General features: G+C 47.0%; 208 protein-coding genes, 7 tRNA genes, 8 pseudogenes and 1 riboswitch (1 of these 224 only partly in view). Of the genes and pseudogenes, 64 read left to right on the top strand and 159 right to left on the bottom strand.

Translation table 11 applies throughout. The features are described 5' to 3' along the window. Positions 1-287: 287 nt before the first annotated feature. Positions 288-749, top strand: a complete 462-nt coding sequence (locus ACKTRM_RS02710; protein ID WP_012116891.1) for a CarD family transcriptional regulator — start codon at positions 288-290, stop codon at positions 747-749. A 663-nt stretch (positions 750-1412) separates the two neighbouring features. On the opposite strand, the gene cspC is transcribed toward ACKTRM_RS02710, so the two are convergent. Continuing rightward, positions 1413-1616, bottom strand: a complete 204-nt coding sequence (cspC, locus tag ACKTRM_RS02705) for a cold shock protein CspC (protein ID WP_003156143.1) — start codon at positions 1614-1616, stop codon at positions 1413-1415. Positions 1617-2062: 446 nt separating this feature from the next. After that, entirely contained in the window at positions 2063-2191 is a 129-nt protein-coding gene (locus tag ACKTRM_RS02700) for a molecular chaperone TorD family protein (protein WP_223252796.1), read from the bottom strand. Between the two features lie 146 nt (positions 2192-2337). Between ACKTRM_RS02700 and ACKTRM_RS02695 the strand changes: the two genes are divergently transcribed. After that, on the top strand, positions 2338-3366 hold the full coding sequence (locus tag ACKTRM_RS02695) for a fatty acid desaturase (RefSeq protein ID WP_012116889.1): 1029 nt from the start codon (positions 2338-2340) through the stop codon (positions 3364-3366). 541 nt (positions 3367-3907) lie between these two features. Here ACKTRM_RS02695 and ACKTRM_RS02690 read toward each other — a convergent pair. Then, positions 3908-4243 (bottom strand): winged helix-turn-helix transcriptional regulator, encoded by a 336-nt coding sequence (locus ACKTRM_RS02690; protein ID WP_012116888.1) that lies wholly within the window; start codon positions 4241-4243, stop codon positions 3908-3910. Positions 4244-4420: 177 nt separating this feature from the next. Between ACKTRM_RS02690 and ACKTRM_RS02685 the strand changes: the two genes are divergently transcribed. Then, a complete protein-coding gene (locus tag ACKTRM_RS02685; RefSeq protein WP_012116887.1) occupies positions 4421-5395 on the top strand; it encodes an NAD(P)-dependent alcohol dehydrogenase in 975 nt (324 codons plus the stop codon). 867 nt (positions 5396-6262) lie between these two features. Here ACKTRM_RS02685 and ACKTRM_RS02680 read toward each other — a convergent pair. The 4 genes from ACKTRM_RS02680 to ACKTRM_RS02665 form a co-directional block, all read right to left on the bottom strand. Next, complete coding sequence (locus ACKTRM_RS02680) at positions 6263-7276, bottom strand: NADP-dependent oxidoreductase (protein WP_012116886.1); 1014 nt, start codon at positions 7274-7276, stop codon at positions 6263-6265. A gap of 324 nt (positions 7277-7600) precedes the next feature. Beyond that, positions 7601-8350: an SDR family NAD(P)-dependent oxidoreductase gene (locus ACKTRM_RS02675; RefSeq protein ID WP_012116885.1), complete on the bottom strand. Its 750-nt coding sequence runs from the start codon at positions 8348-8350 to the stop codon at positions 7601-7603. Positions 8351-8407: 57 nt separating this feature from the next. Beyond that, complete coding sequence (locus ACKTRM_RS02670) at positions 8408-8983, bottom strand: TetR/AcrR family transcriptional regulator (protein WP_012116884.1); 576 nt, start codon at positions 8981-8983, stop codon at positions 8408-8410. Positions 8984-9707: 724 nt separating this feature from the next. Next, entirely contained in the window at positions 9708-10346 is a 639-nt protein-coding gene (locus tag ACKTRM_RS02665; protein ID WP_007409573.1) for an NAD(P)-dependent oxidoreductase, read from the bottom strand. A gap of 197 nt (positions 10347-10543) precedes the next feature. Between ACKTRM_RS02665 and ACKTRM_RS02660 the strand changes: the two genes are divergently transcribed. Both ACKTRM_RS02660 and ACKTRM_RS02655 read left to right on the top strand, forming a co-directional pair. Then, on the top strand, positions 10544-10987 hold the full coding sequence (locus tag ACKTRM_RS02660; RefSeq protein WP_012116883.1) for an Rrf2 family transcriptional regulator: 444 nt from the start codon (positions 10544-10546) through the stop codon (positions 10985-10987). 342 nt (positions 10988-11329) lie between these two features. Then, positions 11330-11671, top strand: coding sequence for an MmcQ/YjbR family DNA-binding protein (locus tag ACKTRM_RS02655; protein WP_012116882.1), 342 nt, complete (start codon positions 11330-11332; stop codon positions 11669-11671). 263 nt (positions 11672-11934) lie between these two features. On the opposite strand, the gene ACKTRM_RS02650 is transcribed toward ACKTRM_RS02655, so the two are convergent. The 8 genes and pseudogenes from ACKTRM_RS02650 to ACKTRM_RS02615 all read right to left on the bottom strand — a co-directional run bounded on the left by ACKTRM_RS02650 (position 11935) and on the right by ACKTRM_RS02615 (position 18107). Next, positions 11935-12360 carry a MaoC family dehydratase gene (locus tag ACKTRM_RS02650; protein ID WP_007609622.1) on the bottom strand — a complete coding sequence of 142 codons (426 nt, stop codon included), beginning with the start codon at positions 12358-12360 and terminating at the stop codon, positions 11935-11937. A 125-nt stretch (positions 12361-12485) separates the two neighbouring features. Further along, a pseudogene (locus ACKTRM_RS02645) lies at positions 12486-12839 on the bottom strand (cystatin-like fold lipoprotein); the annotation flags it as partial. A 160-nt stretch (positions 12840-12999) separates the two neighbouring features. Beyond that, positions 13000-13314 (bottom strand): MarR family winged helix-turn-helix transcriptional regulator, encoded by a 315-nt coding sequence (locus ACKTRM_RS02640; protein ID WP_007609620.1) that lies wholly within the window; start codon positions 13312-13314, stop codon positions 13000-13002. A gap of 339 nt (positions 13315-13653) precedes the next feature. Continuing rightward, positions 13654-15057: an MFS transporter gene (locus tag ACKTRM_RS02635; RefSeq protein WP_012116881.1), complete on the bottom strand. Its 1404-nt coding sequence runs from the start codon at positions 15055-15057 to the stop codon at positions 13654-13656. Positions 15058-15095: 38 nt separating this feature from the next. After that, a pseudogene (locus ACKTRM_RS02630) lies at positions 15096-15462 on the bottom strand (BCCT family transporter); the annotation flags it as partial. An 805-nt stretch (positions 15463-16267) separates the two neighbouring features. Next, the gene (locus tag ACKTRM_RS02625; RefSeq protein WP_012116878.1) at positions 16268-17080 is read right to left on the bottom strand and encodes an alpha/beta fold hydrolase; all 813 of its coding nucleotides are present in this window, start codon (positions 17078-17080) and stop codon (positions 16268-16270) included. A 115-nt stretch (positions 17081-17195) separates the two neighbouring features. After that, positions 17196-17333, bottom strand: a pseudogene (locus ACKTRM_RS02620) (IS1595 family transposase); the annotation flags it as partial. 363 nt (positions 17334-17696) lie between these two features. Beyond that, positions 17697-18107, bottom strand: coding sequence for an Lrp/AsnC family transcriptional regulator (locus ACKTRM_RS02615; protein WP_012116877.1), 411 nt, complete (start codon positions 18105-18107; stop codon positions 17697-17699). A 182-nt stretch (positions 18108-18289) separates the two neighbouring features. On the opposite strand from ACKTRM_RS02615, the gene ACKTRM_RS02610 reads away from it, so the two are divergent. Together ACKTRM_RS02610 and ACKTRM_RS02605 are read left to right on the top strand one after the other, a co-directional pair. Then, positions 18290-19051 carry an MBL fold metallo-hydrolase gene (locus ACKTRM_RS02610; RefSeq protein WP_041482176.1) on the top strand — a complete coding sequence of 254 codons (762 nt, stop codon included), beginning with the start codon at positions 18290-18292 and terminating at the stop codon, positions 19049-19051. Positions 19052-19094: 43 nt separating this feature from the next. Further along, a complete protein-coding gene (locus tag ACKTRM_RS02605) occupies positions 19095-19508 on the top strand; it encodes an ester cyclase (RefSeq protein ID WP_012116875.1) in 414 nt (137 codons plus the stop codon). Between the two features lie 187 nt (positions 19509-19695). Here ACKTRM_RS02605 and ACKTRM_RS02600 read toward each other — a convergent pair whose 3' ends face one another. From ACKTRM_RS02600 to ACKTRM_RS02560, 9 genes are all read right to left on the bottom strand, one after another. Further along, entirely contained in the window at positions 19696-20220 is a 525-nt protein-coding gene (locus ACKTRM_RS02600; protein ID WP_012116874.1) for an NAD(P)H-dependent oxidoreductase, read from the bottom strand. A 470-nt stretch (positions 20221-20690) separates the two neighbouring features. Continuing rightward, a tRNA-Leu gene (locus ACKTRM_RS02595) sits at positions 20691-20774 on the bottom strand. A gap of 68 nt (positions 20775-20842) precedes the next feature. Continuing rightward, a tRNA-Leu gene (locus tag ACKTRM_RS02590) sits at positions 20843-20924 on the bottom strand. Positions 20925-20932: 8 nt separating this feature from the next. Then, a tRNA-Lys gene (locus ACKTRM_RS02585) sits at positions 20933-21008 on the bottom strand. Positions 21009-21041: 33 nt separating this feature from the next. Further along, a tRNA-Gln gene (locus tag ACKTRM_RS02580) sits at positions 21042-21116 on the bottom strand. A gap of 11 nt (positions 21117-21127) precedes the next feature. Then, positions 21128-21202 (bottom strand) — tRNA-Glu (locus ACKTRM_RS02575). 19 nt (positions 21203-21221) lie between these two features. Beyond that, positions 21222-21312, bottom strand: a tRNA-Ser gene (locus tag ACKTRM_RS02570). 3 nt (positions 21313-21315) lie between these two features. After that, a tRNA-Asn gene (locus tag ACKTRM_RS02565) sits at positions 21316-21390 on the bottom strand. 135 nt (positions 21391-21525) lie between these two features. Then, the gene (locus ACKTRM_RS02560) at positions 21526-21975 is read right to left on the bottom strand and encodes a SprT family protein (protein WP_012116873.1); all 450 of its coding nucleotides are present in this window, start codon (positions 21973-21975) and stop codon (positions 21526-21528) included. Positions 21976-22074: 99 nt separating this feature from the next. Here ACKTRM_RS02560 and cmpA point away from each other — a divergent pair, with 99 nt between their 5' ends. Continuing rightward, entirely contained in the window at positions 22075-22188 is a 114-nt protein-coding gene (gene cmpA, locus ACKTRM_RS02555; RefSeq protein WP_003156164.1) for a cortex morphogenetic protein CmpA, read from the top strand. 9 nt (positions 22189-22197) lie between these two features. Here cmpA and ACKTRM_RS02550 read toward each other — a convergent pair whose 3' ends face one another. From ACKTRM_RS02550 to acpS, 14 genes are all read right to left on the bottom strand, one after another. Next, positions 22198-24357, bottom strand: a complete 2160-nt coding sequence (locus ACKTRM_RS02550; protein ID WP_012116872.1) for a Tex family protein — start codon at positions 24355-24357, stop codon at positions 22198-22200. 72 nt (positions 24358-24429) lie between these two features. Further along, positions 24430-25032, bottom strand: a complete 603-nt coding sequence (locus ACKTRM_RS02545) for a PP2C family serine/threonine-protein phosphatase (RefSeq protein ID WP_012116871.1) — start codon at positions 25030-25032, stop codon at positions 24430-24432. Beyond that, a complete protein-coding gene (sigB, locus tag ACKTRM_RS02540) occupies positions 25032-25820 on the bottom strand; it encodes an RNA polymerase sigma factor SigB (RefSeq protein WP_003156171.1) in 789 nt (262 codons plus the stop codon). The genes ACKTRM_RS02545 and sigB overlap by 1 nt, the downstream gene beginning before the upstream one ends. Beyond that, the gene (rsbW, locus tag ACKTRM_RS02535) at positions 25786-26268 is read right to left on the bottom strand and encodes an anti-sigma B factor RsbW (RefSeq protein WP_007609591.1); all 483 of its coding nucleotides are present in this window, start codon (positions 26266-26268) and stop codon (positions 25786-25788) included. Before rsbW ends, sigB begins: the two co-directional genes overlap by 35 nt. Continuing rightward, positions 26265-26594, bottom strand: a complete 330-nt coding sequence (gene rsbV / locus ACKTRM_RS02530) for an anti-sigma factor antagonist RsbV (RefSeq protein WP_003156176.1) — start codon at positions 26592-26594, stop codon at positions 26265-26267. Before rsbV ends, rsbW begins: the two co-directional genes overlap by 4 nt. 63 nt (positions 26595-26657) lie before the next feature. Next, positions 26658-27665, bottom strand: a complete 1008-nt coding sequence (locus ACKTRM_RS02525) for a PP2C family protein-serine/threonine phosphatase (RefSeq protein ID WP_007410233.1) — start codon at positions 27663-27665, stop codon at positions 26658-26660. 11 nt (positions 27666-27676) lie between these two features. Further along, positions 27677-28078, bottom strand: a complete 402-nt coding sequence (locus ACKTRM_RS02520; protein WP_003156178.1) for an anti-sigma regulatory factor — start codon at positions 28076-28078, stop codon at positions 27677-27679. A 2-nt stretch (positions 28079-28080) separates the two neighbouring features. Next, positions 28081-28446, bottom strand: coding sequence for an RsbT antagonist protein RsbS (gene rsbS / locus ACKTRM_RS02515; RefSeq protein ID WP_003156180.1), 366 nt, complete (start codon positions 28444-28446; stop codon positions 28081-28083). 4 nt (positions 28447-28450) lie between these two features. Next, positions 28451-29272, bottom strand: coding sequence for an STAS domain-containing protein (locus tag ACKTRM_RS02510; protein ID WP_003156182.1), 822 nt, complete (start codon positions 29270-29272; stop codon positions 28451-28453). A gap of 117 nt (positions 29273-29389) precedes the next feature. Then, positions 29390-29740: a type II toxin-antitoxin system endoribonuclease NdoA gene (ndoA, locus tag ACKTRM_RS02505; protein WP_003156187.1), complete on the bottom strand. Its 351-nt coding sequence runs from the start codon at positions 29738-29740 to the stop codon at positions 29390-29392. 5 nt (positions 29741-29745) lie between these two features. Continuing rightward, positions 29746-30027, bottom strand: coding sequence for a type II toxin-antitoxin system antitoxin EndoAI (gene endB, locus ACKTRM_RS02500; RefSeq protein WP_003156188.1), 282 nt, complete (start codon positions 30025-30027; stop codon positions 29746-29748). 119 nt (positions 30028-30146) lie between these two features. Beyond that, positions 30147-31316 (bottom strand): alanine racemase, encoded by a 1170-nt coding sequence (alr, locus tag ACKTRM_RS02495; protein ID WP_012116870.1) that lies wholly within the window; start codon positions 31314-31316, stop codon positions 30147-30149. A 116-nt stretch (positions 31317-31432) separates the two neighbouring features. Beyond that, positions 31433-32440 (bottom strand): LolA family protein, encoded by a 1008-nt coding sequence (locus ACKTRM_RS02490; protein WP_007410230.1) that lies wholly within the window; start codon positions 32438-32440, stop codon positions 31433-31435. 164 nt (positions 32441-32604) lie between these two features. After that, positions 32605-32970, bottom strand: coding sequence for a holo-ACP synthase (gene acpS, locus ACKTRM_RS02485; RefSeq protein WP_012116869.1), 366 nt, complete (start codon positions 32968-32970; stop codon positions 32605-32607). A gap of 92 nt (positions 32971-33062) precedes the next feature. Here acpS and ACKTRM_RS02480 point away from each other — a divergent pair, with 92 nt between their 5' ends. Continuing rightward, positions 33063-33662: a rhomboid family intramembrane serine protease gene (locus ACKTRM_RS02480; RefSeq protein WP_003156193.1), complete on the top strand. Its 600-nt coding sequence runs from the start codon at positions 33063-33065 to the stop codon at positions 33660-33662. Here ACKTRM_RS02480 and ACKTRM_RS02475 read toward each other — a convergent pair. From ACKTRM_RS02475 to ACKTRM_RS02455, 5 genes are all read right to left on the bottom strand, one after another. Further along, entirely contained in the window at positions 33659-35125 is a 1467-nt protein-coding gene (locus tag ACKTRM_RS02475) for a PH domain-containing protein (RefSeq protein WP_012116868.1), read from the bottom strand. The two genes, ACKTRM_RS02480 and ACKTRM_RS02475, sit on opposite strands and share 4 nt — an antisense overlap. Next, the gene (locus ACKTRM_RS02470) at positions 35115-35594 is read right to left on the bottom strand and encodes a PH domain-containing protein (protein ID WP_007410226.1); all 480 of its coding nucleotides are present in this window, start codon (positions 35592-35594) and stop codon (positions 35115-35117) included. Before ACKTRM_RS02470 ends, ACKTRM_RS02475 begins: the two co-directional genes overlap by 11 nt. A 116-nt stretch (positions 35595-35710) precedes the next feature. After that, positions 35711-37195: a degradosome RNA helicase CshA gene (gene cshA, locus ACKTRM_RS02465; protein ID WP_015239193.1), complete on the bottom strand. Its 1485-nt coding sequence runs from the start codon at positions 37193-37195 to the stop codon at positions 35711-35713. A 330-nt stretch (positions 37196-37525) separates the two neighbouring features. After that, on the bottom strand, positions 37526-38896 hold the full coding sequence (locus ACKTRM_RS02460; protein WP_012116865.1) for a UDP-N-acetylmuramoyl-tripeptide--D-alanyl-D-alanine ligase: 1371 nt from the start codon (positions 38894-38896) through the stop codon (positions 37526-37528). Between the two features lie 76 nt (positions 38897-38972). Beyond that, positions 38973-40058 (bottom strand): D-alanine--D-alanine ligase, encoded by a 1086-nt coding sequence (locus tag ACKTRM_RS02455; RefSeq protein ID WP_023356724.1) that lies wholly within the window; start codon positions 40056-40058, stop codon positions 38973-38975. A 153-nt stretch (positions 40059-40211) separates the two neighbouring features. Between ACKTRM_RS02455 and ACKTRM_RS02450 the strand changes: the two genes are divergently transcribed. Further along, positions 40212-40529 carry a thioredoxin family protein gene (locus ACKTRM_RS02450; protein WP_003156200.1) on the top strand — a complete coding sequence of 106 codons (318 nt, stop codon included), beginning with the start codon at positions 40212-40214 and terminating at the stop codon, positions 40527-40529. Here the strand turns inward: ACKTRM_RS02450 and ACKTRM_RS02445 are convergent. Next, positions 40526-41418 (bottom strand): annotated as a pseudogene (locus ACKTRM_RS02445) (cation diffusion facilitator family transporter). The gene ACKTRM_RS02450 and the pseudogene ACKTRM_RS02445 sit on opposite strands and share 4 nt — an antisense overlap. A 213-nt stretch (positions 41419-41631) precedes the next feature. Here ACKTRM_RS02445 and ACKTRM_RS02440 point away from each other — a divergent pair. After that, complete coding sequence (locus ACKTRM_RS02440; protein WP_003156203.1) at positions 41632-41811, top strand: Fur-regulated basic protein FbpA; 180 nt, start codon at positions 41632-41634, stop codon at positions 41809-41811. Beyond that, positions 41798-41944: a Fur-regulated basic protein FbpB gene (gene fbpB / locus ACKTRM_RS02435; protein WP_003156206.1), complete on the top strand. Its 147-nt coding sequence runs from the start codon at positions 41798-41800 to the stop codon at positions 41942-41944. The genes ACKTRM_RS02440 and fbpB overlap by 14 nt, the downstream gene beginning before the upstream one ends. Before the next feature lie 26 nt (positions 41945-41970). Here fbpB and ACKTRM_RS02430 read toward each other — a convergent pair whose 3' ends face one another. From ACKTRM_RS02430 to ACKTRM_RS02395, 8 genes are all read right to left on the bottom strand, one after another. Further along, positions 41971-43116 carry an acyl-CoA dehydrogenase family protein gene (locus tag ACKTRM_RS02430; RefSeq protein ID WP_023356723.1) on the bottom strand — a complete coding sequence of 382 codons (1146 nt, stop codon included), beginning with the start codon at positions 43114-43116 and terminating at the stop codon, positions 41971-41973. 115 nt (positions 43117-43231) lie between these two features. Further along, positions 43232-43567 (bottom strand): hypothetical protein, encoded by a 336-nt coding sequence (locus tag ACKTRM_RS02425; protein ID WP_007410218.1) that lies wholly within the window; start codon positions 43565-43567, stop codon positions 43232-43234. 94 nt (positions 43568-43661) lie between these two features. Beyond that, positions 43662-44429 carry an ABC transporter permease gene (locus ACKTRM_RS02420; protein ID WP_007410217.1) on the bottom strand — a complete coding sequence of 256 codons (768 nt, stop codon included), beginning with the start codon at positions 44427-44429 and terminating at the stop codon, positions 43662-43664. Continuing rightward, on the bottom strand, positions 44422-45348 hold the full coding sequence (locus tag ACKTRM_RS02415) for an ABC transporter ATP-binding protein (protein WP_012116860.1): 927 nt from the start codon (positions 45346-45348) through the stop codon (positions 44422-44424). Before ACKTRM_RS02415 ends, ACKTRM_RS02420 begins: the two co-directional genes overlap by 8 nt. Before the next feature lie 101 nt (positions 45349-45449). After that, positions 45450-46499: an AI-2E family transporter gene (locus ACKTRM_RS02410; protein WP_007410215.1), complete on the bottom strand. Its 1050-nt coding sequence runs from the start codon at positions 46497-46499 to the stop codon at positions 45450-45452. Between the two features lie 185 nt (positions 46500-46684). Beyond that, positions 46685-47941 carry a C4-dicarboxylate transporter DctP gene (gene dctP / locus ACKTRM_RS02405; RefSeq protein WP_012116859.1) on the bottom strand — a complete coding sequence of 419 codons (1257 nt, stop codon included), beginning with the start codon at positions 47939-47941 and terminating at the stop codon, positions 46685-46687. A 108-nt stretch (positions 47942-48049) separates the two neighbouring features. Next, positions 48050-48721: a response regulator gene (locus ACKTRM_RS02400; RefSeq protein ID WP_003156219.1), complete on the bottom strand. Its 672-nt coding sequence runs from the start codon at positions 48719-48721 to the stop codon at positions 48050-48052. Continuing rightward, on the bottom strand, positions 48696-50318 hold the full coding sequence (locus ACKTRM_RS02395; RefSeq protein WP_012116858.1) for an ATP-binding protein: 1623 nt from the start codon (positions 50316-50318) through the stop codon (positions 48696-48698). The genes ACKTRM_RS02400 and ACKTRM_RS02395 overlap by 26 nt, the downstream gene beginning before the upstream one ends. An 80-nt stretch (positions 50319-50398) precedes the next feature. On the opposite strand from ACKTRM_RS02395, the gene ACKTRM_RS02390 reads away from it, so the two are divergent. Both ACKTRM_RS02390 and ACKTRM_RS02385 read left to right on the top strand, forming a co-directional pair. After that, the gene (locus ACKTRM_RS02390; RefSeq protein WP_012116857.1) at positions 50399-51451 is read left to right on the top strand and encodes a TRAP transporter substrate-binding protein; all 1053 of its coding nucleotides are present in this window, start codon (positions 50399-50401) and stop codon (positions 51449-51451) included. 85 nt (positions 51452-51536) lie between these two features. Beyond that, positions 51537-52358, top strand: coding sequence for a manganese catalase family protein (locus tag ACKTRM_RS02385; RefSeq protein ID WP_012116856.1), 822 nt, complete (start codon positions 51537-51539; stop codon positions 52356-52358). Positions 52359-52394: 36 nt separating this feature from the next. Here the strand turns inward: ACKTRM_RS02385 and ACKTRM_RS02380 are convergent, their stop codons facing one another. From ACKTRM_RS02380 to ACKTRM_RS02365, 4 genes are all read right to left on the bottom strand, one after another. Beyond that, complete coding sequence (locus tag ACKTRM_RS02380; RefSeq protein WP_012116855.1) at positions 52395-52754, bottom strand: DUF4937 domain-containing protein; 360 nt, start codon at positions 52752-52754, stop codon at positions 52395-52397. Then, positions 52729-53088, bottom strand: coding sequence for a cupin domain-containing protein (locus tag ACKTRM_RS02375; RefSeq protein WP_012116854.1), 360 nt, complete (start codon positions 53086-53088; stop codon positions 52729-52731). Before ACKTRM_RS02375 ends, ACKTRM_RS02380 begins: the two co-directional genes overlap by 26 nt. A gap of 134 nt (positions 53089-53222) precedes the next feature. Next, the gene (gsiB, locus tag ACKTRM_RS02370; RefSeq protein WP_012116853.1) at positions 53223-53594 is read right to left on the bottom strand and encodes a glucose starvation-inducible protein GsiB; all 372 of its coding nucleotides are present in this window, start codon (positions 53592-53594) and stop codon (positions 53223-53225) included. 100 nt (positions 53595-53694) lie between these two features. After that, positions 53695-54501, bottom strand: a complete 807-nt coding sequence (locus ACKTRM_RS02365) for an EcsC family protein (RefSeq protein WP_012116852.1) — start codon at positions 54499-54501, stop codon at positions 53695-53697. Positions 54502-54667: 166 nt separating this feature from the next. Between ACKTRM_RS02365 and ACKTRM_RS02360 the strand changes: the two genes are divergently transcribed. The 3 genes and pseudogenes from ACKTRM_RS02360 to ACKTRM_RS02350 form a co-directional block, all read left to right on the top strand. Then, positions 54668-55033 carry a DMT family transporter gene (locus ACKTRM_RS02360; protein WP_007410206.1) on the top strand — a complete coding sequence of 122 codons (366 nt, stop codon included), beginning with the start codon at positions 54668-54670 and terminating at the stop codon, positions 55031-55033. Next, positions 55030-55437 (top strand): DUF5360 family protein, encoded by a 408-nt coding sequence (locus ACKTRM_RS02355; RefSeq protein ID WP_012116851.1) that lies wholly within the window; start codon positions 55030-55032, stop codon positions 55435-55437. Before ACKTRM_RS02360 ends, ACKTRM_RS02355 begins: the two co-directional genes overlap by 4 nt. Before the next feature lie 57 nt (positions 55438-55494). After that, positions 55495-55710: pseudogene (locus ACKTRM_RS02350) on the top strand (DUF2188 domain-containing protein); the annotation flags it as partial. A 58-nt stretch (positions 55711-55768) separates the two neighbouring features. Here ACKTRM_RS02350 and ACKTRM_RS02345 read toward each other — a convergent pair. Continuing rightward, entirely contained in the window at positions 55769-56122 is a 354-nt protein-coding gene (locus ACKTRM_RS02345) for a hypothetical protein (protein WP_007410203.1), read from the bottom strand. Positions 56123-56777: 655 nt separating this feature from the next. Here ACKTRM_RS02345 and ACKTRM_RS02340 point away from each other — a divergent pair. The 5 genes from ACKTRM_RS02340 (at position 56778) to ACKTRM_RS02320 (ending at position 60495) form a co-directional block, all read left to right on the top strand. Then, positions 56778-58055 carry an Nramp family divalent metal transporter gene (locus tag ACKTRM_RS02340; RefSeq protein ID WP_123912783.1) on the top strand — a complete coding sequence of 426 codons (1278 nt, stop codon included), beginning with the start codon at positions 56778-56780 and terminating at the stop codon, positions 58053-58055. Positions 58056-58159: 104 nt separating this feature from the next. Then, on the top strand, positions 58160-58426 hold the full coding sequence (locus ACKTRM_RS02335) for a hypothetical protein (RefSeq protein WP_012116848.1): 267 nt from the start codon (positions 58160-58162) through the stop codon (positions 58424-58426). 225 nt (positions 58427-58651) lie between these two features. Next, positions 58652-59230, top strand: a complete 579-nt coding sequence (locus tag ACKTRM_RS02330) for a hypothetical protein (protein ID WP_012116847.1) — start codon at positions 58652-58654, stop codon at positions 59228-59230. 96 nt (positions 59231-59326) lie between these two features. Next, positions 59327-59884, top strand: coding sequence for a hypothetical protein (locus ACKTRM_RS02325; RefSeq protein ID WP_012116846.1), 558 nt, complete (start codon positions 59327-59329; stop codon positions 59882-59884). Between the two features lie 380 nt (positions 59885-60264). Next, positions 60265-60495, top strand: a complete 231-nt coding sequence (locus ACKTRM_RS02320) for a hypothetical protein (RefSeq protein WP_012116845.1) — start codon at positions 60265-60267, stop codon at positions 60493-60495. Positions 60496-60845: 350 nt separating this feature from the next. Here the strand turns inward: ACKTRM_RS02320 and ACKTRM_RS02315 are convergent, their stop codons facing one another. The 4 genes from ACKTRM_RS02315 to ACKTRM_RS02300 form a co-directional block, all read right to left on the bottom strand. Beyond that, positions 60846-60980 (bottom strand): hypothetical protein, encoded by a 135-nt coding sequence (locus ACKTRM_RS02315; protein ID WP_007609509.1) that lies wholly within the window; start codon positions 60978-60980, stop codon positions 60846-60848. After that, the gene (locus ACKTRM_RS02310; RefSeq protein WP_012116843.1) at positions 60977-62110 is read right to left on the bottom strand and encodes a Rap family tetratricopeptide repeat protein; all 1134 of its coding nucleotides are present in this window, start codon (positions 62108-62110) and stop codon (positions 60977-60979) included. The genes ACKTRM_RS02315 and ACKTRM_RS02310 overlap by 4 nt, the downstream gene beginning before the upstream one ends. Before the next feature lie 136 nt (positions 62111-62246). After that, positions 62247-62450: a DUF2651 family protein gene (locus ACKTRM_RS02305; RefSeq protein WP_077411029.1), complete on the bottom strand. Its 204-nt coding sequence runs from the start codon at positions 62448-62450 to the stop codon at positions 62247-62249. After that, a complete protein-coding gene (locus tag ACKTRM_RS02300) occupies positions 62419-62712 on the bottom strand; it encodes a hypothetical protein (RefSeq protein WP_023356715.1) in 294 nt (97 codons plus the stop codon). The genes ACKTRM_RS02305 and ACKTRM_RS02300 overlap by 32 nt, the downstream gene beginning before the upstream one ends. A 381-nt stretch (positions 62713-63093) precedes the next feature. Between ACKTRM_RS02300 and ACKTRM_RS02295 the strand changes: the two genes are divergently transcribed. Further along, positions 63094-63306, top strand: coding sequence for a spore germination protein (locus ACKTRM_RS02295; RefSeq protein WP_012116841.1), 213 nt, complete (start codon positions 63094-63096; stop codon positions 63304-63306). Positions 63307-63512: 206 nt separating this feature from the next. On the opposite strand, the pseudogene ACKTRM_RS02290 reads toward ACKTRM_RS02295, so the two are convergent. Then, positions 63513-63634: pseudogene (locus ACKTRM_RS02290) on the bottom strand (peptidoglycan-binding domain-containing protein); the annotation flags it as partial. 108 nt (positions 63635-63742) lie between these two features. Here ACKTRM_RS02290 and ACKTRM_RS02285 point away from each other — a divergent pair. After that, positions 63743-64179: pseudogene (locus ACKTRM_RS02285) on the top strand (N-acetyltransferase family protein). 115 nt (positions 64180-64294) lie between these two features. On the opposite strand, the gene ACKTRM_RS02280 reads toward ACKTRM_RS02285, so the two are convergent. The 10 genes from ACKTRM_RS02280 to ACKTRM_RS02235 form a co-directional block, all read right to left on the bottom strand. Continuing rightward, the gene (locus ACKTRM_RS02280) at positions 64295-66016 is read right to left on the bottom strand and encodes a pyruvate oxidase (protein WP_012116839.1); all 1722 of its coding nucleotides are present in this window, start codon (positions 66014-66016) and stop codon (positions 64295-64297) included. Between the two features lie 57 nt (positions 66017-66073). Continuing rightward, the gene (locus ACKTRM_RS02275; protein WP_012116838.1) at positions 66074-66520 is read right to left on the bottom strand and encodes an NUDIX hydrolase; all 447 of its coding nucleotides are present in this window, start codon (positions 66518-66520) and stop codon (positions 66074-66076) included. Positions 66521-66573: 53 nt separating this feature from the next. Next, positions 66574-68394, bottom strand: coding sequence for an APC family permease (locus ACKTRM_RS02270; RefSeq protein ID WP_012116837.1), 1821 nt, complete (start codon positions 68392-68394; stop codon positions 66574-66576). A gap of 156 nt (positions 68395-68550) precedes the next feature. Further along, a riboswitch (cyclic di-AMP (ydaO/yuaA leader) is annotated at positions 68551-68694 on the bottom strand. A gap of 134 nt (positions 68695-68828) precedes the next feature. Continuing rightward, a complete protein-coding gene (locus tag ACKTRM_RS02265; RefSeq protein ID WP_012116836.1) occupies positions 68829-70934 on the bottom strand; it encodes a cellulose biosynthesis cyclic di-GMP-binding regulatory protein BcsB in 2106 nt (701 codons plus the stop codon). 5 nt (positions 70935-70939) lie between these two features. Beyond that, positions 70940-72202 carry a glycosyltransferase family 2 protein gene (locus ACKTRM_RS02260; protein ID WP_007410185.1) on the bottom strand — a complete coding sequence of 421 codons (1263 nt, stop codon included), beginning with the start codon at positions 72200-72202 and terminating at the stop codon, positions 70940-70942. After that, positions 72195-73922 carry a DUF2334 domain-containing protein gene (locus ACKTRM_RS02255; RefSeq protein WP_012116835.1) on the bottom strand — a complete coding sequence of 576 codons (1728 nt, stop codon included), beginning with the start codon at positions 73920-73922 and terminating at the stop codon, positions 72195-72197. The genes ACKTRM_RS02260 and ACKTRM_RS02255 overlap by 8 nt, the downstream gene beginning before the upstream one ends. After that, complete coding sequence (locus ACKTRM_RS02250; RefSeq protein ID WP_012116834.1) at positions 73912-74760, bottom strand: diguanylate cyclase domain-containing protein; 849 nt, start codon at positions 74758-74760, stop codon at positions 73912-73914. Before ACKTRM_RS02250 ends, ACKTRM_RS02255 begins: the two co-directional genes overlap by 11 nt. Continuing rightward, complete coding sequence (locus ACKTRM_RS02245; RefSeq protein ID WP_012116833.1) at positions 74741-75826, bottom strand: hypothetical protein; 1086 nt, start codon at positions 75824-75826, stop codon at positions 74741-74743. The genes ACKTRM_RS02250 and ACKTRM_RS02245 overlap by 20 nt, the downstream gene beginning before the upstream one ends. Positions 75827-76059: 233 nt before the next feature. Continuing rightward, complete coding sequence (locus tag ACKTRM_RS02240; RefSeq protein WP_012116832.1) at positions 76060-78246, bottom strand: DNA topoisomerase III; 2187 nt, start codon at positions 78244-78246, stop codon at positions 76060-76062. Positions 78247-78309: 63 nt separating this feature from the next. Then, complete coding sequence (locus ACKTRM_RS02235; protein ID WP_007410180.1) at positions 78310-78744, bottom strand: Lrp/AsnC family transcriptional regulator; 435 nt, start codon at positions 78742-78744, stop codon at positions 78310-78312. A gap of 176 nt (positions 78745-78920) precedes the next feature. Here ACKTRM_RS02235 and ACKTRM_RS02230 point away from each other — a divergent pair, with 176 nt between their 5' ends. Next, positions 78921-79211, top strand: a complete 291-nt coding sequence (locus ACKTRM_RS02230) for a DUF3817 domain-containing protein (protein ID WP_007410179.1) — start codon at positions 78921-78923, stop codon at positions 79209-79211. A 37-nt stretch (positions 79212-79248) separates the two neighbouring features. On the opposite strand, the gene ACKTRM_RS02225 is transcribed toward ACKTRM_RS02230, so the two are convergent. The 9 genes from ACKTRM_RS02225 to ACKTRM_RS02185 all read right to left on the bottom strand — a co-directional run bounded on the left by ACKTRM_RS02225 (position 79249) and on the right by ACKTRM_RS02185 (position 90370). Beyond that, positions 79249-80058 carry a lipid II flippase Amj family protein gene (locus ACKTRM_RS02225; protein WP_012116831.1) on the bottom strand — a complete coding sequence of 270 codons (810 nt, stop codon included), beginning with the start codon at positions 80056-80058 and terminating at the stop codon, positions 79249-79251. 497 nt (positions 80059-80555) lie between these two features. Beyond that, complete coding sequence (locus ACKTRM_RS02220; RefSeq protein ID WP_003156270.1) at positions 80556-80978, bottom strand: pyridoxamine 5'-phosphate oxidase family protein; 423 nt, start codon at positions 80976-80978, stop codon at positions 80556-80558. 6 nt (positions 80979-80984) lie between these two features. Further along, positions 80985-81608, bottom strand: coding sequence for a GNAT family N-acetyltransferase (locus ACKTRM_RS02215; RefSeq protein ID WP_012116830.1), 624 nt, complete (start codon positions 81606-81608; stop codon positions 80985-80987). Between the two features lie 87 nt (positions 81609-81695). After that, positions 81696-82199: a D-lyxose/D-mannose family sugar isomerase gene (locus ACKTRM_RS02210; RefSeq protein WP_012116829.1), complete on the bottom strand. Its 504-nt coding sequence runs from the start codon at positions 82197-82199 to the stop codon at positions 81696-81698. Between the two features lie 12 nt (positions 82200-82211). After that, positions 82212-83072, bottom strand: coding sequence for an SDR family oxidoreductase (locus ACKTRM_RS02205; protein WP_023356711.1), 861 nt, complete (start codon positions 83070-83072; stop codon positions 82212-82214). Positions 83073-83230: 158 nt separating this feature from the next. Then, positions 83231-84745, bottom strand: a complete 1515-nt coding sequence (locus tag ACKTRM_RS02200; RefSeq protein WP_012116828.1) for a class I adenylate-forming enzyme family protein — start codon at positions 84743-84745, stop codon at positions 83231-83233. Between the two features lie 221 nt (positions 84746-84966). Further along, positions 84967-87051 carry a BglG family transcription antiterminator gene (locus ACKTRM_RS02195; RefSeq protein WP_012116827.1) on the bottom strand — a complete coding sequence of 695 codons (2085 nt, stop codon included), beginning with the start codon at positions 87049-87051 and terminating at the stop codon, positions 84967-84969. 299 nt (positions 87052-87350) lie between these two features. Continuing rightward, positions 87351-88253, bottom strand: coding sequence for an aldo/keto reductase (locus tag ACKTRM_RS02190; protein WP_012116826.1), 903 nt, complete (start codon positions 88251-88253; stop codon positions 87351-87353). Between the two features lie 113 nt (positions 88254-88366). Further along, positions 88367-90370: a penicillin-binding transpeptidase domain-containing protein gene (locus ACKTRM_RS02185; RefSeq protein WP_012116825.1), complete on the bottom strand. Its 2004-nt coding sequence runs from the start codon at positions 90368-90370 to the stop codon at positions 88367-88369. Positions 90371-90526: 156 nt separating this feature from the next. Between ACKTRM_RS02185 and ACKTRM_RS02180 the strand changes: the two genes are divergently transcribed. Continuing rightward, positions 90527-90847 carry an antibiotic biosynthesis monooxygenase family protein gene (locus tag ACKTRM_RS02180; RefSeq protein ID WP_003156282.1) on the top strand — a complete coding sequence of 107 codons (321 nt, stop codon included), beginning with the start codon at positions 90527-90529 and terminating at the stop codon, positions 90845-90847. On the opposite strand, the gene ACKTRM_RS02175 is transcribed toward ACKTRM_RS02180, so the two are convergent. From ACKTRM_RS02175 to ACKTRM_RS02135, 9 genes are all read right to left on the bottom strand, one after another. Then, positions 90818-91033 carry a YczI family protein gene (locus ACKTRM_RS02175; RefSeq protein WP_369719110.1) on the bottom strand — a complete coding sequence of 72 codons (216 nt, stop codon included), beginning with the start codon at positions 91031-91033 and terminating at the stop codon, positions 90818-90820. The genes ACKTRM_RS02180 and ACKTRM_RS02175 overlap by 30 nt on opposite strands. 195 nt (positions 91034-91228) lie before the next feature. Next, a complete protein-coding gene (locus ACKTRM_RS02170) occupies positions 91229-91870 on the bottom strand; it encodes a GDSL-type esterase/lipase family protein (RefSeq protein ID WP_012116824.1) in 642 nt (213 codons plus the stop codon). A 64-nt stretch (positions 91871-91934) separates the two neighbouring features. Then, a complete protein-coding gene (locus tag ACKTRM_RS02165; RefSeq protein ID WP_012116823.1) occupies positions 91935-92684 on the bottom strand; it encodes an IclR family transcriptional regulator in 750 nt (249 codons plus the stop codon). Positions 92685-92701: 17 nt separating this feature from the next. Continuing rightward, positions 92702-93709: a biotin-dependent carboxyltransferase family protein gene (locus tag ACKTRM_RS02160; protein ID WP_123912785.1), complete on the bottom strand. Its 1008-nt coding sequence runs from the start codon at positions 93707-93709 to the stop codon at positions 92702-92704. A gap of 2 nt (positions 93710-93711) precedes the next feature. Next, the gene (pxpB, locus tag ACKTRM_RS02155; RefSeq protein ID WP_012116821.1) at positions 93712-94443 is read right to left on the bottom strand and encodes a 5-oxoprolinase subunit PxpB; all 732 of its coding nucleotides are present in this window, start codon (positions 94441-94443) and stop codon (positions 93712-93714) included. 29 nt (positions 94444-94472) lie between these two features. Then, a complete protein-coding gene (locus ACKTRM_RS02150; protein ID WP_012116820.1) occupies positions 94473-95267 on the bottom strand; it encodes a putative hydro-lyase in 795 nt (264 codons plus the stop codon). A 4-nt stretch (positions 95268-95271) separates the two neighbouring features. Then, positions 95272-96486, bottom strand: a complete 1215-nt coding sequence (locus ACKTRM_RS02145; protein ID WP_007410295.1) for an NRAMP family divalent metal transporter — start codon at positions 96484-96486, stop codon at positions 95272-95274. A gap of 22 nt (positions 96487-96508) precedes the next feature. After that, a complete protein-coding gene (locus ACKTRM_RS02140; RefSeq protein WP_007410294.1) occupies positions 96509-97273 on the bottom strand; it encodes a 5-oxoprolinase subunit PxpA in 765 nt (254 codons plus the stop codon). A 205-nt stretch (positions 97274-97478) separates the two neighbouring features. Continuing rightward, positions 97479-98228 (bottom strand): Cof-type HAD-IIB family hydrolase, encoded by a 750-nt coding sequence (locus ACKTRM_RS02135; RefSeq protein ID WP_007410293.1) that lies wholly within the window; start codon positions 98226-98228, stop codon positions 97479-97481. Positions 98229-98355: 127 nt separating this feature from the next. Here ACKTRM_RS02135 and ACKTRM_RS02130 point away from each other — a divergent pair, with 127 nt between their 5' ends. Then, entirely contained in the window at positions 98356-98520 is a 165-nt protein-coding gene (locus ACKTRM_RS02130) for a hypothetical protein (RefSeq protein WP_003156294.1), read from the top strand. 38 nt (positions 98521-98558) lie between these two features. Here ACKTRM_RS02130 and ACKTRM_RS02125 read toward each other — a convergent pair whose 3' ends face one another. The 5 genes from ACKTRM_RS02125 to ACKTRM_RS02105 form a co-directional block, all read right to left on the bottom strand. Then, a complete protein-coding gene (locus ACKTRM_RS02125) occupies positions 98559-98954 on the bottom strand; it encodes a 3-hydroxyacyl-ACP dehydratase FabZ family protein (protein ID WP_012116819.1) in 396 nt (131 codons plus the stop codon). Positions 98955-99022: 68 nt separating this feature from the next. After that, a complete protein-coding gene (locus ACKTRM_RS02120) occupies positions 99023-100144 on the bottom strand; it encodes a mannitol-1-phosphate 5-dehydrogenase (protein ID WP_012116818.1) in 1122 nt (373 codons plus the stop codon). A 1-nt stretch (position 100145) separates the two neighbouring features. Further along, a complete protein-coding gene (locus tag ACKTRM_RS02115; RefSeq protein WP_012116817.1) occupies positions 100146-100577 on the bottom strand; it encodes a PTS sugar transporter subunit IIA in 432 nt (143 codons plus the stop codon). 25 nt (positions 100578-100602) lie between these two features. Beyond that, positions 100603-102042 carry a PTS mannitol transporter subunit IICB gene (locus ACKTRM_RS02110; protein ID WP_014720723.1) on the bottom strand — a complete coding sequence of 480 codons (1440 nt, stop codon included), beginning with the start codon at positions 102040-102042 and terminating at the stop codon, positions 100603-100605. 176 nt (positions 102043-102218) lie between these two features. Continuing rightward, the gene (locus ACKTRM_RS02105) at positions 102219-102560 is read right to left on the bottom strand and encodes a hypothetical protein (protein WP_003156306.1); all 342 of its coding nucleotides are present in this window, start codon (positions 102558-102560) and stop codon (positions 102219-102221) included. Positions 102561-102739: 179 nt separating this feature from the next. Here ACKTRM_RS02105 and ACKTRM_RS02100 point away from each other — a divergent pair, with 179 nt between their 5' ends. Genes ACKTRM_RS02100 through ACKTRM_RS02090 form a run of 3 tightly spaced genes read left to right on the top strand, consistent with a single transcriptional unit; the run spans position 102740 to position 105597 of the window. Further along, complete coding sequence (locus tag ACKTRM_RS02100) at positions 102740-103312, top strand: DeoR family transcriptional regulator (RefSeq protein ID WP_012116815.1); 573 nt, start codon at positions 102740-102742, stop codon at positions 103310-103312. 32 nt (positions 103313-103344) lie between these two features. Then, positions 103345-104973: a copper resistance CopC/CopD family protein gene (locus ACKTRM_RS02095; RefSeq protein WP_012116814.1), complete on the top strand. Its 1629-nt coding sequence runs from the start codon at positions 103345-103347 to the stop codon at positions 104971-104973. A gap of 12 nt (positions 104974-104985) precedes the next feature. Beyond that, complete coding sequence (locus ACKTRM_RS02090) at positions 104986-105597, top strand: YcnI family copper-binding membrane protein (RefSeq protein WP_012116813.1); 612 nt, start codon at positions 104986-104988, stop codon at positions 105595-105597. 45 nt (positions 105598-105642) lie between these two features. Here the strand turns inward: ACKTRM_RS02090 and gdh are convergent, their stop codons facing one another. The 4 genes from gdh to gabT all read right to left on the bottom strand — a co-directional run bounded on the left by gdh (position 105643) and on the right by gabT (position 110268). Beyond that, positions 105643-106428 (bottom strand): glucose 1-dehydrogenase, encoded by a 786-nt coding sequence (gdh, locus tag ACKTRM_RS02085; RefSeq protein WP_003156315.1) that lies wholly within the window; start codon positions 106426-106428, stop codon positions 105643-105645. A gap of 20 nt (positions 106429-106448) precedes the next feature. Further along, a complete protein-coding gene (locus ACKTRM_RS02080) occupies positions 106449-107312 on the bottom strand; it encodes a RhaT/GlcU family sugar-proton symporter (RefSeq protein ID WP_003156317.1) in 864 nt (287 codons plus the stop codon). A 154-nt stretch (positions 107313-107466) separates the two neighbouring features. After that, the gene (gabD, locus tag ACKTRM_RS02075) at positions 107467-108855 is read right to left on the bottom strand and encodes a succinate-semialdehyde dehydrogenase (protein ID WP_007410282.1); all 1389 of its coding nucleotides are present in this window, start codon (positions 108853-108855) and stop codon (positions 107467-107469) included. Positions 108856-108960: 105 nt separating this feature from the next. Beyond that, positions 108961-110268 carry a 4-aminobutyrate--2-oxoglutarate transaminase gene (gene gabT / locus ACKTRM_RS02070; protein WP_023356706.1) on the bottom strand — a complete coding sequence of 436 codons (1308 nt, stop codon included), beginning with the start codon at positions 110266-110268 and terminating at the stop codon, positions 108961-108963. A 107-nt stretch (positions 110269-110375) separates the two neighbouring features. On the opposite strand from gabT, the gene gabR reads away from it, so the two are divergent. Beyond that, the gene (gene gabR / locus ACKTRM_RS02065; protein ID WP_012116811.1) at positions 110376-111785 is read left to right on the top strand and encodes a MocR-like transcriptional regulator GabR; all 1410 of its coding nucleotides are present in this window, start codon (positions 110376-110378) and stop codon (positions 111783-111785) included. 27 nt (positions 111786-111812) lie between these two features. On the opposite strand, the gene ACKTRM_RS02060 is transcribed toward gabR, so the two are convergent. Next, positions 111813-112127, bottom strand: a complete 315-nt coding sequence (locus ACKTRM_RS02060; RefSeq protein ID WP_012116810.1) for an ArsR/SmtB family transcription factor — start codon at positions 112125-112127, stop codon at positions 111813-111815. Between the two features lie 141 nt (positions 112128-112268). On the opposite strand from ACKTRM_RS02060, the gene ACKTRM_RS02055 reads away from it, so the two are divergent. From ACKTRM_RS02055 to ACKTRM_RS02040, 4 genes are all read left to right on the top strand, one after another. Then, positions 112269-112556, top strand: coding sequence for a putative quinol monooxygenase (locus ACKTRM_RS02055; protein ID WP_012116809.1), 288 nt, complete (start codon positions 112269-112271; stop codon positions 112554-112556). A 16-nt stretch (positions 112557-112572) separates the two neighbouring features. After that, complete coding sequence (nfsA, locus tag ACKTRM_RS02050) at positions 112573-113319, top strand: oxygen-insensitive NADPH nitroreductase (RefSeq protein ID WP_012116808.1); 747 nt, start codon at positions 112573-112575, stop codon at positions 113317-113319. A gap of 160 nt (positions 113320-113479) precedes the next feature. Next, positions 113480-114355: a TetR/AcrR family transcriptional regulator gene (locus tag ACKTRM_RS02045; RefSeq protein WP_012116807.1), complete on the top strand. Its 876-nt coding sequence runs from the start codon at positions 113480-113482 to the stop codon at positions 114353-114355. Positions 114356-114372: 17 nt separating this feature from the next. Then, entirely contained in the window at positions 114373-115797 is a 1425-nt protein-coding gene (locus ACKTRM_RS02040; RefSeq protein WP_012116806.1) for an MDR family MFS transporter, read from the top strand. 41 nt (positions 115798-115838) lie between these two features. On the opposite strand, the gene ACKTRM_RS02035 is transcribed toward ACKTRM_RS02040, so the two are convergent. Genes ACKTRM_RS02035 through ACKTRM_RS02020 form a run of 4 tightly spaced genes read right to left on the bottom strand, consistent with a single transcriptional unit; the run spans position 115839 to position 119447 of the window. Further along, on the bottom strand, positions 115839-116783 hold the full coding sequence (locus ACKTRM_RS02035) for a siderophore ABC transporter substrate-binding protein (RefSeq protein WP_012116805.1): 945 nt from the start codon (positions 116781-116783) through the stop codon (positions 115839-115841). 21 nt (positions 116784-116804) lie between these two features. Next, complete coding sequence (locus ACKTRM_RS02030; RefSeq protein ID WP_012116804.1) at positions 116805-117563, bottom strand: iron ABC transporter ATP-binding protein; 759 nt, start codon at positions 117561-117563, stop codon at positions 116805-116807. Beyond that, on the bottom strand, positions 117557-118504 hold the full coding sequence (locus tag ACKTRM_RS02025) for an iron chelate uptake ABC transporter family permease subunit (RefSeq protein ID WP_012116803.1): 948 nt from the start codon (positions 118502-118504) through the stop codon (positions 117557-117559). The genes ACKTRM_RS02030 and ACKTRM_RS02025 overlap by 7 nt, the downstream gene beginning before the upstream one ends. Further along, a complete protein-coding gene (locus ACKTRM_RS02020; protein ID WP_012116802.1) occupies positions 118494-119447 on the bottom strand; it encodes an ABC transporter permease in 954 nt (317 codons plus the stop codon). Before ACKTRM_RS02020 ends, ACKTRM_RS02025 begins: the two co-directional genes overlap by 11 nt. 413 nt (positions 119448-119860) lie before the next feature. Here ACKTRM_RS02020 and ACKTRM_RS02015 point away from each other — a divergent pair, with 413 nt between their 5' ends. Together ACKTRM_RS02015 and ACKTRM_RS02010 are read left to right on the top strand one after the other, a co-directional pair. Continuing rightward, positions 119861-121225, top strand: a complete 1365-nt coding sequence (locus ACKTRM_RS02015) for an aspartate kinase (RefSeq protein ID WP_012116801.1) — start codon at positions 119861-119863, stop codon at positions 121223-121225. 79 nt (positions 121226-121304) lie between these two features. Then, on the top strand, positions 121305-121415 hold the full coding sequence (locus tag ACKTRM_RS02010) for a YjcZ family sporulation protein (protein WP_369719092.1): 111 nt from the start codon (positions 121305-121307) through the stop codon (positions 121413-121415). Positions 121416-121563: 148 nt separating this feature from the next. On the opposite strand, the gene ACKTRM_RS02005 is transcribed toward ACKTRM_RS02010, so the two are convergent. The 4 genes from ACKTRM_RS02005 to ACKTRM_RS01990 all read right to left on the bottom strand — a co-directional run bounded on the left by ACKTRM_RS02005 (position 121564) and on the right by ACKTRM_RS01990 (position 125071). Then, a complete protein-coding gene (locus ACKTRM_RS02005) occupies positions 121564-121683 on the bottom strand; it encodes a PhrC/PhrF family phosphatase-inhibitory pheromone (RefSeq protein ID WP_003156334.1) in 120 nt (39 codons plus the stop codon). After that, the gene (locus ACKTRM_RS02000; RefSeq protein ID WP_012116798.1) at positions 121667-122815 is read right to left on the bottom strand and encodes a Rap family tetratricopeptide repeat protein; all 1149 of its coding nucleotides are present in this window, start codon (positions 122813-122815) and stop codon (positions 121667-121669) included. Before ACKTRM_RS02000 ends, ACKTRM_RS02005 begins: the two co-directional genes overlap by 17 nt. A gap of 152 nt (positions 122816-122967) precedes the next feature. Further along, complete coding sequence (locus ACKTRM_RS01995; protein ID WP_162303988.1) at positions 122968-124401, bottom strand: sensor histidine kinase; 1434 nt, start codon at positions 124399-124401, stop codon at positions 122968-122970. Then, on the bottom strand, positions 124388-125071 hold the full coding sequence (locus ACKTRM_RS01990; RefSeq protein WP_007410267.1) for a response regulator transcription factor: 684 nt from the start codon (positions 125069-125071) through the stop codon (positions 124388-124390). Before ACKTRM_RS01990 ends, ACKTRM_RS01995 begins: the two co-directional genes overlap by 14 nt. Positions 125072-125283: 212 nt before the next feature. On the opposite strand from ACKTRM_RS01990, the gene ACKTRM_RS01985 reads away from it, so the two are divergent. Together ACKTRM_RS01985 and ACKTRM_RS01980 are read left to right on the top strand one after the other, a co-directional pair. Further along, entirely contained in the window at positions 125284-126720 is a 1437-nt protein-coding gene (locus ACKTRM_RS01985; RefSeq protein WP_012116796.1) for an ABC transporter permease, read from the top strand. A gap of 14 nt (positions 126721-126734) precedes the next feature. Continuing rightward, positions 126735-127418 carry an ABC transporter ATP-binding protein gene (locus tag ACKTRM_RS01980; RefSeq protein ID WP_012116795.1) on the top strand — a complete coding sequence of 228 codons (684 nt, stop codon included), beginning with the start codon at positions 126735-126737 and terminating at the stop codon, positions 127416-127418. Positions 127419-127521: 103 nt separating this feature from the next. On the opposite strand, the gene ACKTRM_RS01975 is transcribed toward ACKTRM_RS01980, so the two are convergent. The 10 genes from ACKTRM_RS01975 to gerKA all read right to left on the bottom strand — a co-directional run bounded on the left by ACKTRM_RS01975 (position 127522) and on the right by gerKA (position 138309). Further along, positions 127522-128868: an MmgE/PrpD family protein gene (locus tag ACKTRM_RS01975; protein WP_012116794.1), complete on the bottom strand. Its 1347-nt coding sequence runs from the start codon at positions 128866-128868 to the stop codon at positions 127522-127524. Continuing rightward, positions 128865-130016 carry a M20 peptidase aminoacylase family protein gene (locus ACKTRM_RS01970; RefSeq protein WP_012116793.1) on the bottom strand — a complete coding sequence of 384 codons (1152 nt, stop codon included), beginning with the start codon at positions 130014-130016 and terminating at the stop codon, positions 128865-128867. The genes ACKTRM_RS01975 and ACKTRM_RS01970 overlap by 4 nt, the downstream gene beginning before the upstream one ends. Before the next feature lie 17 nt (positions 130017-130033). Beyond that, positions 130034-130783 carry an amino acid ABC transporter ATP-binding protein gene (locus ACKTRM_RS01965; protein ID WP_012116792.1) on the bottom strand — a complete coding sequence of 250 codons (750 nt, stop codon included), beginning with the start codon at positions 130781-130783 and terminating at the stop codon, positions 130034-130036. A 13-nt stretch (positions 130784-130796) separates the two neighbouring features. Then, positions 130797-131471, bottom strand: coding sequence for an amino acid ABC transporter permease (locus ACKTRM_RS01960; protein ID WP_007410261.1), 675 nt, complete (start codon positions 131469-131471; stop codon positions 130797-130799). Positions 131472-131493: 22 nt separating this feature from the next. Continuing rightward, positions 131494-132285 carry an amino acid ABC transporter substrate-binding protein gene (locus ACKTRM_RS01955; RefSeq protein WP_012116791.1) on the bottom strand — a complete coding sequence of 264 codons (792 nt, stop codon included), beginning with the start codon at positions 132283-132285 and terminating at the stop codon, positions 131494-131496. Between the two features lie 28 nt (positions 132286-132313). Beyond that, complete coding sequence (locus ACKTRM_RS01950; protein WP_003156352.1) at positions 132314-132805, bottom strand: GNAT family N-acetyltransferase; 492 nt, start codon at positions 132803-132805, stop codon at positions 132314-132316. A gap of 13 nt (positions 132806-132818) precedes the next feature. Beyond that, complete coding sequence (locus ACKTRM_RS01945; RefSeq protein WP_029326230.1) at positions 132819-134144, bottom strand: LLM class flavin-dependent oxidoreductase; 1326 nt, start codon at positions 134142-134144, stop codon at positions 132819-132821. 168 nt (positions 134145-134312) lie between these two features. Continuing rightward, positions 134313-135431: a GerAB/ArcD/ProY family transporter gene (locus ACKTRM_RS01940; protein ID WP_012116790.1), complete on the bottom strand. Its 1119-nt coding sequence runs from the start codon at positions 135429-135431 to the stop codon at positions 134313-134315. Positions 135432-135455: 24 nt separating this feature from the next. Beyond that, complete coding sequence (locus tag ACKTRM_RS01935; protein ID WP_012116789.1) at positions 135456-136682, bottom strand: Ger(x)C family spore germination protein; 1227 nt, start codon at positions 136680-136682, stop codon at positions 135456-135458. Further along, entirely contained in the window at positions 136669-138309 is a 1641-nt protein-coding gene (gene gerKA, locus ACKTRM_RS01930) for a spore germination protein GerKA (protein WP_012116788.1), read from the bottom strand. Before gerKA ends, ACKTRM_RS01935 begins: the two co-directional genes overlap by 14 nt. 122 nt (positions 138310-138431) lie before the next feature. Between gerKA and ACKTRM_RS01925 the strand changes: the two genes are divergently transcribed. After that, entirely contained in the window at positions 138432-138653 is a 222-nt protein-coding gene (locus ACKTRM_RS01925) for a hypothetical protein (protein ID WP_007410254.1), read from the top strand. Positions 138654-138744: 91 nt separating this feature from the next. Here the strand turns inward: ACKTRM_RS01925 and ACKTRM_RS01920 are convergent, their stop codons facing one another. Further along, positions 138745-140490 (bottom strand): right-handed parallel beta-helix repeat-containing protein, encoded by a 1746-nt coding sequence (locus ACKTRM_RS01920; RefSeq protein WP_012116787.1) that lies wholly within the window; start codon positions 140488-140490, stop codon positions 138745-138747. A gap of 278 nt (positions 140491-140768) precedes the next feature. Here ACKTRM_RS01920 and ACKTRM_RS01915 point away from each other — a divergent pair, with 278 nt between their 5' ends. Then, positions 140769-142247 (top strand): peptide MFS transporter, encoded by a 1479-nt coding sequence (locus ACKTRM_RS01915; protein WP_012116786.1) that lies wholly within the window; start codon positions 140769-140771, stop codon positions 142245-142247. Between the two features lie 42 nt (positions 142248-142289). On the opposite strand, the gene ACKTRM_RS01910 is transcribed toward ACKTRM_RS01915, so the two are convergent. Genes ACKTRM_RS01910 through ACKTRM_RS01895 form a run of 4 tightly spaced genes read right to left on the bottom strand, consistent with a single transcriptional unit; the run spans position 142290 to position 145034 of the window. Further along, complete coding sequence (locus tag ACKTRM_RS01910; protein ID WP_023356701.1) at positions 142290-142751, bottom strand: hypothetical protein; 462 nt, start codon at positions 142749-142751, stop codon at positions 142290-142292. Next, positions 142751-142978 carry a non-oxidative hydroxyarylic acid decarboxylases subunit D gene (locus ACKTRM_RS01905; protein WP_007410250.1) on the bottom strand — a complete coding sequence of 76 codons (228 nt, stop codon included), beginning with the start codon at positions 142976-142978 and terminating at the stop codon, positions 142751-142753. The genes ACKTRM_RS01910 and ACKTRM_RS01905 overlap by 1 nt, the downstream gene beginning before the upstream one ends. A 17-nt stretch (positions 142979-142995) precedes the next feature. Further along, positions 142996-144417, bottom strand: coding sequence for a phenolic acid decarboxylase BsdC (gene bsdC, locus ACKTRM_RS01900; RefSeq protein ID WP_012116784.1), 1422 nt, complete (start codon positions 144415-144417; stop codon positions 142996-142998). Positions 144418-144419: 2 nt separating this feature from the next. Next, complete coding sequence (locus ACKTRM_RS01895) at positions 144420-145034, bottom strand: non-oxidative hydroxyarylic acid decarboxylases subunit B (protein ID WP_123912781.1); 615 nt, start codon at positions 145032-145034, stop codon at positions 144420-144422. Between the two features lie 91 nt (positions 145035-145125). Between ACKTRM_RS01895 and ACKTRM_RS01890 the strand changes: the two genes are divergently transcribed. The 6 genes from ACKTRM_RS01890 (at position 145126) to ACKTRM_RS01865 (ending at position 149873) form a co-directional block, all read left to right on the top strand. Further along, positions 145126-145998 (top strand): LysR family transcriptional regulator, encoded by an 873-nt coding sequence (locus tag ACKTRM_RS01890; protein ID WP_003156371.1) that lies wholly within the window; start codon positions 145126-145128, stop codon positions 145996-145998. A gap of 128 nt (positions 145999-146126) precedes the next feature. Further along, the gene (gene tcyA / locus ACKTRM_RS01885) at positions 146127-146924 is read left to right on the top strand and encodes a cystine ABC transporter substrate-binding lipoprotein TcyA (protein WP_003156373.1); all 798 of its coding nucleotides are present in this window, start codon (positions 146127-146129) and stop codon (positions 146922-146924) included. Beyond that, the gene (locus ACKTRM_RS01880; protein ID WP_003156375.1) at positions 146911-147615 is read left to right on the top strand and encodes an amino acid ABC transporter permease; all 705 of its coding nucleotides are present in this window, start codon (positions 146911-146913) and stop codon (positions 147613-147615) included. The genes tcyA and ACKTRM_RS01880 overlap by 14 nt, the downstream gene beginning before the upstream one ends. A 12-nt stretch (positions 147616-147627) precedes the next feature. Then, the gene (gene tcyC, locus ACKTRM_RS01875; protein ID WP_440898459.1) at positions 147628-148371 is read left to right on the top strand and encodes a cystine ABC transporter ATP-binding protein TcyC; all 744 of its coding nucleotides are present in this window, start codon (positions 147628-147630) and stop codon (positions 148369-148371) included. Between the two features lie 117 nt (positions 148372-148488). Continuing rightward, positions 148489-149100 carry a YczE/YyaS/YitT family protein gene (locus ACKTRM_RS01870; RefSeq protein ID WP_023356699.1) on the top strand — a complete coding sequence of 204 codons (612 nt, stop codon included), beginning with the start codon at positions 148489-148491 and terminating at the stop codon, positions 149098-149100. A gap of 98 nt (positions 149101-149198) precedes the next feature. Next, on the top strand, positions 149199-149873 hold the full coding sequence (locus ACKTRM_RS01865; protein ID WP_012116780.1) for a 4'-phosphopantetheinyl transferase family protein: 675 nt from the start codon (positions 149199-149201) through the stop codon (positions 149871-149873). Here the strand turns inward: ACKTRM_RS01865 and ACKTRM_RS01860 are convergent. Further along, positions 149868-151178 carry an aminotransferase-like domain-containing protein gene (locus tag ACKTRM_RS01860; protein ID WP_012116779.1) on the bottom strand — a complete coding sequence of 437 codons (1311 nt, stop codon included), beginning with the start codon at positions 151176-151178 and terminating at the stop codon, positions 149868-149870. The genes ACKTRM_RS01865 and ACKTRM_RS01860 overlap by 6 nt on opposite strands. A gap of 118 nt (positions 151179-151296) precedes the next feature. Here ACKTRM_RS01860 and ACKTRM_RS01855 point away from each other — a divergent pair, with 118 nt between their 5' ends. Both ACKTRM_RS01855 and ACKTRM_RS01850 read left to right on the top strand, forming a co-directional pair. After that, positions 151297-152259, top strand: coding sequence for a DMT family transporter (locus tag ACKTRM_RS01855; protein ID WP_012116778.1), 963 nt, complete (start codon positions 151297-151299; stop codon positions 152257-152259). A gap of 139 nt (positions 152260-152398) precedes the next feature. Then, entirely contained in the window at positions 152399-152794 is a 396-nt protein-coding gene (locus tag ACKTRM_RS01850) for a YcxB family protein (protein ID WP_012116777.1), read from the top strand. Positions 152795-152828: 34 nt separating this feature from the next. On the opposite strand, the gene ACKTRM_RS01845 is transcribed toward ACKTRM_RS01850, so the two are convergent. The 6 genes from ACKTRM_RS01845 to ACKTRM_RS01820 all read right to left on the bottom strand — a co-directional run bounded on the left by ACKTRM_RS01845 (position 152829) and on the right by ACKTRM_RS01820 (position 181373). Beyond that, positions 152829-154139, bottom strand: a complete 1311-nt coding sequence (locus ACKTRM_RS01845; protein WP_012116776.1) for an aminotransferase class I/II-fold pyridoxal phosphate-dependent enzyme — start codon at positions 154137-154139, stop codon at positions 152829-152831. A 121-nt stretch (positions 154140-154260) separates the two neighbouring features. Further along, a complete protein-coding gene (gene srfAD, locus ACKTRM_RS01840) occupies positions 154261-154992 on the bottom strand; it encodes a surfactin biosynthesis thioesterase SrfAD (RefSeq protein WP_012116775.1) in 732 nt (243 codons plus the stop codon). Between the two features lie 19 nt (positions 154993-155011). Next, entirely contained in the window at positions 155012-158848 is a 3837-nt protein-coding gene (gene srfAC, locus ACKTRM_RS01835) for a surfactin non-ribosomal peptide synthetase SrfAC (RefSeq protein WP_012116774.1), read from the bottom strand. A gap of 34 nt (positions 158849-158882) precedes the next feature. Continuing rightward, a complete protein-coding gene (srfAB, locus tag ACKTRM_RS01830) occupies positions 158883-169643 on the bottom strand; it encodes a surfactin non-ribosomal peptide synthetase SrfAB (RefSeq protein WP_012116772.1) in 10761 nt (3586 codons plus the stop codon). A gap of 21 nt (positions 169644-169664) precedes the next feature. Beyond that, positions 169665-180419 carry a surfactin non-ribosomal peptide synthetase SrfAA gene (srfAA, locus tag ACKTRM_RS01825; RefSeq protein WP_012116771.1) on the bottom strand — a complete coding sequence of 3585 codons (10755 nt, stop codon included), beginning with the start codon at positions 180417-180419 and terminating at the stop codon, positions 169665-169667. 591 nt (positions 180420-181010) lie between these two features. Beyond that, positions 181011-181373: a winged helix-turn-helix transcriptional regulator gene (locus ACKTRM_RS01820; RefSeq protein ID WP_012116770.1), complete on the bottom strand. Its 363-nt coding sequence runs from the start codon at positions 181371-181373 to the stop codon at positions 181011-181013. A gap of 231 nt (positions 181374-181604) precedes the next feature. Here ACKTRM_RS01820 and hxlA point away from each other — a divergent pair, with 231 nt between their 5' ends. From hxlA to comJ, 4 genes are all read left to right on the top strand, one after another. Next, complete coding sequence (gene hxlA, locus ACKTRM_RS01815; RefSeq protein WP_012116769.1) at positions 181605-182240, top strand: 3-hexulose-6-phosphate synthase; 636 nt, start codon at positions 181605-181607, stop codon at positions 182238-182240. Continuing rightward, the gene (hxlB, locus tag ACKTRM_RS01810; protein ID WP_007409354.1) at positions 182237-182794 is read left to right on the top strand and encodes a 6-phospho-3-hexuloisomerase; all 558 of its coding nucleotides are present in this window, start codon (positions 182237-182239) and stop codon (positions 182792-182794) included. The genes hxlA and hxlB overlap by 4 nt, the downstream gene beginning before the upstream one ends. Positions 182795-183152: 358 nt before the next feature. Next, entirely contained in the window at positions 183153-183590 is a 438-nt protein-coding gene (locus tag ACKTRM_RS01805) for a NucA/NucB deoxyribonuclease domain-containing protein (protein WP_003156588.1), read from the top strand. A 20-nt stretch (positions 183591-183610) separates the two neighbouring features. Beyond that, entirely contained in the window at positions 183611-184009 is a 399-nt protein-coding gene (gene comJ / locus ACKTRM_RS01800) for a competence protein ComJ (RefSeq protein WP_007609299.1), read from the top strand. A 40-nt stretch (positions 184010-184049) separates the two neighbouring features. Here comJ and ACKTRM_RS01795 read toward each other — a convergent pair whose 3' ends face one another. From ACKTRM_RS01795 to ACKTRM_RS01770, 6 genes are all read right to left on the bottom strand, one after another. Then, entirely contained in the window at positions 184050-185486 is a 1437-nt protein-coding gene (locus ACKTRM_RS01795) for a glycoside hydrolase family 1 protein (RefSeq protein WP_012116768.1), read from the bottom strand. A 103-nt stretch (positions 185487-185589) separates the two neighbouring features. Then, entirely contained in the window at positions 185590-185868 is a 279-nt protein-coding gene (locus tag ACKTRM_RS01790) for a YckD family protein (RefSeq protein WP_263612330.1), read from the bottom strand. A gap of 117 nt (positions 185869-185985) precedes the next feature. Further along, entirely contained in the window at positions 185986-186420 is a 435-nt protein-coding gene (locus ACKTRM_RS01785; protein ID WP_012116767.1) for an RDD family protein, read from the bottom strand. 14 nt (positions 186421-186434) lie between these two features. Continuing rightward, on the bottom strand, positions 186435-187571 hold the full coding sequence (locus ACKTRM_RS01780; protein ID WP_012116766.1) for a zinc-dependent alcohol dehydrogenase: 1137 nt from the start codon (positions 187569-187571) through the stop codon (positions 186435-186437). A 64-nt stretch (positions 187572-187635) separates the two neighbouring features. Beyond that, positions 187636-188838 carry a GTP-binding protein gene (locus ACKTRM_RS01775; protein WP_012116765.1) on the bottom strand — a complete coding sequence of 401 codons (1203 nt, stop codon included), beginning with the start codon at positions 188836-188838 and terminating at the stop codon, positions 187636-187638. A 188-nt stretch (positions 188839-189026) separates the two neighbouring features. Next, positions 189027-190232 (bottom strand): MFS transporter, encoded by a 1206-nt coding sequence (locus tag ACKTRM_RS01770; RefSeq protein WP_012116763.1) that lies wholly within the window; start codon positions 190230-190232, stop codon positions 189027-189029. Between the two features lie 180 nt (positions 190233-190412). Between ACKTRM_RS01770 and nirB the strand changes: the two genes are divergently transcribed. The 5 genes from nirB (at position 190413) to cobA (ending at position 199249) form a co-directional block, all read left to right on the top strand. Next, positions 190413-192740 carry a nitrite reductase large subunit NirB gene (nirB, locus tag ACKTRM_RS01765; protein WP_012116762.1) on the top strand — a complete coding sequence of 776 codons (2328 nt, stop codon included), beginning with the start codon at positions 190413-190415 and terminating at the stop codon, positions 192738-192740. Next, positions 192733-194865, top strand: coding sequence for an assimilatory nitrate reductase catalytic subunit NasC (nasC, locus tag ACKTRM_RS01760; RefSeq protein ID WP_011996307.1), 2133 nt, complete (start codon positions 192733-192735; stop codon positions 194863-194865). The genes nirB and nasC overlap by 8 nt, the downstream gene beginning before the upstream one ends. Positions 194866-194984: 119 nt before the next feature. Continuing rightward, positions 194985-197402: an NADPH-nitrite reductase gene (nasD, locus tag ACKTRM_RS01755; protein WP_011996306.1), complete on the top strand. Its 2418-nt coding sequence runs from the start codon at positions 194985-194987 to the stop codon at positions 197400-197402. A gap of 20 nt (positions 197403-197422) precedes the next feature. After that, a complete protein-coding gene (gene nirD, locus ACKTRM_RS01750; protein WP_007409365.1) occupies positions 197423-197743 on the top strand; it encodes a nitrite reductase small subunit NirD in 321 nt (106 codons plus the stop codon). A 66-nt stretch (positions 197744-197809) separates the two neighbouring features. Then, positions 197810-199249, top strand: a complete 1440-nt coding sequence (gene cobA / locus ACKTRM_RS01745) for a uroporphyrinogen-III C-methyltransferase (RefSeq protein WP_011996305.1) — start codon at positions 197810-197812, stop codon at positions 199247-199249. A 55-nt stretch (positions 199250-199304) separates the two neighbouring features. Here the strand turns inward: cobA and ACKTRM_RS01740 are convergent, their stop codons facing one another. The 9 genes and pseudogenes from ACKTRM_RS01740 to ACKTRM_RS01700 form a co-directional block, all read right to left on the bottom strand. Further along, the gene (locus tag ACKTRM_RS01740; RefSeq protein ID WP_011996304.1) at positions 199305-200315 is read right to left on the bottom strand and encodes an NAD(P)/FAD-dependent oxidoreductase; all 1011 of its coding nucleotides are present in this window, start codon (positions 200313-200315) and stop codon (positions 199305-199307) included. 197 nt (positions 200316-200512) lie between these two features. Continuing rightward, the gene (locus tag ACKTRM_RS01735) at positions 200513-201748 is read right to left on the bottom strand and encodes a PucR family transcriptional regulator (RefSeq protein WP_003156600.1); all 1236 of its coding nucleotides are present in this window, start codon (positions 201746-201748) and stop codon (positions 200513-200515) included. Between the two features lie 157 nt (positions 201749-201905). Next, positions 201906-203327: pseudogene (putP, locus tag ACKTRM_RS01730) on the bottom strand (sodium/proline symporter PutP). A gap of 124 nt (positions 203328-203451) precedes the next feature. After that, on the bottom strand, positions 203452-204999 hold the full coding sequence (pruA, locus tag ACKTRM_RS01725; RefSeq protein ID WP_011996302.1) for an L-glutamate gamma-semialdehyde dehydrogenase: 1548 nt from the start codon (positions 204997-204999) through the stop codon (positions 203452-203454). A 17-nt stretch (positions 205000-205016) separates the two neighbouring features. Next, on the bottom strand, positions 205017-205928 hold the full coding sequence (locus ACKTRM_RS01720) for a proline dehydrogenase family protein (protein WP_087920787.1): 912 nt from the start codon (positions 205926-205928) through the stop codon (positions 205017-205019). 187 nt (positions 205929-206115) lie between these two features. Next, a complete protein-coding gene (locus ACKTRM_RS01715; protein ID WP_011996301.1) occupies positions 206116-206901 on the bottom strand; it encodes a nucleotidyltransferase domain-containing protein in 786 nt (261 codons plus the stop codon). 65 nt (positions 206902-206966) lie between these two features. Further along, positions 206967-207923, bottom strand: coding sequence for a cephalosporin C deacetylase (cah, locus tag ACKTRM_RS01710; RefSeq protein WP_007409374.1), 957 nt, complete (start codon positions 207921-207923; stop codon positions 206967-206969). 140 nt (positions 207924-208063) lie between these two features. Then, the gene (locus ACKTRM_RS01705; protein ID WP_003156609.1) at positions 208064-208624 is read right to left on the bottom strand and encodes a shikimate kinase; all 561 of its coding nucleotides are present in this window, start codon (positions 208622-208624) and stop codon (positions 208064-208066) included. 125 nt (positions 208625-208749) lie between these two features. Beyond that, on the bottom strand, positions 208750-210060 hold the full coding sequence (locus tag ACKTRM_RS01700; RefSeq protein WP_011996300.1) for an MFS transporter: 1311 nt from the start codon (positions 210058-210060) through the stop codon (positions 208750-208752). A 218-nt stretch (positions 210061-210278) separates the two neighbouring features. On the opposite strand from ACKTRM_RS01700, the gene ACKTRM_RS01695 reads away from it, so the two are divergent. The 3 genes from ACKTRM_RS01695 to ACKTRM_RS01685 all read left to right on the top strand — a co-directional run bounded on the left by ACKTRM_RS01695 (position 210279) and on the right by ACKTRM_RS01685 (position 212179). Then, positions 210279-211067 (top strand): sugar phosphate isomerase/epimerase family protein, encoded by a 789-nt coding sequence (locus ACKTRM_RS01695; protein ID WP_011996299.1) that lies wholly within the window; start codon positions 210279-210281, stop codon positions 211065-211067. Between the two features lie 54 nt (positions 211068-211121). Beyond that, positions 211122-211715, top strand: coding sequence for a tunicamycin resistance ATP-binding TmrB (gene tmrB, locus ACKTRM_RS01690; protein ID WP_041482175.1), 594 nt, complete (start codon positions 211122-211124; stop codon positions 211713-211715). Positions 211716-211894: 179 nt separating this feature from the next. Next, positions 211895-212179, top strand: coding sequence for an antimicrobial peptide LCI (locus tag ACKTRM_RS01685; RefSeq protein ID WP_011996297.1), 285 nt, complete (start codon positions 211895-211897; stop codon positions 212177-212179). Positions 212180-212229: 50 nt separating this feature from the next. Here ACKTRM_RS01685 and nadE read toward each other — a convergent pair whose 3' ends face one another. Together nadE and ACKTRM_RS01675 are read right to left on the bottom strand one after the other, a co-directional pair. After that, a complete protein-coding gene (gene nadE, locus ACKTRM_RS01680; protein ID WP_011996296.1) occupies positions 212230-213048 on the bottom strand; it encodes an ammonia-dependent NAD(+) synthetase in 819 nt (272 codons plus the stop codon). Positions 213049-213182: 134 nt separating this feature from the next. Beyond that, positions 213183-213779 carry a DUF1989 domain-containing protein gene (locus tag ACKTRM_RS01675; protein WP_011996295.1) on the bottom strand — a complete coding sequence of 199 codons (597 nt, stop codon included), beginning with the start codon at positions 213777-213779 and terminating at the stop codon, positions 213183-213185. A 124-nt stretch (positions 213780-213903) separates the two neighbouring features. On the opposite strand from ACKTRM_RS01675, the gene ACKTRM_RS01670 reads away from it, so the two are divergent. Further along, the gene (locus tag ACKTRM_RS01670; protein ID WP_007409059.1) at positions 213904-215232 is read left to right on the top strand and encodes an amino acid permease; all 1329 of its coding nucleotides are present in this window, start codon (positions 213904-213906) and stop codon (positions 215230-215232) included. 1 nt (position 215233) lies between these two features. On the opposite strand, the gene ACKTRM_RS01665 is transcribed toward ACKTRM_RS01670, so the two are convergent. From ACKTRM_RS01665 to ACKTRM_RS01655, 3 genes are all read right to left on the bottom strand, one after another. Next, positions 215234-215995, bottom strand: a complete 762-nt coding sequence (locus ACKTRM_RS01665) for a YqcI/YcgG family protein (RefSeq protein ID WP_011996294.1) — start codon at positions 215993-215995, stop codon at positions 215234-215236. 64 nt (positions 215996-216059) lie between these two features. Next, on the bottom strand, positions 216060-216689 hold the full coding sequence (locus ACKTRM_RS01660) for a LysE family translocator (RefSeq protein ID WP_007409057.1): 630 nt from the start codon (positions 216687-216689) through the stop codon (positions 216060-216062). A 63-nt stretch (positions 216690-216752) separates the two neighbouring features. Beyond that, positions 216753-217214: a MarR family transcriptional regulator gene (locus ACKTRM_RS01655; RefSeq protein ID WP_003156626.1), complete on the bottom strand. Its 462-nt coding sequence runs from the start codon at positions 217212-217214 to the stop codon at positions 216753-216755. A gap of 113 nt (positions 217215-217327) precedes the next feature. Here ACKTRM_RS01655 and ACKTRM_RS01650 point away from each other — a divergent pair, with 113 nt between their 5' ends. Continuing rightward, entirely contained in the window at positions 217328-218860 is a 1533-nt protein-coding gene (locus tag ACKTRM_RS01650) for an MDR family MFS transporter (RefSeq protein ID WP_011996293.1), read from the top strand. A gap of 41 nt (positions 218861-218901) precedes the next feature. Here ACKTRM_RS01650 and ACKTRM_RS01645 read toward each other — a convergent pair whose 3' ends face one another. From ACKTRM_RS01645 to ACKTRM_RS01630, 4 genes are all read right to left on the bottom strand, one after another. Beyond that, entirely contained in the window at positions 218902-219855 is a 954-nt protein-coding gene (locus ACKTRM_RS01645; RefSeq protein ID WP_011996292.1) for an L-lactate dehydrogenase, read from the bottom strand. A gap of 269 nt (positions 219856-220124) precedes the next feature. After that, positions 220125-222104, bottom strand: a complete 1980-nt coding sequence (amyE, locus tag ACKTRM_RS01640; RefSeq protein ID WP_011996291.1) for an alpha-amylase — start codon at positions 222102-222104, stop codon at positions 220125-220127. Between the two features lie 229 nt (positions 222105-222333). After that, complete coding sequence (locus ACKTRM_RS01635) at positions 222334-222822, bottom strand: DUF6773 family protein (RefSeq protein WP_007409054.1); 489 nt, start codon at positions 222820-222822, stop codon at positions 222334-222336. Between the two features lie 91 nt (positions 222823-222913). After that, on the bottom strand, positions 222914-224347 hold the full coding sequence (locus tag ACKTRM_RS01630; RefSeq protein ID WP_007609251.1) for a YfcC family protein: 1434 nt from the start codon (positions 224345-224347) through the stop codon (positions 222914-222916). A gap of 133 nt (positions 224348-224480) precedes the next feature. Between ACKTRM_RS01630 and ACKTRM_RS01625 the strand changes: the two genes are divergently transcribed. After that, positions 224481-225602, top strand: coding sequence for a M20 peptidase aminoacylase family protein (locus ACKTRM_RS01625; RefSeq protein ID WP_011996289.1), 1122 nt, complete (start codon positions 224481-224483; stop codon positions 225600-225602). Between the two features lie 34 nt (positions 225603-225636). On the opposite strand, the gene ACKTRM_RS01620 is transcribed toward ACKTRM_RS01625, so the two are convergent. The 5 genes from ACKTRM_RS01620 to ACKTRM_RS01600 form a co-directional block, all read right to left on the bottom strand. Next, positions 225637-226518 (bottom strand): glycine betaine ABC transporter substrate-binding protein, encoded by an 882-nt coding sequence (locus ACKTRM_RS01620; RefSeq protein ID WP_007409051.1) that lies wholly within the window; start codon positions 226516-226518, stop codon positions 225637-225639. Beyond that, entirely contained in the window at positions 226518-227366 is an 849-nt protein-coding gene (gene opuAB, locus ACKTRM_RS01615; protein WP_003156639.1) for a glycine/proline betaine ABC transporter permease subunit OpuAB, read from the bottom strand. Before opuAB ends, ACKTRM_RS01620 begins: the two co-directional genes overlap by 1 nt. Then, positions 227367-228623 (bottom strand): glycine/proline betaine ABC transporter ATP-binding protein OpuAA, encoded by a 1257-nt coding sequence (gene opuAA / locus ACKTRM_RS01610; RefSeq protein ID WP_003156640.1) that lies wholly within the window; start codon positions 228621-228623, stop codon positions 227367-227369. It lies immediately after the preceding gene. Between the two features lie 382 nt (positions 228624-229005). Then, entirely contained in the window at positions 229006-230208 is a 1203-nt protein-coding gene (locus ACKTRM_RS01605; protein ID WP_011996288.1) for an MFS transporter, read from the bottom strand. Between the two features lie 115 nt (positions 230209-230323). Next, positions 230324-230686 carry the 3' end of a toxic anion resistance protein gene (locus ACKTRM_RS01600; protein ID WP_007609246.1) on the bottom strand. The gene runs 726 nt beyond the window's last position, so only the last 363 of its 1089 coding nucleotides appear in the window; the start codon falls outside the window, past its right edge — the gene reads right to left on this strand; the stop codon is at positions 230324-230326.

The raw sequence follows: 230686 nt of genomic DNA, 5'->3' as shown, positions 1-230686 counted from the left end.
AGGATTCAATTGCTGTCATTGATGTCAAGTCATGAACTCCTAAAGGAAATTTAATAACTCATTTTCAACGAAAAACTGATCTCTGTTAATTAGTCGAGATTCCAAGATATACACGGACCAATTGACCTTTCCTTTTTTAGGAATCGCACAGGTTCCCTCTTGTTTTGATGTTGTTTTTTAAAAAAGTTATTGACACCAATAAATGACCATGTTATCATTAAAAATTTGATATCTCACTCCATATATGGTAACCTTAAGTTAAGTTCCCATATATGGAGGTGGATTATATGTTTCAAATTGGCGATAACATTGTTTATCCAATGCACGGAGCAGGTACAATTGAAGCCATAGAAGAAAAACAATTCTTAGAGGAAAAACAACAGTATTATGTCATAAGAATGTCAATCAGTAATATGACAGTTATGATTCCAACGCGTAAAATATTGAGTTCAAATATACGGCCAGTTACTGATATACGTGCATTAAAACACATTATACACATTTTTCAGCATGGAGAATCAGATAAGTTACTGCCGTGGAAGCAAAGGTATATAGTAAACACGAACAAAATAAAAACGGGTGAAATACAAGAAGGCGCTGAAGTTGTACGTGATTTAATGCGAATGAAGAAAGAAAAAGCACTTAATTCAAGCGAAAAAAAAATGTTGGATAATGCATATGAATTTTTGATTAGTGAACTGGAAGTCATTAAAGGAATCACTGAAAAACAAATAAAAAGTTTCTGCTAAGGTTAATTTTAAATAATGTTTTGCATTCCAAAAAGCACCCGCAAGTTTTCGGAATATTACGATTAAAATATTTCAAAGACGCTTAACTTCATCAACTTACTTTTAGAACATTAACCTCTTTTATTATTCCTACAATCTAATCTGTTTTTATTATTAAAAATTTCTTCAACGAACATTTGATGTTTTATCAAAAAACTCGATGAAATAGTCACTTGATTTTTGTAATCCTGATTCACACTGGCACGGACAAGGAGCCGTAAGGATGGAAGAGAGGCAGGGCTTTCATTGTTTTAGGTCTAAGTGATTATTTTCAGAAGAAAAAACAACCACTCCCCTCTTTATCTTTAAGAATTTCTTACATCTGCTTCCACAGTGAATAGCAGTTGGTTATCTTCTTTTCGTAAAAGAGATATGCGAATTGTAACAAAGAATAACATACAGTGATATTGAGAACATAAAAACAAATCATTTATATATATTCCACATATCGTCAATCCAGTATGTTATACTGTAAACAATCCTTTGAGGTTTTAAACCTTTTTCTTACCTTGTAGCAACTGTCCCTACTCGAACGTTGAGTAGGGTTTTTTTATTCAGTATGATACAGAGAACATAAAAAAACAGGCCCTATATAAAGAGCCTGTTTGTATAAACGATTGAAGATTAAGCAGTTTTTTGAACGTTAGCAGCTTGAGCTCCACGAGCACCTTGCTCAACGTCAAACGTTACTTTTTGACCTTCGTCTAAAGATTTGAATCCGTCACTTTGGATTGCAGAAAAGTGTACGAATACATCGTCTCCATTTTCACGTTCGATAAATCCAAAACCTTTTTCTGCATTAAACCATTTAACTGTACCTTGTTCCATTTTTGTTGCCTCCTAGTGTGTTACACATTGTATTACTATCCTTGCCCAAAGTATCATCAAGACGAAAAGTCGATATTCATACTATCCTTTACACGAACAAAAATAATTCTCCTTTATCATATCACGAAACGGAAATAACTGCAAATTAATAATGTGTTCATTCATGTTTTATTTGTTAAACCTGTCGATACCAGTGCAAAATAAGATGCCTATTAATAGCTATGGTTTGAAAACACCGTGAAAATGAATCACGAGTGCCTTCAAACCCAGTACTTCATATTGATTGTTAAAGGTTTCTTTAAAAAGCTCAGCTGTTTCTTGTTCAAGCACAAAATATTCTTGGCTGTTCACTGGTATAGCTTTGTTTCTGCACATGTTTCCAAACGATCACTCAGGTATACCCCTATTTTAACGGTATTAACTTGTCATGTTTGTTCCTCAAACAATCAAAGTTTACGGTCTAAATAAACCGATTCACATTGGGGAGCATGGAGAGAGTTTGGCCCGATAAAGAGCTGGGTATAATCTTCATACACCTTTTGTATTCCGGCTGGTTCTGCTAATAAAGATTTAATCGGCCTGGAAAAAAGTATCTCATTTCCAATAATTTCATAAACAAATGGGGAAGATACTTATCATCTATGGTGTATGACGCTGTGACTTCAAAGACAAACGTTTTCGATACATAGAAGAACATCAGGGAAGGGGAAATTTTTATAAAATGAATGAACAAAACCTAAGGACTTTGAGAAAACTGGTTACACCCTATGAAAAGTCCGATTTACAAAAAAGTATATGTCAAATCATTAACACATTGGTGCCATTTTTCCTGCTATGGTATTTGGCATATAAGAGCTTGTCCATTTCTTATTTCCTTACATTAGCCATTTCTGTCGTTGCAGCAGGTTTTTTAGTAAGAACCTTCATCATCTTTCATGATTGCTGCCACTATTCCTTTTTTAAGAACCGAAAGGCGAATCGAATCCTTGGAACAATTACAGGAATTCTGACTCTGCATCCGTTTGATCATTGGGCACACGATCATTCTGTCCATCATGCGACAAGCAGCAACCTGGACAAACGCGGTACGGGCGATATTTGGGTACTGACTGTTGAGGAATATAAAGAAGCCTCAACTAAGACAAAAATAATGTACCGTTTGTACAGAAATCCGTTTGTTATGTTTATTATCGGACCGATTTACGTCTTCGGGATTACCAATCGTTTTAATCGTAAAGGGGCAAAACGCAAAGAACGGATGAATACATATGTAACGAACCTGGGGATCGTCGCTTTGGCAGCACTTTTATGTTGGGCTATCGGCTGGCAAACCTTTCTGCTGGTCCAGACGCCAATTTTTATGATATCGGGATCCCTTGGAATTTGGATGTTTTATATTCAGCATACGTTTGAGGATTCATATTTCGAAGAAGATGAGCATTGGGAATATGTAAAAGCAGCCGTTGAAGGAAGCTCTTTTTATAAGCTTCCAAAAGTCATGCAATGGTTAACAGGCAATATCGGTTTCCATCATGTTCATCATTTAAGCCCAAGAGTCCCAAACTATAAGCTTGAAATCGTGCATAACAACACTGAACCATTGCAAAACGTTCCGACCATCACACTGGCAACAAGTATTAAGTCGTTAAAGTTCCGCCTATGGGATGAAGAAGGCAAAAAATTTGTTGGTTTTACCCACTTAAAAAAAACTTCTAAAAGCCAGGTATCAGCTCGGGTAAGAACGGATTAAATAAACGCCCATAATCGATGATAATGGGCAGTGTATCTTGCAGAATAAAAGTGCAGACTCGCGCAAAGATTTTGTGCAGAGGTCAGCACTTTTTTAATGCCACATGCACTTACAACAAAAAATACCAAAGGTGTCAAAACCCTTGGTATCATTAGGATGCGGCCGAGAGGACTTGAACCCACGGGTTATTCACCCGCTGGGCTCTCAATTGGGTGCATCCATGTTATATCCTTCATTTACTTATATCCATTGCACACATTTACTCGTTTTTATTACTTTATCAGCCATCTTGAAGACTTAAAATTCCCTAATACTTCACCACTCGGAAACCCTCCAAAGAATAATCATTATTATAATATCGAACAATCATATTAATATTGTCAAAACGTTCGTTTTTGAATCACCTTGTTCATACTTCTATCAGTTTATAATTGAAATGAATTCGCCAATCTCTTCTACAAATAAAAAAACATTTATTTACAATTAATTTTTATTTTGTTATTCTACTCGTGATCATCGTTTTCTTTGTATATTCATTTTATTATGACTTTGATTTTTCTAATTGGTTTTCGCCCCATAAAAGAAGTTGTTCAAATATAGGGTTCAGCTCTAGTCCTGCCCTAGTCAATGAATATTCTACTCTTGATGGAACTTCATTATACTGAACTCGTTGAACAATTCCGTATTCAATCAGATCCTTTAATGATTGATTGAGCATTGTTCCTGTAATTCCATACACTTTACGCTTTAACTCATTATATCGAATATCATTGTAACTACATAGTACAGCTAAGATTTTTAAATTCCATTTTCCCGCTAATATATTTAATGCATAACTTGCTGGAGCTATCGCTTTATTTAGCTCACTTTCAGTCATATTTTATCCACTCCTTAGTCAGTTTTTCCTTACTTAGTCAGTTTATATTGAGTACTTGTTAAATCTTTTCCATTTATTATAATCAAATATGTAAACCCTGTCACCCATGTATTAGAGAGCTAAATTGATCATAAAACCCTTCAAGTTTATACTTTTTCAAGGAGATGGAGTGAGTAAATGAAAAGTGAAAAGATGCGTGCTGCACAATATACTAAATATGGATCACCGAATGTTCTTTTTGAAGATTCTATATCAAAACCTGTTATAGAAACTGGAGAAGTACTCATTCGTGTACATGGGTCGAGTGTAAACTCTATGGATACGCTATTTCGATCAGGCAAGCTGAAACTATTAACGGGTAATCAATTCCCAAAAGGAACAGGGGCAGACTTTTCTGGTGAGGTTGTTGAGGTAGGATCGAACGTAAAAAATTATCAATTAGGTGATAGAGTGTGGGGAGTTCTTCCTATGAATTTAAGGAGCCAAATTGGTAGTGCCGCTGAATATGTAGCTATATCACCTGAGAAAATATCTAAAATTCCTACAAAGGTTGATCTCTTACAAGCCGCGGCATTGCCTGGTGTAGGTGTTACTGCAATTATTGCCTTAAAATATAAAACGAAACTTAGAAAAGGCGAAAAGTTACTTGTACGTGGTGCAAGTGGAGGAGTCGGAAGCATTGCGATTCAAATTGGCAAAATGTTGGGTGCTCATGTAACTGCTCTTGCAAACGAAAAACATCTTACTTTTCTTCAAGAGCTAGGTGCAGACGAAGTATTTGATTATAAAAAAACATCTCCTACTGATCTTAAAAAGTTTGATGTAGTCATGGACACAGTGGGAACTGACCTCAAACATTATAGGCGCTTGCTTGCAAAGAACGGTAGAATGGTTACTATTGGATTTCCTAGTTTTTCGTCCTTCATATATATATTAGCTTCAACTACTTTCGGTTCTCGTAGAGTTCGCACATTCAGCGCAAATCCCAAAAATGAACTTCTAAAAGAATTAGCATCTTATGTAGATTCCAACAAGGTCAGACCAGTTATTGATAGCATTTATTTTTTATCTGATGTTGCCAAAGCTCATCATTCCTTAGAAGCTGGAGGTGGACGAGGAAAACGTATCATAAATTTACTTGATAAAAAATAAACCATCATTTCAGGATAAAATGGACGCTCATTTCTTGTAAAAGGCGTTGCTCCATTTGCGGCGTTATTAGGCGGGGCTTTAGATGGATTGAGATCAACTCAATTTGCTGATGCATTCAGTACTTTAGCCACTATAATATAGATCGTCTTTTCACCAGTACCAAGAATAGTATGAATAACCGAAAAAGGTATAGTGGAAAATCTGTAATTTCAATTAACAAAAAAGACCAATACTCTTGTGAGTTTGGTCTTTTGGATTACTTCATATATGCGGTTGAGAGGAGTCGAACCTCCACGGGTTTAACCTCACTAAGCCCTCAACCTAGAAAGTTTTGGTAAGCAAGTCTTCTCCCATAGCTGTATTTTCCGCACAAAAAAATAATACCAAAGGTGGTCAAACCCTTGGTATTATTGGTATGCGGCCGAGAGGACTTGAACCCACGGGTTATTCACCCGCTGGGCCCACAATAAAGTGATTCTTTATTATGAATTACAAAAGCCTATAATATCAGCATTTGTTTATTTTGATTATGAGTGTTTACTTCGATTTATTTTTATTTGGGAGTAAAAATGGAGTAGGTTTTCATTTCAAGACAGTTAATGTCTTGTTACTGGTGACATGTCTATTAGAGTAACCGCCTAACTTAATTACATTTCAACATTTTTTATAAGAACAATTGAAATAGCTAGTTCTCCATGTTTTATAATGAACTCCGGCTTGATGAAGTTTTTCTATGATTTGATCTAGGTTTTTATCTTTCCATTTCTTAATCAGCAGAACTCGCGGTTTGTAACACCTTATTATTGCCTTTCAAAATCCTTTGCATAAACGATCTCAACTTTAATGACTGCTTTCTTCGTATTCCCCTTAAAATTGAATAATCACTTTCCCTTTTGGCCGTCCATTTGCGACTAGTTCTAGCGCTTCATTTACATTGTCTATGGTGAATTGTGTTGGATGAATTGCTGGAACAATGTTGTTTTCTTCAATGATTTTGGTAATCTCTTTAAGTTGTGCGCCGTCAGAACGAACGAAGATAAAATGGTATTCCACGTTTTGTTTCTTGGCTTTGCGATCATACTTTGCGCCAGCAAGGGAAAATAGCATTTGTTTCCACGATGGGAAATTTCGGTCTTTTCCGAAACGTTTATTTGGTCCTGTACGGAGAGAGAGCAATCTTCCGCCCGGTTTGATGATACTCAATTCACTGTCAAATTCTTTAGGTCCCAATGTATCAATTACGTAATTCACATTCGACAACAAGTCAACATAGTTTTCTATTGTATAATCCAAATATTGGACTGCACCCATTTCCAAAGTGCGTTCGCGCGCTTCTGAGCTGCCACTAACAATGACATTTAGGCCCATTGCCTTTGCGATTGGTACCGCCATTTGACCAAAGCTGCCTGATCCACCTGGAATGAAAACAGCTTTACCTGACTCTGCCTCCAGTTCTTCATGTAGACCTTGATACGCTGTGAGTCCAGCCAGTGGTGCAGCAGCGGCTTCCACGTAAGACAAATTTTTGGGCATTGGTGCAATTGCGGCAGCGTCAATTGCAGCATATTCCGCAAAAGCACCAATTTTTTCGAGAGGGAGACGTGTATAGATGGCATCTCCTACGTGAAATTCTGTCACTTTTTTTCCGACTTTTTCGATAACACCTGTCAATTCATTACCAAGCGTTAATGGGAATTCATAATCTTGAATCAGTTTCACGCTACCTGTAATAATTAACATTTCGAGTGGATTGACCGCCGCAGCTTTGACCTTTACCAAGACTTCATTGTCAGCGATCTCTGGAATTGGAATTTCATTAATTTGGACATGGGGATTTTTTGAATATTTGGTGATCTGAGCAGCTCTCATGAGTGTTTCCATTTTTATTAGCACCCTTCCGTTGAGTTGCTTTTATTAAGTTTCTTTACCTTATTTTTATTATTTTCACTGTCTACTTCATTTTTCTACCCTCAATATAATTCTTTTTATAAAGATCTTATATTATTCCAATCGTTTAGGTGGAGGGAACCTTATTTTAAGATCAACCCACCACCTAAACCTTAAATACTCACAAAATTATCTTTTTATTCAATTGGGACTGTTGTCTTTTAGAACGTTCATTCTCAAATAATTAAACTTTTTGAATCGCTACTGCAAAGAACCTATGTTTATCAGCCACCCCAACACGTTATTTTTGTTAATACATTAAACGCCTAGTATTGGATAGATTTGATCTCTTAAATTGAAATTGTAGCTTTCATCTACAATACCTACGACTTTATCGTTGTCATAAAGTTCCATCATAAAACCAGCCATTTGCTTAGCTGTGTGATACATTGGCATAAAGTTTTTGTAATCAAATTCTTCTACATCCTGTGCAGTTTTCTCAAATTCTGTTTCAGTCACTGCTGGTGCTAAAACTTTTGCCTTCATTTTTGCACTTTTAAGCTCCAGTTCTTTTGCAAGCCCTTCTGTAAATGCACTAACAAAATATTTAGATGCAGAATAGGTAATACCACCAATATAAGTCGCATATCCAAGTGCGGAGGATACATTAATTAATTGTGTTCCCTCTACATGAGAATAATCTCGCACAAATAGTGTGGAAAGAATCGCCAACGTCTCTATATTAAGACGTAACATGGATTCTACTTTCTCTAAATTCTGGTCCGTCACAGAAGAAGATTCACCAAGACCAGCATTATTAATCCACGTCTCAATTTGATACTCCTTTAAACTGTTATACAGTGTGTATGCCTGATCTGTTATCGATAGGTCACTTGTATGAATAATAACATCTAAATCAGGATTTATATTATGAATTACTGATTTAAGCCCTTCTAATTTCTCTAATCTTCTAGCTACAATAATTAAGTTTTTGCCGCGAGCAGCAAATTCCAATGCAGTTTCATATCCTATACCTGAACTTGCTCCTGTAATAACTGTGTATTTCATATCATTCTCTCCTCGAAACCATATTTTTAATTAACTAATCGATATCACAAAATAGATTTAGTCTAGTGTCGACAAAGTGAAATTAATAATACTTTCTAATTTCTCTTTATCATTTGTCGTTTTTGTTAATACTCGTATTCCTACGAGTGAATTATGAATAAATTGAGAAAGCCCTTTGATGTCATTGTGTTTAGGAATTTCACCTTGATCTTGACCATGTTTTAGCAGATCAAATAATAAGGCTTCTGTATTTATAAAAATCTCTGTCGTTTTTTTCGCTACTTCTTCATCAATTAGGGATAACTCAACAGCTGCATTAACAGCTAAACACCCTTTTGGCTGCTGTTGTGTCGAATCAATCACCATTTCAAATAATTTTCGTATCGACTGCTTCACTGTTAATTCTGTTTTCACTTCATTCTTCATTCGGCCTTCCATTATTTCTACATAATGATTTAAGACTCGCATAAATAAAGTATGTTTGTCGCCAAATGTATCATAAATACTTCTGCGGTGAACGCCCATATGATCCACCAAGTCTTGCATGGATGTTTTTTCATAGCCCTGTTCCCAAAAAAGAATCATTGCTTTTCTTAATGCCTTCTTTTCATCAAATTCTTTATTTCTAGCCATGTAATCCCACCTTCGAACATATTCAGGGAAAGGACTGAGAATCATTGATGTACTAGAAGCACAATCTTATACATTCATTCATCCCTCCCTCATTCTGAAATAATTAAAGAATGATCATTCTCTTTTGAGTAGCAAAACAGTTAGATCTAACGTATTTCAAGTATATCAAATTTAAGAACGATCAGTAAAGAATTTAGAATTAATTATGTGTTTTATATGGCTATGTATGGCTACTACCTGAATTTTAACGAATATCGCTCCTTTTTATTTTTCATCAAATCATTTCTTTAATGTCATTGACGGCAGGTCATAGAGCATACTGGTGTGTTTTCGAAAATACCCCTCATTTCAGTAAAGTTCCCCGCTGGAATATTCACACTTTAGACACGAACTAGGAACTGTAGAAGAGTTTCCCGGATTTTCAAACTAAAGTGTATTAAACAATACGGAGGATTACACTGGGTAACACAGTCAAATAAAAAAGCTCTAACTAATCCAAAAGGTTGCTAGTCAGAGCTTTTTATACATATTTTTTTGGTCCAACTCACAAAGCACCTACTCTGTCATCAGCTCGATAATACTCATTGGAACGTGATAAATCCCCTTTTTCATAAAAATAATCCGCTGCTCTGATTGCAAAGTTTTCAATGTCTCCGTACATTCTTAGAAGGAAAATACCATTAGCGATGACACTAATGGTACCCCTTTGTTTCTACTTAATCACTTATTCAGCTTCTCCAACAACTGTAAAGCGTTCATTTATATGTTTTGGATTTTCGATTTCATCCAATACTGCAATTGCATAGTCTGCATAGCTGATATAACTTTCGCCTTTCGAATTCACAAGAAGATGATCTTTTCCTGACTGATAAAATCCAGTTCTTTTCCCGTCTGGGTCAAATACCGCTGAAGGACTGATAAATGTCCAGTTAATATCAGAAGTTTCCTTTAGTTCTTGCAAGTTACGACCTTGCCCTTTGGCTGTCGGAATAAAAATCTCCGGGAAATCAGGTGTATCCATTACACTGACAGTTTTATTTTCGTCTACATAAAGACTCCCTGCTCCACCTACAATTACGGCTCTTGTATCCGTTCCTTTTAATGCCCTAATTAATGCCCGGCCAGCATCTACATGTGCCTGTTCTTCTCCTAATGGAGCACCGAAGGCATTAACTGCTACATCTAACTTTTTTAGATCATCCGATGTAAGATCAATTATATTTTTTTCAATGACTGCAATCTTTTCCTCTTTAAGTTTTGCAGCATCTCTTACAATTGCAGTTACTTCATGTCCCCTGCTTACCGCTTCTTTCAAGATAAGACTTCCAGCTTTTCCGGTTGCACCAATGATTCCAATTTTCAATTTAAAGTCCTCCTAATCATTCAATATTTTAAATGTAACCATATTGATTACATGTAATAATTTTAGTTACACCTTTTCTGTTTGTCAATACTTTTATCATCTTGTTAATTGAGCATATTAGAGTAAAAGAACTTGTAATACATTCAGTTACAAGTGTACTATAAAGAGTGTAAAGTAATGAGGATGGTGAAGAAATCATGTCTATTAGCAGCCGTTTTGCTGTAGGAATTCATATATTGGCTCTTATTGAAATAAATGAAGACGGAATTAGCACTTCTGAATTTTTAGCTGGAAGTGTAAATACAAATCCCGCCTTCATAAGAAAAATTGTGGGGATGCTGAAAAAAGCAGGTTTAGTAAAAGTTCGGCCAGGTATTGCAGGAGCTGAATTAGCGAAGGATCTAACTGAAATCACCTTACTTGATGTTTATAGAGCAGTTAATGTTGTTCAAGATAAAGAATTGTTTAGTATACATGAAAATCCCAATCCTCAATGTCCTGTAGGCCGGAACATTCAAAGTACAATTGGTCCAATATTTGAAATCGCCCAATCTGCCTTGGAAAAAGCTCTTGGGCATATCACAATTGAGGATGTGGTAAAGGATATTATTGAAAAAGAAAAATTGACCAATAATTGTTAAATGATTTCACAGAAAATCTTTTATCAGACTGGGGATAAAAAAATGGCTTTTCATGAACAAAAAAAGAGCAGACATAAAGTCTGCTCCTTTTGATGAAAGATTTAGATTACAGTAAGGGATATAAATATGCTCATGATACAGAGGAAAAATTAACGACAATGCAGACGATGCCAGATTCTTTAATAGGGCGTTGAGTATTACTATCCAACAACTCAAGGTTCAGAAGCTAAGTTCAAACAAAGACTTGAGGAAATCTCGGATTGGTATAAAAGAAACCGCAAATCTTAGTTTGAACGAATATGTTCTGTATATAAAAATAATGAGGTATGGGGTGAATTGATAATGAATTATGATGGAATAAAAGATTACTGCCTAACCTTTCCAAACTCTTATGAAGACCATCCTTTTGGAGATGGTTGGACTGCAATTCGTCACAAAGGGAATAAGAAAATATTTGCACTTATCTTCACTCGCGACGAACACTTATGTGTCAACCTTAAATGCGAACCTGAAAGGGCTGATTTTCTACGTGGTCTTTTTGAAGAAATCAAGCCCGGATACCATATGAACAAGGAGCATTGGAATACTCTTACCTTAGATGAGGGACTCCCAGAGCACCAAATCCATGACATGGTAAAGTACAGCTTTGAACTGACAAAACCAAAAAGTAAAAAGGAAACATAACATCGAAGGATAGAACGCTCATTATAGATATTCACCCGGTGCAATGATACAGAGGAATATGCAAAAACCTCAAGGCAGCTATTTTTAAATTCGTATTTACGAGATGATTTTTTCGTTATTGTTAGTCCTTTGTTTCTTGACATAGGTTGACCAAATAAAAAAAGAGCAAACACAAAGTCCACTCAATTAATTAAGATGATTGCTCATTTCATCCAGACATCTATAAAAAATGAAAGGTGACGATGATATGCCACAAAGGTCATTTAGCGTTTAATTAAAACTGATAACTCACCTTCAAACACTTTTTCCTCTTTCTGATTATAGGTAGATAACAATACAGTAAGTATCCCCGTCTGGCTTTTATTTGGTTTTTTATCAATAACCTTAACAATAGTGTGCAGTTTATCATTAGGGTAAACGGGTGCTAGGAATTTTATATTATTCATTCCTGTCCCAGCAATAATATCGTCTTCATGACGCCCTTCTTCAATCCAAAGCTTAAAAGTAATAGATAACGTTTGTATTCCAGAAGCAATAATTCCATTAAATCTGCCCATTTTTGCTTTTTCTTCATTTAAATGCATGTATTGTGGGTCATACACTTCTGCAAAATTCATTATATTCTCTTTTGTTAATTCAAAAGATTTAGTTTGAAAAACCTGCCCGATGGTGAATTCATCCAATTTCATAAATAAATCTCCTTGAATCTAAACTTTATTATTAAATCTACGTAGCATTTTAACATACTGGCTCTCACACAACAACTTAACGGTAAAACAATTGTTCCCCTATCAGGAATGAACAAGCACATTGTTTTTGTTTCCTTGCCTTTAACCTCTTTATAATCAGGTGTTTTCTTATACAGACCAAGGCGGTCGCCATCACCATCACCCGGCATATGTGCCATTTCCTCATAAGAATCTCCAAGCTTCTCATAATAAGAATAAGCAGTCAGCCTACGAGAACTTTCTTCTGGCTGATAAAACGCAAGTTGAATATATTTCCCGTCATCATATACACGAATTATGGCGTTATCTCTTTTGTGCTCATCTGAATCTGCTCGCATTTCTTTTCTGACTTTCTTCTCCTGCTTCATCACTTCATTAATTGCATTATCATATTTACTGCCGCCGCACGCAGTCAGCAGAAGGATGAAGGTGACTGACAAATCATACGACCTACTATAAGTAAGTGGACAGTAACAGATGAATTTTTATAAACAAAAAATACCAATGGTGTCAAAACCCTTGGTATCATTGATGCGGCCGAGAGGACTTGAACCTCCACGGGTTATTCACCCGCTGGGCCCGCCATCTATATTCATAAAACTATTGCTCAGTTGTCAGCATGTTAAGTAAATTACGAATTTCCTTGTTATAACTTTTAATTTCTTCTTCATTACAACCGGTTTTATCAAATACTGCATTAGGAATCAATGTGACTTTTTCTTTAAACTCATTCCCTTCAGTTGTTAACGTAATAATTACACTTCGTTCATCCTCTTTTGAACGCTCTCTTATAATAAGACCTCGCTCCTCAAGTCGTTTTAAAACTGGAGTTAATGTTCCGGAGTCTAGATATAATTCTTCGCCTAAACCTTTAACAGATATTTTTTCCTTCTCCCATAAAACAAGAAGAACCAAGTACTGTGATTAGCGTACAAGTTCTCGTTTTCTGCTTTGGACCCCATATAGAAAATAAAAAGCCAGCTCTCCTTCGGGAGAAGAACTGGCATAACAAAGCTTCTTGCTTCTTATTTTGCTGTATTGCTCGGACCTTTTAATTTCTCTTCGTTCTTGCGTCAATGTTTTATTATTAGGACACAACCAATAAAATAATGACGATCGAGAATAGCAACGCTGCTTTTGCAAAGCAGTAAGCCCTCCAGAATATAAAAGAGCTGCAGTCATTGCTGCTCGGATAATCCCAGCTTATTCTGAGTCTGTATGTCGAGTAGCCGGTCAATTAAATGGATGTTTTTTTCATTCCTTTTCTGTTTGTTCCATTTTCCACCACAGTGAATCTTTTGGATTTTCAACAGCTTCTTGAAACTCAGCTTTAGAAGCAACTGTTGGGTAAGAACCTTTTAAAGATTTACCTGAAGTATCTTTAAATAAGGTTAACACAACTATTAAGCCAATTAAACTAACTGCTAATAAATAGAAACCCGGCGCCAAATTGTTTCTTGTCACATGGGTTAACCAAGAAGCAACTAAAGGTGTTGTTCCACCAAAAATAGAAACTGATAAGTTGAATGTCCAGGATAATGTACGATATCTAATGTCAGTATGGAACAACGTAGGTAAAGATCCTGGCATAGTGCCTTCGTATACAGATAATACAATACCTAACATTAAAAGTCCTATAAATAAGAATGTTATATTCCCCATATTAAGAAATTGAAAAGAGATAATCGAAAATACAATTCCTAATACTAATCCAATTGTTATAACTTTTTTATTTCCTAATTTATCTCCCCATTTACCAAAAGTTAAAGCGAACGGTACCATAATAATCAATACAATTGCTGTAACCGGTGTACTTATATTATCACTTATACCAAGGTTCTCATCTAAATAAGAAGGCATATAACCTAACAATAGGTAATTGGTTATATTGAAAAATGCCACAAATACGATACATAAAAAGATATCTTTTTTATATGTTTTAATGACTTCTAATAAACCTGGTTGTTGTTCTTGGCTTTCAGAGATGTCATTTTCAAAAATTGGTGATTCATCTAAATGACTTCTCAAATATAAACCAAATAATCCTATTGGAATACTTAAGAAGAAAGGAATTCTCCATCCCCAACTATTCATTTGAACATCAGATAAAGTCCAGAAAAGTACTGTAACTAAAACAGAAGCTACTATATAACCAGATAATGTGCCGATTTCTAAACCGCTGCCTAACCTTATACGCTTATTATCTGGAGAAGATTCTGCGATATATACCATTGCACCAGCGTACTCTCCACCCACAGAAAAACCTTGCAGAATACGAGCTAAGAGTAATAATATAGGGGCCCATACACCAATCTGATCATAGGTAGGAAGCACACCAATTATTAAAGTAGATAAAGCCATCATTAAAATAGTAATTGTTAATACTATTTTCCGACCAAATTTATCACCCATTTTACCAAAAATAATTCCGCCTACCGGTCTAAGTAAGAAGGCAATTGCAAATGTAGCAAAAGTAAATATTAACTTTAATTCATCGTTTTGAACTGGACTGAAAAAGTTTTTACTAATAATAACTGCCAAATAAGAATATAAAGCAAAGTCAAACCATTCCATCGCGTTTCCTATCCCTGTAGCAAACACGCTTTTCTTCGCTTTTTGAATGTCTACAACGTTAATTTTTTTCTTGTTAAACTTCATTTAATAATATCGACTCCTTAATTATCAAATCCACATTATACAAGCATATAAACGGTCCAAGCATGCAGTCCCAGAATGTATAGCGTAATGCTTCTCTAAAAGTCTGGGGGTTTCTGTTTCACCTGATGGAGAGCTAACGGCATAGTGGATGATTGGTTCAACTGTACCTTAAAAGACTAGACTAATATCCATATCAGCGCCAAATAACATTGTAAACCAGGAAAGAAGGATGAAATTCAGTTTTTTCGCTGGTTTCCTTAACTTATTTTTGCCGATTGGACTAAAAATAATACAAAAAGCAACAAAAAGAGAAACATCCAACAGATAATACCAGCCAAAGCGGTTAATGATATATCCTTGGGCTGTGGTTGGTATTTTCTGCAGACTATTTGGAGAAATGATTCCCCTTCATACAGCTCTATTGTGAATATTATCACATTCGAAAACAAACTTTTATTTCTCCAAAGTATCCTAAACGTTTATTTTAGTTCTTCCATTACGGCTTCCAATATGTTTATTATAAGATTGAGGTCGTTCCTAAGAATTATTTACTGATTCTATCTTTATTACCCCACAATCAGGTGAAACAAAACACTATAAACGTAGCATACCTTTTTAAAATCTGACAAGCCCAACAGGGTGATAGAAACCCGGCTAAAGCCCAGCTAGTCAATGGATAGAAGAAATTTTTTTGTTTTTCCCAAGGAATAACCGTCTGTGTTTAATCTAGCCCAATTAGAAAGAAAAAGAGCAGGAGTAATCCTGCTCTTTCATTCAAAACTTTAATTTGTATGAAGAATTTCGTATACCTTTTCGACTTTCTTTACCTATTAATCAGTATGCAGACTACAACAGAAATAAGTAGCACCGGGTATGAAATAATGGATGCATTTAAACAGGCCAATCACCGACAATTGAATTTATTGCATGACACCTAACAAAATTATTTTTTAAATCCAGCTGGAAATAAAGAAACATTTCTTAGGTAATGGATTTATTTTTGATCGGCTATTTCTTACAGCTAAATCCAGATATCATTTTCAGCTGTTTGATCAGTTATTTCTTGCCCGGTATTCACAACACCTTTAGGTTCTGCAAGCAAAATTTCACAATGACAATAAAGACTAATAATAACTAAAATTTTAGCAAATCCCAATATTCATTATCTCAATTTTGTTTAACTAACTGGTAATTGACAGTAAACTCATATTTATGAAAAGTTATACCTTCTGAAAATTTCCGACTCAAGTCTGTTTAACCAGTTATGAACCAATGAATTAAATACATCGGTTTGTTCGATTTGCAGGTTGTGACCAGCCATATCAAGTACTGCAAAAGTTGCCCTTGGGTAATCTTCGAGTAGTCGCCACGCATCGTGGTATCCGACTACATTGTCCTGACGTCCTGTGATAATTAGCGTGGGATACTCAAGTTTAGATGAAATATCGAAGGTAAACCCATATCCATTTTGACGAATGTTGTTTATGAATTCATAATTTGTTTGTTTAGAAGGAAGTAAAATTTCATCTCGAAACCTCTCCCATTCAGTTTTACCTTGCACAATCCCCATAGAGCAAAATTCATCCGCCTCCTCTGAAGACAATTGTGATATCAAGTCGCTGTCTCTTTTTAGAACAGTCTTCTGCGGTACTACCCTTTCATCGAATTCAGGTATAGTTAATGGTGCCATCAGCAGTAATCCACGAACTGTTTCCTGACGTGAACGAACGATACCTCTGGCAATGTACCCTCCATATGAATTACCACACACAATAAACTGTTGACCAGGAATAATCTCGTCCAAAAGACGCAATATCGCTTCTAAAATATCATCAGAGTTCTGAATAGACGGTTGCGGCTTAGAATGTCCCATACCCGGTAAGTCTATGTATATTCTCTTCCAACCGCTTCGTTTCTCGAATAACGGTTCCATTGCATGTAACATCACCTGATGGTCAAGTGTCCAACCATGCAACATAACGATCGGGTATCCCTCTCCAATTACTTTATGGTAAATCGACATGTATTTGTTTCCCCTTCCCTGTAATCCAAATGTTTCGATATGAACATTTAATCCTTTCATACATTTATCACAATTTTAACAAAATTTTAACTGACCTTGGTAAGTTGAACAAAGATTAAAAATTGAATTTTGACAATCGCAAACTGTCATATGTGTCCGTCATATCAAAAGAATCTGTAATGTGTTGTTTAGCGCTTTCGTTACGGCGACTATCGACAAATAAGAACCAAGCAAAGTATTGGCCAGATACTTTGAGTATTTTGATCACTTTGAACTTTAATTAAGTGGGCAGTTTGTGAGCAGTAGATCATTTAAAAATAAGCACAAAAAAATACCAAGGATCTCTCTATTACCCTAGGTATCATTGATGCGGCCGAGAGGACTTGAACCTTCACGGGTTATTCACCCGCTGGGCCCTCAATAAAGTGAAGTTGTATTTTCTGTTACAAAAACCTTTATATATCAGTGTTTATTTATTTTGATTATGATGTATCACAATGATTTATTCATATTGTGGAGTAAAAATGGAGTAGTTTTTTTCGTCACCAGAAAAATACATGACATGTCTCGGGTTCCATGTTCATTAGAATAACCAACGATTTTTAAATGAGTCTTTCTATTTGCTAATAACAATTGATAATTTATAATTTACATGCTTGTTTAATTCCACTAGAAATTGATCTAGCAACTCGTTAGATGGAAATCGGCATTCAAGAAGGTAACAACCATCCCCACTAATTTTATAATTATTGATTACGTATCTCTCTTGGGTTTTTATAAATGAAAGATATGGCTTATGATGGGTGCTTTTTGTATAGATATTAAGCAAAGCATGTATATAACATCCTAGTTTTACTTGATTCACTTTAATTGTATACCCCTCAATTACACCATTATCCTCCAATTTGACAACTCTCGCAGCAGCTGCCTGCCCTGTTAAGTGAACTTTTTCACCTAATTCTTTCATTGTAATACGGCTATTTTTAGACAGCTCTTCTAATATCTGCATATCCGTATGATCTAACATGAGCTCAGATCCTTTCATAGTAAATTGACACATTATGTACAGCGATAATAATCAGTTCATACAAAACAAAATATACACTTTCAAAAATCAAGTCAAGCGACAGAACGACTTGATTTGTTCTATGTATTTATTCAGCAGCTGTATGTAAACTATACTCATATCAAAGAAAAGGAGTGTTACACATGAATATTCAACAAATTCGTAATGCCACACTTGTTGTCGAATACGCAGGCAAAAAGTTTTTAATAGATCCTATGTTAGCTGAGAAAGGTGCATACCCTCCATTCCCAAATGCGCCACGACAAGATCAAAATAACCCCTTGGTTGAATTGCCAACATCTGTTGACAATATTATTAAAGATGTTGATGCTGTTATTGTTACTCATCTTCATTATGACCATTGGGATGAGGCTGCAAAAGAGGTATTGCCAAAAGATATCAAGCTGTTCTCCCAGAATGAAGAAGATGCAACAGAAATACGAAATGCCGGATTCAAAAATGTAGAGGTTTTAACAAAAGATACACTCTTTGAAGGTATTCAATTGATTAAAACAAAAGGCGAACACGGAAGAGGAGAAATTTTAAAACTTGCAGGTCTTGTTTGCGGTGTTGTCTTCAAACACCAAAGCGAGAAAACGTTATATATAGCCGGAGATACAGTATGGTATGATGCCGTTCAGGAAGAAATTGATACACATCAACCAGAAATCATTGTCGTAAATGGCGGAGATAATCAATTCTACGAAGGCGGTTCTCTCATCATGGGTAAAGAAGATATCTATGAAACGTATAAGGCTGCTCCAAAAGCAAAAATTATTGTAAGCCACATGGAAGCTGTAAATCATTGGGGATTATCAAAAGAAGAACTAAAATCCTTTATTAATGAAAAAGAAATCACTTCTGATGTTTTAGTGCCTGAAGATGGCGAATCATATTCATTTTAGATCTAACAGATAAAATGAAGTTTTAACTAGGGAGGGAGCTTTCATGATGTCTGTTGAAAACAATAAAGAATTAGTGCGTCGTTACTTTGAAACGATTGACCAAGAAAAATACGATGCCTTAAAAGACTTTTGCCATAAAGATTTCGTATTCTATCCACAAGTAGATACACCGTATCCAGGTGTAGAGGGTTTAATTGAATCAGAAAAGAAAAACTTCGATGCTTTCCCAGATTTCAAAATGCCAATTAAAGCAATGGTAGCTGAAGGCGACCTTGTTGCAGCATATTTTATTTTTGAAGGCAGGCATACAGGTATTCCATTTGCTGGAGTCCCTGCAACAGGAAAAAGCGTTAAATTCTCTCTTATGATGTTGTTACGTATTGTTGACGGTAAAATTATTGAACATAGATCTCATGTGGATGTGCATGATATTCTCCGTCAGCTTGGCGTTAATTAACAGTAAAAAGTTGAAATAGTGAGAGACCAGGTGAATAGCTTGGTCTCTTTTTTTATAATTAAGTCCTCGCTCTATGCCCTCCTGCATTCAGTCGATGTAACTTTGAAATAAAGTTTAATTAACATCTATCACAAATCCTTATTTTCACAACACATCGTTTATTTCAGCTTCCCTCGCGAATACCGGATCAATGCTCAGCTTTAAGATAGTTAACCAATTTCTCCGCACTGTTCTTAACATCTTCTTTTGAAAGGTGAAGTGTCCCATATTGTGTGAAGGCAGGAAGAAAACGCATTCCTATATAGTTAGCAGTGACTTGAAACGGTCTGATAAGCTCGCTGATCGTGATATTATATTCTCCGCCTGCTTGATAATCAGATTCCTGTGCGCCTAAGGAGATCGCTAAGAGCAGTTCTTTTCCATGCAATTTAGTACCTCCAGTTCCATAAGCCCAGCCATGTGTTAACACATCATCTTCCCATTGTTTGAGTAACGCGGGACTGCTGTACCAATACATTGGGAACTGAAAAACGATACGCCCATGATCTAACAGGAGCTGCTGCTCTTTTTCTACATCAATGATAAAATTAGGGTATTCACCGTACAGGTCATGAACTGTAATGTCATTCTCTTGCTTTAAACGATTCATCCAGGTTCTGTTGACAACAGACGTTTCCAAATTAGGGTGTATAACGATAACTAATGTTTTCATTTGACCGTTATCCTTTCTTCGCAGATTAGTTATTATTGCTTTTGTGATAAAGAATTGATTCTAATTTTAAAATAACAACTTATTTACACCTATTTTATCCTTTTTCATGAATTCAGGGCAACTAATTGGACACCGATTACATTTATAGCCAAAAAAAGGCTTAGCCTTTTAAAAAAGATTAAGCCTTTTCAGTACCCTTATGCCCCTACCCTATTATCTCGTGTCTAATTTCTAATAGCTGATCATATAACAAGGCATCTTTGTTTTCCTCCATGCTTAGCAATACTTTCTCTACTTTTGCAAATTGGAGTTTGAGGCATTAGTAACTACCTATAATGATGAAAATATTTGTGCGATGTCGACTGCAGATGACTTACTTTAGGTAAGTGGGCAGTTTGTGGGCAGTAGATCATTTAAAAATAAGCACAAAAAAATACCAAGGATCTCTATTATCCTTGGTATCATTGAGATGCGGCCGAGAGGACTTGAACCTCCACGGGTTATTCACCCACTAGGCCCTCAACCTAGCGCGTCTGCCATTCCGCCACGACCGCGTGCTATGAAGCTGTCTTTCCACTAAGCATATAAGCTAGTGATGATGATCAGCACTTTGAAAAGAAAGTGCGGGTGAAGGGACTCGAACCCCCACGTCGTAAGACACTAGATCCTAAGTCTAGCGCGTCTGCCAATTCCGCCACACCCGCGTGACAAGTGGTGAGCCATGAAGGACTCGAACCTTCGACCCTCTGATTAAAAGTCAGATGCTCTACCAACTGAGCTAATGGCTCGCTCTAAAAGTGATTCAAAATTTTTAAATAAAATGGCTGGGCTAGCTGGATTCGAACCAACGCATGACGGAGTCAAAGTCCGTTGCCTTACCGCTTGGCTATAGCCCAACGAAGGTAAATGGTGACCCGTACGGGATTCGAACCCGTGTTACCGCCGTGAAAGGGCGGTGTCTTAACCGCTTGACCAACGGGCCGTCTGGTTGAGAACTTATCTGGCGGAGAAGGAGGGATTTGAACCCTCGCGCCGCTTACGCGACCTACACCCTTAGCAGGGGCGCCTCTTCAGCCACTTGAGTACTTCTCCATATGGCTCCACAGGCAGGATTCGAACCTGCGACCGATCGGTTAACAGCCGATAGCTCTACCACTGAGCTACTGTGGAATAATCAGACTTTCTTCATTATAAATGATGCGACATATTGTGTCAAGAAGCAACATTTATTTTTTTGAGAAAGTGTCGTTGTCTCTCAACGACTTTTATAATTTAACATAGAACATTAAAATGAGTCAAGCCTTTTTAAAAAATTCTTTTGATTTTTCCTCTGCACTTTCCGCAGGCATATCTTTCCGGATTCATTGCCCGCTTCTTTATATACTGTTGGCCGCAGGCCGCGCATCTATACATATATGTTTTCTTTTGTGTCTTTTTGGTTTGCAGCGGCGTGCAGAATCTCGGCGCTCCGACTTTCTGAAGCAGGTCTCTGAAATCTTTGTCTCTGTGCTTGTACCCTTTTCCCTCAAGATGAAGATGATAATGGCACAGCTCGTGTTTGATGATTCCTACCAGCTCGCTCCGTCCGTGTTCGATCAGATATTTTCGGTTTAATTCGATGTTATGGGAAGACAGCATGTAGCGGCCGCCTGTCGTTTTCAGCCGGTCATTGAAAAAGGCCCGGTGACGGAACGGCTTTCCGAAATCCTGTAAAGAGATGTCTTCCGTCAGCTTTTGAAGTTGTTCGTTATCCATAAGTGCACCCCGCTTTAAAAACATTGAACGGGACAATTCACCGTTCGCATACAATGAGTTAAAACCGACCTCTAACTAAAAGCTGAGGAGGAATGAGCCATGCCGAATTGGCTGATGAAACAAATGCAAAAAGCGTTTTTAGAAAAGGACAATTACCAAATCAAACTGCTGAACCAGTGCTGGTATTTCTACAGAAAAAAACACTGCTCGTAAGCAGTGCTTTTATTTTACCATAGACAGCGACACTCTGCCCTTTTGCACGTCCACCCCTTCAACCCATACGGTGACGATGTCCCCGACCGATACGACGTCGAGAGGATGTTTGACGAATTGATTGCTCAGTTTTGAAATGTGCACAAGCCCGTCCTGCTTGACGCCGATATCGACGAAAGCGCCGAAGTCTACAACGTTGCGGACGGTGCCCTGCAATTCCATTCCTTCCTTTAAATCCTCAAGCTGCAGAACGTCTTTTTTCAGCAAAGGCTTCGGCACTTCGTCACGAGGATCTCGCTCCGGCCTTGTCAGCTGCCCGCAAATATCCGCAAGCGTAATTTCCCCTATACCAAGCTCTTCAGCCGTTTCAGACAGCGGCAGTGCGCTTATTTTCTCTTTTGCGTCCGCGCTTCCGATCTGATCCGCAGTGAGCTGCAGTTTTTTGAGCAGCGCCTTTGTCTCTTTATAGCTTTCCGGGTGTATCCCGGTGCGGTCGAGCGGTTCCTGTCCTCCGGGCACTCTCAAAAAGCCGATGCACTGTTCATATGTTTTTGCGCCGAGACGCGGGATTTCTTTCAGCTCTTTGCGATTTGTAAATTTTCCGAGCTCTTCCCTTTTTTTGACGATATTACCGGCAACGGTTTTGGATAACCCGGCTACATATTGAAGCAGCGCGGCTGATGCTGTATTGACATTCACCCCGACTTGGTTGACGACGGTCTCTACGACAAAACGGAGAGATTCGTTTAATTGCTTTTGGCTGACATCGTGCTGGTATTGCCCGACGCCGACGGATTTAGGATCAATTTTTACAAGCTCGGCCAGCGGGTCCTGCAACCTCCGCGCGATGGAGACGGCGCTGCGCTCTTCGACCTGAAAATCCGGAAATTCTTCACGGGCGATTTCTGACGCGGAATACACGCTTGCTCCGGCCTCGTTGACGATGACATAATAAATGTCCCGCTCTGTTTCTTTCAGCACATCAACGACGAATTGCTCTGTCTCTCTTGATGCCGTTCCGTTTCCGATCGCCACAACCTCGACTTCGTACCGGTCCAGCAATTGTTTGATTTTTTTCTGTGCTTCCGCTGTCTTTTTTACGGGAGCGTGCGGGTAAATGACGTCGATTTTCAGCACTTTTCCCGTCTCATCAACGACTGCCAGTTTGCACCCCGTACGGAAGGCCGGATCGACGCCGAGCACGACTTTTCCCTTCATCGGCGGCTGCAGCAGGAGCTTACGCAGATTTTCAGCGAAAATATGGATCGCCTGCGCGTCTGCTTTTTCTGACAGCTCTTTGCGGATATCGCGCTCAATAGCCGGCTGGATCAGACGTTTGTAACTGTCCTCAATGGCTTCTTTCAGCGTTTCTTTCACAGGCGTTTCACGGTGTTTGATAATTTGCTTTTCTAAATAAGCTTTTATCTGATCGGCGGGCGGTTCGATCGCAATCTTTAAAATGCCTTCTTTTTCACCGCGGTTCATCGCAAGCACTCTGTGAGGAACGACCTTTTGGATCGGCTCTTCGTACTCGTAGTACATTTCATAGACGTTTTTCTCGTCATCTGCGGCTGACTTGCCTGCCGCGGAAGTGAGAATTCCTTTTTTATACGTTTCCTGGCGAATCCACTTTCTGAAATGAGGGTCATCCGAGATTTGTTCGGCTATGATGTGCTTCGCGCCTTCAATGGCTTCCTCTCTTGAAGCGACTTCTTTTTCTGCACTGATATATTGATCAGCGATGTCGTGAAGGCGGTTTTCTTTCGGGAGAGAAAGAATATAGTCCGCAAGCGGTTCAAGACCTTTGCTTTTGGCGACGGTGGCTTTTGTTTTCCGTTTTTGTTTGAAGGGACGGTATAAATCCTCGACTTCCTGAAGCTTAACCGCTTGTTCGATTTTTTGCTTCAGCCCTTCCGTCAGCTTGTCCTGCTCAGAGATCAATCTGATGACTTCTTCTTTCCGCTGCGTCAGGTTTTGTATGTATTGCCACCGCTCGGAGATTGCCTGAATCTGCACCTCGTCCATTGAGCCGGTCTGCTCTTTTCGGTACCGCGCAATAAACGGGACGGTATTGCCGTCTTCCAGCAGGCGGATGACACTTTCGACATGTTTTTGGGATAACGCTGTTTCTTCAGCAATTTGTTTTTTCAAAAGGGCTAACGTTTCCATATCACAAAAGCCTCCATCTCTTCATTCTTTCTCTAGTGTATCAAAAAACGGCGGAACATAAAAAAAGCAGCCTTACGATAAAAGCTGCCCTAGAATATAGGTCAAATCATCACGTCTGGATGTTGTGTACGGATGAAGTGATTTTGATATATCTTCTATTGAGTGTCCCTGCTTTAAGCAGGTGCGGATATGCGGAACCTCAAGCCCATCCGTGTAGATGATGAATCTCGCCCCTTTTTCGTATGATGACGTATACGTTTTGTATCTTTGCGGTTTGCCTGAGAGGTAACCCGAAATCGGCAGCGGATGAAAGACTTCGCCTGATGGGGAGTGCAGGAAGAAACGGACGTTGCCGATCGAGCAGTATGTCAATTCCCTTTTGATGAAATTGATTTTTAAGATGGAGGCAGTCGCCCCTCTTTTGTTTTTCATCGCTTGATTGCAGCGCTCAATGATGCTTTCCACATCCTCACCCGCATACGTTTCCACGATGTCTTTAATGGCTGACGAGGATTCGTTGGCAAGAGATCCGCTGCCGAGACCGTCCGCTACCGCGCAAACGAATTCTTCTTCATTCGCCTTCATAAAAAAGCTGTCGCCGCATATGGACTTGCCTTCTTTATTTAATTGGTATACAAGAGTTTGAACATGTTCATTTTCTTCAACCTGAATCATTACATTAGCTCCATGGAGGGATCTCCAATCAAGGCCTCTCTCAGTTTTTTCACCGCTTTCCGCTGCAGGCGCGAGACGTGCATTTGAGATATTCCGAGAATGTCCCCTGTTTCTTTTTGGCTTTTATTTTGCACAAATGTTAGATCGATAATTTGTTTTTCGCGGTCGGACAGCACATGAAGCACGCTTTTGATCATCATCTGCTGGTTGACGCGTTCGTATCCTTCCTCCTGCGACCCGACGATATCTAAAATCGTGACGGTGCTTCCGTCCGCATCCGCTTCGATGCTGTGATCGACAGACAGCGCCTGATAGCTTTTTCCCATCTCCATCGTTTCAAGCACTTCCTCTTCTGACACATCGAGAAAGGCTGCGATTTCTTCGACTTTCGGCGACCGCTGCGTCTCTGTCGTCAGCTGATCCACCGCCATTTTAATGCGCGGCCCGAGTTCTTTAATCCGTCTCGGGACGTGTACGCTCCATGTTTTATCTCTGAGGAAGCGTTTGATCTCGCCGATGATGGTCGGAATCGCAAATGCTTCAAAGGATTTGCCGACCTCGGGATCATACCGTTTAATGGCTCCGAGAAGTCCGATCATCCCGACCTGGCGGAGGTCTTCATGAAAGCTTTTTCCTTTTGAATATTTCTTTGCCAGCATTTCGACGAGATTGGTATACACCTCGACGAGTGTTTCCTGGGCTTCTTTATTATCATGTGTTTGAAAGTCGCGTATGAGCCGATCAACTTCATCTTTAGTTAGTTTCGTAGTTTTTGATGGTTGTGCCATGATCAACTCGCTCCCCATTTAAATACTTTGTCATCGCCACGGTTACGCCAGAGTTGCTTTGAACTTTGACTTCATCCATGAGCGTTTCCATTAAATACAGACCGAGCCCTCCTTCTGACAATTGATCGACTGTGTGCGAAGGTGTGTACGGCCCGAGATCCTGCTGCTTCTGATCAAAATCAAAGCTGTCTCCCTGATCGGCGACAATAACCTCCAGCCGATCCTCAAACACACCGAACCGCACGGATACTTCTCCCTTATTTTCATCGTTGTATGCATGCTGGACAGCGTTTGTACAAGCTTCGCTGACAGCGATTTTTAAATCTTCAATGTCATCATAAGTATAGCCCATTCTGCTTGCGACCCCTGATAACGTAAGCCTGACGATTCCTACATATTCCGGTTCGGCCGGAATTTTCATCTCTATATAATCAACTGATGTACTCATTGCACGCCACCTTCTGACTTTGCCGAAATGTCGATGATGTCCTTAAGCCCCGTAATTTCAAACAGACGGACGAGCCGGTCGGAAAGATTCTCAAGCTTGAGAGAGCCGCCTTCCTTGCTCACCGTTTTAAACACGCCTACAAAAACGCCTAAACCCGTACTGTCCATATAATTTACATCTTTTAAGCAGATTCTCATGTCCTTCCCCTCGTTTGCCAGGGGCATCAGCTTTTCACGAACCACCGGAGCTGAGTATACATCGATTTCTCCAGCGATATTGATTTGTATATCTGAAAGATTCTCCTTCATATCTACCGTTAAATTCATCGTATCACCTCTGAAAGTTATCCTTACTCGTGCTAATGGCTTTTTACCCGTGCTGCTGTTTTTTTAAACCTTTCTTTTCAAAACAATTAACGTAAAATCGTCATGAAGCTGAAAGTCCTGGAGTCTCAGCAGGCTGTCGTAAATGTTTTTGACCATATCCTGCGCGGAGCAGTCCATATGTTCTTCCAGCATGCGCTGAATGTCGCTGCGTTCTAAGAAACCGTTTTCGGTACGGCATTCGGTGACGCCGTCAGAAAAAAGAACGATCATGTCTCCTTCGTCCATGTGCTGTTCATATTGGCTGTAATCAAAATCCTGAGAAATTCCCAGCACCAATCCTTTTGCCTCCAGATCATAAAACTTTTTTTCTTTTTCAGAGTAGTAGAAGCCCGGCTCATGCCCCGCAGAGGCATATGTAAATTGGTGATTTTTCGTATTGTAGTTTGCGTAAAACATGGTGATAAACATGCTTGAGTCCACGTTCTGTTCTACAACGCGGTTAAGATTTTTCAGCACTTGGGAGGGGTGAATGCCGATCTCCGGAAGAGAGTCCATGGCATACTTGATCATCGACATGCACAATGCGGCGGGTATTCCTTTTCCGATGACATCGGCTATCGCGATGTTAATCGATTCCTTGTCTTTGACAAAGTGATAATAATCCCCGCTCATCTGTTTGGCGGGGACGCTGATCGCCCCGATATCCAGATCTTCTTCTTCAGGAATTTTTGTGCCAAGCAGCGTCTGCTGAACATTTGCGGCAATTTCAATTTCTGAACGAAGCTCCTGCTGGATATCTCTCAGACTTTGATGTTCCTGATAAGCCATCCCGTAGCCAATCATGACTTCTATTAAAAAATCCAGCGAATGAAAAACATCTTCCGGCAGATCCGGATACAGTTCCTTTACTACTTTTCGGTGGATACTGATAATCTCCTCCGGAGGAACCTGATGTTCAATCGTTTTTCGGCTGAATTTTTGGGCTTGATATAAAGATGTTTCTGTTAATTCGGCTATATATCGGCTAAGCAGCTGATGATACCGCTGCTCTATAACCTCCCTGAAATCCACGTTCTAACCTCCTACCGAAGCCATTTCACGGCTTGAATCTCTGTTCCTTCCTCTGCAACAGATTGCAGGCTGAATTCGTCCATCAGCCTTTTGACGCCCGGAAGTCCCGCTCCCAGTCCGCCTGACGTTGAAAAGCCGTCTTCCATCACTTTACGGATGTCGGGGATTCCGGGTCCTTTGTCTTCTGCTATAATTTTAAGGCCTTTTTTCCCTCTGTCGTTTACTTGTTCTATGCTGACCTGGCCTTTGCCTGCATATAAGTAAATGTTTCTGGCCAATTCTGAGATAGCCGTCGTGATTCTGGCCTGGTCCACCGTACCGAAGCCTAATTCCTTCGCAACGTTGCGGCCAAGCTGTCTGGCGGCTACGATATCCCATTCTGTCATGATTTTCACACAGGATTGGTCGTTCATCGCTATTCCCCCAATTCCCGCTTCAATGTCTCAAGCCCTTGCTCTAAATCGAGCGCCGTTTCAATTTCCTCAAGTGAGATTCCGAGTTCAATCAATGTGACCGCCACAGCCGGCTGAATTCCCGTCAATACGACCTTTGCGCCCATCAATTTAGACATGGTGATGACATCGCCGAGCACTTTCGCGATAAATGAATCGATCATGTCAACGGATGTCAGGTCAATGACGACCCCGTTTGCGCCGGTTTCATAGATTTTGTTCAGCAGATCTTCTTGAAAATGCAAAGCTGTCTGATCGTCAAGTTCCCATTGGATGGATACCAATAAGCAGTTATACAGTTTCAGGATCGGGATTTTTGGATGTCTCACAATGTTATTCCCCCAATGAAACGATTTTTCGATTTGTCATTTCAAGCGCTGTTTGAATTCCTTTTTGAAGGGTATTCTTCGTAATAACCTGCGACAAATCAATTCCCAGATTAACGATCGTCTGCGCGATTTCCGGACGGATTCCGACGAGCAGGCATTTCGCGCCGACAAGCCGCACCGCTTCTGATGCCTGAATAATATGGTGCGCCACCATCGTATCAACGACCGGCACGCCCGTGATATCAATTAATACAACCTGTGAACGGTGCTTTACGACGCCGTTTAACAGATTTTCCATAATGTGCTTTGCACGCTCCGTATCAATCGTCCCGACAAGCGGCATGACCGTTACATGCTCAAATACCGGGATCAGCGGAGCCGACAATTCCTGAAGCGCGATTTTTTGCAAAGTAACCGTTTTTTCCCAGGAGATAGAATACTGATTTAAGATTTCCGTGTTGATCGGATTGAAAAAGCTGTCTATTTCCAAAATCAAATCTGCTCTGTCCTGATCGGCCATATTAAGGTCGACCATCGTTTCGTAAAGCAGTTTCCAAAACTCTGACAGGGTGGCTGAAAGAAGTTTCAGTGACAGGCCGAGCTGAACGGCGCGCAGTGCGAGTTCACTGATCTGCTCTTCCGTGGCCTCGTCATTTTTAGTCGATAATAAAAGAATGTCTATATAGTCTTTACAAATATTTTCACATATGTGATTCGTAAGCTGATAGTCTTCCTGATTGCCTACTTCTTTTAGTTTGGCTGTCCAAGTATCAAGCAGTTCATCATGCTGATCAATGATGAACTGATACACTTTCTGATTCGACATGGGTTTCACTGACCTCCCGACACAAAACAACAAATTTTGTTTGATTATCTCTTTATTATAGCGCTTATGTTTTTCGAAAACAAAAAAAGTTGCTCTATATGAGCAACCAAAATATGACTAAAAATCAATGAGTGCCAAACTGATTTGCAGGGCTTCATCAACCTTATCCATCATTTCATCATCCAGATGAGTTATTTTATCCGTTAATCTTTGCTTGTCAATCGTCCGAATTTGCTCCAGCAAAATAACGGAATCTCTTTCAAAACCGTAGCGTTTTGCATCAATTTCGACGTGGGTTGGTAATTTCGCTTTCTGTATTTGGGCTGTTATGGCTGCAACAATAGCAGTCGGGCTAAAGCGATTTCCGATATCATTTTGGATCACTAAAACCGGGCGTACGCCGCCTTGCTCTGAGCCAACAACAGGAGATAAATCAGCAAAATAAACATCGCCGCGCTTTACAATCAAAATGATTATCCTCCGCTGACTAAGCGCTCAACGGTCGTTTCTGCTTCGCACTCAGCATAGTGAGCCTCAGAAGAGATATTCAAGTTGATTTTCGCCATTTCCATATACCCGCGTCTCATCAAATCACGGTTATGGCGAGTTGTCCGTTCGCTGACATACGCTCTCACTGCTTGTGATATCAGTTCGTTTCTGCTTCGTTTCTCCCGCATCGCTACACCATCCAATTCAGCTACTAAGTTTTCAGGCAAGCTGATTTTCATTTCGGTTCTTGCGCTGGATTCAGACAAAAAACATACACCTCCACCAAACTTACGGATACGACCAATACATCCATCCAGACATAATGATACCATTATTCAAACGTCAAGCAAAGCTGTTTTATAAATTCTCTTTTTCCGGATGACGGCTACTTGCTTGTATTATCTTGCAGTAAAGGATTTCTTACTTCCATTATACTCTCATTTTCCAAAAACATACGGGGAACGCGGGAACTAATGGTACAAGGGACCTCGTAATTAATCGTCCCAAGCCGCCCCGCGATTTCATCCATCGTGATCGTTTCTTCCTTCTGGCTGCCGATCAAAGTGACTTTGGTGCCCGGCGGATAAGATTGATCTAATTCGACCATCAATTGATCCATGCAGATTCTTCCCGCGATGTTCATCCGTTTGCCGCCGATCAGCACAGACGTGCCGCTCAGCTTGCGGAGCCACCCGTCCGCATAGCCGATGGGAACCGTTCCGATCCATTGATCCTTCTCTGCCGTATATGTTGCGCCGTAGCTGACGCTTTCCCCTTTGCGGATCTTTTTCACATGGGATAAAACAGAGTGCAGCGCAAAAGCCGGCTTTAATTGAAACGGAATTTCGCTTTGGATGTCAGCAGAAGGACGAAGCCCGTACATACTGATGCCGAAACGAACCGCGTTAAAGAAGCCTTTTTTAAGGCGAAGTCCGGCAGCGCTGTTCGCGCAGTGCACCATCAATTCTTTTAAAGGAAGCGGAGCGATCAATGTTTTAAAGCGGTCAAACTGGAAGAGGAAATAATCTCTGTTTTTCTCATCCGCGGTAGCAAAATGGGTGAATACGCCTTTACAGACTAAACCGGGATTTTGGCTGAGGATTTTTAACACGCTTTGGATTTCTTCCTCCGTTTTGACTCCGAGTCTGTTCATACCGGTGTCGACTTTCAGATGAAACGGCACTGTCGCACTTCCGAGGTGGCGCGCAGCTTCCTGAAGCCATTCAACAGAATACCCCGTGAGTGTTACGTCATACTCGGCAGCTGCTTGTACATATTCGGGCGGCACGGCGCCAAGCACGAGAATCGGCGCTGTAATGCCCCGTTTTCTCAATGAAATCGCTTCATCCAGTATGGCTACGGCAAGACAAGAGGCACCCGCTTCAAGCGCGGCTTTCCCAACTTCCAAATCTCCGTGGCCGTAAGCGTTCGCCTTTACAACCGCCATGAGATGGACGTTTTGCCCGATGTGTTTTTTCATATGCGTGACATTTTCTTTAATCGCGGACAGGTTGATTTCCGCCCACGTTTCTCTGTAAAAGGATGCTGTGTTCATTCGATACACTTCCTAGCATTATTTTCGATTCATATTGTTATTATCATACTAAAATTATTCTGCAAAGTGAAATGGAATCAAAAAAGAGACCGACAGCGGCGGCCTCTTTTTTGACGTTATTTTGACGACTGTCCCTGCATGCTTTTGGCGGCGGCCACCATTTCATCTTTTGTCAGATCCTGTGATGACAGAAGATAATCCACTCCGTCATATGTCCACGTTAAAGACGTATCAGATAATGCCGCAACCGTGAAGCCGAGATTAACCGGTTCGCCTTTCAGCGTGACGGCAGAGGCGGCTTTTGCGATATGGGCTTTTTCTTGAATAAGGGTGAATGATTTTTCTCCGCCGTAAGTCATGACGATCCGTTTGCCGTCCGCCGTTGAAATATCTTTCTCTTCAAGCTTTTTGACGCCGGCCGGCACTTGAAGCGGGGTTTTGACCGCAAATGAATCAGACGGCTTGGCGCTTGTGGCGACGTCCATCTGGGAAAGCGTCATATTTTTCTTCTCGTCAAAAGAGTCTTTATCAAACGGCTTGTTGAATTCAAAGCTTTTGAATTCGACTTTTACCATCACTTTCCGGTCTGTATCCATGACTTTGACGAGCGACGGGCTCATGTCCTTTTTGTTGAAAGTGATTTCCTGAGTCGGCAGCATTTTGTTGTGCTGATAGTTTGTTTTTGTTTCAAACGTGTACTTTTTATCTTTGGCGGAATAGACGGCGTCTTTGTCATGCTGCACGTCCTTTACAAGTGACTCAAACAAATATACTTGGCTGCTGTTATTCGGCCAGTCGCTTTGAAATCTGAAGCTCTTATTTAGAGACGGCGTGAGGACAAAGACCCCGTTGGCGTTCCGTAAAATGACTTGGTTTTGGTCTTTTTTCGGATTTTCCAGATAGACCCGGTACAGGGAAGGCTTTTTATGCCAGATTTCCACATTGTATACTTGCGGATCACTCCCCGTTTCAATGGTCATTTTGGCTTTCGCTTTGTACGAGGTGTATTCTTTCGCCTTCTTGTCTAAACCGTTCACGATATCTTCCTGTGATTTTTGGCCGCAGGCCGAAAGAATAAGGACGGCAAGCAGTCCCGTTAAAAGCAAAACAAAGCTTTTTCTCACCTTTTTTCAACCCCTTCTTCTCAATTGATGTAAAGGGAAGAAATCGCTTGTTTGACTTTAACGGTACGCCCTGAACGGACGGACGCGTACCATAAAAGCCTCAAACAACTTGTCTCCCTTAATGCACTATCAAATATATGAAGGGGTTCCGGCTAATATGCAGACTAGCGTGACAACCTTTCAATCACGACCTGTGCCGCGGCGTATTCTTTTGTGTGGGTAATGGAGACGTGAACCGTCGCGCAGTCAAGCTTGGCGCAGGCCAGCACAGGCTTTCCCGCTTTGTCGTTTCCGGTTTCAATATCCTGAAAGCTGAGCTCTTTGCCGATACCTGTGCCGTATGCTTTCGAAAAGGCTTCTTTTGCCGCAAATCTTCCCGCGAGAAATTCAATTTTCCTTTTGTCCGACAGCAATGTAAAACGGGCGTATTCAGCTTCCGTCAATATTCTTTGCGGAAACCTCGCCTGCCGGCTGAGCATGTTTTCAATTCTGTGCAGTTCAACGATGTCGATTCCGATTCCGAAAATCATGTGAATTCCTCCTAAAAGTCCGTACTAAAAAACGGTTTATGTCATAAACGTGTTACTATATATGTAACAAATCAGATGCAAAGGGGCTTGCGATGTTTATACGAACGGAAAATTTCCAGACTTTTATCAGACGTTATCCGGCCGTCAGCTGTATCTTGGCGCTGCAGGCGTTCTTGTGGCTGTTTTTCAGTATGCCGCTTCATTCCGTCATGATGTGGTCAGATGCTGTGACCGGCTATAATTACGGCGTTTCCTCGGGAGAATGGTGGCGGCTGGTGACACCGATGTTTTTACACGCGAATTTCACTCACCTTTTGTTTAACTCCATGTCTCTCTTTTTATTCGCGCCCCCGCTTGAGCAGATGCTCGGAAAAGTCCGTTTTCTGATTGTGTACATCGCATCGGGCATCATCGGCAATATCGGCACGTATCTTGCCGAACCGCTTGATTATGTGCATGTCGGCGCATCCGGCGCGATCTTCGGACTTTTCGGCGTGTATGTGTTTTTGACTGTTTTCCGCAAGGAGCTGATCGGCCGGGATCAGTCGAAAATGATTATGACCCTGCTTATCATCGCGGTGCTGTCGACGTTTATCAACTCTAATATTAACATTATGGCGCATTTGTTCGGACTGGCAGGCGGATTTTTGCTTTCCTTTTTATGCGTGCAGCAAAAAAAGCGGCGGTATTAACCGTCCGCTTTTTCATATGAATACCAGCGCCCGATGCGTTCGGCATCTTCCTCGCTGACATCCTTCAGCATGACATGCTCCATGTGGTGAGCTGATTTCACTGCGGTAGCCACAGATGCGAGCCGCCTTCTTTTTTGCAGAAAGGAGCGGCTGACTTCAAACATCTGCATTCTTCTTCTCAGCATAATCGTGGTCGTCTTTCCGACCAGCCTCGTGGTGATCTGAAGCCTGCCGCCGTTTATGCACCATGACGCTGTCCTAAACGAGGCATATCCAAGCACCAGTTCGACGGGAAGCACAAGGAGCGATGCATATCCCCACGGTTTAAACAGAATACAAAGCGGGATGATCACGAAAACCGAGAAGATTATGGATCGGAATAAATACCGGCGCAGCGCCCTTTTCGGCAAATGATTCCGGTTTTCTTCCAGCACGTAATCCGGTGTGAAACCGTTCAGCATCACTCCGAGCTTTGATTTGCGGATGATCGGAAACAGAATCGTCTGTGCTCCTTCTTTCTCATTCCCCGCACTGCCGGCGCTGACAATCGCAACCGTCGCGTATCCGAATAATTGCCTGATCACATTTTCTTTCATTTTAATGGCTTGGATTTTACGGAGCGGGATTGTCACTTGATGTTTTTCAATAATTCCTCTGGTAATGACCAATTCGTGTTCCTTTTTTTCTATCTTAAAGTTGGCATGCTTGATCATCATACCGGCGATACTTAACAGCCAGGCGATGAACAATCCTATGAAAATGATCACGGCGTATATGCCGATGCTCGCATGCTTGAGAAAAGAAAACCTGTCATAGAGCCAGTCCATCGGAAGTACTTCATCAATCTGAGAAAAGAGGGCGAATACCGCTGAGATGATGACACCGATTCCCCCGGATGTTGAGGCGGCCATAAGCAGCTCACCTACAGACAGTCGGTAAACGGATTGCACATCTTCCCCGCACATCGGCTCCTGCTCCGCTGCGGTCTCCCCTCGTTCTTCTTGCTCCGCTTTTTGCTGAAAAACAGTCGCTCTGATCCGTTCCGCCTCTTCCAAAGTAATGGCGGATAAGACGGCCTCGGCATTTTTCCCGTCGCCGGCCGTTTCGATTTGAAGCTTAACAAGCTTAAAAAGCTGCTGAATGATGCCGGCACTCGTATTCATTGATTGAATCCGGTCAATGGAGATGTATCTCTTTTTCGTAAAAAACAAGCCTTCTTCAATTCTGAATTCTCCGTCCTCAATCCGGTATGTAAATTTTCTCCACTCGATCACACTAGCCGTAATCAGCCAGATAAGCAGGACGGCGAGCGCAATGCCTCCGTAAAAGCGGATAAAGTGGTTGGAATTAACAATATAGACGAGAAAAAATGGCAGAATAATGTTTTTAATGGTTTCGATAATAATATGGAATAAGTTCAAAATCACGGCCGCCGGGTGCAGACGTTTCGGCTCAGACATCATCTTCCGTCACCCTTGCCAGACGGGAAATGGAATCCCTCAGCCGGTCAGCTTCCTCCATATCAAGCGCCGGAATGGAATGAACGGTTGCCGCCGTGGAGATTTTGACTGAGGCCAGACGGTACCTTCTGAGGAGCGGGCCTTGTGAAGTATCTACGTGCTGCACCCTCACCATCGGCACAATGACCCGTTTGACAATAAAAATGCCGGATTGAATATCAATTTCATTTTCATGGACTTCATAGCGCCAGATCCTGTGCCTGATTTTCGGTATGGCATAGACGGATATCACTGAACCGAATATCCAAATGATGCCGAGGACTCCGGTGATCCAATACGGCCAATGGAAGAAATGGCTTAAAACAGCTGCTGCTATAACGGCCAGAAGACAGAAGGCGGACAGGATGATTTCCTGAAGACGCCAGACTTTTAAGCCGCTTGGACTGATTCGATTTTTTGGCTGTGCTCTCAACATACCTACCTCCCATTTTTTATCATACATACAAATACGGCTGATTTGCAAAAAAGATTCACTTTCCGGCATATCAAAAAAAAGCGGACCCCGTAAAAGGGTCCGCTTCCTGTGTTTTAGTATGATTTTTTCTGGCGTCTGTCACCTGAAGAACGGCGGTCGCTTGAGCGTTTTTTATCGTAGGAAGAACGGTTGTTGGTTTTCCCTTTGCCGCCGCGGTAGCCGCCGCCTTGGCCGTCTCTGCGCTTAGAAGTACGCTGGTTTTTATAGCGTTTGCTGACCATCGGCGCTTCATCAGTGAGGCGTACAGGCGTGCTGTCCGGCTCTTTTGTCGCCATTTTAATGGCTGCAGCCACAACTGTCACTGCATCATGATCTTCTAACAATTCCGCAGCTGCCGTCATGTAGAAGTTCAGGTTGTTTTCGCTGATCGCCGTGCGCAGACGGTCAACCGTCACCTGCTGCTGTCCTTCTAATGCTTCGTCAAGCGTCGGCTCTTTCATACGGTCCATTTTGCGTTTTGTCGTTTGTTCAATCGCGCGAAGCATGCTTTTCTCACGCGGTGTGATAAACGTCATCGCCATACCCGTTTTTCCTGCACGGCCCGTTCTTCCGATACGGTGAACGTAGCTTTCAGGATCTTGAGGCACGTCAAAGTTGTAAACGTGGGTAACGCCTGAGATATCAAGTCCGCGGGCGGCAACGTCAGTCGCTACAAGCACTTCGATCGCACCTTCTTTAAATTTACGAAGCGCAACCATACGTTTCGCCTGCGTTAAGTCGCCGTGAATTCCTTCAGCCGCATATCCGCGAAGGTTCAGGGCTTCAGCAAGCTCATCGACACGGCGTTTCGTACGTCCGAATACGATCGCAAGTTCCGGAGACTGAATGTCAAGAAGACGAGTCAGCGTATCGAATTTTTTGCGCTCCTGCACTTCCAAGTAGAACTGCTGAATGTTGGACACAGTCATTTCTTTCGCTTTTACTTTTACGTGTTCCGGCTCAGTCATGAAACGCTCTGCGATCCGTTTGATCGGCGCAGGCATTGTTGCTGAGAATAAGAGCGTTTGGTGGTCGCTCGGCACGTTTGAGAGAATGGATTCAATGTCATCAATGAATCCCATATTCAGCATTTCATCAGCCTCATCCATGACAACCGTATTCACGTTGTTTAAACGGATCGTGCGGCGGTTGATATGGTCAAGAAGACGCCCCGGCGTACCTACGATGATATGCGGGTTTTTCTTCAATGCGCGGATCTGACGTCCGATATCCTGGCCGCCGTAAATAGGCAGTACTTTCGCACGCTTATCTTGTCCGATTTTATATAACTCTTCAGATACTTGAATGGCTAATTCACGGGTTGGCGCGATTACGATTGCTTGAATATTAGGAGACTCGGGGTTCATTTTTTCAACAAGGGGTATACCGAACGCAGCTGTTTTACCTGTACCTGTTTGCGCTTGTCCGATGACATCTTTATTTAAAAGTCCGAGCGGAATCGTTTGTGCCTGGATCGGTGTTGCTTCTTCAAATCCCATACGATTGATTGATTTCATGAGATCAGAACTTAATTGGAAATCTTGAAACGTTATAGTCAAATTATTCAAACTCCTTCTGATTGCTGTTTCAGTAATGTCGTGATTTACCACTAAAAACCGCCCTTTCATCCAAAGGACAGGATCATACGTATACAAAGCCCGAATTACTTTACGTTTAATCTTACCATTACACTATGTGTTTTTCAATAAGGCGAGATGGTCAGGCGGCCGGAAGCGGCCTGACCGGATTCTTCCCGCGAACGAGGCCGGACCCCGCGCCGGACGGGATTTCCCAGCCGGCGGTCTTTCTTTTTCATACGGACAGAATTATTTCACCCTGAATTAGTTTCTTCATTTTTGTATATTTTTATGATGCTGATCAGTATTTTTTCAGTTCTTCTCTAATAAATCTTTAACGATTTCTTCGAGCTTCATACCTCTCGATGCTTTAAACAGAAGGAGATCGCCGGAAGCGGCCATTTCCTGTATGGCGTGAAGCAGTTCTTTTTTGTCAAGATAATGGCTGACGCGCCCTTCTTCAAAATGCCGGCGCGCTCCGTCAGCGATGAATGCGCCGAGTGTGCCGTAAGTAAACACATGGTCGATTTCCGCCGGATTGACCGCAGCTCCGCATTCTTCGTGGAATGCTTTTTCTTCATCACCAAGTTCAAGCATATCACCGAGCACGAGCATTTTCTTCCGATAGCCTTTCATCGTTTCGATTAATTCGACCGCCGCTTTCATTGACGTCGGGCTCGCATTATACGCGTCGTTTACGATCGAGATGCCGTTTTCCGTTTTGACCAGTTCCAATCTCATCCCCGTCACCTTCAGGCGGCTCAGTCCCAGAGCGGCATTTTCCGGCGTAATGCCGAAATAGATGCCGGCGGCGTATGCAGCCATGGCATTCATCACATTATGTCTGCCGAGAACCGGAATAAAGAAAGAACGGTCGATCCCGTCGATATTGAAGTACGTGCCTTCTTCCGCTTGTTTTATTTCTTTCAGGCGGAGATCATTGTCCGCGCCTGCGCCGTATGTCGTTGTCCGGCAAGTGTACGTCTTTTGGCGGAGCAGCGGCTCATCCCCGAAATAAAACAGAACGCCGTCTTCCCGAAGTCCGTTTATAATTTCAAGTTTCGCCTCCGCAATTCCTTCTCTTGAGCCTAAATCCTGCATGTGGGATTCACCGATATTGGTAATGACGGCCGCTTCCGGTTCAGCAAGACGGCTCAGAAAATCAATTTCGCCTCTCGCACTCATTCCCATTTCTAAAACGGCGATTTCTGTATCTTCAGGCATGGCAAGCACAGTCAGCGGCAGGCCGATATGATTGTTGAAATTGCCGGCGGTTTTGTGAACGCGGTACTGCGTGCCGAGAACGGCGTGAAGCATGTCTTTCGTTGTCGTTTTTCCGTTGCTCCCGGTCACCCCGATAACCCTTGTGCCGAGCTCTTTCAAATAAGCTTTTGCCAATGTTTGCAGCGCCTCCAGCGTGTCATCGACCAGGATGACAGCACGCCCTTCCGGCGGATTCGGTTCAGAGCGGTCCCACAACACCGCGGAAACGCCTTTTTCGAATGCTTGCGGCACAAAGGTGTGGCCGTTAAAATGCTCGCCTTTTAAAGGAATGAACAGCTGATTTTTTTCCAAAGTCCGCGTATCGGTTGCGGCGCCCTCAATCATTGTTTGTTCAAATTCGGGATTTGTCAGTGTGCCTTTGACCATGTCTGCGATTCGTTTTACAGTTCGCTTTATCAAAGGTGGCACCTCGCTTTCTGAAAATGTTGTCTGTTACGGGAAAAGACACTGCCCCTTCAGGCAGTGTCCGTCTTCATTAAAATGTATGTTTAATCAGCTGTTTTTCGGCATGGCGTTCTTTTGCCAGCTCAACCAGCTGTTCGATCAGATCACTGTAATCTACGCCTGCTTCTTTCCAAAGCAGCGGGAACATGCTGAATGGCGTAAAGCCCGGCATTGTGTTCACTTCGTTAATGAGCACTTGACCGTCATTGGTCAGGAAGAAATCGGCGCGGACAAGGCCTGAGCCGTCAATCGCTTTGAAGGCTTTAATCGCCATCTCGCTGATTTCCGCATATTGTTCATCCGTCACTTGCGCGGGAATCATTAAATCCGTGTCGCCGTCTTCATATTTCGCTTTGTAATCGTAAAAGTCGGTTTTCGGCGCGATTTCACCGACGGCGGAGCATTTCGGTTCGTCATTTCCGAGTACGCCGATTTCGATTTCTCTGCCGGCGATTCCTTCTTCCACCACAATTTTCCGGTCATACTCAAAAGCCAGTTCGAAGGCTTTTTCAAGCTCTTCACGGTTTCGGCATTTGCTGATTCCGACGCTTGATCCGAGGTTCGCCGGTTTGACGAAGCACGGATATCCCAGCTCCTTTTCAACCTGCTGTAAGCAGCTGTCCGGCGTCTGTTTCCAGTCCTTTTTTAAGAAAGCGGCGTACTTCGCCTGCGGAAGCCCCGCTTGAGCGAACAAATGCTTCATGATGACTTTATCCATGCCGGCTGATGATGCAAGCACCCCGTTGCCGACATAAGGAACGTTCAGCAATTCCAGCAGACCCTGAATGGTGCCGTCTTCACCGTTCGGTCCGTGGAGAAGCGGAAATACGACATCGATCGGCGCCTTTTCGTCAGGCGACGCTTCAGGAAACATTTCCCGGTTCAATGCTGATAGAGCGAAACTTTCACCGTTTTGTTCCAGCTGAAGCATTTTCACGTTGGAAACCGGCTCAGTCAGCAGCGGGCCTCTTTGCCATTCTCCTTTTTCAGTGATGTAAATCGGATGTATATCAAACTTCTCAGTATTAAGCGCTTTTGTTACAGCTAATGCTGTCTGCAGCGATACATTGTGTTCGGCTGACTTTCCGCCGTACACCAATCCTAGACTTGTTTTCAATGGATATTCCCCCCACAACAATTCATCTTTACTATCTTATCACTTTCCTCAGAAAATGATCTAATTATTTTTGGGCATTCTGAATATGAAAGCATTTGTATGTAATTCCTTTTTATTTTATATTAAAATGGCATGGAAAAGGAGATGTGTCATATGAAAAAAATCAGTACAACAGAACAATTTAATGAACTTATTCAATCCGACAAGGAAATCATCGTGAAATTTTTCGCTGACTGGTGCCCTGACTGCACGCGCATGAATATGTTCATCGGCGATATTTTGGAAGAATATAATCAAAATGATTGGTATGAACTGAACAGAGACGAGCTCCCTGAGCTTGCCGACAAATATCAGGTAATGGGCATACCGAGCCTTCTGATCTTTAAAAACGGCGAAAAGAAAGCGCATCTTCACAGCGCAAACGCGAAAACGCCCGAAGAAGTCACAGAGTTTTTATCACAGCATATTTAATTCGTTTCACGATCTTTGTTTATGACTTCAGGCTCTACATGAACATGGACATGAGTCACATCATGTTCATGTTTTATTGCATATTCGACCTCATCGGCTACTTCATGGCCTTCTTTCACAGACAGTCCCGGATCTACCGTAATGACCATTTCCACATGAACCGTGCTCCCTAAATACCTTGCTTTCACATCCTTCAGCCTGCTGACCTCTTTTATTTCTTTCACCGTGTGTTTATACGGCTCCAAATCTTTCAGATCAAACCCGTCCGTCAATGAGTGGGAAGCATCTTTGAAGATGTCCCATGCCGTCTTACAGATGATGATTCCGATCAGAAAAGCAATGACCGGATCAATCCACGGCAGATGAAGCCGGGCGGTTAAGACGCCTATAAACGCCCCAATACTGACATAGGCGTCAGAACGGCTGTCTTTCGCCGCCGCATGAAGCGCAGCACTTTTAACCCGATCTGCAAGACGGCTGTTATATACATACATGCCGTACATTACAATCGCGCTTCCGAGCGCCGTCCATGCCGCAATGAAGCTCGGCTCGGCCTCCGTTCCGCTGACAATCGCCTTTGCCCCCCGATCAGCACTTCAATACCGACCGCCATCATAATAAAAGACGCAATTAAAGAAGAAATTGTTTCAGCCCGATAATGTCCGTAAGCATGATCACTGTCCGCGGGGCGCTGGGAAATCCGGAGCCCGATCAGCACAGCCAGTGATGCGACAATATCCGTGGCATTATTTAACCCGTCCGCTCTGAGCGCTTCGGAATGATAAATAAGACCGATCACCAGTTTGACGGCGGCAAGGATGAGGTACGCGGCGATATTAAGAATCGCGCCTTTCTCGCCCCGTTTTAAGTTTGCCGTTTGATCATTCATGTAAGGACTCCTCCATTCTCATTCATAGTATGGATGGAAAAGCGGAAAAATAGCAGCTTTGAACTGAGCAAATGCAATATTCGACAGCATTATTCCCCGGGAAACTTTTTGTCGAAAAATTGGCGGTATTTTCCCTTTACATATGAATATGCCCATTGTATACTTTCATTAACTGATAATGATTCTCAATATCATTTGATTAGGAGGGTAATCATGAGGTCTTCTCCTCAGCTCAGATCATCAGTTGAAGGACGAAAAAAACATCTGATCCATTTGCTGATCAATAACGGAATATACAAAAAGTCGGAACGGCATTTATATGAATTATCGCTCGGAGAATTAGAAAGCGAATACAAATATGTAAGGAAGGTGCGGGCTCATGGCGAAACGTAAAATAAAAACATACGAACAGCTGATAAAAGAAAACAAGGCGGCCATTATGAATAATCAAAAGCTGATGAATGTGATCTATGACAGAATTGACCGTAAGCATCAAAAACTGCTCCGGCACAACAGCCATACATAAAAAGAGCCTTTTTCAGGCTCTTTTTTTTATTGCTCAAAGGCTTCCGCCGCTAATTTGCCGATGACCGCATCGTCCATCGGCGGATTGTGAAGGCCGGCCCGGGCATCCCGATAATACCGCTGAAGCGGATTATTTCGCTCCAGGCTTTTTGCGCCGGTGATTCTCATTGCTTTATCAACAACAGAAAGGCCGGCATTTGTCACAATATGTTTTGCGATGCCGAGCTCGCTTTTGATGAAAGGGCGGCGTTTCGGGTCATCATACATTTGCGCCGCCGTGAAGAGAAACTGTCTCGCTTTTAACAATTCAAGCTCCATTTCCCCGATACGCTGCTGAACGGCCGGCACGTCTTTAATCGGTCCGTTCAGGCTGTTCGGCGAATATTCGGATGCAAACCGGACGGCATAGTCCCTTGCCGCTTGAGCGATGCCCAGATAAGCAGCGGGAATGTGAAGCAGCCAGCCATTCACTTTCGCCGCTCTCGGCCCGCTGATAAGCTCCACAAGCCGCTCGTCACTGACCGTGACATGATCTAAAAGGAGATCATGGCTTCCGGTCGCCTTCATGGCAATCATATCCCATGTTTCTTCGACTGAAACGCCTGACTGATCTTTATGAATGAGAAAAACACCGGTCGTTTGTTTTTCTTCAATCCATGCCGTCACAAGCATATAATCCAAAGTCAGTGAAAGGGTTGTAAAGGTTTTTCGGCCGTTCAGCACCCATTTTCCGTCTTTTTTGACAGCGGAGGTGCCGGGTCTTCCTCCCCTCGTCGGACTGCCGGTCTGCCGTTCCGTCGCTGCCCTGTTCAGGACAGCTCCCTTTTTCACCTCTTCTGTGATAAATGAAAAGACATCTTCATCCCAGCTGTTTCCTTCTCCGAGCTCACCCATGACGGATAAATGCCAGCCGATTCCGAGAGCAACGGCCGCGTCTCCCCGCGCCAGCCGTTCCTGAAACAGCACCATATCATAAACGGAAATGCCTGCACCGCCGAATACCTCAGGTACCGTTAACGCCGTATATCCCGCGTCGCGCAGTCTTTGAATTTTCTCCGCAGGAAAACGGCCCGCCTCATCATCAAGCGCGGCTGTTTTTTGAAATTCGTCTGCAAGCAGGCCGATTTTTTCCATCCATTCCCTCTGCCGTTCATTCTGTATCCATAAAGACACTGGAATCCCCCCATTATAATTCCGATAAAGTTAATAAGTATTATAGAGATTCAAGTCTCGTTTCGCAACTGTGAGGCTGTACAAAAAAAACACGCTATTCCATGGAATAGCGCGTTCAGACTGCTTCCGGGCCGCGGTCCTGCTTAAGCCCGAGATAAATCAGCATATATGTGAGATAACCCATCGTCATCACAAGCCCGCCAAAGAAAAAGCTAGAAAAAATCGGCTCTTCAAACGCGGTAACTGCCGCAAGCACGATCCAGCTTGCATACAGGTAGATGATGAAATAACGGAATCCCGACTTCATTTTATATAAGAGAAACAGCCCCACTGTAGAAAACAAACCCAGCGCAAGCCTGAAATAAACAAGATGTTCGAATTGGAACATGAATGACACAAAGGAAAAACCAAGCAATAACACAATCGGTAATGCGGTAATAAAATTTCTCAAGTGAGCACCTCCGTCATTACCTTTATTATAAATCAAAATAGCATAAATTATTGATTTATCGTGATCTTTTTCACAAAAATGTCATTCCTTTACTTTATACCCGAACATCGCGTTTGCAAAAGCTCCACCAAGCGACGGCTAAGAAGAATACGATATGGATAATGATAATGCCTGCGGAAAATAACGGCGTCATTCCCGCAAACAGCGGTTTCGCCCCGCTCATATATTGCGTCAGGTCAGTATTTGCGAACAGCAGAAAACTTCCCCATTTGTTTTGGAAGAGCGACATAATCGTCACAAGTGATTTTGCGCCATACAGCACGATAAATGACAAAATGACGGCCGTTGCGCTGTTTCGGAATACAGAAGAACACAACAAGCCAAAGCATGCCATCGCAAACGCCTCGACCCAGTTCGTGCCGATTACTTTCAGGGTGTTCATAAGAAGCGTCCCTGATTCAGATGTCACCGACACGCCGAAGAAAGCCATGCCGAACAGCAGAGACAGAATATAGTACGCCGCATACAGGTACAAGCTGACCAAAAATACGGTAATGAGTTTAGATACAAAAATCCGCTCCCGCTTTACCGGGCGGATTAACAAAAATTTGATCGTTTTCTTATCAAATTCAGCGGAAATGATCGTTGCCGCGATCACGATCGTTAATGCCTCAAGCAGAATATTCAGCCCGGGCGCGTACGCCATATAGCCGATGAAATTCTCATCCGTTCCGGAACTGATGACAAGCCGTTTAATGACAAGCGCCATAATAAATTGGAGAACGGCCATCAGAATCAGCGCCACTAATGAGACTTTTCGGTTAAAGAGTTTCATATGCTCATTCGCTGTCAATTTAAACATTCGTCTCCCCCTCCTCTTGAAGCGCCGTCGTCACTTTCATGAATTCATCCTCCAGCGATTCCGCATACGGCATGATGGAATACACAAGAAAGTCTTGTCCGACGAGCGCACGGTTTAATGCCGGGATGTCCTTCTTCGCTACGGTGACGGTAATGCCCCCGCCGTTTTTCTCCGGAGCAAATTGCTGTTGGGACAGCCATTCGAAGGCTTCGTCAGCCGGCTGAATGTCGAGGACGGCTTTTTCTTCTTTTTCCTCAGCGCCGCGCAGAACAACCTCTGTTTTGATCTCACCTTTTTGAATGATGATGACACGGTCGCAAAGGTCCTCCACTTCACGCAATAAATGCGTCGCAAAAAGGATGCTCGTCCCTTCAAGCTCCGCGAGTTCCTTTAAGTGATCGCGGAAATCCTTCATTCCCCCGGGATCAAGCCCGTTTGTCGGTTCATCTAAAATGAGCAGATTCGGACGGTGAAGAATGGCCTGAGCAATCCCGAGACGCTGACGCATACCAAGGGAATACGTTTTAACTTTGTCATGAACGGCATTGGTGAGCCCGACCCGTTCGATGACTTCCTGAAGCCTGTCCTCTTTGATGTTTTTGTGCATGTTGGCAAAGTGCTTCAGATTCTCCCACCCCGTCAGGTACGGGTAGAATTCAGGATTTTCCACGATCGCTCCGACGGATTCAAGCGCTTTTTCGAAATCAGCATCGTGCTGAAAGCCGTTAATTGTAATCGTGCCGCTGTTTTTCTTTAAAAGACCGACGATGATTCGGATAAGTGTGGTTTTTCCCGACCCGTTCGGACCGAGCAAACCGATGATCTCGCCCTGCCTGACATCCATGCTGATGTTTTTTAAAATGTGCTTTTTGCCTATTGTTTTGTCAAGGCCTTCAATATGTAAAATCGGCTCAGTCATACAGCCTTCCTCCTTTTTCACAAAAAATAAACAGTGCCCGTACATAGGCACTGTCTGCATTATAACATTAGTCATATATTCGTGAAGAGCCGGAGCCGACGTTATGTCTTATCCGGGACCGGTCCGTTTTTTTCCTTCTCTTCATTATTGACGACATCCAGAATATCGAGCAGGAACACAAAAATCGGAATTCCGATAATCAAGCCCCAAATGCCGAAGAAATGTTCCGAGAAAATCAGAACTGTAAAGGTAAAAAAGATCGGCAGTTCCGTTTTCGCTGACATCAGTTTCGGATTAAGGAAGTACGTCTCAATCGCATGGATGACGAAAATGACCAGCACGATGTAGATGACATACGCAGCGCCGCCCGTCGTATACGCGATGATGCTGAGCGGAATGAGCGAAATCACCACACCCGCAACGGGAATGAGCCCGAGGAAAAAGACCATGATTGACAGGCCGAACAGCTGCGGAAAATGCAGAATCGCCAATGCGATCAAGGTGAGGATACAGTTCACCAGCGCGATAATAAATTGGGCTTCAAGCACTTTGCCGAATGTTCTCGCAAACTTGCTGCCGAAATAAGCAAGTTCGTAGTAAAAAACAGACAGCTTGCTGTGCTGAAATTTTTTCATAAACTCCGTGAGCCGCTTTTTCTCGAACAGGAAAAACATGCTGAGAATCAGTGACATCACGACCTGCAAACCGAAAGTGCTGATATCGGCCAAGTATGTATACAGTACATTAAAACCTTCTTTTACATAGGAACCGATATTGATATCGCCGAACACGCTCGATATCTCATCATAAAACGGAATGACATCGGGATGATACGCGATGTGCTTGATCTGCTTAATCAGCTGTTCAATCTGCTTGGCAACAATCGGGTAAAAGACAAAGCCTCCGACAGTCGCCCCGACAGCCAGCGCAATATATAAAACGGTGATGACCACCCTCTGGCTGATCCGGAAAAAATGGTTCAACACGTGCCGGATGACAGTCTCCAGCCGATCCATCAGAAAAGTAAAAATAAACGTAAGCAAAATCAAATTAATCATACTTCGGAATACAACTAACACCCCAGTCAAAACAAGAAAAACGGAAAAACGTCTGACACCCGGATGCTGAAAAAATTTAAAAATAGCCGCCATTTATACACTCCTGCTAGGACAAAAAGCCCTTAGATTTCATCTTTCACTCTCTAATTGTAAATTATATAACAAAATGACGCTAAGGTCTTTGTCCACCTCCTAATAAATTTAAACAAATTTATCTTTTTTACTCATGGCGGCCGAAAAAAAGAACGGCATGCCCGATGCATGCCGTTCCTTTCCTTTTATACCGCCGTTTTCATTTCTTTAACGGCCTGTGTGCTTTTCGCTTCGTCAAACTCATTTTCGCTCTTGGCTACGATGATGGTGGCGATTCCGTTTCCGATCAGGTTGACGATCGCCCTTCCTTCACTCATAAAGCGGTCGACGCCGAGGAGCAGCGCCAGCCCCTCCAGCGGAATAACCTGGAGCGCCGATAAAGTGGAGGCGAGCACGATAAACCCGCTTCCGGTTACGCCCGCCGCGCCTTTTGATGTCAGCATCAGCACGAGAATGATCGTAACCTGCTGGCCGATGGTAAGGTCAACGCCGAACACCTGCGCCAGAAAAACTGTCGCCATGGACAGATAAATTGAGGTGCCGTCCAGGTTAAAAGAATATCCCGTCGGAATGACAAGGCCGACAACCGATTTGGAACAGCCGTAGCGCTCCATTTTATCCATCATCCGCGGAAGGACGGACTCAGAAGAGCTTGTGCCGAGAACGATGAGCAGTTCATCTTTAATAAAACGGAGATAGTTCCACAAGCTGAAACCGAATAGTTTGCAAATGATATTCAAAGCGACAAATACAAACAGGAACATCGTAACGTATACAGACAGCATCAGACTCGCCAGCGGCTTGATGGAATCAAGGCCGAAGTGCCCGATCGTATAGGCCATGGCTCCGAATGCGCCGATCGGCGCCGCGCGCATGATGTAGCCGATGATTTTGAAAAAAACGTGCGACAGTTTATCAAAGAAATCAATAATGCTTTTGCCTCGTTCACCGAGCGCAGCCAGGCCGACACCGAATAAAACAGAAAAGAATAAGACCTGAAGAATGTCGCCTTTTGCGAAAGCGTCAACCATATTTGACGGAACGATGTGAGTGATAAATTCAATCCAGTCAATCCCCTGTCCCCCGTTTTGCGTGTACTGAGAGACATCCCCTTTTTCAAGCTTGCTGTAATCAAGCCCCTCACCGGGTTTCATGATATTGACGACCAGAAGTCCGATAATAAGGGCGATGGTGGTCACGACTTCAAAATAAATAAATGCTTTTCCCCCGACTTTGCCGACTTTTTTCATGTCTCCCATCTTGGCGATGCCAAGCACGATCGTCAGGAATATGATCGGTGCGATAATCATTTTTACCGCATTGATAAATGTATCGCCGAGCGGCTTCATCTGCTTCCCGGCCTCAGGCCATACGAGTCCGACAATGACGCCGATGATCACCGCCGTGATGACCTGCACCGTAAGATTTTTGAAAATTTTCATCCCTACTCCCCCTTGCCTCTCGCTGCGTCTATACAAAAATGATAGCGTTTTCAAACAAAGAGGGGAAGCTTATGATCATAACGGACATTTTGGTCTTTTTGGTCTCGGCTAGCGGACGAATTTGTAGCGGTTAACCGGCCGGCCCACTCCCCCGTATTGAATGTCGAGCTTAATCTGGCCGTCTTTCTCAAGAAAATCAAGATAACGCCGCGCCGTCACCCTTGCGATCCCGAGCGCTTTGGCGGCTTCTTCAGCTGAAAGCGGCTCCGTCTGCTGTTTCATATAGGTCAAAATTTCATTCATCGTAAAATGATTTAACCCCTTCGGCAGATCCCGGGACGGATTTTGCGGAATTTTAAGCAGCATGTCAAGCTGCTCTTGCGACATGGTGTCATGCTCTTCAATTTTCCGTTTATATTGTTTATAGTTTTCGAGCGCCTGTCTCATCCGCTCCAGCTTAAACGGCTTCAAAATATAGTCGGCCGCACCGTTTTGCAGCATAAGCTGGATTGTTTCTTTGTCTTTTGCGGCCGAGACGATGATGACGTCCACTTCGAGCTTTTGTTTTCTGATTTCCTGGAGCGTTTTAATTCCGTCTTTTTTCGGCATGTATACGTCTAATACCACGAGCCCGGGCCGCAGATCTTTAATAAGCCTGATTCCCTCGTCTCCGTCAGCGGCTGTGGCGATGACGCTGAACCCCGAAACACCGGTGATAAATTCTTTATTCACCTCCTGCACCATCGGATCATCTTCAATAAGCAGCACCTTGATGTCCATCGAATGATTCCTCCCCCTTCATCGGAAATAAAATAGAAAATGCCGTTCCCTGTCCCTGCCGTGTGTCGACCTGAATAAAGCCCATCCCTTTGTCGACGATTTGTTTGACGAGGTACAAGCCGTATCCCGTTCCTCCCGTTTTATTGACGGTAAACCCTTTGTCATAAAGGCGCGGGATGTGCTGATCGGAAATCCCGCTTCCGTTGTCTTCTATTAATATAGCAAGCACTTCATCATTTTGCTCGATACTGATGTCAATATGTTTGTCCTCCGTGTCCGCTGTTTCGAATGCGCCGAACGCATTTTCAATTAAATTGCCGAGCAGGACGACAATATCATGCTGGTCGACATGCTCCGGAAATGCCGAGAAACTGCTGTTTTCATCAATTTTCACAGAAATGCCAAGCTCTTTTCCTCTTTTGATTTTGCTTAACAGCAGTCCCGCCGCAGCGTCATTCTGAATGGCCTGATGAAGAAAATCGGTGACGCTTTCTAGTTCTGATGATTCCTTAAAAGCAAGCTGGAGCGCTTTTTCTGATTTTCCGAGCTGAATCAGTCCCGCGATGGTGTGAAGCTTGTTCATATGTTCATGATTTTGGACTCTGAGCGCATCGACAAAATTTTTCACACCTGTCAGTTCTTCCGCCATTTTCGCAGCTTCCGTCCTGTCCTGAAAAATGGCGACGGCTCCGATGACCTTCTTTTTCATGACGATCGGAATTCTGCTGCTCATGATCACCTTTCCGCTGACTTGGATTTCTTCATTATATACGGCTCGGTTCCGCTCGACGATCTCAGGGAGGCGCGAATCTTTTAACACGTCCCAGATCAGCCTGCCATCGGTCTCTTGTCTGACATTGAATATCTGCTTCGCTTTTTCATTAAAAATGGTGATGTGATGCTGATTATCGATCGCGATGACGCCCTCATTCATCGAATGAAACGTAGCGGTCCGTTCCTCATACATTCTCACGATCTCATGGGGCTCCAGCCAAAACATTTGTTTTTTGATGTGGCGGGCCAGCAAAAAGGAGCCGGCCAGTCCGAACCCGAGCGCCAGCAGAACGATAAACAGTATTTCATGTTTCAGCTGAAGAAGAATTTCACCGAATCCGGGCAGCGTTTTACCGGCCAGAACGACCCCGATCTGATTCAAATCCCGATCTTTAATGGGATAAAAAGCGCGGACGGCGGTGCCGATTTCTCCCTTTGCTTCGGAAAAATAAATGTGCTCGGCGAACGCCGCGGCTTCGTCCTCACCCCTTGAACGCTTTCCGATCATTGTGCTGACGGGATGTGAATAGCGGATATGATCCATATCCATGACGACGATGTAGTCCGCTTCATTGATGATCCTTATTTCTTCGACCGCATGGCGCACGTCTTCCCTTTGTTTTTTCTGCTCGAGGGCGCGTTTGACATCGGTCATCTCAGATACCGTCCGCGCGGTATTCATCAGCCGTTTTTTCAGCTCGCGCTCCTCTGTATGCTGAATATTGCCGATCAGCACGATGCCGACGATCAAAAAAGTAAAAAGCACGACGATATACGAAAGTATGGTGATTTTCCAGCGGATGGTGAGCTTTTTTTTCGTCATTGGCCTCTTCCTTTCCGTCTCTTTACGAAAACGGCCCGCCCGATTATGCTTGTTATAGAAAATGGCGGAGGGGGTTTTCGATGAAAAGCTTGCTGACTTGTCTCAGCCTGATGGTACTCGGTATCGGAACCGCTTTATTCATCGGCTTTCATGATCGTTTCTCAACGGAAGAACCGTATTATGATGACGAACAGGAAGGCCTGAAAGATCAAATCGTTTTCAAATTCAGCCATGTCGTTGCTGAGAACACGCCAAAAGGGCGGGCGGCGAATAAGTTTGCCGACCTTGTCTATCAAAAGTCCGGCGGCACCATTAAAGTAGAGGTGTTTCCAAACGGGAGCCTCTATTCAGATAATGAAGAAATAAACGCCCTCCAAAACGGGGACGTGCAATTCATCGCTCCCTCCACCTCAAAGCTCGGATCACTGTCTCCCGAATGGGGTGTTTTGGATCTGCCGTACGCGTTTACAAACTATAAAGCCGTGCAAGAAGGCCTCAACGGCAAAATCGGCACACGCCTGTTCGCTTCTTTAGAAAAGCATCATTTGAAAGGTCTGGCGTACTGGACGAACGGGTTTAAGCAGCTTACGTCAAATAAAGGACCGATCTTCACTCCGGACGATTTGAAAGGACAGGCGCTCAGGATCATGCCGAGCAGCGTGATCGAAGACCAATACCGCCTGCTCGGCGCGCACCCGCGGCAGGATTCCTTTAATTCCACGTTTCAGCTCTTGGAAAGCAATCTTGTAGACGGAGAAGAAAATACGATTTCAAATATCTATTCTAAAAAATTTTATAATGTTCAAGATTATTTGACAATCAGCAATCACGGGTACCTCGGTTATGCCGTGATGACCGACGAGCATTTCTGGAATTCGCAGACAGAAAAAACGAGAACCATCTTAACGGAGGCGATGAGAGAAACGACGGAGTGGAACGAAGCCTCCGCTGAGAAAATGAATAAAGACCAGCTTGAAGAGATAAAGAAGAATTCATCCATTCATATTCATGTGCTGAGCAAAGCGGAAAAGAACACATGGATGAAACGCCTCGACCCGATTTACGGACAATATGAACAGGTGATCGGCCGCGGGCTTGTGCAGGATTTGTTATCCTTGCGCCGCGAGCCTTAGCAGGACCAATACGCCCATCTCCGTTTCATCCCTTTTCCCGCCGGGGAAGTAAATAGGGACAGAGCAAAGAAAAGGAGATGGAGACATGTTTACACATACGAAAAAACTGCAGCATCCGGCTAAACCGGATCGTCCTGACCCGCTGTTCGCCAAAAAGATGCAGGAAATTTTAGGGGGACAATACGGGGAAATATCCGTCGCCATGCAATATTTGTTCCAAGGATGGAATACACGGGGCAATGAAAAATATAAGGATCTTCTGATGGATACCGCGACGGAAGAAATCGGCCATGTCGAAATGATCGCGACGATGATTGCGAGACTGTTAGAAGACGCCCCGCTGGCAGAGCAGGAAAAAGCGGCTGATGATCCGGTCATCGGGTCCATTTTAGGCGGCATGAATCCGCATCATGCGATTGTCTCAGGACTCGGCGCAATGCCGGAGAGCAGCACGGGCGTTCCGTGGAGCGCAGGCTATATCGTCGCAAGCGGAAACCTTCTGGCAGACTTCCGCGCCAATCTGAACGCCGAATCACAAGGAAGGCTTCAAGTCGCACGCCTGTATGAAATGACCGATGATAAAGGCGTGAAAGATATGCTCAGCTTTTTATTGGCCCGCGATACCATGCATCAAAACCAATGGCTTGCGGCCATTAAAGAATTAGAAGAACAGGAAGGTCCGATCGTTCCTTCCACATTCCCGAAGGCACTGGAAAAACAGTCATTCTCCCATAAGCTTATTCATTTCTCAGATGGCGGAGAAAGCGCTGAACAAAATTGGCTGAAGGAAACAGCGCCGGACGGAGAACCATTTGAATACGAAAAGGAACCGAAAGCGCACGGCGAAATAGCTAAGCTGGATCCTGTCCCGCCGTATGTCCATAACACGCTTCCCGGACGCGAGTAAAGACACAAGCCCAAAACAAACTGTTTTGGGCTTTCATTATGCCTTCTGAACCGTCCAGTCCGGTTCGTATCGGATGTCCGGGTGATGTAACAGCTCGTGAATGACAGGTTCATCCTCTTCATACAGCATCACTTCTATTGAAAGAATCGCAGCCTTCTGCTCGTTTTCTTCGTATATGCGGTCATGTTCGTTCTCCATAAAATCATCATAGGCCTGTCTGTTCTCCCAAACGCTGATGATCTCTGCGATGAACAGGCCGTCTGCGTTTTTCCGCCACCCGCCGGCCTGTTTGACGAAGCCATTTACACATGATAATGCTCCCCACCTTGACTGTGCTTGCGCAAATGCTTCAGCGTTTGCAGCGTCTGTTTCACATACAATCTTTTTGATCAGCATGACGTTCCTCTGTGATGACTGTTTTCGCATGCGTATGCTCAACACAGAGATTCACGGTTCTGACGTAAGAGCGGGTGCGGTGAATCGTGCCTTTCGGGATGAGCAGGCTGTCATTTGCTTTGAGCACTGCGGTTTCTTTGTCCTTAAAATCGATCAGCAGCTCACCTTCCAGAACGATGAACCATTCATCTGAGTCAGGGTGATGGTGCCAGTCATATTCTCCCGTAAACACTGCAAGGCGCACACAGTGGTCATTGATCTCCGCGATTGAAAAATTGTCGTGTTTTTCTTTGACTTTATTGGCGATAGCGAGCAAATTAAGCATATCAGACACGAGTGAAAAACCCCTTTTTCATTTTATTGTATCGCAACGGCGGCTCAGATCAAGATTTTCCCAAAATAAAAAGCGATCCAGCTGATGCGCCGGATCGCTTTTGATCTGCAGGTTGTCTGCCTTTTATGCTTTTATTAGCTGCTTCGTCTGTTTCCGCCTTTTTGGCCGATTTCCTTATAAAAATCTTTGTCATGATTTTTACTTGTGGCTTCTCCGCCTTTTTGGCCGATTTCTTGATAGAATTCCTTGTCATGGTTATTGCTTGTTGCTTCTCCGCCTTTTTCACCGATTTCCTGATAGAATTCTTTGTCGTGATTTTTGCTTGTTGCTTCTCCGCCTTTTTCACCGATTTCCTGATAGAATTCTTTGTCGTGATTTTTGCTTGTTGCTTCTCCGCCTTTTTGACCAATTTCCTGATAGAATTCTTTGTCATGGTTATTGCTTGTTGCTTCTCCGCCTTTTTTACCTGCTTCTTCTCTGCTCATTTTGTTATTATCTTGTGCCATTTTTGAATTCCTCCTTTAATTGGTGTTGGTTGTTGGTTTCCCGATTTCAGAACTGCTAAACAAAGAAAACACATTGAATGTGTTTTCGGGTGGTTTTTTATCATTCTGTATCCTTCATGCGTTTTAGAATCCGGCGTTTTTTATAGAGCATGATGCCTGTTTCCGCGATGCTTTCTAAAGCTGAACGGTTGGCGGACGCGCCGAAGATGATGCCTGCGGCCGGAACCATTTGCAGCAGTTTTTTCGCGGCGAACGTATCGCGGTAGCTGTAAACGACTTCCCGCCAGCCTTGGATTTGCGAGGCGACGCGCTGATAGGCGCGGTCGTTTTGATCATATTGCCGTAAATCTTGCAGGATCGCTTTTTTTCCGATGACGTCACTGGATGCAAGCTGGAGCAATTTGACGATAAACACGCGTTCTTTTTTGTCTTTCGGATCAAAGCCGTAAGCAACCGCGATATCCTGCAGCGTCTTTAAGGACAGGCCGAGCATCGCCGGAATGTCTGCCGCCAGCGTGAATACGCCGCCGACTCCCGTTGCGGCTCCCTGCACCGTCGCGGCCTTTACGCTTGTACGCGCTATGGCTTCTGCGATTTCGTCCATGACGGCAAGCGGCGCATTGCGGATGTCGTGAAGCGTTTGACATGTACCGTGCGGCAGCCGTTTTTGAAACTTTTTCATGATGCGCTTTTCTGATGTAAGGTACTGTCCGCCTGACTGAATAAACGTTCCCGTTTCATCGAGAATGAGTCCGATTTTCCTCTGAATAAATTGCGGTGTCAGCTTGTCCAAAAGCTGAAACGGCAAGCGGGTGAATGTTTGCCAGAACATCACCCTCTGCTGCGCCTTTTCCCATTTTTGAATGTCTCTCAGTTGTCTTTCCAGGTCTGTCCGCTCTTCTGTCACCCGTCCTGCACGTCCTTTCTGATTTCTTTGTTCATAGTATACCTTTATGGCGTTTTCTTTTTACACCCGGACGGATTTTTTATCCGGAAAACATCCCATTGTTTAATTTTCTTCAAATTCTGTATATTGTATAATTTTGAGTAATACGATTGAAGGAGAATGTTGAATGCAATGGATTTATTTAAGTTTAGCGATCATTTTTGAAGTATTGGGTACGGTCAGCATGAAATTATCAAATGGATTTACAAAACTTGTCCCAAGTATTTTATTATTATTGTTTTATATCGGCAGCCTTTGTTTTCTTACTTTGACTTTGAAATATATAAGTGTCTCCATCGCGTATGCGGTCTGGTCTGGAATGGGGATCGTGCTGATTTCGGTGATCGGAATTTTTTTCTTTCATGAACAGTTCTCTGTCATAAAAGCTGTCTCTGTTCTTCTGATCATCATCGGTGTCGTTTCCTTAAACTTTATTTCTGAAAGTGAAACGTCATCAAACGGCATCAGCGTTCATACGGACAGAAACAGATGATGAAAGGGTTAAAGGTTCTCTTCCTCATTACAGATATTGGATTTATCGTTTATTGGATTGTTACTTTTTTTGAGTGGATTCCAAAAAATATGGTGTTTAAAGATTATGATAACGCCATGATCATGGCCTGGAACTGGTCATTCTTTCCCTTAGATATTTTCATTTCGATAACCGGGCTGTACAGCTTGTTTCTTTATAAACGGAAACATGCGTTATGGCGCCCTTTCGCATTAATATCACTTGTACTGACCTTTTGTTCAGGCCTGCAAGCGATTGCCTTTTGGGTATTTATCGGTGATTTTGATCTTATGTGGTGGGCATTCAATCTGTACTTGCTTCTTTATCCTTTATATTTTATTCGGAAATTGCTGGTCTCTCGTAAAAATAGCTGTCATTCTTTTTGATGAGGCGGTTTTCTTTTTCTTCAGGCGGGAAACACTTTTCATAAAGGAGTGATAGACATGCCTTGGTCTATGAAGGATTATCCGCAATCATTGAAGAATCTCGAGGAACCTGTGAAGAAAAAAGCGATCGAAATCGCGAATGCGATGGTAGATGAGGGTTATGAAGAAGGACGGGCCATTCCCATTGCGACAAGTCAGGCGAAAGAGTGGAAAAAAAACGCTTCTAAGGAAGAAATCGATCAGCTGATGAAACACGATGATGAAACGAAACGCGGAAATTGAATCGGAATAAAGGAAAAACCCCGCTCTCAAGAGAACGAGGTTTTTCTGATTATAAACCGTAATAATAAGATAGCGTGGTGACTGAAACGTAGCCTGTCGCTCCTGCATACGTGACTTTCAGCCATTTATTAGAATTGGTGTAGTGGCCTTGAACATATTCTCCGGTTACCCAAGAACCTGTAATTTTTTTACCGCTTGAGAATGTTGTGATCGTTGAACAGCTGACCTTAGAGCATGAGCGCATATTAGCACCGTAAATACCGACTGTGCCCCCGCTGGCTAAAATGGAAACGTCCGGTTCAGCTTTAGGTTTGAAAGCTGCTGCTGATGCAGAGCCGCCAAAAGCGAATAAAGAAACAGCAAAAATCATGGCTAAAGAAATGATCGACAAACGACGTACCAAGAAAATTCCCCCTCTTTTATCATATGGCCGGAAAGCTTTCCTGACGTTATTATACTTTTTCGCCCGGGAGACTGAAATAAGTCTAATGCTCCAACTTCTTTTCTTCGCAAGTGACCATGCCGATTCTTTTTTTGATAGATAACAGCGGTTTATTGGACTGGAATCACTGATATATCGTTGATTCAAACGTTTATTCAGAGCGGCCGGAGTTTTTCCGGAGGTCATTTGAATGGTACAGAGAGGTTTTATCTTCCAATGGAAAGAAACATTATTATTCTATTTACCCGGGAAAACGGAGGAAATACAGCGTCTTTTTCTCAAATCAGTTGGGCGGACAGAACGTTGTGAAGTGATATGGGCAAGTGTCCTCTTTTCACCTTTTTAAAAGAACGCTCAACGCATCCGCGCATGATCGGACGCGGAAACACGCTTTGCGAACGGCATCGCTTCTTTCCCGGAACGATGTCGTTTTCATTTTCGGACCTTTCTTCGGCGGGATACATATCATAGATAAAACAGGGCATCAATGTGTCGGTTTATTGAACATAAAGAACTTGACATCTCATAATAGCGGATTTATGATGTAGATAAAATAATTTGCATCTAGGAAACTTTTTGTTATTTAGCTAAAAATCTATCGGAATTTAGGTGAGACATAATGAGCAAAGACATCTCAGCACAATCACTGCAAGCAAAAGCCGTGCAGGATGCACTTGACGGCAAAAGCAAGGGATTCAAGCGGCTTCTGCCTTTTTTAGGCCCCGCCTTTATCGCGGCGATTGCCTACATTGATCCGGGAAACTTCGCTACGAATATCTCAGCTGGTTCGAAGTATGGGTATATGCTGCTGTGGGTCATCCTCTTTTCAAACTTGATGGCTTTTTTAATTCAAGTTCTTTCCGCGAAGCTCGGCATTGCCACGGGTAAAAACCTTCCGGAAATCGCCAGAGACCGGTATCCGAAATGGGTATCAGCCGGGCTGTGGATACAGGGTGAACTGGTGATTATGGCAACTGATCTGGCAGAATTTATCGGGGCGGCGCTCGGACTCAACCTGCTGTTCGGCATACCGATGGTTGAAGCGGCCATTATCGCGGCGATCGGATCATTCGCGATTTTAGAGCTGCAGCGCCGGGGTTACCGGGCGCTGGAAGCGGGCATTGCCGGACTTCTGTTCGTCGTGGTGATCGCCTTCGCTCTGCAAACCTTCTTTGCCAAACCTGACGCCGCCTCCGTTCTCGAGGGGCTGTTTATCCCGAAAATTGACGGAATGGACAGTGTGCTCTTGGCAACCGGGATACTCGGCGCAACCGTGATGCCGCATGCCATTTACTTACATTCCGCACTGACACAGCGCCGTGTCGTCGGAAAAACGGATAGTGAGCGGAAAAAGATTTTTAGATTCGAGACGATTGACATTCTCATCGCGATGGTGATCGCCGGGGCGATTAACGCAAGCATGCTCATCGTCGCTGCCGCGCTTTTCTTCAAGAACGGGCTGTATGTAGAAGATTTAGACGTGGCTTATCAGCAATTCGGCCACTATATCGGACCGGCTTCAGCCGTTCTCTTCGGGATCGGGCTGCTGGCCGCAGGGCTTTCAAGCTCTTCTGTCGGCACATTGTCAGGCGATATTATCATGCAGGGCTTCATCCGTTACCGTATCCCGCTTTATTTGCGGCGTTTCATTACCATCATTCCGCCGATGATCATCATTATCTCGGGGGTCAACGCCACAGAAGCGCTCGTATGGAGCCAGGTCGTTCTTTCATTCGGCATCTCCTTTGCGCTCGTGCCGCTGATTATGTTTACAAGCAACAAACGCCTGATGGGCGCCCTGACGAACCGAAAATGGGTGACGGCTCTCGCCTGGCTGATTGCGGTTTTGGTGATCGCGCTTAATCTGTTTGTGATCTACGATTCATTCCGTTAGAAAAAACCGACCATAGCGGCCGGTTTTTCTTTTGACGCCGGGTGCCGTTCGTATCTTTTTCCGGGCGTTTTTGGTATGATAGAAGAAAAATCGGAGTTTTGCTTATGTCAGTATTTATCCTTTTTTATCTGTGGATTGTGCCGATTGTCATCGGCATCTTCTGTTCTCTTATTGCTTATCGGACAACGGGTAAGAAACGTCTGATTCCCGGCTTTTTGATGATCGCATTAAGCATCGTTTCCTTAATCACGGGGCTTTGGATCGGCGGGGTGAACTATCATGTGTTCATCGGGGGCATGTTTTTATTCGGTACGTTATTGGCCGGCTCCGCCTTCCCGTTTTTCTTCGCTCTTTCACGCAAACGAAAATAAACAGGCATGCCGCCTGTTTATTTTTATTCATTAACCCTAAATTATAAAACCGCTCCGATAATGTGATTCCGCCTCAATCAGCCTGTACATGTGTTATATAGGCTCCAGCCCATGTCCCATCTCATCGAAACTGCAGCCAAAATGAATCCTGCTAAAGAAGATTTTGAATTATAAGAAAAATACTGTATAAAAATCCTATTTACCCCAAAAATACCTATTGATAGAATGGTATCTGAGAGGGGAAAATGTTCAAAGCGGATCATATCGGTCCCGCCTAAATACATAGTCTTTCATTTCTCTCTACACTACATTTCTAAAGGAGGATTTCCCATTAGACACGCAGCTAAAGGCATTCTGTTTGCCGCATCTTTAGCCCTTGTAACTACTACTTTTGTCCCCGCATCCTTAGCTAAAGAAAATCATAATAATACTGCCAATGCCACTGGAACGACCAAATCATTTTTTTATCAGACTGATACGCAATTTTCCTACGGACTTAAAGCACAAAGCGATGCGTCTGTGTCAAAACCAGTCAAAGATGTAATCAGAGAAGTGCTGAAAAATAAAACAAAATTATTCAATCTTGTTGAAAAATTAGCAGGAAAGAAAATAAGAAATGAACTCGAGTCCGTTTTCAATGAACACATCGAACCGGTTTTAAAGAAAATGCTGAACGAGTATGTCGCCTTAAGCTGGACTGACGTGGAAAAGAATCTTTATCTTTCACTTAAAAAGTCCGGACTTTCTGACAGCCAGGCTAAAAACCTCGCTCATTTGACAACTTTAGCAATGAAAGCATTTTAAAATCATTCATAAATGATCATCAGGAAAATACGTATGAAGTAATGCAAAGTGCTGTTAGATTCACTCTAATAGCACTTTTTCATTGGAGATGTCAAAATGACTGTCTTTTTTACTGTTTTGCTCACTTTCTTATGCTGCCTTGTGATTTCATCTCTTATTTTTATGATTCTATTAAAAAAAGAGATCGTGGATACACCGCCAAACCGCTTAGCTCATGCAGCATTCATCGTACTTATTGGATTCTCCCTGTTCTTCGCTATAACTGTACCTAGCCTAGTTATGTATTTTGCAGCTATAACTGTAAATCATTTTTTCGGAGAATATATCATCTATGGTTCACTTTCAGACTTATACATATTTTCTGTCGTCGTAAGTATTTTAGCTTTAGTTTATATGCTAATCCTTACGGCAATTGTAAAAGGAATGACTCATGTTTTGACATTGCCTGCTTGGTCAGCCTATATCCTTGAATTCATTTTTGCATGGGCTGCTGTTTACTTCTCAATCCAATACGTTTCCAATCATATCATTGAGAACATATCTATATTTCAAGGTGGAGAAATTCTTCTTTCATTGTTCATCACTTTCTTATTTTCGGGATTGGATATCCTTTTCACTAATTTGGATAAGATCACAAAAGAGAAATTAGGCTAAGGGGGTAACAAATATGAGAATCATGACATATATATCCTATTTTTCTATTTCTTTAGTTTTGCAGGTGGTATGGCTGCTATTAATAAAAAGAACCTCTAATATATTTCTGATAGACATGATTACGGTGTCCTTCTTATTCACCCTCTTTATGTTCATCTTAGATCAAATGTTCAAAAAAAAGCGGACAAATTAGCGACTGTTTTTTAATAATCCTCGGGCTTCTCTTTCGTTTTGAAATGATTCCGGATCTGGGGATGTTGCGGCGAACCGTTCATTAATCTTTAACACCAGCCTCTGTAAAATACTTCTCCTTTTATATAACATCCTGACTTTTCCGTCATATATTCAAACGAAAAAACTGCAAAAGGGAGTAATGAAACATGATATTGTTTATTGGCAAGTTCATGTTGCTCTTTTTACTCTGTTCGCTGGCATATTATTTGTTTAAAATTGTTTATTACAATATAGGGAAGAACATTGCGCTTAAAACCCCGAAAGGGACAAAGACAAACCGGACGGCACGTGTGTTTGTCAAAAATGGAACTACACTGAATGAGGGAGATTACTTTATGATCGCTGTTGTGACCGCTCTCTGGCTGTTCTTGAGATGAATTGCACTGGTCCTTCATAAGTTTTTTGATCAGCCATCGCTCGCCAGCCGTGGCTTTTCACAATCTCCGTTTCCGTTTAGGACGGCTATATGCAAGCCAAGTCGCTCAACAAACAAAAAAATAAACAGGCATGCTGCCTGTTTATCAAGCTGTCGAGATCTTCTCGATAGCTCCTTTGTTTTTCCTTGAATGATTGAAGAAAGGCTTAAAAATGGACGGCGTCTTTCTCATGCATGCATCGTTCAAGAAAACACTTCACAGCAAAACGGAAAGGTGAACGCAGTTGATTACTGGATAAGAAAAAGAAATCCCCCAGTCTTAAAAGATGGAGGTCAAAAATTGGAGAACACTTAAATATTTATAGCTTTTTCAGCGATGTGGAAAGTTCCAGAATCACTCATTTCAGCAGTATAAACATTTGTTACACTTAATAATCCAGTAAAAAGAATACCAATTAAAGCGGAGCTGATTATAAGTTTCTTCATGATATAGCCTCCGTAACCTTAAGTATTTGTGTTTGGGCATGTATGGTTTTCTTTAAAAAGTTTCTTCCCTCTGCATAGTTTCTCTTTTCAAAATGAAAGTCACCTAATTTTTCGGTTAGCTCTGCGAAATCAGACCAAAGGCGTTTCTCTTCCAAGTAACCTAAGCTTTGTTTCACTTCTGTTTCATTATATTCTTCGTACAATGAATTAATGATTTTTAATTTAGCCAAATATTCCTCTTCATTAGAAGTCCGAGCACGATTTAAAGCCGTTTCATAAAAGAAACGCGCTTCCTTTGCTTTATCACATTGGTACAGGACATTTGCCATCATATATAATGATCTCACACCATACACTGTATCAATATGTTCTTTCACGTCTATTGCCTTTTTGAAATTCTCTTCAGCAGCAATTAAATTTTTCCCTCTTAAATAAACTAAACCTAAGTTATGAAAAATCACTCCGATAATTCTTTTCACTTTTTCCTCTTCCAACCCACGGGCGATACTTAATGCTTCCCGATAATATGATTCTGCCTCCGTCAGCCTGTACATATCGTACATGTTAGCACCGACCATCATATTACAGCCAATCACTTTCACTTTGTATAATTGACTTTTTTCAAACAATTGCTTGGCTTTTTTTAAATGATTGAGGGAAACAAAGTGCTGATCAATTTGATAATAGGCATCAGCTATTTTGTAATGAAATTCAGCTTGCTCCATTTCATCTGATACAGCACTCAACTCTCTCTCTGCTTTGCGATAATAGCCTATCGCTTCAACATACTCTTTATGATCAAATTCATACATTCCACGAAAAAATAATGAGTAATACTTCAAGAGGCCTGTAAGTCTTTTTTGCGGCTTTTCTATTTTTTCAAGTAGTTCGTCGACTGTGGGGCGATCTCGATATCTGTCTTCCGGCTCCAAGGAATCTAACATCAATTGGTGACGAAAGCACATCAATGAATAAAAAACAAGCAAATCCTGATCCTCTTCCATCTCCTCTATTTCCTGTTCTACTTCAGCCTTTAAAATCTCAGCATCAGGCACACTGAACTGGCGAATCATTTTGTACCATTCATTGATCTTGACACCAACTTGGGACGACGGTAAAACTTGGTCCACACTTACCCCTCCCTCTAATCACTATTTTTGTAATATTATAACTTTTCCTACAATAAACAGAAACGAAAAAATCCCGCAATTTTCGTCGCGGGATTTTTGGGATTATGGTTTTGGTGTACACTCTTGATTATTCCATTTAATATTTTCGCTTTGTAAAATTCATTATAGTCTTAGTGATTGAACCGGAGATAAGGCAGGCTCCCGTCATGATAAACACCCAAATTAAAAATGTTGGCTCTGCCCCTATTACAACAAACATAAATATCAATGACAGGATCAATACGACGACAACCATAGTCCATACTTTTTTAAAGATGAAATACCCTATCATCCCCAGCATAAAAATCAAAAGATTTTTTCTTAACCATTTTTTTATCAAACACCTGCAGCTTCCCCTCAAAAGAAACAGCTAAGATGCTATCTTTTAATATTTTCAATTTTGCAGGATGAAACCCTTTCTCCATCTCGACTTCTTTTTTTACCTTAAGAGTCTCTCTGTCTATTAATATGAGCTTAGAATTCTCTTTCTCATTCACGTTATCATTAACTGCCAGTACAAATGTATTTTCATCTAGAGCTTGGAATGCATCCTTTTCATCCATGAAGTATATCCCTTTATTCGGTATGGATGCCTTGTTCTCTTGCTTATTTGTCTCTGGGTTAATTGAAAGGATGGACATACTTTCTTCATCACTTGAAATGACATAAATTTTATTTTTAGCGACGATTGCTGATCCAAGTTCTCCGTCAAGCTTTATTTGTTTCTTGTTTTTTCGGCTGTTTCCCTTCCAATATACCAGTTCACTTTCCAGCCCTTTGTCTGTATATCCAACGTTAATGTCATGGATGATATAACCACCAGAGCTTCTTATAAAGAAAGCACATTACTTTTACAGCATGAAACTTTACCGCGTTGTTTAATCCTATTAAAAATAACAGCATACATATAGTTAGTAGTTTAAAGTGAAAGGAGACAGCAGAATATGATGGATTCCCCTATTAAAATTAATAACTTAACAGGAAATGGAGTTATCAATGTCGGCGGCGCGTTAACCATCACCCCTATAACCGCTTCAAAAACAGTGTTTGGATCCGGAGGTTTAAATACTGGAATTGTCATCCAAAACAACTCTGTAAGCCAGTCGAAAATGATTGGCCATCAATTTTCAGATCAGAAGGTTATAAAAACGTTTTAGTGACGGCTATAAAAGATATTACGAAAAAACGCCTTATCTGGCGTCTTCAATTTAAGAGGAAGGGTTGGATTTCACTAGTTCCGCGATACAATATATATAGGATGCTTCCCTTTGGATTCGTTCATATATCGTGTTGTTAAAATTCAAAAAAGCTGTCGAGATTTTCTCGACAGCCTGACAGCCCTACTAAAAGGCCGTTTCATGTATTTCAGAAGAGACAACATTTTCCCTTTAGTTTTCGGCCCGTACACACCATCAACAGACAGGCCATACATAAACCGGAACCGTTTTATCGCATTTGCTGTCTTCGGCCGTAATACCCATCAATTCAAACTTACAGCCCCATTCATAAACCATTTAAAAAAATAGAATAATTTCAAATATTTGTGTAAGTTTTAAATAATAAAAATCAGAAAAAAAGTGAGGAGGGAAACATATGATAATCAGAAGCGCAGAACACTATGATGTAAAACAATTGACCGATTTAATGTATTTATATATCGTGGATTTTTATAAAAGACCTAAGCCACCGATTGAAAAGATACATCATTTGATTGAAATGTTATTTGAGAAGAACAGGGGTATTCAATTCGTTGCTGAACAAGATGGGAAACTTATTGGCTTTGCAACATTATATTTTAGTTTTAGTACGACGAAAGCAGATAAAATAACAGTAATGAATGATTTATTCGTGATAGAAAAAGCAAGAGGTACAGGAGCAGCCAAAGAACTGTTTAAAAGATGCGAAACATTTACAAAAGAAAACGGGTATGCGCATATGTCGTGGATAACTGCATCTGATAATTACCGTGCACAAAATTCTATGAAAAGATGGGTGGCTCCGTTGGAAATTGGCTGACCTATTCCATATAACCCGGGATGACCTTATTGAAGTAAAAACTAAAATAAAAAGCCGGGCTTTTACTATGGCTTATCTGGGTAAATAACTAAAAAATAAACAGGCATACTGCCTGTTTATTTTTATTTTTTAAAACAGCCGTTTTAAGCTTTTCTTGAGTGACGGCATTTCGATTTTTTGGTTTTCAAAGAAGTTTTTCAGCATGTATTTGCTGAAGCCCTTCGCTTGGCCGTAAGTGATTTTTCCCGGAAGCGGCGGCTCGTCGCCGATGACGGCGTCGATGACGACCGGCTCATTTGAGTTGAGCGCTTCATGAAAAGCAGGAGCCAATTCCTCGTGTTTCGTCACTTTGATGCCTTTTGCTCCGCAGCTTTCTGCAAAGGCGGCGTAATCCATATTTTGCAGCTGGGTGACGTAGTCAATGTTGCCTTTGACCCGCTGTTCATATTCAATCATGCCTAAATTTTCGTTGTTTAATATGACAACCGTAATCGGTAGTTTATATTTAACAGCTGTCGGCAGATCCTGCATCACCATTGAAAATCCGCCGTCTCCGCAAATGGCGATGGACTGCCGCTCAGGTTCGGCAAGGCTTGCGGCAATCGCTCCCGGAAGCCCGCATCCCATCGTGGCGAGCCAGCTTGAGACGATAAAGTCCTGCTTCTTCATTTTAAAATGGCGGGCCATCCACACCGTAACCGTTCCGACATCCACTGACAGGACGGCGTCCTCTGCGGCCGCATCCTGAAGCCGGGCAATGACCTGCTGCGGCTTGAGCGGATGAGTCGCTTCGGTTTCATCCTTTTCGATTTCCTTCCACCAATGCTTCATGTGCTCGGTGCAGGCGTCCAAAAATCTTCTGTCTTCTTTATATTCAATGTATTCCGTCAGCTCTTTCAGCCCCAGAGCCGCATCACTGACGATTCCCGCATTGACGGGATAGCGCTTCCCGATTTTCGCCGGATCCGAATCAAGCTGAATGGCGGGCGTATCATCCGGGAGATAATCCCTGTATGGGAACGATGTGCCGAGCATGATCAGCAGATCGCATTCCTCCATTGCTTCGTAGGCGGGCTTTGTGCCGATTTGCCCGAGATTCCCGAGAAAGTGGGGATGGCTGTCAGGCACGACGCCTTTTGCCGGAAGGGTAATGACAATCGGAGCGGCCGCTTTATCGGCGAATGCGAGCAGCTCCTCTTTTGCTGATTTTAACCCTTGGCCGGCAAGAATGACCGGTTTTTTTGCGTTGTTAATATATTGCGCGCATGTCACGAGATGTTCTTTTTTCGGCTCTATATCAGCTTTGAGGTATATCGGCGATGTGTAAACCGGCTCCCATTTGATTTTTTGCGCGAATAAATCATCAGAAACGGTTAAAACGGCAACGCCTTTTTTGCTGTAAGCCGTGCGGATCGCCTGATTCAGAAGATCGGGCAGCGCTTCTGCCGTATGTACTTGCTGGTTGAATACCGCCACGTCCTCAAACATTTGCTCTAATTTGATTTCCTGAAAGCTGTCACGGCCGATTTCATCGGAAGCCACCTGTCCCGCAATCGCCAGCACCGGAACGCCGTCCGCTTTGGCGTCGTATAAACCGTTCAGCAGATGAACGGCCCCCGGTCCTGCGATTGAAAGGCAGACACCGATCTGCCCGGTCAGTTTTGCCTCAGCCGCGGCAGCCAGGGCTGCGACTTCTTCGTGCCGGGTTTGGATGAATGTCAGGTTATTCCGTTCATGTCTCAGTTCTTCGATAAATTCATTAATGCTGTCTCCGGGAATGCCGTATATATGACCGACTCCCCATTGTTCAAGCAGCTCCGTCATTACGTGTCCTGCTGTTTTACTTGGCATACTGCATCCTCCTTTTACCTGTATTCATCCCCTTTTTCATACGGGTTGAAACACGGGCTATACTCTCAGCTTTTTTCTTAGCAGATCAAGGATGGATAACAGATTTCTGTCCTTAAGGACTGCCTTACGATTTGCCGCCCCATTGAGTCCGTCTTTTATTTGCCGTTTTCTGTTCGGCACCATGAACAGCGGCAGCCGGTTTGGGGAAAACCAGCGTAAAGCGGCGGTTTCCGGCCCGTTCATCAGCGGTGTTCCTCCGGTAATGGCTCCGATGAATACATTTTGTGTATCTTCAAATGCCGGCCTTTCATACTCACCGGCTTTTTGCAGGATGGTCACGTTATACCCGGTTTCTTCGAAGGCCTCTCTGACGGCTGCGGCTTCAGGTGTTTCACCTTCTTCAATCCTGCCCCCGGGCAAATCCCATAGTGGAACGTCTTTTCGTTTTACGAGCAATATGTCCCGCCCGTCATTTTGTATGATGACAAAAGCGCCTTGTGCCATGTCGTCCTCCTTTACAAAAAAGACCGCGGCATTTTAGCCTGCGGTCTTTCCCGTTACTTTTTAAAATGATACGGCAGGGTGGCGACGATGATGTCCTTCTTCCAAAACAGCCGGACGCGGAGCAAGAAGGCTGATTGGTTGTGAAGGATGGTCTGCCAGCGTTTTTTCGTGATGAATTGCGGAAACAGCACCATCACGGAGAACTGTTCTTTTTTCGCTTTCTGTTCGACCGTTTCTAAAAACTTATCAAACGGATGCACCAGACTGCGGTATGAGGAATGCAGGGTGACGAGGCGGACGCCGTTATGAAGTTCTTCCCAGCGCTTTTCCACCTTTTTTTCGTTTTCTCTGTCAAAGGAAACATGAACCGCAATGACCTGATCCGATAATGATTTCGCATACTGAATCGATTTTTGGACGACGGTGGTGACACCGGCGACAGGCACGATGACGACGGTTCCCTTGATTTCCTCAGGCTGCTGATCAACGACCCGCAGCTGTTCGCTGACCGCGGTGTAGTGATTTTTAATGACGAAAAACAGCATGACGACAGCAGGCATGAATAACAGCACCGGCCAGACAAGATTGAACTTCGTCGCGAATAAAATACACAGCACCATAAATGAAATGGCGGCGCCGCATGAGTTAATCAGCATTTTTACCGCCCAGCCCTTCGGCTTCTGCCTGATCCACTTGATGCACATTCCCGTCTGCGACAGCGTAAACGGAATGAACACGCCGACGGCATAAAGCGGAATTAAATGTTCCGTGCGGCCGCCGAATAAAAGAATGAGCAGGATGGACGCGATACCGAGAAAGATGATTCCGTTTGAAAATCCTAACCGGTCGCCTCGGACCGTAAACATTCTCGGCATATACTGATCGCGCGCTAAATTAAACGCCAGCTGCGGAAATGCGGAAAAGCCCGTATTCGCCGCAAGCACGAGAATCAATGATGTAACGCCTTGAATGAAATAATACACCGTATGCCGTCCGAAAGTTTCCGCGGCGATTTGTGAAATAACGGTCTCGTTAGGCTTCGGACCCGTGCCGTAGCCGTACGCCAGCACCGTAATCCCCGTAAATAAGATCGCCAGCAGAATCCCCATCATGGCCAAAGTGCGGGCCGCGTTTTTTGCCGGAGGATTTTTAAAGGCCGGGATCGCGTTTGAAATGGCTTCAACACCGGTCAGCGCCGAACACCCTGAAGAAAAGGCCTTCAGCAGCAAAAACAGCGTGATGCCCGCCACGGGCGTGCCGATTGGTGTATGCTCGGCCGGATGAACCTGGCCCGTCATGAGCTTAAACAGCCCGACGACGATCAAAAGGACAAGCGCCGCCACAAACAGATAGACGGGATACGCCAAAATGGACGCCGACTCTGACAGTCCTCTCAAATTTAAAATCATAATCAGAATCACAAGCAAAACAGCAATGAGCAAATGATGCGGGTGCAAAGCCGGAAATGCCGATGTAATGGCGTCAGTTCCGGCAGAAATGCTTACCGCCACCGTCAGAATATAATCAACAAGCAATGAGCCGCCCGCAATCAGGCCGGGCTTCTCACCAAGATTTTCTTTAGAAACCATATAAGCGCCTCCGCCTTGCGGATAAGCGTAAATAATCTGTCTGTAGGACAGAATCAAAGCAAGCAGCAAAATGAGAACACCCGCTGCGATCGGAATGGAATACCAAAACGCGGCCGCGCTTACCGCAGCCAAAATGATCAGAATCTGTTCCGTTCCGTAAGCAACTGATGATAGCGCGTCTGAAGAAAGCATGGCGAGCGCCTTGAGTTTCGTGAGTTTTTGCTCTCCGGCCGCCTGTGATTTCAGCGGTTTCCCAATCAAAAATCTTTTGATTGAATGGTACATTTGTTGTCTTCCCCTTTTTTTCATTTTCCGTTTGATTTACAAACCCTTACTGCTATGATGTCTCCGAATGCTGATTGCATGCCTTATTTCAGCACAGCAAAAAGACACAGAGGCAAACGGATGCCCCTGCGCCATAATCGTGCACAGGTTTCATTCATCTCCTCTCATGAACGCTTACGAGGTTAGCTGTCGGATTCGGGCTGATGAGAGTTGGCCCTACCTGAAAAAGGATTCACCCCAAGCGGCATCCGCCGCAAATTGGTTCCCCCGCTCTGATTACAGATTAAGCGATATAGATTATAAAAGAGATCATACTCCCGTCCCGTTCAGTTGTAAAGGGGCTTTTATGCTGTTTCAAAAATAAAAAAATCACCGCCAAAAATGGAAATAAAAATACAAAAAAAGAGGCCTGTTAACGGCCTCTTTTACCTTCATTACTCTTCGCTTTTTTCATGATCCGTTTTTCTTTTTTTCCTTCTTGCCGTCAGCCAGATCAGACCGGCCGCAATGACAATAAGCGCCGCGAAAACAGCAATATACGTAACGTTCAGTGCTGCGGACCGGCTCTTCGTATCAGCCGATGGACTGCTGTCATCGGACTTGATTTGCTGATGATTCGAAAACAGCTGCCGGCCGGCTGTTTCGTTAATGACGGTTGCGGCATCGCTTGTGCTGTCTAAAAAGCTGATCAGCTCTTTTGTGACAGACGCGCCGCTTCCTGATAACGGAGCAAAAACAGCGATGCTCCGGCCGGCGTCCCAAGGTGATTCCTGGGTAAACGCGACTTGTTTCGTCGTCTCATTCAGCATCTGAAACGAAGAAACATCGTAAGCTCCGCTGCGGTCTGACGGCACGAGAAGCTTAGAGGCGTTTGATTTCAAAAGCGGAATTTGCGGCAGGCCTCCGATAAACACAACATTCCGGCCTTTGGCATCCGCTTCCTTCATGTCTGATGCCGTCTTTACGGTAAAGCCGTTTCCGAATGAATCCGCCACCAGAGAAAGTTCTTTCAGTGTCTGTATGTTTACGCCATCCGGGATGACGATCACTGTTTTCTCTTTCCCGCCGCCCGCAAACGGGAGCGGCCATTGCCCGAAATCAGCTTTCTGCGCCGCATCGCTTACCGGATACGTCAGCGTGCTGCTTTTATCAATATAGACCCATTTGTTTTCGTCACGGTCGATACACGGATTGTTATGTTTCAAACCTGATGTGACAAATTGCAGATCAATGTACCTGCTGCTTCGCAAAAGCTTCGGATCAATCGGGATTGAGACGTGGTAAAAGCCGTCTTTATCTTTATTGCCGAGATCATCAAGACGCACCGCATTCGGCTGTCCGTTGACCATGACGTTCAGCTCCGCTCTCTCGGCGTCATTTGCTGAATCCGCCTTCGTCCGGATCGATTCCGACGTTTTTAATGTAAGTGAAAGCTTGACCTTACCGTCTTTATCAACAGCGGCCGCGGCAGGGTAAAAGAAGTGCTCTGACGCCGTTTTGTTTGATCCGACCGTTACATTTCCCGCGCCGAAGTCCTCTAGTGTCAGTTTATTGCCTGTCTTTTCCGCAGCAGGCTGAAGGCGGCCGATTGTCAAAGTATCTCCGCCCAGCTGGCTTGAATACGCGCTGTCTGTGATGACGCGGATTTTATCCGCCAGCGTTTTGTCTGATTGCGCCGTGACAAACAGGACGGGCTGCCGTTTGTCCCCTGATGTCAGAACCCGTTCAGCGAGAAGAAGTTTGTTGTCTTCCGCTTTGATGTTCCCCCGTTCGAAAAGCTCTTTTATTTTCCCGTTCCAATGCTGATCAGCGCCGATGACAATTGACGGATTGCTGATTTTGCCGGCGTCGGATTCTTTTACATAGGATACCTTCAGCCTGCTGTCTGCCGTTTTCAGAAATGCTTCTGTTTTGACTGCGGCTTCAGCTTCCGCCGAGGTCGGTTTGTCAGGAAGGATAATATCGGTTTCTTCACCCGTATTGCCTGATTGGGCAAACGGATACGGGAAATGGCCGAGATCCGCTCCCTTTGACTTGCTTGCTTCTGAAAGCACAAGGCGGCTGTCCGGGTAAATTTTTATCCAGTTGCCTGACGTATCCTGCCTGACGCAGACGCCCTCTTTTAATACGCCGTAAAATCGTAATGATACATTGTGATAGCCTTGGGCGGATTGGCTTTTGCTGAGGTTGAGCTTCACCGTTTTCCGCTTGGAACTGCCGTCAAGCTTTATGGATTTGACGGGTTCATCATCAATGGCGATCGTTAAAGAAGACGGGGCAATTAATAAGTTTGACGCCTCGTAATCAATCAGAAGCGACTGATCGGCATTCGAAGCTCCCGCAGGAATCTGATAGGTCAGCTCTGCGCTGTCTTTCGCCCCGTACAGTGTCATCAGATCGCCAGTCAGCGCCTGCTGCTCTTTTGCGCCGGCGCTTGTTCCGAGGGCGGAACCGTCCGTTTTCAGTTCCCGGGCCGCGGCCGCCTGCCCGTTATACATCAATAGCAAAAGGCCAGTTATCAATATGATCGCTTTTTTCAAAAAGGTCACCCGCTTTTATTTTGATTGTATCGCTCCGTTTTGTACCACTTGACTTCCTGCTTGAACAAGCGGTGCTTGATCTCTGTGAATAATGACCAGATGACGAGCACGATCCAAGCCTGGGAGTATGTAAAGTACATCAGAAATACGATAAAGAAGTTTTGTTTGTTCATTTCTGTTTTTTCAATGCTTAAAGTAATCATGACCTCAGTCATAAACAGGAAAAAGGCCAGTATCCACAAAATCATCGCCAAAAACCCGACAGCCAGATGCAGGTCGTAAAAAAGATTGATAATAAAAATCGTGTTTGACATGATCACACCGAAGAAAAACAAAAAATACGTAAAAAAGAAATAAAACAGATCGAAGATGATCCGCTTCCGTTTCAGCTTGAAAAATTGGGATAAAAACTTGAGAACAACGTATTGGTTGCCGCGCGCCCATCTTGTCCGCTGACGCCACCACACCTTCCATGTCTCAGGCTCCTGCTCCCATGTCACAGCCGCCGGGAAAAAGCGGATATGGTACCCGAGATTATAGACGCGGATGGTCAGCTCGGTATCCTCCGCCAGCGCCTTATCATCCCAGCCGCCGAGCCGTTCGATAATGCTCCGCCTGATCGCGAAGTTCGTTCCCGGGATGGTGGCGATTTTGAACCATTTCCATCTGCCGCCCTGCGCCATCCACTGAAAGCAGATGGTTTCAATATTGATAAACTTCGTCAGGATCGTTTTGGCCGCGTTGATGACACGGAATTTCCCGACAACCGCTCCCGCTTTCTCATCATTCATCAGACCGAGAACCAGGTAGTACACCGCCATTTTTTCCGGCGTGTTGTCCGCATCATACACGCAGATCACGTCTCCGTTCGATTCCGCGAACCCTGAGTTCAGCGCCGAAGATTTTCCTTTTCCGGCGTTCGGGGGCTTTGTGATGACCATTTTAATGAAGTCATACTGACGGGAAAATTCATTGACGATGTCTCCCGTCCGGTCGGAGGAATTATCATTAACGACGATGATCTCAAGCCTGTCTTTCGGATAATACAGGTTCACCATCGCCTTCAGCGTCTGCCTGATGACGACCTCCTCGTTATGCGCGGGAATGAGCACGCTGACCTTCGGGAGCTCCCCCATCTTTGCGCGCCATTTCGGAATGTTCCGTTCGAAGGTCATATAATGCCTGAATCCGCCCTGCATCAGAAACATGTGATAGAGAAGCATCACCCATATTAAACTTAATGAGATAAAAAACAGAATGTTACTCAAGGCTCCTTCTCTCCTTAAAGATTCGTTTTTTTAATGTGGCGCGCAAATAAAGGACGTAGCAGGCGAACATGATGATAAACAATAACACCACGCCGGAGAGAATCCAAAGCGCTTTTTCCAGAGGCGTCTGCTGATGGTGATTGAAAAAGGCAGTTATCGGATGAATCTTGTTTTCCACATGAATGGTTCCGTCTCCGTCCGTTTTGATCCTGACGCTGTCCGACGTTACCGTTTGCTTCGTTTTCTTCAGATCGAGCCACTCGCCGCCGGGAATCCGCTCCATCTGATTGACGAGCTCGGGGAGGTACTTCATGCCGAGATACGGATGGTAGAAACCGCCCGCCACTCCGCCGCCGAAATCAATCATCTGCGAAATATGATTCTCCATATCTCCGAGCGGATTTTCTTTTGAGTTATCGGCATAACCGATTGTTTCAGGGTACAGCGTCATCCCGTCCAGCATAGCCGGCTTTGAGACGAACGGAGGGGCGCCCGAGGTTTTCCACGTCGTGCCGCTGAGCTGCACTTGTCCGAATATGCTGGAGAAATAAGAAGATGCGATTTTGTAGCCTTCTTCAGACATCGTATAGTGCGGCGCTTCGAATGACAGCGGGTAAAGGCCGAGCTCTGTCAGATCGTCAATCGCCTGCTCCAGCTTCGTTCTCGTGTAGATGTTTTCTTTTTCACGGAAAGGCTTCACATACGCCCGGTACGCTTTTTCATTCGGAAAATCCTGTTCCTTTTCAAGCTTGACCGGAGTATCATCCGCATTTTCTGACGTGATCGGCTGATCCGCTTTGGCATCCCAAAATTCAAAGCCTTCTCCCGTTTCGCTGTATCGGTATGCGTGCGTGTAGCCGTGAATAATGATGCTGCCGCCCATTTGCTGAAGTTTTTTCAGGACGCTGACCATTTTCGGCTTGTCCGCCAAGTATACTTTTTCTCCGTTTTCCGGATTGAGATAGACCGGAATGACCGCCAGAATAAACGGAATGTGTCTTTTATGCAGGTAAGCGCCCGCTTCGTAAAGCAATGTTTCATCTGACATCGGACTGATGTCTTCAAGCCGTAAATAAAGGAGGGTGCCGCCCGCTGATTCTCCGAATGCGCTGCGCAGCGCTTTCGCCGTCAGAAACGAATCATTTAACAGGCTCGTCACACCGAAATAATAGTCAGAGCGCGCCGTTTTCCACATAACAGGGCGGGTGCTGCCGTCACCGGACCGGTATGTATAAAGGGACTTTCCTTTTACTCCCGATACGCCGAGCACGGACATCCCTTTTTCAAGCGGCATGTCTGTTTTTTCTTCTTTGCCGTAAATGCGGTATACCGTTTCTTTCTCTGTCAGGGACAAACCCGCAAATTGGCGGAACTGTCCGGCGTTATAGCCGATGCTGATAAGCTGCTGCGGCATGCTGCTGATCAGAGACACGAATGATGTGCTGAGCTTTTTTTTCGTGACGCCGTAATAGATGACCCGCTGATTCTTTTTGAGGTCCGCGGCTGTGATGTCTCCGTCGCTTTTCACGGTGACGGCGGATGAGAAATGGCCCGCGGTCAGATCAAGCATTTTGACCTCAGCGGTTTCTTTGCCGTCCGTGCTTGTATAAATAATGAGAATGCCGTCCTTTTTGTCTTTTGCTTCCGCCGTATGGGGAACATAAACCGACGAAATCATGAAGAGCGCCGAGAGTAAGAGACGTATCCATTTAGAGTTCATTCATCATCATCTCGTTTTCCAGTTCATTTAAAAATTGCTCGGCCGTTTGTAAATCCTTTCGGTACGCCAAGTAACATACACGGAAGGTGATGGAGACGTATTTACCGTTTTGCAGCCGGTACGTATCCAATTCCTTTTTCAGCTTCGCCAGAACGGCCGGCATGTGTTCTTCAGGCGTATGGGTCAGCACGATGCCGAACCGTTCGGCGGACGGCCTGAATTTTTTGTCTGTTTCCCGAACGCTTGACCGGATTTGGCGGCTGATAAATGCCAGCAGGCGGTCGGTCTCTTTTTCTCCGTAGAGGGATTTGAATTCCTTGAAATAATGCATGTGCAGCAGCAAAAAGACGAAGGAATTGCCGTAGCGTTCCGCCCGCTTGATCTCCTCAGAAAGCTCCAGCTTCATCCGCAGATGGTTGTCAAAGCCGGTCACCCTGTCGACGGCGACAAAGCTCGTAATCTCTTCACGCAGCTGTTTCACTGAGCGCTCAAGCCCCTTCGCTAACTCATGAATCCTTCCCGCTATGTAAGAAAAGAGCAGCAGCGCAATCCCCCAAATGACCAGCACCTGCAGGCTTTCGGCAACGGCAGACGCCATAAAGCTCCCGGTCTGAAACCACAGGAGCAGGCTGCCGAGAACAAATAAGACGAGTAAGGTGATGACGAGCGCGTAGATTGCCCCGAACCATATGCCGGCTCCCGTGACAAGCAATGTGATGCAGGTTATCAGAAGCCCTGCGGATTGCTGAGACGCATAGTAAATAAAAAAAGACAGCAGCACCAGCATAACTGCTGTGTAGCTGCACAGTTTTTGTGATTCATTGAATGATATTTTCATTAAACAATTTCCTTTCAGCCAGAAGCGGCAGCAGGTTATCGAAAGAATGTGTATCGCCCCCGCTCATATAGCCGCCGTAATCAGGTTTCAGCGTGTCCAGTGTTTCAAATGAAGTCATTCTTTCATAAAGCGGCTTGATGACAGCCGGATCAGCTTTTTGTTCTGCTAAAAAAAGAACGGCCAGGGCGTAAACGGACGGTGATTCGTATTGAACCGCCCGCTCCTTCGTGTCTGCGCTGTATCGTCCGTACAGCTGTCCGCGCGTCTTAAATTCCTTTATCATCCATTTCGACAGCACAGCGGCTTTGCCATCGCCCCGCTTCAGATTCACGGCGGCGTACAGCTGGTCGATGACATTGACTTCGCTGTCATATTTGTATTCCTTAGTTTCGGTATTGAACGATTTCGGCAAAAAACCATTTTTCAAGGGCGCAAGATTGAGAACATCAAGGTTCCGGTTTTCCGTTTTCTCATCGATAATCCCCTTTTCTCTGAGCATCTGTAAGGCGCCGGGGTCGACATAGGACAACGTCACGGTCTTTGACGCGGCATTTGAAGCGGCATCATAATAATCCGTAAAATACCCGTCATTCGTATTGTATTTTTCCAGCGCCTTCCCGATCTGCACCGCTGTTTTCCCGTATTCACTGTTTCCCCATAGGGTTCCGGCCTCATTCAGACAGTTCATAATTCTGAAATCGTCAATTAAGGCATTGGCGCCGCTCGCTTTATTCCCGTCAATCTTCCACGACACGAGCCCGTTTTTCGTCAGAAACGAATCGGTGAGAAGCTGATATTGCGCTTGAAACTGCCGTTCATCATTCCTGTTCAGCAAAAATGCCATCCATAGTCCGAGAGACTCTGATAAATATTCCGGCTCACCGGATATGTTCGTCCGGATCATCCCCCGCTCGTTCATCAATTTATGATAAATAAAATGCTCTGCGGGCTGAAGCGGTCCGGACGGTTCGGCCGCCGCCTGTTTTTCAGTGCCGGCCTCCGCGCACCCCGCCGTCAGAACGATCGAAATCAAAAGGATCATCAGACGAAAAACGAATTGCTTCACAGTCTATCCTCCTATTTTATAAACCCTTTTTTAGACCCATATCTTATTTTTTCACAAAGTATTTTTACTATATAGGAAACGATAAAAGAATACTAGCATTTTTTCACATTGGGAAATTTTAAATGGGAGCGCCGTCTGCTCACCTTTTCCCTCTTCGTCTGGATCGTATTCCCATTACAGTTAAAAACACAACAAAAGGCAGCATTTCTTTACAAATGCTGCCTTTCTCTGATCTATTTATCCAGGCCGAGTTTTTTCAGCTGTTCTGCCAGCGCGTTGTTCATCGGCTCCTCTTTGTTTTGGCTTTTCATATAAGAGTTGATGTCCCGCTTGGATGCGCGTCCGGATTTATCTTTCGCCTTGCGCTTTTCAAAGACGGACAGTTTCTCCCGGTGGCCGCATACACATGCGAAGGTTTGGCCTTCGCCCTGGCCGCGAAGCTCCATTTTCTTATGACAGTTCGGACAGCGGGCGTTTGTTTTTCTTGCCAGCGTTTTCCGGCTGCCGCACTCACGATCCTGACATACGAGCATCGTGCCGCGTTTGCCGTTGACTTTAAGCATCATTTTGCCGCAATCAGGGCAGGCGGTGCCTGAAATGTTGTCATGTCTGAAAGTCTGGCTGCTGTTTTTGATTTCCTTCACCGTTTTGCCCGCATATGTTTTCATGTCTTTAATGAACACGGCGGATTTCAGTTTGCCCGCTGCGATGGCGGAGAGCTTTTGCTCCCACTCAGCGGTTAAGGCCGGTGATTTTAAATCTTCCGGGACGAGCTGTAAGAGCTGCTTCCCTTTTGACGTAATGAAAATATCTTTTTCTTTTTTCTCGATCAAGAAACTGTTGAACAGTTTTTCAATGATATCAGCGCGGGTGGCGACTGTTCCGAGTCCGCCGGTTTCACCCAATGTTTTCACAAGGTTCTTCTCTTCTCCCTGCATAAAGGCGCTTGGGTTCTCCATCGCGGATAACAGCGTGCCTTCATTAAAGCGCGCCGGCGGTTTCGTCTGTCCGCTCGTTTCTTTCAATGATGAGACAGTGAGGCGCTGACCCTGCTGAAGATCCGGGAGCGTCTGGTCTTTGTCTTCCTCATGATCGTCGTCATCCTCGTACATATCATACACGGCTTTCCAGCCAGGCGATTGAACCGTTTTCCCTTTTGCGGTAAATGTTTCGCCGCCGATATCGGCTGTGACCTTTGTTTCTTCGTATTCGAACGCCGGCATTAACACGGCGAGAAAACGTTTGGCAATCAGGTCGTAAAGCTTTCGTTCTTTGTCGCTGAGGCTTGAAAGGATCAGCGGCTCCTCTGTCGGAATGATGGCATGGTGATCCGATACTTTCGCATCATTGACGAATCCTTTATGCGCTTTGACGCCCCGCTTCAGTATTTGATTGACGTACTGTGCGTACGGCTTAACTTCCATGCCGTTTAAACGGTCTTTTAAAGTCGGCACGATGTCTGCGGAAAGGAATCTGGAATCCGTCCGCGGGTAAGTGACAAGCTTATGCTGTTCATACAGCTTTTGAAGCACGGACAGCGTCTCTTTTGCGGAGAAACCGAAGCGCTTATGAGCGTCCCGCTGCAATTCCGTCAAGTCGTAAAGACCGGGAGCGAAGCTTTTCTTCGCCGTTTTTTTCAATTCTGAAATGACCGCCGGCTTTCCTTGGAGATCTTTTGCCAAACGGCCGGTCACCGTCTGATCGAATGTTCTTGTCTGCTTTGTTTTTTTATCCTGCCATGTCAGCGTCATCTGATCAGCCGCCGCACGGAGACCGTAATAAGGAACGGGTTTGAACGCCTGAATGTCCGCTTCACGCTTGGCGATCATCGCCAGTGTCGGAGTCTGGACGCGTCCGCATGACAGCTGTGCGTTAAATTTCGTCGTCAGGGCGCGGGTCGCGTTGATGCCGACGATCCAATCCGCTTCCGCTCTGGCAACGGCGGAATGATACAGGTTTTCGTACTCTTTGCCGCTGCGGAGCTTTTGAAATCCTTCTTTAATCGCCTTATCCGTCACAGAGGAAATCCACAGCCGCTTAATCGGTTTGCGGACGTTTGCCTTTTCGATAATCCAGCGGGCCACAAGCTCCCCTTCCCGTCCTGCGTCTGTAGCGATTACGATCTGGGTGACGTCTTTCCGGACAAGCTGAGCTTTGACCGCATTGAACTGTTTTCCTGTTTTTTTAATGACGACGAGCTTCAAAGGCTCCGGAATAATCGGCAGATCCTCAAGCCGCCATGATTGAAATTCTTTGCCGTATCCTTCAGGGTCAGCGAGCGTTACCAGATGTCCGAGCGCCCATGTGACGATGTAGCGGTCGCCTTCAAGATATCCGTTTCCTTTTTTATGACACTTCAGCACGCGGGCCAAGTCCCGGCCGACTGAAGGTTTTTCAGCTAATACAACTGTTTTTGACATGCTTTTCACTTCTCTTTCTTTCACAATCATCCTGTTATTATAACAGACTTCCTCACGCTCTCTCTAATCGAGGACGTTTTTTGTGTCAATTTCTGAGAAAATGACATGGGTCACGGTTTGGGCATACGGAGAGGTGCGGTTAATGAAGTGTTCGATCGTTTCCAGGCTGTCCGCGTTCATCTTCAGCATATAACACGCCGCCCCGGCGACCCGAAAACAAAATTCAATGTTGGGAATGGATTGAATGTAGGTTTTAAATTGATCGTATTTTCCGTTTTTCACCGTCGCTTCGACAATGCAGGAAACAGGAAGCCCGATCTTTTTTTGATCAATGTCCAATGTATAGCGCTTAATGACGCCGAAGGATTCAAGCTGTCTGACACGCTCTGTGACGGACGGAGCTGACAATTTGATTTTTCTGCCCAGTTCCCGCATGGACAGGCGGCTGTCCCGCTGCAGCTCTTTAATGATGCTCAGATCAACATTATCTAGTTTCATGACTGTAGTCCTTCCTTACCCTTTTGGCTATATTATCAAGAGAAATCCGAAAAATGACAAGAACAACTGGCTGAATTAATGAAGGTTTTTTTAGGAACAGACGCGAAATGGTCATATTAGGACTGCCCTTTGCTTATAGTATAGAGGAAAAAAGATGTCCGACAGGAGGGAGCTGTATGTTACACACGCCGATCGGCAGACTTCGCACGATGGGGTTTATTGAAGGAATGTCGCTTTTGGTGCTGCTGTTTATCGCGATGCCGCTGAAGTATTGGGCTCATCATCCGCTCGCCGTCACCATTGCCGGTTCCATTCACGGCGGTTTGTTTATCATTTATCTGGCGGTGCTGGCGTATGCGGCGTTTACTGTCAAATGGCATGTGAAATGGTCAGCCGCCGGTTTTATCGCGGCCTTTATTCCGTTCGGTAATTTTATTTATGATCGCGGCCTGAGACATTATCAATAAAAAAGCTCCTCTTCTGCAGAGGAGCTTTTTTCATGCGTTACATCCATTTCGTCACCCAGGCGATATAATAAGCGCCGGGGATGAATACGAGCTGGGCGAGAAGCGTGCCCGCCACCCTTGATGTCACCATCGTCAATGATGTCCATTTTAAGGAGACGTAGCTGCGCTTGCCCTTCGCCACATCGTCTGCCAGTACGGATACTTTCGGGTCAACAAACACAGCCAACAGCATAGTCGCAACTCCGTTGATTAAGCCTGATGCCATCACGGCGGTCGTGCTGTGCTCAGGCGCCAGAAGGCCGGCGTACAGAGCGGACAGAACACCGATCGTGTAAATAGACGTAATGACCATATTAATGACAAACAAGCGTTTCGGAATCATTCGGAATTGAAGCCCTTTTAAATAGGAGACTGACGGCAGTCTGATATAAGAACGCGCATGCTTCAGCCCGTTCAGTGAAAATCCTTTTTTAAATACCTGCATGACGGAGCCTCCTCCGTCCGCCAAGTGTATAATCGCCCTGGAGAATAACGCGACGAATGTCGGCAAAAGACAGATGCCGAGCATCGTTCCGACCGTGGAGCCGAATATTAAAAATCGAAACTGAGCACCCACAAGAGACAGGGCGTTTGATCCGGCGGCATCAATCAGATGTCCGGTAAACGGCTGCTGAACCATGTTTGACATGCGAGACACGATGACCATGACATTAAATAATGACAGCGCGGACGCGATAAAACCGACTCTCGCGCCAGAAAGCCGTGTTGCATAGGCAAGCGTTTCAATCGAATGTATCAGCAGCAGAAAACAGAAGATAAACAGTACTTGTGAAGTAATAACGTGCAATGTATGATTCCTCCAAATCTTTTCTACTGATTAGACTCTGCAGACTGCGGCGAGGTTTCGGCCGTTTACATAAAAAAACCGCCCGGATGTCCGGAGCGGTTTTGTCTTATTCTTTTCTTACGCAAATAAATAATATATGGTTGCCCGCCTTAGCCCGCGGGTGATTCGTATTAACAGTTCCGACAGAATCATTCTTCGAAAGTAAACACCATGGAAGTTCTTGAACACAAGACAACGAAAGCCCTACCTCTCAATCGTCACTGCGGCTCCGAAGCCGCGCCGGTGTGAATTGTAAAACAAAAAGTCTTTTTTCCATCTCTTCGTTAGGGGCGAATGTCAGAAGGAAAAGAATAAGCTCAGCTTTTTTTCAAGCTGTCCGTTGAAGCCTGAAGCTTCTATATCAAAACAGAAAAAAGAAGTTTACTTTCTTTTTTATTTGCATGTTGTCACTTAGCAGTTAAGTATACCAGATTGCCCCTGAATAATCAAATGATTTATTAAAGTTCCAGCTCGGCCGGCGTTTTTTCACCCGCGTTCATGAGCTTGATCTGCTTCGGTTCAATTTCAAGAATCACCAGGTTCGGATCGTCTTTTCCGTCAAACCAGCGTTCCAGTTTCGGATCCCACAGCTTTTCTTTTAAATCGGCTGAGTTGTTCAGTTTGGCGGTTCCGGCCACTTCCACATAAGCGTCTCCGAATCCTTCACAGTCATACCCTAACAGAATATGAACATTCGGATTGTTTTCAATTTCTTCCGCTTTATGAGTGTCTTTGCTCGTCGGCGTGTAAATCGTTAAGCCGTCATGGAAAAATGTCATGTAGCGTGAATGCGGTTTGCCTTGCTCTACCGTCGCAAGCGAACCGACTTTATGATGATCCAGTACTTCAAGCACTTTTTCTTTGATTTCATTTTGATTCATGAAGAATCACTCCTTTTTAACGTCTCCACTGTTACTTTTCCACATTGGGGAGACATTTAAACCAAGAAATGTGCTATTCTGCCGATCTTCGCTCCATTCCCGCTTCAGCATGCTGTAGTTCACCGTGTCATGATAGGCGCCCTGTACGAAAATGCCTTCTCTCGTCAGTCCTTCTTTCTGAAATCCGAGCCGTTCCGCCACTGCCCTGCTTTTCATGTTTTTTTCAGCCGCGCTAATCATAATGCGGTTCAGGCCGAGATCCTGAAATGCATGGTTGATAACCGCCCGGCAGCTTGCGGTGATAATGCCGAATCCTTCATGCTCTCGATCCATCCAGTAGCCGATCTCTGCTTTTTGATTGGCTGTATCGACATTATGGATGCTGATCATGCCGCAAAACCGGCCCTTCACAAAAATTCCGGCGTCAAACCCATTTTCTTCCGCGTATTTATAGCGCCATTCAGGGATGATCACATCGCGGTATGTATCGAAATCAGCCAGTTCTTCCGCCCAGCTGAGCCATTCGCTGAGATGGTTTTGATTTCGCTTCATAACAGAATACAATTCGTCCGTATCTTCTTTGGCAAGCAATCTGATCGTCAGATGTTCCCGGATTTGACAGGAAAACACGACCGCACCTTCTTTCCTTTATTAGCCATTATACAGGTAAATTCATTTTTTTCCATACAAAAAAAGATGAGGCGTGCAGCCTCATCTTTAAATGCGCGGGTCGGTGAAAACATCGTGATCATCCGTGCTTGTCGATGACATTTCCGTGACGACCGCCCCTTCTTCTCCCGCTTGAAACCAATGCTTCGTATCCGGCGGAATGGTGTATTGTCCGCCCGGCTCAAGCACAATTTCATGCCAGACGGTGTAGTATTCCTTGTCTTCTTCCGGCGGGAGGACGCTTGGGTTCTCTGTCTTTTCGCCTTCCACGTAGAGATACACCTTCCCCCAGCGGCAGCGGAATGTCTCTTGTTTTCCCTTCTCGCTGCCGACCGGCGGATGGCGGTGTTCCGGACACGTCTGGCGCGGGAAGAGCACCAATTCTTTCGAACAGTAGCGGTCGGTATTCACGTAAATAAACAGCTGAAGCCCGGTTTCCTCAAGCTTGCCTAAGCCGTAATCCATGATTTGAATGTCTTCGACTTCATTATCAGTCAGAACGATTCCCGCTTTTTGATAGTATGCATTCACATCATGTTTCGATATCGTCATGCTTCAGCCCCCTTATGTGGTTACAAATTTGCCGCCGTTGACATGCAGCGTCTGTCCGGTCATATAAGATGATTCGTCTGAGGCCAAGAGCACATAGCAGCCGACATGCTCAACAGGCTGGCCTGCCCGCCCCATCGGCGTAGTCTGACCGAAGGAAGCGACTGTTTCTTCTGAGAATGTCGCCGGAATGAGCGGTGTCCAGATCGGCCCCGGTGCCACGGCGTTGACACGGATACCGTCGTTGACGAGCGCTTGCGCCATGGATCTCGTAAAACCGTTAATCGCGCCTTTTGTAGCCGTGTAGTCAATCAGCTGCGGATTGCCTGTGTAAGGATTAATGGATGTCGTATTGATGATCGCGCTGCCCGGCTTCATGTAATCAATCGCTTTTTTAGTCAAATAAAATTGTGAGTAAAAGTTTGTTTTAAAGGTTCTGTGAAGCTGCTCGCTTGTGATGTCTTTAATGCTTTCTTTCGGATGCTGTTCCGCGGCGTTATTCACGAGAATATCAAGACGCCCGAATTCTTCAACCGTTTTTTCAACCGCTTCATTGCAAAAGTCTTCCTCACCGACATCGCCGGGGATTAACAGACATTTTACGCCTTCTTCTTCCACTCGTTTTTTTGTATCTTCCGCATCACCGTGTTCATCAAAATAGACGATCGCGACATTTGCGCCTTCCTTCGCGTAAGCAACCGCTACGGCGCGTCCGATACCGCTGTCGCCCCCTGTGATAAGTGCGGTTTTCCCTTTTAATTTATCAGCGCCTTTATATTCTTTGTATTCATAAACAGGCGCCGGATTCATTTCGTTCTCAATGCCCGGCTGGCGGTTTTGTGATTCCGCCGGGAATTCCTTCGGATAGTTTTCCATGTCAAGTTCCTCCTTCTTGTTCGATCTCATATTTCTTGTCTACCTCGGCAGTCCTCCGGATAAACATGATTGAGACAGTTCAAAACGTTTTCGGAGAAAAATGTTTCACATGGAACGCAAGAAAAAAACCCGGCTGGCAGCCGGGTTTTTGTTTTCAATTATGAACGGACCGCTTGTTTGCGGAGCACGTCTTTTCTCACTTTTCCAAGGTTGTTTTTCGGAAGTTCGCTGACGAACTCAATTTCCGGAATTTTAAAGGCGGCAAGACGTTCTTGAAGGAATCGGGTCACTTCTTCTTCTGTCAGGCCTTCTCTGCCGTTTGTCACGATGAACGCTTTCGGCTTTTCACCGTAAAGCGGATCAGGAATACCGACAACCGCCGTTTCGAGAATGCCCGGCACTTGCTGAATGACCTCTTCAATCTGGTCGGGATAAATATTGTCGCCGCCGTAGATGATGACATCTTTATAACGTCCGGTGATAAAGATAAATCCGTCTTCATCCACATATCCGGAATCGCCGGTATGGAACCAGCCGTCTTTCAGCACTTTTCGTGTTGCTTCTTCGTTACCTTCGTAGCCTTTGAATAAAAACGGACTTGTCACAGCGACTTCTCCGATTGAGCCTTGCGGAAGGACTTCACCTGTGTCCGGATCTACAACGCGGACATCCACTTCTTCCATCGGTTTACCCGCGGAAGCGGCTTTATCCATTCCCATTTGCGGATTCCAAGAGCTGATACCCCACGCTTCCGTGCTTCCGTATCCGTGCATGAGCGGAATGCCGATGTCGAGATACTGCTGGATCAGGCTGCTTGGCACCTTTGTGCCTCCCGTCATCATATAAACGATAGAAGACATGTCAGTCTGGTGCGTTTCCCATGCTTTCAGCAGGTATGTGAAATAGACTGGCAGCGCCATGATGGTTTGAATTTTTTCTTTTTCGATGAGCTTCAAGTTTTCCACAGGGTCCTGATTGTCTGTCATAATGAATGTCGTTCCGCTCATCGTGCCGACCATCTGGCAGATAATCGCGCTCGTATGGTAATTCGGATGGCATGCTAAGAAGCGGACATGCTGCATTCTCCCCGTGTATGCCAATGTCGCGTTTACATAGTTGTATATGCCGCCGTGAGTGATCATGCAGCGTTTCGGATTGCCGGTTGTACCTGAGGTAAACATCAGCAATGCCGTATCGTTTTCAGACACCGTTTCGACATCCGGTATTTCGCCAGAGCCTGTCAATAAAGCGTCAAACTGAGGCGTTGTCTCCGCAGCTGTTCCGGTCTCGACCTTCAGTTTAAGAGAAGATACCAGCGCAGGAAGCACTTCTTCCATAATCTCTTTAAATTCAGTGCTGTAAAAAACAGCTTTCGGTTCACAGGCTGCTAAAATGCCTTTCATTTCGTAAGGTGTTAATTGCCAGCTGACCGGCACAACCACCGCGCCGATTTCGAGTGCCGCAAACATGACAATGGATGCCGCGTGGCCGTTTTTGCAAAGCATCGCCACTCTGTCGCCTTTTTTTATTCCTTTATCAAGAAGCGCTTGTGCAAGCTGGTTGATTCGTTTTCGATATTCCGCGTAGGTCAGGGTATGCGCACCGCTTTTTACAGCTTCGATCTCTTCGCTATTTGAAATGTCATGCAGAATCAGATGCTGTAATGTCTCCATATTTTCATCTCCCATAATGATAAATCACAAAAAACTCTGTCAGATTTTCTTTCTCACGCAACCCATTTTAAACCAAAAAATATAACTTGTAAAACTATTTTGTTTTAGAACTATTCCATCAGTGAATGATACAATAGTCCCGTGTTTTTAGTTTCTTCCCTTCCCCTTACCCTCATACATGCGCAAAAAAACACACCCCACATGAGGTGTGCGCTTCCTGTTTACCGCTGTCCTTTCTCCTGAATGAAATGATAAAACAGCTTGTTTAAACGTTTGTATAAATCGGCCTCATCCTCCGTCTGGAAGGCTTTTATACTGCCTTCGGACTCGATGATGGCCGAGCTGACCGCACTTAGTATTTCCGACCCTTCAGCGGCCATATCAGCCGGCGCCATCATCACCAAAGCGCGGTCGACGGTCAGGGAATTTCCGTCCATGCCTTTGACACTGCATGGAGCCGTCAAATCATAAATTTTGAAAAAAGGCGTGACAATTTCTTCATTTTTGAGATGGTACAGGGCCATCGCCGTTCCCGGAATGCCGAGTCCGCCCTGTCGTTCACGCTCAGCAAGGCGCTGCGCGGTTTTTTGGGCATTATGAACCAATCCTTCTTGCTCCAGCATGTCAAACATACGGTTCAAAAACAGCTCATACGCCGTGTTTGAATCAATGGATTTGATCGAAAAGTTCCGCAGCACGCTTTGGATAACCGCCGCGTAATGCGCCATACGGCCGGCCGCTTCCAGCATATCAGGCGTCTCCGGCTGCTTCTCTTCTCTTTTGCCGTTTCTTTTTTTGTCAAGAATCAGCGGAATTTTTCTTTTGATGTACTGCTTGACCTGATCAGCGTCTTCTTCGTTTAAAAGCGGACTGACCATGACGTAATCAATGTTTTCATACGGGATCGGAACGGTTGATACGATCATGTCATACGCGGTGATGTCTCGATCCTTCAGTTCGATGAGGGAAGACATATCAAAGGAACGGATTTCCGAAAGCTCTTTTTTCAGCCTGGATGCGAGCATTTTGGACGACCCGATGCCGCTTGAACAGACGATCAGCGCTTTGATCTTCGCCTCTTCCCGTTTGATTTCCAAAGCGGAGCCGAAGTGAAGAACGATGAAAGCGATCTCATTATCAGAGAAAAGAAGCCCCGGAAAGAATTTTTCCATTCCTTCTTCTACGGCCATGTACAGCAGAAAGTAGTCGCGTTTAATTTGCTCGGTCATCGGGTTGTACATGTCGATATTTTCTTTTACCCGGTTGATCGCAGGCTCGAGATGGGCGATTAAACCGTCATATAAAGAGCCATTTTCCGTCAGATCAATTTTAATTTTTTCAGAAATGAAGCCGATCAGCTGCTTCGTTTGCAAGGCCGTTTCAACCTCTATGTCTTCCGGTTTGAATTCCGTTTTGTATTTGCGGTTGGCGCTCCGCAAATGAATGGTGATATATCCGATCTCAGCTTCCGGAATTGAAACGCCGAACGCTTTTTCAAGCTCTTTTGCCATTTCCAGCGCAGAGCCGTACTCCTTCGTCTGCTGCAGCGCTTTTAGTTCCGAATCCTCCATCGTAATGGTTTCTCCGAGCCTGATCCGGTCCATCGCAAAGGTTAAATGAACCGCAAGCGCCATGTATGAGCTGTCAGATAAGGCGATCGCGATTTTTTCCTTGAGCTGAATTAAGAGCCGGTCCATTTTCAAAAGTTCCGCTTTATTTACGACGCCGAACATTTTTTCAGCATCATCCGGTTTTCCTTTAATATTCAATTCAACCGCTTCCAAAAAGCTTTGAATATCAAGGCGGTTGACGATGAGATTGCCGACGATTTTCCGTTTCGCATTTTCCGGCCCCGTCAGCTGAATGCCGAAGCCCCTTTTTCGGATCAGCGTCAAGCCGAAGGGCGCAATCCAAGTCTCCAGCTCATCCAGGTCATAGCTGATCGTCGCGTTTGTTACTTGCAGTTCGTTCGCCAGACTGTAGAGCTTGATCGGCTCTTGAGACTCTAATAGTGAACATAGAATTAAAAGTTTCCGCTCCTCAGCGCTGTATTCATACTGTTCATAGGACAGGTCTGACAGGAGTTTTTGTTTGTCCTCCGGGTTTCCTACCGCTTTCAGTCCTTTGCCGGGCTGTTTATCAAGTGCCAGACCGAATGATTCCATCATCGGTTTGATTGTTTTTAACTCGCGGTGAACGGTTCTTGTGCTGACTTGTAAAGCTTCCGCCAGTTCATGCACTGTCTCGTACCGGTTCTGCAGTAATAGATGTTTCATTAATTTTTGTTCTCTCGCTGTCATATACATGAAACGCGCCTCCAGATTTTCTAGTTGTGAGAAGTATGGCATATGGGGAGTGCTGCCGGGGAAAGTGGTGTAAGTTATAATATAAAACGCTTTCAATGATTATTCAACCATTTTCAAATGGCAATTTGGCACTGGGCCGTGTGACAGTATTGAAAAAGAAAAATGTGTCAGATAATATGCCATGACGCTTGTTACTCTTGATCCGCACGGCTATACTTCAAAGTGACCTTACTTGTTTTTAGACATTGCACACCACATAAACAAACGCCCGGAAGATAGCTTCCGGGCGTTTGTTCTGTTTATGGAATATCGCAGCCTTGGACACTGGTATAAATCCGGAACCACTGATCATGGCTGAGTTTGTACGCGGATGCACGCACCGCGGCGGAAATGCGGTTCTCTTTTCCGCTGCCGACAATCGGCATGATGTCTGCCGGGTGGGTGAACAGCCATGCGTACATGACTTCGTCAATGGAAGCGGCACCGATTTCTTCCTGTACGGAACGAAGCGCGGCACGGATACGGACGTCCTTATCTGATTGTCCGGTAAAGACGCTCCCGCCCGCAATCGGTGACCACGCCATCGGCGGAATGCGTTTTTCCTGACAGAAATCCAGCGTGCCGTCATGAATATTTTCCAGCTCGTACGCCGAGATTTCAATTTGGTTTGTGATGAGCGGATCATCCAAATAGGATTCGAGCATTCTGTACTGGTGCGCTTTAAAGTTCGACACCCCGAAATATCTGACCTTTCCCGAGCTTTTCAGCGCATGAAACGCTTCAGCCACAGCCTCCGGGTCCATAAGCGGGTCCGGTCTGTGAATGAGCAGCACGTCCAGATAATCGGTATTCAGATTCAAAAGCGACTGCTCCGCCGACGCTAAAATGTGAGACTTCGACGTATTATAATGATGCGACTTGTTTCCGGGCCGTTCCGGTGATTCAATGACAATCCCGCATTTTGTGACGATTTCGATTTGCTCCCTTATTGAAGGCGAAAGGGACAAAGCGCCGCCGAAGAGCTTTTCACACGTATAACCGCCGTATATATCGGCATGGTCGAAGGTGGTGATGCCTTGGCTGATGCACCATTCAATCAGATTCAGCAGCTCTCCGTCTGAAACATTCCATTCGTTCAGACGCCAAAGCCCGTGTATCACTCTTGAAAATTCCAGGTCTTCAGCCAATTGAATGCGCTGCATGTGAAATCCCCCTTTTTCTTAGAGCCTCTTGTATCTCTGTTTTCAGGAATTGCCCATGCTGTTTCATTCTGCTTCGGCGGCCGATTTTCCTTTCAGCCCGCAAAAATCGTCATTTAATGATTCTGAAACTGCTTTTTCGCTTTTTCAACGACGTAATGGCTTCCGCCGCGTTTTTTGACGTCTTGAATCATCATCGCGATCAAAAGGTCTTTCTTTTTATAATCGTAACCGACAAACCAGCCGTTTTCTTTGCCGTCTTTATCTTCTTTAGACGTTTTCAGCTCGGCTGTACCGGTTTTTCCGGCTACGGTAATGCCGCTTACGGCCGGCTGATATGCAGAGCCGCGCGGATCTTCAACGACGCCTCTCAGCCCTTTTGTGATTTCTTCGGCATTGGCTTTCGACACCACTTGCTTATGCCAGATTTGCGGTGTTTTTTCTCCGTCTTTGATCAATGTCGGTTTGACGAGATTTCCGTCTGTTACAAATGCGGTATAGTCAGCCGCTAAGTGCAGCGGAGACATCAGCATCTGCCCCTGGCCGTAGCCCGTATCTCCGAGAAGGATCTCGGAATCAAGCTTGCCGTTAGCGATTGAAGACTTTTCAATCGGAAATTGGTACGGAATCTCTTCATCAAAGCCAAATGTTTTTAATCCTTTTGTAAACGCGTCCGCTCCGGCATCTATGGCATTTTGCGCAAAGTAGATGTTGTCCGATGTGATCAGCGCGTTTTCGAGATCCACTTCATTCAGGCGCTCTGATACGCGTGTGACATGGTAACCGCCCCAGCTCGAATCTTTCTGCCACTCTTTTCCGGTGATTTTTTTCTTTTCTGACGCTTTCAATGTGCCGTTTGTCAGGCCGACTGCCGCGGCAATCGGTTTAATCGTTGATCCCGGCGCATAAAGTTTGTTGAATTTCGCTGAAAACGGATTGTTTTTATCTTCATTCAGCTTTTTCCATTCTTTGCCGCTCCAGCCGAAAATGAAGCCGTTCGGGTCATAAGACGGTGCGCTGACTAGCGCGAGTGTCTCTCCCGTTTGCGGTTCGAGGGCGACTGCCGCTCCGCTGTCATCTTTCATAGAGTCATACAGCTTCGTCTGCGTTTTCATGTCAATCGTTACATGAATATCCTGCCCGCTTTCGGCTTTCTTTTCAGCAATGACCTCACCTGTTTGCGGGACGTAAATTTTCCAGCCGGTCGTGCCGCGCAGCTTGTCTTCATATACATTCTCAAGGCCGGCGATGCCGATTTTGGAAGTATCGCTGTATTGGCCGTCTTTCGCTTTTTTCAGCTGCTCCGCTGTGATGGTTTTAATATAACCGGTCAGATGGGCCGCTTTTTCGCCGTACGGATAGTAGCGGGAGCTGACTTTCGTTTTCGTCACGCCGTCTAATGCGAGCAGGCTTTTGACCTTGCTTTCATCATCCGGTCTGATTTTTTGAAGCGGGACATAGGAGTCGTCTTTTACCCAGCCTTGGTTCAGTTTGCTTTTGATATCGTCTTCAGAAAGGTCCAGTTTTTCAGACAGTTTTTTGATCACGCTGTCTTTATCCTTGCCGAGTTTTCCAGGGATAATGCCGATTTCCGGCACCTCGGTATTCACGGCGAGACCTTTTCCGTCTTTGTCGTAAATTTGTCCGCGCTTCGGTTCTTCATTTGCGATCTGCACGGTTTTGTCATCGGAAAGCTGTTTGAAAATAAAAGAAGGATTCCAGTCGATGTTCCATGATTCTCCATCGTCTGTTTTTTCTTTTTTCAGGACGGCCGTGTTTTCAAAAGCGACCTTCCCTGCTTTTGTATCCATGCTGACTTTATAATCGATGTGCTGGAGGTCATCTTTTTTCTTGTCGTCTTCGTCCTGTTTTTCGGCAGTGACTTTCAGATTTTTGACCCCTGCTTGTTCATAAACGGTTTCATATCGCTTTATAAAATCCTTTTTGGATCGTTTTTTCTTTTCATCCTGGGTGAGGCTTTGATACATCTTATCGTAATGACCGCCGTTCCAGTCTTTTACGAAATCTTTCATTCTGTCTTCGGCCGATTCCGTTTTCGAGCAGCCGATCAAACCTATGATTCCTGCGAGTAAAAGTAATAGGTATAACCCTTTTTTCACTGTCTATTCCCCTGCCTTCCAACTGTTATTTTCTCCTAAACCAAATCAGGCTGGCAAGGATTTTTTTCTCATATTGTTTAAAATTTTTTTGTTTTTCCTGCCGTCACGGGCCATATTCTTATACAATGTATCTATTAAAAAAAGGGGGAATTTCAGATGATCAGAGAAGCAGCCATGCTGTATGTAAAAGAAGGTCTTGAGGGGGAATTCGAAGAGGCATTCCGCCGGGCGGAGCCGATTATCGCGGGCATGAAAGGTTATCTGTCCCATTCCTTGTCCAAATGTATGGAAAAGACGCATAAATATTTGCTGCTTGTGGAATGGGAGACATTAGAAGATCATACAAAAGGCTTTCGCGGATCGCCGGAATATCAGGAATGGAAAGCCTTACTGCACCGTTTTTATTCACCATTTCCCGTTGTGGAGCATTTTCAGGATCTATCAGACTCAGATCGCGTGAAGCGTAAAACCGATTAAGGAGATTGACCATACAAAAACGGCGGTATAGATATTGAATTTCCCGGAGCCGTCGTTTTCTTTCCGTTTTTCCTCCAGCCCCTGAATGAACATGACCGCACCGAGAAACACGAGCATAACCGGCTGTATGACAGAGGTATGTTCCGCATACGTAAATGCGGCGGCCGCAAGTATAATAATCAGCATCGCGAGTGACAGTTTTAAGGCGCGCAGCAAAGCAATCCATCCTTTCTGTTATCATTTTTTGAACACAATTCTATTTCTGTCTTTATCCCCCATTATTCTAGCGTATTTTTTGCGCGGATAGAACGAAAGTCGGACAATTTTAAGTTTGTTTTAAGGAGCACGAAAAGCGCGCTCCCGATGAAAAGGAGCGCGCGGTTATGAGCGGGCGAGGCTTCCGTATCCGAGCCCCCGCAGGACGCATGCCATGACTTCATACCCCTTGCTGTTGGGGTGTACGCGGTCATGAGAGAGATATTCATTCATTTTTCCTTTGAAAGCGCTGTGGACGTCGGCAATTTTGACGTGCGGCGCCGATGCGAGTGTGCTGAGGTGCGCATTATAAGAGGATATCCATTTTTCTGCAATGGAGATGCCCGGGAAAGGATTGTATAAATTAAAGACGCGGATCTCATAAGGAGACGGGTGCGGCCCTTTTAAGGCAGCGATCTTGGCAATCATCTTTTCAAAGTTTTCATGGCAGTGACTGGACACGCCGGTGAACACCGAAGCGTCCGATGTTTGCTGATATGCCTGAACCGAATCGATCAAATCGTTGCCGCAGCCTGTAATCGTAATCATATCAGCAGCCTGAATCCGCCTCTGAATGTACGGCAAGGACATAAGCCCGAGAATTTCTCCCGTCTCAAGGCCTGATTTGGCAAAGACGGATACGTCGGTTCTTGTCTGTAAATCTTCTGCCATCATACGCCCGAACCGCTGGACAAAACCGGCGGAAAACGGCCCGGATCCCCTCCCCGTCGTCAAAGAATCCCCCAGCGCCGTATAAACAAGTCCCATTTACTTTCCTCCACTCGTTACTATCGATATTGTAATGTACGCGCGTGAAGAAAAATTGGCTCGGTCAATAACCCAATTTCTCAGAAATATGCTGTGCGGCGGTTTTGACCTTTTCGGTTAAATACGGCAGCCTGTCCTCTGAAAAACGGGCTTCGAAGCCGGCGATGCTGATTCCGGCAGCCACCTTACCTTCGTGATTGAAAATCGGCGCCCCGATCGCCGCCGTGTAATCTTCTAATTCCGAATAGCTGATCGTATAACCTGATTGTAAGGATCTTTCAATGGATTGAAGCAGTTCAGCCCGATCCGTCATCGTGCCTGAGGCGATTGCGGCAAGCTTTGTCTTCTGAATGTATGTGTCAATCTCCTCTTTTGGCAGAAACGATAGAATGCTTCTGGCGCACGCTCCCGCGTACAGCGGCGACCGGCGGCCGATTGCCGTATACAGGCGGACGGTTTGGGTGCCTTCAATTTTTTCGACGTAAATGGCTTCATCTCCGTCCCTCATGATCAGCTGAACGGCCTCATCCACTTCGCGGCACAGCTCTTCCATAATCGGTTTGGCTATTTTCCTGATGTCCAGACGTTCAGAGACGAGCTGGCCGAATTGTAAAAAGATCAGACCAAGCTGATAACGGCCGTCCGCTGCCCGGGTGAGAAATCCCGTTTCCTCCAGCGAGCTTGCCATCCGGTGAACCGAGGTCTTCGGCATTTCCGATAGAGAAACCAGCTCATTTAAGCTCAGGCTCGGTTCAGTCAGAAATAAATGAAGCAGTTCCATTGATTTGATGACAGTTTTGTTTTTGTTTTCCATGGTCTTTAGCCCCTTTGTCAGATCAGCCATTCCATTTTAAGCCTTGCTTTCAGCTCCTTTAGCTGCTGTTCCTTCTCTAAAAGCAGCAGTTCCGCTTCCTCCAGCGAAACGGCCCGGAACGTGATATGTTCCCCCGGCATCGTTTGGGCGACGAGAGGAAGATCGGCGGATATGATATGCGCCATCCGCGGATAGCCCCCCGTCGTCTGTCTGTCAGCCAGCAGAATAATCGGATTGCCGTCCGGCGGCACCTGCACCGTTCCGAACGTCACGGCCTCAGATACCATCTCCAGCGGCTCCCGCAATTCAAGCGGAGCGCCCTTCAGCCGGTAGCCCATTCGGTCGGATTGAGGCGTGACCGTATATGACTCTTGGTAAAAACGTAATTTTGCTTCTTCTGTAAAAGCATGAAATTGAGCGCCTTCAAGCACTCGTATGACCGGATTTTTTTTCAGCGGCAGAAATCCTCTGCTGCTGACAGACCAATCAGGCGCTGAGAAACCATGCTGTCCGAAAGAATCGCTCAGACAGTACGCGATTGATTCCGAACATGGCGTCATACGGCCGAGCGGCAGCTCATCATCTTTTTGCAGCGCTCTTCCGCAAAAACCGCCGATCCCCGCTCTGACATACGTGCTTTTGCTTTCCATGACGGCGGGCACGTCAAATCCACCCGCGACTGCGAGATAAGCGCGGCTCCCCATCTTGCACGGCCCGAATGAGACGACGCTGTTTTCCTTTATCAAAACCGGTTTCCATAGAGGGGCGGGCTCCCCATTAATATGAAGGGCGAAATCAGCTCCCGTGACGGCAATAACCGCAGGTTCTGAAAATTCAAAGGAAGGCCCGGGCCCCATGAGCGTAATTTCCAGTCCCGCCTCTTTTTCTTGATTTCCGGCAAGAAGATTGGCGATGCGCAGTGAGATCGTATCCATTGCGCCGCTTCCCAGCACACCGTATTTCTGATATCCCGTCCGCCCCGTGTCCTGAACCGTCGTCAAGAGACCGGGCTTTACCACTTTCATACTCATTCGGCTCCCTCCTTGATGCGGCTGTACTCCTCTGCTGTGATCCGGACGAATTTCACCGTATCGCCCGCTCTCAAAAGACTCGGCGGATGTTCTTCCGGCCTGAAAAGACGGAGCGGGGTGCTGCCGATCAGCTGCCAGCCGCCGGGAGTGGATATCGGATACACACCGGTCTGCATTCCCGCGATTCCTACTGAACCGGCCGGGATGGACGGCCTTGGCGACGCCTTTCTCGGCGCTCTGATCCGCTCAGACATTCCTCCTAAAAACGGAAATCCCGGCGCAAATCCGAGCATATAAACGAGATATTCGCCTTCAGTATGAATGCGGATGACGTCTTCCGGGGTCAGATCGTTCATCTCAGCGACCTCTTCTAAATCGGGACCGAAATCACCGCCGTAGCAAACGGGGATTTCCATCACCCGGCGCTCTTCTTTGCGGCCGGTCATTATATGGCTGAGACGTTCTGTCACTTCTTTCTTGACCAGGGCAAAAGGAGAGACGCCTTTTTTTATGTTTGAGACGGCATACACATCATAAAAGATCGTTAAGCTTGTGAATGCCGGAATACATTCAACGAAGCCCGGAAACGGCCGTTCTTCCATACAGGCTGCCGCCGCATGCACCCGGCTGTTGACCTCTTCGCTGATGTGCCCGCCAAAGCGGATGATAACGGCGGAATCACCGTACGGCTGTATATCAAGCGCTGTATTTCCGCTATACTGCATCATTGTCATCACCTCGTTGTATTCTTTCTCACTTACAGGACAGCAAGCGATTCATTTCGTATATCGGTGATCAGCATGTGCCCCGGTGAATGTGTTATTACGATGTCAGGCTTTGCTTCCATGATCACCGCCTGGGGCGTAACGCCGCAAGCCCAGAATACGGGAACTTCACCTTCCCGCACCGTTACGGCATCTCCGAAATCCGGCTGATGCAAATCGCTGATACCGATGCTTTGCGGATTTCCGATGCGGACGGGGGCGCCGTGCACGGCGGGAAAACGTGACGTGACCTGCGCCGCGCGGACTGCAAGCCTTTCCGGAATCGGTCTCATGCTGACGACCATCTTTCCAGAAAACGGGCCGGCGGGAACACAGTCAATGTCTGTTTTATACATGGGGACATTCACACCCTCATCGATGTGCCTGATTGGAATGTGCTGATTAATAAGGGCTTGCTCGAATGAAAAACTGCAGCCGATTAAAAACCCGACATCATCATCCTTCCAATACGGCGTAATATCTGTTACCTCTTCAGTAAGCACGCCATGCCGATAAATCCTGTATTTCGGAAAGTCCGTCCGGATATCAGCTCCCGGCGCAGCTATTGCCGGAACGGGTGAACCCGCATCCGTCACGTCAAGCACCGGACAAGGCTTTTGATTGCGCTGGCAGAATAAGAGAAAATCAAAGGCAAGATCCTTTTGCAAAACGACGAGATTGGCTTGTGCGTAAGAAGCGGCCATCCCCGCCGTCGGCCCGGTCATCTGCCCCTTCCTGACCAGCTGTCTGACTTCTTCGGGGCTCATGTCACTCATATGGTTTTTCATATCATCAGCTCCATAGCTGCGGCATTTGCGTGAATAATGTATAGATGCCCATAACCGCCATGACAACCACTACGATCGCCCCTGCAATCGTGAGCCAGATCGGATGCTTGTAATCGCCGACGATTTTTTTCTTATAAGCGCCCAACAGTATCATCGCTAATGCAAGCGGCAGAATTAAGCCGTTAAGCGAACCGACCGCGACCAGAATTTTGGCAGGCTGGCCGATCGTAACAAAAATAAGAGTGGATACGATGATAAAACCGATAATGACGCCATGTGAGTGCTTTTCGATTTTTGTTGAAAATGATTTGAAAAATGATACCGATGTATAGGCGGCGCCGATGACAGACGTGATAGCGGCAGACCACATGATGACGCCGAAAATTTTATAGCCTACATTTCCCGCCGCAAGCCGGAATACAGAAGCCGCCGGATTATCAGGATCAATGCTCAGGCCCTTTGAGACGACGCCGAGCACGGCGAGAAACAGGGCAATCCGCATAATCGATGTAATCAGAACGCCTGTGATGGAGCTTTTCGTAACCTGAGGGAGGACTTCCTTCCCTTGGATGCCTGAATCAAGCAAACGGTGGCCGCCGGCAAATGTAATGTATCCGCCGACCGTGCCGCCGACAAGCGTCACGATCGCCAGCACACTGATATGATCAGGCATAAAAGTTTTCACAACGGCGTGTCCGACCGGCGGAGCCGTCGTTACGGCAACATACACAGTCAATACGATCATGACGATTCCGGCGATCTGCATAAAACGGTCCATGACTTTTCCGGCTTCCTTTATGACAAAAATCAGCACCGCGACCGCTGCGCTGATTAAAGCGCCGATCTCCGGTTTGATCCCGAATAATACTTGAAGACCGAGACCCGCGCCGCCGATGTTTCCGATATTAAACGCAAGTCCGCCGAGCACGACCAGAAAAGCAATGGCATAACCGGCGCCCGGAAGCACCATATTGGCAATCTCTTGGCCGCGCTTTCCGGAAACCGCGATAATCCGCCATACATTGGTTTGCGCGAAAATGTCCAAAATAATAGAAATTAAAATGATAAATCCGAAGCTTGCCGCCAATGTGTTGGTAAACGTGGCCGTTTGCGTCAGAAAGCCGGGCCCGATTGATGATGTCGCCATCAAAAATGTCGCGCCTAAAAGAAGCGACCATTTGCCGGAAGCCTTTCCGGCTGTTTTTTTCTTTTGCTCCATGCTGTCTTCCTCCCTCTGCTGCTCAGTCTTTTGAAAGCGCGCTGATTTGAATGTCTGCCGCTTTTAATTCTTTTTTGATTGTTTTTGCGAATGTGAGGGCGTGGGCTCCGTCTCCGTGAATGCAGACTGTGTCCGCTTTCAGGCTTACAGCTTGTCCCTTACGTGATGTCACCGTGCTGTCTTTCACCATTTGAATCACTTGACCGACCGCTTTTTTGTCATCCTGAATCAGCGCATCCGGCTCTGAACGCGGCGTCAGCGTGCCGTCTTCCTGATAGGTGCGGTCCGCAAACACTTCGCTTGCCGTCCTCAGTCCGATTCGATCTCCCGCTTTAATCAGCTCGCTTCCGGAAAGCCCGAAAAGAATAAGCCCGGGATCAAAATGACAGACCGCCTGAGCGATGGCTTCTGACAGGCCGGGATTGACGGCGGCCATATTATATAAAGCGCCGTGCGGCTTCACATGCTGCATCTCGACACCTTCTGCTTTTAAAAACCCTGACAGCGCGCCGATTTGGTACAGCGTCAGATCATACGCTTCCTCGGGTGTAATCGCGATCTGACGCCGCCCGAATCCCTGCAGATCGAACAGCCCGGGATGAGCGCCGATTTTCACGCCTTTTTCCGCCGCAAGCGCAACCGTTTTGCGCATCACGCTGGGATCACCCGCATGAAAGCCGCAGGCGATGTTTGCAGATGTCACATAATCCAAAATCTCTTCATCCAGCCCGATTTTATAAGCACCGAAACTCTCTCCTAAATCACAATTGATGTCAATCTGAAACATAAGATCCCTCCTGTATTGTAAACGTTTTATATGATTATCATTCCGCTATTCGGAATGACTATTCCGAATTGTTGGATTTCTCTTCATTATATTTATTTCTGACAGGTTTGAACATCCTTTTGTCAGAAAACCTACCATGGACCTAGTCATAAATCTGACAAAACAAAAAAAGAGAGCCTCATACTGAGACTCTCTCTTTTTTCTATTATAACACCCAGTGGCGGATCGCTTTGGCGACCCCGTTTTCCGTGTTGACATCAGTCACCCAGTCAGCTGTTTCTTTCACAATGTCCTGCGCATTCCCCATGGCGACGCCGACACCCGCTTTTTCAATCATGGCAATGTCATTCAGACTGTCACCCATGGCCATCACATTTTCCATCGTGAAGCCGAGTTTTTCCGATACCTTCGCCAGCGCAGCCGCTTTGTTGATACCGAGGGCATTGACTTCGATGTTGATCGGACTGGAGTTTGTGATCTCGAGCTCCTTGTATTCCTTGAGCTCTTTCAGCACCTCATTCCGCACTTCGTCATCCTCGATTTCGAATCCGAACTTGAGCCACTGATGATCCGTAATCGTTTCCGGGAATTCTCCTCTCCACACTCTATCGACGGTAGAGGCCCAGAAATTCGTGTTGTGCTTATTCCTCAGATCCCATAATTTTTGAATATGATCGGTATGAAGAAGCTTGCGCTCAACCAGCTCAAAGTCGGAATCCCAGATTTCGCTGCCGTTTGCCGTGATTAAAAAGGATGACAGCTCGAGAGACTCAGCCAGTTCGCGGCAGGTCATCAGCGTGCGTCCTGTGCTGATGACGACGTGAATTCCTTTCGCCTCCGCTTCCTTGATCGCCCGCCGGTTTTCCTCCGGGATGAGCTGCTCGTCATTGAGCAGGGTTCCGTCCATATCAATCGCGATCAGTTTAATATCTGCGTCTTCTCTTTGTATCGGCATATATGTACCTCACTTTTTATAATGTAGTCGTCTCTATTTTAATACATATGACCCACAGGAACAAAAAACCGCTTCCTGCGTTTGGCGGGGAGAACGTTGAGGAAAAGAAATATTGAGGTGATGGAGGATGAAAGAAAGAAAACAAAAGAACAAACCGAATGAAAATCCTGAACATCATGATTTAACCGATCCGATTCCGCTGGAAGAGCTGAAGGAAAACGCCAATGACGAAAAACACAAACATGACCAAAGGGACAATTCACAAAGTGAAAGAGATTATGATACAAAATAACACGCTTGTCCGAAAGCCGCCGATGGAGGCGGCTTTTTTTACGATGGCTGGATAAATATGCTGAGCTCAGCTTCCGCCACAGGCTTCCCGGCAACGGACGCTTTCGCCCGGCCGAACACAAAACCGCGTCTGATTCGCGTGACCTCAAAAAAAAGATCCAGACGGTCTCCCGGCAAAGCGTCACCTAACCTTTCCGCTTTCTTCACCGCGGATAAGAGACCGAGGCCGTCACCGCCGGTAATTCCCGCGCAAGCCGCCGTTTGGGCCATTGCTTCAACGACGAGCGAAAATGGCATCTCTCTTTGGGATTCAGTTATAAACCAGTCATTTTCACTGATGTTTTTGTAAGCAGCCGCCCATTTTCCGGCTTCACTGTTCGTCGTGCCGTCAATCAAAAGAAACGGAAAACGATGGGGCAATAGCTTCTGATTCATCACGCAGCCTCCCTTCCCTCTTATTATAACGCAAGAAAAAACCCGCGTCCCCCGACGCGGGTTCATTTTTATTGATTGAGCTTTTTGAGCACGATGCCGTGCAGCGGTTCATGCAGCTGAATACCGCAAATGTCTTGAAGAACGCGGCTCGTGCCTTTTTCCGCGATAAGCTTTTGCAGCTCAACCGCTTCCGGATCATCCTGATAGTCAAAGCGCAGGGCGGCGGCGATGCCTTCTGCCAGCGCGTTCGGTTCTTTTATTTTTTTGGCCGGCCCTACTAATCTATCATTCGCTCCGAGTTTTCTGAGCGGTGATCTGGCGACTCTTGTCACATCATCCGTGATGTATTCATTTTCAAAGCGGCCGATGATTTTTTTCATGTACTGCTCGTGTTCGGATTGCTTAAAGCCGTACGCTTTCACTAAGTACTCGCCCGTTTCTGAAAGTGCATCGTACACGACACGCCGGATTTCCGGATGGCCGATGGCCTCTTTGACGGTTTTTAATCCGCGCTGATAGCCGACGTACGCCGTAACGGCATGACCGGTATTGACGGTAAACAGCTTTCTCTCGATGAAAGGCGTAAGATCATCCGTAAACAACGCGCCTTTAAGTACCGGCTGGCCGCCGGCAAAGCCGGTTCTGTCTATGACCCATTCAAAAAACGGTTCTACGGATACTTTCAGCGGATCTTCATGGTGCTGAATCGGCACGATCCGATCCACCGCAGAATCCGGGAAGCCGACCGTCCGGTTCACGAGTTCCCGCTCCGCTTCCGTCAAATGTCCGAAAACTGCTTTTTTCAGAAAACTGCTGCCGCCGATCATATTTTCACAGGCAATGATATTGAGAGGCTCAGAGGACGTTCTGCGCTTCAGCCCTTCCGCGATGGACGGGGCGATGAGTCTGAGAACGTTCGGGCCCACCGCCGTCGTAATGATCGCCGCCTCATTGATCAGCCTGTACAGCTTTTGTTCTTGCACCGCGCTGTTGATGGCTGAAACGGGGCCGATGATTTCGGTCTGCCGGCCGCCGTCGGCAAGCTCCACGGTATATTCCTTCTTTTCATTGAGAAGGCTGACCATCGTTTCATTCACATCAGCGAAAACTACGTCATAGCCGGAATGATGGAGCAGGGCGCCGATAAAGCCCCGCCCGATGTTTCCCGCTCCGAAATGAAGGGCAATCATGTCAGTTCACCTCGCTGAAAATAGCGGCCAGTTCTTCTTCCGTCTTTGCACTGATCAGCCGTTCGATGTTTTCTTCCTCTGAGCAGATGATGGCGATGTTTGACAGGATGTCTAAGTGTTCATTGTTTTTTCCGGCGATACCGAAAACGACCTTTGCCGTATTGCCTTCACCGTATTCCACACCGTCCGGAATCTGGATGACGGAAATGCCTGAATGAAGCACCTCATCCTTTGCATCTTCCGTGCCGTGCGGGATCGCGATGAAATTCCCCATAAACGTGGATGATGTTTCTTCACGTTCGAACATTTTTTCCACATAGCCGTTCTTCACGTAGCCGTTATCAATCAATGTCTGTCCCGCGAGGCGGATGGCATCCTCTTTTGAGTTCACCGTCTGGTTCAGTTTGATGTTCGCTTTAGCCAATACTTCCATGATGAAGATCCCTCTTTCTGTTTGATTAGTTTTTAAGCTTTTCAATCAGTTCATCGTATTTCGGGCTGTTCAAGAAATTATCAACCGAAATGTGCACCGCCTGCGGCAGCTTCGCTTTCGCGCGGTCAGTCAGGTCCTTATGCGTAATGACGATATCCGCGTCATTCGGCAGATTATTGATCGACGTATTTGTCACATCAATATCCAGGTCTGCTTTTTTCACTTTGTTTCTTAAAATGGAGGCACCCATTGCGCTCGATCCCATACCCGCGTCACACGCGAAGATAATGCGGCTGACTTGGTCAGCGGAAATATCAGCGGCGCTGTTTTCCGGCTCTTCCTCTTTGTCTGCCAACGCGGCCGCCGCTTCACTTTTCCTGCCTTTCATTTCCTGCATTTTTTCCGCCGCGGCTGTCAAATCTTCTTCGCCCGCTTTAGACGATTTCAGAATAAGCGCCGAGACGATAAACGATACGGCCGCGGCAACGATGACGCCCGCCAGCACGCCGAGGTAGCTTCCTTTCGGCGTCAGCGCTAAAATGGCGATGATGCTTCCCGGAGATGATGCCGCGACAAGACCCGCGTTAAAGATCGAGAATGTAAGCAGTCCGCTCGCTCCCCCAGCGATCGCCGCGAGAATCAGCATCGGTTTCATTAAAATGTAAGGGAAATAGATTTCATGAATCCCCCCGAAGAAATGAATGATCGCCGCTCCCGGAGCCGTCGATCTTGAAGAGCCTTTCCCAAAGAACATATATGCCAGTAAAATACCGAGTCCCGGCCCGGGGTTCGCTTCCACTAAAAACAGAATGGATTTACCCGCTTTGGCGGCCTGCTCGATTCCGATCGGACTTAAAATGCCGTGGTTGATCGCGTTATTCAGGAACAGGACTTTCGCCGGCTCTACGAAAACGCTTGCAATCGGCAGCAAATTCGCGTGGACAATGACTTCCACACCCGCCGCCAGCAATTTGTTAAGAGACAGGACGACCGGGCCGATCGCATAAAACGCGATAATCGTCAGCACAGCTCCGATAATTCCCGCCGTGAAGTTGTTGATCAGCATTTCAAAACCCTGTCTGACTTTATCTTTAAACACACGGTCTAATTGTTTAATGAGATAACCGCCCAAAGGCCCCATAATCATTGCCCCTAAGAACATCGGAATGTCCGCTCCGACAATGACTCCGATGGCCGCCGTCGCTCCGACGACTCCCCCGCGGTGATCGTAAATCATTTTTCCGCCCGTATATGCGATTAAAAGCGGCAGTAGATACGTAATCATCGGGCTTACCAATGTATTCAGCTGCGGATTCGGAAACCATCCCGCAGGAATAAACAGCGCGGTGATAATTCCCCATGCGATAAATGCGCCGATATTCGGCATGATCATACCGCTTAAATAACTGCCGAACCGCTGTATCTTCACTTTCATGCCAGCTTGCTGTTCTTGCTGCATGTTCATTCCCTCCCTGTTTGCTTGCCTTCAGATGAAAATAAATAAGACACGGGGTTTCTCTCTCTCCCCTGTGTCTTCATCATAAAACGCTTACAATCCCCATTCAATGAAAAGTAAAGAGGAGTTTGGCACAGAGACTGTGACAACTCCTTAACAAAAAAAGACACCTCATCAAAGGTGTCTTACCGCTTTCTGTATATAATGTGTCCTTTTGTGACGACGAGTTTGGCAATGAGCCGCTCACTGACAATAAACACCGGATACGCACATACGAGTGCGAAAATGGCGGCCGGCACATACCGCGCTGCCGGAAACATCGGCATGACGGCGGTTCTGGCCATCTGCACAAGATAAATCAAAAGCACCGTAATCGCAATGGCCGCAGCCATAATCGGAGCTGATACTTTATATTCACGCAATTTCACATGGCAATGCCCGCACTGAAACTGGCACGGGATCATGGATGATCTGACCATGTCGCCTGTAATCGGCTTGCCGCAGTTCGGGCAGGTCGTTTCTTTCATGTTTATTCCTCCATTCAACTCTTCTATTATAACAGAGTCTGACTACGTCTTTTACATTTGTGATTGTTCAACATTTTTTCACATATTTTATCATCAGGCTCTTGTGTGCATTTGTGAAAACATCTACTCTTAGAGGGAGGTTCATCACTCATTCGCATCATAAAAAGGAGGATGCAGAATTGCTTCCGATTCACAGACAGCAAACCTTGCTTGAATGGCTGAAAGAAGAGGGCGCGCTGAAAATCTCTGACATAAGCGAGAGATTCGGCGTCTCCGAGATGACCGTGTACAGAGACGTCAATCAGCTGGCGGATGCAAACCGGATTATCCGGACACCCGGCGGCATTACCCTCCCTCCCGCTTCAGAACGAAGCGCCAATCAATGCGGCTATTGCCTGCGGCCGATTCAGCATTCGTATTCTGTTCAGCTTATTACCGTTTCACAAGCCGTTGAGCAGATGTGCTGCATTCATTGCGCGATTTTGCGGTATGAGGATAAAAAGGAAGAAGTGTCCCACGTCATTTGTAAAGATTTTCTTCTCCAGACGACGCTGACGGCCGCTTCCGCATACTTTTTAGTCCATGCCGATATTGACCTTCAATGCTGCCGGCCTCAGGCGATTCCCTTCTCAACGCTTGATTACGCAGAACGGTTTCAAAAAGGATTCGGCGGGGTCATTTGCACCTTTGACGAGGCGGCGGACATCATCTTACACGACAGGCAGAAGGGATGCACCTGCAGCAAGACATAACAACAACCAACCGGAAGGCGGTGTCATCATCCATGAGACAGAACAAACGCTGGCTCATCTTTTTGCTGTTCCTTGTTTTGATTCCGAAAACAAGCTTCGCCCACGCCTACATCACAAACTCAAATCCGGGTGAGAACAGCGAATTAAAACAAGCGCCGAAGCAGATTGAAATTGAGTTTAATGAACAGATTGAAGAAGGCTTCCACTCCATTAAGGTCTATAATTCATCCGGCGAACGGGTCGACGCGGGCAAAACGGTGATTCAAAAAAATGATGCCCGCATCATGACCGCGGCATTGAAAAAAAATCTGCCGCATGATATTTACAGAGCGGAATGGAACGCGGTATCGGCCGACGGACATCCGGTATCCGGCGTCATCCCTTTCAGTGTCGGAAAAGCCGGCGGAGAACTTCAGGAGCAGACATCATCGCAAGCGGCGCTTCATCCCGAAGCGGCCATCGACCGCGGTATTTTGTACACCGCTCTCTCCCTGTTTATCGGCACGGCTTTTTTCCATCTGTTTTGGTACAGAAATAATAAAGATTCATCAAAAGCAAAACGAACTGTAAAGCTGCTCGTGATTTCTTTATGTGTAACGGGGCTCGCGCTTATCTGCCAGCTCCCGATCCAGACGAAAGAAAACGCGGGCGGCGCTTGGAGCGCCGCGTTCCAGCCGGACTATGTAAAAGAAACGCTTCTGAAAACGGCAGGCGGGTACGTCTGGATGATCCAGACCAGCTTATTTATCCTGCTCGCCCTGTCCATGATCCCGCTGTTGAAGAAGAAAGCATTCCGGTCATTTGCGTACTGGACGGCGCCGCTGTTGTTCTTCTTCGCTTCGCTTTTGGCAAAAGCATTCGCCGGGCATGCGGCGGTCATTGACGAAAAAGCGGTCGGCATCGCGATGGACTTTCTCCATTTATCGGCCGCGTCTGTATGGATGGGCGGTATCGCCGCGCTTGTGCTGCTTCTTTCATCAGAGTGGAGAAAAACCGATAAAACCATCGCTTGGGAAACGGTCAGACGGTTTTCTCCTTGGGCGTTCGCCTCTGTCGGTGTGCTGTTATTTTCAGGTGTGCTGAACGGATTTTTCATTATCCGCACGTTTGATTCACTCTTTCACACCGCTTACGGTAAGACGCTCCTTTTGAAAATCGGACTGTTTGTCATCATGCTTGTGCTCGGCGCCGTTCACGTATGGATAACGAAGTTCAGCAGAAAAAGGAGCATCAGCGCAACGATAAAGGCCGAATGGGCACTAGGCATCGCGGTGTTATTTACAACCGCCGTCTTCACAAGCCTGCCCAGCCCGCCGCCGCCTGCGCCATTGCCTTTTAACGGCTCAGAAACGATCGGAAACGGGGAAACCCTGTCCTTGCACATTACGCCGAACCAGCCGGGTAAAAATGAATTTCAAGTCATTGTCACCGATCACAACGGCAGCTTGGTAAAAGACATTCAGCAATTTACGGTCACTGTTTACCAGACGGGCTTCAGCGGCAAACAGCATGAAAGCACCTTTGATTTGAAGAAGACGAAGGAAGGCACATTTGAAGCCGCCAACCTGTCCATCACCGAAAAGGGAAACTGGAAGATCAAAGTCCACGGGCTGACAAACGATTTTAATGAAATCAACCAAATATTCTCAACGACAAACTAAGGAGTGTATCTCATGTTGAAAAAAAAGGCTTTATTATTCATATCCGCCGTGACCCTGTCACTCGTCGGTTTTACGGCGGCAGCAAGCGCCCACGTCTCAGTCAAACCCGCGGAATCCGCGGCCGGTTCTTGGGAAACGTACACGATGAAAGTGCCTGTGGAAAAGAATGAGCCGACAACGAAAGTCGTGCTGAAAATGCCCGCCGGCGTTGAATTTCAGCAATATCAGCCGATTCCGGGATGGAAAACATCCGTATCCAAACATGATGACAAAGCGGTCTCCGTCACTTGGGAAGCAAAGGACGGCGGCATCCAGCCCGGCCAATTCCAGCAGTTCACGTTCGTTGCGAAAAATCCTGAAAAGAGCGGAGATGCCGCTTGGGACGCTTACCAATATTACAAAGACGGCAGCATTGTAGAATGGACGGGTGATGAGAAAGCCGACACGCCCCACTCGATTACGAAAATCACGAAATCGGCCAGCGTGACGGATGCGCACGGAGCTGAACAGTCAAACGAAGAAAGCAAATCCGGCGTATCAGCGCTTGATATTGCAGCCATCGTTCTGTCAGCTGCGGCGATTATCCTTTCCATCGCGGCGCTTGTAAAGAAAAAACGCGCGTAAGCAAAAAGCGATCCGGCTCTAAAGAGCCTGCGATCGCTTTTTTTCTTATCCGCGGCCTGCCTGGAATGACGGATATTTGGTCATTCCCCCGTCAGCAAACAGCGTAATGCCGGTTACGTAGCTTGATTCCTTTGAAGCAAGCCAGACGGCGACAGCCGCGATTTCTTCCGGCTCACCGATATATCCCATCGGAATCATGCTTTCCACATCTTTTTTCTGAACGGGATCCGCAAATTTTTCCGCGTTGATCGGCGTATTGATGGCTCCCGGCCCGATGTTGTTAACACGGATGCGCTTCGGCGCGTACTCAAGCGCCAGCGTTTCCGTCATCAATTTGATGCCGCCTTTACTCGCCGCGTAGTGAACAAACAGCGGCCACGGAATCATTTCATGTACGCTCGACATGTTAATGACGTTTCCTTGAATATCATTCTCTACGTAATATTTAATGGCTTCGCGGCTTCCTAAGAAAGCGCCGGTCAGATTGGTATTGATGACTTTGTTCCAGTCTTTAAGCGGCATTTCATGTGACTGAACCGGATTTTCCATGCCGGCGTTATTGATCATGACATCCAATGTCCCGAATTCCTTCACCGCGGTCTGCACGATGTTTTTGACATCTTCTTCTTTTGTGACGTCGCCTTGAACGATGACCGCTTCGCCTCCCGCTTTTTGAATCTCTTCTTTAACGGTTTGGGCGTCTTTTTCATTACTATAGTAGTTAACCACGACTTTCGCCTGCTCCTGTCCGAAGCGGATCGCCATCGCTTTTCCTAATCCTGATGAAGCTCCCGTAATGGCAACGACTTTTCCTTTTAAATCCGTGTACATGTTCAAACCTCCTGCATTTGTTATGAATTTGATTTCGCAACGCCTAAGAATACCGCGGCCACAATGATCAGGATAATCCCGATGGCAATGGCGACCAGCTGACGCTTCGTTTTGCTCTCACGGAGAATGAAGATTCCGCCGAGCGTGCTGATGACGATCCCCATTTGAGAGAGGGAAAAACTTGTCGCAACTCCGACGCGCGGCTGTGAGATGAACAGAAACATATTCCCGAGCGCCCAGATGATTCCCGGCAGAATGTTCTTGAGGGCGTACTTATTAAACGGTTTATGCTTGTACGTCAGGAGCAGTCCGCCGATGACCATCCCGATCGCCTGCGGCAGGAGCGCTGACCATCCGGATACGCCGAACAGCCGGGCCACAACGACATAGACCAAATAACCGAGCGTGGAGATCAGCAGGATGACAATGCCTTTTTTTAAGTTTCCCGGTTCTCCGTCCGCCCGCCCCTTTTTATCTTCTAAAGATGTGAGCACAATCCCGATGATGATAAAAATAAGGGCGAGAATACCCAGCGTAATCGCGATCGGGGTTGACCATTCTTTGAATACGATCACACCGAACAAAGAAGTCGAGACGAGCTGCATTCCCGTTGATATCGGCATCGTTTTTGAAACGCCCATCAGCTGTATGCTTTTAAGCTGATTGCTTTGGCCGAGCGACCAAAACAGCCCCGAGATGATGCCGACAATAAAAATGCGCCCAGACAGCACCGGGTGGACAAACAGATACAACACAAACGAAACGATGAGCGCCCCGATTGTCGTTCCCAGCGTCTGGCTGTAAGGCCCGCCGCCTAATTTGACGTTAAATAACACGATGCTCCCCCAAAATAAAGCCGGGAGAAGAGCCAGTAATATATCCATGATGGCGACCTTCTTTCAATCGTATTTGCTGTTATTTTGTCTGGAATCGAACCGATTATTCCCGCAAGATCAAAAAAGCCTGCCGGCGATATTCACCGGCAGACTGCTCAATAAAAACAGCCCCGCTTAGAAGCGGGGCTTTCTTTTCGGCTCATTAAAGTCCGATAGACATGTATTTGGTTTCCAGGTACGGTTCAATGCCTTCCGTACCGCCTTCACGGCCGATGCCGCTTTCTTTCATTCCTCCGAACGGCGCTTGAACCGCGGACGGACCGCCGTCATTCCAGCCGATGATGCCGTATTCAAGCTGTTCAGAAATATAGATGCCGCGGCGGTAGTTTTCTGTGAAGAAATAAGCCGCAAGTCCGAACGGCGTATCGTTCGCAAGCTTGATCGCTTCATCAATATCTGAGAACGTAACGATCGGCGCAACCGGGCCGAATGTTTCTTCATGCATGATGTTCATGGATGTATCTACATTTGACAGCACGGTCGGTGTCACGAAATAGCAGCCTTTTTCATCGTTTTGGTCATACGTTCCGCCCGTCAGCACTTTTGCGCCTTTTTCCACGGCGTCATTAATTTGGCCGACGATTTTATCGAAGCCTTTTTTGTTGATGACAGGGCCGACGTTTACGCCTTTTTCAAGACCGTTTCCGACTTTGAGTTTCGCAGCTTCTTCACTCAGTTTTTTCGCAAACTCGTCTTTTACGGATTCGTGTACGATCAGCCGGTTCGCACAGACGCAGGTTTGGCCGGCATTTCTGAATTTAGAGGCCATTGTTTGGGCTACCGCCAGATCAAGATCAGCGTCTTCATCCACGATCAGCGGCGCATGTCCGCCAAGCTCCATTGACATATGTTTTACGGTGTCGGCGCTGTTTTTCATCAGGATTTTGCCGACAGGCGTTGAGCCGGTAAAGGTAATTTTGCGGATTTTCGGGCTGCTGGTGAAGACGTTTCCGATTTCGGCTCCGTCACCGATCACCACTTGCAGCACGTCCTTCGGAATTCCCGCTTCATATGCGAGACGCGCAAGGGCGTAAGCGGAAAGCGGCGTATCCTCCGCCGGTTTGATGATGAACGTACAGCCTGCCGCCAAAGCGGGCGCGGCTTTTCTTGTAATCATCGCATTCGGGAAATTCCACGGCGTGATCGCGGCTACCGGACCGACCGCCTGACGGGTGACGACAATCCGTTTGCCCGTTGTCGGCGCAGGTACTGTTCTGCCGTAAATCCGTTTTGCTTCTTCGGCGAACCATTCAATATAGCCGGCGCCGTATAAAACTTCTCCGACCGCTTCTTCGTACGGTTTGCCGTTTTCTTTCGTAATTAATTCCGCAAGTTCTTCTTTATTTTCAACAATCAGCTCATACCATTTTCTCAAAAGTGAGGCACGTTCTCCCGCTGATGTTTTGGACCATGATTGAAACGCTTGATGTGAACGTTCAATCGCTTTTTCAACATCTTCGGCCGTCTGCTGGGGGATGCTTTCGATCGCCTCTCCCGTTGCCGGGTTGTACACTGTTAATTGTTCTGGCATATTGAACATTCCTTTCTCTGCTATAGTAAAGCCATTGAATGCTAGTTGATGTATCTCACACTTTCATGATAGCAGACACATCCGCCGGCATTCCAATAATTGAACTCACAGAGCTGCTTCGATAATGGAAAGGCCTTCTTTGAGCTGCTCATCCGTCACGACAAGCGGCGTCAGGAATCTGATAATGTTGCCGTTAATGCCGGCCGTCAGCAGCAGCAGTCCGTTCTCGTTCGCCGTTTTGGCGATCGCCGCGGCTTTTGCTTTGTCCGGTTCCCGCGTGTCCGGATCTTTGACAATTTCGATGGCCGCCATCGCGCCGAGTCTGCGCACTTCTCCGATACAGGCATGCTCTTTTTTCCACTCGAGCGCTTGATGCTCGATGATCCGGCCGATCTCCTCGGAACGCTGATTCAGCCCTTCTTCTTCAATAATATCCAAGACCGCAAGCGCAGCCGCACAGCCGAGCGGGCTTCCCGCATATGTGCCCCCGAGTTCCCCCGGCGCGGCGGCATCAAGCATTTCCGCCCGGCCGATGACGCCGCTCAGCGGCAATCCGGCCGCAAGTGATTTGGAAACGGTGATCAAATCAGGAACGGCTCCGAAATGTTCAATCGCAAAATACGTTCCCGTTCTGGCAAAACCGGTCTGAATCTCATCCGCCACAAAAACGATGCCGTGTTTTTGACAAAAAGCGGCGACGTGCTGGACGAAACGTTTTGACGGAATGATGAAGCCGCCTTCTCCCTGAACCGGCTCCATGACGACACAAGCGACGGTTTCCGGTGCAACTGCGGCGATAAAGAAATCCTCAAAAGCGCTGATGATAAAGTCGTCATACTGCTCGTCGCTCATGCCGGCCGGCTTTTGATAATAGTAAGGAAACGGCGCCTGATACACCTCTGAGGCAAACGGGCCGAAACCGAATTTATAAGGCTTCACCTTGCTCGTCATGCTCATCGTCATGTTCGTGCGGCCGTGGAACCCTCTTGTAAATGACACGACAGCCTGGCGCTTCGTGTATTTTCTGGCGATTTTCACGGCGTTTTCCACCGCTTCCGCCCCCGAATTGAGAAAAATCGCTTTTTTCGCATGATCTCCCGGCGCAAGGGCGCAAAGTTTTTCGGCCAGCTCAATATAAGACGGATACATCATGACGTTAAATCCCGGGTGAATCAGATCCTCCGCCTGTTTCTTCACGGCCTCCACCACTTTCGGATGGGAATGGCCGACATTCAGCGTTCCGATCGCTCCGGCAAAATCAATGAATCGTCTGCCGTCCAAATCGTACAAAAGCGCCCCTTCCCCTTTTACCGCCATGCTGCGGTTTCCATTGCCGACCCCCTTGGAAACGAATTGATCCCGTTTTTGCTGCCACTGGGCAGTTGTCACTTCCGATGATGCTGTTCGACTCATAGATTCCATCCCCCTGCATTGTTTTCTTATCATTCTGACTTCTTTTTGGTATGATGAAAAGTACCAAAATCAATTTATCCATGGTATCAGAAAGGGGCAGGGTCTGGATGCTGACGATTTCCATTGATCATTCGGAAACGGCGGATTATATCTATCAGCAGATCTATCAGCACATAAAAGCGGCCGTTTTGAAGCGCAGCCTGATGCCTCATACAAAGGTGCCGTCTAAACGGGAGCTTGCCGAGACACTCAAGGTCAGCGTGAATTCAGTGAATTCAGCTTATCAGCAGCTGCTTTCAGAAGGTTATTTATATGCAGTCGAAAGAAAAGGTTTTTTCGTGGAGGAAATTGATACGGTTTATCATGAAGAAACGCCTTCGCTCCTATTGCCTGATAATTTGAAAGAGCGGGAGACGGATAAAAGCGGCTGGATTTCGTTTTCTCATATGAGCGTGGATACGGCGCATTTCCCCCTGAAAAGCTGGTTCCGCTGTGAACATAAAGCAGCCGCCCGTTCATTTCATACACTCGGAGAACTCGTCCACCCGCAAGGTTTATATGAAGTCCGTGAAACAATTTCGCGGCTTATTTCCCTGACAAGGGGCGTTACATGCCGCCCGGAACAAATCGTGCTCGGAGCGGGCACGCAATTGCTGGTGCAGCTGCTGACGGAACTGCTGCCAAAAGACGCACTCTACGCCATGGAGAACCCGGGATATATGAGGATGTACCGGCTGCTGCAAAACCTCGGGAAAAAGGTTGCGACGATCAGCCTTGATGAAAAAGGCATGTCCATGGACGAAATCGAAAAACGCCGGCCCTCTGTATTGATCACCACGCCTTCCCATCAATTCCCCTCAGGCGTGATCATGCCGGCTTCCCGGCGGATTCAGCTTTTAAACTGGGCCGCCGAACAGAACGGCCGCTTCATCATTGAAGATGATTATGACAGTGAATTTAAATATGACGCCGATACAATACCGGCGCTTCAAAGCCTTGACCGGTTTCAAAATGTCATCTACATGGGGACCTTTTCAAAATCCCTTTTCCCAGGTCTGCGCATCAGCTATATGGTTCTGCCGCCCGGGCTTTTGCGGACGTTCAAAGAGAGAACGTATGACCTGCATACGTGCAGCACGCTTGCCCAGCTCGCGCTGAAAGAATTTATCGAATCAGGTGAATATCAGAAACATATTAAAAAGATGAAGCAGCATTATAAGAACATACGGGAACGCCTCATTTCGGCTTTGGAAGAAACATTCGGAGAAAGAATCAGTGTAAAGGGCGCCAATGCGGGGCTTCATTTTGTCACTGAGTTTGACTGCGCCCGTTCAGAAAAAGAGATATTGGCACGGGCGGATGCAGAACAGCTCGATCTGTTTGCGATGAGCCGGTTCCGTCTGAAAGCGGGAGGCGATTCAAACAAACCGCAGCTTATCCTGGGATTCGCCCGCCTGAAGGAGAGCGATATTCAAGAAGGCGTCTACAGGCTTTACCGGGCGGTTTTCGGCGCATAAAAAAACCCCCGGAATTCGGGGACTTATTTACCAGCGGTCCGGTTCTGTCTGCAAAATCGCCTCCAGCAGGCCGGGAAACGCCGCTTGTAAATCATCTTTGCGCAGGGAATAATAACGGTGCTTCCCGTCTATGCGCACTTGGGCGATCCCCGCTTCCCGCAGCACTTTGAAGTGATGGGACAGCGTTGATTTAGCGACCCGGACATCAGCGCAGGTTCCGCACGTTTTTTCTGTTGTTTCCGCCAATTGTTTGACCAGCTCTAAGCGGAGCGGATCACTCAGAGCATGAAGAACCTTTGTCAGCTGTAAGCGTTCGGTTTCAGGATGGTTTGGAATGTTCATGAGTCAAATGTAACACAGATCATCGGCGGGTGACAATTTAGGCGGTGAGGGTTTTTTCTTTACCTTTCGCAATGAAACATGTTACAGTTAGTTCGATAATATTCGAACTATAACAAATTAACCCAATCAGGAGGAATAACCATGATCGTCTTACAGGCTTACATGAAAGTAAAAGCGGATAAACGCGAGGAATTTTTAGGAGAAGCGCAATCACTTGTTCAGCATTCACGCGCGGAAGAAGGAAATGTGCAATACGATCTTTTCGAAAAAGTCGGTGAGGAAAATACATTCGTCATGCTTGAACAATGGAAAGATGAAGAAGCGATGAAATCCCACAACGCAACTGACCATTTCCAAGGATTCGTGGCAAAAGCAAAAGAAGTGCTGAGTGCGCCGCTTGACGTCGTCCGCACAGAACTGTCAGAGTAACGAAAGGATGAATGACATGAACGAAGTCCTTCAATTATTAACAGACCACCGTTCCATCCGCAGCTACACAGATGAACCTGTATCGGATGAACAGCTGGATCTTATCATCCAAGCCGCTCAGGCAGCGCCGACTTCCATTAACGGCCAGCAATTTACCGTTATTGCGGTGAAAGATAAGGAGCGGAAGAAAAAAATATCCGAATTGGCTGGCGGCCAGCCGTGGATTGACCAAGCGCCGGTTTTCCTTTTATTCTGCGCTGATTTTAACCGCGCCAAAATTGCGCTTGAAGAGTATAATGATACACCGCTTGAGATCACGAACGGTTTAGAGTCCGTCTTAGTCGGAGCCGTAGATGTCGGGATTGCGCTGGGTACGGCAACGGCTGCGGCTGAATCAATGGGACTCGGCACTGTGCCGATCGGCGCCGTGCGCGGCAAGCCGGACGAACTCATTGAATTGCTGAAACTTCCGAAATACGTTTTCCCGGTTTCCGGTCTCGTCATCGGCCATCCGGCAGACCGCTCCGCGAAAAAACCGCGTCTGCCGCAAGCAGCCGTTCTGCATCATGAAACGTATCAAGAAGAAGATTTAAGAACACATATCGAGGCCTATGACAAGCAGATGTCCGAATACATGAAAAAACGCACCGACGGACAGGAAACGAGAAACTGGTCACAAGGCATCACCTCCTACTATAAGCAGATTTATTATCCTCACATTCGTGAAATGCTTGAAAAACAAGGGTTTAAGACGGATAAATAAGCGGATCAGCCTGCCGGAACACTCCGGCAGGTTTTTTCTGTTCCTCAAACAAAAGCGTTGACACTATGTAAAAATTTTTGTTAATATTTTCATCATATACTCATTGGTTTTCTGTGAACCGATGGGTTTTCTATTGTGACGAAAGAAGGAATCTGGGCTTATGAATGATAAGAAAACGGATATTCTGCTGGCGGCAAGGAAGCTTTTTTCCGGGAAAAGCTTTTCGTCGGTTTCGATGCAGGCGATCGCAGAGGAGTGCAAAGTCTCCAAAGCGTCTTTATATAAGCTGTTTGAATCAAAGGAAGACCTGCTGTTGGAGCTGCTCGACTTTAACCAGAAACAGATGGTAGCCGCCGCTTCATTATTGAATGAAGAAACAAGCCTCTCCCCTGAGGAACGGTTTGCCAAAAAACTGATGGCTGAGCTTGAAGGCTTCAGGCGCAATCAGCAGTTTTTTAATATGCTGATGTACGGAAGCCCCTCTTCCATTAATGAGCGGGTAAAACGGCATATCCACAGAGCCCGCTCCACCTTTATCTGCTGGCATCGCGATTCACTGATTCAGACGTACGGCGAAGACATTATTCCTTATGTATGGGAGCTGGTGATCGTCCTGCAGGGGCTCCTGAGAGAATGCATCACGCTGATTAAGCTGGAAAAAGAACCGCTCGCCCTGGAGCCGCTCACGGAGTTTATCATCCGCCATCTCAATCTCATCGTCGAAAACAGGACAACCGAAACCGCATTGCCTCAGGAGATGATTGACCTTTATATCGCCTCCGCTTCCTCATTTGAGCCGAAAGACAAAAACGTATTGCTGGCTGAAAGCCTGAAGGAACTGAAAGAAGCGGTCTCAGCCCTTCCGGAGGAAAAATATGACGCCGCAGGACTCGCTTCCGCGGCGGCTATGCTGGAGAAAGAATCAGCAGACAAACAGCCGCGGGATTTTCTTATAAAAGCGCTCATCGGTTATTTGGAGCAGGCCGGACCGCTGCACCAGCCGCTTGCAGCCGTTAAAACATTGCTCAAACTATAAAGAAAGAAGGAATCAGCTTGAATAAGAGTATTGAAACTGCACCATACAACCGCTCTGTCATTGTCGGGATTCTTTTGGCGGGAGCGTTCGTCGCCATTTTGAACCAGACACTGCTTATCACGGCGCTGCCGCACATTATGAATGACTTCAATATAGACGCCAACAAAGCACAATGGCTGACAACATCGTTTATGCTGACGAACGGGATTTTGATTCCGATTACCGCATTTTTAATAGAGAAATTCACGAGCCGCACCCTCTTGATTTCCGCCATGAGTATTTTCACGGCGGGCACCATTGTCGGCGCATTCGCCCCGAATTTTCCGGTATTGTTAACGGCCCGGATTATCCAGGCAGCCGGCGCCGGAATTATGCTGCCTCTCATGCAGACGGTATTTCTCACGATTTTCCCGATGGAAAAGCGCGGCCGCGCCATGGGTATGGTCGGCTTGGTTATTTCGTTCGCGCCGGCGATCGGCCCGACGCTTTCCGGATGGGCGGTCGAAGCATTCTCTTGGCGGTCTTTGTTTTATATTATCTTCCCGATCGCAGTCATCGATTTGCTTTTAGCGATTATTCTGATGAAAAACGTCACGACATTACGAGAAACACAGATTGATATTTTATCCGTGATCTTATCGACCCTCGGATTCGGCGGCCTGCTTTACGGCTTCTCAAGCGCCGGTTCATCAGGGTGGACCAGTGCTGAAGTGCTGACTTCGCTGCTTGTCGGAGCGGTCGCGCTGATTTTCTTTATCGCAAGACAGATGAAGCTCAAAAAACCGATGCTGGAATTCCGCGTGTTTTCTTTCGGGATTTTCAGCCTGACCACCCTGCTCGGAACGCTTGTTTTCGCGCTGCTGATCGGAACGGAAACCATTCTCCCGCTTTACACGCAAAAAGTCCGGGGCGTATCCGCGTTTGATACCGGATTAATGCTTTTGCCGGGCGCGATTGTGATGGGGATGATGTCTCCGTTTATCGGCCGGGTGTTTGACAAAATCGGCGGAAAGGGCCTTGCGATGACCGGATTCTTCATCATCCTGCTCACGTCCCTGCCGTTTATGAATCTGACGGACTCGACGTCTCTCATTTGGATTGTCGTCGTTTATACCGCGCGGCTTTTGGGAACAGCCATGATTATGATGCCGGTGACGACAGCGGGTATCAACGCCCTGCCGCGCCACTTAATTCCGCACGGCACAGCCATGAACAATACCGTCCGCCAAGTCGGCGGTTCTATCGGTACGGCGCTGCTAGTTTCCGTGATGAGCAGCCAGGCCGCGCACGCAAATGCGACAACTCCGGCAAACGCCGCCCTGCACGGCATGAATGCGGCATTTGTCGTAGCCGCCTGCATCGCGCTGGCCGGCTTCCTCCTATCTTTTATATTGAAGAAAAAACCGCGTCAGCCCGAGCAGCAGCAGGCCGTTACGCGGTAAACCAAAAAGAACCCGATCACGTATGTGACCGGGTTCTTTTTTTACTTCTCGATTCCGTCTTTTACTTCTTTCACCATTTGCGCCATGGATTCCAGGCCGCCTCCTGATAAATACCATGTAGCTGAATCAAGGTAGACAACATGGTTGTTTTTCACGGCTTTCACCGATTTTACATAATCATTTTCAACCACTTGTTTTGTTGAAGATTTTGTGCCGATCGCTGTTCCGCGGTCAACGACAAACATGTAATCAGGGTTTGTTTTGGCGATATATTCATAGGAAATGCTTTGTCCGTGCAATGAGGCTTCGATGTTTTTGTCAGCCGGTTTGACGCCGAACACATCATGAATGAAGCCGTATCTTGATTTAGATCCGAACGCGCTGATTTTGCCGTCGTTCGCCATCACCACTAACCCGTTTTTATCCGTGCTGCTTGTCTTTTTCTTCAGATCCGCAATGGATTTGTCAATTTTCGCAAGCTTATCTTTCACTTCATTTTCTTTGTTAAAGATTTTGCCGATCACTTCGGTGTTGTGCTTGAATCTGTCAACGTAGTTTGTATAGTCATCATCAAGATAAATCGTGGGCGCGATTTTTGAGAACTCTTTATAAGAATCAGATTGTCTGTGGGCGATAATGATTAAATCCGGATCAATATCCGCGACTTTTTCAAAATCCGGTTCTTTTAAACCGCCGGTATTGGCGTATTTATCACTTTTATATGAAGATAAGTATTTTGGAAGGTTTTGTTTCGGAAGTCCCGCCACGTGATCCTGTAAACCGAGTTCATCCATCGTGTCCAGCATTCCGAAGTTGAATACGACGACTTTTTTCGGATTCTTCGGCACTTTGACGCCTTCTTTGTTCAGGTCATCTTTGATTGTGATTGTTTCTTTTGATTTGCCTGATGTTTTGTCCCCGTTTCCGCATGCAGAAACAACAAAAATCGTAACGAGCGCAATGAATAGCAATGCGAATTTTTTCATAATTTTCACCTCATCTGGTTTTTAAGAAAAGTACACACCGATCCGCTGACTGTCAATCTCTTGAATCGGGATGGTCATATCATAAATATCTTCAAGCACGGAGGTTTCAATGATCTCCTCCGCCGGCCCTTCTTTGACGATCCGGCCGTTTTTCAGTGCGACGATATGGTCTGAATATACGGATGCGAAGTTGATATCGTGAATCACTACGACGACCGTTTTTCCGAAGTCTTCCACAAGCCGCTTCAACAGCTTCATCATTTCAACGGAATGCTTCATATCTAAATTGTTCAGCGGCTCATCGAGAAAAATATAGTCCGTATCCTGAGCGATGATCATCGCGATAAACGCCCTCTGGCACTGGCCTCCGCTGAGCTGATCGAGGTATTTATCCTTTAATTCATCCAGCTTCATATAACTGAGGGCCTGGTTGATATGCACCCAATCTTCATCCGTCAGTTTCCCCTGGGAATACGGAAATCTGCCGAAGCTGACCAGGTCTTTAATCGTCAGCCTGATATTGATTTGGTTCGTCTGCTTCAGGATGCTGATTTTTTTTGCCAGATCGTTGCTTTTGCAGGCCCCGATCTCTTGCCCGTCGACCGTAATTTCCCCGGAATCCGTCTTAATCAGCCGGCTCATGATAGACAGCAGCGTGCTTTTTCCCGCGCCGTTCGGACCGATAAATGAGGTGAGCCTGCCCTTTTGAATGGATAGAGACGTTTTCTCAAGGACGGTTTTCCCTCCGTATTGTTTGCTTACATTTTTGACCTCTACCATGATTTATTCTCCTTTAACAGCAGATAGATAAAATAAATCCCGCCGGCAAAATTAATGATGACGCTCAGCGTCGTGGAAAACGTGAACACTTTCTCCACGACGAACTGGCCCCCGACGAGCGCGACGATGCTGATCAGGACAGAACCCGCGATTAAATACGTGTGCCTGTAGGTTTTTAAAAACTCTCTCGACAGATTGACGACAAGCAGTCCTAAAAACATAATCGGCCCCACAAGAGCCGTAGAGACAGACACAAGAATGGCGACGACGATGAGCATCTGTTTCACAAGCTTATCGTAATCAATCCCCAGGTTGACGGCGTGCTCCCTGCCGAGGGACAGCACGTCAAAAAACCGCGTGAACCGCCAGACATAAATGCCCGTCAGAAGAAAGACAGCACCGGCAAACCCTAAAAGATCGGTATTGATATTGTTAAAACTGGCAAACATTTTGTCCTGAACAACCTGGAACTCATTCGGATCAATCAGCATCTGCATAAAGGATGACAGACTGTTGAACAGCGTGCCGAACACGACGCCGACAAGCAGAAGGAAAAACACGTTCCGCCCCTCGCCTTTAAACATGAGCTGATACAAAACGAGTGACAAGAGCACCATCAGCCCGACGGAGATGACGAAATTAAGATTTTTGTTCATCATGACGATATTCATTGAACCGAACAGGAACACGATGACGGTCTGAATGAGCATATACAGGGAATCGAGGCCTAAAATGCCCGGTGTCAGTATGCGGTTATTTGTAATCGTCTGGAAGATGACCGTCGAAAACGCGATCGCTCCTCCGGTGAGCATCATGGCAAGCACTTTGAAGCATCGTCTCGGCAGGGAGTATTCCCAATTGCCCAGTCCGTAGAACAGGAAGAATCCGATACATATCATGGCGAGCGCCGCCAGCAGCGTAATTTTTTTATTATGACTCATATGCTTTTCTCCTTAACAGCATATACAGGAAGATGCCGCTGCCGATAACACCGACCATCAGGCCGATGGAAATTTCGTACGGGAAGATGATCACCCTTCCCAAAATGTCGCAAAACAGCACAAAAACAGCGCCCAGCAGAGCGGTGTGAGGCAGGCTGCTCCTCAGGTTGTCCCCTTTGTAAATCGACACCATATTAGGAATGATCAAACCGAGAAACGGCAGCATCCCGACGGTCAGGATCACCAGTGAAGCGATGAGCGACACGATAATCAGACCGATATTAACGACGCGTTTGTATTTCAGGCCGAGATTGACGGAAAAGCTCTCTCCCATTCCCGCCACCGTAAATTTATCCGCATACACATAAGCGATGATCAAAAGCGGGATACTCAGATATAAAAGCTCATACCGGCCTTTGACGACCAGTGAGAAATCCCCCTGCAGCCAGGACGACAGGTTTTGGATCAGGTCGTATTTATATGCGATAAACGTGGCGACTGAACTGACGATATTCCCAAGCATTAAACCGACGAGAGGAATAAAAATCGCATCATTAAACTTGATTCTCTCGAGGATTTTCATGAACAGGAAATTTCCCGCCAACGCGAAAACGAAAGCGATAGACATTTTCACAAGCGGACTCGCTGACGTAAAAAGCATTAATGAAATCAAGATTCCGAGCCTTGCCCAATCCATCGTTCCCGCAGTCGTCGGCGATACAAATTTATTCCGGCTGATCTGCTGCATGATTAATCCGCAGATGCTCAGGCTCATGCCGGCGATGATAATGCTCACCAAACGCGGCAGCCGGCTGTCAAACAATGTACCTGCCTGTTCTTTATTTAAATGAAAAATATCCAGCGGCGACAAATCTTCTACACCGATAAATATAGAAGTACACGCCAAAACCGCCAGTAGCAAAAGTAAGTAACGTAGCTTCATGCTGCCTCCCTGCACCCATCACAAACGGTATGACTGATTGCCAAACAACTCCCATATATCCCACTCGTAATGATTATCATTATCAACGACAATTATAATCTTATCATCTTTCCAAGCGCAGTCAATACAGTTTTGCTTTCAAAAGCGGTCATCCGCGGGCCGTACACTAAATTGTCTTACAATCAGTCTATCAAGAATTTGCAGGATTTTCTATAACCTACATTTGGCTGCTTATCATTTTTTGCACATGATGACACGCTTGAGGGAAACAAATCTGACAAACAGCGGTAAAATTCCTCCACTAAAATACAAATGTTCTCCCCACGTAGAAAAAATCCTTGATTTACATGTTTGAAAGAGAGATAATAAAAATTAAATTTGTGAGAAAATTTAAATATTAGGGGATGTAAATCATGAAAGTTGTAAAATTCGGAGGCAGCTCTCTTGCGTCAGGAGCACAGCTTGAGAAAGTGTTTCAAATCGTGACGGCTGATCCCGCGCGGAAAGCCGTCGTCGTATCGGCACCGGGAAAACGCTTCTCGGACGATACAAAGGTGACGGATCTGTTAATCCGCTGTGCGGAGCATTATTTGCAAAAAGGTGTAGCGCCCGAGCTTGCCGAAACGGTCATTGAACGGTACGCCGCCATCGCGCGTGAGCTGAACCTGGATTTCTCTATTATAGAAAGAATCCGCAGTGACCTATTCGCTCTTTTAAACAGCTGTAAAACCAATCCCGAACAATATATGGATGCGGTGAAGGCGAGCGGCGAGGACAACAACGCGAAGCTGATCGCAGCCTACTTCCGACGGCAGGGCGTGAAAGCGGAATACGTAAGTCCGAAAGAAGCGGGGCTGTTTGTGACGGATGAACCCGGAAGCGCGCAGGTGCTCCCTGAGTCTTATGGTCATTTGTACCGTCTGAGAAACCGTGAAGGATTGATCATTTTTCCGGGATTTTTCGGTTACACGAAGGAGCATGAGATTGTGACGTTTTCCCGGAGCGGTTCTGATATTACCGGCTCCATTCTCGCCAGCGGCTTAAAAGCCGACCTGTACGAAAACTTTACTGATGTGGATGCCGTCTATTCCGTCAACCCGTCAATCGTGCGGCATCCGAAAGAAATTAACGAACTGACGTATCGGGAAATGCGTGAGCTCTCCTATGCCGGATTTTCCGTTTTTCATGATGAAGCGCTGATTCCCGCATTTCGGGCCGGCATCCCCGTTCAAATTAAGAATACGAATAATCCGGATGCGAAAGGAACACGCGTCGTCAGCAGCCGTGACAATACGAACGGGCCAGTCATCGGCATCGCAAGCGACACGGGCTTTTGCAGCATTTACATAAGCAAATATTTAATGAACCGGGAAATCGGTTTCGGCCGCAAAGCCCTTCACATTTTGGAGGAAGAAGGATTGACGTATGAACACGTTCCATCCGGCATTGACGACATCACGATCATCCTTCGGCACAATCAGATGGACTCAGAACTGGAACACAGGCTCGTCACCCGTCTGAAGCAGGAACTTCAAGCAGATGAAGTCACAGTCAGGCACAATCTGGCGCTGATTATGGTCGTCGGGGAAGCGATGCGCCATAATGTCGGCACAACCGCCAGGGCATCCAAAGCACTGTCGGAAGCCGGCGTCAACATCGAGATGATCAATCAAGGGTCATCGGAAGTCAGCATGATGTTCGGAGTGAAAGAAGAACAGGAAAAACACGCGGTGCGGGCACTGTATGACGAATTTTTCGCCGGAGTCTTACTCTCATAGGACACCGCCTCTTTTTTCTCTTGTCCACTAATATCCCTTACAAAGCAGCTTCTTTTACATATTGTATGGTATAGACAATATGGAGGTGAAGCTCATGTCAGGATATTCTGGAATCAGCTCTTTCGCTTTGATCGTTGTTTTATTTATCCTGTTGGTTATTGTAGGTACTGCCTATGTTGGCGGCTTCTAAGCATCACTCCGTCTATATGAGGACGCTGCGGGTTTTGACCTGCGGCGTTTTCTTTTGTTTTCCGCCGCTGTCCGAGTCCGGCCGCGCAAAAAAAGACTGCCGGGAACATTCCCATGCAGTCTTTTCCTTTGTTCAGGCTATTTTCTTCTCACGTCATTCCTCTTTCAGCTACATGGAATTCAGCCTGATCTGTCTGGCCTGCACCTGTCACTGTAAAAATCGCGGCGGCTGCTAAACAAATAACAAACCATTTAGATTTCAATTTCATACAAACCCTCACTCCTTTGTATTTGTTTCCTTGCCTCTTCGACTTTCAGAAAATAGTCAGAAGAAATTTTAAAGCAATTTTGTTCATAGTAATATTTAGCTGCTTCTAGTGCTAAATCCTCTATATCGGCGTATAAATTTTTATCTTCCAGGTAACGGAAACACGCGCTGATTGTTTCCTCATCCGGTTTCGCCTGATACAGAGCCTGCAGCCATTCGAATTTTACCGTGTAAACGGGATCGTCTGTTTCTTTAGCATATTCATATCCCCGCTTGTGATATTCCGACGCTTTTTCTTTTTTTCCGAGTTTAAAGTAAATGAGTGTGATTAGAAAATATGCTTGAGGAAGAGAATTGACGATTCTTTGTGATTCAAATGTATCGACCGCCCGTTCAAAGTACGGAATCGCTTCGCCGATGCGGTCCTGATTGTAGTAGCACAGTCCGAGGTTATACTGCGCCCTCCCGACAAGCTGCGCTTTTTGTTCTTTTTCGGCCATTTGCAGAGCGTGCTGAAAATGTTTGGCCGCCTGTTCAAAGCGCCTTTCATCCATTAAATTGACGCCGAATACAAAATGGCATTGAATGATCCGGACGTTATATGTGTCCTGCTCTACGTAAATTTCATAAGCGTTTTTTATATGTATCAAAGAAAAATACGTTTGTTTCATATGATAATAAGCTTCGGCCACTTTAAAATAAAACTCCGCCCGTTCCACGTGGTCCGATACGAAGGCCAGTTTTTTCTCAGCTTGTTTATAATATGTAATCGCTGAGATAAATTCTCTTTTATCAAATTCAAACATGCCTTTGAAAAAGTTGACGTAATAATCGAGAAGCCCTTTGAGGCCGGCCTGGCTGTTATCAATGTTATCAAGAATTTCCGACAGGGTCGGCTGGTCTTCTATCTTCAGTTTTTCCAGCGGCTCCAAGTAGTCCAGCATCAGCTGATGGCGAAATTCCATGAGGGAATAATAAAGCACTAAGTTCGAATCAGGCTCCATATGGTCAAGCTCTTGTTTGATCTCGGCCTTCAAGATCTCCGCATCCGGCACGCTGAATGTTCTGATGTATCGATACCACTCGTTAATTTTCTGCCCGACTGCTGAAGAAGGAATTAACCCGCTCTTCATTCCTTCACCCTCCCCATCCAAGACCTGTTTACCAGTTATTTTATCACGTTTCCGTCTCTTTCCATCCCGAAAAACACGCAAACTTTGTTTCGGCAGAGCGCAATTTTCCGAGTGGAGATAAAACAGACGGCGGCCAGACGGGACCGCCGGTTTCAAGATGATTCATGTTTCGTATTCAGCGGAAGGCGGATTGTAAAGGTCGTGCCTTTTCCTTTTTCGCTGTCAATATCTATCGTACCCTTGTGCATTTCGACGAGCTGCCTGACGATGGAAAGGCCGAGTCCGTATTCGCCGTATGCCGTATTCGTCCGGGACACGTCCGCCTTATAAAACCGCTCCCATATATGTTCAATTTCCTCTTTGGAGATGCCGATCCCGGTGTCTTCGATTTCAATCACCGTTTCTTTATAGCCTTCATACCCGCGCAGCGTGATGTCTCCCTTTTGCGTAAATTGAATGCTGTTTTTCGTGATGTTGACGAGAATCTGGATCAGCCTGTCATAATCGGCGAACACTTTGACGCCGTCCTCCACTTGAATCCGCAGCTGATTTTGTTTTTCCTCCGCCTGCTGATTGAGATGCTCTTTAATAATTTCAAACACCTCGATGAGCGGCAGACTGAGCTTGTCCAGTTTGATTTGCTGGGATCTGATTTTTTCATAATCCAGGTTTTCTTTCACGAGCCTGAGCATCCGCTTCGTTTCTTCGCTGATCAGCGAGAAGCATTTCTCTTTATCTTTTTCCGGGATGGTGTTGCTGTTAAGCCCCTCCACAAGTCCGTTAATGGTCGTCAAAGGCGTTCTCAGCTCATGGGAGACATCGGCGATAAATTGGCGCCTCCGTTTTTCGAGGCGGTCAATCTGCTCTCTCGATTGCTTCAGATTTTTGGCCATGGTGTTGAAATCGGACGCCAGCATGCCGATTTCATCGCCGCCGCTGTTCTTGAGCGAAATATCGTAATCACCGGATGCCACTTTTCCGGTCGCATCCCGCAATGTCTGAATCCGCTTGACGTGAAATTTAGATAAAAGCCAGCTCAGCAGAATCGTGATGATAAGGGTGCTGATGATCGCGTAAATCATATAGCGGTTGACCTGGCTGATCATCTGCTCGACCCCTCTGACGGGAGACACGAGCAGCACCGCGCCTTTAAATTGATCGTTGATAAAAAGCGGTTTTGCGACAAGCGATACTTCCAAGCCTTCCGTATTAAAACGGTTCATCTCCGCTCTGATCTGAACGGTTTTCCCTTGCTTCAGCATGTGCCACTCTTTACTTTTCAGCTTCTCGCGCGGCGGCATATCGTCAGGAAAAAAGTAAGGCCGCTGATGTTCATCGAAAATAATAAACCTGGTCTCGCGCGTTTTTAACATGTCCTGATACGGATACAGGCGGCGCAGATCAAGATCGCGGCCGTTCAGCTCACTTGTGATCTGCTGCGCGTAAGAAGACAGCTCATCCACTTTATTTTGATACGCAAAATCTTTCACAAAGTGCGAAAACAGGGAAATGATGATGAAAAAGGCCAAAATCAAAATGCTGACATGACTTAACAGCAGCTGATATAAGTATTTAATCCTCATCAAATTTGTATCCTACCCCCCACACCGTGTATAAAAACGGTTTTTCCTCACTGGACAGTTTTTTGCGCAGCCGTTTAATATGAACATCAACCGTACGTTCATCGCCGTAAAATTGATAGCCCCATACCTGCTCAAGCAGCTGCTCTCTCGAAAAAACCTGGCGCGGGTTTTGTGCGAGATAAAAGAGCAGATCGAATTCCTTCGGCGTCAGATTCTCGACAGGTTTTCCGTGCAGAAACACTTCCCGCGTCTTCTTATTGATTGAAAAACACGCCGTTTCGATCAAGTCGTCGCTTTTTACGGCCTGCCCCGTCGCCCGGTATCTTCTGATCACCGCTTTAATCCGCGCTACTAGCGTCAGCGGGCTGAACGGCTTGGTGACATAGTCGTCCGCCCCCATTTCAAACCCGATCACCTGATCAGACTCCGTATCCTTTGCGGTCAGCATAATAATCGGCACACTGCTCGTCTCTCTTATTTTCCGGCAGATCGTCACTCCGTCCATTGATGGAAGCATAATGTCCAGAATGACCAAATCCCAGTCCTCTTCCGTGAAACGCTGATAGCCTTCCACTCCGTCATGGACAAATTCGGCTTCAAATCCTTCTTTAAAAAAGAACATTTCCGTCATGGTGCATACGCTTATATTATCTTCTATCATTAATATCTTCATTGGTTCCTCCGCTTATCTTCACGCTTTTTCTTATAATAGCACCATTTTACCCGGGTGTTTTCGGGTTTCACAATTGTTAGTTTTTATTTCATCATCCGGAAATAGTTTGTTCATATTTTTTTCATACATTTCTCCTACTATATACATATCGGATGGCCGGTGCTAAAGAAGGCCGGTTTTACAAGATCTGACACCCACACGGAGGAACAGACATGAACTTTATAAAAAGAGCCTTTTGGAGCATGAAGGCAAAAAAGGGAAAAACATTTTTGCAGCTGGTTGTGTTTTCAGTGATTTGCATTTTTGTCCTGTCCGGTCTTACGATCCAGTCAGCAGCAAAGAAATCAAGCGAACTGGCAAGGCAGCAGCTCGGCGGGAGCGTCACACTCCAGGCTGACCGCCAAAAGCAAATGGCGCAGCAGCAAAAAGACGGTGAAAAGAGGACGTTTGAATCAACGCCGATTTCCGTCTCAGATGCCAAGAAGCTTACATCTTTACAGCATGTTAAAAATTACAACTTCCTCACGACAGCGTCAGCAAATGCAGAAAGCTTTGATGCGATAAAAAGCTCAGGCGAATCAGCCGATAACAGTTCCGGCGACGGCCGTTTTCAAGGCGGCGGAAGACAGATAATTTCAGCGGATATTTCGATCGAAGGCGTGCTCTCTACGGCATTGCTTGATGATTTCACAGGCGGGAGCTCAAAAATCACTGACGGACGCGCCATCACAAAGACAGATGCGGACGCAAAAGTCGCCGTGATTAATGAAACGCTGGCAGATCAAAACAAGCTGAAGGTCGGCGGCTCCATTACCGTTTCCTCAACAGCGGATGATTCTGTGAAAACGAAGCTTAAAATTGTGGGAATCTATAAAACAACATCCTCAGGAGACGATCAGGCACAGCATTTTTCATTCTTAAATCCTGACAATAAAATCTATACGCCTTACACCGCCGCGGCGGCGTTAAAAGGGTCTGATTACAAAAACAAAATCAGCTCAGCCGTTTATTATATGGATGATGCCAAATATATTGACTCATTCGTTGCGGCTGCGAAAAAAACATCTATAGATGATAAAATCTATGCGATGACGACAAATGATCAGGTGTATCAGCAAATGGTCGGCCCGATTGAAAATGTCGCGTCATTTTCTAAAAACGTAGTGTATCTTGTATCCATCGCGGGCGCGGTCATTCTCGGGTTGATCGTGATGATGTCGATCAGGGAACGCAAGTATGAAATGGGTGTCTTGATGGCGATCGGCGAAAAGCGCTGGAAGCTCATCGGACAATTCTTAACGGAAATTCTGGTTGTCGCCGTTATTGCCATCGGGATCGCATCCGTCACGGGCAGCCTTGTGGCGAATCAGCTCGGAAATCAGCTTCTTTCCCAGCAGGTCAGCTCAGCCGATGATTCACAGCAGCAAACAAGCGGCTGGGGCGGAGGAGAAATGCCGCGGGGAGGCGGCATGTTCGGTCAGCATTCATCCGGCGCGGATATCATCAGTACAATGCAGGTAAACGTCTCGCTGAATGACCTTCTGATTCTTGGCGGCATCGGCGTCGCAATTGCCGTCATCGCCACATTACTGCCGTCTGTATCAGTCATGCGGCTTCACCCTAAAACGATCCTGGCCAAGCAGGAATAAGAGGAGGCAGCATAATGAGCCTATTAACCTTTCAACAGACCGGCTACTGGTACCAAGACAAATCACAGCCGCTATTTCAGGATATAACGATCAGCTTTGAAAAAGGGAAGTTTTATACAATTGTCGGCGCCTCCGGAACGGGAAAAACAACGTTTCTGTCTCTGGCGGGCGGCCTTGACACACCTAAAGAGGGAAGCATCCTTTATAACGGAGAAGACATCTCCAAAATCGGATTAACCAAATTCAGAAATCAATATGTCTCTATCGTCTTTCAATCTTATCATCTGATCCCGTATATGACGGCGCTCCAGAATGTCACAACGGCGATGGAGATCACCGGCTCTAAGGAGAACAACAAAGATGCGTTCGCGCTCAGCATGCTGAAAAAAGTCGGCATCACCGAACAGCAGGCCCGTCAGCGGGTGCTGACATTAAGCGGCGGACAGCAGCAGCGCGTTTCAATTGCGCGGGCTTTCTGCTGTGACACGGATTTGATTTGCGCGGACGAGCCGACGGGAAATCTCGACGAGGATACGTCAAAGGAAATCGTCCGGCTCTTTCAGGATCTGGCGCATAAAGGCGGCAAATGCATCATCATGGTGACGCACGACGAACAAATTGCCAAAGTTTCTGATATCAATATCCGCTTATCAAGAGGAAGTTTCACAGTAAAAGAAAACGGCACGGCCGTTTCCTGATACCGCGCCCCTGCCAGCGCAGACAGGGGCGCACCCTATATCCCCCTATTCAATAGAAGTGAACGTAAAAAGAGCGAGGGCTGCATCCCCTCGCTCTTTTTATTTATATCAGCTGTAAATAACGGTCAATATTTGATTGTCCGGCTGCTTTGATCAATTCTTCCGCCTTTTTCTCTTCTCCCGGCAAAGCGAGCCGGAGTTTGTCTTCAATGTCTTTTTCAGAAAGGCCGTTTCCCGGCGCTCCCTTCGGACAGTCGATACGTGTTTCATAGACATGACCGCCGGAAGCCGTGACCCGTACAATTGTAAAACGGCCCTTCGGAACGGCGTTGTCAGCCGGCTGAATTTGGTCATCGCAGCTGCGGTGAATCCGCTCAAATCCTTTTTGAAGGGATTCCGGAATCGGCTCGGATGTGAAATGTTCAACTGAAAAATCCTTACCGTGCAAAGCTAAGGTGATCACATATTCCACGCTGAATCTTCCCGCTTCGCCTGTTTTCGGACGCCGTTCTGTCAATGCAGCGTCACCGCCCGGCGGATAAATCACGTCGATCCGTTCCGTTTGGCCGAAAGTGAGACCATGTTCGGCCTTCAGCTTGAGAATGGCGTCCGCCGCATGATGAGCCGCCGAGCAAAACGGATAAACCTTAAACCAAAGTCCCGGGCTCACAATCCGCCAAGGTTTTCCCCACCCGTTTACAAGGAGGGTTTCTGCCCGTTCAAGATCGCCGTACAGTCCGAAAAAACCTTTCTCCCCGTCGAGCGCATGAACTGAGCCGCCGAAACCGGCCTTTGCAAGCTGCACGGCGAACAACCCGGCTTGAGCGGCCAGTCCGGCGTGGAGCGGCTTCATTTCTGTCCCGAATTGCACCCTCATGCCTCCGGAGCGGGCAGCCGCAAACCCGATCGCCGTCTGCAATTGGGTTTGATTCAGATTCTCCGCAAATCCGACGGCGCATGCGGCCGCAATGGCACCTAACGTTCCTGTATTGTGCCAGCCTTTCTCGTAATGATGCCTTCCAGCTGACTCGCCGAGCCGCGCCATCACTTCAATTCCCGTCACATAAGCACCGAGAAAACGGCTTTTGTCTATCCGGCCGGCTGATGCGGCTGCAATCAAAGCCGGAAGGATGACTGCGCTCGGATGTCCTCTTACATCAGAATGAACATCGTCAAAATCAAGCGCATGTGCGATGAATCCGTTAATGAGCGCGGCTTGGGACGGCGTGGTTTTTTGATTTCTGCCGATAAGCGGCGCTATCGGCACCCCGCCTTCTTCTTCGGCCAGTTTTACCAGCTTTTCAACTCCTTTATCCCGTCTCCCCGCAAAAGCTGCCGCTGAAAAATCAAGCAGTCCTTTGCGCGCTTCTTTCATCGCTTCAGCGGATGTTTCCGGCACAGACGACATGACGGCCTGAGCAAGCCCGGCCGTCAGATTTTCCGTATTCATTCCGTCTGCTCCAATACGTTGACGGCAAGCCGGGCGAAAAACTCAGCCGCTGCCGGGAGCGCTTTTTCGTCGAGTGTGAAGGCGGGATGGTGCCATTCTTCTGTTCCGTTTGTTCCCATCCAGACGAAGAAGCCGGGGATTTTTTCTTGATATAATGCAAAGTCTTCCCCGCCGGGCGACTGTTCTGCCCGAACGGTCTGAAGCCCGAGGCTTTCAGCCGTTTGTTCCGCCGCCTGTATGAAACGGGCGTCGTTCATCACTGACGGAAGGTAAGGATACCAGCGGAAATCAGCCTCTGCCCCGAATCCGGCTGCGATTCCTTCGGCAACCCGCTTCATATGTTTCGGAACAGCGTCACGCGCTTCTTTTTGAAACGTCCGGACGGTGCCTTCCATTTCAACATGGTCCGGGATGACATTCCAAGAGCTGCCGCCTTGAACTCTTGTGATGCTGACGACGGCATTGTGAAGCGAGCTGATATTTCTGCTGACAACTGATTGCAGGCCGCCGATAATCTGTCCTGCCGCCTGAATCGGATCAATGCTGTTATCAGGGATTCCGGCGTGGCCGCCTTTTCCTTTAACAGTGATTTCAAAGCGGTCGACACTCGCCATCAGCGGGCCTTCTTTCAGACCGACCGTGCCGACGGGGAGGTCAGGTTTGTTATGCATGCCGAATATCGCCGATACACCGTCAAGCGCGCCGGCTTCAATGACCTGTCTTGCTCCGGCGGCGATTTCTTCCGCGGGCTGAAAAATAAACCGCACCGTTCCTTTCAGCTCATGCTTTCTCTCATTTAATAAAAAAGCCGTGCCGAGGATAGATGCCGTATGGAAATCATGGCCGCAGGCGTGCATCACGCCGCTGTTTCGCGAAGCAAACGGAAGGTTTGTATTCTCTTCGATCGGCAGTGCGTCGATGTCCGCTCTGACGGCGATGACGGGGCCGCTTTTGTCTCCTTTGATTTCAGCGATCACTCCGGTTTGAAGTTTCGGCATATCAAGAACCGTGATTCCTTCTTCCTCCAGCCAGCGGCGGATTTTATTCGTCGTTTCGTATTCCTCGCCTGACAGCTCAGGGTGTTCATGAAGGTCGCGGCGGATATTGATTAAACGTTTGTTTAATGATTCATACGTTTCATTTGCCATTTCTTCTTCTTCCCTTCTTAGACAAGTTCGGCGGGCTCTCCCACTTGCTTAATGAATTTTTTCGTCCGTTCGTTCTGCGGATTGTCAAACAGCTCTTCCGGCGTTCCCTGTTCGATGATGCGTCCGTCCGCCATAAATATGACCTTGTCGGCCACTTCACGCGCAAAAGCCATCTCATGCGTGACGATGATCATGGTTGTCTGTTTTTCGGCAATTGATTTGATGACTTGGAGCACCCCGGCTACAAGCTCAGGGTCAAGGGCCGAAGTCGGTTCATCCAGTAAAATCGCGTGAGGATCAACGGCCAAGGCGCGCGCAATCCCGATCCGTTGCTGCTGTCCGCCTGACATCGTAATCGGGTAGCTGTCCGCTTTGTGTTCTAAACCGACTTGCCGCAGCAGATCCATACCGATCTGTTCCGCTTCTTTTCTCGGTTTCTTTTGCGCGGTGATCAGCGCCTCTGTCACATTTTGCAGGGCGGTTTTGTTTTTGAACAGGTTGTAATTCTGAAACACCATCGCCGTCTGCTGGCGAAGCTTATGAACGTCTTTGCGCGAATAGGACGCTGCATTCAGCTTTGCATCACCGATTTCAATGATGCCGTCATCCGGGCGCTCCAGCAGATTCAAACAACGGAGGAGCGTTGATTTTCCCGAGCCTGACGGGCCGATGATGGCCGTGACTTCGCCGCTTTTGATCTCAAGGTCGATCCCGTCAAGTACGGTAAGGTCTTTAAATGCTTTTCGAATATGTCTGACTTGTATCATCCTGAGCCTCCTCCTATGTGCGATAAGGCTTGCTGATCGCCCGTTCGAGCAGATCCTGCAGCACACTGTAAATAATCGTAAGAATCCAGTACATGACCGCGACGGCTAAATACGTCTCAAAATATTTGAGGTTGCCTGATGCGTACATTTTTCCTTGGGCGAACATTTCCATCACTCCTAATGTAAAGGCGAGCGATGTTTCTTTTAACAGGCCGATAAACGTATTTCCCGTCGCGGGAAGCGCGTTTCTGACGGCTTGCGGGAAAATGATCCGTCTGTACGCCTGGGATTTTGTCATTCCGACAGACAGACAGGCTTCAAGCTGCCCCTCATCGACTGAGTTGAGCGCCGCGCGGAAGATTTCAGCCAAGTAGGCGGCATTCTTCAGGCTTAACCCGATAATCGCCGCAGTTAACGCCGTCATCTTGCTCATTCCGGGAAACAGCTGAGGCAGGCCGTAATAAATTAAGAAAAGCTGCACGAGCGTCGGCACGCCCCGGAAAAATGAAATATACACCTTTGACAGCTGGTGAAGCACAGGAACACGATTTTTTGTGATAAGCGCTAATATAAGGCCGCCGATCACGGCAAATACCATGGCCGCGACGGCCATTAGTAATGTGATCGGCAAGGCTTCGATTAACGCGGGAAAAGCTGAAAACATAAATCCCCAATCAATGCTGTTCATTCTCGATTTTCACCGCCGTTTCTTAATGCTTTGCTTCTGTTGTGATATCTTCTTTAAAGTACTTTTCAGACAGCTTTTTCAGCGTGCCGTCTTTCCGCAGGTCTTCAATGGCTTTGTTTACTTTTTTGCGGATTTTATCGTGAGCCGCATCTTTCGCAAACGGGAAAGCGACTTTTTCATAGACAATCGGGTCTCCTGCTAATTTCAGAGGCAGACCGGTCTTTTTGATCTGGGCGATCAGGACGCTGCGGCTGTTTACATAAGCGTCAACCCGTCCGTAAGCCACGTCTTTCAGCGTGCCTTCTTGTGTTTCATACGTTTTCATGTTGATTTTTTTATCCGGGTCCTTGCTCTCAAGGTTTTTCGCGTGGTTTGAGCCCAGAACGGCCGCCACTGTTTTTCCTTTTAGATCGTTGACTGATTTGATGTCTTTGTTATCGTTTTTGACGACGATTTGAGTGCCCGCATACGAATACGGTTCTGTGAAGTTATACGTTTTCTTGCGTTCGTCCGTGACAGCGACCTGGTTAGAGATGGTGTCGAGTTTGCCGGTCTGGAGCTCTCCCATCAGTCCGCTGAATTCAAGCAGCTTCCAGTCCAGTTTCATGTTGATTTTTTTTGCAACGGCTTCCATGACATCCACGTCAAAGCCGGTCAGCTTGCCGTTTTCTTTATATGCGAACGGATAGCTTTGTCCCGTGGCGCCGACATGCAGTACGTTATCGCCGCCTTCGCTTTCTTTTCCGTTTCCGCATGCTGATAAGACCGCCAAAAGCGCGGCAGACAGCAGCAAAGCCCATGTTTTCTTCTTCATTAAAATCCCGCCTTTTCCTATTAATATGTTAATCCTGCAATTGTTTTTTTAAATAAATGGTGATGTGCCCTTTTCCTAGATCCTTTTCGCCTGCACGGACGTAGCCTTTTCGCTCGTACATGCCGATCAGCCACGGATGCTTGTCCGCTGTGCCCAGTGACACGAAAGGCGCTTTTAATGTGTCGCGGAGCACTGTATTCTCCAGCCACTCCAGCATGTCTGAGCCCGTCCCTTTTTTTCCGGTTTCAGGATCGACGGCAAACCACCAAATATGAGGAACACCGTACGGCCCGGGATTCGGCCCCCACGGCATCCGCAGAGAAATCGTCGCCAGAATCCGGCCGTCTTCCTCCAAAACGTAACAGGCATTTTTTTGTATGTTATTCAAAACGAGTTCTTTATCCGCCGTGGCAGCGGCAAAGTTGATGCCGAGCTTGCGGATCGGTTCATACGCCCGCAGTGTCAGTGAAAGCAGCTCATCAGCGTCTGCCTCCGTTGCGAGCCGGTATTGTCTTGACATGATGAGCCCTCCTTTAGTCGGCATATCGGTTTGCCGGTTTTTCCAGTCCGAAATGTTCTCTGAGCGTCGTTCCTTCATACTCTTTTCTGAACACGCCCCGTTCTTGTAAAATCGGAATCACTTTGTCTACAAAAAGAGTGAGACCTTCAGGCAAAAGCGGCGGCATGATGTTGAAACCGTCACAAGCTTGTTTTCCGACCCATTCTTCCATCTTATCGGCAAGCTGTTCTGGCGTTCCGACAAAGATATGATGGCCTCTTGAACCCGCCACATATTTGTACAGCTCGCGGATGGTCATGTTATCGCGTTTGGCCATCTCCTGAACGAGCTTGAAGCGGCTTTTAACGGCATTCGACGCATCCGCATCCAATTCAGGCAGCGGGCCGTCAAGCGGGCAGGCGGACAGGTCGACGCCGCCCAGATAGTTTTGCAGAATGTTCAGGCCGACAGACGGAATGATGAGGTCTTGGAGCTCTTCATATTTTGCCTGTGCTTCTTCTTCGGTATCGGCGATAACGGGAAAAATTCCCGGCATGATCGCGATTTTTTCAGGATCACGGCCGAAAGAAGCCGCTTGTTCTTTAATAGATTGATAGAATTCCTGCGCGGATTCCAAATGATTTTGCGCGGTGAAAATGACCTCCGCCGTTTTGGCGGCCAGCGCTTTTCCGTCTCCTGATGATCCGGCCTGAATAATGACCGGGCGCCCTTGAGGTGTGCGGGCAACATTTAACGGCCCTCTCACGGAGAAATATGTTCCTTTATGGTTCAATTCATGCATTTTGTCTTTATCGAAAAATGCTCCTGATTCTTTGTCACGGATAAAGGCGTCTTCCTCCCACGAATCCCATAATCCTTTGACGACTTCAACGAATTCTTCCGCGCGCTGATATCTGAGATGGTGCTCAAGATGCTTTTCGCCGCTGAAATTAAGCGCGGTCGATTCAATCGAAGATGTGACGACATTCCAGCCCGCGCGGCCGTTGGAAAGATGGTCAAGCGATGCAAATTGTCTCGCGATATGGAACGGTTCGCTGTATGTGGTAGACGCGGTCGCCGTCAGACCGATGCGGGATGTGACCTGAGCGAGCGCCGACAGCAGCGTAAACGGCTCAAAGCGCGTCAGCACATTCGGATGTGATTTGCCGTCTATTGATAAACTGTCCGCCAAAAACAGCATGTCCAATTTCCCCCGCTCAGCTGTTTTCGCCAGTTCTTTGAAATAATCCAAATTCATGCTCGCGTCCGCCGGTGCCTGAGGATGTCTCCAAGAAGCGACATGATGGCCGGTGCCCGCGAGAAACACACCGAGTTTGATTTCTTTTTTCTTTGTCATAATGGATCTCCTTCTATTCTGAAATACGGTTCGGAAAACATTAACACCACTAAACCTATATTTCCTAGTAATTTTATAAGAATAAATCAAAATGTACAATTGTCAGGCAAGTTTGTCAATGCATTAAGACAAAAATCATGATTTTTAAAATAACCCGGCGCACCGGCCGGGTTATTTCTTCGAAACTGTATAGACGGTCCCTTTGACCTTTTTCTTAATAACGGCAATGATAAGCAGCAAAACGGGGAACAGCACTTGAAACGGAAGATGAATATAGATCGGCACAATGTTTAAGCCTTCATTCATGTGTTCCGAAAAATTGCTTGCGATGCTGATGGAGAGAATCAGCACCCCCAATCCGACCGGGAAGGCCAGCTGGGACGGATTTTTTTCTTTAAACAGCGTGGACACGCCCACGACAACCGCATATGTAAAAAGGCTGACTTTGAAAAAACCGCCGATGACGAGCACGAGCATGAAAAAGACATCCAGCCGGTCTAAAAACTCTTCCACTTTAATTGTCTGTATGGTGCTCAGCAGCGGAAATTGAGAGCGGAGCATTAAGTTGACGTCCAGCACACAAATATTAATCGCCACTGACATTGCCAAAAACAGCCCGCTGATGATAATCGCCAGAAATCCGGTTTTCTTCACCTTTTTCCGATCTTTTAAATAAGGGAAAATCATGACAAACACGATTAATTCACCGAACGGGATGAACATCGTCTGTTTAAACACGGAATAAATGACCGTTCCTGCACCCTCCGCTAAAACGGGCTGGAGAAATCTGAGGTTTATCGTGCCTGAGCTGATAATGAGGATCAGCCCGACGGCTGTCAGGAAATACATAATGCCAAACAGCAGCTCGCCGGCTCTCGCTATCACTTCAATTCCCTTTCTGACCGCGAATATCGCGGCGATCATCAGCATGGCATTCACAATTAAAATTGGCGTGTCCTGGTAGGCGAAGGTGACAAGCATTTCGCCAAAATCCCGCAATACGCGGGCGGCGATATAAGCAAAATAGAGAATATAAAGAAGCGAGACCGCCCAGCTCAGATGTCTGCCGATCAGTTCGTTCATGTAATCTCTCGGAGAAGACTCAGGAAAAAATTGATACAGCGCCTGATAAACGTAGAAAAGTCCGAGACCGATAACGCACCCGAGAAGCACGGACAGCCACGCATCCCGCCCGGCCATCGTGCCCGGCGGGATCAATAACGAACTGCCCAATTCAAACAAAATGATCATAATAAACAGCTGACGCGTGCCGATTTTCGCATTTTCCATACGCTTCGCTCCTTTCTCCTCAAATCAATCATGCTCAAGCTTGTCTGAGAGAGGATTATTCCGCAAGCCCGTTCTTCTGATAATGACTTCCGTTTTGACATCTACGGGGAGATTGGGGAAATATTCTTCATCCCACTTCCCTTCGAACTTTTTCCATTTGTCCGGATGCTTCCGATAGATCAGGTCTCCGAAGCCGACGAAGTCATTCTTATGGGCTTTTATATCTTCAATCGATTTGGTGATATCTTTCTCAAGCTGCACACTGAGCGCCTTTTGCATCGTCATCAGCACTTGCGGATCAGACAGATGGAAAGGGTATCTGACAGCGTCCACCAGCCCTTCGACCTGAGCATGCACGTGAATATGCGGTTTTCCGTTCGGAAAAGTGGCCGTCACCTTTGTATTCTGGCGGGTGACCTGCAGACTGATTGCATGCTTCACATTCTTCCAATCCGCATTGATGAACGTATGCTTGATCCTATTGAGCAGCCATACAGCCCCCACACTGTCGTCATCCTCAATCCAGTAATCCAGCCTCCCATCCTTTTTGAACACCGCCAGTCCGTCCGCTGACAGCACTGCTTTCGGTTCAGTTGTCTGCGTATTTTCCATCGTAGGACCGGCTTTATCGTCTCCGTGCATTTCATAACCCGGAATAAACGGCGACCCGGTCGGAGAAGCGAGATCAATCAGAACGTCCTGAAGGTTGGTTTTAATGACTCTGCCGTATTGTTCCTGCGTGAAGCTGAGCGTCTTGTTCACTTTATTGGAAGGGATTTTATCAATCGGCGTCAGCACTTTAATAATGTCTTCAGCCTTGCAATTATGCGCGATCACAACGGTTGCGGTCGTCCTGAATTCGGTGTCGCGGTCAAGATTGTCCAGGATAAAACTGAGCCCTTCCTCTTTCGCCAGTTTTTCACTGAACACCACGAGATTCGTATGCGCAAAATAGAGCCTTCTGGACACTTTCATCGAGCCTTTTCTCAAAGCTTCCGTCATATTGTCTCCGGACACCGAATAGACGGAAACCGGAGGCCGGTCTCCCGCTCCGCCGCCCTGCAGACCGCCGGCCACGTTTCCCGGATTGATAATTTGCAAGTGAAGGACGTATTTTCCCGTTTCGGTCCGGTCAATACCGATGGCGGAGATCACCGCTAAATCGGTCAGCTCCCTTTTATCCCAGCATCCGGATACAAACATAAAGGAAACCATCGTACAAAGGATAAGCATCCATTTACGTCTTTTCATTACCGTCGCCCTCTTCTACATCTTTATTAACCATTCCTCTGGATGTCTCCGGTTTCGGTCTTTGATGTTCCCCTTGGCGCCTGTTGTTTTCCTGCACGAGCATTCCCGGCCTTTTTTCATCCGCCCATAACGGAGCTCGGAGAAGGGAATCCTTCAGCCCGCCCGGGGTTAAAGGAGCGAGCGGGGACATATACGGAAATCCGAATGAACGCAGGCCGCACAGATGGACAAACATCATGATAATGCCCAGAATCAGCCCGTAAAATCCCATGACCGCCGCCGACAGAATAAAGAGAAACCGGATCAGGCGCGCAGATATCGCCATGTCAAAAGCCGGGGTCGCAAAGCTGGCAATCGCCGTCAGCGCGACGACGATAACCATGGCTGGGGAAACAATGCCGGCCTGCACGGCGGCCTGGCCGATGACAAGCGCTCCGACTATGGAAACGGCGGAGCCGACAACTCTCGGAAGCCGGACACCCGCTTCCCTGAGAATCTCAAAGGCCACTTCCATTGTCAGCGCTTCAATCACGGCCGGGAACGGCACCGTCTCCCGCTGGGCCGCGATGACAATCAGCAGCTGCGTCGGAATCATTTCCTGGTGAAAGGTCGTCGCCGCCACATAAATCCCCGGCGCCACCAGTGAAATGAAGAAGATCAAAACCCGCAGCACCCTGATGCTAGTGGCGATATCAAATCGTGAATAATAATCCTCAACAGATTGAAAAAATTGAATAAATAAGGCCGGCGCGATGAGAACGAACGGCGTTCCGTCCACGATAATCGCAAATCGTCCTTCCAGCAGATTCCCCGCCACGACGTCCGGCCGCTCCGTATGATATACGGTGGGGAACACAGAAAACGGCGCGTCTTCAATGAGCTGTTCAATGTAGCCGGATTCCAGAATGCTGTCGATGTCAATGTGCTTCAGCCGCTTGCGGACTTCCTTAATCAGCTTTTTATCGCAAATTCCGTTAATATACATCAGCGCGACATCCGTATTCGTTTCGTGTCCGATCTCCATTTTTTCAACCCATACATCAGGCGTTTTTACATACCTGCGGATCATGGAAATATTGGTTTGCAGAGATTCAGTGAATCCCTGCCGCGGGCCGCGGAAAGAGACCTGGGTGCTCGGCTCTTGAATGGACCGATGCTCTCCCCCTTCCGTGCTGGCGATCAGCGCCTTGTCAGCCCCGTCGACAAAAATGAGCGTGCTGCCCGCCACCAGCCCGGCATAAAGACTTTTCCATTTTTCTGCCTCTTTCACCCCGCCGATCGCAAGCGTTTTATCGTATATCAGGCAGACCGCTTGTTCCGGCTGAACGGACGGGATGTCGATTAAATCCTCCAGAAGGGATTGGCTGACGAGCTGTTCGTCTACCAAACCGGCGATATACACAATTGCGGCCGGAAGCTCTTCTTTTCCGATTTTAAGCCGGCGGATGACGACATCGGCACTGTTGCCGAACCTCTCAGACAGCTTCTTCATATTTTGCTTTAAGCTGAGGGAGATCGGCTCATCCCGCTCTTTGTCCGGCTGGCTGTCCGCTTCTTTTCTGCCTTCATTGTCACGGTCGTTTTGATCGGCTTTTTTTTGTTTCTTCTGCTTAAAAAATGGCGGCATATCGCAAAAAACCTTTCCTCGTTTTTTTTCATATTCTTCCTGTACGGCAAAAGATTATGCACGGCGGAAAGTCTGTATAAGTTCTGCGTAATCGAAAAGGATAAAAAGGGAGAGTGATGCGCATGAAAATATTGGGGGTTTCATTTTTTTTGCTGGCTGCCTGTCTGATCATTTCAGTAACGATAGATATGCTGCAAGGTTTCAGTTTCTATGGAGCGGTCCAAAACAACCTGTCCGCTTTTAAATTGACCACCTTCTCAGAATGGCTGATGCTGTTTTTATTCGCCCTCTTTTTAATCAGAGAAATGATCGTTTTATATAAATCAGGTAAAAAAGATGCCTGACAGGCGCACGGCTGTATTGTGTCAAAAAAGAACACATCCCTCCTTCTTTCGGAGTTCATGTGTTCTTTTTATTTTTCCGGCGGGACCGTTTTCAGATGACGATATTTCCGCTGTCCGTATCTGTCGCGTGTTTCACAATGACGCCTCTGATAATGCGGTTGCCGATGATTTTAGTACTTGCGGAGGAATTGGTTTGGATGGCGGAAGCAGAAGCGGCGGAAAGGTTGTTGATGGTATTGCCCGACACGAGGGAATTGGAGGTTCCGTTCAGATAGATGCCGATCGGGCTGCCCGCCGTTCGGTTGATCGTGAGCGTATTGTCTATGACTTCATGCGTGCCTGAATTCAGATACACGGTAACGATAAGCGGTGATGATTCAAAGCGGTTGCTGATGACAGAGGTTCCCGAGGATGTTGAACTGAAAATGGGATAGTTTTTGTAGCTTTTGAAGAGATTTCCCTTGATGACAGCCCTGGCGTCATTTGTCACAGATACGGCATAGGACTCCGCGGCGCCCTGATACGCATTCGGAATCAGCGTATTTCCTTCAATAACGGCATTTCCGCCTGTGACCCATATGCCCCGGCTGAACGATGTCAGCACATTTTGTTTTACGGTGATATTGCCGGCCGACATGCTGATTCCGTCCGTTACCTGATTCAGAGTATTATTCATAAAGACGGCGTTTTCCGACAGCGTCGCCCGCATCCCAGTGCTTCGTCTCGTTTCGGAACGTCCGTTTTCAATGACATTGCCGTCAACGGTCACATCTTCTGCCTGATAGACGGAAATGCCCGTATTTTCAAATTGACTGATTTTGTTATGGGTGACGAGGACGCTTTTTCCCCTTACATCTATTCCGGTGGAAAAACCGGTAATCATATTGTTGGAAATGACGGCATTGCTGCTGTCCTGTCCTTGTGACACACCTTGTCCGGCGACTGCGGTCCTTGAGCCGCCGTCTGACCGAAAGAAGACATTCCCCGAAATGACGGTATGTGCCCCATACCCGTAGCTGATTGTGTTATCGGAATGATTTCCTTCAATTAACACATTATATCCGTTAAAATTGGTGACTGAGCTTGCGGCGTTTCCGGAAAAGAAGTTGTTGCGTACCGTAATATGAAGAGCTTCTTCATAATCAATATCGCCTTCTCCGTACGATTCAATATCGATTCCGAATTTCGGAGCCGTTCCGTTCCCTTGCCCGGCGTCTTCAATCACGCATTCTTCCACCGTAACGGTATTGCAGCCGGTGATTGAAATGTTGTTTCGCCTTGACTGCCTGATCTCACAGCGGCGGAGGGTCACCTGTTCTGAAGTTTCGTAATCACTGTTTGTTTTTAACCCGAGCGGGCTGACAATAATGCCGTCTCCCGTAAAATCCGAAATCTTCACATTTTCGATCAGCACATTGCTGCTGCCTTCAATACAGATTCCAAACCCCCATTCATGGGTCGAACGCAAAGGGACATTGGTATACGTGTGTTCATCCCGTTCGCCGATGATCCGGCCGCCGGTGATGGTGACATTTTCCCGCCTGCCTATATAGAAAGCCGAGTAGCCCCAGGAGCTGTTCGGCGCCACTTTAATCGTGCATTCCGGATCTAAAACGATGGTGAGATGGCTCGGCACGTTAATCCCGGCGTTCCGAAACGGCTGGCTGCTGTCCCCGCCAAGCGTGCCGTTGATTTTATACGTTCCGGGCGGAAAAAACACCGTATGATTGCCTTCGCTGACGGCCTTGGCCAAGCATTGGTTGATGGCGCCCGTCACATCGGTTTTTCCGTCTGCCGCCACACCGCAATCCGTAATATCCAATATACGATTCGGCAAGTGATAATCTCCTCCTTCCTCTCTTATTGTCATCTTATTCCGCCATATCCCGCTCCGCCTGTACATACTTTAAATTTTATTAAAAAAGTTTATAAAGATAGTTTAGTCAGATAATATAACAAAATAAGTCATTGGAATTAGGAAAATTCGTCTATATTCAACGTTTTAATATCTTTTCATTCTGGAATTTTTTGAATTCAGTATAAATTATATTGACACAAGTATTATATAAGAATATGATTTTTGTAATACACTTTTTTAAGAAAGGGTTGGCTCAGGTGGCATCTATTGATAAGGACTCTATAACAGAAACTGTGCCGCAACGAGGCTTTTTCGGTCATCCCCGCGGCTTGTTCACACTGTTTTTCACCGAATTTTGGGAGCGTTTCTCCTACTATGGTATGAGAGCCATATTGCTTTACTATTTATACACGGAAGTCGCTCATGGCGGTCTCGGCTTTGATAAAACGACCGCAGTTGCCATCATGTCCATATACGGGTCTCTCGTATACATGTCGAGCGTCATCGGCGGATGGCTGGCCGACCGGGTATTCGGCACGGCAAACACCGTATTTTACGGCGGAATTTTAATTATGTTCGGGCACATCGCTCTTGCCTTCCCTGGCAGCACGGCGGCGTTTTTTACCAGCATGGCTCTGATCATTATCGGAACCGGCCTGCTTAAACCAAACGTATCCAGCGTTGTCGGAGATTTATATACGAAGGAAGACGAGCGCCGCGACTCAGGTTTCAGCATCTTTTACATGGGGATCAACCTCGGCGGATTGCTTGCGCCGCTAATTGTCGGAACACTCGGACAGAAGTACAACTACCACTTAGGCTTCGGATGCGCCGCGGCCGGTATGTTCCTCGGACTGATTGTTTTCGCTCTTACGAGAAAGAAATACCTCGGCAAAGCAGGCTCCAATGTACCGAATCCGATTTCTAAATCATCAGTGATCGGCACGGGAATCGGAGTGGTCATCGCAGCAGCCGTTATCATCGTTCTGATTCAAACCGGCTGGCTGACGATCCAGCGTGTGATTGATACCGTCAGTATCCTCGGCATTGTCATTCCGGTTATTTACTTTATCGTGATGTTCACGAGCAAAAAAGCGACGAAAACGGAAAAATCACGGCTTGCGGCTTATGTTCCGCTGTTTGTTGCAGCGGCAATGTTCTGGGCGATTCAGGAGCAGGGCGCGACGATTCTTGCTTTATATGCGGATCAGCGCACGAGACTTTCCTTTGCGGGCATGCATCTTGAGTCTTCATGGTTCCAGTCTCTGAACCCGTTATTCATCGTTATTTTCGCGCCGGTGTTCGCCTGGATCTGGATGAAGCTTGGCAAACGCCAGCCTTCAACACCGATTAAATTCGCGATCGGCATTATCCTTGCCGGATTATCATTTTTAGTCATGGTGCTTCCGGTTATGGGCGGGAGCGGCGAGCTTGTGAGCCCGCTTTGGCTTGTGCTCAGCTTCCTTTTGGTTGTGCTTGGTGAGCTTTGCCTTTCACCGGTCGGTTTATCCGTCACAACGAAACTTGCGCCTGCCGCTTTCTCAGCGCAGACGATGAGCATGTGGTTTTTAACAAACGCCTGCGGTCAAGCCCTGAACGCAAAAGTAGTCGGTTTGTTTGATAAGATTTCTGAAGCGGCCTACTTCGGCTCAATCGGTCTTGTTTCGATCATTCTCGGTATTATTTTGATTCTTCTGTCTCCCGTCATTAAACGGGCGATGAAAGGCGTACAATAATAGAAAAGCCTGCGGAATCGTCCGCAGGCTTTTTTGATGCGTCTATCGTTTTAACTCCTCAAGTGTTTCTCTCCATCTCTTCAAGACATCTTCCGGTTCGTGGAGCTGGATGGCCGGTCCGGATGTCAGATCCGCGTATTTCGCCCGATCTTCCTTGACGGTGATCACGCGGCAGCTGAACCGTTCCCGCTCGTGTTTCGCCTCTTTCAGCGGCGGAAGCGCCTCACATTCCAATGTGACGTAATATGCGGCTCCTCCGTGCCAGGCGATGAAAAGAGCTTGTCCCGAATGCAGAAGGCTTCTTACGGTCGTCGTGTTTTTCCATAAGGCGAGCCGGAGATTTGTTCTGCTCACGGCCACGATTTCACCGGCGCTGATCATGGCCGCGTGCGGACGGCCTTCTTTTGTCACGGATTGGAGCACAAATGCGTCGTGCTGCTTTTTTTCAAGCTCCGTCCCGTCTAAAAGCGTGTAAAGCGCCTCCGGCAAGTGCTCCGTCAGCATTACGCTTTTCTTTCCGGGACAGCGGGAACATGTGCGGCCGTCTCCGTTTCTTTCGGATCGATTTTAAATGCCGGGTTGAATGCCGCCGGATTCGTGATGCTTTCCGGTTCACAGGATCTCCATGTGAAAAAGCAGGTTTGGCATTGGTAAATTTCCCAAGCGCCTTTGACCGGCGATTGGCTGACAGTTTCTCCTTTTTTCGATTCACAGCGCGGGCATGTTTTCATTGCAACCTCATCCTTTCTTATTGATTCATTAAGTCCATCAGTTTTTGTTCCCATTCTTTCGTTGTCAGCGGAGAATCAAGCGGCTGAGAATAATGGCCTCTTGTTTCCGGCGCGACAGGCGTTGTGGCGTCAAGAATCATTTTGTGTGTCATCCCTGCCGGATCAGACCCCGGGTCAAGCGGAAGGACGGACAGATCAGGAATGATGACTGCATCGTGTTTTGGATGCATTTTCGTTGAGAGCGCCCACATGACTTGCGGCAGGTTAAACGGATCGACATCCTCATCCACAACAATGACCATTTTGCAGTAGCCGAGTCCGTGCGGCGTCGTCAGGGCGCGCATGCCGACCGCCTTGGCAAATCCGCCGTAGCGCGTTTTCGTGGAAATAATGGCGATCAGCCCGTGCGTATACATCGCGTTCACGGCGACAATTTCGTTCGGATAAGCTTCCTTGAGCTGCTGGTAAAGCGGCACGCACGTATTAATGCCGATCATATAATCGCACTCCGTCCACGGCATGCCTAAGTATAAATGTTCAAAAATCGGATTGTTTCTATGATATACCCGTTTGATTTTGATCACCGGCATGCTGCGGCCGCCTGAATAATGGCCCGTAAACTCACCGAAAGGTCCTTCGTATTCCCGTTCTCCCGCAAGGATCTCTCCTTCCAGAACGACTTCAGCGCCCCAAGGGATGTCTAAATCAGACAATTTAGATTTGACGATTCTGTAGGGCTCCCCTTGAATCGCGCCGGCCATTTCATACTCGGATTGATCGTATAACAGCGGAGTTGACGCAGCTGTCGTAATCACCGGCTCACAGCCGAGCGCGATCGTAACGGGAAGATTCACGCCGCGTTCTTCAGCTTGGCGAAGATGAATCGCAATATCATGCTGAGGCACGGGCTGAATGCCGAGGCGGTCTTTTCCCTTTACCTGCATTCTGTAAATGCCGACATTCTGCTTGCCGAAATTGTCCGGATCTTCAAGATCGCGGGAAATGACACACGCTTTATCCAAATAGTAGCCGCCGTCCCCCTGGTTGATTCTGAATAGCGGAAGGATGTCAAATAGATTGATATCTTCCGTTATTTCATTTTCATGAAACGGCGCGGTTTCTTCCCGTTTGACCGGCACCGGAAATGCATCGTACCGTTTGGCGAACTCAAAGAATTGTTCTTTAACAGGCGTATCTTTCGGCATGCCGAGCATCATCGCGTGATTCGGCCACGAGCCGATGACATTCAGAGCCACCTGCGCATGGTGATGTCCGTAAATATTGTTAAATAAAAGCGCAGGGGTTTTATCCCCGAGATTGCTGGCTGCACGCGCGGCGGCACCCAGATCCGGCTCCGGTTTCACCTCTTCGTTGACTGTTAAGAGCTGCCCTTCTTTTTCAAGAGCGGCGAGAAATTCCCTAAAATCCTGATAGGCCATTATCAGATTCCTCCTTTTTGTTTTTCAATTCCGTACCACCGATTCGCTTCCGGCAGACGGATGCCGAACTGATCGAGCGTCCGGAACACAATATGGTCTATCAATTCATCCATGTCAGCCGGCTTGTTATAAAATGCCGGCATCGGCGGAAGAATGACGGAACCCATTTTTGTAAGCGCTAGCATATTTTCTAAATGAATTTGGCTGAGCGGCGTTTCTCTTGTCAGCAGCACAAGTTTTTTCCGCTCCTTCAAGATGACGTCAGCTGCCCTTGTCAGCAGATTGTCAGCCATTCCGGTGCGGATGCTTGCCAGTGATTTCATGCTGCACGGAGCGATGATCATCCCGTCCGTTTCAAACGAGCCGCTTGAAATCGCCGCGGCTTGGTCTTTGTGAGAATACGTAAAGGATGCGAGTTTCTCGACATCTTTTAACGTATAATCGGTTTCATGTGTAATGGTGACATTTGCCCAAGGAGACACGACAAGATGGGTTTCGATCTCCGCGGCTTTTAAATATTCTAAAAGCCTGATCCCGAATATGGCTCCTGTTGCCCCGGTCATTCCGATGACGAGCTTCATATTGACCCCTCCTTTACGCTTGAAATGTGGTGTCAAAACCATCATACTCCTGATATATCCATATGAAAAATATTCGTTAAATCTATGTATCATACCTTAAAGGTATAAAAGAAAGGAGCGCGTTCTCATGGATATCCGGCAATTGCGTTATTTCATCACCATTGCCCAAGAGCAGAAAATCACGACGGCCGCCAAAAAGCTTCATATGGCACAGCCGCCTTTAAGCAGACAGCTGAAACAGCTCGAAGAAGAATTGGGCGTCATTCTGTTTGACCGCAATAAAAAGAAACAAATGACCCTTACATATGAAGGAAATGTCTTTTTGAAAAGAGCGAAAGAGATTCTTCATAAGTTTGAGGACGCTATAATCGAGGTACAAGAGCTGAAGGAGGAGGTGGCCGGGACACTTGCCGTCGGGTCAACCATTTACTGCGCCGCGCTCATGCTTGAGAAAGTGTCACAGATGAAAGAGCGGTTTCCGCATCTCACCTTTAACATTTGGGAAGATGAGCCCGTCTCACTGCTCGAGCTTCTGGAAACCCGGCAGATTGACGCCGCCGTCACCACCACCTTGATTAAAAACGACGGCATTGAATCGAAGGAGCTTGAAGACATTCCGTGTGTATTGGTGCTGTCCGAGCATTCAAAACGACTGTGCGGTGAAACGATTAAACTGAATGACATCGCCTCTTTGCCTTTGATCCTTTTGCGCACCGTCAATGGAAGAGGTGTGTATGACCAAGTCCTCCAAGTTTGTGAACAGTACGGTCTCGACCTTCAGGTTGTCTGTGAATGCCATGACTCCGCGACGCTCTTGAGCCTCGTATCATCAGGGTTCGGCGCCACAATTCTGCCTTTGACGATGATTCCCGTCCATATGCGTTCGCATGTCAAAACGGTTATCATCGAAGACAACCCGTTTGTCATGACACCGGCCGTCATCTGGAGAAAAGACAGCTATCTGCCGAAGCCGGTCAGACAGTTTTTGGAATTATTTTGATCCGGAACACGAAGAATTCCCGCTTATGAAAACCAATTACTTGACTCATACTAAAAAAAAGTTATCCTTTACAATTGGGAGCTATTTTTTCTCAATAAAACTACTCAGAAAAGTGGGGAATAAAGAAGATGAAAAAAGCATTATTCGCTTTGTTCATGATGGTCAGCATCGCAATGCTTGCAGCCTGCGGAAACTCACAGGACAGCGGATCTAAGTCAAAAGACGGCGATCTTTGGGCTTCTGTCAAGAAAAAAGGCGTACTGACCGTCGGTACAGAAGGAACGTACGAACCGTTTACCTTCCATGATAAAAAGACTGACAAACTGACCGGATATGATGTTGAAGTGATTCAAGAAGTCGCGAAACGCCTCGGTCTGAAAGCTGACTTCAAAGAAACGCAATGGGACAGCATGTTTGCCGGATTAAACGCGAAACGGTTTGACGTCGTTGCCAACCAAGTCGGCAAAACAGGCCGTGAGAACCAATATGATTTTTCGGATAAATACACAACGTCAAATGCAGTCGTCGTGACGAAAAAAGACAGCACGATTGCGAAAGAGGCTGATGTCAAAGGAAAAACAGCGGCTCAGTCATTAACAAGCAATTACAATAAATTAGCGAAAGAAGCCGGCGCGAAAATTGAAGGCGTTGAAGGCATGGCTCAATCCCTTCAGCTCATTCAGCAGGGCCGCGCTGATCTGACTTACAACGATAAGCTTGCCGTACTGAACTACTTAAAAACGTCCGGCAATAAAAACGTGAAAATCGCGTTTGAAGCAGGCCAGCCGCAGCAGACGTATTTCGCATTCCGAAAAGGAAGCGGCGAACTTGTGACTCACGTCAACAAAGCGTTAAAAGAAATGAAAGAGGACGGGACTCTTTCTAAAATAGCGAAAAAATGGTTCGGCGAAGATGTTTCTAAGTAACATGCCGGAACCCGTGATTGCAACAGCCATTCCTTGGGATCTGGTGCAGCAGTCATTCTGGCCGATTCTTTCCGGGGGAATCTATTACTCGATTCCCCTTACCATTCTTTCCTTTATTTTCGGAATGATCATCGCGCTGATTACGGCGCTCGCCAGAATGTCAAATATGAAACCATTGAGATGGGTGTTCAGCGTATACGTATCAGCGGTGCGCGGCACTCCTCTTCTCGTTCAATTGTTCATCATTTTTTATCTGTTCCCGACATTTAATATTACGCTGGACCCTTTCCCAAGCGCAGTCATCGCGTTTTCATTAAACGTGGGCGCCTACGCTTCTGAAATCATCCGGGCATCTATTTCATCCGTGCCGAAAGGGCAATGGGAAGCCGGTTATACGATCGGCATGACCTATCGCAAGACATTGTTCCGCGTGATCCTGCCGCAGGCGTTTCGCGTGTCCATTCCGCCATTATCAAATACATTTATCAGCCTGATCAAGGATACATCTCTCGCGTCACAGATTCTCGTCGCGGAGCTGTTCAGAAAAGCGCAGGAAATCGGCGCGCAAAACCTTGATCAAATCTTGGTCATCTATATTGAAGCCGCCTTTATTTATTGGATCATCTGCTTCTTGCTGTCAATCGTACAGCACGTGATCGAACGGCGTCTCGACCGTTATGTGGCCAAATAAGGAGGTTTCGATATGCTTTCCGTCAAAGGATTAAATAAATCATTCGGACAGAATGAAATTTTAAAAAAGATAGATATGGAGATAGAAAAAGGGAAAGTCATCGCCGTTCTGGGGCCGTCCGGTTCAGGAAAAACGACGCTTCTGCGCTGTCTGAACGCGCTTGAGATCCCCAATCGCGGCGAGCTGGCATTCTCCGATTTTTCAATAGATTTCTCCAAAAAAGTGAAGCAGGCTGATATTCTTCGCCTCCGCCGCAAATCAGGCATGGTCTTTCAGGCGTATCATCTGTTTCCTCACCGCACGGCGCTTGAAAACGTCATGGAAGGACCCGTTCAAGTGCAAAAGCGCGACAAGGAGCAAGTCAGAAAAGAAGCGATGGAACTTCTGGAAAAAGTCGGACTCAAAGACAAAATGGATTTATATCCGTTCCAGCTTTCCGGCGGTCAGCAGCAGCGGGTCGGCATCGCCCGCGCGCTTGCGATTCAGCCCGAGCTGATGCTGTTTGACGAACCGACGTCAGCGCTTGATCCGGAGCTCGTCGGCGAGGTGCTCAAAGTGATTAAGGATTTGGAGAACGAAGGCTGGACGATGGTCGTCGTCACCCATGAAATCAAATTCGCGCAGGAAGTGGCCGATGAAGTCATCTTCATTGACGGCGGCGTCATTGTGGAACAAGGACCGCCGGAGCAAATTTTCTCCGCGCCGAAAGAAGAACGCACGCAGCGGTTTTTAAATCGTATACTGAATCCTTTGTAGGAGCGGGAGAAGAAGCGAAACACTGATTTCGCTTCTTCTTTTTTTTGGCGGTTATGCTACAATGACAATTAATGAAATTTTATGAAAGAAGGGACCTCTTTGAAGCGGGAATTCTTGATGCGCTGGACGTTTTATTTTGCCGGTCTGTTGATTTTGTCTTTCGGGGTATCGTTAACCATTAAAGGAAAAGCTCTCGGCATCAGCCCTTGGGATGCCTTTCATTATGGGCTTTTTCAGCATTTCGGGCTTTCTGTCGGCCAATGGTCCATCGTGGTCGGCGCGGTCATTGTGGCTTTAACCTGTCTGTTCACGAGGACACTCCCGAAAATCGGCGCTATCTTAAACATGGTGCTGATGGGAATGTTTATTGATTTCTTTTCGTTTCTGCTTCCTGAGACGCACGCTTTTTCCTTAGCGGCCGTGTGTTTTTCTATCGGATTGCTGCTGATCGGCTGCGGCGTCGGTATTTACGTATCAGCAGGGCTCGGCGCGGGCCCCCGGGACTCTCTGATGATGCTGATATCTGAAAAAACGGGCTGGAACGTGCAATGGGTGCGGAACGGCATTGAGCTGACGATTCTTGCCGCAGCCTGGATGATGGGCGGACCGATCGGCGCCGGAACCATTATTACGGCTGTTTTGACGGGGCTGATTCTGCGTTTTTCTTTGCCGCAGTCCTCTAAACTGTTAACATACGCGATCTCCGGGCGGGCAACGTCCGTTCATTAAAAACAAAGCCGAAACGGTTTTGTTTTTTTATTTTCGGACAGCTTTCGTCTGATATGATAGGATGGTTTTGACAATATTTTCAGACGGAGGATCTGGACATGAAAATTTACGGAGTATATATGGACCGCCCGCTTTCTGCAGGGGAAGAGGATCGGATGATGGCGGCCGTGTCCGCCGAAAAGCGGGAAAAATGCCGGCGCTTTTACCATAAGGAGGATGCTCACCGCACCTTGATCGGCGACATGCTGATCCGCACCGCTGCGGCGAAGGCTTATGGACTTGATCCGGCCGGGATTTCATTCGGCGTCCAGGAATACGGAAAGCCGTACATCCCCGCGCTTCCGGACATGCACTTTAACATTTCCCACTCCGGGCGCTGGATCGTGTGCGCCGTTGATTCAAAACCGATCGGCATTGATATTGAAAAAATGAAGCCCGGCACAATTGATATCGCCAAACGGTTTTTTTCGCCGACGGAATACAGTGATCTGCAAGCGAAACACCCCGATCAGCAGACCGATTATTTTTACCACCTGTGGTCGATGAAAGAAAGCTTTATCAAGCAGGCCGGAAAAGGGCTTTCCCTGCCGCTTGATTCATTCAGCGTCCGCCTTAAAGACGACGGCCATGTGTCCATTGAGCTCCCGGACGGACATGAACCTTGTTTCATCCGCACATATGAGGCGGACGAGGAGTATAAGCTGGCCGTTTGTGCGGCGCATCCCGATTTTTGTGACGGGATTGAGATGAAAACGTATGAAGAGCTGTTATAAGCAATCCGTCAGCATTTTGATGCCTCGCGTGATATCCCCTGTCTTGACGTTGGACACGTTGAGTTTGATGATATTTTCTTTCGGAAAATCCGATAGGTAATGGCTGTCAATCGGCTCCACCAGCACGCCTTGCGCTTTCAGGCGCTGCACAACTCTTGAAGCGGAAAGGCTTTTCTCCAGCACGAGATGGGTATGGATCGACGTTTGCTTTACAGAAAAACCGTCGTACTCCTGCAGCGCGTTTTGGAGCAGCTCGGAACGTGTTCTGTAAGAGGCCCGGATTTTTTCTTTATGCCTTTTGAACATGCCGCTTTTGATATACACTTCAAGGGCCGCTTGGGATATCATCGAACAGTCGATATCGCTCAGCTTTTTATACGTATGGAAAACCGGGGCCAGCGAATCCGGGAGCACAGCCGCTCCAACACGCAGCCCCGGAAAAATCATTTTCGAAAAGCTTTTCAAATAAATCACGCGGGAAGACAGATCGTAGGCGTACAGCGGGTCTGCCTTCTGATTGTCCTCTAAATCTCCTAGGAAATCATCCTCAACCAAATAAACGTCATACGCCTCCGCTAATCGGACAAGCTCTCGTTTTTGCCATTCTGTCAGAGAGCTGCCGAGCGGATTATGAAATCGGGGCATCGTGTAAAAAAACTTAATTCCCTCCGTCTGAAACAGCCGCTCGACTTCCGCCATATCAAGCCCCTCAGCCGTCCGTTTAATGCCGCAGGCGGGAAGGCGCAGCGCTTCAAGCTGCTCCACCATCAGATGATAGCCCGGCTGTTCGATTAAAATCTTCTTTTTTCCGTTCGGAAACGGCATCAGAGACAGCAGGGATAACGCCTGCTGCACACCCGAGGTGATAAAAATGTTCCGCTCTTTTGCAAATACCTGATAATCGGATAACAGCGTCTGAAGCACCCGGATTAAAGACGGAAGCCCCTGCGGCGTGCCGTAAATGAACAAATCATTTTTATACATATCAATGGCTTTGTTGATGCAATGCTGAAAGTCGCGGTACGGAAAAATATCAGGGTCCGGCGCCGAGGCTGCAAAATCAATGATACCTGTTTGTTCTCGCTCCTGCTTTTTGTCATTTTTAATAAGATAGTAGCCGCTTTTCGGCACGGCATAAATAATGTGCCGTTTTTCAAGCTCCTGAAGCGCACGGATGACGGTGCTTTTACTGACGTGAAAACGCTCGGCCAGCTGCCTGATAGAAGGCAGCCGCGCCCCTTCCTGAAAAGTGCCGCCTTCAATGAGACTCTCCACTTCTATCATCACGTTCATATACTTTTCCATGCTGAACCTCCATCTGTACCGGTACAGTTTATCATTATTCTCATTGTACTGCTTCTTCCCTTCCCATACAATAAAAGGGAGCGGCCGGCGCTCGATCTCATTAAAGGAGTTCGTAAAGATGATTAATCAAAACCGTTTGGCTGCTGCTTACCTCGCTGCCATTTTAAATGCGCTGATTATCGGTTTTTCCTTTATATTTGTCAAGATTGCGCTTCGATCCGCCAATCCGTTTGATATATTGGCTCATCGGTTCACAGCGGCCTTCATCTGTGCAATGCTTCCTGTTTTATTCGGCTGGATCAAACTGTCCGTCAGCTGGAAGAATGTGCTGGCGATCTTGCCTTTGGCCCTTTTATATCCGGCTTTGTTTTTCAGTTTTCAGGCGTTCGGCCTTTTGTATTCTTCATCATCGGAAGCCGGTATCATTCAAGCCGCCATCCCGATTTTTACGATGCTGTTTTCGTCTTACTTTTTAAAGGAACGTCCGACATGGGCGCAAAAGGGATTCACATGCCTGTCAGTGGCCGGGGTGGTATTTATTTTCACAATGAAAGGGGTGTCCGCGGAATCGGCGAGTTTTAAAGGTGCTTTCCTGATCCTGTTGTCCGCGCTGTCCTCCGCCCTTTACAATACGGCAGCGAGACGCATGACCCTGCGTTTTTCATTGGGTGAGCTGACCTGGTGCATGTCTGCGATCGGCTTTGCTTCCTTCAACTGCATCGCTCTCTTCCGGCACGGAGCGGAAGGAACGATCGGGCAGTATTTTCTGCCCTTCCGCGATCCCGGTTTTATCGCAGCGATTCTGTATTTAGGCATTTTGTCTTCTCTCATTACATCATTGATGTCAAACTACGCGCTGTCCAAGATTGAAGCGTTTAAGATGAGCGCCTTTAACAATTTGTCCGTCATCGTGACGATGCTTGCGGGTGTCCTCGTTCTCCATGAGTCACTCCGCTGGTATCATATCGCCGGCGCCGTCTGTATCGTCATCGGAGTCTTGGGAAGCAATGCTTCAGGACGGCGGAAAAAAAGCATATTACGACATAGGGAAAAAATGAAAGGAAACAAAGACGGAATATGATCAACACACGAAATGAAAATATCTATCTCGCGGGCTGCTTAACATTTGCCGATGTAAGAAAACACTTTGCTTATCATCAAGGAAAATCCGCGGCTGTCTGTTTTTTGATTATGCTGCTGGCTTCTGCCATCTGTTTTGAATGAACGGCCCGGTTACAGGCGGCACATGGGGCGTCAGAGCTCTCCTGAATTTCCTTGCAGCTGTGATTCTCTCTTTGGCAGTCACGGTGATCGCAACGGCAATCTCATTCTTCCGTCTTTACAGAACATACAAAACGAATCAGCGGCTGAAATCTGCCAGAAGTATTACGATTCATCAGCTCGGAATCAGCCAAAAACAAAAAAACGCAAGCATTCTTTTTGAATGGGATGAACTGCTCTCGGCTAGGGAGCACAAAGATATGTTTCGATTACAAACATCGGGTTACGGAACACTTCTGCTGCCGAAACGACTTTTCTATTCGCAAAAAGATATCGCCGTTTTCAGGCAAATGCTCCGGGAAAATGTGAATGAGAAAGTTAATGTAACAGAATAAAAGACAAAAAGGAGGGTGCCCCCCTCCTTTTTTGTCAGCCTGATATTTCCGCCTGTTTCTGCAGCTGCTTTGCTTCTTGATAAATTTCTTCGAACAGATCCGCGATGTGTTCTTCTTCAACACATGAAAATGCGATTCGCAAATCGGTTTCATTAATGGATATCGTCCCGATTCCTCTCTTTTCAAGCAACGATACTCTCAATTCGCCGGCGTTTATGTCTTTCAGCCGGACACACATGAAATAACCCGAGTTAAACGGATAAGGCGTCCATACGTCTTCATAGTGCTTGTTTTCTGCAAGAACGGCTTTCACTTTGTCAGCCCGTTTTTTCATGATGTTATACTTCAGCGATTTTTCTTTCTCGTATTCCGGTGACTGCATCGCCCGCAGCATAAACGTTTGGGACGGGTGCGGGGCGCTTGAAATCGTTCCCCTGATAATCCCTTTTGTTTTTTCCTCAAGCACGCGCAGCGCTTTTTCGCTTTTTGTGCTGTACGTAATAAAACCGACGCGGAAACCCCACGCGTAATTTTCCTTCGTCGCGCCGTCTATTTTTACGCAAAGCACCCGGTCGTGCACTTGGGCGAGTTTGCTGAAGATGGATTCCTGAATGGCCGTTTCATCGTAAAACAGATTGTAATACGCATCGTCTACGAGCACGACAATCTCTTTGCCGGCCTCCGCCGCCTCCAGGATCACGCTGACGATTTCTGCCGCTTCCTCTTCTCCCGGCGTGTAGCCTGTCGGATTATTCGGGAAATTCAGCACGACAATCGCCTTTTCTTCCTGCTTTTTCAGCAGCTCGGACAGCCCCGCCGCATTAAAACGCCCATCCTGCTGAAAAAGCGGGTACGTCTCAATGGATGCCTTGCGCCGGACACCGAAAATGAAATTGTAATTTCCCCAATATTTATCAGGCAGAAGCAGCGTATCCCCTTCATTGACGAACAAGTCGGCGGCGATGCTCAGCCCGTGTGTTAAAGCGTTTGTCACGATCGGCGTGCTGATGTCTTTGCCGGCTAATGAAGGATTTTCGAGACGCATTTTTTTCAGCCATTCCTGTCTGAGCGGCTCTTTTCCCTGCGGCGGAGCATAATCGTAGATATCATCGGGGTTATAGGCGGACAGTGTCTCTTGAATATGGGAAAAGTGCATGGACTCGCCCTGTGAGGTGGCGATTCCGATCGTGGCATTATACTTTCCGGCCTTGGCTTTCGCTTCCGCCGATTGTGTCAGCACCCCTTTCGGATAAAACAACTCTCTGCCCAAATCAGAAAGCATATGAAGCACGTGCGGGTTTTCTTCAGATAATGTTCTGTTCAGCTCTTTTGCTGCATCATTCATGTACGACAATCCCTTCAAAATTTTATTCCATCAAATCATAACATAAAATTTTTGATAAATGAGAAAACTCGCGGGCAGATTTTGTTACAAAAAACAGACAGCGAATGCTGTCTGTCATATCCTATAACAATTGGCCTGCAGTGCTCCTGTTAATAATCTCATAGATTCGTTCCGCCACTTTTTCAGTTTCACTTAATATGAACATGTGGCCGTCCGAAAACTCATGAAATACGGGATTGTCGGCCCATTTTTTCCATCCGTCCGCATCTTTGATACATTTTTTATCTTTCCGCCCGTTAAATATATGGACGGGTGATTGAATGATGTGAGAATCAGACGGACGGAAGCTTTCAAGCGCGCGGTAGTCGGATCTGAAAGAAGGCAGGAAAAATGACATGACCTCCTTATTCTCCACTAACTCCTGCGGCATTCCGCCAAGCTCGATAATATGGGCGAGAAATTTTTCATCATCAAGATGAGACACTTTTTTCCTTTCCACATGCGGCGGCTGAATGGCTGAGATGATCACGGCCTGCGGGTAAATGCCCTCCCGCTCCAGCTTTTGCGCCAGCCTGAAAGCGACCATGCCTCCCATACTGTGGCCGAACAGCACAAACGGGCGGTCGGGATGGAGATTCAACTCCTGCTTGTATAAACTGACAAGCTGTTCAAAATCCTCAACGGCGGACATTTGATTTGTTCCGTGTCCCGGCGGTTCCGCGGCAAGCATCTCACACTCACCTTGAAGATAGGTGTGGAGCGGGCGGAATGATGCGGAATAGCCTCCTGCGAACGGAAAACAGATGAGCTGCGTTTTTTCTGTGGTATCGAACGATTTAAAGAGCTGGACCATTGGCGGGCTTCCTCCTTTTCTATCGTGAAGTTGTCAGCTTCAGATGTTCCTTCTTTAGGAATTCGAGCAAATATGCCGCATTCCTTTCGAGACATTCTCCCTGAAGCATTTCTGCGTGCGTGCCGCAGCCTTTTTTCACACGGTATTCACCTGTCGTGGCTTCTTCCCACGAAGCGAGCCACGGCGGCATCGCAAAGTCCGGTTCTGACGTTAAAAGATCTATATCCGCATTGACCGTGCCGGTGCTGACGGTATGCACGAAATAAGAATAAAACGCGTTTGTTTTTTTGGCGAGACCTTCTTTGACAGCTTCGTCATTCAGCGCTTCATTGTCCCGGTTTACCTTCATCAGCGCCTGGACATCACTTTCTACGGTGCGGCCTTCCAAGTCGCTGACGCCTTGTTTTTTATAGGAATCAACCATGATCAGCCGCTCCACTTTACGGCCCCCTGCTTCAAGGCGTTTGGCCGTTTCAAAGGCGAGCGTGCAGCCTGCCGAGTATCCGAACAGCTTGACCGGTCCTTCCGGCTGGAGCTGATTGATCAGCTCTGTGTAGCGTTCGATGCGGTTGTCTTCCTCGATAAAATCAAACGCACAGATTTTATAGCCGGACAGCTGTTTTGCCAGCGGCTGGTACATCAGCCCGTAACCGAGAACCGGCGGGAACCCAAACAGTGTGTCAGACTGATTTTTATTCATGATGGTGAGATCTTTCATTCCTTTTTCTTCACCGTGAAGCAGATAACCGGCAATGTCTGCAATTGTCGTCGCTTCGAATAACAGCTGCACCGGAATATCCGTACCGAGCTCTTTTTTAATGCGCGACGCTGCCGTCATCGCTTTTAAGGAATGGCCTCCGAGCGCGAAGAAATCATCATGAATCCCGATCTGCTGTCTGCCGAGGATGTCGGACCAGATGTGTGCAATCGTTTCTTCCGTCGCGTTTCGAGGCCCGATCCATTCTTTCGCCGCCTGAGCCTGATCCGGTTTCGGCAGCTGCCGTTTATTGACCTTCCCGTTTGTCGTTAACGGAAGCTCCTCTAAGAAAGTAAAGGTTTGCGGCACCATGTAAGCAGGAAGCTGTTTTTTCAGGTGCCTCTTTACGTCTTCAGCTGAAAGCGGCGTCCGGTTCACGAGGTAGGCGTTGATTGATGCATCTCCAGACTCATGGCGGTCTGCAACAACGACCGCATCTTTCACACCCGGGTATTCCTGCAGCTGCTTTTCGATTTCTTCAAGCTCAATCCGGTGTCCGCGTATTTTGACCTGGTCGTCAATACGCCCGGCGTATTCAATTGTTCCATCCGGCAGCCAGCGTGCTAAATCCCCTGTGCGGTAAAGCGTTTCTCCCGGCTTGAACGGATTTGGGATAAACGTTTGCTTCGTCAGGTCATGACGGTTCAGATACCCTTTTGATACACCCATTCCGCTGATGCACAGTTCACCGACAGCTCCAAACGGCTGAAGCTGATTTTGCCCGTTAAGAATATAAACACTGGCATTGCTGATCGGCTTTCCGATCGGCAATGAGGAAAGGGAATCCGGTATATCATGCACGACGTGAGCTGTCGCAAACACCGTTCCCTCAGTCGGTCCGTAGCAATTAATCAGCTTGCCGGGCCCCATGATCTCAAGCGCCTTTCTGACGTGAGGCACTGACGCGCGCTCACCCCCGAATAACACACAGCGAAGCCCCTTCAGCCACTCCTCTCCCGCATCGGTGAGAAGATTAAAAAGTGCGGTTGTCGCAAACATGACATTGACATTCTCCTGCCGGATCAGATCAGTGAGCCGTTCTGTATCAAGCAGTGTATGTTCATCTGCGATAATGAGCCGTGCCGCATTCAGTATTGATGCGTAGAAATCAAAGGTAAATGCGTCAAAGGCGTAATTGGAAACAGATAAGAACGTATCTTTTTCAGAAAATGCCATGTAGTCTACATGCTTGACCAATCCTTGAATATTGGCATGAGTGGTGATATTGCCCTTCGGCTTTCCGGTTGTGCCGGACGTATACATAATATACGCCGGATCATCGGGATCAATTGCGGCTGCAGGATCGCTTGCCTGTTCCTCAAACCGTGCTTGATCATCGATGATGAGTGTTGTTCCTGTATACGGCAGCTGAGCCGCTTTTTCTTTCATCTCCTGATGTGTCAGCAGACAGGCTGCCGCACTGTCAGCCAGCATGTACGAGATTCGGTCCTCCGGCAGCTTCGGATCAACCGGCAGATAAGCCGCTCCCGCTTTTAATACGCCGAGAATGCCGATCACCAGCTCAAGCGAGCGCTTCGTGTACAACGCGACAACAGTGTCCTTACCCGCACCTTGCTTTTGCAAACGGCGCGCAAGACGGTTCGCTTCCTCATCTAATTCACAATAGGAAAGAGTCTGGCCGGAATACGTAAGCGCCGGTGCATCTGGATTTACATTCACCGCTTCCTTGAACCAATCTGTCAGAGGCTTCGCCTGATGAGTCTGAGCCGGCGGGTTTAAGCCGGTAAGCAGAAGCTCTCTTTCCTTTTCATCAACAAGTCTGATCGTATTGACAGGCTGATCCGGCTTCTGGATGAGCTGCTGAATCGCTGTGAGAAGCTGAGATTTTAAGCGCAGGATAAACGCCTCATCAAACACATTCCCGTTATAGGCAAGCTTAATCAGCATCTCATCACCTGGAGAAGCCATCAGGTTGAGATCATAATTCGATTTCTCAAAAACATGGACGTCCTCCATATCAAAGCCGTTTTCACTGTTCTCTTCATTTTTTGCATCCTGAAGCGGATAATTTTCAAACACAATGATGTGGTCAATCAGCTTTGGCTGATCGGCCTGGCTTTGGATATCATAGAGCGGCACATATTGATGCGGCTCAGACTGCAGCGATTGTTCCTGCAGCTGCTTGAGCAAGCCGTTAAATGTGGTATCCTCAGACAGCTTGACCCGCCTCGGGACAGCATTGATAAACAGCCCGACCATATGTTCAACGCCTTTGATTTCTGCGGGACGCCCGGAAACGACTGTGCCGAAGATCAAATCGCCGGACTGCTGATAGCGGCTGATTAATACACTCCAAACCGCCTGCAGCGCCGTACTCAAAGTGGTATGCTGCGATTTTGCAAGCTCGGTAAATGCTTTTGTTTCCGCCTCCGGCAGTGAGAAGAGCAGCTCTTTCGGCTCATAGCCGTCCTTTTGTTTCTTTCTTTGCTCCGCAAATGTCGTTTGTCCTTCAAAACCTTCTAAGTACCCGCGCCAGTAATGCAGTGATGCTTGTTTATCCTGCTTTTCAAGCCACTTGATATAGTCTTTATACGGTTTGACCGGCGGCAGGCTGTACGGCTTTTGTTCACGCAGGGCATTGTATACCTTAAACAGATCCTGCACGACGATGCCGAAGCACCAGCCGTCCAAAATGATGTGGTGGTAGCTCCACACCCATTCAAAGCTTTCTTCCGATTTTTTAAAAATGGCTGCCCGCATCGGAATATCCCGCGTCAAATCAAAGCCCTTGATCTTATCCTGTTCTTTGTATTCATTGATTTTGGCTGTTTGCTCGCTGTCCGTTACATGTGTCAGATCGATTTCTTCTATCTGAAACTGCCGTTTTTTCAATACGACTTGGACCGGCCTTTTTACTTTTTCGTGAATGAACACGGTACGAAATACATCGTACCGGTCCATGATCACATTCATGCTTTCTTCAAGGCTTTTGATATTCAAGCTGCCTTTTACTTTCATTGTCATTTGTTCGATGTAAAAACTTTGGCCGGGATTCAGGAGAGTATGAAACAGCATTCCCTCCTGCATCGGCGACAAATAATACATGTCCTGAACCTGATCTTTGCTGAATTGGCTCATCTGCTCCGCTCCCCCCTTCTGTTATCTGTTTTTGTCACGTTAAATTCTCCTCAAGCATGTCAAAGATGTCTCCCATTTCATCCATCTCAAGATCCTGCGCGCTGAAATCGCTCGGCGTAAATTCTTTCTCCTCTTTGGCCGTGCAATGGCGGATGATCATTAAGAGATTGTCTTTAAACCGCTGCATCTGTGTTTCGACGGTGCTTCTTTCATATTCTTCCTGATTGTATGAGCAGGAAATGACGAAGCGGCCGCCTGTAACCATCCCGCTGAAGCTCAGTGCGTATAACGCCTCTGACTCTTCGCTGACTTGACGTCCCATATCATATGGAGACGGCTCAAACCATTCCGTTTTCACTTCATTGTCAAACTGCCCCAAGTAGTTAAAACTGATTTCAGGCGTGACGCCTTTTTCTGTTTCATCGGATGACAGATACCGGAGAATCCCGTAACCGACGCCTTTATCAGGAACGCGCCGCACCGTCTCTTTTACCGTTTTAATGACGGAAGAGACGCCGTCTTCCTTGCTGATCTGCAGAATCAAAGGATATTGGGCCGTAAACCAGCCGACCGTCCGTGAAATATTGACATTCGGTATGATTTCTTCCCGGCCGTGTCCTTCTAAGTTGATGCCGACTTTGCCGTTTTCCGTCCATTCACCGATCGTTAAGCCGAGCGCGCTGAGCAGAATGTCGTTGATTTCCGTTCCGTACGGATGATGAACATCTGTGAGCAGCTGTGCCGTTTCTTCCTCAGTCAATTCACATTTCACGGCCGCCGTATGTTTGACGAGCCGTTTGTTCGGATCATGGTCTTTCGGCAGCGGCTGGAGTTCTTCCGCATCTGCCTGCGCCCAATAAGCCGCCTGCTTTTTCAGATCTTCTGATTGCGCAAACGTGTTCAGCGCCTCCGCCCAATCTTTAAAGGAGTGGGTTTTTTGCGGGAGGACGATGCTGTTTTGCTGCTGCGCCTGTTTATAACCTGAAGCGAAATCCTCAAGCAGAATTCTCCATGAAACCCCGTCCACGACGAGATGGTGAATCGCGATTAACAGATGATCGCCTTGTTCTGTCCGGTATTGCTCCGCTTTTAACAGCGGGCCGTTCTCCAGATCCAGACTTCCCTGAAGATGATCGGCAAGCCGCTGAATCTGGCTTTTCAGCATATCCTCGTCAGTTCCGTACAGATCAACGATTTCAAAGCTTGCCTTGCATTCTGTGACAGGGAGGTATGTCTGAATGATGCCTTCCCTTTCTTCACGGTAAACCATGCGGAGCGCATCATGGTGTTCAATCAATGCTTGCAGGGTTTTTTCCACCAGGTCCGGATCAAAGCCGTCTTTCGCGTGAAGCATGACGGATTGGTTCCAGTGGTGTTTGTCCGTGAAGTTTCGTTCAAAGAACCAGCGTTGGATCGGCGTTAAGGCCGCTTCGCCTTCGACAGGGCCCTGGTCGGCCTGTTTGCCTTCCGTCCGCTCCACATAAGAGACGAGCTCTTCGATGGTCGGGTGCTGGAAGAGATCTTTCATCTCCAGCTTGTAGCCGTGCTGGTTCAGACGGCTCGCCATTTGGATGCCTTTGATCGAGTCCCCGCCGAGCGTGAAGAAATTATCGCTTACGCCGATCTGATCAAGACCGAGCACTTCTTGCCAAATGTCGGAAAGCAGTGTCTCCATCTCCGTTTCCGGCGCTTTGTATGCCGCGCTTCCCGCTTCAATATCCGGTTCCGGCAGGGCTTTTTTGTCAATTTTTCCGTTCGCGGTGACCGGAAGCTCGTCCATCTCCACCCAGAACGCCGGCACCATGTAGTCAGGCAGCGTGTCTTTCAGCGCGGCTTTGAGCGCTTCAATATCGTCCTGCTGAGGCGCGACATAGGCGCAAAGCGCGGTATTGCCCGCTTTGTCTTCCACGGCCGTCACCGCTGCGTCATGAACGTCCGCAAGCTGGGCGAGGCGGACTTCGATTTCTGAAAGCTCGATCCGGTAGCCCCGCACTTTGACCTGCTGGTCAATACGGCCGATGTATTCGATGCCGCACTGCGCGTTCCATTTGACGAGGTCGCCGGTCCGGTACATGCGCTCGCCGGGCACGAACGGATCTGCGGTAAACCGCTTCGCCGTTTCTTCTTCACGGTTCAGGTATCCGCGCGCCAGACCGCGGCCGGCCACGCACAATTCACCGGCAATGCCTTCCGGCTGCACCTGATCGCCGTCGCCGAGAATATAAACTCTCGTATTGGCAATCGCCCGTCCGATCGAAAGCGATCCTTCCTCCGGATTGATGACGCCGCTTGTCGCGACGACGGTGTTTTCCGTCGGGCCGTAGTTGTTGATGATCGTGTACGGCTGTTTCACCGCCCGCTTCAGCTTGTCGCCGCCGACGAGAAGCATGCGGAGAGAGGTATTTTCCAGCTCCATAAATTGTTCGGCCAGCTGCGTCGGCAGGAAGGTGATGGTCACGCCGTTCTCCTCGAAATAGTGATTTAAGCGGGTGATATCCAGCCGGATCGCTTCGTCAATGACATGAAGCTCCGCGCCGATGGTCCATGTCGGGAACATCTCCCAGATGGAGGCGTCAAAACCGAAGCCCGCGTATTTGGCGCTTTTATCATCCGCCGTCATGGCGAATGCGTCGTGATGCCAGAAACACAGGTTCACCAGCGCATGGTGTTCGACCATGACACCCTTCGGCTGTCCGGTCGTTCCTGACGTGTAAATCATATAAGCGAGATGATCCGCCGTTGTTTCCGTCTGCGGGTTCGCTTCATCGTTTTCATCAAGCGGCAGGCTCAGAATGGAGCGGCGGCCGTCAAGCAGAATCGTTTCTCCGTTGTAGCTTTCCGGCACGTCGAGCGCTTCCTGTGTAAGAAGAAGCTTGGCGCCGCTGTCCTGCAGAATGTAGCTGATCCGCTCTTCCGGATAGTCGGGATCAATCGGCACAAATGCCGCGCCTGCTTTCAGGACGCCGAGTACGCCCGCGGCCATTTCCAAGGACGGTTTCGTCAAAATGCCGACACGTTCGTCAGCCGTGACGCCGCAGTCCATGAGAATGCGCGCGATCCGGTTCGCCCTTGCGTTCAGCTCGCCGTACGTCCATTTCGCGCCGTTGTATGCCGCGGCCGGCCGGTTCGCGTAGCGGGCGGCCGTTTCTTCAAAGAGACGGTGAACCGTTTTGTCCCGCGGCACAGAAATTGTTTTTCCTTTCCATGCGTCAAGGAGGGCTTGTTTTTCAGCATCGCTGATCAGTGAAATCTCAGGCAGCTTTCTGTCCGGACTTTCTGCCGCTTGCTTCAGAATCCGCAGGAACCCGGCGCTCCACTTTTCAATTGTTTCTTTTTTAAACAGATCAGTCGCATATTCAAACTGAAGGCCGAGACCTTCTTGATCCGTAAAGCCGCCGAGTGTCAGATCGAATTTCGCCGTGCCTTGGTTTGACTCATACGGAGTGATGCGCAGGTTCTCCAGTTCCAGTGTTTCTTTATCCGGATCTTCTGTCGTCACCATAACCTGAAACAACGGGTTGCGGCTCATATCTCTCGGCAGGTCAAGCTTTCCGATCAGATCTTCAAACGGATAATCCTGATGCGCCAGCGCGTCGAGATTGGTTTGTTTCACCCGTTCGAGCAGCCCGGCGAAGGTCTGCTCTTTTCGCGTTTCATTGCGAAGTGCAAGCGTATTGACAAACATCCCCGGCATTTCCTGAACTTCAGCGCTCGTTCTTCCGGCGGTCACCGAGCCGATAATGATATCGCGCTGCCCCGTGATTTTGCTCAAAAAGACATGGAACGCGGCGTGAAGCACCATATGAAGAGTCGCTCCCGATGATTCCATTAATTCACGCACCGCTTTTTCCGTTTCACGCACCGCTCTGAAACGGACGGATTGTCCTTTAAAACTTTGAACCGGCGGACGAGGGAAATCGGTCGGCAGATTCAATTCAGGAAGCTCGCCGGAAAATGCGGAGAGCCAATAACGCTCATGGTCTTCCATCCGTTCGGCCTGCTCGGGTTCATTCTGCCAGACGGCGAAGTCTTTATAGTGCAGGTTCGGCGACGGCAGGCTTCCGCCTTTGTAAAGATGAGCGAGCTCTTTGACCAGCATGCTTCTGGACACGCCGTCGGCAATAATATGATGCATATCCAGCAGCAGCAGGTGTTTCTTTTCATTCAGTCTGACAAGAGCGGCCCGAATGAGCGGAGCCGCACTCAGATCGAACGGCTTAATGAATGCCTGAATGATAAGATCCGCTTTCTCCTCGTCTGCTGCTTCAAAGATGTGCAGGTCGATGTCAGCCTGTTCTGCGATCTGCTGCATCGGGCGGCCGTTTTGATCGATAAAGGACGTCCGCAAAGACTCGTGGCGATTGATCATCTGATTGAGCGCTTCCTGAAGCCTTGAAATATTGACTTCTCCTTCCATCAGAAGAACGGACGGCATATTATAACTGATTGTCTCCCGGTCAAGCTGGTTCAGGACGTACATCCGTTTTTGGGCGGATGATAACGGGTACGCGTCTGCACTGTCGGCCGGTGAGATCATCCGATATCCCTCAGAAACCGCTGATTTTTCAATATATGCGGCAAGCAGGCGGACAGTCGGCTGTTCGAACAGCGCTTTTAACGGAACCGTTTTGTCCAGTTCAGCCTGAATATTGGCGAGGAGCATCATGCCTTTTAAAGAGTGCCCGCCATAATCGAAGAAATTATCGTCAATGCCGAGCGTATCCGTACCGAGTGTCTGTTTCCAAATGCGGCACAGCTTTTCCTCCAATTCCGTTTCCGGCAAGGCTGAAGCTGTTTGCGCCGTTTGGCTGACGCCCGGTTTCGGAAGGGCGTTTTTATCGGTTTTTCCGTTGGCTGTAAGCGGAATGCGGTCTACCTGCACGAAATAGGCCGGAAGCATATGAGACGGCAGTGTTTCGGAAAGCCGTTTGCGAAGCTCAGAGCCTTTCAGCTCGCTGTCAGCTTTATAATACGCGCACAGTTCCGGCAGCCCGCCTTCGCTGACTGCGAGAACGACCGCCTCCTGAATGCCGTTTACGCTTAACAGCACAGTTTCAACCTCTTTTAATTCAATGCGGTAGCCCCGGATTTTCACCTGATCATCCGCACGGCCGATAAATTCAATCGTCCCGTCAGGAAGCCTGCGGACGACATCCCCCGTTTTGTACATGAGGCTGTCCGGTGAAAAAGGATTTGAGAGAAATTTCTCCGCCGTCAGCTGCGGACGGTGAAGATATCCTCTTGCAAGCCCCTTCCCGGCAATATAAAGCTCGCCGCTTGCGCCCGGAGGAACGAGCTGCATTGCTCCGTCCAATACAAGCGCGCCGGTATTTGCGATCGGGCGGCCGATGACGGGACGCTGCTCATATTGATCAAGGCGCTCCATATTGATCCGTCCGGCAATGGCGCCGATCGTCGTTTCCGTCGGCCCGTAGTGATTGATGAAGTCGGTATGGGCGTATACGTCATGAAACTTGCGGACATCGGACGTGATGATCTTTTCTCCGCCGAGCACCACTAAACGAAGCGGGCTGAAACGGCGTTCTGCCGCAAAGCGGGCTGTATTGACGATCATATGGAACAATGACGGCGTCAGTTTCATATACGTAATGCCGTTTTTCTGTATATACTCACCAAGCTGATCAGGCGCGGTGTACGTCTCTTTCGGCACAATGTGCAGCTCTCCGCCCGCCTGAAGAATCGGGAATATGGCCGTATAGCCGAGATCAAATGCGTAAGAAGACAGCAGCACGGATTTGTCAGCTTCGGTCAAACCGGCTTCACGGCTGAACCATGTGACATAATTGATTAGATTGCGGTGCTCCAGCTGGACGCCTTTCGGTTTGCCCGTTGTTCCCGAGGTATAAATGATATATGCAAGCTGGTCGAAGCCGGGCTCCGTTTCAAGCCGGTCGGCGCTTTCGTTCTGCCATTCTCCGTCTTCCATTACGACCGTATTTCCTTTATAAACGGCGGCCGCGGTCATGTTTCTCTCATTGACGACCAGAAGCTTCGTTCCGCTGTCTTCAAGAGAGTAGCGGATTCTCTCTTCAGGAGTCTCCGGATCAATCGGGAGAAATGCCGCTCCGGCTTTCATGACGCCGAGAATCGCGGTAATCAAGTCGGCCGAACGATCCATCATAATGGCTACGATGTCCTCACTGCCCGTTCCGCAAGCCTGAAGGTGGCGGGCAAACCGGTTCGAGCGTTCATCAAGCTCACGATATGTCAGACTTATTCCGCCCGCAACCGCCGTGAGATCAGGCGTTTTTTGCGCTTGCCGTTCAAACAGCGAAACAAAAGTGCCCTCAGGCAGATCCGCTTCCGTACGTTTTTCATCAGAAAGGAGCGCTTCCCGTTCAGGAGCGGACAGCAGGCTTGCGTCGGCCAGCTGAATATCCGGATTTTCAGCGCAGGCTTTAATCAGATTGACAAAATGAGCGCTCCAGCGGCGGATGGTTTCGTCCGCAAATAAGGCTTTCGCGTAATCAAAGCTCAATCCGACCTCTTCTCCGCGCTCAGCCGCTTCTAAGGAAAGATCAAATTTAGCGACATGATGATGCATGGAGTATGAAGAAATCTCCAAATCTCCGAGCCGCAGGGCCGGGATCTCCATGTTCTGCATATTAAATAACACGCTGAACAGCGGACTCCGGCTTGTGTCCCTCGTTAACGGCAGTTTTTCAATTAATTCTTCAAGCGGATAGCTTTGATGCTCAAAAGCTTGAAGGCTCGCCGTTTTCACCTCATCCAGAAATTGTTTGAACGTTTTTTTGCCGGCAGGATGCGACCGAAGCGCAACTGTGTTGACAAACATGCCCGGCACGTCTTGGAGATCAGGATGCTGTCTTCCGGCCGCCGGAGACCCGACTATGATGTCTTCCTGACCCGAATATTTGGACAGCAGCACTTGAAAAGCGGCTAACAAGAACATGTACATCGTCGTATCCGTATCAGCCAGCAGCTTCTTAATCTGCGCCGTCACCTGTTTATCAAGCCCGAAGATGACGCGTTCCCCTTCAAAACTGCGCTCGGCAGGACGCGGGAAATCAAGCGGCAGATCCAACACCGGCAGATCGCCTTTGAACGTATCAAGCCAGTAGGCTTCGTGCTGATCGAGATTTGCTTTTTCACGCTGCCAGACTGAAAAATCCTTATAATGAATCTTTGGCAGCGCAAGCTCCGTGCCTTGATAAAGCTTCGCAAGATCACCGATGAAAATGCCCATTGAGCTTCCGTCCGTAATAATGTGGTGCATGTCAATCAGCAGAAGATGCCGGTCTTCTTCAAGCCGGATCAGCTTCGAACGGACAAGCGGCGCGCGGTTGAGCGCAAACGGCCTGATAAAGGCTTTTGTCAGCTCTTCTGCATCTTCTTCCCGGCCCTCGGCGGTTTCAAGCTCAAACGACACATTTTTATGAATGGTCTGCACGACTTCTCCCTCTGCCATGTCAAACGACGTACGCAGTGTCTCATGACGGTTGATTAATGCCTGCATGGCCTCCTCAAGACGCTTTTTGTCTACTGACCCTTCCAGCAAAAGTACAGCAGGGACGTTGTAGCTCGTGCTGGCCTGTCCGAGCTGATTAAGGATATACATCCTGCGCTGTGCTGAGGAAACAGGATAATGCTTCTGATAAGGCGCTTGTCGGATCGGTTCAAACTGCTGCTCCTCCTCGCTCTCATGCTGCAAATAATGCGCAAGCTCCTGAATGGTCGGCTTTTCAAATAACACTTTAATCGGCACTTCTTTTTGAAAGTGCTCCTGGATTTTAGCGGTCATCATCATGGCTTTTAAAGAATGTCCGCCAATCGTGAAGAAATTGTCAGTCACACCCGCTTTTACACCGAGAATGCCTTCCCAAATGTCAGCGAGTTTCTGCTCCGCTTCCGTTTTCGGCGCTACGTATTCTTTTTGAACGGCTTCAGCCTGAGGCTCAGGCAGCGCTTTTTTATCAATTTTTCCGTTCGCCGTCAGCGGAAATTGATTCATCTGGATGAAGTGCGCGGGAATCATATATTCCGGAAGTGATTCCGAAAGCGTTTTGCGCAGGTCTTCCGGCGAAAGGGCTTGGTCTGCCGTAAAGTAAGCGCAGATTTCATTTTCATCCGCTTTATTTTTCCGGATCACAGCCGCAGATTCCGTCACATTCTCCGCCTGGCTGATTTTCGCCTCGATTTCGCCGAGCTCGATTCTGAAACCGCGGACCTTTACTTGGTTGTCAATTCTGCCGAGAAACTCGATCGTGCCGTCCGGAAGCCACTTCGCCAAGTCCCCCGTCCGGTATATCATTTCATCCGGTCTGAACGGATCGCGGACAAACTGCTTCTCCGTTAATTCAGGCAGGTTCACATAGCCTCTTGCCACTCCGCTTCCGCCGACGCACAGCTCACCGGGCGCGCCGATCGGCTGGAGATTGCGGTTTTCATCCATAATGTACGCAGTGGAATTTCCAATCGGCTTCCCGATCGGGACCGAACCGTCATAATCCTGATCAATGAGAAAACTCGTCGAAAACGTCGTATTCTCCGTCGGCCCGTATCCGTTCCAAAGCGACAGCTCCGGTGATGCCTTTCTCACTTTGCTGACGATATGCGGCACAAGCGCATCACCGCCGATGATGAGGTGCCGGAGCGTGTTAAACATGCCGGCATCCTTTTGGGCAAGCTGATTAAACAGCGGAGACGTCAGCCACATGGTCGTGATCCGCTGCTCTTTCAGAAATTGGGCGAATTGTCCGGCGTCAAGCAGCGTCTCTTTTTTCACCGGGTGCAATGACGCTCCGTTCAGCAATGCGCCGAAGACTTCGAAGGTTCCGGCATCAAAGCTGACGGCTCCCGTTTGCGCCATCCGGTCTTCTTCATGAACCGGCACGTAATTCGAATGTTTGACGAGCCTGATGATATTTCTGTGTTCAATCATGACGCCTTTCGGTTTGCCGGTCGATCCGGATGTATACATGATATACGCCAAGTCGTTGCCGCCGGCCGGAAGATTCAAGTCTGTTCCGCTTACCGTTTCATCCGCGCTTTCATCCAGCATGACGACCGGGACTTGTAATGCGCCCGCTTGTTCTTGATAGTCCTGAACTGTCAGCACGAGCCGAATCGAGCTGTCTTCCGCCATAAAGCGGAGACGGTCCTCCGGAAAAGCCGGATCAATCGGCACATATGCGCCGCCTGCTTTTAGGACGGCAAGCATTCCGACAACGGTTTCCGCAGACCGGTCGTTCATAATAGCGGCGGTCCGGCCTTTTTCCAGCCCGCTCTTCACAAGGTGTCTCGCCAGGCGGTTGGCCGCTTCGTTCACTTCACGGTAGGTCCATTCGCGTCCCGCTTCTTTTATCGCGATGCTTGCAGGCGTCCGGTTTGCCTGTGCTTCAAACAAACGGTGAACGGCCTCCTCTTCCGGAAGCGCCGTTTTCGTATCATTGAATACCTCAACAATCTGCCGCTCTTCTTCGCCTGAAACAAGGCCGAGTTCCCGCACGGGCGCGTCAGGCGTTCCGACCGCGGCTTTCATCATGCGGGTCAGATGGTGCGCCGTTCGTTCGATGGCATCATGAGCGAAAGCCGCTCCGTTGTATTTGATTTTGACAGTCCACGTTTTTCCCGGATACACGATGAGATTGAAATCAAAGCTCGTCTGCTCAAAAGCATGTTCAACTTTAATGGAAAAGCCGAGTCTTTCCTCCATACCCCCGTTTTCCAGCTCTTTGTCCAGCGGATAGTTTTCAAACGCGACCAAGTGATTTAAGAGGCTGCCGTCCAGGGCGGAGCGCTTTTGAATGTCATAGAGCGGCACATAATCATAGCGCTCGGCTTCCACGGCGTTTTTCTGAACTGCCGCCATCACGTCCGAAAAGGCTGCATCTTTGTCAATCTTGATTCTGACGGGAATTGTATTGATGAACAGCCCCGCCATCGTTTCTATGCCGTTGATTTCTGAAGGACGGCCTGATACGACGGTGCCGAACACCACATCGTCTGTATAGTTGTATTTGCTGAGCACCGCACCCCAAACGGCCTGAAACAGGTTAGGTCCCGTGACTTGATGCCGGTTGGCGGTCTGCTGAATCTGCGCGACCAGCTCTTCATCCCAGACAAAAGAATATTCTTCATTTTGGTAGTCTTTCTTTTCTGATGCCAGACGGCCCGGGAGCAGGCTCGGCTGTTCGAAATCCGCCAGTCGGCTGCTCCAATATTGTTCCGCCTCCTCATAATCCCGGCCTCCGAGCCATTTGATATAGTCAGAGTAAGGTTTGCCCTGGCTTCCCCCGGCAGGCCGGCCGGCACGAAGCGCTTCATAGTTTTGGAACAGGCTTTTCATCAAAACGCCCATACTCCAGCCGTCCATGACGATATGATGATTGCTCCAGACGAGATACAGCTCCTTCTCACTGAGTCTGAACACCGCCGCTTTAAAGAGAATATCTTTCGCCAGATGAAAGCCCTGCTGCTGCACGCCGCGTTTATAGCGTTCAATATATTCGGTTTGGCGCGCTTCATCTAATTGACTGATATCTTCATAGTGCACCTTCGTCTTCCGCTCGGCTAATACGACTTGGCGCGGTTTTTGAAGCTGCTGGTGCACGAATACCGTACGCAAAATGTCATATGTCCGGATCAGCTCATTGACGCTTTTTTCAAAAAGCTCCAGCTGAAAGCTTCCGTGAATCCTAAGCTCTAATTGTGTGAAGTAGGAGGAAGAATGCGGATCAAGCAGCGCATGATACAGCATTCCCTCCTGCATCGGTGTGAGTGCATACACCTTTTGAATCGATTTTTTGCTCATATGTCACCTCTGTCTTTTCTGTTAGAGAATTTCCATTAATTTATCAAGTTCATCAAGCGTCAGATCATCATCGCCAAGATCGCTAGGCGTAAGCTCAGGTCCGTCTTGGGCCAGACAGTGATCTATGATTTTCAAGAGGTGCCCTTTAAAGCTGTCACTGAACGATTGAATGGTTTTTTCATGAAATTCGAGAGAATGATAGGCAAACGTCATCGTCATCTGCCCATTTTCTATAAATCCGACAATATCAAGCGCATTCGGCTTCTCTGTGTCAGGGCTCAGCGATTGTCCTGACGGCATCCCGGATCTTGTAAATAAGCCGGAATCCGACATCTCATTAAACTGGCCTAAGTAGTTAAAGCTGATATCCGGATCAATCTCAAATGAAAGATTCTCTTTATGCTCAGGCGCCGTTACATAACGCAGAATGCCGTAGCCGACTCCTTTGTTCGGGATGTGTCTGATGTCTTCTTTCATTTGTTTCAGCTGATATGAAAGATCGTCGGCGTGCTTCATCTCAAGGATCATCGGATACATGCTCGTAAACCATCCGACCGTCCGGGTGATATTCAGGCCGTCAAGAATGTCTTCGCGTCCGTGGCCTTCCAAATGAACGCCGATCGTGTCTTCACCCGTCCACTCTTTCAGCGCCAGTCCGAGCGCCGTGAGCAGGATGTCGTTCATTTCGGTGTGATAGGCTTCATGTACGTTTGTCGTCAGCTGTTCAGTTTGTTCAGGCGTCAGAGAGAAGCTGACCGTTCTCGTATGTCTCATGCGCTGATCACCAGACTGCCTGTCTTTCGGAAGCTGAGTGCAAACCTCTTTTTCCTCAAGCTCTCTCCAGTAATCCGCTTCTTTCAGAAACGCCTTCGTATTTGCGTATTCTTTGATTCTCTCGGCAAATTCGGCGAATGAATGTGTTTTCGGCGGCAGCGCGGGTTCATTGCCTTGCTTCAGCTGCGTATAAACGGACGTAAAGTCCTCCAGTAAAATCCGCCAAGATACACCATCCACGACTAAGTGATGGATTGCGAGAAGAAGGTGGTCTCCATCTTCAGCCCGGAAGAGCCCGGCTTTCAAGAGATGTCCTGTTTCCAGTGAAATACTGCTTTGAAGACGGTCTGCTTCCCTTTCGATACGGTCCTCATGGTCTTCAGCAGGTCCGTTCAGCTCAAAGACGTTCAGTTCAACAGACGCATCCTCAAGCCCTCTGTAATACGGTTTTTGTTCACGATAAATCATCCGGAGCGCATCATGGTGCACCGTCAGGACGTGTAATGTTTTTTCTGTTATCTCCGGATCAAAGCCGTCTTTCGCGTGAAGCATGACGGATTGATTCCAGTGGTGTTTGTCCGTGAAGTTTTTCTCAAAGAACCAGCGCTGGATCGGCGTTAAGGCCGCTTCGCCTTCGACAGGGCCCTGGTCGGCCTGCTTGCCTTCCGTCCGCTCCACATACGAGACGAGCTCTTCGATGGTCGGATGCTGGAAGAGGTCTTTCATCTCCAGCTTGTAGCCGTGCTGGTTCAGACGGCTCGCCATTTGGATGCCTTTGATCGAGTCCCCGCCGAGCGTGAAGAAATTGTCGCTTACGCCGATCTGGTCAAGACCGAGCACTTCCTGCCAAATGTCGGAAAGCAGCGTCTCCATCTCCGTTTCCGGCGCTTTGTACGCGGCGCTTCCCGCTTCAATGTCAGGCGCCGGCAGGGACTTTTTGTCAATCTTTCCGTTCGCGGTGACCGGAAGCTCGTCCATCTCCACCCAGAACGCCGGCACCATGTAGTCAGGCAGCGTGTCTTTCAGCGCGGATTTGAGCGCTTCAATATCGTCCTGCTGAGGCGCGACATAGGCGCAAAGCGCGGTATTGCCCGCTTTGTCTTCCACGGCCGTCACCGCTGCGTCATGAACGTCCGCAAGCTGGGCGAGGCGGACTTCGATTTCTGAAAGCTCAATCCGGTAGCCCCGCACTTTGACCTGCTGGTCAATACGGCCGATGTATTCGATGCCGCACTGCGCGTTCCACTTGACGAGGTCGCCGGTCCGGTACATGCGCTCGCCGGGCACGAACGGATCTGCGGTAAACCGCTTCGCCGTTTCTTCTTCACGGTTCAGGTATCCGCGCGCCAGACCGCGGCCGGCCACACACAATTCACCGGCAATGCCTTCCGGCTGCACCTGATCGCCGTCGCCGAGAATATAAACTCTCGTATTGGCAATCGCCCGTCCGATCGAAAGCGATCCTTCCTCCGGATTGATGACGCCGCTTGTCGCGACGACGGTGTTTTCCGTCGGGCCGTAGTTGTTGATGATCGTGTACGGCTGTTTCACCGCCCGCTTCAGCTTGTCGCCGCCGACGAGAAGCATGCGGAGAGAGGTATTTTCCAGATCCATAAATTGTTCGGCCAGCTGCGTCGGCAGGAAGGTGATGGTCACGCCGTGCTCTTCAAAATAGTGATTTAAGCGGGTGATATCCAGCCGGATCGCTTCGTCAATGACGTGAAGCTCCGCGCCGATGGTCCATGTCGGGAACATTTCCCAGATGGAGGCGTCAAAACCGAAGCCCGCGTATTTGGCGCTTTTATCATCCGCCGTCATGGCGAATGCGTCGTGATGCCAGAAGCACAGGTTCACCAGCGCATGGTGTTCGACCATGACACCCTTCGGCTGTCCGGTCGTTCCTGACGTGTAAATCATATAAGCGAGATGATCCGCCGTTGTTTCCGTCTGCGGGTTCGCTTCATCGTTTTCATCAAGCGGCAGGCTCAAAATGGAGCGGCTGCCGTCAAGCAGAATCGTTTCTCCTTTGTAGCTTTCCGGCACGCCCAGCGCTTCCTGTGTGAGAAGGAGCTTGGCGCCGCTGTCCTGCAGAATGTAGCTGATGCGCTCTTCCGGGTAGTCGGGATCAATCGGCACAAATGCCGCGCCTGCTTTCAGGACGCCGAGTACGCCCGCGGCCATTTCCAAGGACGGTTTCGTCAAAATGCCGACACGTTCGTCAGCCGTGACACCGCAGTCCATGAGAATGCGCGCGATGCGATTCGCCCTTGCGTTCAGCTCGCCGTACGTCCATTTCGCGCCGTTGTATGCCGCGGCCGGCCGGTTCGCGTAGCGGGCGGCCGTATCTTCAAAGAGACGGTGAACCGTTTTGTCCCGCGGCACAGAAATTGTTTTTCCTTTCCATGCGTCAAGGAGGGCTTGTTTTTCTGTTTTATTCACCAATGAAAGCTCAGAAAGCTTCGCAGCCGGATTTTCCGCTGCGGCTTCTAACAGTTGAAGCCAGTAATGCTTCCATGTCTCTGCCGTTTCCGGTTTAAACAGCGCGGTGTTATATTCAAGCACAAACGTTAAAGCTTCGTCTGTGTCCTCAGCCGTCATTGTCAGGTCAAACTTGGCTGTTTTTCTGTCAAACGGATGGTGCTTCAGCTCAATTCCTTCCATGACCAGATCTTCCGCATTTGCATTTTGCATCGAGAATACCGCATCAAACAGCGGATTTCTGCTCGTATCACGCTGCACCTCAACCTTTTGCAGAAGGTCTTCAAGCGGATAATCCTGCGCGTCAAATGCATGTAAAGCGGTTTGTTTTACTTCTTTAAGATAGTCCGTGAACGTTTTGTCCGCTTCCGGATACGTACGAAGCGCGAGTGTATTCACAAAAACACCGATGACGTTTGCGAGATCCGCATGTGACCGTCCCGCAACCGGCGAGCCGACAATGATGTCATGCTGTCCGCTCAGTTTTGATAGAAAGGCGCTGTATGTCGCCAGCAGCACCATGTACATGGTAGAATCCGTTTGTTTCGCAAGACTGCGAAGAGCCGACGTCTGTTCCTCAGTCAGAGAAAAGACCAGCTTGTCTCCTTCAAAGGTTTGCACGGCCGGACGGCTGTAATCAGCCGGCAGCGTCAATACCGGAAGCTCGCCGTCAAGCTCCCGAAGCCAATGCTCCTCCTGCTTGCGGTACTGCTCTGATTGAATAAATTTCTGCTGCCATACCGCATAGTCTTTATAATGAATCCGCAGCGGCTCAAGCGTTTCGCCGCCATACAAGCGGGACAGTTCATCTATCAGCACGCCGACTGAAGCGCCGTCCGAAATGATATGGTGCATGTCAAACAGCAGCAGGTGGTCATGTTCAGCCAGCTTGACCAGTCCCGTTCTGACGAGAGGAAGCTGATCCAGGCGGAACGGCCGGATAAAGCTCTGAATAATCCGTTCAGCATCTTCTTCAGAGGCTTCATAATATTCCATGTCGATATCAGCTTCCGTCCATATGCGCTGAACCGTTTCCCCATCCTTTATGTCAAATGTCGTTCTGAAGGCTTCATGGCGTTCTGTCAGCTGTTTCATGACGGATTTCAGCTTTTCTGCATCAAGCTTTCCTTTTAAGCGGAGCACAGACGGCATGTTATAGCTTGTTTCAGCGCCTTCCAGCTGCTGAAGCACGAACATCCGCTTCTGCGGTGAAGAAACCGGATACGTTTCCCGCTCGGCCGCCGGTGCGATGCTCTCAGCCGCCTTCCGCTCAGTCCCTTCAATCAGCTGCGCCAGCCCCGCAGCCGTCGGAGAAGTGAACAGATCCTTTAAGGTAAGCTGCACGCCGAATGTCTTCTGGATAAGGGCCAGCAGTTTCATCCCCGCTAACGAGTGGCCCCCGATCTCAAAGAACTGGTCATGGACGCCGACCCGCTCCATTTGCAGCACCTCAGCCCAAATATCCGCCAGTTTTTGTTCTGTTTCATTGCGCGGCGCCGTATATGACACGGCATTCGCTGCGGTCACATCCGGCATCGGCAGCGCCCGCCTGTCGATTTTTCCGTTCCCTGTAAGAGGCAGTTCATCCAATTGAATAAAGACGGACGGAATCATATAAGCCGGAAGATCCTTCGCCGTATGCTCCCTCAGCTCCCGGGAAGAGATTTCCCTGAGGCCGACAACATAAGCGCAAAGAAGTTTGTCACCCGCACCCTGATCCACAGCGAGCACAATACATTCCTGAATCTGGTCATGACTTTGGAGCTGATGCTCAATTTCGCCAAGCTCAATCCGCTGACCGCGGATTTTCACCTGATGGTCGATACGTCCGATAAACTCGATATCGCCATTCGGAAGCCATCTGGCCAAGTCGCCCGTTTTATACATCCGTTCACCTTCCTTAAACGGATGCTTTACAAATTTTTCTTCCGTCAGTTCAGGACGGTTGTAGTAGCCTTCTACGAGTCCTTCCCCGCTGACGCACAGCTCTCCCGCGATACCCGCCGGCTGAATGCGTCCGGCTGAGTTCATGATAAAGACTTCCGTATTGCTGACCGGTTTCCCGATCGGAACGGAGAGCGTATCCTCTTCAATGACATCCACCGGATGGTATGTCGCAAACACCGTGCTTTCCGACGGGCCGTACATATGAAGCAGTCTTCCTTTTCCGACTGCCGCAAGCGCCTTTTTGACATGTTCTACAGACGCTCTTTCGCCCCCGAACATGATTTTCCGAAGCGTCGTCAGACAGGACGGCTCCATATCAACAAGCAGGTGGAACAGGGCCGTCGTAATCATCAGAATGCTGACATTCTCCCGTTTGATCACACGGGACAGGCGTGACATATCCAGCACCGTATCTTTCGGGACGATCACAAGCTTTGCACCGTTTAACAGCGAACCGAACATATCAAACATAAAAGCGTCAAAAACGTAGTTTGACAGACCGAGCACTGTGTCCTCTTCAGAAACAGTCAAATAGTTCGTGTTTTTTACCGTCCGCAAAATGTTGGCATGTGTGACGATGTTTCCTTTCGGCGTTCCCGTCGTGCCTGATGTATAAGTGAGATTGGCAATCGTTTTGGAATCAAACGGCAATGCTGGATTGCGAGAGTCCTTTTCATAGCTCGCCTCATCATCAGCAAGCACAATGACGCCTTGAAAACCGGCCTTTTCCGCAAGCGGCTTGAGGCTTTGCTGAGTCAGGAGCACATTCGCCCCGCTGTCGCGGAAGAAATGCTGAATCCGCTGAACCGGATGCTCAGGATCAATCGGCACATAGGCGGACCCCGCTTTTAACACAGCCATAATGGAAACAATCATATCCATTGACCGTTCACACAGAACAGCCGCGGTTTTTCCGCCGCCTCCGACCGAAAGAATATGCCGCGCAAGCCTGTTGGCGCGTTCATTCAGCTGCTGATACGACAGGGTTTCCCCTTCGAACTGTAGAGCCGTCCGGTCAGGGTTCTTCCGGGCTTGTTCTTCAAAGATCTGCACGATCGTTTGATCTTTCGGGTATACCGTGCGTTCCGGGTTGAACCGCTGTAATTGATTCAAAGCCTCCCGTTCAGAAAGCAGATCATATTCGCTGATTTTCGCATCCGGCTGAGCTGCCGCGCTCTCCAGCAGACGGACATAGTGCGCAAGCATGCGATCCGCAGTTGAGCGCTTAAACAGCTTCGTGCAATAATCCAAATCAAGCGCAATGCCTTCCGCTGTTTCCCGAGCCTGCATAGTCAGGTCGAATTTGGCGATATTGAAGTTTGTTTCATGAAGAGACAGCGTCAGATTACCGATCTCCGCAATTCCGTCCGAGGCGTTTTGCAGACTGAACATCGTGTCAAATATCGGATGCCTGCTCATGTCCCGGGGCACGTTCAGCTCCTCGGTCAGCCACTCAAACGGATAATCCTGATGAGAAAACGCATCCAGCACCTGCTTGCGCACATGACCTAACAAGCCGGCAAATGTCTGATCCTGCTTCACGGAGCTTCGCAGCGCAAGCGTGTTGACAAACATCCCGATAAGCCCCTCGGTATCGGAGTGATTTCTTCCCGCTGACGGTGTTCCCACGATGATGTCTTCCTGTCCCGAATACTTAGAAAGCAGCGTATAGTATGCTGATAACAGCACCATGTAAAGGGTGGCTCCGTTTTTCTCGGCAAGCTTCTGCAGCCGTTCCCGCAGCATTTTCGGCAGCTTGGCGGACACGCGGTCACCTTCAAAGCTTTGCACCTGCGGCCGCGGATAATCAGGGAGCAGCTGAAGCACCGGCAGTTCGCCGCTGAAGACTTCTTTCCAGTACGCCCGCTCCTTCTTGTAGCCTTCTTTCGCCCGTTCCGCCTGCCATACGGCATAATCTTTATATTGAATGCGCAATTCAGGCAGCTGATTTCCGCCGTAGATGTCAGCCAGTTCCTTCAGCATGATGGAAATAGACACCCCGTCAGAAATCAGGTGATGCATATCAAACAGCAGCATATGGCGATTGTGACCGAGCGTTTGCAGGCCGATTCTGAACAGCGGCGCCTCAGATAAATCAAAACGGCGCACAAAGTCCTTCATGACCTGTTCATTCGTTCTTCCGCGCGCTTCGATCATTTCAATATGAAACGGAACATGCTCGCCAATCACTTGTCTCGGCGTGCCGTCCTCTGATTGAAACGATGTTCTGAGCGCTTCATGCCTGCTGATTAAGGCAGAAAATGCACGCTCAAGCTTTTCACGGTCTAAAGCGCCCTCAATCATGGCCGCAGCCGGCATGTTATATCCGACTCCCGCGTCTTCAAATTGGCTTGCGATATAAGTCCGCTGCTGAGCGAGCGAAAGCGGATAGCTCGCCTGCTTCTCAGCCGGCTCAATTGCCCTGAATGCCGGTCCTTCGTTTCGGTTTTCCGCATAATCGGCAAGCGCCGCAATCGTCGGATGCTCAAACAAGTATTGCAGCGGAATTTCAACGCCCATTTGCTTATGAATTTTCGTCAGAAGCGTCATTGCCTTTAATGAATGACCGCCTGACTCGAAGAAATGATCATAAATGCCCGCCTTGTCCATTCCGAGAACTTCCTGCCAGATGACGGCAAGTGTTTCCTCCGTTTCATTTCTCGGCGCGGCATATTCAGATGAGCTGACAGCCTGCACATCAAGCGCAAACAGCTTTTTGCGGTCCGCCTTCCCGCTCGGCGTGAGCGGAATTTCGTCCGTTTTTGTAAAGTAAGCGGGCACCATGTAATCAGGAAGGTGCTTGGACACATACTCCCTGTACTCGGCAGGGTGAAACTCGGTTCCTTTTTCCTGAACGATATATGCGCAGACATCTAAGCTGCCCTGCTGATCCGGCCGTGCCAGCACGACGGCCTGCGCCGCGCCCGGGGCTTTTCTGAGCACCGTTTCAATTTCTCCCAGCTCAATGCGGTAGCCGCGGACTTTCACCTGATCATCTTCACGGCCGATATATTCGATCGTCCCGTCCGGCAGCCAGCGTGCCATATCACCCGTGCGGTACATGCGGCCGCTTCCGTTAAACGGGTCCTGCAAAAACTTCTCTGCGGTCAAATCCGGAAGATTTAAATAGCCGCGGCCTACACCGTCACCCGCGATATACAGCTCACCGGCCGTGCCGTCGGGCTGAAGCCGCTGGTGCTTATCCAATATATACAGACGGGCGTTGCCGAGCGGTTTTCCGATCGGAACGTACGCCGCCTGTTGATTCATTCCGTTATCCGCTGACACCTGATGCACGGACGCATCTACGCACGTTTCTGTCGGCCCGTAGACATTCGTCAGACGCGGCGTCCTGCCCGATTGATGAAAGAGCGCCATCAGCTGTTCAGCAACAGCGGCGGACAGGCCCTCTCCCCCAATGAGCATGTGGCGCAATTCAATTCCGCTGACATCTCCCGCCGCAACCATCATCTGCAGATGCGCAGGCGTTCCGTCAGTGGCTTCAATCCGGTTTTGACGATAATAGTCCAGCAGTGCCGAGCCATTCGTTACAGTCGTTTTCGGCACGATATAAAGCGTCTGTCCCAAAAGAAGCGAGGCAAAAATCTGTTTGACGGACGCATCAAAATGAAACGGAGCCAAAAGCGCCATTCTTAATGTCTGCTCACCGCATTGATAAATCTCCTGCTGCAGTGATTGCACCAGATGATGAACTTGCCGGTGCTCAATCATCACGCCTTTCGGCCGCCCCGTTGTACCTGATGTGTAGATGATGTAAGCCAGCCGGTCTGATTGTGTGCTGACACCGTCCGCAGCCGTCTCATACTGAACAGCCTCGTCAAAATCAATCCGTTCGGCATCCGCTGCGGGCGCCTGTATTCCGGCCTCCGTCAGAACAGCCTTCGCTCCGCTGTCCTCCAAAATGTACTGAATCCGATCCGCCGGAAAGTCAGGATCTATCGGCACATAGGCGCCGCCCGCTTTCAAAATTCCCAATATTGCCGCAATGACACGCTCAGAACGGCCAAGCAGCACCGCGACAGGAGAATCGGCTGATATCCCGGCTTGAAGAAGGCGTCCGGCGATACGGCCTGACTGTTCATGCAATGTGCGATAGGACAATGTTCGGCCTTCATACACAACCGCGGGTTTGTCAGACAGTGACTTCACTTTCTCTTCAAACAGCCCCGGTATCGTCATCTCTCCGCGGTAATTCACCGGATTGCCGGAGGCCCGTTTCAGCAGCCGCTCTTTCTCGGATTCAGAAAGAAGAGTAAGTTCATCAATTATGCGATCAGGAGATGAAATCGCATCTTCAATCAGCGTGATCAAACGTTCAGAAACAGATTCAATCTCTTCCCCCTTGAAAATGTCGCTGCGATAGTCAAAATCAATTGTCAATTTCCCGGTGTCCCATCGTTCCTTCACATGAATTGAAATATCATTTGTACCGCTTCCGCTGAAAATAGGGTCTGTCAGGAAGGACAGATTCTCTTTTTTCTGCCACTGCATCACCTGGTACTCCAGAGCCACCGTAAACAATCTGCTCAGCGAACTTTTCGAAGCGCGCAAATCATTGACAAGCAGGTTATACGGATACTTTTGGTGGCGGAGAATTTTCATCAGATCCTTCATCCGGCCTTTAACGAATTCCAAGAACGACTGTCCTCCGTCAACGCTTGTCCGCACAGGCACCGTAGATACGAACATCCCGAGCATCTGCTTTTCTTTCGCATTCGTCCGGTTTCCCATAAACGTACCCGTGACAACGTCATCCCGGCCGGTCACTTTGTAGAGATAAGTGATCAGAGCTGACTGGAACAGAGATAGTACGCTGACTTTATGCTCCTCGCAGAATGAATGAATGCGGCCATATAAGTCGTGAGGAATTTCTTGAGAAAACCGTTTCGCATCAAGACCCGCATCTGCCCGGCTCCGTTTCAGGGACACAAGCTCCGGCACGGTCTCAAACTGCCCGTTCCAAAAATCCCGATCCTTTTTAAACCGCTTCGACTGCACATATTCCTGCTCTGTCAGCACGTGCTCGATAAAAGAAGGAATCTCCGTCTGTTCCTCACTTGTCCCGCCTGAAAGCTCCAAATAAATATCAGTAATCGCATTGCCCAGAATCGTCATGGAAATCCCGTCTGAAATAATGTGATGCACATTAGCGTAAAACCAGACCTCATTTTCACTGATCGTGTGCACGGAAAAACGGAATAAATCCTGATCATATAACGCCAGAGGCTTGCCAGCTTCTTCACGCCCCCATTTGGACAGCTCGTCCGCAGAGCAGCCGGCTTGCCTGATATCTGTGTGCCCGATAGAGAGCGGACGGTATTCGCTCACATATTGAACGGGCTCCCCCTCATCATCAAGCCGCAGACGGATTCTCATCGACTCATACCGCCGAACGAATTCCTGTATCGCTTTCTCAACGTAATGAGCCTGTACGCCGTCTTCAGAAATGAGTTTCCCGAACCCGGCAAGATTTGAAATACTTGTGTTCGGATAGAATTTTTCTGTATACCAGATACGTTTTTGAGCATTTGTTAAAGGATAAAAAGTTATTTCCATATGTGTGCGCCTCCCCTTTTTAAGATAAAGATGTCAATTCTCCCTTAGAAACAGCCTCCCTCTATGTCCCTAACTCATTCTCAAGCCAAAAGAACCACTTACCTCCAAAAACGATCCCGATTCAATCACCGCCGAAATCCGTCATCCGTTCACCCGCGCAGTCCGAAATGCGGCATCAAATTTATGAGAAATCAAGACAAAAAGCCATTGATTGTAAGCACGAAAGGTTTACCTATTTCTGCATGTATTTCTATATATCTACTTACGTTCACTTTATATGAAAATATTGTTTTTATCACCGAAAAATGGGTGAAAAGTTTCATGCGGCACACCGAAAAAAATTCCGACAAATCCAGAGGGTATTTTGCGGCATCCCGCAATTTATTTTTAAAAATATTATTTACGTAAAATTAAAAATCTTTAAACTATAATGAAAAGCTGTCGAATATCCAGTTATGGCAGAATGAAAAAAATTTACGTACGTAAGCTGACCCGGAAAAAAAAGCGCAAGAACCGAAACAGACAGCCCAAATGTTCGCAATATGATTTCATTAAACCGCAAAAAAAGCACTCTATTTTACATAGAGCACTTCAAAAAGATTCCTTTATTGCAGTTTTATCAATGTTGATTAATTCCATATAATCTTTTCCCCACTTATACATGGCGTCCAGAATCGGCATAAGGCTTTCTCCTTGCGCCGTTAAAGAATACTCCACTTTCGGAGGGACGACAGGGTAAACTTCCCTGTGAACGATCAGATCCTGCTCCAGCTCCCTGAGCTGATTCACAAGAATTTTGTGCGTAATATCCGGAATTAAAGCTTTCAGCTCATTAAACCGCTTCGTCCCTTCTTTTCCCAAGTGCCACATAATCAGCATTTTCCACTTCCCGCCTATCACGGCAAGCGTCAATTCCTTTTCGCAATTAAACGTTTTCTTATCCATTCGGCTCACGGGCCATTCTCCTTCCTCTTACTTTTTGTACGGTCATCATCTATTCATACACGCTTACTTTTTTACACAACTTTCATCAGTTTATACTACCACGCAGTTTTGCTGAAACAAAGCGCATTGCCTGCGGGGACAGTATCCTCAAAGTAACTATTAGACTTCAAAGTGCGTACTTCTCAACATGCGGGGCACTCTATAGAATGAAAATACATAAAAAAGAGGAGTGGATATAAAGTGGAATTACAGCTGGCATTAGACTTAGTGAATATCCCGGAAGCAATTGAGCTTGTGAAAGAGGTCGAACCATATATAGATGTTGTAGAAATCGGCACTCCCGTTGTCATTAATGAAGGCCTGAAAGCCGTACAGGAAATGAAATCAGCCTTTCCTCACTTGAAAGTGCTTGCCGATCTTAAAATCATGGATGCAGGCGGCTACGAGATCATGAAAGCGGCAGAAGCGGGAGCCGACATCATCACCGTTTTAGGAGCGACAGACGACTCAACGATCAAAGGGGCGGTTGCCGAAGCAAAAAAACAGCAGAAAAAAATTCTCGTCGACATGATTAACGTAAAAAACCTTGAAACACGGGCAAAAGAAATTGACCAGCTCGGTGTTGATTATATTTGTGTTCACACAGGTTATGATCTTCAAGCAGAAGGAAAAAATTCATTCGAGGAACTGACGGCGATTAAAAAAGCGGTCAAGAGCGCTAAAACCGCAATTGCCGGAGGCATTAAACTTGATACGCTTCCTGAAGCCATCAAACAAAACCCAGATTTAATCATTGTCGGCGGAGGCATTACGGGAGCTGACAATAAAGCGGATGCTGCTGCTAAAATAAAACAGCTGATCACACAAGGATCATGAAAACGACTGAATACTTACATGAAATACTAAATGAAATATCCCGCACCGCAGCATTAATATCCGACAGTGAAGCTGACAAGCTTGCGGATCAGATTTTATCGGCAGATCAAATCTTCACGTCCGGAGCGGGACGTTCCGGCTTTATGGCTAAAGCGTTCGCCATGAGGATGATGCACATCGGTCTGAACGCTTACATCGTCGGTGAGACGCTTACCCCTCCCCTCCAAGAAGGCGGTCTCGTCATCATCGGCTCAGGCTCAGGCGAAACAAAAAGTCTGCTTCATACGGCTGAAAAAGCCAAAAGCCTTAACGGCATCATCACTGCATTAACGATTAACCCCGACTCAAGTCTCGGCAAACTTGCGGATCTTACAATAACGATTCCCGGCTCTCCTAAGGAAGAGACCGGCGGAGACAGAAAGACGATTCAGCCGATGGGTTCTTTATTCGAACAAACTCTTCTGCTGTTTTACGATGCGGTTATTCTAAAAATCATGGAGAAAAAAGAATTGAATTCAGCAGACATGTTTACAAAGCATGCGAATCTGGAATGATTTGCTGACGGCCTTCTTATCAGATGGCCGTCTTTTTATCGTCCTGTTGCGCACGGTGACAAGACGGCCAAGTTTTTCGGGTCGGACACTCGCAGACAAAGATATCCTGCGGTGAGCTTATCGCTATAATAAGTCAATTGACGATACACCCGCAACTATTCATTTCTGAATAGGGAAACGGCAAAAAACACTTTCTGATCGAATTTTTAATGAATAAAGTTGATTTGTGCGGATGGTTTTACAGATATTCAGCTGAATTGCCGCTGAGAAATATATTTTAACAGCTTTACAGCAACCCGATTCTGCTTTATTCTTGGACCAGCTTTACAGCAATTAAAACTGGAGGTGATTGATACTCTTGAAAACATTAAAAGCACTGCTGCTTGTTCTTATCATCATTGCCGGAGCAGTCGCGGCCCTGATCAAGGGTGATCTTTTCTCAGATAACGAGCAGACCGTTCAGAAGAGTGATTACGACAAAGTAATCTTATTTCCGTCCGATCGATATCCGGAAACAGCAAAGCATATTAAGGACGCGATAAAAGAAGGACATTCCAGCATATGCACCATTGACAGAGACGGAGTACATAAGCGGCGTGAGCAATCTCTTAAACATGTGCCTGTCAAAACGGGATACGATAGGGATGAATGGCCGATGGCGGTTTGTAAACAGGGCGGAAACAACGCCTCCGTAGAATATATTTCTCCGGCAGACAACCGCGGAGCCGGCTCTTGGGTCGGACACCAGCTTACCAATGATCCCGACGGAACGAGAGTATTATTTAAAATCAAGTAAAAAACAGGAGGAACAGCGCATTGATTAAATCATGGAAACCGCAAGAACTGGCCATTTCTTATCATCAATTTACAATCTTCCAAAAAGATTCAGAACCGCCTGTTATCGATTGGACCGATGAAGCCATTGAAAAAGGATATGCGGAAGCTGACGGGGCTGTTTCATTTGAGGCAAGGAGAAATACGAGGGCATTTATCGTTCTCAGGCTTAACACAAGTGAACCGGTACCATCCTATGAGAAAAAAGCGACTGTTCCCTTTGAGGCTGTAAAAGATGGAATTGAGATTGAAAGCGTGATGTCAAAGCGGCTTTTCTTTCATATTCCGAAAGGCCGATACAGCCTTACCTGTTATTCAGTGCCTGCCGAAATATCCGATCTTCATGCCGATACGTATATTATTGATGCAGCCGCAATGTAAAAGAAATCCCTGAGAGAATCATATTTCTCTCAGGGAACTTTTATAAACTTTTACCGTTTGTTTCAATTACATTCTGGTACCAATAAAAACTTTTTTTCCTGATCCGTTTTAAATCCTTTTCATCTTCTTCATCTCGATTGATATAGACAAAACCGTAGCGTTTTTGATAGCCGTTCAGCCAGCTTAACAGATCCGTGAATGACCAGCTGCAGTAGCCGATGAGATGAACTCCGTCACTAATGGCCTCTCTGCACTGTTCAAGATGGGAGCGTAAATAGTCAATTCTGTAGTCATCCTGAATTGAGCCGTCTTCTTCTATTTTATCGAATTCCCCCAGCCCGTTTTCTGTTATAAAAACCGGCAGCTCATAGCGGCTCGTTATACGCCGGAGGCCGATGCGCAGACCTATCGGGTCAATCGTCCAATCCCAATTACTCGTCACAAGGTTCGGATTCTTTTTCGTTTTAAACAGACCTGGTATACCGGTATCCTGGTTTGTCCCTTTCTGACCAGTCGTGTTCATTTTCCCCTCCGATACACCGTCAAGAGGATTTCTTTCGTACGTAATCGTCTGATAATAATTAACACCGATAAAATCCGGCTTGCCTTTTGCAAGCAATTCCATATCCCCGGCTTCAATGGCGGGCGCCCAGCCCTTTTCCTTTAAATAATTGAAAGGAATTTGCGGATAAGTCCCCCGGCAATACATATCAAGCCACCAATGATTCATAAATTCCTCTGCGTTTTCAAATGCAGTTATGTCTTCAGGATGACTTGTAAGCGGATAAGCCGGTGAATAAGCGAAGCTCGGGCCGATCAAACCGTCAGGAACATATTGTCTGAAGGATTCAATCGCTTTGGCATTAGCTAAAAATGCGATATGATTCGCTTCATAAAATCGTTTTCTGTCCTTTACGCCGGGCGGATGTGCAGCTGTAATAAACCCGTTATGAAAATTATAATTCTGCTCGTTTAACGTGACCCAGTACTTCACCTTGCCGGCGAATCTTTTGTATAACGCAATGCAGTAATCATTAAAATCATCAATAATTTTTCTTGATTCAAAGCCGCCGTATTCATCCATCAGCGTCTGAGGCAAGTCCCAATGATAAAGAGTCAGCACCGGCTCAATATCGTTAGAAATCAATTCATCGATCAGGTCTTCGTAAAATGCGATCCCTGATTCGTTGATTTCCCCTCTGCCATTCGGAAAAATTCTCGGCCAGCTGACAGAAAAGCGGTAAGCTTTCAAACCCATTTCTGCCATCAAGGCGATATCTTCTTTATAACGCTCATAATGGCCGACTGCTGTATCGCCATTTGAGCCTTTAAACGTTTTACCCGGTATTTTCGTGAATAAGTCCCATACTGAAGGTCCTTTACCGTCTTTATTCCAGGCTCCTTCAACCTGATAGGCAGCCGAGGCTGACCCCCATAGAAATGTATCAGGGAACAGGCCCTGTTTTTTATGTATCATGTGTTTCATCCTCCTGATGCGTATGATATTGATATCATACGTTATGAAACGCGTTTCAGAGCAATCCCGATAAAAACAAAAAAGCATCCGGCTTGCCGGATGCTTAAGAATGATGATGCCGCTTTTCCAATTTATGAGGCGGAGGCTTCGGGACAAACCCATTTTGTTTCATCATGTTAAAGCGCCTGTCCATATGCTGTTTAATATGTTCTGCTTTTTCTTTCGGCAGGACCCCGTACTCAACATATTTGGATATAACATGTTTTCGTTTTTCGAGCACTTCTTTTTCAAGTGATTCAATTTCTTTTTTCTGCTGTTCCGTGAGTGACATTGTTGAAGGCATTTTTGTTCCGGCGGCGTGTGCCGGCATTGTGAAAACCATTGCTGTAATGAAAAACGCAGCTAAAGACAATGCAGCTTTTTTCATGACTCTTTCCTCCTTTAACGTTTGTTATATGTTGCTCCCTCATCCATTTTTTATGCAAAAAAAAGAGCGAAATTATTCGCTCTTTTCAATCGATTCGTCCGGCAGCGCGTATGTGACATACGTTCCTGCTACAAAATCGTGGATTGACCGTTTGTCTTCTCTCATTCCGACCATGAATGCGCTCACGATCACGCCGATTCCAAACGTCACGCCATATATCAGGCCGCCCACAAGCACTCTCAAAATCATAGTGAGAAAGCCTACCTGAGTGCCGTCTTTTTTGACGATGCGGATACCGCAGATCTTTTTGCCGATAACATAACCGTTCCAGTATACAGGGAGCAAAATAGCATAAAGAGTCAAAATGATGCTGATCATTGTGCTCTCATTCGGATCTTTTCCTGTTGCCAGCATAAAAATAATCGCCAAAGGCACTGAAGTAATTAAATAGTCGAGTACCACGGCTCCCAATCTGATCCAAAATCCCGCCGGTCTGTAAATATTCATCGTGTTTCTCCTCGCTATGGCTTTAAAATCACTTTAATGTTGCCATCTTCTTTTTTGTCAAATATATCATATGCAGCAGGAGCTTCCGCAAGACTCATTTTGTGTGTAATGATATCCGTCGGATCAATTTCATTTTGTTCGATCATTTGATACAGCATCGGCATCAGATGAATAACGGGTGCCTGGCCCATTTTCAAAGAAACGTTGCGTGTGAAAAAATCACCGAGCGGAAAGCCGTCCGCTTCAGAAATGTATGCGCCCGTGAGCTGCACGGTTCCGAACTTCTTAACGGCTTCTGATGCTGTAAGAATCGGACTGATCGTTCCGAACTGATTCGGTTTTTGCTCTGCTTTTTCTTTTGAAAGCGGCGTGCCGTCCATTCCGACACAATCAATCACTACATCCGCGCCCCCTGACGTATATTCATGCAGCAGTTTCCCGATCTCATCATGTTCTGAAAAATTGAAGGTCTCTGCTCCGTTTATGCGTCTCGCATGTTCAAGGCGATGCGGGACTTGATCGACTGCGATAACCCGCTTTGCTCCTTTTTTCCACGCGAATTTTTGCGCCATTAAACCGATCGGACCTGATCCCAGAATCACGACTGTATCTCCTTTTTTCACTCCGCTGTGCTGGACGCTCCAAAAGGCGGTCGGCATGACATCTGACAGAAGCAGCACCTGCTCATCTTCAAGCTCACTGTCTGCCGGAACCAGAAAAGAAGAGAAATCAGCATAAGGAACACGTAAATATTCAGCCTGCCCGCCGGGATAATTACCGTTAAACTCCGAAAAACCGAATAAGCCGCCGGCATCTGTATGAGGATTTGGATTAGATTCATCACACTGGCTTTCCATCTGGTGCTTGCAATAATGACATTCTCCGCAGCCGATGTTAAAAGGAATCACGACCCGGTCGCCTTTTCTCAGCTTTTTGACTTGACTGCCCGTTTCTTCAACGATTCCCATCGGCTCATGCCCGACGATATAACCCGGATCGGCGGGTATTCCGTTTTTATATAAATGAAGGTCTGAACCGCATATCCCGGTTGCGGTGATTCGAACGATGACATCTCTCTCATCTTGAATGGCGGGTGCCGGGACTTCTTTCACTTCCATATGTTCTTTTCCTTGGTATGTCAGTGCTTTCACACTTGGTCAGCTCCTTTTTCATCACTCCTTCCCTTTTCACCTGCTTCTAAACTTGGCCGGTATGTTATTCGGCCCGCTGAATATCCCATTGAAAAGGATCTTCAAGCTGCGACCAATCGGAATCGAACTCAGACGGCGTGAGCAGGCACTGATCCAATTCCTTTGTAATGGCTGCTTCATCTAAATCTGTTCCGATAAACACCAGGTTCGTATGACGGTCTCCGAATTGGTCGTCCCAATCTTCCAGAATCTCCGGTTCCTGCTGTTTAATCTGCTCCTGCTCAAGTTTCGGCATTGCCGCCACCCAATAAGAAACAGGCTCAATCGAAACCGCCGGACCCGCCTGAGACATCAGCAGCGCAAGGCTGTTGCGGGTTGCGCACCAAGCAATTCCTTTTGCGCGCACAATGTTGTCAGGCATTGATTGATGCAGCCAGCTGTCAAAACGAACGGTATGAAACGGCAAACGCCGCGAGTACACAAACGAAGTGATGCCGTACTCTTCCGTTTCCGGAGTGTGCGCTTCATGACCTGCCGTCAGCTCCTTTATCCATCCTGCTGATGAACTCGCTTCCTCAAACTCAAATAAACCGGTATTCAATATGTATTCGGCGGGCACTTCTCCGCGGACGGACCGGATCAGTCTGGCACGGGGCTGTAATGCGCGAAGAACCGTTTCCAGCTGTTCAAGCTCTTTTTCGCCGACCATGTCGCATTTATTTAAAATGAGCACATCACAAAACTCGATTTGGTCAATTAATAAATCGGCAATCACCCGTTCATCCTCTTCTCCCGCCGCTTCCTTCCGGTCAAGAAGGCTGTCACCGGACTGGAAATCATGCCAGAAGCGGTTTGCATCCACCACGGTCACCATTGTGTCCAGCCTGCAGAAAGTTGTCAGATCAATGCCCATTTCTTCATCTATATAAGAAAATGTCTGGGCAACGGGAATCGGTTCGCTGATCCCGGTTGATTCAATCACTATATAATCAAATCTGCCGTCTTTCGCGAGTTTCTCAACTTCGACTAATAAATCTTCACGCAGCGTGCAGCAGATACAGCCGTTGGATAATTCTACGAGTTTCTCATCCGTCCTTGACAAGCCGCCTCCCTGCTTCACCAAGCCCGCGTCTATATTTACTTCGCTCATGTCATTGACGATGACGGCAATTTTTAAACCGTTGCGGTTTTGTAAAATATGATTCAAAACGGTCGTCTTTCCGGCACCAAGATAGCCGCTCAATACTGTAACCGGAATTTTTTTCATAAAATAGCCTCCTGACAAAATAGAATGATTACGATTTACACCCCACACCTGCCCTTTTTTCATCATGATGTACATTATTATAAATCGTAATCGTTACTATTTATTCTGATGTATTCTCCGTTTAAAATCAAGTGAAAAATAATCAAGCATAAAAAAGACACGCTGTCATACGTGTCTTCCGCCCAAACTTAAACATCCGCAGGACTGTTTTCAGTGCCATAGCTTTTTCTCCAAAAATAGCCTGCGGCCAGAACAAGCACAAATGCGAGCAATGCGATACATGAGAAAGAGATAAAACCGATCGCATACGTTCCCGTCATCTGCTTCAATGATCCTAAAATATTCGGAAGGAAAAAACCCCCTATGCCGCCGGCTGCTCCGACGATTCCCGTCACCATTCCGATTTCTTTTGCAAAGTGCTGAGGGACAAGTTGAAATACCGCTCCGTTGCCCATACCGAGCGCCATCATTCCGATAAACAGCAGAACGATCACCGTTGAAAGCGGAGGCAGGCTGCTGACTCCCGCCATACACAGAGCCGCGATGACAAACAGTACAGCCAGAACTTTCGCACCTCCCGCACGGTCTGAAATCCAGCCTCCTGCAGGGCGAAAAAAACTGCCCGCTGCGACACATATTGTGACGAAATCACCGGCATGGATTTTTGACAATTGATATTGATCAACGAAAAAAATGGCCAAAAAACTTGATAATCCCACAAAACCTCCGAAAGTGACGCCGTACAGAAGACAGAAACACCATGTTTCCTTCTGCCTGAACACGTGAAGGTAGTTTTTAAGCGGCTGCGGTGCGGGCTGTGCAGGAGAGTCCTTCGCCATGACGATAAACAGTATAAAAACGATCATCAACGGAAAAAGCGCAATTCCCATTACACTGTGCCACCCAAACTGTTCCGCAAGGCGGGGGCCGAACAATGTCGCAAACAAAGTGCCGCTGTTGCCGGCACCTGCTATCCCCATCGCAAGCCCCTGCAAGTGAGGCGGATACCACCGGCTCGCCATCGGAAGCGCAACAGCAAAACTTGCGCCCGCTACGCCCAGCAGAATGCCGATCGCAAACAGCTCAGTCAAAGAACGGCCGCCGAATGCCCCCCAAAGCAGCGGGATCATCGTGATCAGCATCCCGATCACGGCTGTTTTCTTCGGCCCGATCCTGTCCGTTAACACACCTAAAATGATCCGAAACACAGATCCTGATAAGATCGGCAGAGCCACGACAAACCCTTTTTCAAAAGAAGATAACCCGAAATCCTGAGAAATATAAACGCCGAGCGCCCCCAGCATTACCCAAATCATAAAACTCACATCAAAATATAAGAAGGAACAGAGCAGAGTGAGCGGATGACCGCTTGTTTTTAATTCCGACAGCTTCATAACATTCTCCTTTCCGGTCTTCTATCATTTCAAATTGCTGAATCAAGAATATATGACCGGCATTCACCGGAAAAGACATGTGTAAGATAATGCGACACATTTAATGCGTTAATCAGGCAATGTGCCATAATTTCTCATAGAGAAGCAATCTTACAGGCAGCTGCAAAGGAGGTTTGGCGAATGAAGAAACAACGATTAATTGCAGCAGGGAACGGAATGGCCGGAATCCGCTGTATTGAACACATTTTAAAGATGAACCGTGACATGTTTGAGATTGTCATTTTCGGAAGCGAACCTCATCCCAATTACAATCGCATTCTCTTATCCTCCGTTTTACAAGGTGAGGTTTCGCTTGATGACATTACGCTGAATAGCCGCGAATGGTACGAAAAAAACGGAATTACGCTTTACACGGGAGAAACGGTTGTAGACATTGATACAGAACGGCAGGTTGTCACAACGGATCGGAAGCGCAGCATGACTTACGATCAAATCATCCTTGCAACGGGCTCCTCTCCTTATATTCTCCCCATACCCGGAGCAGATAAAGAAGGTGTGTACGGCTTTCGGACAATAGAGGACTGCCAATCCCTTATCAATGCGGCCAGCCGGTATCAAAAGGCGGCGGTCATCGGCGCCGGTTTATTAGGTCTTGAAGCGGCCGTCGGCTTACGGCAGCTCGGCATGGACGTCAGCGTCATTCACCACTCTTCCGCCATTATGCAAAAACAGCTTGATCAAACGGCATCCCGCCTGCTGCAGAAAGAGCTGGAACGAAAAGGCTTAGTCTTTCTTTTAGAGAAAGGCACGGCATCCATTACAGGGAACTCACGGGCGGAAGGCATTCGTTTCAAAGACAGTTCTTCCATAGAAGCAGACCTGATTGTCATGGCCGCCGGTGTGAGGCCCAATATCCGATTGGCTCCATCTGCCGGACTTTCAGTGAACAGAGGAATCATCGTCAATCAATTCATGCAGACGAACAAACCGAATGTGTATGCCGTCGGTGAATGCGCGGAGCATGACGGGATTGTATACGGATTGGCGCCGCCGCTTTATGAACAGGGAAAAGTGCTCGCGCAGCATCTATGCGGCGTCCCGTGCGAAGGGTTTCAAGGCTTTGCACAATCTGCAGCCTTAAAAATAGCCGGTATTGATGTATGGTCGGCAGGAAAGGTGCACGAGGATGAGCACACAGCCGGCATATTGTTCCATGATGAGCATGCAGGCATCTACAAAAAAGCGCTCTTTGAGGACGATAAACCGGCCGGCTTTATTTTATTCGGGGACACGCGCGGTAAACAGCGGCTTCTCGACAGTCTTGTGAAGCAAAGAGATATTTCCATCGTGAAAAAACAGCTCATGGAACCGGATCAGGGCGGTATATCCTTTGAATCCATGCCTCCCCATGAAACCATTTGCCAATGCAGCTCAGTGACCAAGGGCTCCATTGAAGAAGCGGTGAACAAATATGGCTTAAAAACCGCGGAGGAAGTGAAGCACATGACAAAAGCGTCCGGATCTTGCGGAGGATGCAGGCCGCTCGTTGAAGACTTGCTGAAGTATATGGCGAGCGATGATTACACAAAACCCTCCCGCCAGCCTTCGTTTTGCGGCTGCACCGATTTGACAGAGGAAGAAGTCATCGCCGAAATTTGCCGCCGTCCGTTCACTGATGCCGCCGAGGTAATGAGAGAGATCGGCTGGAAAACAGAAAACGGCTGCCGCATTTGTATTCCGGCGCTTCACTATTACTTGGAAAGGACGCGGCCTGATTTTATGCAGTTCAATGAAATATCGGCAGAAGAGACATGCACCCTGATTCCGCAAATGTACGGCGGACTGACAAGTGCGGCAGAGCTCAAAAACATCGCAGACGTCATCGAAGCATACGGCATCCCCGGGGTTTCGATGACTGACAGTCACCGGCTGAGGCTTTCCGGAATCAGGCCAAATGACCTTGCAAGCATCAGAAAAGCACTGAACATGCCGGTTTTCTCCCCCCGGCACCGCTGGACGATTCAAATCAGAGCATGTACGTGCGGACAGCATCGCTCCTTTCAAGAGCTGGCAAGCAGGATTGAACGAGATACCGACACGCTTGCCGTCTCCGCTTACGTATCCGTCAGCTTGTCATGTGAAAACAATTGCACCGATGCTTACATTCAGGATATCGGCGCGATTCAGACACAAACTGGCTGGGAGATTTATATCGGGGGCTTCCGCGGAAAACAAGCCCGCGCCGGCAGCCTTTTTTGTGTGACGGATAACGAAGACAGTACCGCCGCTATGATGAAAGGCCTTATTCAATATTATCGCGAAACGGCTCACTACAACGAAGCGATTTATCAATGGGTTGACAGACTCGGCCTCGTCCATATCAGAGAAATGCTGTTTGAAGAAGATATGCGGACACAGCTTCTGAAAAATCTCCGTTCAGACATATCCCTGCTGCAAAACCTGTCTGCCGGGAAAACGCCATACGAAAGGATGAAGCTTTTTGACTGAACCGATGCTCCGTTATTTCCGTGACAAACTGCAAGATATTCAATCGGAAAAAACATATGAGACGCAATGCCCGTTCTGCAGCATGCAATGCAAAATGCAGCTTACGGAACAAACCTTCGCGGCACGGAAGAAATACACTGCAATCGGCATTGATAATCCGACGACACATGGCCGTTTATGTACAAAAGGCATGAATGCCCATCAGCATGCCGTGCACTCTTCCCGCATTACACGCCCCCTGCTTAAAAAAAACGGTGAATTTGTGCCTGTCTCTTGGGCTGAAGCACTGAATCGCATTAAGGAACAAATCAATCTGATCCAAACCGAACACGGCAATGATGCGATGGCTGTCTACGGGAGCGCCTCAATTACAAATGAAGAAGCCTATCTGCTTGGAAAGTTCGCACGGGTCGGCTTACAGACGAAATACATCGATTACAACGGGCGGCTCTGTATGTCTGCCGCAGCAACGGCGGCCGGCCAGACATTCGGCGCGGACAGGGGCCTGACGAATCCATTATCGGACATCCCGCATACACGTGTCATCATCCTGGCAGGCACCAATATCGCCGAATGCCAGCCGACGATCATGCCATATTTTGATAAAGCGAAAGAAAACGGGGCTTACATTATCGCCATTGATCCCCGGGAAACGGCGACGACCAAAATAGCCGATCTTCACCTGAAAATCAAGCCCGGTACAGACGCCGCCTTGGCAAACGGACTCGTCAAAATCTGCATTGACGAACAGCTTACAGACAAAGACTTTATCCGCACACGAACAAACGGATTCAATAAGCTCAAACGGCATATCGACGCTTTGGATCTGAAAGAGATTTCCGAGCAGACAAGTGTTCCTTTGGAGCATATACGAAAGGCCGCCGTGAAGTTTGCCAAGGAAACATCCGGCATGCTGTTTACAGCGCGGGGGATCGAACAGCAGACTGACGGTACCGCGGCAGTGAAAGCTTTCTTAAATATGGTGCTGATCACCGGAAAAATCGGCAAGCCCTTCTCAGGTTACGGGGCGATTACCGGTCAAGGCAACGGACAAGGCGCGAGAGAACACGGCCAAAAAGCGGATCAGCTTCCGGGCTACCGTTCTATCGAAATTGAAGAACACCGGGCGTATATTGCGAAGGTGTGGGGGATTCATCAGGATGAGCTGCCGCGAAAAGGCGTCTCAGCCTATGAAATGATAGAAAAAATAGATAGCGGCGACATCAAAGGACTGTTTCTCATGTGTTCCAATCCGGCTGTTTCCGGCCCAAATGCGAATTTCGTCAAGCAGGCAATCAAGAAACTGAGATTCTTTGTCGCAGTTGATTTATTTATTTCTGAGACCGCGGCATTCGCGGATGTGATTTTACCCGCCTCCTCTTATTTGGAAGACGAAGGAACGATGACAAATGTAGAAGGCCGCGTGACATTAAGAGAAGCGAGCCGCACCTGCCCCGGAGAAGCGAAACATGATTGGCAGATCATCTGTGACATTGCCTCGGCTCTTGGTAAAGGGCATTATTTTCCCTATACGTCGGCGGAGGAAATCTTTAACGAACTGAGAGAAGCGAGCCGCGGCGGAATTGCTGATTACTCTGGCATCACCTATGACAGGCTCAGGCGGGAAGGCGGCATTCAGTGGCCATGTCCTGAAGCGGATCATCCCGGAACCGGGCGATTGTTTGAGCACTCATTTGCCCATCCCGATCACAGAGCTGAATTAAGCGTGATTCCAAATGAACCGGCCGTCCCGAAAGAGAAACCGAGCGCCGGCTATCCGCTTTATTTAACCACAGGAAGGGTGATGTCTCATTACTTAACGGGTGTACAAACGAGAAAAAGCTCCGCCCTGGCTGCAAGACATTTCGAATCCTTTGTGGAAATCCATCCAAAAACGGCGGCCGACTATCATATCGAAGACCGTGTTCTCGTGAAAATAGAATCCCCCCGGGGCAGCATCACGGTCCGGAGCAGATGGTCGGAGAAAGTACGAAAAGACACGTTGTTTGTTCCCATCCATTGGTCTGACACGCAAAACGTCAACGATTTAATTGGTGAAGCCTTGGACCCGGACTGTAAAATGCCCGGTTTTAAGATGTGTGCGGTACGAATCAGCCCTATATAATTTTTCATAAAATTTTTAGATTTTTTAGTATTTTTTGTTACATTTCATAACATGCACCTTAAATATTTGTTTTTGCTGTGCTACGCTAAAGAAAACATAGATAAGGAGCGGATCATCTGATGGGAAAAAAACAGCTAGTCCTTGTTGGAAATGGAATGGCCGGGGTAAGAGCGATTGAAGAAATACTGCGTGTTTCAAAAGACGAATTCGAGATTACAATATTCGGGGCCGAACCTCATCCCAACTATAACCGAATCCTTCTGTCAAAAGTGCTGCAAGGCGATACCGACATTCAAGACATTACGTTAAACGATTGGAACTGGTACAAAGAAAACAACATTCAGCTGTATACCGGTGAAACAGTCATCAAAGTCGACACGGAAAACAAAACCGTCATCACCGATGCAGACAGAATCCAGCCTTACGATGAACTCATCCTGGCGACAGGCTCTGTCCCTTTTATCCTTCCGATTCCGGGCGCAGACAAACAAGGCGTCACGGCTTTCCGGGATATAAAAGATACAGACACGATGCTCGCCGCGTCAAAACAATATAAAAAAGCAGCCGTCATCGGCGGAGGACTGCTTGGTTTGGAAGCCGCTCGCGGACTGCTGAATCTCGGAATGGACGTGTCTGTCATCCACCTCGCCCCATTCCTGATGGAGCGCCAGCTTGACGCAGCGGCGGGACGCCTGCTGCAAAACGAATTAGAAAAACAAGGCATGACCTTTTTCCTTGAAAAGCAAACCGAAGAAATTCTCGGTACTGACCGTGTCGAAGGGGTACGCTTCAAAGACGGCACAAGCATCGAAGCTGACCTGGTCGTCATGGCGGTCGGCATCCGCCCGAATACACAGCTTGGCACAGAAAGCGGCATTCCGGTAAACCGCGGAATCATTGTCAACGATTATATGCAGACTGACATTCCGCACATTTACGCGGTCGGTGAATGTGCCGAGCACCGCGGAATCGCATACGGTCTTGTGGCGCCGCTCTATGAACAGGCAAAAGTGCTGGCCAAACATCTTTGCGGCATTGAAACAAAACCGTATGAAGGCTCCGTTCTCTCCACTCAATTAAAGGTATCAGGCGTCGAAGTCTTCTCTGCCGGTGACTTTAACGAATCAGAGGACAAAAAAGCGATTAAAGTGTTCGATGAGCAGGACGGCATTTATAAAAAAATCGTCCTGAGGGGCAATCAAATTGTCGGCGCTGTTTTGTTCGGAGACAGCAGCGAGGGCAGCCGCCTGTTTTCAATGATTCAAAAAGAAGCCGATATCTCTGAAACCTCCAAAATATCAATCTTACAGCCTCTTGATCAGGAAGCAGGCGCAAGCATGACCGCGGCGATGAGCGACGATGAAATCATCTGCGGATGCAACGGCGTATCAAAAGGCGCGATTATTCAAGCCATTCAGGAAAAAGGCTGCACATCTACGGACGAAATCAAAGCATGCACCGGGGCATCCCGTTCCTGCGGAGGCTGTAAACCGCTCGTGGAAGACATTCTTCAATATACACTGGGCTCAGAATTTGACGCGTCCGCGCAAAAAGAAGCGATTTGCGGCTGCACATCACTGTCGAGAGATGAAGTCGTAGAAGAAATCAAAGCCAAAGGGCTGTCCCATACAAGAGAAATCATGAACGTGCTCGGCTGGAAAACGCCGGAGGGCTGCTCCAAATGCCGTCCTGCCCTCAACTACTACTTAGGCATGATTAATCCGGCTACATACGAGGATGACAGAACATCCCGTTTTGTGAACGAACGGATGCACGCCAATATTCAAAAAGACGGAACATACTCAGTCGTTCCCCGGATGTACGGCGGCGTGACCAACTCTCAGGATCTCCGCAAGATCGCCGATGTCGTCGACAAATATGAGATCCCGCTCGTTAAAATGACAGGCGGCCAGCGAATTGATCTCATCGGCGTCAAAAAAGAAGATCTGCCGAAAGTATGGGCCGAGCTTGATATGCCGTCAGGCTACGCGTACGGAAAAACACTCCGCACGGTAAAAACGTGCGTAGGCGAACAATTCTGCCGCTTCGGCACGCAAGACTCCATGGCACTGGGCATTGCGCTTGAGAAAAAATTCGAAGGGCTCAATACGCCTCATAAGGTCAAAATGGCCGTGTCCGCCTGCCCGCGGAACTGTGCGGAATCAGGCATTAAGGACCTTGGCGTTGTCGGCATCGACGGAGGCTGGGAGCTTTATGTCGGCGGAAACGGCGGAACCCATTTGCGCGCCGGTGATTTGCTGATGAAAGTAAAAACGAATGAAGAAGTCTTAGAATATGCGGGGGCTTACCTTCAGTACTACAGAGAAACGGCAAACTATCTGGAGCGGACATCCGCATGGCTTGAGCGCGTCGGTTTATCTCATGTCCAATCCGTATTAAACGATCCGGAAAAAAGGCAGGAGCTCAACGACAGAATGAATGAGACACTCTCTGTCCACAAAGATCCGTGGCAATACTTCCTTAAAGATAAAAAAGCATCTAAAGATCTATTCGAAAATGTCGTCACGACTTCATAAAACAGTAAGGGGGAACGGACATGGTGAATAAAGATATGACAAAGGTTTGCATAGGCAAAGTAAACGAATTACCCGAGGAGTTAGGAAAAACCGTATATATAGAAGATAAAGAGCTTGCCGTATTTAAGCTTTCTGACGGGAGCGTCCGCGCCGTCGAAAATCGCTGTCCCCATAAAGGGGGCGTCCTGGCTGAAGGCATCGTCAGCGGAGAATATGTCTTCTGCCCAATGCATGACTGGAAAATCTCCTTAGAAGACGGAAAAGTCCAAGAGCCGGATCATGGCTGTGTCAAAACATACGAAACACTGATTGAAGGAGAGAATGTATACCTCCTGTATTGAGCAAAGACCGGATCACTTTTTCAAGTGGTCCTTCATTTTTTAAACTGCTGAAGGGATGACGCCATCATGAAAAACGGAATCGTATATTTTGTCGGTGCCGGACCAGGAGACCCGGGGCTGATCACCGTAAAAGGAAAACAGGCTCTGGAGAAAGCGGATATTATTTTGTATGACCGGCTCGCAAACCCAAAGTTTCTTGAATATGCCTCACCGGACTGCCGGTTCATTTATTGCGGAAAGCTGCCCGACCGCCATTTTATGAAACAGTCTGAGATAAATGCCCTGCTGATTGAAAAAGCGGCGGAGGGCTTCACCGTTGTCCGCTTGAAAGGCGGAGACCCAAGTGTGTTCGGCAGAGTCGGCGAAGAAGCAGAGGCGCTTCATCAGCACGGCATCCGCTACGAAATGGTGCCCGGCATCACCTCGGGAATCGCAGCGCCGCTGTATGCGGGAGTCCCCGTCACTCATCGTGATTTCGCTTCGTCCTTCGCGATGATCACCGCTCATGATACATCATTGCACGGCAGGCCGAATCTCGACTGGGAAGGGCTTGCCCGAAGCGTTCAAACGCTTGTGTTTTACATGGGCGTTAAAAATCTGTCATTTATATGCCGTAAGCTTACGGAGTACGGAAAATCCCCTTCCGTTCCCGTACTCGTCATTCAATGGGGGACGTGGGGGCGGCAGCGGAGCGTTAAAGGAACGCTTCAGGATATCCATGAAAAAGTTCAAAGCCAAAACATCACCAACCCTGCCATTATCGTCATCGGTGATATTGTCAATTTTCAAACACACAGCTGGTTTGAAAGCAAGCCGTTCATCGGGCGGCATATCATGGTTGTCACTCATGGCGATGAAGAACATACATTGACAGACAAGCTGCGCGAGTATGGCGCCGATGTTATTGAATGGCCGAAGCGGATCGTTAAAAAAATGCCCGCAAACGAAAACATCCTGAAACAGATCAGCACCTTTGAACAACTATTTTTCACATCACGCCTTGCGGTATGCGAATTCTTTGACACACTGGCTTTCAAGCAGATCGACATCCGCCGGGTGACCGCAAGCCTGAATGCAGCGACTGAGGCCGCAAAGACGGAACTGACAAAACGGGGCTTTCTCCTATCCGAATGTCAAATTGATTCTCCGCATTCACTCATTGTAGGAAGCCGTCAAGCAGCAGAAAACTTGTCAGACTCAAAATCATGCCCGTTTTATATCACCCATGAACATATCGCAGATGAGCGGTTCACTTCCATGATCGAACGCACGATCAGTGAGTCTCCTCTGCAAATGATTATCTGTACTGGCAAAGAATCCGCTCAGCATTTGATCAGCGCCGGAAAACAAATCGGCATATCACCGGATCCGTCAGCAAACCGCCCTCCCGTCATCTGCATGGGCGAAGACGTCCCCGCCGGCTGCGGGTTTACCGCCGTGAAAAATCAGGAACAGTTATTTGCGTTTATACGAAATGAAATGAAAGACATGCTCGTTCACAGCTGATACGCCGGAATGCTTTTCTGACCCCCCAGACTCAACATCGGGGGTCAGCCCTTTTTTATTGTGTCACCAATTTTTTATGGTGAGTCGAATACATCGCCATCTGATCCGCCTGCGGGTCCAAATAGGCTTTGGCGCTGTTCACGGCGGTCGGCCCCTCCGTGAAACCGCCTGCAATCAATCTGAGCTTGCTTTCATAATGGGCGGCGTCACCGGCGACAAACACGCCCGGAAGATTCGTCCGCATATGTCTGTCAGCTTTAATCCTGCCTTCTTCTATCTCAAGCCCCCAGTCCTTCATCGGACCGAGATCAATTTTAAACCCGTGGTTGATAACGAGCTCATCAAGCTTGATGACTTCAGAAAGTCCGGACTCAGTTTGGCAAATGGTGACGCTCTCGATCCGTTCTCCGGTGCCGTTGAGATGCTTCAGACGATACGGCGCAAGCACCCGCACGGAAGACCGCTTCATTTTCGCCACGCTGCTTTCCAAACCGCCGAACTCCTCCCTGCGGTGCAAGACGGTAACAGACGCCGCAATCGGTTCCAGCTCATTCGCCCAGTCAACCGCGGTATCTCCCCCTCCTGAAATCACGACATGCTTATCTCGAAACGCATCAAGCTTCTCCACCTTATAATGAAGGTTCTTTCCCGAATAACGGCTCGCATCCGCGCTGTCAAGTTCATTGACCTCAAGCGTCCCCATGCCGACGGCCAAAATCACCGTGCGTGTATAGTGCTTTTCCCCTTCGGAACTTTCCAGCACAATGGTTCCGTCTTCCAGCCGTTCAAATCCGGTCACCCGCTGATTCAACACGATATCCGGCTTAAATGTCGCCGCCTGTTCCTTCAGCTGCGTAATCAGCTGTTCTCCGGCAATCCCGGGTATTCCGCCGATATCACGGATGATTTTTTCAGGGAAAAACATAGACACTTTCCCTCCGAGCCGCGGCAAAAACTCGATCACTTTCGTTTTCAGCTCGCGCATCCCGCAATAAAAAGCCGCAAACAGGCCGATCGGGCCTCCGCCTATAATCGTGACGTCATACACCTCATGATTTTCCGCCATCGTTCTGCCTCCCGTTTATATCTATACTTCAAACATTTTTAATTGAGAATCAATATCAATGAAAGTATAACACATATTGAGGAGAAGTGTTTATTCATTTCTCTCTTGCGGAAAAGGAGTGATTCAGAAGTGAGGTTCTGAGATTGATAAGCGGGAAGGTATTAAAACTGAAACCAGTACGGCGACTGGTTTCTTTTTTATCTCTTTTTCATCAGCATGATATCGAGGTACAGCTGGCACCTTGTCCTGAAGTCGTTTAAATTAATTGATGTCATGTCAAGAATCTGTTTGATACGGTAGTTCAATGTGTTTTGATGAATAAAAAGCTGTTCTGCGGCTGGTTTTGTTTTGCAGTTATTGAGGAGATAGATTTCTAACGTTTTCAGCAGTTCTGTACTGCTTTCTCTGTCTTTGGCTTTTAATAACGCTAAATCATCGTTTACATATTCCAGTGAGGCGTTTTTTTCTTCGATGCTTTCAAGATAGCGGTAAATCCCGAGCTTACTGTATTCGTACGGAATATTTTCCTGGTTTCCGGTAATTTCGGCGGCCTTTATGACTTCAAGGGCCTCTATATAACTTTTGCCGAGCTTCAGGATGCTGCTGTATTCATTGCCGATTCCGATATAGATGGGAGTGGGGATCTTCTGAAAGTGAAAATGAGTCAGCAGTTTGTGGATGAATTCAGATGCTGCCGAAGTGCCGGAGCTTTTTTGCGAGAAGCTTGCGACGACGATGACAATATTGGAATCAATGGTTAAGACGTGACTGACTTTATCCCGCAAATTCAAGTACGATTTGATGTTTTCCTTCACATCTTCGACTGCCTCCCCATCCCCATTTGCGGCGTGCAGGACGACTACTGAAAAAACCGACGGCAGCACGGCGTTCATCTTTTCCGCTTCCCGCCTGAACTCCTTTTCAGAGGAGAATTGCTGAAAGATCGCCCGTTTCACCAGGTCTTCCGCTCTCTCTTCTTTTTCCTGTTTCAGCCGGTTCGTTTTATAGATGATTTTTCCGACATGGAATGAAGTTTCATATAAAAAATCGAGCTCCTCGTCCGTCAAGTTTCGGTCGAGCTCCTGAATCCAGATGTAGCCCATCACTTCGCCTTTATGTTTTGCGCTTACAACCACTCTCTGATTCAGTCCGATACTGTCTATTTTTTCGACACGGAACGGTTCAGGAACGGTTTTCAGCTTTTCGATCACCCCGTCCTTCAGAAACCTTTCAAAAATCTGCACGGGGCATTTTTTTGAAAATATCGTCTGCTGGTTGGCGGAGTCGAAGTGATTAATGTAATAAGAATTATAGGCAAGCAAAAAGAAATCCGCGCTTTCCAGAATAACGGGCTTCTGCAATTCATAACTGATGAAATCAATTAATTTATCAATGTCCGTAAATGAAAAAACTCTCTCTAAAAGCTCTTCCATACCTATTTCTCCTATGCTCTTTTTATCTTTATCATACTCTGCGGGGTGACTTTTTGTATAGAAAAAAATTCACATATTCCCAAAACGGCATAATCCGGAATTCTGTATCGTGAAAAGAGGAAAAAGGGCGGTCCCTTCTTCCTCTCGTTCCTTGCTTTTATTGAGAAAGTGTATCACGGTACTCATGAAACTGATCTGTGACATCTTTTGACGGAGCCTGTGTCAATAAGCTGACGACAAATACAGCGGCAAGGCTTACAGCAAAGCCCGGAATGATTTCGTACAAAAAGTCTGAAAGACCGGCATTCGCCCAAATGATTACGGTAATCGCTCCCGCAATCATGCCGGCGAGTGCCCCCCATTTCGTCATCCGTTTCCAAAATAAACTGAGCAGTACGACCGGCCCGAATGAAGCGCCGAATCCCGCCCATGCATAGCTGACAAGACCAAGTATCGTGTTGTTTTTCTCCCAGGCGAGCACCAAAGCGATGATTGACACCGCAAGCACTGCCATTCTCCCCAGAAATACGAGTTCCTTATCAGAAGCCGAACGCCTGAACATGGACTTATACAAATCCTCTACTAAAGAACTGGACGTAACGAGCAGCTGAGACGAAATCGTACTCATAATGGCCGCTAAAATCGCAGAAATGAGAAATCCCGTAATAATCGGGTGGAACAGAATGTTGCCGAGCTGAATAAAAATGGTTTCCGGATCAGCCAGCTTCAGTCCGTGCTGGTGGTAATACGCGATTCCCGCAAGACCCGTAAACAGCGCGCCTAGTGCAGACAAAATCATCCATCCCATTCCGATCCGTCTGGCGCGTTTGATTTCTTTCACAGATGTGATCGCCATAAAGCGCACAATAATATGCGGCTGCCCGAAATAGCCGAGCCCCTACGCAAATAAAGAAATAATGCCAAGGACGGTCGTCCCTTTGAACATGTTAAACAGTTCCGGGTTGACGGAACGGATATCGGCAACGGTTTCCCCCGGGCCGCCCGTATGGAAAATCGTCACAATCGGCACAAGAATAAGCGCCGCAAACATAATGATCCCTTGAACAAAGTCCGTCCAGCTTACCGCCAAAAAGCCCCCGAACAAGGTGTAGGCGACAACGACGCCTGTCACGACCCACAGTCCCGTGTGGTAATTCAACCCTAAAATGCTGTTGAATAAGACACCTCCGGATACCATGCCGGATGATACGTAAAATGTGAAAAAGACGAGAATAACAAGACCCGAAAACAGTCTGAGAAGCTTCGTATGATCACCGAAACGGTTTTCAAGGAAACCCGGAATGGTGATGGAATTCCCCGCTTTTTCGGTATACGTTCTCAGTCTCGGCGCCACGAAAAGCCAGTTCGCCCACGCCCCGAGCACAAGCCCGAGCACAATCCAAGCGCCGCTTAATCCTGTCGAGAACATAGCACCCGGAAGCCCCATCAAGAGCCATCCGCTCATATCCGCCGCTCCCGCGCTGAGCGCTGTGACGGCAGGGCCTAAAGAACGCCCCCCGAGCATGTAATCCGTCAGATTTGACGTCCGTCTGTAGGCGAAATAACCGATAAACAGCATACCCGCCATATAAATACAAATGGAAATAATCAACTGAATGTTTGCTATGGCATTTCCTCCTCCGCTTTATATGTTTATGGTGAAATGGACACCCCCCGCGAGGAGGATGCCCATTCAGTCCCTCTTAAAACATTTCACTGATTGTTTTCGCCTGCATGTGGAGGGCCAAATAATCCGGGCCGCCCGCTTTTGAATCAGTGCCGGACATTTTGAAGCCTCCGAACGGATGGTAGCCGACAATCGCTCCCGTACAATTGCGGTTGAAGTACAGGTTGCCGACATGGAATTCCTGTTTCGCCCGTTCAATATGTTTGCGGTTATTTGTAATGACCGCGCCTGTCAAACCGTATTCAGTATTGTTGGCCACTTCTAAAGCTTCATCAAAGTTTGACACTTTAGAAAACGCCACGACAGGCCCGAAAATTTCTTCCTGCATGAGTCTGGCTTTCGGATCAAGGTCAGCGAAGATCGTCGGCTTGATAAAGTAGCCTTTTGAATCATCTCCGGTGCCGCCGCTTACTAAACGGCCTTCTTCTTTTCCGATTTCAATGTAGCTCATGATCTTGTCGTAAGAACCTTGGTCAATGACAGGCCCCATATAAACATCTGCACTGTCAGGTTTAGCAGTTACTTTTGATTCCGTAATTTCAATGACACGCTCTAATACTTGATCATACACTTTTTCATGGACAACTGCACGTGAACCTGCAGAACATTTTTGTCCCGCGAAGCCGAATGCTGATGTAAAGATGGATTGAGCCGCCAATTCAATGTCCGCATCTTCGTCAACGACAACCGTATCTTTACCGCCCATTTCTGCAATGACGCGTTTCAGATGCTGCTGGCCCGGCTGCACTTTCGCCGCGCGTTCGAAAATTCTCGTACCGACTTCACGTGATCCTGTAAATGTGATAAGGCTTGTTTTCGGATGGTCAACAAGATAATCGCCTACTTCTGCTCCGCTTCCAGGAACAAAGTTGACTACGCCTTTTGGCAATCCGGACTCTTCAAGCACTTCAACAAATTTTGCTGCAATAACAGGTGTAGCACTCGCAGGTTTTAGAACCACTGTGTTTCCAGTAACGATCGGCGCCACTGTTGTTCCTGCCATGATCGCAAACAAGAAGTTCCACGGCGGAATAACAACTGTCACTCCAGTCGGCGTGTATACATATTGGTTTTTCTCGCCTTCACGGCTGTTGACCGGTTTGCCTTTTGCCAGTTCGATCATTTGGCGTGCATAATACTCCATGAAGTCAATCGCTTCAGCCGTATCCGCATCAGCTTCGTTCCAAGGTTTTCCCGCTTCCTTGACGAGCAGGGCGGAGAATTCGTGCTTTCTGCGGCGGACTTTGGCAGCTGCGCGGAACAAAACGGCCGCTCTTTCTTCAGGGGATGTGTATCTCCACTCTTCGAACGCTTTCGCAGCAGCTTCAATCGCTTGCTCAGCGTGCTCCTGGGACGCCTTTGACACTTTTCCGACGACTTCTTCTTTGTCCGCAGGGTTAATGGATACGATTTTTGCTTCGGTCTCTACCTTTTCACCGTTGATGACGAGCGGATAATCTTTTCCCAGATACTCATTTACCGTCGCAAGCGCTTTCTTAAATTCTTCAACGTTCGATTGATCTTGGAAATTCGTGAATGGTTCGTGTTTATAAGGTGTAGTCATTGTCATCTCTCCCTTTTTTACTTCTTAGTCATCCCTTTAAAGGCGAATGCGATGTTTGAGGGGCGTTCGGCGAGCCGTCTCATGAAATAACCGTACCAGTCATCCCCGTAAGGCAGGTAGACTCTCATGCGGTATCCTTCTTCCACCAAGCTGAGCTGGGTTTGCGAGCGCATGCCGTACAGCATCTGAAACTCAAAACGGTCGTTTGGAATGCCGTGCTCTTTGGCAAGCTGTTTTGTAAACTCGATCATTTTGTCATCATGCGTGGCAACTGCCGTATAATGTCCTTTTAAAAGCTGTTTGCGGATGAGTCTTTTATAATTTTCATCGACGTCGCTTTTTTCAGGATAGGCCACCTTTTCCGATTCTTTATAGGCCCCTTTGACAAGCCGCAGAAACGGATTCAGCGGGCTGAGGTCATCAAGATCCTTTTCCGTTCTGTACAGATAGGCCTGCACCACGGTGCTTACATATTCATACCGGCTCCGGAAGTCTTTAAAGATATCCAGCGTCTTCTGGCATCTCGTTTCATCTTCCATGTCAATCGTCACCATGACTTTATGTTTTTCAGCTGTCTGGAGGATTTTCGTCATATTTTCATAGACGAGATCGAGATCTATATCAAGACCTAAAGACGTCATTTTTAATGACACTTGGGAATTCAGCTGTTCATCAGCGATTAAGGCGATGGTCTGCATGCACTCCTCGGTGCGTTCTTTCGCGACATCACCGCTGTTGACAAATTCCCCCAAATGATCGACAGTAACTGACAGCCCCTGGCTGTTCAAATGTCGGATTGTCGGGATAGAACTGCGGAAATCCATTCCTCCGATGATTTTGCCGGCTGCCACACGGCTTCCCCAGCTTCGCGCCATCTTATTGAGAAAGCTGCTCTTGGATAAAAATAAGAAAAAATCTCTTGTAATCACTTCCAACCTTAACACCCCGCAATCTAAGAAGTATTTGTATGAGTCTATTGTAAATGGACAAAACATCCTCTCACAATATTCTAAAAATACAAAGATTCTGATAAATTTTTGTGGTTTTACCACAATCATCTTCTTAGATAGCAGGCGGATTATGCCGAAAAAAGGCGGACGGAAATGACGGCAATCGTCAATTTCCGCCTTTTTCCCCCCACGCCTCTTCGACGGTCTGAATCAATAGCCGATTCAGTTCCTCCGTTATGTCAGGTTTCGGCGTTTTGATCGTTTTGACATAGTGCCCGATGCGTTCTATTTCTTCTTCTATAAATGCATGAATGATCGTATTTCTGGGTTCCGGAGCCAGCTCCTGACCGCTTTTTTTCCTTGTAAGCAGTGTATTGATTTCAGAAATGAGCGCTTCATCCGTCAATAAGGCATCGGCCAGTACGGGAAATGACATCGGCGGTACGGAGCCGAACGTTTCAATCCATCTGCAGGCAAGGAGAGGACGCAGAACATAAAAATACTTTTTAATCTTTACTTCACTGCCCCGCAATTCCGTTTTTTCATTCCGTTTTGCCATATTGAGATAATGATAGATGCCGGCTTCAGGCGAAAAGGCGCGGATTTTTAGTTTTCGAAGCTTTTCAGCCGCTGAGAAAGCTTCATAATAGATCATCTCAGAAGAGAGCCATTCCAAAAGAGGCGGATTTGATTTTTTAAAAAGCCTAAGCGCTTTTCTCAGTTCCCAGCCGCTGATGTCAAGCATGTCATGAATCGGCTCTTCTATGACATCCCTATGCGGTTCGATCGAAAAGTACCATTCTTTTTTCGGCACATAAAGAAACCGCACATCGTAGTCGCTGTCGCTTGACGGAAACCCCCATGCGCGGCTCCCTGATTCTACGGCGTAAAGCACCTTGACGCCGTGCTGTGCTTCAATTCGTTTTAATTCTTCGATGATCCTTTGTTTCATCTGTATCCGTCCTTTTCCGTGATCATTCCTGAAAAAAGCCCAAGTACTTGGGCTTTTCGCTGTCGTCAGCCTTTCAGATGCGCTTTCAGAAAGGCCAGCTTTTCCGTATGGAAAGAAGGTATGTATTCATGTCCGAAATACCGGTAAACCTTCAATTCTTTTTCCGTTTCCAGATGATTGTACGCGGCAAATACCGTCGACGGCGGAGTCACGCGGTCAATCAGCCCGATGGACATGAGCACCGGAACTTTTACGCGGTCCGCCAGATTCATGATATCAAAATAGGCCAGTGTATTCATCGCGGCCTTCTCCGTTTCAGGGCTGCCGTTCTTTCTGAAAAAGGAGTTAATCTCAAGATACGGCTCATCAAGAGCGACATCAATGGCCCGCTCAAAATTGCTTAAATAAGGATAATCGGCCGCAACCGCTCTCGGAATGTCAGATAGTGCCGCCGCGGCGATTGAAAGTCCGCCTCCCTGGCTCCCGCCGATGACGGCGATCCTCGTTTCATCCACTTCATCAAAGCCGCTGATGACTTCCAAAGCCCGGACGGCGTCTAAGTACACGCCGCGGTAATAATATGTATCTTTATCTAAAATCCCTTTCGTCATCCAGCCGGGCACGTGTCCGTGCGGTGAGACGCTTGTATCTGTGCTGCTGTGCTGGCCGCGGACAAGCATGCCGAACGCGGCATATCCGTGAAGCGCCCAATTTACGATGTCATGTATATCCCCGTCATAGCTCGCGTTATAGCCGTGATATTTCACGATGGCCGGATGCGGTCCTTGCCGGTCGGGAACGGCGTACCATCCTTCAATTTCCGCCTTGCCGAAGCTTCGGTATGTCAGCCGGAATACTTTCACGCCGTCAGCCGGGTAGCTTTCAGCCTTCAATTCAGGCTTTGCCTCTTCCTTTGCAAGCTCATGTAATGATGATGCCCAAAAATCCGAAAAGTCATGAGGAGCGGTTTTATTTGGTTTATAGGTTTGCAGTTGGTCGAGCGGCAAGTCGTATAATTGCATATCCGATTATTCTCCTTTGTTTTATAAGATTTAATTTTCTGACTCTATCTTAACACGATTTTACACTCATTTTCTAAACATTTTAATAAACGTTTGTTTAAAAACAAAAAAGCCGTGCGCTCACAGCGTCACGGCTCTTTTTACATCGGCTGATACAGGTCCCAGCCGATTTTTAACGTTTCTACGATATAATCGGCTATTTCTTCTGGTTCCAGATTATCCGTCGCCACTTTTGAATTATGTTTATCATAGATGCTTTGGCGCTCGTTAAAGAGCTGCTGCATTTCATCCATGGAACGGTTATGCAGAACGGGACGGCTTTCAATCAGCAGATCAGCCCGCTGCTTCCAATTCTCCCATGATAAATCAAGATGGAGCACGAGACAGTTTTCAAGGCAGCACTGTCTGATTTCCTCTTGTTTAAACGAACCGCCCCCAAGCGACACGATCTTGAATTTCGTATTGCGGCAGATATCTAATATATAGTCCTTTTCAGTCTGACGGAAAAAGGCCTCACCTTTTTTCTCAAACATTTCAGGGATGGACATATTGAAATCTTTCTCAATCTGCAGATCAATATCAATAAAGTCTCTGTATAGTTTCTTAGCGACCAGCTGGCCGATTGTTGTCTTTCCGACACCCATGAATCCGATCAGTACGATATTTCTTTCTCTTACGGGAATGGCACGTTTTGCGTTCATCTTCGGCGAAATCCTCCTAAGAAATGAAAAAGTTATGTTTATTATATGATAACTCAATATTGAAATATAGAGATAATGCAATGAAAGAAAACCCATCCTTTATAAGAAGAGATGAGTTTTTCTTTCTATCGGAGCTTAATGCGTTCCACCTTTCCGACAATGAAAATATAAGAAAATGCCCCGATAAATGCGACAGCGCCGACAAACAGAATCGCTCCGTTATAAGAACCGGTCGCAGAAACGATAAACCCGATGATAAGCGGGGTGATAATACCGGCCATATTGGCGAAAAAGCTAAAGACGCCCCCTGCCAATCCGATTGTTTCGCTTGGCGCGACCTCACTCAGCATCGTCCAGGATATGTTGGACATGCCCTGCGCAAAAGAAGCAATGGATAAGATCGTCAAAACCGCGGGAGCAGAATCCGTAACATTCGCGAGCACGATGGAGCCTGTCAGCAGAAGACCGAGGATGACGGGCGTTTTCCGGGCAACGTTCACCGACACCCCCCGTTTCATCATGCCGTCAGACCAAAATCCGCCGAACAATACGCCGAAAAAAGCGGCGATATACGGGATTGATGCGGCGAAGCCGACTTTTAAGAAAGCCATGTGCTTTGCCTCCGCCAGATAAGTCGGAAACCATGTCAAAAAGAAGAACAGCGTGGAGGCTACGGCGAATTGGCCGATATACAATCCGACAAGCTTGCGGTATTTTAGAAGCTGGACGAAATCCGCCCACGATATCCTGCCGGCTGCATCAGACACCTCAGTCAGTCCGCCGCCTTCTTTAATATAATCAAGCTCCTCACGATTCACTTTCCGATACCCGTTCGGCTCGTGATACATTTTAAACCAGAAAACGGAGAAAACAATTCCGAGCACTCCTGAGGAAATAAATACGGCGCGCCAGTCAAATGCCGTTAACACCCAGAATAAAACCGGTGTGGCAAACGCCAGCCCGACATATTCCCCCGCCGTATAAACACCCGTCGCAAAGGCGCGTTCCCGCCTTGGAAACCATGTCGTGACAATCCGGTTGTTTGCCGGAAACGCCGGCGATTCAGCTATGCCGATGAGCAGGCGGCAGCCGAATAGAAACCCGAAACTTGTCGCAAAAGCTTGTACTCCGGTAAAAACCGACCACACAAATAAAGAAATTCCGTATGTCCGTTTTGACCCGAATTTATCCAAAATGAGCCCGCCTGGAATCTGCATCCCCGTATAGGTCCAGCTGAACGCAGAAAAAACGATGCCCAAAAGCGCGGGGCTTAGGTTCAGCGAATGTTGAATGGATGGGCCGACAATAGATACACTGGCTCGGTCTATATAATTAATCGCAGTGATAAAAAACAAAAGAACCAATATCACATAACGAGCGCGAGTCGGTTTATTGCGGACGGGACTGAAGGCCCTCAGCTCCGTTTCTTTTTTCAATGGCTTCTCCCCCCTTACTCGAATGAAATTAATTGTACAACACTTCGGTTAATTATTTAATACTTTGACGCAAAAAAGCGTTAAACAATTTGTGTGCCGCACTGACCTGATGCAGACACACCCCGCTTATAAAAAGTGTCTGCCCTTTTCACCTGTTTATCCGTATCGCACCCGGGGAAAAAGTACACATATGATAGACAGTTACGGGAGGATTATCGATGAAACTGAGTTTTTGCACGACAGGATTTAAGAAAAAGCATATTTTCGACATCATTTCTTTCGCGAAGGAGCACTCCTTTGAGGGAATCGAACTGTGGTACGGACACGCTAAACAATATATAGAGGAAATCGGCCCGCTCGACAGGCTTTATCAGCAGCTTCAGGAGGAAAGCATCGGGGTGCCTGCCGTCAGTTTGTACACTGACTTCGCCACTCAGGATGAAAGGCAGGCGTTAAAGGATGTTCAAAGGGCATTAAGCGCGGCACGACAGCTGCACAGTCCCTTGATCAGAGTCTTTGCCGGCAATCTTCCTTCGCACCGGACGTCACCGGAAAAGTGGCAACGTGCGGTTGATCAATTTCAGCAGGCGGCACGGCTCGCAGATGACTATGAAGTCGATATCGGGCTTGAGATTCATTACGATACGTACGCGGATACACCGGAGGCGGCGCTGGCATTTTTGGAGGATGTCGGACATCCGCGGGTCCGCACCATTTTTGACGGCTCCAACCTACACGTCAATCACGTTGACCAAATGTCCGCTTTGGAAAAACTGTATCATACCGTCAGCCACATTCATCTGAAAAACTATCACTGGAATTTTGACAACTGGTATCTCAGCAAGCCAACTCCGATTTTTCAAGGAGATCTCGATCAAAAAGCATTTTTAAAAGAGCTGATGAACAGACAATATGACGGTTTTGTTTCTCTTGAGTATTTTGGAGAACATGCCTTTACGCATATAAAGGAATCGCTCCGCCAATATACGTCTGTTTTTTCCCGCTGACTCTTCGATCGAAGGGTCTTTTTTTGTATCATATAGAAAAAGGGGGATATCATGATGATCATTTGGATAAATGGGGCTTTCGGTTCCGGAAAAACACAAACAGCGTTTGAACTGCACAGAAGACTGAAACCGTCTTACGTATATGATCCTGAAAAGATGGGGTTTGCGATGCGTTCGATGATACCGCCCGATATCGCTGAAGATGACTTTCAAAGCTACCCTCTGTGGCGGGAATTCAATTACAGCATGCTTTCCTATTTGTCAGATACATATCAGGGCATCATCATTGTGCCCATGACCATTACGAACGATCAATACTTCCATGACATTATCAGCAGGCTGAGACAGGATGGCCGGACCATTCACCACTTTACCCTGCTGGCTTCAAAGGAAACATTGCTGAAACGCCTGCGCACCAGAGCGGAAGGAAAAAACTCCTGGGCCGCAAAACAAATCGACCGCTGCATCAACAGCCTGTCTGATAGCCTCTTCACAGAACATCTCCATACAGACCAAATGTCTATTCAGCAGGTCGCAGAAACGATCGCTGCCCAAGCAAATCTGCCTCTTGAGCCTGATTCGAGAGGAAGCCTTCGAAGATTCACCGACAGATTGATGGTGAAGCTGAATCATATCCGTATCAAATAAAAAAACGTTTTGAAAACATGTCCCTGATCCATGCAAATGGATCAATAAATAAAAAGCCCCTCTGAAGGGATGTTTTTTCAAATTAAGAAAAAAATTTTAGAAATACAGAAGGAATTTTATGGATAATAATCTAATTATTAACACTGTAACACATTTCATTTGAAAAGGGAGTGCTCGAAATGAAATTCAAAAAAGTGTTAACCGGTTCTGCGCTGTCTCTTGCCTTACTGATGTCTGCCGCTCCTGCCTTTGCCGCATCACCAACAGCATCCGCATCCGCGGAAAATAGCCCAATCTCAACGAAAGCAGATGCCGGCATTAATGCCATCAAACTCGTTCAAAGCCCTAACGGCAACTTCGCTGCTTCTTTCGTTTTAGATGGAACAACGTGGATTTTCAAAAGCAAATACTATGACAGCAGCAAAGGGTATTGGGTAGGGATTTATGAAAGTGTAGATAAATAAAAATGAGATAAACAAAAAACCTCCCTTTCAAAAGGGAGGTTTTTTTCATTCTATTTCCACCAATCATCAAACATTGATGCCGGCACCTGGCGCTTATGCTCCGTACTGAGATAGCGTTTTTCCAGCGCCTCAATCACTTCGGAAGAAACGTCCTTGCCTTCTAAATAATCATCAATGTCATTGTATGTGATGCCGAGTTCGGTCTCATCAGTCTGCTGCGGTTTTTCATCAAGCAGATCGGCCGTCGGTAATTTCAAATACAGGCGTTCCGGCGCGCCGAGCTCTTCTAATAAACGTCTGCCCTGGCGTTTCGTTAATCCGGTCAGCGGCAGCAGATCAGCTCCGCCGTCACCGTATTTCGTGAAGAAACCAGTCACCGCCTCGGCCGCATGGTCGGTTCCGATGACAAGCAGCCCCTCTTGTCCGCCGATGGCATATTGAGCGATCATTCTCATTCTGGCCTTTACATTTCCTTTGTTAAAGTCAGACAGCTGATCTCCCGTGTCTTTTTTGTACTGATCAGTGAACGCGCTGACAGCGGACTTAATATCAAATGTCCAAGATTTATCAGGCTTAATGAATTTGAGCGCCATTTGGGCGTCATCCTCATCCTGCTGTGTGCCGTGCGGAAGGCGGACGGCGATAAATTCCGCATTTCCGCCTTCTTCTCTGATGCTCTCAGCCGCCAATTGGGCGAGGCGTCCCGCAAGCGTGGAATCCTGCCCCCCGCTGATGCCGAGCACAAAGCCTTTGGCACCTGTTTTTTTCAAATATTGTTTCAGAAAGTTCACTCTGTCCTCAATTTCTTGTTTCGGATCAATTGAGGGCTTTACATGGAGATCATTCATAATTTGTTTCTGGATGCTCATCCCAATCACTCCTCCTGCATTGTTTCTTTATGATCCATTTCCCGTTCATGCTGAAAATGAATCATGCCACTATGTACGACTCTCTGTTAAATATAGCACAGGTGCAGATTTTAAGTGAATCAAATACACCGGGATCAGCTGATTTCCACCCGCAGCGCCGTGATGCTGTCTCCGTTGCATTTTCCTTTTTCAATCGGACAGGATGAAAACGCCACGACGAGATCCATTTCCGCACGGAGCCGTACATAATCACCCGCGTCAGAAAGAGGCGTTTCGACTGATAAGTTCCCCTTCTCATCGAGCACCGTGTTCATAAAGATGGCAAATGGGTAATGCATATGCGGCCGCGGCACCCCGAACGGTTCAAGCGCCCCGCTCATATTGTCATAGCACGTATCCTGGAGCTCGTCTTTATGCTTTCCGTATAAAAGCCTGTTCATATCCGGACGGCAGGCGGGAAGCAGCAGGTCATGCTTGCCGACTGTATCCTCAATCAGCGTCAGCATCGGCTTGTATAAATTCGAATAAATATGATCACCCGTTTTTACATGAATGGACTGGTTGGCATCAATCGTCGCGCCCTGATCAAGATGCTCATAGAAGTCCTTGGCATGATACGCCGTAAAATCAGCCACCTGCTGCCCTTCCACATCGACTACTTTTATAATCTGCCCTTTGTGAACCTTCAGGCCGAGCCCTTTTTTCGGCGGTACAATAAATTGCTGTGTCATCAGACTGCTCCTTTTTTTCTTCTATTATGAACTTCGGCCGTTTGTTTCATGTAAAGCAATTTATTGGATGTATATTCCCCTTCTGACGGCCGCAATCTAAGCTTTGATAAAGGGGTTGAACTTCATGGGTAAATCACAGGACCAGCCTAAAGGAAATCTCGCTTGGTGGCAGCTCTCCTTAATCGGCGTCGGCTGCACAATCGGGACGGGCTTTTTTCTCGGGTCCAGCATCGCTATTGTCAAAAGCGGATATTCCGCGCTGATCTCATTTCTTATTGCCGGGCTTGGCACCTATTTTGTCTTTGAGCAGCTCGCGAAGCTTTCGGCCAAACAGCCCGAAAAGGGGTCTTTTTGCGCTTATGCGAGAAAGGCTTTCGGCACTTGGGCCGGTTTCAGCAACGGATGGGTGTACTGGTCGTCCGAGATGCTGATCACTGGAAGCCAGCTGACAGCGATCTCGCTGTTTACAAAGCATTGGTTTCCGAATGTGCCGCTGTGGATTTTCGCCTCCATCTATGCGGTGCTCGGTCTTTTGATTATATTTACGGGGCTGTCCGTTTTTCAAAAAACGGAAAATGTGCTCGCTGTTGTCAAGACAGCGGCGATTTTTATGTTTATCGTGATCGCCATATTGGCGCTGTGCGGTATATTTTCTCATAAACCGGATGTGCAGGTGCCGAACGAATCAAAGGATTTGTTCCCGCACGGAGCGATGGGGTTATGGACGGGATTGATTTATGCGTTTTACGCCTTCGGAGGAATTGAAGTCTTGGGGCTGATGACCGTGCATTTGAAAAAGCCGGAGGAAGCCTCAAAGTCAGGCCGGCTGATGCTTGCCGTTCTTGCGGTGATTTACGTCATTTCTCTCGGCCTGGCGCTGCTGTTAGTGCCGCTGGGCAAATTCACCGAACAGGACAGCCCGTTTATTACATCGCTGAAGGGTTTTCATTTAGATATCATTCTTGATATTTTTAACGGGATTTTTATTATTGCGGGATTTTCCACGCTCGTCGCCTCGCTGTTTGCCGTGACGACATTGCTTTGTACGATGGCAGATGACGGAGATGCGCCGAAATGCTTCAGATTAAAGGAAAACAAAAAAATCTGCTGGCCTGCGCTCGGATTGACGTTTGCCGGACTCATCGTCTCCATCATCCTGTCATTGGTGCTGCCGAAAAATATATATGAACACATGACAACCGCGGCGGGCCTGATGCTTCTTTATACGTGGCTGTTCATTTTGTTCTCGGGCAAGAAACTGCTCGAAACGACAAAGATGGGAACCGTACAGATTGTTATCGCCCTTGTGCTGATTGTCGCGGCCGTCTCCGGGACGCTGTTTGAGAAATCGAGCCGGCCCGGTTTTCTGGTCAGCCTTTGTTTTCTCGCCGTCATTGCGATCGTGACATGGATCGTACAAAAAAAGCAGGGACACAGCCCTGCCGGATCATAGCTTATTTCGTCGGTTTAAACAGCCTCTTTAAATAAGAAAAGGGACACTTTGACACTTCCGTCTCATCATCACGGAGGAAATATTGCTTCCATTCTAAATTGTCTTTTCCTCCGTACCACCCCAATCGGGGATGAAGAGGGGCTTCGTCATATGCCTCTAAACGTTTTCTGATCAGCCGGCTCATGTTTCGTCCGAACGCGGTTGAATCGTTTAATCCTTCGAAAACCCATCTCGGCTGAAACGCCAGCATAAAAAACGGGAAGCTTCTGCTTTGTCTCGCTTCATGCGCAGGCGTCGCGCACAGAATAAAATACGGCTCGCCGTCAAAGCAGAACTCCCATTTATAATGTTCAGGGTCTTCCGGCATGTCTTCCGGCCAGTCTTTCGGGTCGCAGCCGCTCAGCCGGTTTAAAAAAGACCAGAACAGCTCTTCATACGCCTCAACGGAATAATGCTCAGCTAAATCCTCAGGCGTATCAAAAATCACAAGCAGCGACGCGTATCTTCCGGTATTCCTTGAGATCTTTCCGTACTCGGACAGCAGCATCCCCACTTCCTCCGGGGTTCCCTCTTCGCGAGGATCACCCGCAAAGGATATCCGGAGCTGATCTGTCAAAAATCCCTGACGTCCCGGAATGCACGGAAACGTATCCGCTTTATCACCTATTGTTTCTGATAGAAGCTCAAAAGCGACTCTCTGCCAATTTGGCAGATCCAACAACTTTTCCTCAAGGCAACTTTTTGTGTACAGCTCGCTTGCCATCAGCCCACCTCCAGTATCGTCATGATACGTTATGATGAAGATAGGCGATGGGTGACTCTTCTATTTATGAGATGAGCATTTGAATCCCCTGCCATCCGAAATAAAACCCGAAAACGATCAAAGACACACCCGCCGCTCCCGTCAGCCAGCGGAGCGCTTTTTCATGAAGGAGATTTCTGAAAGTGCTCGCGGCGACCGCCATGCAGAAATCCCAGATCAAAATGCCGAGAAGAATGCCGGAGCTGTAAATCAAAAGCTGATTTGCATCGAAGGATTCAGCGGTTTTAGCGAGGATGCTGCCGTATATGCCGAGCCAGAATAAAATGCTCAGCGGATTGGAAAGAGAAATAAAAAATCCCGCGCCGAATGTTTTGTAAAAAGCCGGTTTTCCTTTTCCGCTTCTGACATTCATGGCTTCCCTTATATTTTTTAGCGTTTCGACTCCCGTATAGGTCAGCACGAAAAAACCGAAGAGCCACAAAAACGTTTTTACAAAAGGAGCGGTCAAAAATTGAGACAGCCCGAAATAGATCAGAATCATATACAGCCCGTCCGCGGCCATGGCGCCAAGACCGAAAATCCATGCATGCCAAAAGCCGTTTTTGATGCCTTTGTCAATTTGCGCCGCATTGACCGGTCCGACAGGTGCTGACAATGACAGCCCGAGAACGATGTAGCTTAAAAAGATGTTCATTGGCTTCCCCCTCATTCATGCAACTTGTACAAGTTATTCATGAATGGGCCGTGCTATGATATATTATTTTAATTTCTCAAGCTCGTCTTCCATCATGTCCGTCGCTTTTCCTAAAAAATCGAATATCAGCCGCAGTTCTTCTTCTTTATATTGCCGGCAAAGGCTGATCGTAGACTGGGATAAGGAGCTGAACAATTGCTTCACATTCGCCTTTCCGGCTGTCAGCGGCACGATGATCACCCGACGTTTGTCTTCGGGGTCTTTTTTCCTCATGACATATCCCGCTTTTTCGAGCCGGTCAATGAGCGCCGTTACCGAACCTGTGCTGAGACCGGTTTTTTTCCCAAGCTCGCCTGCGGTCATCGGGCCTGCTTCATTTAAGATATCAGCTGATTTTAAATCGGTCGGAAACAGACCGAGAGATTGAGCGGCCGCCTGATGAAAAAGGATCGTCCTTGTGGCCATCTTTCGGAATAACTGTATCGCGGTTTCCTCCGTCTCGCTTCTGGTATTTCTTGTTGACAACTGACAGGCCTCCCTATAAAATCAATTTATCTTGACGATCAAGATAATTTTCGGCAAATCTAATATGATCATAGCAAATTTAATGATCAAAAGTAAGTATGGGAGGAAAAAGCATGGAACAAACAGCCGCGAAGGACGCCTCGACGAAGTTTGTCGTCATCGGTCTTTTGCTGGGCATTTTAATGTCGGCTATGGATAATACAATCGTTGCCACTGCGATGGGAAATATCGTGGCGGACCTCGGAAGTTTCGATAAGTTCGCGTGGGTGACGGCATCATACATGGTAGCCGTTATGGCCGGTATGCCGATTTACGGAAAACTGTCCGATATGTACGGACGCAAACGTTTCTTTTTATTCGGTCTTATTCTTTTCTTAATCGGATCCGCATTATGCGGAATCGCCCAAACAATGGATCAGCTCATTATTTACCGCGTCATTCAGGGAATCGGCGGAGGCGCGCTGATGCCGATCGCCTTCACGATCATTTTTGATTTATTTCCGCCGGAAAAACGCGGAAAAATGTCGGGCATGTTCGGTGCCGTTTTCGGCCTGTCCAGCGTTCTCGGGCCGCTTTTAGGCGCGCTCATTACCGACTCCATCAGCTGGCATTGGGTGTTTTACATCAACGTGCCGATCGGTATTTTATCATTGTTTTTCATTCTTCGTTATTATAAAGAATCCCTTGAACACAAGAAGCAGAAAATCGACTGGGCCGGCGCAATCACGCTGGTGGTTTCCATTGTCGGTCTGATGTTCGCTCTTGAGCTCGGCGGAAAAACGTATGATTGGAACTCCGTGCAGATCATCGGTCTGTTCGCTGTGTTCGCCGTGTTCTTTATCGCCTTTTTTATTGTGGAAAGAAAAGCGGAAGAACCGATTATCTCATTTTGGATGTTTAAAAACCGTTTATTTGCTACGGCACAGATTCTGGCGTTCCTTTACGGAGCCACGTTCGTCATTTTAGCGGTGTTTATCCCGATCTTCGTTCAGGCTGTGTACGGAAGCACCGCGACAAGCGCGGGCTTTATTTTGACGCCGATGATGATCGGTTCTGTTATCGGAAGTATGATCGGCGGAATTTTCCAGACGAAAGTGCGGTTCCGCACTTTAATGCTGATTTCCGTGGTCGCTTTCTTTATCGGAATGCTGCTGCTTTCCAATATGACACCGGATACGGCGCGTACGATGCTGACGGTATTCATGCTGATCTCAGGATTCGGCGTCGGCTTCAACTTCTCACTGCTGCCGGCTGCGTCCATGAACGATCTGGAGCCGCGTTACCGCGGAAGCGCCAACTCAACAAACTCGTTTTTGAGATCATTCGGTATGACGCTCGGTGTGACGATTTTCGGAACCATCCAGACGAATGTGTTTACCAACAAGCTCACAGATTCATTCAGCGGCATGAAAGGAGCGGGCGGCGCGATGCAGAACATCGGAAATCCGCAGGAGATTTTCCAGGCCGGCACGCGCGCTCATATTCCGCCGCACATTCTGGATCGCATTATTGACGCCATGTCGCAAAGCATCACATATGTATTTACGCTTGCGCTGGCGCCGATCGTCATTGCGGCCGTTACCATTTTGTTTATGGGAAAAGCGAGAGTAAAAACCTCTCAGGAAATGGTGAAAAAAGCGAATTAAAAAAAGCAGTACATGGCGTTTGCCATGTACTGCTTTTTTGTTTACTCTGCGAAATGCGGAGCGAGAATATCTTTCAGCACGTTTGCGCTGCGGCTGAATTGAGCCTGTTCTGTTTCATTCAGCTCAAGTTCCGTCACACCTGCAATGCCGTTCCGATTGACGACGGCCGGAACGCCGATAAAGACGTCGTTTACACCGTATTGGCCGTCCAGATATGTGCTGACGGTTAAAATGCTGTTTTCATTACGCAAAATCGCTTTTGTGATGCGGGCGAGGCTCATCGCCACTCCGTAATATGTCGCGCCTTTTTTCTCGATAATATGATAGGCTGCGTTTTTCACATCGTCAACGATCTGATCCAGCTCGTCCTGTTTGTAAGCTGCATGTTTCTCCAGCAATTGCTGCACCGGCACTCCGCCGATATTGGCGTGACTCCATACAGGGAGCTCGGTATCGCCGTGCTCGCCGATAATGTGGGCGTGTACGTTTTGCGGAGCGGCTCCGAAGTATTCACTCAGCATATAACGGAATCGCGCAGAATCCAGTGTCGTGCCGCTGCCGATGACGCGTTCTTTCGGCAGGCCGCTGAATGTCCAAGTCGCATAGGTGAGAATGTCGACCGGGTTTGTGGCAACGAGGAAGATGCCGTCAAATCCGCTTGCCATTACTTCACCGACAATGCTTTTAAAAATGGCGAGATTTTTTTCGACCAGCTCAAGTCTCGTTTCGCCCGGTTTTTGATTGGCCCCTGCACAGATGCACACGATATCGGCATCCTTGCAATCCTCATATGTGCCGTAAGACGTTTTGACCGGATGAGGCGCAAATGCCTTTCCGTGATTTAAATCCATGACATCTCCCATGGCTTTTTCTCTATTTACATCAATGATCACAAGCTCATCTGTGATCCCTTGGTTAATTAACGCAAATGCATAACTGCTTCCAACAAAACCTGCTCCGATTAATGCTACTTTGTTCACTCGTTCGTTCATCATGTATGCTCATCCTCCAGTGTTTCGTGGTGTCTGTTTTATCTTGTGAAGTATTTCACATTTATATTGTGCAATACTTCACAAACTTTTGCAAGAGAAAAGTTTGATTTTTGGACAAAAAAATATCGGTGATGGTTTCCAGATTGTTGACAGCATCCTAAAACGGAACCGTTTTAGGATGCTGTCATCTTTTCAGCGTGATTGAAGACGCGCTGTCCCTTTCCCAGAAGCGGGGGTTTGCCGGCACGCTGATGTGATGATGGCCCTATCCATTAATGCGGAAGATAACCATTCAAACCGGAGTTGTTATACAAACCATTCTGCACATAATCAAAGCCGGGCTGGTTCTGTCCGGGCACTTGGGCGCTGCCATTGTTAAAAATCACTTTGGCATTGGCCGTATCCGTATTCTCAGGCAGCGTCAGCGTGTACATTCCATTTGCATTCTTAGTCATTGCTTTCCCCGGCCACGATCCGGTTAATTCTATGGCCCTGCCTCCATCATGTTTGTAAATATAAGCATTTACCTGGCCCCAATGGTCCGGATTTTGATAGCCAATGATGTTGGTTTGGGACGGGTCTTTTTTGACAAATGTGTATTCTTGGGTTCTCGCTGCACCCTCGCCGTTCGTTCCGGTTAATTTGATGTTGTATGTCGTGCCGATTGGATCTCCTTTCCCGATCGTTAGTCGGTCTCCATCCTTAAATGCTGTCTGCTGCCCATTATTGATTTGGTAAACGGCTTTTGTTGTTTTCGCATTTGCACGCAGGGTGACCGTCAGCTGATCATTGAAAGAATGGACTGCCCCCGTTTGGTAATTCTCAAGAAAGACATGAGGCGCATTTCCAATATCATCAGGATAAAGAACAGCCGCGGATCTGGCATTGATCGTACCTGTCAGTTTGCCGTTCGCTACTTGAAATGAACCGGCGCCGGCCCTATTATCATACCTGCCGTCAGGTAATTTCGCTGAAGTATTGATGGTGACAGAAGACGATCCCGCATTTGCCAGCACAACGCCTTTTGAGCCGCGCTGATTCATAAAGACTTGGTTGTTCCCATTCGGATTCGAGAGTTCCTCGGGCTGCCCGGCCATTACATTGTGAAATGTATTGACCGCAGTGATCGCCTGATCTTTAAATAAGGCGCTCCCGCGATCTCCTATTTGACTTTTTCCGGGAAATCTTACACCATTTCCTCCGCCCTCAGGTCTGGAAAAGAAAAGAGGCGTGCTTCCTGAGCGGGAACCAATCACTGCCCAGCCTAAACGAATATCGTCATCACTCATCCATGTGGACTCTTCATCATCATTGGCATACGTATCATGTGATTCCACCCATGTGACTAACTTGTCCGCAGACACGTCAGATGCATAATGGGAGATATTCGACACACTCAGATTACGGTTCTTTAAAGCGGATCTGATGGAATGCCCGTAGTTAGAAGCCGTCACATTCATATAATTCGCATAAGCAGTATCTCTGGACGCGCTGTCTTGCAGGATTTCTCCGTATTGGAACTCCGCTGATGTATTTGTGATATTCGGCCAAAATTGGCTGCCGTAATTCCCGTCATCCGGAAGCTCTATATGCTTGGCGGCATCATAGCGGAACCCGTCTGCTCCGTCATTCAATGCTCTTTCCAAGAAACGTTTCAGATAGACCTGCACCTCAGTATTCTGTGTATTCCAATCATACAGCCCGAGCAATGAATTTTGAGTGACGTCCCATCGATCCGACCAATTTTTAATTTGTGTGTTTCCATGGGTCCAGTTTGGAATACGCTTAATCTCGTCAGAAATCGCGCCATAATCGCTGGTAGTATGATTGATAACCGCATCGACAATGACTTTTACGCCATATTTTTCCGCCGCTGCACACATGTCCTTAAATTCTTGTTCAGTGCCTAAGTAACGGTTGCCGATTTGGTACGATGTCGGCTGATACAGCCAGTACCAGTTCCTCATGCTTTTATCTCCTTGGTTCCCTTCCTTTACTTGGTTAATCGGAGACGTCTGAATGGCTGCATAGCCCGCATCACGAATATCTTTCATATTTTGTGTTAACGTATTGAACGACCAATTCCATGCATGAAGGATGGTCCCGTTTTTGACCGATGACGCGGTCACCTTATTCGATTTGTTTGCAGTTTCAGCGTTTGCAGCCGCCGGGCCTGACAAAACCAAATGAAACAGCAATAAAAATCCGGCGAATAACGGCAGTAAAGAGGTTTTGAATCGTTTTTCAAACATTTTTGACACTCCTTATTTGATTTTTGAAGACTGACTGCGGAGTCAAAAATTCCTCTTACTCTTTCTTCAGCTCCTTTCAACTGTTGTGAAGACTGGAGAATTCTGTTAACGCTTACATTTCAACTTATCACACACTCTCTATCAAAGCAACGTGGCAGAGTGAATTCAAATCTATATTCCTATCAAATAAAAAGACTTCCCGCTTTCAAACAAAAAAAGAAACCACCTGTCAAGATGATTTCTTTTTTATTTCTTTTATCGCTCTTCTGTAAGACAGCTTCACAATGACATACCGAAGCAGAAACAGAATGCCTCCGCAGACGATAAAAAGAAAGATCATTTTCAGCCAAGCAAAGAATGTATGGGGAAACCCCCTGTCGTACATCGTAATCGCCGCTACCGCAAAAGTGACCGCAATTGAATCTATCCGCTGCTGCTTCACCCGCTTTTGCAGTTCTTCTTTGGTGTCTATTCTCGGCATGAGCATTCCCGACGCCCCCGCCCTGATGCAATAATAAACAATTATAATGAAGAAAACCGCCAAGCTTCCGGCCCATTCCCTAAACGGACAGTTCAGAACAAGTCCGCGTACGATGATGTCAAGCAAAGACAGTGTGCCCACAAGCATTCCGACTTCTGACCAAATCATTCGTTCTTTCTCTTTCACACTCTCACTCTTTCCATTCACGTTTGAAAGTCCGTTCCGACGCTGATTCATGACTTCCTCCCGTACTATTAAGAATGGCTTACAACTCCCATTATATCTTGCCGATTCATAATGATAAACCGAAATATCATTGACAAAAATGTTAATAAGGACCCCAATTGATCAGGACGCCTATGCAGATAAATACGAGACCGATGACAAACCAAATCAGCGCCAGCGGAATCATGAAGCGAAGCCACTTTACGTACGGAATGCCGCTGGCAGCCAGTACGGCCATCAGCACACCGGAAGTCGGATTGACACAGTTTACGACGCCTTCTCCGAGCATGACCGCTTCAACCGCGACCTGTCTCGTGATGCCCATCAGATCGGCAAGCGGCGCCAAGATCGGAATAAATACGACCGCCTCCCCTGAGCCCGATGAAATCAGAAAATGAAGCAGGGCGCTGGAAATATACATTCCGATGGCGCCTGCCATCGGGCTGAAACCGTGCAGCAGTGACGCTAGTCCATTGACTACCGTATCAAGCAGCTTTCCATGTTCCAGGATAACGGAAATGCTTCTCGCCATTCCGACGATCAGCGCACCGTAAACGAGCCCCTGACAGCCTGTAATAAACGTTTTTGCGATATCATTTGCCGCCATTCCCGCAATCAGGCCTGACACGATTGAGATAAAAATGAACACGGCGGCCATCTCTGAATCAGACCAGCCAAGAGTAAGCGCGCCGTATAAAAAGCCGGCAAGCGACAAAGCCGCAACAGCCAGAATCAATTTATGGCGGACGGTAAACGGGACATGCTTGTCCTCCGGCTCAGAAACCTGCGGGAGTGAACCTGCCGCCGGAAACCAATCGTTCCCCAGCAGACTGGCGTCCTTTGCTTTTCTGAGTTTTCTCGTATACCGATAAATATATAAAATAGATGATAACAGAAAACAAATGTAGACGGCAATCCGCAGGCCGATACCGGAAAACAGCGGCAGCTCCGCGATGCTTTGTGATAACCCGAGCGGTGAAGGTGATAAAATCGTCGCGTTAAACCCGGCATAGCAGCCGATATAAATGACGGCCGCTCCGGCCACGGCGTCCCATTTCAGCGAGCGGGCGACGATCAGGCCGATCGGAATAAAACCGATCACGGAATTAACGACGATGCCGGTTGTGCCGAGGATCGAAAATAGAGATCCGACAATCGCAATAAACAGCAGCTGTTTTGTGCGGAACGTACTGATGACATTACTGATCAATCCATTGATGGCGCCCGTTTTCTCCAAAATCGCAATGGTGCCGCCCGTAAACAGGATTAAAAAAATAATCGGCGCGGAACTTGTCATCCCTTCCTGAATCGCGGTAAAAAAAGCGATCGGGCTGACAGGAGACTGGTCTAAAGAATGATAGCTTCCCGGGACGGCGGATGTCACACTGCCCTTTGTCACCCTGTCAAATTCCCCCGCGGGAACGATGTACGACGCTATCGCGCATAGTAAAGCGACAATGAACAGCAGCACATAAGCATCAGGCATCACAAACAATTTCTTCTTTTTCAATACAGGTTCGGCCTTCGGCACAGCCATAACATCACCATCCCGCTTTAAATTTATAAACTATTCAGAAAATACAGATATGTGCTATATTATATACAGACCGATTGCCTGTTTTCAATATCAAAAATAAAAAACAGACAGCTTTTGAAGGAGGACTTACGGCATGAACAGACTCACAGCGCATGAAAAGCAAGTCATTATGGATATTTTTGACCACCTGCACGCCAATCCCGAAGTAAGCTGGAAAGAATATCAAACAACTGAATATCTGACTGAAAAACTGAAAGAGGCCGGCTGCCGGACCCGCACGTTTGATGATTGTACCGGTGTTGTCGGCGAAATCGGAGAAGGCTCGCCTGTTGTGGCTGTCCGGGCGGATATTGACGCGCTGTGGCAGGAAGTGGACGGTGTCTTTCAGGCGAACCATTCATGCGGACATGATTCACATATGACGATGGCGCTCGGCACGATGATGCTTTTAAAGAGTCAGCCGAAACTTCCGAAGGGCACCATCCGCTTTATTTTTCAGCCGGCTGAAGAAAAAGGCGGCGGAGCGCTGAAAATGATTGAAAAAGGCGTACTGGATGATGTTGATTTCTTATACGGCGTGCACGTGCGCCCCGTACAGGAAACGGCAAACGGCCGATGCGCACCGTCCATTCTGCATGGCTCAAGCCAGCATATAGAAGGCCTGATTATCGGAGAAGAAGCCCACGGCGCGAGACCGCATCTCGGCCTTAACAGTATCGAAATCGCCGCTCTTCTCGTCCAAAAACTCAGCTTCATTCATCTTGATCCCGGCATCCCGCATTCCGTGAAGATGACAAAGCTTCAGGCAGGCGGTGAGAGTTCCAATATCATTCCGGGAAAAGCATCGTTCAGCCTTGATCTCCGCGCACAAACCAATGCCGCCATGGAGAAATTAACCGCCGAAACCGAAAGAGCCTGTGAGGCGGCGGCTGCCGCATTCGGCGCAAAAATCGAACTGCAAAAAGAACACAGCCTCCCGGCAGCCGAGCGAAACAAAGAGGCGGAAGCCATCATGGCATCTGCGATAAGCGGCATTCTCGGAGAAGAATATGTGGATGAACCTCTTGTGACAACCGGAGGAGAGGATTTTCACTTTTACGGGTTAAAGGTGCCGAACTTAAAAACGACGATGCTCGGCCTAGGATGCGGTCTGGAGCCGGGGCTTCACCATCCCCAAATGACATTTGACCGAAGCGCCATCTTTACTGGCGTTGAGATATTAACGGCTGCCGTCCTCAAATCGTTTGAAGCATAAAAAAAGCAGCCCGTTACAGGGCTGCTTTTCTTCGTTATTTCTTCAAATCTTCAATTGAATTGACGTTTTTCATATACTGAGGAACGACCAGACCCATCTTGACGCCTGTCAGACTCGTTCCTACATCTTCATATTTGCCTTTATATTTAGACGCATATGCCTTATGGGTATTCGGAAGCCAAGCAGACAATGACGCATCCGCGCTGCCTGTCGCAATCGCAGTCCACATCGGTCCCGCCTCCACTTGCGTCAGCTTCACGTCATAGCCGAGGTCTTGAAATACTTTTCCGATTACATTCGTACTTGCGATTTCACTGTCCCATGCCACATAAGCCAGGTTAATTTTATCCCCTTTGACTTTATGGGCGCCTTTTGTCCATTGAGCCACTTGGTCTTTGTGTTTTTTCACATATTCAGCTGCGGCTTTGGCCGGCTTTTCGCCTTCCTCAACGGCAATCATGACTTCTCCCATATCGTCCTGCGTCCATTTGAACTGGCTGAGAACTTTGGCCGCGTTAGGCTGTTCCTTACTGAAGCCGGTTCTAGTAATCGTATGAATCTGCTCGGCAGTTCCGTACGTTTTTTTCGGATCATCAAGGAACTTCAGCTTGTATCTGGAGAACATCCAGTGCGGCGTCCAGCCCGTTACGATGATCGGCTTTTTCCGGTCATATGATTTCTTCAATGTCGCCGTCATGGCAGCACTTGACGCCGTGACGACATTCCAGTCTTTCAACCCGTAATCCTTCACGGCCTCATCCGTCAGGGCCATGATCCCCGATCCCGGATCAATACCGATAATGGTTTTGTTCACCTGGTCCGCAGCCGTTGCCTTACCATCAGTCTGCGAACCGCAGGCAGCCAAAGAAAGAGCCAGCGCAGCGGTAACGCCGACACCGATGATTTTCTTAAGCATCAGGCATTCCCCCTGCTCTTCTTCTTCACTTTAATGTTTTGCGTGATACGGTCGAGTGTAATCGCTACGATGACGATCGCGATACCCGCTTCCACTCCGACACCGGTTTTCAACTGTGTCACGGCGCTGTATACTTCAGAACCGAGGCCCGGCGCACCGACCATGGCCGCGATAACGACCATTGATAAAGCAAGCATGATGCTTTGGTTAATACCGGCAAGAATTGTTTTTGTGGCAAGCGGAAGCTGTACCTTGAACAGACGCTGAGACGTCGTTGAACCGAATGCTTCCGTCGCTTCGATCAAATCAGCCGGAACTTGTTTAATACCGAGAACCGTCATGCGGATCGTCGGAGGCATTGCGAAAATAACAGATGCCACGACGCCTGGCACAACCCCGATATTAAAGAAGAAAATCGCAGGCAGCAGATATACGAAAGCCGGCATGGTCTGCATTAAATCCAGAATCGGTGTAACAATGCGGCGGACCGTTTCTTTCTGAGACGCCCATATGCCGATCGGAACCCCGATAATAATGGAAATCAAAACAGATGTGACGACAAGCGCCAACGTTTGCAGCATCGGCGACCAATAGCCCAAATAATCAATAACAAGGAATCCGATTAACGTAAAGAGTGCAATTCCTCTCGTACTGATCCACCAAGCGAGAGCTGCAAAAATAACAGTCAATAAAATAGACGGGATGAAACCCAAACCGCTCACAATCGCGTTTACGAAAGCGGCCAAACCGTTTGAGATTCCGTCAAAGAAACCTCCGAACGTCATGGTAAGCCAGTCAACAAACCGGTCAACGATATCTGCTAACGGAATTCTAGGCAATCTGTCCATTTACTTCACCCCCTGAACAGAAGAATCCTGAGCTTGTTCAGCAGAATCTTCAACATTTATATAATCGTTATTTCCTGAAAGCGCGCCGATTAATGCGCCTTTTACGACAATGCCTTTCATGCGGTCCTTATCGTCCGTGACGGCGATCGGAATATTCGCATCAGACACGACATCGAAAATTTCCGTCAAGTATGTGCTTTCGTGCACAGTCGTAAATTCAGTATTTAAAATATCCTGAAGCGATAAGTCGGATTCCACCGCTTTTTTCGCATCCGCCGCGTGAATGACGCCGAGAAGCTGTTTCTGTTTATCAACGGCGTAAATAGAAGAAATACCGAGATTCTTCATGAGCTGCAACGCTACACGAGGCCCTTTGTCAATCCGCACGGTTTCAGCGCGCTTCATGATGTGGCCCGCTGTCAGAACTTTGGATAAATCAACGTCCTCAACGAATTTCTCAACGTATTCATTGGACGGGCTCATCAGAATTTCTTCAGGCGTCCCGATCTGAACGATGTTACCGTCTTTCATCAGCACGATTCTGTCGCCGATGCGCAATGCTTCATCAAGATCATGCGTGATGAAGATGATCGTCTTGCCGACAGAGTCATGAAGGTCTAAAAGCTCATCCTGCATGTCTTTGCGGATCAGCGGATCAAGCGCACTGAAAGCTTCATCCATCAGAAGAATGTCAGGATCATTCGTCAATGCGCGGGCAAGTCCGACACGCTGCTGCATTCCTCCGCTGAGCTGATCTGGGAATTGGTGTTCAAAGCCTTCAAGACCGACAAGTTTAAGCGAATCAAGCGCTTTTTGCTCACGCTCTTTTTTGTCGACGCCTTGAAGCTCCAGGCCGTATTCCGTATTTTCAAGAATCGTTCTGTGCGGAAACAGTGCAAATTTTTGAAAGACCATGCTGATTTTTTTCCGGCGCACTTCCCGGAGCTGGTCTTTTGACATATTTGTTATCATGTCACCATCAATATAAATATTCCCGGCAGTCGGTTCAATAAGCCGGTTTAACAGCCGAACTAAAGTTGATTTACCGCTCCCCGATAGACCCATGATGACAAATATCTCCCCATCATATACATCAAAGTTTGCTTGATTGACACCAACGGTTGATCCGGTAGCTTTCAGGATCTCTTTTTTGTTTTTTCCGCTGGACAGCATCTGAATGGCTTTTTTTGTCTGTTTTCCGAAAACCTTAGATACATTTTCGACTTTTATCTTAATTGGTTTCTCATCCAAATTCATATTTTCCCTCCATAATAAGCAATCTTTAATACCGTAACACGTTTGTAATAAGTCAAACAAACATCATAATCCCTTTTTATTTTGTATCATTACTTTAAAAACATCCCTGTGTCTTATTTTCCTCTGGTATGCTTCTAAATACTCTCTAATCCTCCTTATTGAGGATAAATTATAAAGGAAATCGGGCTTTTATCAGGCTTGAGAACGCTTCCATCGAATGTGCTGCAAACTGATTTCCTATCCTTTTTTTACAAAAACAAGAATTTTTTCGCGACATTGTCCTAAAAAAAGAAGTTTTCCCCTCCTAAAAATAAGGAATATTAAGGAAAAATATAGGTCTGTCAACAGACCGCTCACTAAAAAAAGCACCTCAAAAGGGTGCTCATTGCGCAAGCTCTGTCTGTTTCGTTTCTTTTCCGAGAATAATAATGGTGATGACGGCAATCAGGATGGCCGCACAAAAGACGGCGAAAATCACTGTAAACGAAACGTTCCGGGCTGCAAGCGATCCGACAAGAAGCGGACCGAAAATGCCGCCGATTCTGCCGACCGCCGCCGTTGTGCCGGAACCGGTCGCACGAATCGCCGCAGGATACTGCTCCGGTGTATAGGCGTAAAGCACGCCCCATGCGCCGAGATTGAAGAAGGACAGCAGCATGCCCGCTGTGAGCAGCATGGCCAATGAATCCGAGGCACCGAAGAAATAAGCGCTGCCCGCCGTTCCGAGCAAATAGATGACTAAGATGGTCTTCCGCCCCGCTTTTTCGATCAGCCACGCCGCAGAGAAATATCCGGGAAGCTGGGCAAGTGTCATCAGAAGGACGTATTCGAAGCTCTCAATCATGCTGTAGCCTTTCATCAGCATCACGCTCGGCAGCCATAAAAACATGCCGTAATATGAAAAGACGACGCAGAACCAAACGACAGACAGCAGCACCGTCGGTTGGATATACGGTTTCGTCCAGACACTTCCCGCCTGCCCGCGTATGCTTTTTTTCTGCGGCAATGCCTGGTGCGCCGGTGATTCCGGAAGGCTTCTCCGCAAGTACAGCGCATAAAATGCGGCCAGCGCCGTTAAGAGCAGCGCGGCCTGCCAGCCGAATGACGGTATGACAAAGTAGGAAATCACCGCCGCAAGAAGCCAGCCCGCGGCCCAAAAGCTCTCAAGCAGCACGATGATCCGTCCCCGCTTTTCGGGAGCGGACGCTTCTGACACGAGCGTCGAGGCGACAGGCAGTTCCCCGCCAAGCCCCATTCCGATCAGAAAACGCAATATGAGAAAAACCGTCAATCCCGTTGCGAAAGCGGATATGCCGCTTCCGACAGAAAAGAATAACAGCGTGATCATAAACACTTTTTTCCGGCCGATCCTGTCGGCCAGCATTCCGAATACAAAGGCGCCCGCTGCCATACCGATGGAATTGACGCTTCCGATCCATTTCATTTGATCGGGTGTTAAATTCCAATCAGTGTGAAGCGCGGCGATAATAAACGATAAAATTCCGACATCCATCGCATCAAACAGCCAGCCCATTCCGGCAATCGCCAGAAGTTTTCGCGGAGTGACGGCAGGTTGTTTATTCATAAGCAGCACCTCAAATCGAAAATGATTACCGTATAAGTTTACACCTGTCTTTACACATTGTCATTATCTTTTTTCGCAAAAAAATCCCGCTTGCCGTAAGCAAGCGGGGTGTGTGTTAATTCTTTAAGACTGCGTTTTTAATATTATCCTGAAGCTGTTGAATCCGTTTCGCTCCGTCTTCTCTGATACGTCTGTTCTCCTCTTCGATCTGTTTCGTTTCCTGCATACCGCTGACAATCGTATTCCAAGACGTTTCAATCGTCTCAATGTCAATACTCGGACGGCCTGCCATACGGGCAATTTCCACGCTTTGGTTTGAAATATTTTCAGCGTTTCGCTTCAGCATTTCATTCGTGCGGCGGTCCAGCTCGCTCATTGAATCAGCCACAAGCTTTTGCCGTTTGACTGTAACAGCCTGAATGATGCCGTTTTTGAAAATCGGAATCGTAATGACGAAAGCGGAATTGATTTTCCCGAT

Origin of the sequence: Bacillus sp. D7-8, from assembly GCF_052055895.1 — a bacterium.
Taxonomy (GTDB): Bacteria; Bacillota; Bacilli; order Bacillales; family Bacillaceae; genus Bacillus; species Bacillus velezensis.
The sequence above is the reverse complement of the archived record's forward strand: the minus strand, read 5'-3'. Positions and strand labels throughout refer to the sequence as shown.

Excerpts from the sequence above, each read along its gene's own strand:
- ACKTRM_RS02690 (WP_012116888.1), bottom strand. The coding sequence starts at position 4,243 with ATGACTGAAAGTGAGCTAAATAAAGCGATAGCTCCAGCAAGTTATGCA.
- ACKTRM_RS02060 (WP_012116810.1), bottom strand. The coding sequence starts at position 112,127 with ATGAACATTCCAAACCATCCTGAAACCGAACGCTTACAGCTGACAAAG.
- pxpB (WP_012116821.1), bottom strand. The coding sequence starts at position 94,443 with ATGATGCAGTATAGCGGAAATACAGCGCTTGATATACAGCCGTACGGT.
- ACKTRM_RS02390 (WP_012116857.1), top strand. The coding sequence starts at position 50,399 with ATGAAAAGCTTGCTGACTTGTCTCAGCCTGATGGTACTCGGTATCGGA.
- ACKTRM_RS01735 (WP_003156600.1), bottom strand. The coding sequence starts at position 201,748 with ATGGAAGAGCTTTTAGAGAGAGTTTTTTCATTTACGGACATTGATAAA.
- srfAA (WP_012116771.1), bottom strand. The coding sequence starts at position 180,419 with ATGGAAATAACTTTTTATCCTTTAACAAATGCTCAAAAACGTATCTGG.
- ACKTRM_RS02695 (WP_012116889.1), top strand. The coding sequence starts at position 2,338 with ATGAATGAACAAAACCTAAGGACTTTGAGAAAACTGGTTACACCCTAT.
- ACKTRM_RS02650 (WP_007609622.1), bottom strand. The coding sequence starts at position 12,360 with ATGAAATTGGATGAATTCACCATCGGGCAGGTTTTTCAAACTAAATCT.
- ACKTRM_RS02685 (WP_012116887.1), top strand. The coding sequence starts at position 4,421 with ATGAAAAGTGAAAAGATGCGTGCTGCACAATATACTAAATATGGATCA.
- ACKTRM_RS01795 (WP_012116768.1), bottom strand. The coding sequence starts at position 185,486 with ATGATACATAAAAAACAGGGCCTGTTCCCTGATACATTTCTATGGGGG.
- bsdC (WP_012116784.1), bottom strand. The coding sequence starts at position 144,417 with ATGGCCTATCAGGATTTTAGGGAATTTCTCGCCGCTCTTGAAAAAGAA.
- ACKTRM_RS02510 (WP_003156182.1), bottom strand. The coding sequence starts at position 29,272 with ATGTCGAATCAGAAAGTGTATCAGTTCATCATTGATCAGCATGATGAA.
- ACKTRM_RS02270 (WP_012116837.1), bottom strand. The coding sequence starts at position 68,394 with ATGTACCATTCAATCAAAAGATTTTTGATTGGGAAACCGCTGAAATCA.
- srfAC (WP_012116774.1), bottom strand. The coding sequence starts at position 158,848 with ATGAGCCAATTCAGCAAAGATCAGGTTCAGGACATGTATTATTTGTCG.
- ACKTRM_RS01950 (WP_003156352.1), bottom strand. The coding sequence starts at position 132,805 with ATGTCAAGACAATACCGGCTCGCAACGGAGGCAGACGCTGATGAGCTG.
- ACKTRM_RS02400 (WP_003156219.1), bottom strand. The coding sequence starts at position 48,721 with ATGGACATCAAGGTGCTGCTTATTGAAGATGATCCGATGGTGCAGGAG.
- ACKTRM_RS01605 (WP_011996288.1), bottom strand. The coding sequence starts at position 230,208 with ATGAATAAACAACCTGCCGTCACTCCGCGAAAACTTCTGGCGATTGCC.
- ACKTRM_RS01635 (WP_007409054.1), bottom strand. The coding sequence starts at position 222,822 with ATGAATCAGCGTCGGAACGGACTTTCAAACGTGAATGGAAAGAGTGAG.
- ACKTRM_RS02175 (WP_369719110.1), bottom strand. The coding sequence starts at position 91,033 with ATGCTGATTATTATACTTGCGGCCGCCGCATTTACGTATGCGGAACAT.
- ACKTRM_RS02520 (WP_003156178.1), bottom strand. The coding sequence starts at position 28,078 with ATGAACGACCAATCCTGTGTGAAAATCATGACAGAATGGGATATCGTA.
- ACKTRM_RS02180 (WP_003156282.1), top strand. The coding sequence starts at position 90,527 with ATGATCAGAGAAGCAGCCATGCTGTATGTAAAAGAAGGTCTTGAGGGG.
- gabD (WP_007410282.1), bottom strand. The coding sequence starts at position 108,855 with ATGCCAGAACAATTAACAGTGTACAACCCGGCAACGGGAGAGGCGATC.
- ACKTRM_RS02295 (WP_012116841.1), top strand. The coding sequence starts at position 63,094 with ATGATGGATTCCCCTATTAAAATTAATAACTTAACAGGAAATGGAGTT.
- ACKTRM_RS02125 (WP_012116819.1), bottom strand. The coding sequence starts at position 98,954 with ATGAATCAGAAGCTATTGCCCCATCGTTTTCCGTTTCTTTTGATTGAC.
- ACKTRM_RS01645 (WP_011996292.1), bottom strand. The coding sequence starts at position 219,855 with ATGATGAACGAACGAGTGAACAAAGTAGCATTAATCGGAGCAGGTTTT.
- ACKTRM_RS02475 (WP_012116868.1), bottom strand. The coding sequence starts at position 35,125 with ATGATGTCTGAGCCGAAACGTCTGCACCCGGCGGCCGTGATTTTGAAC.
- ACKTRM_RS02300 (WP_023356715.1), bottom strand. The coding sequence starts at position 62,712 with ATGGATGAAAAGGATGCATTCCAAGCTCTAGATGAAAATACATTTGTA.
- ACKTRM_RS02415 (WP_012116860.1), bottom strand. The coding sequence starts at position 45,348 with ATGACTGAGCCGATTTTACATATTGAAGGCCTTGACAAAACAATAGGC.
- ACKTRM_RS02020 (WP_012116802.1), bottom strand. The coding sequence starts at position 119,447 with ATGAAGCTACGTTACTTACTTTTGCTACTGGCGGTTTTGGCGTGTACT.
- acpS (WP_012116869.1), bottom strand. The coding sequence starts at position 32,970 with ATGATTTTCGGAATCGGAATCGACATCGTTGAACTGCACAGAATTGAA.
- ACKTRM_RS01685 (WP_011996297.1), top strand. The coding sequence starts at position 211,895 with ATGAAATTCAAAAAAGTGTTAACCGGTTCTGCGCTGTCTCTTGCCTTA.
- gsiB (WP_012116853.1), bottom strand. The coding sequence starts at position 53,594 with ATGGCACAAGATAATAACAAAATGAGCAGAGAAGAAGCAGGTAAAAAA.
- cah (WP_007409374.1), bottom strand. The coding sequence starts at position 207,923 with ATGCAATTATACGACTTGCCGCTCGACCAACTGCAAACCTATAAACCA.
- ACKTRM_RS01625 (WP_011996289.1), top strand. The coding sequence starts at position 224,481 with ATGAACAGACTCACAGCGCATGAAAAGCAAGTCATTATGGATATTTTT.
- ACKTRM_RS02325 (WP_012116846.1), top strand. The coding sequence starts at position 59,327 with ATGACTGTCTTTTTTACTGTTTTGCTCACTTTCTTATGCTGCCTTGTG.
- srfAB (WP_012116772.1), bottom strand. The coding sequence starts at position 169,643 with ATGAGCAAAAAATCGATTCAAAAGGTGTATGCACTCACACCGATGCAG.
- ACKTRM_RS01865 (WP_012116780.1), top strand. The coding sequence starts at position 149,199 with ATGAAAATTTACGGAGTATATATGGACCGCCCGCTTTCTGCAGGGGAA.
- ACKTRM_RS02330 (WP_012116847.1), top strand. The coding sequence starts at position 58,652 with ATGGTATCTGAGAGGGGAAAATGTTCAAAGCGGATCATATCGGTCCCG.
- ACKTRM_RS02625 (WP_012116878.1), bottom strand. The coding sequence starts at position 17,080 with ATGTCGATTTACCATAAAGTAATTGGAGAGGGATACCCGATCGTTATG.
- ACKTRM_RS02210 (WP_012116829.1), bottom strand. The coding sequence starts at position 82,199 with ATGACGATATCGAAACATGATGTGAATGCATACTATCAAAAAGCGGGA.
- ACKTRM_RS02005 (WP_003156334.1), bottom strand. The coding sequence starts at position 121,683 with ATGAAATTGAAATCTAAATGGTTTGTTATTTGTTTAGCAGCCGCCGCG.
- cobA (WP_011996305.1), top strand. The coding sequence starts at position 197,810 with ATGAAAAACGGAATCGTATATTTTGTCGGTGCCGGACCAGGAGACCCG.
- ACKTRM_RS01955 (WP_012116791.1), bottom strand. The coding sequence starts at position 132,285 with ATGAAGAAGAAAACATGGGCTTTGCTGCTGTCTGCCGCGCTTTTGGCG.
- tcyA (WP_003156373.1), top strand. The coding sequence starts at position 146,127 with ATGAAAAAAGCATTATTCGCTTTGTTCATGATGGTCAGCATCGCAATG.
- ACKTRM_RS02380 (WP_012116855.1), bottom strand. The coding sequence starts at position 52,754 with ATGCTGATCAAAAAGATTGTATGTGAAACAGACGCTGCAAACGCTGAA.
- ACKTRM_RS02105 (WP_003156306.1), bottom strand. The coding sequence starts at position 102,560 with ATGAAAGAAACGACCTGCCCGAACTGCGGCAAGCCGATTACAGGCGAC.
- ACKTRM_RS02195 (WP_012116827.1), bottom strand. The coding sequence starts at position 87,051 with ATGTATATGACAGCGAGAGAACAAAAATTAATGAAACATCTATTACTG.
- ACKTRM_RS01660 (WP_007409057.1), bottom strand. The coding sequence starts at position 216,689 with ATGAACATCTTTTTAAGCTACATCGTTCTCGGGCTGTCATTGTCAGCA.
- ACKTRM_RS02355 (WP_012116851.1), top strand. The coding sequence starts at position 55,030 with ATGATGAAAGGGTTAAAGGTTCTCTTCCTCATTACAGATATTGGATTT.
- ACKTRM_RS02255 (WP_012116835.1), bottom strand. The coding sequence starts at position 73,922 with ATGAACTCTAAATGGATACGTCTCTTACTCTCGGCGCTCTTCATGATT.
- ACKTRM_RS02675 (WP_012116885.1), bottom strand. The coding sequence starts at position 8,350 with ATGAAATACACAGTTATTACAGGAGCAAGTTCAGGTATAGGATATGAA.
- ACKTRM_RS01905 (WP_007410250.1), bottom strand. The coding sequence starts at position 142,978 with ATGAAAACATGCCCGCGCTGTGAATCGAAAAAAGGAGAAACTGTCAGC.
- ACKTRM_RS02010 (WP_369719092.1), top strand. The coding sequence starts at position 121,305 with ATGGAGGTGAAGCTCATGTCAGGATATTCTGGAATCAGCTCTTTCGCT.
- gabT (WP_023356706.1), bottom strand. The coding sequence starts at position 110,268 with ATGAGTCGAACAGCATCATCGGAAGTGACAACTGCCCAGTGGCAGCAA.
- ACKTRM_RS02360 (WP_007410206.1), top strand. The coding sequence starts at position 54,668 with ATGCAATGGATTTATTTAAGTTTAGCGATCATTTTTGAAGTATTGGGT.
- fbpB (WP_003156206.1), top strand. The coding sequence starts at position 41,798 with ATGGCGAAACGTAAAATAAAAACATACGAACAGCTGATAAAAGAAAAC.
- ACKTRM_RS02055 (WP_012116809.1), top strand. The coding sequence starts at position 112,269 with ATGATCGTCTTACAGGCTTACATGAAAGTAAAAGCGGATAAACGCGAG.
- tcyC (WP_440898459.1), top strand. The coding sequence starts at position 147,628 with ATGCTTTCCGTCAAAGGATTAAATAAATCATTCGGACAGAATGAAATT.
- srfAD (WP_012116775.1), bottom strand. The coding sequence starts at position 154,992 with ATGGTCCAGCTCTTTAAATCGTTCGATACCACAGAAAAAACGCAGCTC.
- dctP (WP_012116859.1), bottom strand. The coding sequence starts at position 47,941 with ATGAAAATTTTCAAAAATCTTACGGTGCAGGTCATCACGGCGGTGATC.
- ACKTRM_RS01935 (WP_012116789.1), bottom strand. The coding sequence starts at position 136,682 with ATGAAAAGACGTAAATGGATGCTTATCCTTTGTACGATGGTTTCCTTT.
- ACKTRM_RS02110 (WP_014720723.1), bottom strand. The coding sequence starts at position 102,042 with ATGAACATGCAGCAAGAACAGCAAGCTGGCATGAAAGTGAAGATACAG.
- ACKTRM_RS02150 (WP_012116820.1), bottom strand. The coding sequence starts at position 95,267 with ATGAAAAACCATATGAGTGACATGAGCCCCGAAGAAGTCAGACAGCTG.
- nfsA (WP_012116808.1), top strand. The coding sequence starts at position 112,573 with ATGAACGAAGTCCTTCAATTATTAACAGACCACCGTTCCATCCGCAGC.
- ACKTRM_RS02710 (WP_012116891.1), top strand. The coding sequence starts at position 288 with ATGTTTCAAATTGGCGATAACATTGTTTATCCAATGCACGGAGCAGGT.
- ACKTRM_RS01975 (WP_012116794.1), bottom strand. The coding sequence starts at position 128,868 with ATGAATACGGAAAATCTGACGGCCGGGCTTGCTCAGGCCGTCATGTCG.
- ACKTRM_RS02200 (WP_012116828.1), bottom strand. The coding sequence starts at position 84,745 with ATGGAGACATTACAGCATCTGATTCTGCATGACATTTCAAATAGCGAA.
- ACKTRM_RS01880 (WP_003156375.1), top strand. The coding sequence starts at position 146,911 with ATGTTTCTAAGTAACATGCCGGAACCCGTGATTGCAACAGCCATTCCT.
- ACKTRM_RS02410 (WP_007410215.1), bottom strand. The coding sequence starts at position 46,499 with ATGGCGGCTATTTTTAAATTTTTTCAGCATCCGGGTGTCAGACGTTTT.
- ACKTRM_RS02090 (WP_012116813.1), top strand. The coding sequence starts at position 104,986 with ATGTTGAAAAAAAAGGCTTTATTATTCATATCCGCCGTGACCCTGTCA.
- ACKTRM_RS02170 (WP_012116824.1), bottom strand. The coding sequence starts at position 91,870 with ATGGGACTTGTTTATACGGCGCTGGGGGATTCTTTGACGACGGGGAGG.
- ACKTRM_RS01740 (WP_011996304.1), bottom strand. The coding sequence starts at position 200,315 with ATGGCGGAAAATCATGAGGTGTATGACGTCACGATTATAGGCGGAGGC.
- hxlB (WP_007409354.1), top strand. The coding sequence starts at position 182,237 with ATGAAAACGACTGAATACTTACATGAAATACTAAATGAAATATCCCGC.
- ACKTRM_RS01965 (WP_012116792.1), bottom strand. The coding sequence starts at position 130,783 with ATGATACAAGTCAGACATATTCGAAAAGCATTTAAAGACCTTACCGTA.
- ACKTRM_RS02160 (WP_123912785.1), bottom strand. The coding sequence starts at position 93,709 with ATGAAAGTGGTAAAGCCCGGTCTCTTGACGACGGTTCAGGACACGGGG.
- ACKTRM_RS02305 (WP_077411029.1), bottom strand. The coding sequence starts at position 62,450 with ATGCTGGGGATGATAGGGTATTTCATCTTTAAAAAAGTATGGACTATG.
- ACKTRM_RS02130 (WP_003156294.1), top strand. The coding sequence starts at position 98,356 with ATGAAAGAAAGAAAACAAAAGAACAAACCGAATGAAAATCCTGAACAT.
- ACKTRM_RS02000 (WP_012116798.1), bottom strand. The coding sequence starts at position 122,815 with ATGAAGAGCGGGTTAATTCCTTCTTCAGCAGTCGGGCAGAAAATTAAC.
- ACKTRM_RS01620 (WP_007409051.1), bottom strand. The coding sequence starts at position 226,518 with ATGCTTAAGAAAATCATCGGTGTCGGCGTTACCGCTGCGCTGGCTCTT.
- ACKTRM_RS02025 (WP_012116803.1), bottom strand. The coding sequence starts at position 118,504 with ATGAGTCATAATAAAAAAATTACGCTGCTGGCGGCGCTCGCCATGATA.
- ACKTRM_RS01665 (WP_011996294.1), bottom strand. The coding sequence starts at position 215,995 with ATGGCAAGCGAGCTGTACACAAAAAGTTGCCTTGAGGAAAAGTTGTTG.
- ACKTRM_RS02120 (WP_012116818.1), bottom strand. The coding sequence starts at position 100,144 with ATGATTGCCCTTCATTTCGGAGCGGGAAACATCGGGCGGGGCTTTATC.
- ACKTRM_RS01960 (WP_007410261.1), bottom strand. The coding sequence starts at position 131,471 with ATGAACAGCATTGATTGGGGATTTATGTTTTCAGCTTTTCCCGCGTTA.
- ACKTRM_RS02115 (WP_012116817.1), bottom strand. The coding sequence starts at position 100,577 with ATGGAAGTATTGGCTAAAGCGAACATCAAACTGAACCAGACGGTGAAC.
- nirB (WP_012116762.1), top strand. The coding sequence starts at position 190,413 with ATGAAGAAACAACGATTAATTGCAGCAGGGAACGGAATGGCCGGAATC.
- ACKTRM_RS02240 (WP_012116832.1), bottom strand. The coding sequence starts at position 78,246 with ATGTCAAAAACAGTTGTATTAGCTGAAAAACCTTCAGTCGGCCGGGAC.
- ACKTRM_RS02450 (WP_003156200.1), top strand. The coding sequence starts at position 40,212 with ATGAAAAAAATCAGTACAACAGAACAATTTAATGAACTTATTCAATCC.
- ACKTRM_RS01650 (WP_011996293.1), top strand. The coding sequence starts at position 217,328 with ATGGAACAAACAGCCGCGAAGGACGCCTCGACGAAGTTTGTCGTCATC.
- pruA (WP_011996302.1), bottom strand. The coding sequence starts at position 204,999 with ATGACTACACCTTATAAACACGAACCATTCACGAATTTCCAAGATCAA.
- ACKTRM_RS02235 (WP_007410180.1), bottom strand. The coding sequence starts at position 78,744 with ATGAAACTAGATAATGTTGATCTGAGCATCATTAAAGAGCTGCAGCGG.
- ACKTRM_RS02635 (WP_012116881.1), bottom strand. The coding sequence starts at position 15,057 with ATGAAGTTTAACAAGAAAAAAATTAACGTTGTAGACATTCAAAAAGCG.
- ACKTRM_RS02385 (WP_012116856.1), top strand. The coding sequence starts at position 51,537 with ATGTTTACACATACGAAAAAACTGCAGCATCCGGCTAAACCGGATCGT.
- ACKTRM_RS02605 (WP_012116875.1), top strand. The coding sequence starts at position 19,095 with ATGATGTCTGTTGAAAACAATAAAGAATTAGTGCGTCGTTACTTTGAA.
- ACKTRM_RS02015 (WP_012116801.1), top strand. The coding sequence starts at position 119,861 with ATGAAAGTTGTAAAATTCGGAGGCAGCTCTCTTGCGTCAGGAGCACAG.
- ACKTRM_RS01870 (WP_023356699.1), top strand. The coding sequence starts at position 148,489 with ATGCGCTGGACGTTTTATTTTGCCGGTCTGTTGATTTTGTCTTTCGGG.
- amyE (WP_011996291.1), bottom strand. The coding sequence starts at position 222,104 with ATGTTTGAAAAACGATTCAAAACCTCTTTACTGCCGTTATTCGCCGGA.
- ACKTRM_RS02335 (WP_012116848.1), top strand. The coding sequence starts at position 58,160 with ATGTCAGTATTTATCCTTTTTTATCTGTGGATTGTGCCGATTGTCATC.
- ACKTRM_RS01940 (WP_012116790.1), bottom strand. The coding sequence starts at position 135,431 with ATGGAAAATGCGAAAATCGGCACGCGTCAGCTGTTTATTATGATCATT.
- ACKTRM_RS02280 (WP_012116839.1), bottom strand. The coding sequence starts at position 66,016 with ATGCCAAGTAAAACAGCAGGACACGTAATGACGGAGCTGCTTGAACAA.
- ACKTRM_RS02420 (WP_007410217.1), bottom strand. The coding sequence starts at position 44,429 with ATGTTTAAATTGACAGCGAATGAGCATATGAAACTCTTTAACCGAAAA.
- nadE (WP_011996296.1), bottom strand. The coding sequence starts at position 213,048 with ATGAGCATCCAGAAACAAATTATGAATGATCTCCATGTAAAGCCCTCA.
- ACKTRM_RS01670 (WP_007409059.1), top strand. The coding sequence starts at position 213,904 with ATGGGTAAATCACAGGACCAGCCTAAAGGAAATCTCGCTTGGTGGCAG.
- ACKTRM_RS02095 (WP_012116814.1), top strand. The coding sequence starts at position 103,345 with ATGAGACAGAACAAACGCTGGCTCATCTTTTTGCTGTTCCTTGTTTTG.
- ACKTRM_RS02190 (WP_012116826.1), bottom strand. The coding sequence starts at position 88,253 with ATGCAGCGCATTCAATTGGCTGAAGACCTGGAATTTTCAAGAGTGATA.
- ACKTRM_RS01630 (WP_007609251.1), bottom strand. The coding sequence starts at position 224,347 with ATGGCTGTGCCGAAGGCCGAACCTGTATTGAAAAAGAAGAAATTGTTT.
- cmpA (WP_003156164.1), top strand. The coding sequence starts at position 22,075 with ATGCCGAATTGGCTGATGAAACAAATGCAAAAAGCGTTTTTAGAAAAG.
- ACKTRM_RS01775 (WP_012116765.1), bottom strand. The coding sequence starts at position 188,838 with ATGAAAAAAATTCCGGTTACAGTATTGAGCGGCTATCTTGGTGCCGGA.
- ACKTRM_RS02165 (WP_012116823.1), bottom strand. The coding sequence starts at position 92,684 with ATGGAAAACAAAAACAAAACTGTCATCAAATCAATGGAACTGCTTCAT.
- ACKTRM_RS01860 (WP_012116779.1), bottom strand. The coding sequence starts at position 151,178 with ATGGAAAAGTATATGAACGTGATGATAGAAGTGGAGAGTCTCATTGAA.
- ACKTRM_RS02320 (WP_012116845.1), top strand. The coding sequence starts at position 60,265 with ATGATATTGTTTATTGGCAAGTTCATGTTGCTCTTTTTACTCTGTTCG.
- ACKTRM_RS01970 (WP_012116793.1), bottom strand. The coding sequence starts at position 130,016 with ATGGCAAATGAAACGTATGAATCATTAAACAAACGTTTAATCAATATC.
- cspC (WP_003156143.1), bottom strand. The coding sequence starts at position 1,616 with ATGGAACAAGGTACAGTTAAATGGTTTAATGCAGAAAAAGGTTTTGGA.
- ACKTRM_RS02670 (WP_012116884.1), bottom strand. The coding sequence starts at position 8,983 with ATGGCTAGAAATAAAGAATTTGATGAAAAGAAGGCATTAAGAAAAGCA.
- opuAA (WP_003156640.1), bottom strand. The coding sequence starts at position 228,623 with ATGAATTTGGATGAGAAACCAATTAAGATAAAAGTCGAAAATGTATCT.
- ACKTRM_RS01855 (WP_012116778.1), top strand. The coding sequence starts at position 151,297 with ATGATTAATCAAAACCGTTTGGCTGCTGCTTACCTCGCTGCCATTTTA.
- ACKTRM_RS02660 (WP_012116883.1), top strand. The coding sequence starts at position 10,544 with ATGTCTATTAGCAGCCGTTTTGCTGTAGGAATTCATATATTGGCTCTT.
- ACKTRM_RS01695 (WP_011996299.1), top strand. The coding sequence starts at position 210,279 with ATGAAACTGAGTTTTTGCACGACAGGATTTAAGAAAAAGCATATTTTC.
- sigB (WP_003156171.1), bottom strand. The coding sequence starts at position 25,820 with ATGGCACAACCATCAAAAACTACGAAACTAACTAAAGATGAAGTTGAT.
- ACKTRM_RS02030 (WP_012116804.1), bottom strand. The coding sequence starts at position 117,563 with ATGGTAGAGGTCAAAAATGTAAGCAAACAATACGGAGGGAAAACCGTC.
- ACKTRM_RS02545 (WP_012116871.1), bottom strand. The coding sequence starts at position 25,032 with ATGATTCAGGTTGAAGAAAATGAACATGTTCAAACTCTTGTATACCAA.
- ACKTRM_RS01785 (WP_012116767.1), bottom strand. The coding sequence starts at position 186,420 with ATGAATATTTACAGACCGGCGGGATTTTGGATCAGATTGGGAGCCGTG.
- ACKTRM_RS01770 (WP_012116763.1), bottom strand. The coding sequence starts at position 190,232 with ATGAAGCTGTCGGAATTAAAAACAAGCGGTCATCCGCTCACTCTGCTC.
- ACKTRM_RS02600 (WP_012116874.1), bottom strand. The coding sequence starts at position 20,220 with ATGAAAACATTAGTTATCGTTATACACCCTAATTTGGAAACGTCTGTT.
- ACKTRM_RS02560 (WP_012116873.1), bottom strand. The coding sequence starts at position 21,975 with ATGGATAACGAACAACTTCAAAAGCTGACGGAAGACATCTCTTTACAG.
- ACKTRM_RS02140 (WP_007410294.1), bottom strand. The coding sequence starts at position 97,273 with ATGTTTCAGATTGACATCAATTGTGATTTAGGAGAGAGTTTCGGTGCT.
- ACKTRM_RS02480 (WP_003156193.1), top strand. The coding sequence starts at position 33,063 with ATGTTTATACGAACGGAAAATTTCCAGACTTTTATCAGACGTTATCCG.
- ACKTRM_RS02315 (WP_007609509.1), bottom strand. The coding sequence starts at position 60,980 with ATGAAGAAACTTATAATCAGCTCCGCTTTAATTGGTATTCTTTTTACT.
- ACKTRM_RS02145 (WP_007410295.1), bottom strand. The coding sequence starts at position 96,486 with ATGGAGCAAAAGAAAAAAACAGCCGGAAAGGCTTCCGGCAAATGGTCG.
- ACKTRM_RS01980 (WP_012116795.1), top strand. The coding sequence starts at position 126,735 with ATGAGCCTATTAACCTTTCAACAGACCGGCTACTGGTACCAAGACAAA.
- ACKTRM_RS01705 (WP_003156609.1), bottom strand. The coding sequence starts at position 208,624 with ATGAACGCAAAACGTGCCATTCCCGTAAGAGAAAGAAATATCGTACTG.
- gdh (WP_003156315.1), bottom strand. The coding sequence starts at position 106,428 with ATGTACACGGATTTAAAAGGAAAAGTCGTTGCCATTACGGGAGCTTCA.
- gerKA (WP_012116788.1), bottom strand. The coding sequence starts at position 138,309 with ATGCCGCCATTTTTTAAGCAGAAGAAACAAAAAAAAGCCGATCAAAAC.
- gabR (WP_012116811.1), top strand. The coding sequence starts at position 110,376 with ATGCTGACGATTTCCATTGATCATTCGGAAACGGCGGATTATATCTAT.
- ACKTRM_RS01845 (WP_012116776.1), bottom strand. The coding sequence starts at position 154,139 with ATGAATGATGCAGCAAAAGAGCTGAACAGAACATTATCTGAAGAAAAC.
- ACKTRM_RS02250 (WP_012116834.1), bottom strand. The coding sequence starts at position 74,760 with ATGAAAATATCATTCAATGAATCACAAAAACTGTGCAGCTACACAGCA.
- ACKTRM_RS02035 (WP_012116805.1), bottom strand. The coding sequence starts at position 116,783 with ATGAAAAAATTCGCATTGCTATTCATTGCGCTCGTTACGATTTTTGTT.
- ACKTRM_RS02220 (WP_003156270.1), bottom strand. The coding sequence starts at position 80,978 with ATGAATCAAAATGAAATCAAAGAAAAAGTGCTTGAAGTACTGGATCAT.
- ACKTRM_RS02080 (WP_003156317.1), bottom strand. The coding sequence starts at position 107,312 with ATGGATATATTACTGGCTCTTCTCCCGGCTTTATTTTGGGGGAGCATC.
- ACKTRM_RS02205 (WP_023356711.1), bottom strand. The coding sequence starts at position 83,072 with ATGGAAAACTATCCGAAGGAATTCCCGGCGGAATCACAAAACCGCCAG.
- ACKTRM_RS01790 (WP_263612330.1), bottom strand. The coding sequence starts at position 185,868 with ATGGTTTTCACAATGCCGGCACACGCCGCCGGAACAAAAATGCCTTCA.
- ACKTRM_RS01990 (WP_007410267.1), bottom strand. The coding sequence starts at position 125,071 with ATGAAGATATTAATGATAGAAGATAATATAAGCGTATGCACCATGACG.
- nirD (WP_007409365.1), top strand. The coding sequence starts at position 197,423 with ATGGTGAATAAAGATATGACAAAGGTTTGCATAGGCAAAGTAAACGAA.
- ACKTRM_RS01850 (WP_012116777.1), top strand. The coding sequence starts at position 152,399 with ATGAACGGCCCGGTTACAGGCGGCACATGGGGCGTCAGAGCTCTCCTG.
- ACKTRM_RS01985 (WP_012116796.1), top strand. The coding sequence starts at position 125,284 with ATGAACTTTATAAAAAGAGCCTTTTGGAGCATGAAGGCAAAAAAGGGA.
- rsbV (WP_003156176.1), bottom strand. The coding sequence starts at position 26,594 with ATGAATTTAACGGTAGATATGAAGGAGAATCTTTCAGATATACAAATC.
- ACKTRM_RS02610 (WP_041482176.1), top strand. The coding sequence starts at position 18,290 with ATGAATATTCAACAAATTCGTAATGCCACACTTGTTGTCGAATACGCA.
- ACKTRM_RS01675 (WP_011996295.1), bottom strand. The coding sequence starts at position 213,779 with ATGACACAGCAATTTATTGTACCGCCGAAAAAAGGGCTCGGCCTGAAG.
- ACKTRM_RS02275 (WP_012116838.1), bottom strand. The coding sequence starts at position 66,520 with ATGGCACAAGGCGCTTTTGTCATCATACAAAATGACGGGCGGGACATA.
- ACKTRM_RS02615 (WP_012116877.1), bottom strand. The coding sequence starts at position 18,107 with ATGTTAGATCATACGGATATGCAGATATTAGAAGAGCTGTCTAAAAAT.
- ACKTRM_RS01910 (WP_023356701.1), bottom strand. The coding sequence starts at position 142,751 with ATGCTGACGGAGCACTTGCCGGAGGCGCTTTACACGCTTTTAGACGGG.
- rsbW (WP_007609591.1), bottom strand. The coding sequence starts at position 26,268 with ATGAGTACATCAGTTGATTATATAGAGATGAAAATTCCGGCCGAACCG.
- nasD (WP_011996306.1), top strand. The coding sequence starts at position 194,985 with ATGGGAAAAAAACAGCTAGTCCTTGTTGGAAATGGAATGGCCGGGGTA.
- opuAB (WP_003156639.1), bottom strand. The coding sequence starts at position 227,366 with ATGGACAGATTGCCTAGAATTCCGTTAGCAGATATCGTTGACCGGTTT.
- ACKTRM_RS02655 (WP_012116882.1), top strand. The coding sequence starts at position 11,330 with ATGAATTATGATGGAATAAAAGATTACTGCCTAACCTTTCCAAACTCT.
- ACKTRM_RS02045 (WP_012116807.1), top strand. The coding sequence starts at position 113,480 with ATGAATGATAAGAAAACGGATATTCTGCTGGCGGCAAGGAAGCTTTTT.
- ACKTRM_RS02680 (WP_012116886.1), bottom strand. The coding sequence starts at position 7,276 with ATGGAAACACTCATGAGAGCTGCTCAGATCACCAAATATTCAAAAAAT.
- ACKTRM_RS01925 (WP_007410254.1), top strand. The coding sequence starts at position 138,432 with ATGAAAATATTGGGGGTTTCATTTTTTTTGCTGGCTGCCTGTCTGATC.
- ACKTRM_RS02395 (WP_012116858.1), bottom strand. The coding sequence starts at position 50,318 with ATGACGAAAAAAAAGCTCACCATCCGCTGGAAAATCACCATACTTTCG.
- alr (WP_012116870.1), bottom strand. The coding sequence starts at position 31,316 with ATGAACACAGCATCCTTTTACAGAGAAACGTGGGCGGAAATCAACCTG.
- ACKTRM_RS02135 (WP_007410293.1), bottom strand. The coding sequence starts at position 98,228 with ATGCCGATACAAAGAGAAGACGCAGATATTAAACTGATCGCGATTGAT.
- ACKTRM_RS02230 (WP_007410179.1), top strand. The coding sequence starts at position 78,921 with ATGTTACACACGCCGATCGGCAGACTTCGCACGATGGGGTTTATTGAA.
- ACKTRM_RS02440 (WP_003156203.1), top strand. The coding sequence starts at position 41,632 with ATGAGGTCTTCTCCTCAGCTCAGATCATCAGTTGAAGGACGAAAAAAA.
- ACKTRM_RS02550 (WP_012116872.1), bottom strand. The coding sequence starts at position 24,357 with ATGGAAACGTTAGCCCTTTTGAAAAAACAAATTGCTGAAGAAACAGCG.
- ACKTRM_RS01890 (WP_003156371.1), top strand. The coding sequence starts at position 145,126 with ATGGATATCCGGCAATTGCGTTATTTCATCACCATTGCCCAAGAGCAG.
- ACKTRM_RS01715 (WP_011996301.1), bottom strand. The coding sequence starts at position 206,901 with ATGAAACAAAGGATCATCGAAGAATTAAAACGAATTGAAGCACAGCAC.
- tmrB (WP_041482175.1), top strand. The coding sequence starts at position 211,122 with ATGATCATTTGGATAAATGGGGCTTTCGGTTCCGGAAAAACACAAACA.